The organism is Cryptosporangium sp. NPDC048952, from assembly GCF_043197895.1.
Taxonomy (GTDB): Bacteria; Actinomycetota; Actinomycetes; order Mycobacteriales; family Cryptosporangiaceae; genus Cryptosporangium.
Window position 1 is genome coordinate 695605 of the sequence record NZ_JBICTY010000002.1, and the last position, 223408, is coordinate 919012.

Genomic DNA, 223408 nt, shown 5'->3' on the forward strand with positions numbered 1-223408 from the left:
TGCGTGACGGGCGGTCTCTTCGATCAGGTGAAGGATGATCCGCCGCAGATCGGTGGTCTGCGACGCGAGCGGCTCGGACTCGTGCCGACGCGCCGGCGCGGTGTCCAGCGACGCCGCGGCGATCACCGTGTCCGAGATCCGGCACTGCTCCCGGTAGAACGCGAGCCCCGACGAGGCCTCACCCTCCACCCGCGACCCCGTGAACACATCCTGGAACCAGTGCATCTCGGCATCCCCGAGGTGCTCGATCAACCCGAGCGGCGTCCACCCGGACGGAAGCACCGCCGTGCCCAGGGCCTCCTCGTCGAGCCCCGCCACGATCGCCTCGACGCTCTCCCGCTGATAGGCGAGAAACTCCGACAGCACAGCCTTCTCGTCGCTCACGCGGGCACCGTATCCACCACCGCCACTCGCACGAGCAACAATCTCAGGCCGTGACGCGGGCGCGGTACGCCGACGGCGACTCCCCGCAGTGCTGCCCGAACGCGCGGGCGAACGCGCTGACGTCCGCGAATCCGACCGCCACCGCGACCTCCCCCACCGACCGCCCCGGCACCGTCAGCAACGCCATCGCCCGGAGCAGCCGCGCACGCAGCAGGTACGTCCGCCACGACATGCCCACCGAAGCCGCGAACTGGCGGCGCAGCGTCCGCTCCGACACCGCGATCGCCCGGCACACCTGCTCCACGCTCACGGCGTCCAGATGCTCCCTGGTGTACGCCATCGCCGCGGCCACGACCGGATCGTCGGAATTGGGCAGTGACAGCGGTGATTCGTGGTCCAGCGCGTCGGACACGACGTGCGCCAGCGCCCGGAAGTAGTCGTCGGACACCGAATCGCCGGAGTGACGCTCGATCGGCCAGCGCAGCGAGTACATCACCATTTCGCGGATCACCGCCGACGCGGCCAGGATCCGCACCCGGTCCCCCGGCGAGGCCACGAACCCGGCCCCGAACATCACCGACACGGTCCGCACTGCCGCGTTCATCGTCGCTCGGTGCGGCAGCCCCGCCGGGATCCATGCGAACTGGTGCGGCGGCAGGAGGTAGTGGGCGTCGACGGTCTCCACCTCGACCACCCCACCGACCGCGGCGTACTCGATCTGGTGCATGTCGTGGGTGTGCCACCCGGTGTTCAGGTGGTCACCTTCATAGAGATAACTCCCGGCCGACGAGACCCCGCCCCGGCGGATGTCAACGATGGCCGCATCTGCCGGATTGTTGACCGACCATGCACCGACGCTCATCACTTCGAAGCATATAAACAAATCCATGAATATCGACGAGATGATCCTGATCAGCATCGACGATCACGTCGTCGAGCCGCCGGACATGTTCACCCGCCACGTCCCGGCGAAGTGGGCCGACCACGCGCCGCACGTCGTCACCGACGCGAAGGGCGTCGATCAATGGATCTACCGGGGGAAGACGACCGGCGTGAGCGGGCTGAACGCGGTCGTGTCGTGGCCGGCGGAGGAGTGGGGCCGCGACCCGGCGGGGTTCGCCGAGATGCGGCCGGGCGTCTACGACGTGCACGAGCGGGTCCGCGACATGAACCGCAACGGCATCCTCGCGTCGATGTGCTTTCCGACGTTCGCCGGGTTCAGCGCCCGTCACCTCAATCAGCTGCGCGACGACATCACGACGCTGATGGTGTCGGCGTACAACGACTGGCACATCGACGAGTGGGCCGCCGCGTATCCCGGCCGGTTCCTGTCGCTCGCGCTGATGCCGACGTGGAACCCCGAGGCGATGGTGCGCGAGGTGCACCGCGTCGCCGCGAAGGGCTGCTCGGCGATCACGATGCCGGAGTTGCCGCACCTCGAGGGCCTGCCCAGCTACCACGACATCGACTACTGGGGCCCGGTGTTCCAGGCGCTCTCGGAGACCGGTCTGGTGATGTGCTGCCACATCGGCACCGGCTTCGGCGCGCTGCAGTTGGCGCCGGACGCGACGATCGACAACCTGATGGTGCTCGCGCCGCAGATCTCCTCGCTGTGCGCCCAGGACCTGCTGTGGGGCCCGGCGATGCGTTCCTACCCCGACCTGAAGATCGCGTTCTCCGAGGGCGGCATCGGCTGGATCCCGTTCTACCTCGACCGCAGCGACCGGCACTACACGAACCAGCGCTGGCTGCGCCGTGACTTCGGCGGCAAGCTGCCCAGCGAGGTGTTCCGCGAGCACGCGCTGGCCTGCTACGTCACCGATCCCACTGCGCTGAAGCTGCGTCACGAGATCGGTATCGACAGCATCGCGTGGGAGTGCGACTACCCGCACTCCGACTGCTTCTGGCCGGACGCCCCCGAGAAGGTGCACGCGGAACTGGTCGCGGCCGGTGCCGACGACGCCGACATCAACAAGATCACCTGGGAGAACAGCGCCCGGTTCTTCAATTGGGACCCGTTCGCGCTCACGTCGCGCGACCAGGCGACTGTCGGTGCCCTGCGTGCTCAGGCTGCTGACGTCGACACGACGATCCGTTCGCGCGCCGAGTGGGCGAGCCGGTACCACGCGGTCGGCGCCTGATCCGACCGCTGAGCGTGGCCCGATGGCGCGACCGGGTTCCGCCGAGGGTTGAACACTCCAGGGGCGTATAGCACGCCAGAGTGTTCAACCCTCGAAGGCGCCTCCGTCGTCTTGTACACGACGTCGCACGTCGCCTTCGGCAGCGCCACCTGCGACGTCGCGATCGCCGTGCTGGCATCGGTGATCGACGCCTGGTCCGGATAGACCGTTCTCCACGTCCTCGTCCGGCCTGGGCAACACCCGACCCTCGTACGTCGGCGTGCGGGACATGAAACCTCCTGGGAGCGGCGATCAACGACGATCCCCAGCGTGGCGGCACCGATTGGCCGCCACGCGTGCGGCCGCTGAGCGTCGTCTGTGAAAGACCCGCTAGCGCCGGAGCTCGTCCAACAGGAAGGCTTCCGCGCGAGCGCCGGTTCCGAACATCGCCAGCGACACGCTCTCGTCGATGCCGTGCCACCGGCTCGCCGGGTCACCCACGCCGGTGACCAGCACCGCAGCGCCCGGGAACGTCCGCGCGAACTCGGCGATGAACGGAATCGACCCGCCGATACCCATCTCGACCACCGCGTTGCCGTACGCCTCGCCGTATGCCGAGCGGGCGGCGTCGTACGCGCTGCCGGTGGTGTCGAGCTGGAACGGCTCGGCGACACCCATGTGCTGCTTGACGTCGACGTGCGAACCCCACGGCACGTGCGCCCGCAGGTGCTCGGCCACGAGTTCCCGCGCGGCCACGGGGTCCTCACCCGGCGCCAGCCGCACGCTCACCACCGCACGGGCCCGCGGCAGCAGCACGTTCGACGACGACGCGACCGTCGGTGCGTCGATTCCCAGGACGGAAATGGCCGCCGCCTGCGTCGTGCGCTCCGCCAGCGTGCCGGAACCGATCAGTTCGACGCCGTCCAACAGGCCCGTCTCGGCCCGGAACTGCTCTTCGGGGACGTCCATCGAGGCGGCGTCGGTGCCGGTGTTCCGACGCAGGCCGGCGACGGCGATCTCGCCCTTCTCGTCGTGCAGGCTCGCGAGCGTGTGCACCAGGGCGGTCAGCGCGTCACCGATCGGACCGCCGTAGACGCCGGAGTGCACCGGGTGTTCGAGCACCGACACTTCGACGACGAGGTCGACCAGCCCGCGCAGGCTCGTGGTCAACGCCGGTACGTCGACGGACGGGTTGCCGGCGTCGGCGATCACCATGACGTCAGCGGTGAGCAGTTCGTGGTTTTCGCGCAGCAGCGCGGGCAGCGTCGGGGAGCCGGACTCCTCCTCGCCTTCGATGAACAGCGTGACGCCGATCGGCGGCCTGCCGTCGTAGGCGCGGAGCACCGCGAGGTGGGTCAGGACGCCGGCTTTGTCGTCGGCCGCGCCCCGGCCGTAGAGACGGCCGTTGCGCTCGGTGGGCTCGAACGGTGGGCTCGTCCACAGCTCGTCGCCGCCCGTGGGCTGGACGTCGTGGTGGGCGTAGAGCAGGATCGTCGGCTGGCCTTCCGGCGCCGGCCACTGCGCGACGACCGCCGGTGCGCCGCCGGGGGCACGGAGGATCCGGACGGACTCCGGGTTGAGCGCCTCGGCGAGCTCGGCGACCAGCGCGGCACTGGCCTCGGTGTCGTCGGCGCGGGTCGGATCGGCCCAGATGCTGGGGATGCGCACCAGCCGTTGGAGGTCGGCGAGAGCGCCCGGAACCACCGCGTCGACAGCGGCCGCGATTTCTTCCCTGTTCATCCCACTACCGTACTCAGGAACCGTCCTCGGCCATCCCGGGCGGGAAGACGACGCCCTTGTGCAGGATGAAGCAGCTGTACGGCTCGCTTTCGAGGGTGTGGACGACCGCGAAGACGTTCTTGGCGCGCTGGTAGAAGTCGTGGCGCGGGACGACGCCGTACTCGAGCGCGGTCGGGTGACCGGCGCGGGCGACGTCGAGGACGCGGTCCTGGAGCGCGGTGGTGAGGGACGGATCGTCCTTGACCTCCATGCGCTCGAGCGGGTGCTCGACGAACGCGTCCAGCGGGAACACCGACAGGATCGCGTCGAGCACGCGCAGGGTGCCGCTCTCGCCGAGGCGCACCACGGGGCGGTCCGCGCTGAACGCCGGGTAGTTGCGGTCGACGATCAGGAGCTGGTCGCCGTGGCCCATCTCGTCGAGAATCTTGAGAAGATCGCCGTTGAGCAGCGGGTCGATACCTTTGAGCACGGTGTTCAGCATGCCGCAGTGCGCTTCCCAGGAATTGTCGGGGGGCGACCGTAGTTTTGGCCGCATGAGCAATCGCCCGCTGACGCTGATGGCCGTACACGCCCACCCCGACGACGAGGCGACCGGAACCGGCGGTGTGCTGGCCCGATACGCCGCAGAAGGAGTCACCACGATCGTCGTGACCTGCACCGACGGTCGCTGCGGTGACGGGCCCGGGGGCGTCAAGCCCGGTGAGCCCGGTCATGACCCCGAGGCCGTGGCGGCCACCCGTGCCGCGGAGCTGGCGATCAGCTGCAAGATTCTCGGGGTCACCCACTCCGAGCAGCTCGGTTACCACGATTCGGGCATGGTGGGCTGGCCCACGAACGACGCGCCGGGGTCGTTCTGGTCGACGCCGGTGCCCGAGGCCGCCGAGCGGCTCGCCGCGTTGATCCGGCAGTACCGTCCAGACGTCCTCGTGACGTACGACGAGAACGGCGGGTACGGGCATCCCGATCACATCCAGGTGCACCGGGTGACGATGGCGGCCGCGGAGCTGGTCGGCGACGTTCCGAAGCTGTACATGAGCACGGTGCCGCGCTCGTGGATGGAGAACATGGGGACGTGGGCGAAAGAGGCTGGGCTCGAGTGGGACGAGGCCGAGCCCGAGCCCGCGGACGCTCCGCCGGTCGAGGCAACCCCGATGGGTGTGCCGGACGAGCAGATCACGGCCTGGGTGGACACCACTGGGTTCAGTGATCAGAAGTACGACGCTCTGGCTGCGCACGGCAGCCAGAGCGACGGGGAGTTCTTCCTGAAGATGGGCAAGGAGAAGTTCGCCAAGCTCATGCGCATGGAGACGTTCGTGCGAGTGCACGACACCACGGGCTCGCCCACCACGGAGGACGACCTCTTCACCGGCCTCCGCTGACCCCTACCCCTTACGGCGCGAAAACACCGCCTTGAACCGCCCCCAAGCCGACCCCCGCCCCGCCCCCACGGCATCGGCCGGCGCGGCGTCGGCCGTCGCAGCATCAGGGGGCGCGGCGTCGGCGGCGGGCGCCTCGGTGGCACCTGCTTCCGCTGCTCGCGCCTCGGTAGCAGGCGTCTCAGCAGTGTCTGCCTCAGCGGCAGGCGCCCCGGTCGACGCCGCCTCGTCAGCTCGCGCCTCGGCCGGCGCGGCGTCCGCGGCGGTTTCCTCCGCTGCAGGCGCCGCACCCGCAGAGGGTGCGGCCACCGGCGCTTCTCCCTGAGCTTCCGCGGCAGGCGCCGACACCCCGGCCACCGAAGCCGGGGCATTCACCTCCGCCACCGGAGCGGGTGCCACGACCTCGTCGACTGGAGCGGGCGCCACGACCTCGGCCACCGGAGCCGGTGCCACGACCTCCGTCACCGGAGTAGGAGTCGGCGTCTCGGCCACCGGGGCCGCGGGCGCCTCAGCCACCGGCGCGACTGGCGCCGCCACGGGCGTCGCCGCCGGAGCCAAACCCTCCGGAGCCAGACCCTCCGGGGCCAGCGCCTCCGGGGCCAGCGCTTCCTGGGCCGGGGCCACCGGGGCCGGGGCCTCGGGGGCCGGGGCCTCGGGGGATGCTGCGGCCGAGGCTGACGGGGCGGCGGTGCCGGGCACGGCCGCGATGATGGCGGCCACCTCGCGGTAGGCGCGATCACGATCCGCGACCCGCTCGGCGACAACCGCCGGATCCCGGTGCCAGATCGCCTGCCGAGACGGCCCGTACGTGGTCACCACAGTCAACCCACGCTCAGCAACGAGCTTCCCGGCTCGCTCCCCGAGCCGCTCCCACCCGCGCTGCGCAACTTTCCCCTGCAACAACACGACCCGCAGAGACGGCAACAACCCGATCAACCGCTCGAGCACATCCGCACCAACGCCCAGCTGAACCCCGTTCGGGTCCCCCTTGGCATCGCGGTACCACGGGTACGCATTCCACAACGTGACCTCACGCGGCGAAATCCCCAGCGCCTCGAACTCCAGCGCCTGACGCTCAGCGCCCTGCTCGTCGTTCTCCGTGCACAGGAACCCGGACCCACGATCCGCCCGGCCGGGGTCACCCGACACGGATAAGACCCGCGCCTCCACCCCGCCGTGCCACGGCGCCACGTACGGCATCGAGCCGCGCCCATCGACCTCGCGCAACTCGTCGACCAATTCATTGATCGCGCGCACGTGGGGCGCGTACCTGTCGCGCTGCTGTTCCTCGCGGAAACCCGCACCAGCCATCCGCTTAGCCACGCCCGCATCACCTTTCTCGACCCAAGAGGTGGGTCAGTGTAGGCGAACGCTCCGCAGCAGTAACGTCTGCCAAACCGCAAAGGCACCGACCTCGACCGCAACGGCCAACACCAACAGCGACAACGCGTCCACCGGTCGGCTGAAGGCCAAACCACTCAGGGCCGCCACCGCCACCACATTGACGACCATCACGAACCGAACCGCCGCGCGCAGCCGCTGCACAACGGACAGCACGACCAGCAACCCGGCCCACACCAGGGTTACCGCAGCGGCCACGAGCGGCACCGCCACCGGAACCCCCAACGTCCCGCCGACCGGCCCCGCGAACACGACCAGGATCACCGCCGCGACCGCGCAGTACACAGCATCCATTCGCAGGCACGCACCCATGTGCACCACTGTACGAACGCCGACGGGCGCCAACCGGCCCATCCTGTATTGGTGACCACTCGGCGTCCGCGCCGCCGCGTTGAAGGGGTGACTACCCTGTGCGCGTGCCCGAGATCGTGCAGAGCCCCGACGTCTTAGCGCTGTTGGACGAACTGACCCGCATGGAGGGTCGCGCCAACCCCTACCCGCGCTACGCACGTCTCAGAGAGGCCTCGCCGATCGTCCGCGCCGCCGACGGCGCGCTCGTGCTCACCGGCTACGCCGAGTGCACGACGATGCTCCGCGACCCGCGCCTCGGCCACATGCCACCGGACCTGCTGGAGGTCCTCGGCTACCCGGACTGGCGCGACCATCCGGCACTGCTCACGTTGTACACCAGCATGCTCACGATCAACCCGCCCGACCACACCCGCCTCCGGCGGCTGGTCAGCGCCACGTTCACCGCGCGTCGCGTTCAGGCTCTCCGTCCGGCGATCGAGAAAATGGTCGACGATCTGCTCGACGCGATGAGCGGCACCGTCGATTTCGTCGACGCGTTCGCGTTCCCGCTGCCGGTCAACGTCATCGGCGAGCTCCTCGGTATCCCGGCGGGCGATCGCGCGCAGTTCCAGTCGCTGACGCGGGACTGGACCCAGGTGATGGAGGTCCTCAACGCGGACGTCCTGAGCCGCGCCGACCCGGCTGCGGCCACGATCCGCGAGTACCTCGGCGGGCTTCTCGACAAGCGCCGGGAACACCCGACCGACGACCTGCTCAGCGCGCTGGCGCAGGCCGAGGCCGAGGGCGACAGCCTGACCCGCGACGAGGCCGTCACGACCGCCGCGTTGCTGCTGATCGCCGGGTTCGAGACGACGACCGGCCTGCTCGCGAACGGGCTCGCGGCGCTGTTCGAGCACCCGGATCAGTTCCGGCTGCTCGCCGAGCGGCCGGAGCTGGCCCGGAGTGCCGTCGAGGAGCTGCTGCGCTACGACAGTCCGGTACAGCTCGGTGCACGCATGGTGGCCGAGCCGATCGAGCTGGCCGGGGTCACCGTGAACCCCGGTGAGCGGATCGTCGCGTACCTCGGCGCCGGCAATCACGACCCGGAGCGTTTCGCCGACCCCGACGACCTGATCCTCGACCGCGAGGACAACGGGCCGCTGTCGTTCGGCGGCGGTATCCACTACTGCCTGGGCGCGCCGCTGGCCCGGCTCGAAGCGCAGGTCGCGTTGCCCGCGCTGGTGCGTCGCTTCCCGGATCTCGCGCCGGCGGGCGAGGCGGAGCGCCGTAACAGCCTGACGCTCAAAGGTTTCACGCGACTGCCCGTGCACATTCCTGTGTGAACACCCCCGCACAGCGGGTAGCTGGTTACACATGGAGATCCTGCTGATAGGCATCGCGGTGGCGGCGGTCGCGGTCCTGCTCCACCGGTGGCACATCGCAACGAGCGGCCAGCGGCTGGCCGACCCGCCGGGCCCCGACCCGACCCCGGTGCCGGGCCGCTTACCGTTGAGCGCGACCGCCCAGACGCGCCGGGCTCTGCGTGCCCGCGGCACCTACGTGCAGCCGCAACACGTAGCGCAGACCCAGCCGCCGGCCACACCCCCGGCAGACGGTCCCTTCTAGACCGGGAAGCCGGCGACGCTCCCAGCTAGACCGTCGCCGGCTTCCAGCCGATCGCCGGCGCGATGTGCTCCGCGATCGTCGCGAGGATTCGCGCGTTGTACTCGACGCCGAGTTGGTTCGGCACCGTGAACAGGATCGTGTCGGCGTCCTGAACCGCCTGGTCCCGGGCCAGCTCCGCGGCGATCACGTCCGGCTCGCCGACGTACGACCGACCGAAGCGCGACCGCACCCCGTCCAGGATCCCGATCTGGTCGTCCTCGCCGCGCGAGCCGAAGTACATCGCGTCGATCTTCTCGGTGATCGGCAGCACGCTGCGCGACACCGACACCCGCGGTTCCCGCGACCCGGTGAACGCGGACCGGAACAGCCGGATCTGCTCGGCCTGCAGCTCGTCGAACGGCACGCCGGTGTCCTCGGTGAGCAGCGTCGAACTTTGCAGGTTGAGCCCGAGCGAGCCCACCCACTCCGCGGTCGCGCGCGTCCCGGCGCCCCACCAGATGCGGTCGGCCAGCCCGTCGGACTGCGGTTGGATCTTCAGGCCCGCCCGTACCCCCGTGCGCGCCGGATCGGTGGTGGCCACTGCCGCGCCCTGGATCGCCGCGAGGAAGATCTCGGTCTTCTGCCGGGCCAGCTCGGCCGGATCGTCCGCCTGGTACCCGAACGACTCCGCGCCGCGCAGCGCGGTCTCGGGTGATCCCCGGCTCAGCCCGAGCTGCAGCCTTCCGCCGCTGATCAGGTCGGTCGCCGCGGCTTCCTCGGCCATGTACAGCGGGTTCTCGTACCGCATGTCGATGACGCCGGTGCCCATCTCGATCCGCGACGTCCGCGCCGCGATCGCCGAGAGCAGCGGGAACGGCGAGGCGAGCTGCCGCTCGAAGTGGTGCACCCGGACGAACGCCCCGTCGACGCCGAGATCTTCGGCGGCCTGCGCGAGGTCGATCGTCTGCAGCAGCGCGTCGGCAGCGGATCGCGTCTGCGATCCTTCGACGTCCCGCCAGTGCCCGAAGCTCAGGAACCCGATCTTCTTCTTCATGATGCGACCAACAATAGTTGATTAGTCAACAATTCCGTACCCGTGACTGATGGCATTCTGAACCGCTAGCGTCCGAAAGCATGAAGCGACAACTCGCCGGTGCCGCTGGCTTACTGCACGGGGCCGCGGCCGTGCTGAACACCGCGAACGCGCTGCGTCCGACGCGCTCACCCCGGTACTCGATCCCGTCGTTCGCCGCCGGGGCGCTCACCACCGAGCTCCCGGCCGCCGCCGCTGCCGCGACAGTGCTGCCGCAGCTCGCGCTCGCCGCGGCCGGTGGTGCGCGCACCCGCACCGGCCGGCTCGGCCTGGCACTCTCCCTCGGCGCGGCCGCGGGTCTAGTCGGGGTCGCCGCCGCCTCCCGGCCCGCGGCCGACGTCCTCGATCGCGCGCTCGACGAGGTCTACGGCCCCGACTACCGCTCCCGCGTGCGCCATCCCGCGTGGCCGGAGGCGGATGCCCCGCTCAGTCGTCGGCCGGGCGTCGTGCGCATGTTCCAGGTCCGCCGGCGCTACGCGCACGACGTCGACATCCCGTACGGTCCGGCGGGCCTCCGTAATCATCTCGACGTCTGGCGACGTGCCGATCTCCCGCCGGGCGGGCGCGCCCCGGTGCTGATCCAGGTGCACGGCGGCGCGTGGACCGTCGGCAACAAGCGTGAACAGGCCCTTCCGCTGCTGAGCCACCTGACCGAGCGCGGCTGGGTGTGCGTCTCGGTCAACTACCGGCTCGGCCCGCGCGCCACCTGGCCCGACATGATCGTCGACGTCAAACGCGCGGTCGCGTGGGTCAAGGAGAACATCGCCGAGTACGGCGGCGACCCGGACTTCGTGACGATCACCGGCGGCTCGGCCGGTGGACACCTCACCGCGCTGCACGCGCTCACCGCCCGGGACCGGATCTGGCAGCCCGGGTTCGAGGACGTCGACACATCGGTCGCGGCCGCCGTGCCGCTCTACGGCATCTACGACTGGACCGACGCGCAGGACGCCGGGCTGATCCGGCTGCTGGAGAACCGGGTGATCAAGCAGACGCTGGCCGACGCGCCCGACCTGTTCGGCACCGCGTCGCCGCGCCGAGCGATCACCGCCGACGCACCGCCGTTCTTCGTCCTGCACGGCGCCAACGACTCGCTGGTGCCGGTGCGTGGTGCCCGCCGGTTCGTCGAGGACCTGCGAGCCACGTCGAAGCAGCCGGTCGTGTACGCGGAGATTCCGGGTGCGCAGCACGCGTTCGAAATCTTCGGGACGCGCCGGGCGCACGCGGCGGCCGAGGCCATCGAGCGGTTCCTCGGGATCGTGTATTCGATGGATACTTCCGGCCATGAAGTACGTGCTGCTGATCTGTGACGACGAGACCTACCAGCCGGAGCCCGAAAAGCTCGGCGCGGATCCGGCGATGCGTGCCTGGGAAGAGGACCTGACCAGCAGCGGTGCGCTGCTGGCAGGTGCGCGCCTGCGTCCGAGCGTCGACGCGACGACCGTCCGGGTGCGCGACGGCGAGACGCTCGTGTCCGACGGTCCGTTCGCCGAGACCAAGGACCTCGTCGGCGGGTTCGCAGTCGTCGAGGCCGACGATCTCGACGCGGCGATCGCGATCGCGGCCGCGCACCCGTACGCGCAGTGGGGCACGGTCGAGGTTCGCCCCGTCTGGGAGTGACGGTCCAGGACGCGGTCGACGCCGCCTACCGGAGCGAGTGGGGCCAGCTCGTCGCGACGTTGATCGGGCTGACGCAGGACTGGGACCTGGCCGAGGACTGCGCGCAGGAGGCGTTCGCGGCGGCTCTGGCGACGTGGCCGCGGGACGGGGTTCCGGCGCGTCCGGGGGCCTGGCTGACCACTAGCGCGCGGAACCGGGCCATGGATCGGCTCCGGCGCGACGCCGTCGGCCAGGCGAAGCTACGTCAGCTGGCGCTGCTGGACCGGACGCCGGAGTCGCACGAGATCTCCGACGAGCGGCTGCGGCTGATCTTCACGTGCTGTCATCCGGCGCTGCCGTTCGAGGCGCGGGTCGCGCTCACGCTGCGGACGCTCTGCGGTCTGGGCACCGCGGAGATCGCCCGGGCGCTGCTCACGAGCGAGTCGACGATGGCGCAGCGACTCGTGCGGGCCAAGCGCACAATCGCCGGGGCCGGGATCCCGTACCGCGTTCCGCCCGCGGAGCTGCTGCCGCAGCGGCTCGCGGCGGTGCTCGCCGTGCTCTACCTGATCTTCAATGCCGGTTACGACGGTCGTCGAGACTTGACCGCGGAGGCGATCCACCTGGGGCGGGTGCTGGCGCGGTTGCTGCCCGACGAGCCCGAACCGCGTGGGCTGCTCGCGCTGATGCTGTTCGGGGAGGCGCGGAGTGCCACTCGCGCCGAGGATGGCGTCCTCGTGCCGCTCGAGCAGCAGGATCGCCGTCGATGGGACGCGTCCCTGATCGCCGAAGGCGAACACCTCCTCGACGCCGCGCTTGCCGCCCGCCGAGCCGGCCCCTATCAGGTGCAGGCGGCTATCGCGGCTTGTCATGTGACCGCTGCGGACGTGGGTAGTACGGACTGGCGGCAGATCGTGGTGTTGTACGAGCAACTCGGCAGGTTGACGCCGTCGCCGGTGGTGGAGTTGAACCGGGCGGTGGCGGTTGCGATGTCGGAAGGAATTTCGGCCGGGCTGGAGCTTGTGGACGCCCTGACGACGTCGGGGCGGCTCGACGGGTACCACCTGTTGCCGGCGACCCGGGCGGATCTGTTGCGGCGCGCGGGGCGGTCCGCCGAGGCGCGGGACGCCTATGACCAGGCGATTTCGCTCGCTCCGACGGACGCCGAGCGCCGCTATCTCGAGAACCGGCGAGAAGATCTCGGGCCGGTGTCGATCTGAGTCGAGCCCCTTCGTCGGTGGGGCATGACAACACAGATCGACGCGCGGGCCCGGCCCGGGCTGGCGCTCGGGCTCGCAGGTGCGGCCCAGGCGATGGTGGGGTTGGATACCGCGCTGTGGCTGACCCCGCACCTCGGAGGACTCCAGCTACCTCACCGGCCTGCTCCCGGCGTTCCTCCTCGCCGGAGTCGGCATCGGACTCCGCGGCCCCGCGCTGCAGATCGCTGCCCTCACCGGCGTGTGCTTCACCCCAACGAAGGACTCACCCGCAACGAAAGGACCCCGTCATGACCCTGCCCCCGATCGTCGACCGTGCCGCGTTCGAAGCGGAAGTCGCGCGGCTACGCGCTCGCGAGAAGGTGCACACGAAGGAGGCCGACGCGATCGCCGCGCAGCGGCGGCGGCTGCCGATGGTGGAGGTACCCGCCGATACGGAACTGGCCGGCTCGAGCGGCGCGATGACGCTGCTCGATGCGTTCGAGGGGCGTCGGCAGCTGATTCTGTACTACTTCATGTGGCATGCCGGGCACCCGGCGGCCGAGCAGTGCGAGGGGTGCACGTGGTGTTCCTCGCAGGTCGGGGAACTGTCCTACCTGCACTCGCGGGACATCACGTACGCGATTCTCGCGCAGGGTCCGTACCCGGAGAGTGCGCGGTACCACGAGTTCATGGGGTGGACGATGCCTTGGTACGCCGCGGAGGGTGAGCCGTTGGAGACGCTGCTGACCGGGCGGACGGTCGGCATGATGCACCTCATCAGCTACGTGCGGGACGAGGATCGGGTGTTCGAGACGTGGTGGACCACCCGTCGCGGCGTGGAGCTCCTCGACAACAGTTACCGGCTGATGGACCTGACGGTCTTCGGCCGCCAGGAGCCCCACGAGGACTCCCCCGCCGGCTGGCCCCAGCCCTGGCCGGTAGACGGCCACAACCTGCGCACCAACGGCCGCCCCATTCCGCAATGGTCCCGCCTCGAGTCAGGCCACTCGGACGATCTGAGCTGACGCACCCCGGCGGGCGGATCCGGCGGGACCGCAGGGCGCCGCCCGCGACGGGTTCTCGGGCCTACGACCGGTCCGCGGGCCTACCTCGGCCGATCGTTGGGCCGAGAACCCGTCGTTGGCCCGAGAACCCGTCGTTGGCCCGAGAACCCGTCGTTGGGCCGAGAACCCGTCGTTGGGCGGGGCCGTCAGTCGAGGCAGAATTCGTTGCCTTCGGGGTCGGCCATGACGATCTGGCCGTATTCGAGCGGGGGCTGCGGCTCATAGCGTTGGATGCGGGTCGCGCCGAGTTTCACGAGGCGCTCGCACTCGAGCTCGAGCGCCGCCATCCGCTCGTCGCCCCGGAGGCCGGGCGCGGCCCGCACGTCCAGGTGCACGCGATTCTTGGCGACCTTGTCGTCCGGCACCTGCTGGAAGAACACCCGCGGGCCGTCCCCGGCGGGGTCCTCGATCGCCGACCGGCTGTTCCGGAACTCCTCGGGGACGCCGATCTTCGCGAGGAACTCGCCCCACACCACCAGCGGGTCGGCCCCTCGGGGCACGTCGACGCCGGGCGGGCCGGGAATGACGTACCCCAGCACGTCGGCCCAGAACTTCGACAGCACACCCGGGTCGTGGGCGTCGAACGTCACCTGGAGCTGTCGGCTCATCGGGGCGCTCCGTTCGTGTGCAGGTAGAGGTCACGCAGCAGGGTGACCTCGGCGAGGTGGTGGATCAGTTCGCGGTGGATGTGCAGCACCAGATCGGCCATCGGTGCGTCCGGATACGGCTCCGTGTCGCCGACCGGCACCGCGAGCGCCTCCTCGCTGAGCCCACGGACACCGGCCGTCCAGACGCCCAACTGAGTATCGAGCTGGTCGAGCGCGGACTTCGCGTCGCCCGCGTACTCCCAGGACTCGTAGTCCGCGGGTTCCGCACCGAAGTGCGACGCGTTCCGCGCCGCGAGCACACCGACGATGACGTGGCCGAGCCGCCAGGCGATCGTCGTGAACGGCGGCGGCGTGGGCTGGGGGAACGCGAAGTCGATCGTGTAGGCGCCGGTACCCGCCTGCACCGGCGCGGTACCGGTGCCCCGCTTCCGGACGTTCCAGGCCTCGCCGGGCCCGGGTGACCAGAAGTACTCGTCGTCGGTGAGGCCGTCGAGCCGGGCGCGGACCTGGTGGTTCCAGTGCCATTCCCACTGCTCACGGAGTGCTCGGTTCCAGTTCATGCGGTCACTCTGGCACCCCTAGCGGACAGGATAGGTCCGCTATCCGTGGTGAACTGGATTCGTGGACACAGCCGAACGGGTGCTCGCGTTGCTGGGGCTGTTGCAGCAGCGCCAGGTGTGGACCGGGCCCGACCTCGCGGGCCGGCTCGGGGTCACGCCTCGCACCGTCCGACGTGACGTCGAGCGGTTGCGGACGCTCGGGTATCCGGTGCTCGCGAGCCAGGGAGTGGGCGGCGGTTACCAGCTCGGGCCAGGGCAGGACCTGCCGCCGTTGCTGCTCGACGACGAGGAGGCGATCGCCACCGCGGTGTCGCTGCTCGCCGGGGCGGGGGGTGGGGTGGCCAGCGCCGGTGATGCCGCGTTGCGTGCGTTGACGAAGCTCGATCGGGTGCTGCCGACGCGGTTGCGTTCCGAGGTTCGGGCGTTGTCGGGGTCGGTGGAGTCGTTCGGTCGGGGTGGGCGCACGCCGGTCGATCCCGACGTGCTGATGACGCTGGCCCGGGCGTGCCGGGACGAGGTCGAGGTGGAGTTCGGGTACCCGTCGGGAGGTGCTCGGCGGGTCGAGCCCTATCGGTTGGTTTCTTCCGATCGGCGCTGGTACCTCATGGCGTTCGACCGGAGCCGCGACGATTGGCGCATCTTCCGCGTCGATCGGATGACTGACGTCAGTGCGCGGACGTGGCACTTCCGGGCGCGGGCGGATGCGCCCGACGCGGCGACGTACGTGCACGAGGGCGTCGCGGCTCGGGTGTACGCGCACCAGGCGCGGTTCCTGGTCCATGCGCCTGCCGATCTCGTGCGGGACGAGATCCCCGTGTCGGCTGCGGTCGTGTATCCCGCGGGGAACGGGCGGTGCGAAGTGCGTGCCGGGGCCGACAATCTCGACGGTGTGCTGCTGCACATGGTGATGCTCGATCACGACTTCGAGGTGCTCGAACCCCCCGAACTGGCAACTCGCTGCCACGAGCTGGCCACCCGCCTCCACGCAGCCGGATCCGCCGCGACCGCCTGACCTGACCCGCACGCCGCCGGGTCGGGCGCCCCGCGCAGCGCGCCGCCGGATCAGGGGCTGTCGGCTGGTTCGCGCTGGGCGGTGCGGGCTCTGGCGGCGTTGCGGACCACCAGGAGCACGGTGGGGAAGGCGATCGTGGCGCCGCCGGCGATCACCAGGTGGACCGGGGCGAACTCGGCCGCTGTGCCGGCGAGGGTCATGCCCAGGCCCTGGGTGGTCATGGAGCCGGCGGTGAGCAGGGTCAGCGCGCGGCCGCGGAGGTGGTCGGGGATGACGTCGAGGATCCAGTGGTCGATGCCGAACGTGTACACGATTCCGGCGCCGATACCGATCTGCAACAGCAGGGCGATCGCGACGCCGGGGTGCGCCAGGTAGCCGAGGGGCGGCAGCGTGGCCGCGATCGCGATCGGGAAGGACAGACGCACGCGGGTGCGGTGACTGAGCAGCGTTCCGGCGAGCAGCGACGCGCCGATCGCACCGATCGGCATCCCGCACATGAGCAGCCCCAGCGACGCCGGGCTCTCCCCCAGCGACGCGATGTACGGCGTCAACAGCCCTTCCGACACCACGACGAACATCGGCGGCACCCACGCCAACGCGAACAACGCCCGCACCCGCCGATCCGAGAACAACTCCCGAGCCCCACTCAATGAGGCCCGGAGCAATGCTCCCGCCTCCGCCGACCGGGCCGGGCGGGCGTGAGTGCCTATCCCGAGGAGCAGGGCTGAGGTCAGGAACGTCAGGACGGTGAAGCCCAGGACCGTGCGGGGGGAGACCGCAGCGAGGAGGAGGCCGCCTACTGCGAAGCCGGTGAGTTGGGCGGTTTGGTTGGTCAGGCGGAGCACCGAGTTGCCCAGCGAGAACAGCTCTCCCCCGGCCAGCACGTCGCCGAGCGTCGCCGCCCGCGTACCGGCGAACACCGGCGCGATCGCCGCGATCCCGCACCGCAGCACCAACAGCCCGGCCACCGGCATCCACGGCACGACGAGCCCGACCGCCCCCACCGCACACACCACATCACACGTCACGAGCACCCGCCGAGCCGGCAACCGATCGGCCACCGCCGACAACACCGTGCCCCCGAGCAGGTACGGCAACAGCCCGAGCGCGAACGTCAACGCGCTGAGCAGCGGCGACCCGGTGCGTTGATACACCAGCACCGACAGCGCGATCTCACACACCACCGTGCCCAGCGTCGACAACGCGTGCGCCGCGAACACGAACCGGAACTCCGGCACGGCGAGCACGGCCCGGTACCCCGAAGAAGTCACGCAGCGCACCCTGCCGCTGCTCATGACGTCGACCTAGTGTTTCGGCTACGGACGAATAGGAGACGGATGCCTCTACGCCTCCGCTTCGCAGAAGCGGATCTACTGCGGTGCCGGTTCGCGGTGTCGCCGCTGTGCGAGACGCACGAGGCGGTGCGGACGCTGCTCCGACCGGCACGTCACGGCTACCACCAGGCGTGGCTGGGCACCGAAATCCCGGACCTGGGCCCGCTGCGCCTGCTCATGCCGAAATTCGGCTACACACCGGACTTCCTCGGCCCACCCCCGGCCGCGCCCCTGGGCCGAACCGCCGACTTCGGCGACGAGATCGCACGCCTCCGCGCCACGGACCCGAGCCTGGCCCACGACGAGATGCGGCGCTCGTTCGCGAGCACCGGCGCCGACCCCACCGACCCACATCACCAACGCCTGCTCGACGATCCGGCCGAAGCGATCCACGCACTGGCCGACGCCACTGAACGCGCCTGGCACGCGCTCGTCGCACCGCACTGGGACCGGCTGCGCACGGTGCTGGAGGCCGACATCGCCCAGCGGTCGCGGCGCATGGCCGAAGGCGGCCTCGGCGCGCTCTTCGCCGACCTGCACCGCGACCTGCGCTGGGACGGCGGAACACTCACGCTGCACGCGGGCAGCGCGATGCTCGATCAGGAGCTCGACGGTCGGGGGCTCCTGCTGATGCCCAGCGTCTTCGCGTGGCCGGAGGCGATCAGCGGGTTCGCGCCGCCGTGGCAGCCGACGGTGATCTATCCGGCCCTGGGCATGGCGCGCGCGTGGGAAACCCGGCCCGCACCAGGCTCGCTCACCCGGTTGATCGGCGCGAACCGGGCCGCGCTCCTCACGACGTTGGACGAGCCCGCATCGACGACCGGACTCGCCCAGCGCCACGGCCTCGCGGCCTCCACGGTGTCCGCGCACCTCGCGGTGCTCCGCGACGCCGGGCTGGTGACCGCCCGGCGGCAGGGCCACGAGGTGCTCTACCACCGGACGGCACTCGGGTCGGCGCTCCTGGGGCAGTAGCGCTCTCAGATCAGAGTGTTCGCGGGGTCGGGGCCCTCGCCGGTGGTCAGGAACGTGCCGAGCGCCAGTTCCTTGAGCCGCGCCGGGTCGTGCAGGGTGTGGGTGCGGGCGTTGCGCCAGTGCCGGTCGAGGCCGTACTTGCGGTCGGCGGCGCTGGAGCCGGAGAAGTCGAAGATCCGGCTCGCGACGTCCAGCGCGACCCGCCCCGCGAACGTCTTCGCCGCGGCCACTTCGAGGCGGGCGTGGGTGATTTCGTCCGGGGTGCTCGCGGTGTCCACGGCCCGGGCGGCGGACACCAGGAGCGCCTCCGCGGCCCGGACGTCGATCTCCAGTTCACCGGCGAGGCGGCGGAGGTGCGGGTCGTCGATCGCACGGGTGAACCCGGACCCGTGCGCGGGCCGCGCCTTCTCGCGCAGGAACGTGACGCCGTCGGTGAGCGCGCCGCGGGCGATTCCGACCTCGAGCGCGGCGTGGATGATCTGGCCGAAGGCGCCGAACGTGGACCCGGCGAGTGTGCGGTACGGCTGGCGCAGCACGTGTTCGGCCGGTACGACGACGTCCGTGAAAACGGCGGTGCCGCTGAACGTCGCGCGCTGGCCGAACGCGTTCCAGTCCTGCTCGACGACGACGCCCGGGGTGTCCCGCCGCACGTAGGCGACCGACACCTCGTCGTTGTCGTCCTTGCCGAAGACCGGGATCCACTGGGCGGTGAGGGCGCCCGTCGAGTAGTACTTCGTGCCGTTCACGACGACGTCGTCGCCGCGGGGCAGGATCGTGGTCTGGAAGGCGCGGGAGGTCGTCGTTCCCCGCTCGGACAGTGCGTTGCCGAGGCGCGCGCCGCCGAGGAACTCCCCCGCGAAGAACTCGCGCTGCTGCGGGGTTCCGGTGCGGAACAACAGGTCGACGAATGCCACGTGGTTCTGCGGGATCTGGGCGACAGCGGAGTCGGCGGCGGCCAGCACGCGGAACACCTCCGCGACCGTCTCGGTGCTGACGCCCGCGCCGCCGAGCGTCGTCGGCACGCGCATGCCGAGCAGCCCTGTCCGGGCGAGTTCCTCGAGTTCGCGGTACGGAAGTGCGCCGCTGGCGTCGCGCTCCTCGGCGCCGGCGCGGAGCTTCGGGGCGAACGCGGCCGCGGCGGCGAGCACGGCCGCGTCGTCAGCGAGGATGTCGGTCACGGGTGCTTACCCTAGGCGTATGGCGGTGCTGGTCGTTCTCCGTGGCAACTCCGGTTCCGGGAAGAGCACCGTCGCGCGTGAGCTGCGGCGCCGGCACGGGCGGGGGTGCGCGGTGGTCGATCAGGACTACCTGCGTCGGACGGTGCTGTGGGAGCACGACGTCGCTGGTGGGTGGCGCCGCGGTTGGTTGCCGCTACGGCGCGGGTGGCGCTCCAGCACGGCTACTCGGTCGTCGTGGAGGGGATTCTCACCGCTGCGCGGTACCGCACGGAGTTGCTCGGGCTCGCCGAGTACCGGCCGACGTTCTTCTGGTTCGACGTCAGTCTGAACGAGACGTTCCGGCGGCATGCGACGCGGCCGCTTGCCGCGGAGGTGAGCACATCAGCCCTGGCCAGCTGGTATCAGGAGTCCGATCTGCTCGGGGTGCCGAACGAGCACGTGATTCCGGAGGCGTCGACGTTCGCCGAGACCGTCGAGTTCGTGGCGCGCCTCAGCGGCCTGCCGCAGTCGGGCCGCACCGACGACTACCTGCCGCTCGGCTGAGGCTTGCAGCGGGGCGCGGTCGCGGACCGCGAGTTCGCGGCGGTCGTGCGAGCGGGTGACTACTTCCTGGGGAGTACCTCCGCGAACCGCTCGCCGATCGAGCGGTGGGTCGCCGCGTCGGGGTGGAGCCCGTCGGGCAGCGGACGCTCCGCGAAATCGTCCTCGCCGTACAGGTCGAGCCCGTTGACGAGCCGCAGTCCCGAGTCCGCACGCGCAGCGGCGATACGCTCGAGCTCCGACCGGATCAGCGTCAGCGTGAGCTTGTCGGGCCCCGGCTCCCCGGTCGCGACGAACGCGACCCGCCCCTCGCGCAGCGCCTCCACGTCGAACGCGCCGGGCCCCGGCGTCTCCTCGTGGATCGGGCAGTACAGCGGCGAGATCAGCACGATCGGCGTCGTCGGATGCCCGTCCCGGATCGTGTCGAGCAGGCCGTGCACGGCCGGGCCGAACGCGCGCCGGCGCATCAGGTCGGCGTTGACCAGGTTGATGCCGATCTCGACGCTGATCACGTCGGCGTCGCTGTCGCGCAGGATCCGGCCGATGAACGGGTCGAGCAGCGCGCTGCCGCCGAACCCGAGGTTCGTCACGTCGACGCCGGCCGCCGCCGCGGCGAGCGCCACCCACGTGGTGGACGGGCTCGCCGCATTGGAACCCTGGCTGATCGAGCTGCCGTGGTGCCACCAGCGCCGCGCCCCGCGGTCGACCGCAGTCACCGGGGCATCCGCGCGCAACGCCACGAGCTCGGTGTTCTCATAGTGCGGCAGCCAGATCTCGACGTGCTTGTCCCGATCGGGCAGGCCGGTGAACGACAGCGTCCCCGGGTCGCCCACCTGCCGGGTCACGGTGCCTGCGGCCATGTCGACGGTGACCGTGTCGCCGCCGTCCACACTGCCCTGCGCGGTCAGCTCACCGTCGACGAGCAGGTCGTAGACGCCCGCCGGCCGGTCGGGTACGCCCGGGAATTCCCGCCTGGTGCGTACGGCGTCCAGCTCGATGGACGTCGCCCGGGTGCGGAACACCAGCCGTACTCCCGACGGCTGGGCCTCGACGGTGTCGAGCTGCGGGTCCTGCGCCTGCGCGCGGGCCCAGGCCGGCAGCCGGTGCGGGAGCAGCCCGCGTTCGGTCCGTTCGAGTTCGAGTGCGCCGTGAATCAGGTCGGAGGCGAGCATGCTCCGATACTACATCGGGTTTCAGCTAGTGCTATTAGCCAGCGCGGCACCCAGTCGCGCGTGGTCGTGATAGTCGTGCGTCTCGGCGATCAGCCCGTCCCGCGCGCGGAGGAACTGGATGTTCGATGCCCGGAAGCGCGCGTCGGTGGTCGTGATGTGGACCTCGTAGTCGAACTCCGCGATGGCCACGTCCGGATCCGTGGTCTCGTGCACCACGAGGTTCTCGACCACGAATCGGATCGGCATCGAGTTCAGCCCGGCGAAGTGGGCAGCGACCTCGTCGCGCCCGTGCAGCGTGACCGGCTCCGGCAGCGCCAGCGGGATCCTGACGTGCACGTCCTCGGCGTAGAGCGCGGGAAGGCCCGCCCACTTCCCGGAGGCCAGACCGTCCAGTAATTGATGGATCAGATCCGCAGCAGACATGGTTCTCTCCTCTATATTCGGAGTTGTGACTCCGAATACGAACGATACGGAGTGGTCACTCCGTTTGTCGAGCCCATGACGCGACCGCTTCGCGCCGACGCCCGGCGCAACCGGGCGAAAGTGCTGACCGCCGCCGAGGACGTGTTCGCCACGCACGGCACCGGCGCCTCCACCGAGGAGATCGCCCAGGCCGCCGGCGTCGGCATCGGCACAGTGTTCCGCCACTTCCCCACCAAGGAAGCGCTGCTCGAAGCGGTGTTCGTCGCGCGGCTCGACCGGCTCGCGGAGCAGGTCCGCGCGGCCGCCGAGAGCCCCGACCCGGGCGCCGCGTTCCGCGAACAGATCACGCTGGTCGTCGACTCGTCGCCCTCGAAGAACGCGCTCGCCGACGCGCTGGCCGCGGCCGGCGTCGAGGTGAACGTAGGAAAGACCGGCGTGCGAGAGGCTCTGGACCTGCTGCTCCGCCGCGCCCAGGAAGCCGGCGTCGTCCGCGCGGAGCTCGACGTGCCGACCGTGATGGCACTGCTGATCGGCGCTTCGCACGGCGTCGAAGCCGCCGGGGACGACCCGGAACGCCGCGCGCTGATCATCCGCGTCCTGCTGGACGGCATGAGTGCCGGATAACCCGGGCATGGCCGATGCATGACGCAACAGACCCTGCTCATCCTCGGCGCCAGCGGTGACCTGACCGCACGCCTCCTCCTCCCCGGGCTCGGCGCTCTGCTGGCGCTCGAAGGCAGGAAAAATCTGTCGCTCGTGGGCGCCGGCACCGACGACTGGGACGACGACACGTGGCGCACCCGCGTCCGGGAGTCGTTCGGCCGGGACGACAAGGCCGCGGACAGCGCCGTTCCGGAGGGCGACGCCGCTCACAGCGCCGTCGCGAACGAGGCCCGCTACCTGCGCGCCGACGTCACCGACAAGAACGACCTGAAGCACCTGCTCGACGCCTGCCAGGGCGAGGTGGTGATCTTCTTCGCGCTGCCGCCCTCGGTCACCGCGAAGGCGTGTGCGGCGTTCCGCGAGATCGGCCTGCCCGACCGCACCCGGCTCGTGCTCGAGAAGCCGTTCGGCGTCGACGAGAAGACGGCACAGTCGCTGAACGCGCTGCTGGTACAGCTGGTGCCGGAGACGCAGATCCACCGGGTCGACCACTTCCTCGGCAAGTCGACGGTGCTGAACATCCTCGGGCTCCGGTTCGCCAACCGGATCTTCGAGCCGGTGCTGAACAACCAGCACGTGGAGTCCGTGGACATCGTGTTCGACGAGGACCTGGGGCTGGAGAGCCGCGCGGGCTACTACGACGGTGCGGGCGCGCTCGTCGACATGATCCAGAGCCACCTGCTGCAGATCCTGGCGATGCTGGCGATGGATGCGCCGCCGAGCCTGGACGCGCACGAGTTCCGCGACAGCAAGGCGCAGGTGCTGCGGGCGACGCACGTGTGGGGCGATGACGCGCGGGCGTCGAGTCGCCGCGCCCGGTACACGGCCGGGACGATCGGCGACCGGCAGCTGCCGTCCTACGCCGACGAGTCCGGCGTGGACGCGAGCCGCGGCACCGAGACGCTGGCCGAGATCGTGCTCGCTGTCGACACCTGGCGCTGGGCGGGCGTCCCGTTCCGGCTGCGTTCGGGCAAGGCGCTCGGCGGCCGCCGGAAGGAGGCGGTCGTGACGTTCAAGCCGGCTCCGTGGGTGCCGACCGGGCTGACCGGCCCCGACCGCCCGGACCGGCTGCGGATCCTGTTCAGCCCCGACCGGCTCGAACTCGACGTCGACATCAACGGCCCCGGCGACCCGTTCGTGCTGGACCCGGCGACGCTCGGCACCGACTTCGGGCCCGGGGAGCTGCCACCCTACGGCGAGGTGCTCCGCGGGGTGCTGGAGGACGACCCGACGCTGTCGGTACGCGGCGACACGGCCGAGGTGTGCTGGCGGATCGTCCAGCCCGTGCTCGACGCCTGGCGCGCCGGCGAGGTCCCGCTGCAGGAGTACCCCGCCGGCAGCACCGGCCCTTCGGATTCGCTACTGGGCGGCTAGTTGCACCGCGGGGAGGTCGTCGATGCCCAGCTCGGCGGCCTCCTCCTGCCGGCGGCGCGCACCCGGCAGCGCGAGCGCGGCGAGGACCGCGAGCACCGCGACCCCGGCACAGACCCAGAACCCGGCGGTGAACGCGTCGTCGGTCGGCAGGCCCTGCGGGTTGCTGTTCGACGTGATCACGGCCGCGACGATCGCGGTGCCGATGCTGGACCCGATCGTCCGGGCGATCGTGTTGACGCTCGTCGCCTCGGCGGTCTGACCGGCGGGCACGGCCTCGATGATCGCGTTGGACATCGCGGCGAACGCCAGGCCGATGCCGGCGCCGGTGAGGATGCCGGACGCGAGCACCTGCCAGGTCTCGCCGTGCGCGAGCGCGGGCACCGTGAACGCGGCCACGACCAGCAGCGCACCGGCGAAGAGCGGAAGCTTCGGCCCGATTCGGCGGACCAGGATCCCGGCGATCGGCCCGAACACGACCATCGCCACCACGGTCGGCAGCAGGAACAGCCCCGACGTCGTCACCGACTTGCCGAAGCCGTAGCCGGTCCCGGCCGGGAGCTGGAGCAGCGTCGGCACGAGCAGGAACGTGCCGAACATCGCGAAGCCGAGGATCAGCGCGACCAGGTCGGTCGCCCAGACGCCCCGGTGCTTCATCAGCCGCATGTCGATCAGCGGCTCACGCACCCGCAGCTCGACCGGCACGAACACCGCCAGGGCGACGACACCGAGCGCGATCAGGCCGAGCGTCTTGGCGTCGCCCCAGCCCCACGCCTGGCCCTTGCTGATGCCCAGCAGCAGTGCCACCAGCGCGACCGACAGGATGCCGGTGCCGATCAGGTCGAGCTTGCCGGGCTTCTTGACCGGCGACTCCTTCATGCCGAGGACGACGCCGGCCAGCGCGATGACGATCAGCACCAGCGGCAGCCAGAACAGCCAGTGCCACGACAGGTGCTCGACGATCGGCCCGGCGGCGACGATGCCCACACCGGCGCCGATGCCGAAGATCGCCGAGAGCAGGCCGACGACGACACTGACGCGTTCGCGCGGCAACTCGTCGCGGACGGCGCCGATCGACAGCGGCATGATCGCGCCGGAGGCGCCCTGCAGCACGCGAGCGACGATCAGCACGGTGAGGTTGGGCGCGAGCGCGGCGACGAGCGTGCCGACGCCGAGCGCGGCGAGCACGCCGATCAGCACCGTGCGCTTGCCGACCATGTCACCGAGCCGGCCCAGCACCGGCGTCAGCACCGAGGCCGACAGCAGGTACGCGGTGACGATCCAGCTGGCGTCGCTGGTGGAGACCTCAAGGTCTCGGCCGATCGTTCCCAGCGCCGGTGAGACCAGCGATTGGAGTACGGCGTAGGCCAGGCCGCCGAGCGAGAGGTAGAGCACCAGCAGCGTGCCGCTGGGCATTCCCGTGGCAGGCAAACCCCGGGATTCGGCCCGCACCCGTCGGCTGCTGCTCGACGAGGCGAAGCGCCGGTTCGCGCGTGACGGTTTCGCGGCGACGATGTCGGTGCGCGAGATCGCCGAGGGGGCCGAGGTGAACGTGGCGCTGATCAGTCGCTACTTCACGTCGAAGGAAGGGTTGTTCGAGGCGTGTCTGGCGGATGCGGTGACCGAGCTGGACCAGGCGACGGAGGTCGGCTCCCCCGCGGTGATCGCGGCGAACATCGCGAGCCGGATCGCCGGGCCGGAGGCGGCGCTGCCGGTGAACGAGGGGTTGCTGCTTCTGCTGCGGTCGTCGGGCGACGAGCGCGCGGACGCCGCGCGGCGCCGTTTTCTGCACGCGGCGAGCGCGCGGCTCGCGGAGACGTCCACGCATGACGAAGCGCTGCTGCGCGCTCAGATCGTGCTGGCGACCTCGCTCGGGATCGCGCTGCTCCGGGCGTCCCCCGGCGTGGAACCATTGTCGGCGGCGACGGCGGCCGATCTCGAAGAGCCGCTCACGACGATGATCGAGGCCCTGCTCGCCTGAGCCGGCCCGGCGTACGACGGGGCCAGGCCCGGCGCGGGCTAGGCGTCGGCGCCTACGGGGAGTACTCGGTGCCAGAAGCGGAAGGCGCCGATCGTCGTCGGGCCGTTGGGGCCGACGGTCACGGCCCCGGTCGGGATGCCCGCCGGGAGCGCCGCGGGAGCGGGCTCGGGGGCCACGGCGGACGTCGGCGCCAGCTGCGCCCCGATCAGCCCCTGCAGCACGTAGGCGAAGTGCCTGCCCACCGGCGCGGCCACCGGCTGCGGCGCGGTGCTCGTCGCGGTGACGCTCGAAATCTCGGTCATGTCCACCCCCTCGTTGTGCGGTCAACGAGGAAATCGGTAGCGCGAGGGCATGCTCAAGCCCGAGCCGCCCCGCGCTCCCGTCGAGCACCCACCCGGGGAGCCGCCCCGCTCACCGCACCCGCCCCGCATCCCGGGCGCTCCCGCCCCGCGCCGCGCCGGGCCTCACGGCACCACTGTCACGGGCCACTTGCCGGCCTTGACCAGGCGGACCGCCAGGGAACCCACCCAGCGGTGGCCCGCGTGCGTCGACGCGCCGACCACGACGACGTCGGCCCGCTCGTCGCCGGCGACACGGCAGATCTCGGTGAACGGGTCGCCGCGCACGGCGAGGAACCGCACGGGGATCTGCGCCCACGCGGCCGACGCCTCGACGCTCTCCCGCAGCTCCGCGATCGAGTGCTCCACGGCCTCCTCGGCGACCTGCACCGCCTCCGGCGACATCGACGCGAGCGCCGGCCGGGACGCGACGTAGACGACGAGGAACTCGGCCCCCTGGCGACGGGCCAGGCCGGCGGCGTACGCCCCGGCCCGTACCGACGTGGGGCTACCGTCCACACCGGCCAGAACGAGGGCACCCCGGCGTTCCACGGGAGATCACTATGCCGTACCGCGGAACGCCGGGAGCGAAGAACTCAGTGCTCGTGGATGACGACGCCCCGCACGTTCTCACCGTTGAGCAGGTCCTCGTAGCCCTTGTTGACCTCCTCCAGCCGGTACGAGCGCGTGATGATCTCGTCCAGCTTGAGGTTGCCGTTCTGGTAGAGCCCGAGCAGCTTCGGGATGTCGGTGGTGGGGTTGCAGTCACCGAACAGGCTGCCGCGGATCTGCTTGCGGAACAGCGTCAGGATCGAGCCGGGCAGTTGGATGTTGATCTCGTCCAGCTTGTTGAGCGCGGTCAGCACGACGATGCCGGCCTTGCCCACCAGGTTGAACCCGTCGCCGACGTTCTCGGCGGTGAGCAGGCCCGGCGTGAGGACCGCGGAGTCGGCCATCTGGCCGTGCGTGAGGTCGGAGACCGCCGCAAGTGCTTCACCGGCCGACGCGAACACGTGGGTGGCGCCGAGTTCGAGCGCCTTGTTCCGCTTGATCTCCAGCGGGTCGATCGCGATGACGTTCTTCGCCCCGGCGAACGCGGCGGCCTGCACCGCGTTGATGCCGATGCCGCCGACGCCGAGGATCACGATCGTGTCGCCGGGCTTCGCCTCGGCGGTGTTGACGACCGATCCCCACCCGGTGGGCACACCGCACCCGACCAGCACGGCCTTGTCCAGCGGCAGGCTGTCGTCGACCTTCACCACCGAGCTCTGGTGGATGACGCCGTACTGGCTGAACGTGCCGAGCAGGCACATCGCGCCGTACTCACCGTTGCGGCCGCTGATGGGGAACCGGCCACCGGGCAGCGAGCCCTCCAGCAGCGTCGCACCGAGATCGCAGATCGACTGCTGGCCGTTCGCGCAGTACCGGCACACGCCGCAGTTCGGGATGAACGAACAGACGACGCTGTCGCCGGGCTTCACGCGGGTGACACCGGGCCCGACTTCCTCGATGACCCCGGCGCCTTCGTGGCCGAGCACCATCGGCAACCGGGCTTCGAGGTCACCGTGGGCGATGTGGACATCCGAGTGGCACAACCCCGCGTACTGGTACCGGATCAGTACCTCTCCGTCGCGCGGGCGGTCCAGTTCGACTTCTTCGATCTCGATCGGCTTACCGGGCTCGTAGACGACGGCGGCCTGGGTTTTCATGGGCGCTCCTCGCTCTGACGTTGAGCTGGATACGACCCATCGTGGTCCCGCGAGGCCGAAACTGTGACCGATTCCCAAGAATGACGGTTCACACCGGTACGAAGACCAGCTTCGTGAGCATGGTGCGGAGCAGCGCCCGCTCGTCCGCGTCGAGCGGCTCGAGGGCGGCCGCGAGCCGCGCTTCGGCCCCGGTTGCCGCCTGTTGCCGCACGGTGCGCCCCGAGGCCGTCGGCACGACGAGCTTCGTCCGCCGGTCGGCCGGCGACGGCCGGCGCTCGACCAGCCCGGCGCGCACCAGGTCGTCGACCAGTGCGACGACCTGGCTGGGGTCGAGCGCGAGCACCTCGGCGAGGTCACGCTGCGACTCCCCCGTGGCCGACTCGCACACCACGCTCAGCACCGAGTACTGGCGGACGCGCAGGCCGTGCTCGGCCAGGGCCGCGTTCGTCGCGCGAACCAGCTGGCCGCTCGCCCGGGACATCAAGAAACCGATGTTGTCGACGAACGGCATTAGTGGAGCTCCTCATTAATTGACACTCTCAATGGTTGACCCTACCGTGGCCCCATGGATCTGACGGGCAAAGTAGCGATCGTCACTGGTAGCGGGCGAGGCCTGGGGCTGGCTTACGCCCAGCGGCTGGCCGCCCACGGCGCGAAGGTCGTCGTCAACGACGTGGATCCCGATGCGGCCGAGGCAGCCGCGAAAGCGGTCAACGGCACCGCAGTGGTCGCCCCGGTGGGCACCTCCGAGGTCGCCCAGGCGCTCGTCGACCGGGCCGTGTCCGAGTTCGGCCGACTCGACATCCTGGTCAACAACGCCGGCATCCTGCGCGACACGACGCTCTGGAAGATGACCGACCAGCAGTTCGACGACGTCATCACCACGCACTTACGCGGGACGTTCACGTGCACCCGGGCCGCGGCGATCAAGCTGCGTGAGCAGAGTGAGGGCGGCCGGATCATCTGCATCGGCTCCCCCACCGGGCAGGTCGGCAACTTCGGGCAGACGAACTACGCCGCGGCCAAGGCCGGCATCGTCGGCATGGTCCGCACCTGGGCGATGGAGCTCGCCCGTGCCCGGATCACGGTCAACGCCGTGGTGCCCGTGGCCGCGACCGCGATGACCGCGACGGTCCCGTTCCTCAAGCCGTACGTCGACGCGCTGGAGGCCGGAGAGCCGCTCCCGCCGTTCGCCCGCCGCGAGCTGGGCTTCGGTCCGCCGGAGGACGCCGCCGGGCTGGTCGCGTTCCTCGCCTCCGACGCCGCAGCCGACATCACCGGCCAGGCGATCGGCGTCGGCGGCGACCGCCTCGCGCTCTGGAGCCACCCCACCGAGGTCGCTGTCGAGTTCGCCGACGGCACCGGCTGGTCGGCGGACGCGATCGCCGACGTCTGGGCGTCCCAGTTCTCCGGCAGCATCCAGACCGTCGGCCAGCAGCTCCCGGAGGCGCCGCGATGAACGTCGACGCCCTCACGGCCATCGATGTCCACGTGCACGTCCACGCCGACCAGCACGGACACCTCGCGCTCGACGACGAACTGAGCGGCGCGGCCGCGAAGTACTTCAAGGGCGAACCGTACGACCCGACAGTTCCCCAGATCGCCGAGGACTACCGCCGGCTCAACATGGCCGCGGTGATCTTCACCGTCGACGCGGAGGCCGCGACCGGTCAGCCGGCGCTGTCGAACGAGGAGATCGCCGACCTCGCCGCACAGCACCCCGACGTGCTGATCCCGTTCGGCTCGATCGATCCGGCCCGGGGCGTCGCCGGGATCAGGAAAGCCCGGCGGCTCGTCGAGGAACACGGCGTCCGCGGCTTCAAGTTCCACCCGAGCTTCCAGAACTTCCTGCCGAACGACAGGGGCGTGTACCCGCTCTACGAGGAGCTGCAGGCGCTGGGCGTCCCGGCGCTGTTCCACACCGGCCAGACCGGCATCGGCGCCGGCCTCCCCGGCGGCCGCGGCATCAAGCTGCGCTACTCCGACCCGATGCTGCTCGACGACGTCGCCGCCGACTTCCCCGGCCTGACGATCATCATGGCCCACCCCTCGGTTCCGTGGCAGGACGCGGCGATCTCGGTGGCCACCCACAAGGCGAACGTCTACATCGACCTGTCGGGCTGGTCGCCGAAGTACTTCCCGCCGCAGCTCGTGCACGCGGCGAACCGACAGCTCAAGAACCAGGTGCTGTTCGGCTCGGACTACCCGCTGCTGCGCCCGGAGCGCTGGGTGAGCGACTTCGAAAAGCTCGAGATCAAAGACGACGTCCGTCCGCTGATCATGAAACAGAACGCCATCCGGGCTCTAGGGTTGAGCCGTGCGTAACGCAGGGCTCGGCTCCTGGCCGGAGCGGCGCCGGCAGATCTCGCCGCATCGGGACGCGCTGTGGTTCGAGGGTGTCACCACCTCGCACGAACAGTTCTCCGACCGGGTCCGGCAGGTCGCCGGTGCGCTCGCGGGGCTCGGCGTCCGGCCCGGTGACCGGGTCGCCTGGCTCGGCACCAACCACCCGGCCGCGCTGGAGACCCTCTACGCGTGCGGTCAGCTCGGGGCGGTGTGGGTGCCGGTCAACGCTCGGCTCGCCGCACCCGAGGCCCGGTACGTGCTCGAGCACTCCGGCGCGTCGGTCGTCGTCCACGGAGATCTCCCGGACCGCGTGCGGGAGGGCACCCACGTGCGCCACTGGGTGGCGACGGAGGAGCTCGACGAGCGTCTTCCCGAGCCGGAGTTCCGCGACCTGAGCGTCTCGCTCGAAGATCCCTGCCTGATCATGTACACCTCGGGCACCACCGGGAAGCCCAAGGGTGCGGTGCTCACCCACGGAAACATGACCTGGAACGCCGTCAACCAGTTCATGGGCATGGACTTCGCGCAGGACGAGCGGACGCTGGCGCTCGCTCCCCTGTTCCACATCGGTGGGCTCAACGGCACCGTGAACCCGACGCTCCTGCGCGGCGGCTGCGCGGTGCTCGTGCGGCGGTTCGACCCCGCCGAGACGCTCGCCGTGATCGAGGAGCAGCGGGTCACGTCGTTCTTCGCGGTTCCCACGATGCTCGACGCGATGGCGCGGGAACCCGGCTTCCGCACGCGCGACCTGTCCGCCTTACGCACGATCGGCGCCGCCGGTGCCCCGCTCCCGCTGCCGACGCTGCGGACGTGGCTCGATCGGGGTGTCACCATGCAACAGTGTTACGGCATGACCGAGGCCGCGCCCGGGTGCACGGTGCTGGACTCCGCGGACGCCGTCCGCAAGGTCGGCTCGGCGGGCAAGCCGGTGTTCTTCACCGATCTGCGGGTGGTCCGCCCGGACGGCAGCCAGGCCGACGCCGACGAGATCGGCGAGGTCGTCGTGCAGGGTCCGAACATCATGGCCGGCTACTGGAACGAGCCGGCGCAGACCGCCGAGGTGCTGGTCGACGGCTGGTACCACACCGGTGACGCCGGCTCGATCGACGCCGACGGCTTCCTCTTCATCCGCGACCGCTACAAGGACCTGATCATCTCCGGCGGCGAGAACATCTATCCCGCCGAGGTCGAGTCCGCGCTGCGTGAACTACCCGGTGTCGTCGAGGCCGCCGTCATCGGCGTCCCGGACGCCCGCTGGGGCGAGGTCGGCCTCGCGTTCGTCGTAGCTTCCGCTCCTACCGATGCCGACGTTCTGCGCGACGCGCTGCGCGAGCGACTGGCCGGGTTCAAGGTGCCGCACGAGATCCGGTTCGTGCCCGAACTCCCCAAGACCGCAACGGGCAAGATCTTCAAGCCCGACCTCCGGAAGGACGTTCTTTCATGAGCACCACCACCACAGTGGCCGAACTGCCGAAACTCGCCGGCACGGAACTGGGTTCCAGTGACTGGTTCGAGGTCACCCAGGAGCGGGTGAACCTGTTCGCCGACTCCACCGGTGACCACCAGTGGATCCACACCGACCCGGAGCGCGCCAAGGCTGAAAGCCCGTTCGGCGGCCCTATCGCGCACGGCTACCTCACGCTCTCGCTGCTGATCCCGATGTGGTCGCAGGTCCTACGAGTCACCGACGCGACGATGGGCGTCAACTACGGCCTGAACAAGGTGCGGTTCCCCGCGCCCGTGCCGGTGGGCTCGAAGATCCGTCTCACCGCGACGCTCACGAGCGTCGACGAGGTGGACGGCGGCTACCAGCTCACCGTGGGCGCGGTGATCGAGGCCGAGGGCGCGGCGAAGCCGGTGTGCATCGCCGAGCCCATCTTCCGGACGTACGGCCCGCGCTGATCTACGCGGCGGTCGACTCGTCGAGCAGTTCCAGCGCGTCGATCGCCGACCAGCGCACCACCAGCCGCCCCGAGCCGTCGCGGCCTTCCTCGGCCGCGATGTCCAGGAACCCGTCGGTGGCCCGCCCCGCCGACGCGGCGCGCTGCTGGAGGTGGCCGAGGATGTCACCGACGGTCTGGCGCGGTAAGACGCCTCTCCACACGAGCTGACCGGCGTACAAACGAACAGGACGATACGCGTCATTCGGCATGGGGTTCCCCCGGACGATGTGCGTTCGAGCCGCTCCACCTGGTCCCCACCGAGCGACCCGTGCATGACTAGCGTAAACCTGTCACGCACGCCGCAGGTCAGCTTGCACCGACCTCGCGCAGTCTGGCGTCGAGGAAATGTCGTTCGGCTTGTGTGGGTGCGGTGCGCAGCGCCGCGCGGTAGCTGTCGGCGGCCTCCTGCGGGCGGGACAGCCGGCGCAGGAGGTCGGCGCGCGTGGCGTGGAACAGGTAGTAGTCCTCGAGCCCGGGGAGGGCGTCGACCAGCGCGAGCGCCGCCTCGGGCCCGTCGGCCTCGCCGATCGCGACCGCACGGTTGAGCTCGGTGACCGCGCTGGGGGCGATCCGCACGAGCTCGGTGTAGAGGCCGGCGATCTGTGGCCAGTCGGTGGCCCCGGCGGTGGGTGCGGTGGCGTGGCAGGCCGCGATCGCCGCCTGGAGCTGGAAGGGTCCGGCGCGGCCGCGGCGCAGCGCCCGCTCGCAGAGTTCGGCGCCCTCCGCGATGAGGTCCTGGTCCCAACTGGACCGGTCCTGCTCGCTGAGCGTCACCAGGTGGCCGTCGGCGTCGACGCGGGTCGGGCGCCGGGCCTCGTGCAGCAGCAGGAGCGCGAGGGTGCCGATGACCTCGGCCTCGTCGGGCATCAGTTCGGTCAGTGCCCGGGCGAGCCGGATCGCCTCCTGGCCCAGGCGCGCTCTCGCGGGGTCGCCGTAACCGGCGTTGTAGAGCAGGTACAGCACGTGCAGGATCGCGGAGAGCCGGTCGGGCAGCGTCTGCGCGGACGGCACGCGGAACGGAATCCCCGCGTGGCGGATCTTCTGTTTCGCGCGGAACAGGCGCTGGCCCATCGTCTTCTCGGGCACCAGGAACGCCTGGGCGATCTCGGCGGTGCTGAGTCCGGCGAGCGCGCGGAGCACCAGCGCCACCTGCGCTTCGATGTTCAGGGCCGGGTGGCAGCAGGTGAACATGAGCTCGAGGCGTTCGTCGGGGATGTCTGAACTCTGCGCGTCGGGCGTCACGGTCACCACCTCCTGGAGCTTCGCCGCCTCGGTGTTCGCACGGCGGATCCGGTCGATCGCGCGCCGGCGTGCGGTGGTGGTGAGCCAGGCCAGCGGCTGGTCGGGCACGCCGGTGGTGGGCCAGGTCTTGAGCGCCTGGGCGAAGGCGTCCTGGGCGCACTCCTCGGCGAGGTCCCAGTCACCGCCGGTGAAGCGGATCATGGTTGCCACGATCCGGCTCCACCCGTCGGCGTAGACCGCTGCGATGCGGTCGTTGATCGTCACAGCGGCTGTGTCACAGCGGCCAGAACGGCCGCAGCTCGATCAGGCCGTTCCAGGCCATCGGGTGCCGCGACGCGACCTCGATGGCCTCGTCGAGGTCGGCGCACTCGAGTACGTCGAACCCCGCGATGTGGTCTTTCGTTTCGGCGTACGGCCCGTCGGTGAGCAGGACCTCCCGGTTGCGGACGCGGACCGTGGTGGCGTCGCTCGCCGGGCGGACGCGGTCGCCGATCAGACGGATGCCCTTCCCGTCCATCTCGGCGACCCAGTCCTCCACGTCCGGAGCACCGTCGTTCTCGCCGGGCGTGTGGTCGGGGTCGGTGCACACCAGCATCAGGTACTTCATCGCTCTCCTCTTTCGCGTTCTGTCACCACAATGACGAACGGGATCCGAGGATTACTACGGCTTCTTCTTCACCAATGTCGTCCGCACCGCGGTGGCCACGACGTCGCCGTGCTGGTTGCGGCCCGTGTGTTCGAACGTCACGATGCCCTCGCCCGGGCGGCTCCTGGACTCACGCAGGTCGGTGATGACCGTCTCGGCGTAGAGCGTGTCGCCGTGGAACAGCGGTTTGGGGAACTTCACCGTGCCGAAGCCGAGGTTCGCGACGATCGTGCCCTGCGTCAGCTGCGCCACCGAGAGCCCGACGAGCGTCGAGAGCGTGAACATCGAGTTCACCAGGCGCTCGCCGAACGTGGTCTCCGCGGCGAACGCGGCGTCCAGGTGCAGGGCCTGCGTGTTCATCGTCAGCGTCGTGAACAGCACGTTGTCGGCCTCGGTGATCGTGCGGCCGGGGCGGTGCTCGTAGACGACGTCGGTCTCGAACTCCTCGAACCACAGACCCCGCTGGACTTCCCGCCTCACAGCCCGACCTCCCGCGCGATGAGCATGAGCTGAACCTCGGTGGTGCCCTCGCCGATCTCCAGGATCTTGCTGTCCCGGTAGTGCCGGGCCACCGCGTACTCGTTCATGAAGCCGTAGCCGCCGTGGATCTGCGTGGCGTCGCGGGCGTTGTCCATCGCCGCTTCGCTCGCCACCAGTTTCGCGATCGACGCCTGCTTCTTGAACGGCTGACCGGCCAGCATCCGCGCGGCGGCGTCGTAGTAGGCGACGCGCGCGGTGTAGGCCCGCGCCTCCATCCGCGCGATCTTGAACGCGATCGCCTGGTGACGGCCGATCGGCGATCCGAACGCCACCCGCTCCTTCGCGTACCGCACGGACTCGTCGACGCAGCCCTGCGCGGCACCGGTCGCCAGCGCCGCGATCGCGATGCGCCCCTCGTCGAGAATGCGGAGGAAGTTGGCGTATCCCCGGCCGCGCTCGCCGAGCAGGTTCTCGGCCGGTACGCGCACGTCGTCGAACGAGAGCGGGTGCGTGTCGGAGGCGTTCCAGCCGACCTTGTCGTACGGGGGTTCGGCGCGGAAACCGGGGGTCGTGGTCGGCACGAGGATCGTCGAAATCTCTTTCGTGCCGGTGACGGCGGTGACCGTCACCAGCGTCGTGATGTCGGTGCCGGAGTTCGTGATGAACTGCTTGGACCCGTTGATCACCCACGAGTCGCCGTCGAGGCGCGCGGTGGTGCGGGTGCCGGAGGCGTCGCTGCCGGCGCCTGCCTCGGTCAGCCCGAACGCTGCCAGCGCGCGGCCGGACGTCAGCTGCGGCAGCCACTCCGCTTTCTGCGCGTCGTTGCCGAACCGGTAGACCGGCATCGCGCCGAGCGACACCCCGGCCTCGAGCGTGATCGCGACACTCTGGTCGACCTTGCCGAGTTCCTCCAGCGCCAGGCACAGCGAGAAGTAGTCCCCGCCCTGGCCGCCGTGCTCCTCGGGGAACGGCAACCCGAACAGGCCCATCTCGGCCATGCCGGCCACGACCTCGTACGGGAACGAGTGCTCGGCGTCGTGCTTGGCGGCCACCGGAGCGACCACCTTCTGGGCGAAATCCCGGACCGCGAGCGCGAGGTCGCGATACTCCTCGGACAACAAGTCGGTCACCGAGACTCCTTCAGTTAGTCGTCATTAACTGAAGCTAGCGTAGCGGCCAGCGCCATCCCCCGGAGGATCTCGCGGGAACGATCCAGCGAAGCCGCCGCCGCGCTGTAGGGCGTCGAGTTGATCAGCCCGAACACCGCGTGGGCTTGCACGCGGGCGTCGTCGTCGGTCAGGCCGGGCCGCACGGCGCACAACACTGTCACCCAGAGCTCGACGTACGTGCGCTGGGTCTGGCGCACCCGGTGCAGGGCGTCGGCGGGCAGGGCGGTCAGGTCGCGGTCCTGGATCCGGATCAGCTCCGGTTCGCCGAACGCGAAGTCCAGGTGGAAGTCGACGAGGCCGTGCAGCGCCTCGGTCGGCGTGCTCGCCTCGACGACGACCGCGTGACCGCCGCGCAGCAACCGGTCGCTGATCCCGACGAGGATCTCGACGAGCAACGCTTCCTTGCTGGCGAAATGCCGGTACACGGCCGGGCCGCTGATGCCGACCGCCGCACCCAGGTCCTCCAGGCGCACGCCCGGGAACCCGCGCTCGGCGATCAGTTCGGCGCCGGCCTGCAACAACTGGCGGCGTCGGTCGGCCTTCAGCGCGCTCCGCCGAGTGAGCTCCATCATCGCTCCGTCCGACAGTGAGTTAACGGAAGTTTACTCAAGCCCCGACGCGCCTACGATTCAGGAGTGACACTGCCCTCGCGATTACTCCGGTCGAGGAACCGGGGCACCGTCTCCGGTGCTGAGCGGTCACTACACGATCGAGAGCAGCAACGGGCGCACCACGTACCACCCCGGCTCGGTGGGGGTGACCGCTCCCGGCATCGAGGTGCCCGGCCTGCTTGACCGCGGCGTCGACAGACGCCTGGTCGGAGACGTCAATCTCGACGACGTGGCTGTATTCGCCGGCCTTCTGCGCGGCTTCTCTGTTCCGGTCGGCGATGTTCCGCATGCCGGCGTAGACGGTGTGACCGGCGTCGGCGAGGGCCTGGGCGGTCATCGCGCCGAACCCGCTGGACTCACCGGTGATCAGGATCCTGCTCATCAGGCGATTCCTCCGTTGACGTCGAACGTCTGGCCGTTGACCCAGCGGCCCGGGCCGGCCAGGAACGCGACGGCCTCCGCGATGTCCTCGGGCACCCCGAGCCGCTCCAGCGGGGCCTGGCGCGCCATGCGGTCGACGGTTTCCTGGTCCTTCCCGTCGAGGAACAGCGGCGTCGCGGTGGGGCCGGGCGCGAGCGCGTTGACGGTGATGTCCCGGCCGCGCAGTTCCTTGACGAGGATCGGCGTGAGCGCGTCGACAGCGCCCTTCGATGCCGCGTAGGCCGTATACGTGGGCAGCGCGAGCTTTCCGACCGACGTCGAGAAGTTGATGATCGCGCCACCCCCGCGGACGCGGTGCGCGGCATGCTGGTTGACGACGAACGTGCCGCGGATGTTCGTGCGGTGCATGCGGTCGAGGTCGTCGAGCTCCAGCTCGGCGAGCGGGGCGAGCAGCACGATTCCCGCGGTATGGACGACGACGTCGATGCCGCCGTACTCGCGCTCGACGGTGTCGAAGAGCGCGGCGACGTCGGTTTCCTCGGCGACGTCGGCCTGGGCGGCGGTGGCGTTGCCGCTGTTCTTCCGGATGGTCGCGACGACCTCGTCGGCGCGGTCGGGGTTGCCGGCGGTTGCCTTCCCCGGTGTTGCGGTGTTCCTCCCCGCGGTTGCTGTCACGGATCGCGGTGCTGTCCGGTCCTCCTGGTGAAAGCACATGCAGAGAAAGGTGGAGCACCATGAAGATCGCTGTCCTCGGGGGGACCGGGCTGATCGGCTCGCAGGTGGTCAGGATCCTGACCGCGGACGGGCACGAGGCCGTGCCGCTGGCGCCGTCCACCGGCGTGGACCTGCTCACCGGCGAAGGGCTGGCCGACGGGCTGACCGGCGCCGACGTCGTCGTGAACCTGACGAACTCGCCGACGTTCGACGAGGCGTCGCCGGAGTTCTTCCGGGTGACGATGGAGAACCTGCTCGCCGCGGCGGAGAAGACCGGCGTCGGCCACGCCGTGATCCTGTCGATCGTGGGGGTCGACCAGGTGCCGTCGTTGGACTATTACCGCGCGAAGACGCTGCAGGAGGAGATCCTCGCGGCCGGGCCGGTGCGGTACTCGATCGTGCGAGCGACGCAGTTCTTCGAGTTCGTCGACGCGGTGCTGTCGTGGACGTCGGACGCCACCACGGTGCGGTTGCCGGCCACGCCGGTGCAGCCGATGGCGTCGGCCGACGTGGCTGCGGCGGTGGCTGCGGTGTGTGAGGGCGCGCCGTTGCACGGCATCCGGAACGTGGCCGGGCCGGAGGTGTTCACGCTCGACGAGCTGGGGCGGGTGGCGCTCGCCGCGAAGGGCGACCAGCGCACGGTCGTCGTCGACGACACGGCGGGGATGTTCGCGGCCGTGAGCGGCGACGCCATCATCCCCCACGGCGACGCACTCCTGGCCACCACGACCTTCCGCGAGTGGCTCGCCTCCCGCGCTTAGGCGCGACGCGGCCGAGGGGTCGGTGGCGGCCGCCGGGCGACGGCCGGCTGTGGCGGCCGACGAGTGGCGGCCGCCGGGCCGGCTAGCGGCGGCGGGTGGGGGGCTCGGTGGTGGGGCCGACGTGGTCGTCCAGCCAGGCCATCACCGGTGATGCCGTTCGCCAGGTCTCGCTGACGAACGTCCGGCCCCGGTCGGCGCCGATGCCGTCGCCGACCGGGAGCCAGACGGGGCCGAACCGGCCGCGCGACTGGTGGCCGCTGCGGACGGGCTCAGCGTCGAGCCCGTCAGCACCCCGTACGTCTGCGTCGTGCAGTGCCACGAACTGCCCGCGGACCTCCCGCCGTCACACCCGGACCATCGAATCACGCCGTCAGCGCGATGTACTTCTCCTCGAGGAACTCCAGGATCCCCTCCGAGCTGCCCTCACGACCGAGCCCGCTCTGCTTCACCCCACCGAACGGCGCAGCCGGGTCACTGACCACACCGCGGTTCACCGCGACCATCCCGGCCTCCAACCGCCGAGCCACGGCGACCGCCGCCCGCTCCTCGCCGAACACGTACGCCATGAGCCCGAATTCGGTGTCGTTCGCCATCCGTACGGCCTCGTCGACGTCGTCGAACCGCACGATCGCGGTCACCGGACCGAAGATCTCGGTCGTCGTGATCGTCGAACCGTGCGTGACGCCGGTGAGCAGCGTCGCGTCGTAGAACGCCCCGTCGGCGGACGCGTTGCCGCCGAGCTGAAGCGTCGCACCCTCGTCGACGGCACCGGCGACCAGCGAAGCCACCTTGTCCCGCTCGGCCACCGACACCAGCGCCCCGAGCCCGTTGGCCCGGTCGAGACCCGACCCGACCTTCACCTTCGCCAACGCGTCGGTCATCCGGCTCACGAACTCGTCGTGCACCGAATCGTGCACGTAGAACCGGTTGGCGGCCGTGCACGCCGACCCACCGTTACGCATTTTCGCGAGCAGCGCACCCTCGACGGCCTCGTCCAGGTCCGCACCGGGCAGCACGATCAGGGGCGCGTTACCACCGAGCTCCATCGACGTGCTCACGACGCTGTCCGCGCACGCGTGCAGCAGATCGCGGCCCACCTCGGTGGACCCGGTGAAGCTGAGCTTGCGCACCTCGGGACGGTCGATCATGGCCTTGACCAGCGGTCCGGTGGGCACCGGCGTCACCAGGTTGACGACGCCGTCGGGCACGCCCGCCCGGCGCAGCACGTCGACCACGTACGCGGCGGTGAGCGGCGTCTCGCGGGCGGGCTTGAGGATCGTGGTGCAGCCCGCGGCCAGTGCCGGTGCGAGCTTGCGCGTCGCCATCGCCGCGGGGAAGTTCCACGGCGTGATCAGCAGGGACACGCCGATCGGTGACCGGTCGACGATGATCCGCTTGTCGCCGGCCGGGGAGAGTCGGTAGTCGCCCGGCACGCGCACTGCCTCTTCGGCGAACCAGCGGAAGAACTCCTTGGCGTAACCCGCCTCGCCCATGGCGTCGGACCAGGACTTGCCGTTCTCCCGGACCATGATCTCGGCGAAGACCTCGACCTCGTCGGTGAGGATCTCGTACGCCTTCCGCAGCAGCTCGCTGCGCTCGCGCGGTGCGGTCGCCGCCCAGGTGGGTTGTGCGGCGGCTGCCGCGTCCACCGCGTCCATGCAGTCTTTTTCGGACGCGACGGCGAACTGTGCGACGACCGACAGGTCGGCGGGGTCGATGACGTCGAAGCGCTTGCCGTCGGAGCCCGGGCGCCACTCGCCGTCGATGAAGAGGTCAGTGATCATGGTGCAACCTTCGCAGGTCGGGGTGGAGCGTCACGGGGTGAGCACTCCGTCATGGGCTCTTTCGAGGATCTCGAGAAGCGTGTCGCGGGTGGGTTCGATCGGCGCGATCGCCAGCAACCGCTGCGCCCCGAGCGCCAGCTCCGCGATCCGCGGCAACTGATCACGCGTGAGCCCGATCTCCGCCAGGCTGGCGGGGATGCCGATCGCCCGGTTGATCTCCACGATGCGGGCGATCGTGCGCTCGGGCGATACACCGTCAGCGTGGCCGGGCTCCCCCGCGCCGGTCGCCGACGCCGCGATCGGTCCGTCCGACGCGTCCGACGCGTTCAGGCCGCCACCCGACGCGGCCGGCGCCCCCGGCGCGCTTTCCAGGGCAGCGCCCAGGGCCGCTACGCGTTCCGGCACCGTGTGGCGGATGGTGTCGAGCATGTAGGGGAGCATGAGGCCGGTGCCCAGGCCGTGGGGGGTCTTGGTGAGGGCGCCGATGGGGTATTGGAGGGCGTGGCACAGGTGGGTGCCGGTGGAGCCGAACGCGATACCGCCGAGCAGTGAGCCGCGGGCCACCTCACTGCGGGCACGCCGATCGCCGGGTGAGGCGACAGCGACTTCGAGCCACGGCCCCAGGTGCCGCGCCGCCTGCAGGGCGATCGGCTCGGCCAGCGCGTTCCGCCCGGTGAAGACCGGTAATGGCGCGGCGAAGTCCAGGTCGAACGGCCGGGCCGTGTACGACTCCACCGCGTGCACCAACGCGTCGATACCGGAGTAGGCGGTGACGGTCGCCGGCGACCCGAGCGTCAACTCCGGATCGACGATCGCCGCCGCCGGTACCAGGAACGGGCTCGAGATGCCGACCTTGAGCTCGCGGTCCGGGTCGGAGACCACAGCGACCGGCGTCACCTCGGAACCGGTACCCGCGGTGGTCGGGAGCGCCACGATCGGCACCACCGGACCCGGCACGAGGTTCTCGCCGTAGTAGCTGCTCAGCGGCCCACCGTAGGCCGCGAGCAACGCGATCAGCTTCGCGGCGTCGAGCGCGCTCCCCCCGCCGATCGCGACGATGACGTCGGGTGCGTAGTCCCGGGCCAGGGCCCCGGCGGTGTCCAGCGTGTCGACGGGCAGTTCCGGCGTGACGTCGGAATGGACGCGGACCTCGACCCCGACGGCTTCCAGCTCGGCCACCGCCGACGCCAGGAACGGCGTTCCGGTCAGGAACGGGTCGACGACCGCGAACACGCGGCGGCCGTGAACGCGCACGATCTCCGGGAGCTGATCCCGGGCGCCGTAGCCGAAGTGGACGCGCGCGGGGAGTCGGAGGGTTCCGATCTCAGGCAACGAAGCCTCCGTCCACCGGCAGGATGACGCCGCTCAAGTGGCTCGCGCGGTCACTGAGCAGGAACGACGCGGTGTTACCGACCTCGGTGCCGGTGCCGGCCTTACGCAGCGGCGTCTTGGCGATGCGTTCCTCGACGCCGCCGGGGATCGCGCGGCGGGTCGCGTCGAGCATCGGGGACTCGGTGGGGCCCGGGGCGATGACGTTCACCCGGATGCCGAGGGGGCCGAAGTCGTGGGCGGCGGTGCGGGTGAGGCCGATGACCGCGTGTTTGCTGGCCTGGTACGCGCCCATGCCGGAGCTGCCGCGCAGGCCGCCGATGCTGCTCATGTTGACGATGGCGCCATGGTCTTTCAACACGCGGACTTCTTCGCGGATGCAGAGCCAGGTGCCGCGGACGTTCACGGCCATGATGCGGTCGAAGTCCTCGTCCGGCACCTGGTCGAGGCGGCCCGCCTGGGTCATCGCGGCGTTGTTGAACGCGCCGTCGAGGCGGCCGAAGCGGTCGACGGTGGCGTCGACGAAGCGGGCCACGTCGGCGGCGACCGACACGTCGCCGGTGGTGTAGGCGACGTCGTGGCCGTCCTTCTCCAGCTCGGCGGCGAGGTCGGCGAGGGGGCCTTCGGTGCGGGCCACCAACATGAGCTTCGCCCCGTCGGCGGCGAACACACGTGCGGCATCCGCACCGATCCCCGCGCTCGCCCCGACCACGAGGATCACTTTGTTTTCGAGCTCAGGCATGCGCACTCCGTGTAGTCGATTCCGCCCCGGCGGAGCGGCCGGCCGTCACGGCGGCTCGTGCTGCCGTCCCCAGGAGGGTGCCGTCGTTGCTGAGGAGGGTGAAGGTGAAGCCGGTTTCGGTGGCGTAGCGGACGGCTTCGGCGGTGGCTCCGCCTGCGTTGCCGACGGGTACGCCCGCGGCGCGCGCCTCGGCCACGACCTCGGCGACGAGGTCGGTGACGTCGCCGCCGCCCTCGCTCACCGAGAGATCGGCGGCACCGACGAGCAGGGCGTCGATGCCGTCGGTCGCCGCGATCGATCCCGCGTTGCGCACGCCCTCCGCGCTCTCGATCTGCGCGATGACGACGACCTCCTCCTGGCCGTACCGGAGGTACTCGGCGCGGGGCATCGCGCCCCACTGGCCGGCGCGGCTCGTGGAACCCACGCCGCGCGTACCCCGCGGGGGGAAGCGCGCGGCCGTGACGACTTCCCGGGCCTGGTCGGGGGTGTCGACGTGCGGCACCATGATGCCCTCGGCTCCGGCGTCGAGAATGCGCTGGATGAAGCCCTGGTCCCGGCCCGGCACCCGCACGATCGGTGCCACGCCGGTGTGCAGCGCGGTGCCGATCAGCTGATACGCGGTCTCCAGGTTCATCGGCGAGTGCTCGAGGTCGATCACGACGAAGTCGAACCCGGCCAACGCGACCAGCTCGACCACCTCCATCGCCGGGATCTTCACCCACGTCCCGAGCGCGGGTCCCCGCGCGCCCGCGGGAGCAGCGGCGGCGGCCGCACCGCCGGAAGCGGCCCCGCCGTCCGTTGCGCCTGCGCGCGCCAGCGCAGCGCGGAAGAGGCTGTCGCGCGTCACGGGGCGGGGTAATCGTCGGCGTTGAGGACCCAGCCCGAGGCGGAGAAGTCCACGCGTGGCGGGCCGAAGATGTCGATGAGCTGCTGGTGCTCGCCGATGCCCTGCGTCGTGTGGACCGTCGGCGGCGGGATCACGCAGATCGACGGGGTCGCGATCTCGCGGTGCTCGTCCTCGCGCCACTGCGTGGAGTCCGGCCCCCACGGGTACCGGATGTGGTGCACGAATCGCCCCTTCACCGCGAGCGAGATCTGCTCGAAGTCGTCGTGGTGGTGCGGGGACAGCTTCTTCACCGGGCGCGGTGCCGACTCCTCGGCGAGGAAGTTCACCATCATGTTCGTCGTACGGAAGATGCGTCCGAACCGGCCCTCGGCGATCGGGGTGTCGACCAGCCGGTAGACCCGCAGTTGGAAGCCTCCGACCGGGTCCGGCCACGGCACGAGCGGTGCGGCGCGCAGGTCCGGCGCCGCGAAAGCGTCGGCATTGAGCGCGGCCGACGTCAGGTCGTCCGCCACTGTCGAGAACAACCGGATCAGGACGCCGTCCGCGTCGACGCGGATCGAGCTGTCGCCCGGGGGCACCACGACGAACGCCTCCTCGGCGATCGACTTGGTGGCTTCACCCGCGGTGACCGTTACCGGAGCACTGTCGGAGTACATGAGCACCGCGTACTCGTCGGGCTGCCCGGCGCGCGCGAACACGTCACCCGCGCGCGCCTCGGTGTACGCCAGCACCAGGTTCGACGCTCGCGCGAGCCACGTCCGACTCCCGTTCGGCGCCACCTCGGTGGGTTCCAGAGACAGGAACTCGATCCACTGCGAGTCCTTGATCGGCGTCGAGACGTCGACCGCACGGGCCGGCGCCGCCGCCGCGAGCTTCGAGCGGATGTCGTCCGCCGCGTACGTGGTCATGATGTAGAGCTCCCCTCACTGGTGCGGCCCCGCAAGGCCAGCATCGACCGTGCCTCGTCGGGAGTGGCGATCTCCTTGCCCAGGTCCTCGACCACCGCTCGGATCTTGCGCACCTGCTCGGCATTGCTCTTCGCGAGCTTTCCCTTGCCGATCCACAGGCTGTCCTCGAGCCCCACCCGCACGTTCCCGCCGAGCCAGGCGCTGTGCGTGCCGAACGCCATCTGGTCGCGTCCGGCGGCGAACGCCGAGAAGTAGTAGTCGTCACCGAACAGCTTGTCCGCGATCCGAACCATGTGCTCCAGGTTCTCGTGGTCGGCCCCGATCCCGCCGAGAATCCCGAACACCCCCTGGATCAGCAGCGGCGTCGGCGCCAACCCACGATCGACGAAGTGCGCCAGCGAGTACAGGTGCCCGATGTCGTAGCACTCGTACTCGAACCGCGTGCCGTTCGCGCCGAGCGTCCGCAGCGTGTTCTCGATCCGGTCGAACGAGTTCACGAACGGGTGCGAGTACGTGTTGAGCACGTACGGCTTCTCCCACTCGTGCTTCCACTCGGTCACCTTGTCCGCGATACCGCTGTAGACGAAGTTCATCGAGCCCATGTTGAGCGACGCCAACTCGGGTTCGAACGTCGTCGCCCCCGCCAGGCGCTGCTCCATCGTCATCGCGGTGGAGCCACCGGTCGTGATGTTGATGACCGCGCCGGTCCGTTCGACGATCGGCGGCACGATCTCCTCGAACACCGACGGTTCCCACGCCGGCCGCCCATCCGGGTGACGGGCGTGCAGGTGCACGATCGCGGACCCCGCCTCCACGGACTCCACCGCGGCCTCGACGACCTCGGAGGAAGACAGCGGCAGGTACGGGCTCTGCGACGGCACGTTGACCGACCCCGTCACCGCGGTCGTGATGATGACTTTCGACGCCTTCCGCATCAGGGCTTCTCTTCCAGCCCGAGGAGGTAGGCGGTGTTGTTGCAGATCATCTGACGGATGTCGGCCGCGGGGATGCCGTGGTCGAGCAGCTGCTCACCCATGTACAGGTAGGCGTCGACCGGCAGCGGGTTGCCCTTCTGCCCGAGGTCGGAGTTGATCACGGTGTGCTCGGGCCCGATCTTGCGGATCCAGTCGACGAGCTTCTCGGTGGGCCAGCCGACGGCCTTGACCTCGGGGTTGTACATCGCGAGATCGTGCTCGACGAACACCCCGAGACCGATCATCTCCTCGATGATCGCGTCGCTCACGTTCACGATGTAGTCGGGGTGGTGCAGCATCATGCGCTTCACGCCGGCCTCGCTGGCCGCCTTGAAGAACGCCAGCATCGAGTCCCCGTCGAGGTGACCGCCGGAGAGCATGATCCCGGCGTCCGCGACCAGCTTCAGCACCAGGCGCGTGTCGGCGGAGATGTCGCCCGACTCGTCGTAGATCGAGACTTCCTTCTCGTACAGCTCACCGCCGGCGCTGGGGAAGCCGTCGCCGTCGCTGTGCGCGCAGATGTGCTGGCCCGCCGAGACCGTCGGGCCCCAGACGCAGCGCCCGCCCATGTTGATCGCCAGCGCCACGGCCGACGGGTTGATGCCGCCGACCTCGGAGTTCAGCGCGACACCGCCGTACACGGGGGTGGGCGCGTCCGCGAGCTGCGTCTTCATCGCCAGGACGTCCATGGCCGTGTTGTGGTGGTGCGACTTCACGAGGATCGCGCGCATCTTGATCCGTGCACCGTCGTACGAGGCCTCCACGTGGTCGAGCCGGCGCGGGAACGGGCTCGGGCCGGAGTGGCAGTGCAGGTCGACAGCGCCTTCGAGGACCTGTAACAGCGCTTCGTTGGTGGCCATGCGGGGCGCCTCCGTTGTTCGTATGCCGTACGTCGTGTGCACACTACGGACATCAGAACCGCCAGTCCAGACCCCGAATCGCGCACTTTGCGGTGCGCGTTACGGCTGAGCGTTCACATCGCGATTTCAACGGTTGCATGTTGAACTTCTGCCTGCTTCACTGTCGGAACTTCGAAGACACCGACCGCGAGGAGGCGGAGAGATGAGCGTCGAGCAGCGCGGGAGCCCTCCCAAGCGGTGGCGCACGCCGAGCCCGCAGTGGCTGCTCGTGCTCCCCGCGTTGGCCCTGCTCACGGTGATCCTGCTGGTGCCGCTGGGCCGCAGCGTCGCCACCAGCGTGGGATCGCCGGACTTCACGTTGGAGCACTACAAGACGCTGTTCACCGACGGCGTCACGCTGACCGTCCTGCTCCGCACGGCCGGTACGGCCGCCGCGGTCACGGTGATCGCACTGCTGTTCGGGTATCCGTACGCGTACGTGATGACCCGCGTCGGTCCGCGTCTGCGCGGCGTGCTGATGGTGGTCGTCCTCGTGCCGTTCTGGACGTCGGTCATGGCGCGCAACTTCGCGTGGATCATCATCCTGCAGCGCAACGGACCCGTGGACTCGTTCTTCAAGCTGTTCGGGCTGGATGTCGTGCTCTACCAGACCGTCGGCGGCGTGACGATCGCGATGAGCCAGGTGCTGCTGCCGTTCATGGTCCTACCGCTCTACACCGCGCTGGCCGGCATCGACCGCAAGCTGCTGCTGGCCGCCCGCGGGCTCGGATCGCACCCGGTCAAGGCGTTCTGGAAGATCTACTGGCCGCTCTCGCGCGGCGGCGTGGTGTCAGGCCTGATCCTCGTCTTCACGCTCAGCCTCGGCTTCTACGTCACGCCGGCGCTGGTCGGCGCACCGCAACAGTCGCTGGTCGCGCAGCTGCTCGGCCAGCGCACCACCCAGCTGCTCGATTTTGAGGGCGCCAGCGCACTCGGCCTGGTCGTGCTGATCGTCTCGCTCGTGCTCGTGGCCTGGGCGAACCGTGTGGGCGGCACGATCTCCGCGATCGGCGCCGTCGCCTCCACCGCCCCCGAGAAGGGCCGCTCATGACCACGACCCTCGAACGGGCCCCCATCACGAAGAAGAAGGACCGGGGAGTCGACGCCATCCCCTGGTGGCTGAAACTCGTCACCGGCGTCGTCGGCCTCTACTTCATCCTGCCGACGCTCTTCGTGATCCCGATGAGCTTCAGCAAGGCGACGACGTTCCAGTTCCCGCCGAAGGGCTTCTCCCTGGCCCTGTACGAGAACTTCTTCACCAACCCGGTCTGGCTCGACGCGCTGCGCAACTCGGTCGTCGTCGCGCTGCTGGCCTCGCTGCTGGCCACAGTGGTGGGCACGGCCGCCGCGCTGGGCCTGCACAACCTGCAGGGACGCCTGGCCCAGTTCGCCCGCACGATGCTGATGATCTCGATCGTCACCCCGGCGATCGTGATCGCGGTCGCGGTGTACATCTCGTTCCTGCAGTGGCAACTGGTCGGCACGCTGGCCGGTTACGTCCTGGCGCACGCGGCGATCGGCGTCCCGTTCGTGCTGGTCGCGGTCACCAGCGCGCTCGGCGGCTTCGACCCGAAGCTGCTGCGGGCGTCGGCCTCGCTCGGCGCCCCGCCGGTGCGCACGTTCCTGCGCGTCACGATGCCGCTGATCAGCCGGGGCATCGTCACCGGCGCGGTCTTCGCGTTCGTCACCTCGTTCGACGAGGTCGTGATCGCGCTCTTCCTGCGTTCGCCGGCGCTCCAGACGCTGCCGGTGCAGATGTACAACTCCGTGACCGTCGAGATCGACCCGACGATCGCCGCCTCGTCCAGCGTCGTGGTCACCGCGGTGACCGCCGCCTGCCTCGTCCTGCAGTTCGTGGGCAGCCGCAGGAAGTCCCGTTAGGAACCCCCATGCCTATCGAAGCAACCACCACCACGACCAGCACCGGCATCCGCCTGGAGCACGTCACCAAGAGCTACGGCCTGGCGACGCCGGCCGTGGACGACGTCTCGCTGAGCATCGAGCCGGGAGAGTTCATGACGCTGCTCGGACCGAGCGGCTCCGGCAAGACCACGACGCTCAACCTGATCGCCGGGTTCGAGACGCTCACCGCCGGCACCATCGCGTTCGACGGCGCCGACGTCAGCAGCCTGCCGCCGCACAAACGCAACCTCGGCATGCTGTTCCAGAACTACGCGCTCTTCCCGCACATGACCGTCGCGCAGAACGTGGCCTACCCGTTGCAGGAGCGGAAGGTGCCTAAGCCGGAGATCACCAGGCGGGTCGCCGAGGTCCTGGAACTCGTGCAGCTCACCGGCCGCGACGGTCACCATCCGAACCAGCTGTCCGGTGGTCAGCAGCAGCGGGTCGCGCTCGCCCGCGCGATCGTGTTCGGCCCGAACGCCCTGCTGCTCGACGAGCCGCTCGGCGCCTTGGACCGCAACCTGCGCGGCACGCTGCAGGCCGAGATCCGGCGCATCCACCGCGAGGTCGGCACGACGTTCGTCTTCGTCACGCACGACCAGGAAGAGGCGATGAACCTCTCCGACCGGATCGCGCTGTTCAACAACGGCCGCATCGAACAGGTCGGTACGCCCGAAGACCTCTACCAGCGCCCGGAGACGTTGTTCGCGGCCCGCTTCCTCGGCGACTCGAACGTGTTCGAACTCGAGTCGGCGCCCGACGGCGAAAAAGTTCGCTGGGAGGACAACGTGTGGACCACCGGACCCGGCACCGGCTCCGCGCTCGTCGTCCGTCCGGAAGACGTGCGGTTGAGCGACGGTGACACACCCCCGGGTGCGAACGCAGTGAGCGCCACCATCCGCGACCTCGAGTACCTCGGTTCCTACCGGATGGCGGTGCTGTCGCTCGGCCGTTCCGGGGTGACCGGGAAAGCCCGGCTCGACGCGTCGCAGTCCGATCTCTCGCTCGGTCAGTCGGTCACCGCGTGGTGGCCTGCCGACCGCCAGCGACTCGTAGCCATCTGAACACCCCCACCCCCCTTGTTGAAAGAGGCAACGATGCCCAGACGTTCCCTGGCCGTGGTCAGCACGGTCCTCGCGGTAGCCATGCTGGCTGCCTGCGGTGGCGGAAGCAGCGCCGAGAACGACCCCGACGGCAAGGTCACGCTCACCTTCACCGGGTACGGCGGCGACGGCCAGAAGGCCATGATCGCTTCCTACCAGAAGCCGTACACGGCCGAGCACTCCAACGTCAGCTTCGTGAACACCTCCCCGCCGGACGTGGCGCAGGTGAAGGCACAGGTGCTGAGCAAGTCCGTGAAGTGGGACGTCGTCGCGGTCGCGCCGGCCGCCGCGACGCAGAACTGCGGAAAGCTGTTCGAGGAGCTCGACTTCTCCGACCTGAAGGACAAGGGCAACCTGGTCGACGGCACGGTCGGCAAGTGCTACCTGGGCAACTGGATCAACGCGAACCCGATCGCGTACCGCACCGACGCGTTCCCCGACAAGTCCAAGGCCCCGAAGACCGTCGCGGACTTCTTCGACACCAAGAAGTTCCCCGGTAAGCGCGGTGTGCTCACCAACATCCAGAACGGTGTGCTGGAGTACGCGCTGCTCGCCGACGGCGTCGCGCCGGACAAGATGTACCCGCTGGACGTGCCGCGCGCGCTGAAGAAGCTCGACACGATCCGCAGCCAGACGACGTTCGCGCCGAACGTCGGTGCGCTGCAGCAGGCGGTCGGCGCCGGCCAGGTGGACATGTTCATCCTCCCGGACTCGCGCCTGGTGCCGCTGATGAACTCCGGCACGGCCATCACCGTCACCTGGGACGTCACGGTCACCGCGCTCAACGCGTTCGCGATCCCGAAGGGCTCGCCGAACAAGGAGGCCGCGCGCCGCTTCATCGAGACCGTCGTGACGCCGAAGTCGGTGGAGTCGATCTCCGAGGCACTGGGCACGCAGCCGATCAACAAGGCGGCGAAGGCGAACCTCTCGGTGAATGCCGCGAAGGTCGAAGTGGCCGGTCCGCAGAACAGCGGCCAGGTCGTCCAGCAGGACGTCGACTGGTACTCGAAGAACTTCGATCAGGTCAACACGCAGATGAACAACTGGCTCGTAGGCTAGGACTAATTCACCATGGCGAACTCAGACCCGAGCGATGTCTCGACCTCTGACATCCAGGCGGTCGCCCGCGTCGGCCAGATCTGTGCACTCTTCGGGCCCCGGATCCCGGAGTTGACGGCGGCGGACGTCGCCGACCGCACCGGACTGAACCGCACGACGGCGTACCGGTACTGCGCGTCGATGGTCGCCGCCGGCATCCTCGAACGCGGCACCCGGCGCGGAACGTTCGCGCTCGGCCCGCTCATGCTGGACCTGGGGGCACTGGCTCTCGGGCGTCAGCGGGTCGTCGAGATCGCCCGCCCGTACCTGCAGAAGCTGAGGGCCGCCGTCCGCATGACGGCGGTGCTCAGCGTCGCGGGTGCCCACGGGCCGATCGTCGCGCTCGTCGAAGAGGACACCAGTCGCGTGGTGGTGATGACCGTGCTTCCCGGCACGAAGCTCGACACCACCGCCGCGCAGACCCGGCTGTTCCTCGCCCACGCCGACGAGGCGGCGACCGAGGACCTGCTCGCGGGCCTGTCCCCGGTCGAACGGGTCCGCCTGGAGGCGGACGTCCGGTCGGCCCGCGAGCAGGGCTTCAGCTTCGTCCGGCCGCCCGGCGGGCCGACGGCGGTGGCCGCGCCGATCTTCGACGCCAACGGCCTCTGCGCGACGGTGGCCATTCTGTCCGCCGGCGACATCCCCGACCTGTCTCCCGCGCTGGAGCACCTCCTGGCCGCCGCCGGAGGGCTGAGCGACGAACTAGGAGCTGCCCGTGCCGCCGAAGTATGACGACCTGGCGTCCGCGAACCCGCCGTACTCGAGCTGGGAGTACTTCGGCCGCGACGACCAGCGCGGCACGATCAACTTCCTGACGCCCGCGCGGGTGGCGGCCGCGGCGCAGCTGATCCGCACCGGCAAACAGTTCGGGCTCGACTACGCGGTGAACGCGTTCGAGCCGTATCCGACGGGGACGCGGCCGGCCACCGAGCACCACGTGTTCGCGAACAACGAGTTCCACCGCGACGACTGGGTCGACTCGTTCTACCTGCAGTCGACGACGCAGGTGGACTCGTTACGCCACATCGGACATCCCTCGCACGGCTTCTACAACGGTCGGCCGTCTTCGTCGAACAACGCTTCTTCGACTGACCTCGGGATCCACGTGTGGGCGGAGACCGGCATCGCCGGCCGGGGTGTGCTGCTCGACATCGAGCGGTTCTTCCCTGGGCCCGACTACCACTACGAAGAGACCATTCCGCTAGACGCTTCCGTGCTCGACGCCGTGGCGGCGGAGCAGGGGGTGACGTTCTCGGGCGGGGAGATCCTGCTGCTGCACACGGGTTGGGCGTCACACTATCTCGGGGCGTCGGCGGCGGACCGGGCACGGATCAAGAACACGTCGCCGGGGTTGGCGCAGCGCACCGAGGTGGTGCGCTGGCTCTGGGACCACGAGATCGCGCTCGTGGCGTCGGACAATCTGGCGGTGGAGGCCGACCCGGTCGTCGAGTCGGACTTCCGGATCCCGGGGGCGCAGCCGCCGGAGCGGGGCACCAACCACGACGGGATGCTGCACCGGCCGCTGATCGCGCTGCTCGGGATGGCGATGGGCGAGATGTGGAAGCTCGACGAGCTGGCCGCGGACTGTGCCGCCGACGGTCGGTACGACTTCTTCCTGACGTGCAAGCCGCTGCACCTCATCGGGGGTGTCGGCTCCCCCGCGAACGCCATCGCACTGAAGTGAACAATCGATTGTCTTGACCGCGTCATGGCACGATCGCGGGCATGCCTCCCAGAACCACCGCTGCCGCTGACACCCACGACGTCATCCGCGTGCACGGAGCCCGCGAGAACAACCTCAAGGACGTCAGCGTCGAGCTGCCGAAGCGCCGCCTGACCGTGTTCACGGGGGTGTCCGGGTCGGGCAAGAGCTCGCTGGTCTTCGACACGATCGCGGCCGAGTCGCGGCGACTGATCAACGAGACCTACAGCACGTTCATCCAGGGGTTCATGCCGACGCAGTCCCGTCCCGAGGTCGACGTTCTCGAGGGCCTGACGACCGCGATCATCGTCGATCAGCAGCGCATGGGAGCCGATCCGCGCTCCACGGTCGGCACGGCCACCGACGCCCACGCGATGCTGCGGATCCTGTTCAGCCGGTTGGGGCAGCCGCACATCGGTTCGCCGCAGGCGTTCTCGTTCAACGTGGCGTCGATCAGCGGCGCGGGCGCGGTGACAGTGAACAAGGGTGGGCAGACGGTCAAGGAGCGCCGGGAGTTCTCGATCACCGGCGGGATGTGTCCCCGGTGCGAGGGCCGGGGCTCGGTCAACGACATCAACCTGTCGGCGCTGTACGACGAGGACAAGTCGCTCAACGAGAGCGCGATTCTGATCCCCGGCTACAGCATGGAGGGTTGGTACGGGCGAATCTTCCGGGGCGTGGGGTACTTCGACCCGGCCAAGCCGATCAAGAAGTTCAGCAAGAAGGAAATGCAGGACCTCCTCTACCGGGAGGCGACGAAGATCAAGGTCGACGGCATCAACCTGACGTATGCCGGGCTCATCCCGTCGATCCAGAAGTCTTTTCTGTCGAAGGACATCGATTCGCTGCAGCCGCACATCCGGGCGTTCGTGGAGCGGGTGGCGACGTTCACCACGTGCCCCGAGTGCGGTGGTACGCGTCTGAACGAGGCGGCACGGTCTTCGACGATCGACGATGTCAGCATCGCGGACGCGTGTGCCATGCAGATCACCGACCTGGCGTCGTGGGTGCGGGGGCTCTCGGACCCGTCGGTGGCGCCGCTGCTGGCGACGTTGCAGCACACGCTCGACTCGTTCGTCGAGATCGGACTCGGGTACCTGTCGCTGGAGCGGCCCTCCGGGACACTCTCGGGTGGCGAGGCACAGCGCACGAAGATGATCCGCCACCTCGGCTCGTCGCTGACCGACGTCACGTACGTGTTCGACGAGCCGACGATCGGGCTGCACCCGCACGACATCCAGCGCATGAACAACCTGCTGCTGCAGTTGCGCGACAAGGGCAACACCGTGCTGGTCGTCGAGCACAAGCCCGAGGCGATCGCGATCGCCGACCACGTCGTGGACCTGGGGCCCGGGGCGGGAACCGCGGGCGGTGAGGTGATGTTCGAGGGGACGGTGTCGGGTCTGCGGGCGAGTGGCACGTTGACCGGCCGGCATCTGGACGATCGGGCGTCGTTGAAGTCGTCGGTGCGGTCGTCCACCGGTGTGTTGTCGGTGCGGGGGGCTTCCTCACACAACTTGCAGAACGTCGACGTCGATGTGCCGTTGGGTGTGTTGGTCGTCGTCACCGGGGTCGCGGGGTCGGGGAAGAGCTCGCTGATCCACGGGTCGGTGGCCGGGCGTGACGGGGTGATGGCCGTCGATCAGACGCCGATCCGCGGGTCACGGCGTAGCAACCCGGCGACGTACACCAGCCTTCTGGAGCCCATCCGCAAGGCGTTCGCGAAGGCCAACGGGGTGAAGCCGGCGCTGTTCAGCGCGAACTCCGAGGGTGCGTGCCCGAACTGCAAGGGTGCCGGGGTGATCTACTCCGATCTGGCGATCATGGCCGGGGTCGCGACGGTGTGCGAGGTGTGCGAGGGCAAGCGGTTCTCCGCCGACGTGCTCGAGTACACGTTCGGGGGGAAGGACATCTCCGAGGTGCTCGGGATGCCGGTGTCGGAGGCCGCTTCGTTCTTCGGTTCCGGCGAGGGCGCGCTGCCCGCGGCGCAGAAGATCGTCGATCGTCTCGCGGATGTGGGGCTGGGATATCTGACGCTGGGGCAGCCGCTCACAACGCTGTCCGGGGGCGAGCGGCAGCGGCTCAAACTGGCTACGCAGATGGGTGACAAGGGCGGGATCTACATCCTCGACGAGCCCACGACGGGGTTGCACCTCGCTGACGTGGAGAATCTGCTGGGGTTGCTGGATCGGTTGGTCGATTCGGGCAAGTCGGTGATCGTGATCGAGCATCACCAGGCCGTGATGGCGCACGCCGACTGGATCATCGACCTCGGGCCGGGCGCGGGTCACGACGGTGGCACGATCGTGTTCGAGGGGACGCCGGCTGAGTTGGTGAAGGCGCGTTCGACGCTGACCGGTGAGCACTTGGCGGACTACGTGGGGGTGTAGCCCCCGCACGCCGTCGGGGTCCCGCGCGCTGTTCGGGGTCCCGCGCGCTGCGGGGTCCCGACGACTTCTCGGGCCTACAACGACTTCCCGGGCCTACGTCGGCCGGTCGTAGGCCCGGGAAGTCGTTGATGCCCCGATAAGTCGTCGGCGCATCGGCGGGCTCGATGGTGCCCATCCGGATCACTCATTTCCGCGAGCGCTCCGCCGCACCGAGGATGAGCGAATGGGACGGTGCGCGGAGAGATCGTCGTCGTGACCGGAGCCGCCCGGGGCCAGGGCGCGGCGGAGGCCGCAGCGCTAGCCCGAGAGGGCGCCATCCTGATCGCCACCGACAGCGAATGCCTCCCCCGCGTTCGCCGAGGCGGCGTTCCGGGGATCCCGCCCTCCCTGACCCGCCCGCGGGCCGCGGGTTGGAGCGCACGAGTTTTCGGGGTTTCGCGTCGAGTTTCCGGGCTCATCGCAGCTGGTTTGAGGCCGGAAAGTCGGCGGATGAGCCCGGGAAGTTGTGGGTTGACTTCGAGCGCGCTCCGAGGGCGACGATCGGGCATGACAGATCGCATCAGCACACCGTTCGGAGCGACCTCGACCGCGGCCGAGTTGATCGCGGGCGTCGATCTGCGAGGCAAGCGCGCGATCGTCACCGGGGGCGCGTCGGGGATCGGGGTCGAGACCGCCCGGGCGCTCGCCCTCGCGAGGCGGAGGACACGCTCGCGGTGCGGCGCACCGGACCGGCTGAGGACGTCGCCGCCGACATCCGGAAGAGCACCGGGAACGACGCGGTGCGGGTCGCGCCGCTCGAGCTCGTGGATCCGGCGAGCATCGCGGCGTACGCCCGTGCGTGGAGCGGGCCGCTGCGCGCTCACGAACGCGCTGCACCGTGCGCTGGCGGAGGCGGGCGGGGCCCAGGGCCGTGTCTCCAGGCGCTGACCACCCCCTGAGCCGCCGGCCGTGCGGCCGGCGGCGGGTGGGGTCAGCCGTCGGTGGGGGCGGGGAGGGGGGTGGACCAGGTGGTGGGCGTCAGGAGGCGTTCGCGGGTGAAATGTTGGCCCGCGCGGGTGCGGCCGGTGGCGAGGAGGCGTGCTCGGTAGAGGCCTGCTGCCGCCGCCCGGAAGGTCGTAACGAAGTTGCCGTCGTCGGACGGCGGCAACGGCTGGGTCGTCACGCGGCCCGCGGGGTCCGTGATCTCCGCGGTGACGGTCACCTCGGACGCCGCCTCGCCCGCCTGGGTCACCGCCGCGCCGAGCGTCACCGACGTGCCGGGCTCGAACGAGTCCTGCGTCGAGAACGCCTGCAGCGAGATCCCCGACCACGCGTGTACTCGCACCCCGAACGTCGCCACGGGGGTGGCTGCGGCGAACCCGTGGATCGTCGTCGGCGCGTTGATCACCGCGTAGGCCCGTTCGCGCTCGGACGTGACCCCGAGCGGTGGTGCCGCGGCCGCGGCGGCGAAGCCACGCCCAGCGGGCACCCGCCCACGGACCCCGCGCAGGATCGAGGTGTCGGCACCCTGTTCCGACGGGGTCCGCCGGGGCTGCCCGGGCGCCACCACCACGTTCCAGGTACCGCCCTGTTCGAACCGGCGGGGCTTCAGCGCGACCGGCAACGCGATCCGGTACCACGCCAGCCCCGAGCTCGTCCCGTACCGCATCGCCGGTTCCCCCTCCGCCAGCCAGGGCTCGATCAGCAAACCCCCGGGCGTCTGCAGCCGGAAGTCCACCGCCTCCGGCGTCGCCGTCGACAACAGCACGTCGAAGCCACCGTCCGCGTCGGTGACCGTAAACGGAATCCGGGTGACGTCAGTCAGCTGCCCACCGCCCGTGAACACCACGTCCGCGCCGCTGACGTCAGCCAGGATCTGCAGCAGCGCCTCGTCCAGGTTCGCCTCGCCGCTGCTCAGCGCCGTACCGCCGGTCAACCCGGACAGGTCGCTCAGCGGCGGCACGCCGATCGAGTTCGGACGCCCCAGCTGCACGGAGTGGACGGTCTCGGTGGTGGCTTCCCCGATCACCTCGGTGAGCGTGCGCGGCTGGTTCTCGATGCCGTCGGTCAGCACCACCAGCGACCGCGAACCGAACGAGCCGGCGTTCACGGCGGTGCGTCCCGCCGCGACCCCGTCGCCGATCGACGTGGTGCCGCGGGGGTCGAGCCCGTGCCCGTTCAGCACGCCCACGGTGGCCACCCGATTGGCGTCGTCATCGGAGAGGATCAGGACCTCCTGGAGGACCTCGGCATCGGCGTCGAACCCGACGACACCGAGGCCGTCTCCCGAAGGGAGCAGCGCCGCGAACGCGGGCGCGACGCGGCGGACGGCGTCGATGCGGCCGTCGGCGGCCATGCTGTTCGAGCGGTCGACGACGAGCACGGTGGCGTTGCCGGTGCGGGGCACAGTGTTGGCGTCGACGCTGATCTGCCAGGTGGTGCCCGCGGCCGGGTCGCGGACGGTGAGGGTCTGCGTCGGGATCGCGGAGGGGGCGACGCCGGTGCGGTAGGCGAGCTCGAACGTGGCGGTCGGGTCCTGCGCGGGGTCCACGGTGACGCTCCGGGTGCGCGCGGCCAGCTGTGGGTGGACCGGCGGGTCGAGTTCCAGGGTCACCGTGGTGTGCACGGAGAAGCGGATCGACGCGGTCGCCTCGGCGACCATGCCGAGCGGCCCCTGGGCGACGTCGGCGAAGCGCACGACCGGCGTGAGCAGGGTGATCGCGGGCGGGGTGCAGTGTTCGGTCTCGAAGTGCTTGTCGGTGCCGGGGCCGACGATGAACCCGAGCGTGTTCCAGGACGCGACCATCTCCTCACCGCTGGTGACGTCGCGGTCCCAGCGGATCTGCTCGGTGGCCTCGGCGTTCTCGTAGACGTCGAGGGGGCGCGGGACGGGCCACCAGGTGTCGGCGCAGGCCTGGAAGTCCGCCTGCCACGGCAACGCCATCGACGACGTGACGGCGCCGGGGGTCACAGCGGTGTGGTCGAGCCGGAACGCGGCGGTGTACGGGGCTTCGAGGATGGGGCGCCTGCCCTCGTCGAGTCCGCCGGCTTCGATGCCGGGGAAGAACGCGCCGCCGACGGCTCCGTCGAGTGCCGCGCGGTCGAGGCCGGCGGGGGTGATCGCCGGGTCGGGCTGGGGTTCGCCGGCCCAGTCCTGGGTGTACGTGCCGGCTTTCCAGCGGTCGAGGTGCGCGGCCTGGGTCGCGGTGAGGACGGCGTCCTCGCCGGAGAGTGCGGGCATGTCGCCGGTCGGGCGCAGGCGTTTGACGATGCGGTCGATCGTGCGCTGCTGGGTGACCGGGTGCGGCCAGGCGTGCGCCCCGCCGACGGAGGCCACCCATTTGCTGTCGGCCGCGCGCCGCAGGACCGGGTAGACGTCGTGCGTGTACGACGTGGTGGTGGGTGCGGTGGCGAGGCCGAGCGTGACCATGCGGTCGAACAGCCGGTCGTACAGCGTGATCACGTTGTCCTGGTGCGGCGCGAACTTCGGCGGGCCGACGAGGACCCAGGCGCCTTCCACCGGTGGCGTCGATCCGTCCGGAAGGGTGAGCGTCGCGGTGACGGGACCGTCGGCGACGTCGTCGTACCAGCCGGCGTTGCCCCAGAAGTCCTGGATTCCGTTGCCTTCGGGCGACGCGCTGGTGCCGTGTCCACCGAGGACGAGTAACCGGCCGTCGGCTTCGGTGCGGGCCTCGCCGAGCGGCACGGTGACCGGCTGCTGGCCGGAGAACGTGATCGTGCCCGTGTCGAAGAGGGCGGTCTGGCCGGGTCCGTCGAGGGTGCGGGGGCCGGGATCGATCGTGAGCTCGGCGGCGGGTTCGGTGTTGCCCCGGCCCGGGTCGGCGGCCTTCGCGTTGGCGAGGTGGACGGTCCAACTGACGCCGGTCGTGATCTCCTCGGTCGTGCCGTCGTCGTGGTGGGCGAAGACGCGGAACCGTGCGGCCTGGCGTTTGATGCGGCACTGGTCGTCTTTGAACCCGTCGGCGGGCGCGGGATGCTCGTTGGGGCGCTCGGGGCCGACGAAGAACTCGTCGGGACTGTCGCCGACACGCGCGAGCCCGATCGCCGGGTGGATCTTGTAGGTCGTTGCCACGTACGCCCCCGTCTGGGTCCACTTCGACTGATGGGAATCTGGTCAAGAACGTAAACCTGTGCGCAAGGGCCCCGGATCACCCCATACGGGCGCTGGCTTCGATGTTTGCCGTGGCGGGTGGGCGGCGTGTGGCGTCGTAGCGTCGGAAAGCCGACTCGGTCGGGTCCGGGAGGTGGTCGCTCACCTCACCGCGGGCGCGAGTATCGGACCCGCGCGGTGGATGCGGAGCATGCTCGCGGCCGGGTTCAACGCCGATCGGCGGCTCGCCGAGCACCTCGGGGGCTCACCCGCCGAGACGCTGGAGCGGTTTCGGTCCGTCGGGGCGGCCACCACCACCGCGAGTGGTCACCTGCCGGCGTGGCTCGGGGAGGTCGTCGTGCACGGTGCGGACATCCGGCGCCCGCGTGGCCTGCCGTGCACGCCGTTCGGTTTACGTCGACGACCTGAGCGGGCCGGGCGCGGCCACCCTCCGCACCCGGACCGGTTCGCAGTCAGTCGGTCGTGGGGGCTGAACCGTTGGGGCGGCGCCAGACGCTCGTGGAGTCGGGCAGTGCGGACGCGTCGACCAGCACGATCGGCTCGTCGCGCGCGTCCTTCGGCAACCGCGCGGTGAGCTTCCCGTGGCTGCGGTGGGCGTCCAGCGCGGCCCGGTGGTACTGCTCGAGCATCGCCGCGAACCCCTCGTCGGCGTAGACCGAACCGTCGACGAGCGGCCCGGGCCGCCCCTCCAGCACCGCGACGACGTCCTCACCGGTGAGGGTCTTGTGCGTCTCGAGCGCGTGCGCGAGAGCCAGCACCTCCCGCCGGTTCGCCTCGAGGATCTCCGCAGTACGCACCAGCATCGTGCCGAGGTTGTCCTCGATGCGGTCGGCGAGCGCCTTCCGCGCGTCCTCGTTCTTGCTGGGCCCACCGGGAGAGCCGGTGCCGATCTCCCGCGAGTAGGCATAGGACGACACCGTCGACCCCATCCCCCACACGCCCTCCATGTTCGTCGCCACCGCCGTCGCCGACTCCAGATCCCCCGACACCCCTGACGAACTGTCCCCGTCGAAGAACATCCGCTCACCGGCCAGCGACGCCAGCGACACGTAGATGTCGGACTCGTAGTGGCTGCGCCACGTCGTGAACTGGTCCTCCGGCGGGATGCTCGCGACCATCCCGAGATACCCGCTGCCCTTCTCGATCGTCGCGATGTCGATCTCCATGTGGTGACGCGTGCGGTACGCGACCACCGCGTGGCACGCCTCGTGCACCGCTACGGCGTGCCGCTCCCGCTCGATGTACTCGACGTTCTCCGCCGGACCGAGCTCCTTGAGCTGCTTGGCGCGGATGATGTCGCGCCACGTCACCGTGTCCCGCCCGTCGCGGACCGCGGTGATCAGCGCCTCGTTCACCATGTCCTTGATCGTGGCGCCGGTCGCGTACGGCGTGATCGTCGCGAGCTTGTCCACCTGCTCGGCGTCCAGCTCGTGCTTCACCTTGTCCAGATACCCCTGGTAGGTGCGGACCCGCCCGGCCTTCGTGGGGTATCCGACCTTGTAGATGCGGTCGATGCGGCCCGGCCGCAGCAGCGCCTCGTCGAGCGCCTCCGGCAGGTTCGTCGCCATCATCACGAGGATGCGGTACTTCGGCGGCGGCTTCGGACGCATGCCCAGCGCGCGCCGCACGTACCGGTTGACGAACCCGCGCGGCTTCTTCAACCCGGACAGCTCGGTGAGCAGCGCTTCGAGCGTGCCCATGCCGGCGCCGCCGCCCATGCCGGCACCCATCACGATCTTGTCCTGGCGCATGGCCTGCCGCGTCAACATCAGCCGCGAGTCCTCGGACAGGTACGAGAACCCGTGGCAACCGTCCGTGAACGCACCGCGGGGAAACGCCCCGCCGCCCTGCGCCAGCGCACCACGGTTGCCGAGCGAGTCGGCCTCGTCGAGGAAGACGATCACACCCCCGTACCGCAACGCGAGCTTGCGCAGCTTGCGGAACAGCGACTTCACCTTCAAGATCCCGACGCCCATGAACATGTTCGTGAACGCACCCGGATCGACGAACACGTACGGCTTACCGGTCTCCCCGGCCACCGCCTCGGCCATCAGCGTCTTACCGGTCCCCGGCGGCCCCCACAGCAGAATGCCGCCGGGCACGTACCCGCCCTTGGACTCGATCGCCTCCGGATTCTCCAGGTAGACGATGTTCTCCTTGACGCGTTCGAGCACGTGGTCCTGGCCCCACACGTCGGCGAAGCGCGTCTTCACGTCGTCCGGGTAGTAGACCTCGATCCCGCCGCGCGACAGGAACCAGAAGATCGCAACGAACTGCCCGACGGCGATGAACAGGAAAAACACGATCTGCAGGACGAACGGCAGCGCCTGCCAGATCAGCGCGGGGGCCTGGAACAGCGCCAGCAACGGGGTGGTGTCGAGCACCGCGGCGAGCACCACCGCCACCAGAGCCAAGACCAACAGCCACTTGAAGACGCGAATCAAGCGGAATCGGGTCCAGTCGGAGAACAGCCGGTGCGACGTGCGCTCGAACCCCCCGAAGATGCCGTGGGTCCACAGCCGGTGATAACCCGACGCGTGCTCGCTGACCAGGTAGTGCAGCTGGCGGAGCACCTCGATGCCGGCGAGCACCAGGATCGCGATGCCGGTGCCGCTCTGTACCTGCAGCCGGTTGGCGTCCTGGAACGGCAGCAGCGGGTTGTCGGCCATCGCGGCCCACACCAGCGCGAACCACACCAGCGTGAACAGCAGCAGGAACTTGATCCGGTCCCAGACCGGGAGCTTCTTGCGGGTGGTGCGCTCCTGTTCGCGCGGCCCGGTCTCGGGTGGCCGTAAGCCCTCCAGTGTGGTCATGCGTCGCTCCTCACCGTGAAGGACTTCGCGATCGTGTCGAGCTCGTCGACCCGATCGCGGTAACAGCTGGTCGAGCACCGGATGATCAGCAGGTAGAGCATGGTTCCGGCGTTGTTGACCAACGCGGTCTGGTCGAACGTGTGCAGGACGCCGTTCGCCAGCTCGTAGTCGAAGATCACCCGGACGCCGTGCAGGCCGTCGGACGGGGTGAGCACCTCGCTGCGCACCAGTTCGAAGCCGGTGAGCGGGAGGCTCCCGGCCGCCGCCTCGCGCGCGGTGGGCGTGACCGGCAGGAACGCGTCGCGTAACAGGTCGAGGGAGACCTTGCTCTGCTGTTCCTCGGTCAGCGGCGCCACCCGGGCGTAGAGAATCGGCTCGTCGGTGAGCCCGACGGTCACCAGGTGGTCCGCGGCGGGCGACTCGGCGGCGTCGTACGCCACCGACCACCAGCTCTGCTGACGCATCTCCGCGGCCACCGAGTCGGTGTTCGTGCCGCTCAGCGCGTCGTCCAAGGACTTGGTTGCGGTTTCGTGCCAGCCCTGCGGCACCTTGAAGTAGGTCTTGTGGCCGGAGTTCTTCACGTACGTGAAGTCCGGCGCGCCGCAGGCGGCTACCAGGGCCAGAACGGTAATTGCGACGATGTGGATGCTGCGTTTGTGCATGGCGACTCCACCACTCGTCCGGCCCGGCCCGCGTAGGAAGTATCTCCCCGAACTGTTACGTTGTCGTGACCTTCCGCGATTTTGGGTGTCCGATTCAACAAATCGACGGCCGGTCCAACGCCTAGGCCCTGTCCTGCGAATCTCGCTCGCAGCGAGGCACCGCTCAGCCGTCGCCAGGCAAGGCGGAGGGATGTCCGGATACCGCTGTTGTATCCGGACATCCCGACAACGCGGACTGGCGGCGGCTGAGCGGAGCCGCAGCCGAGCATGGATTCGCAGGACAGGGCCTAGGCTCACGGCTGTGACGGGCGAGGAACTCGGCGTCGACTTTGGAACGACGAGCACCGTGGCCGTGGTGCGCCCGGACAGTGGCGTACCGGTGCCGCTGCTGATCGACGGGTCGCCGAGCATCCCGTCCGCGGTGTTCCTGGATCTCGACGGCACACTGCTGACCGGCCAGGACGCGCTACGCTCCGCGCGCGGAGCGCCGGCGTCGCTCGAACCGCATCCCAAGCGCTGTATCGACGACGGCACGCTGCTGTTGGGTGGGCAGCAGGTGCCGGTAACCGAGGTGATCGCGGCAGTCCTGGGACGGGTCGCCGACGAGGCGCGACGGGTGCTCGGTGGGGCGGCGCCCCGGACCCGGTTGACGCACCCGGTGGCGTGGGGGCCTCGGCGGACCGGTCTGTTGCTCGCTGCGGCGGAACGGGCCGGGCTCGGTGAGGTGCAGTTGGTTCCCGAGCCGGTGGCGGCGGCCGCGTACGCCGCGAGTGACGGGGTGTGGCTCTGTTACGACCTCGGCGCGGGCACCACGGACCTCACGCTGGTGCGCGGGGGCACGGTGCTGGCCAGCGGTGGGTTGCCCGACGTCGGTGGCTTGGACATCGACCAGGCGCTGGTCGACCACTTCGGGGCGGCGCTGTCCGGGCGGGAGGGGTGGGCGCGGCTCGTCGCGCCGCGGACGGCGTCGGACCGGCGCGCGGCGATGGCGTTCCGGGGTGACGTCCGGCAGGCGAAGGAGGTCCTGTCGCGACGGTCGTCGACGGTGGTGCACGTTCCGTTGGTGGACGTGGACGTGCCGCTGGGGCGGGAGACGCTCGACGAGGTCGCGCTGCCGGTGCTGCGGCGGACGCTCGGGGCGGTGCGGAAGCTGGTGCGGGGCGGGCCGCCGCTCGACGGGGTGTTCCTGGTGGGTGGGGGGTGCCGGATGCCGCTCGTGGCCACACTGCTCCATCGCGAGCTGGGGTTACCTCCCGTGCTCGTCGAGAGCCCCGAAACCATCGTCGCCCTGGGCTCCCTCCTGGTCGACCGCGAGACTCCACCACCCCTCGCCCCCGACCAACCCGCGGCAGCAGCCACCCAAGCCGCCCCGGCCGCCGAGCCCGCGGCGGCAAAGCCCGGATCCCCCGAGCCCGCGGCGGCGGGACCTGCGGCGGGGACTGCGGCGACGCAGCCCGCGGCGACGCAGCCCCCGGCGACGGAGCCTGCGGCGGCAAGGCGCGGGGGCGCCGAGCCCGCGGCGGTGGAGGCCGCGGTGATCGGGTCGGCTGCTGCGCAGCCTGCGGCTGCGTTCGGCGGGCGGACCGCCACTCGCGCGCGGCGGGGCCGATGGATCGGTGCGGTCGGGAGTGCCGTGATCGTCATCGTTCTCGTGCTGGTGTTCTCCCTGAAAGCCGGCGACGACGACAAGAACCCCGACACGCCACCGGCCAGCAAACCCCGTGTCACGGGTGACGCCACCGCAACCCGCATCGGCGACCTCAAAGCCCCGGGCGAAGTCACCACCATCCACCTCAGCGACGGCGCCGCGCTGATCGTCGCCGCCGACGGCACCGGCCGAACCTGGTGCGCCAAGCTCGAAGACAGCACCTGGCGGCCACTCCCCACCGGCCCACCCCTCGTCGCCGTGGTCTTCGACGACAGAACTCAGGACGGCACCGCAGCAGGCCTCCGCACCGACGGCACCCTCGACCGCTGGTCGACCGAAACCGCCACCCGCACCGCCCGCGACGCGTCGATCGGCCCGGTCGCCCGCGCCGTCACCGCCGACCGCGATCTCCTCGCCGTCGGCCCGGACCGTCGCGCCCAACTCTGGAACCCCTTCTCCACCGACCGCGGCCGAGCCCGCTTCACCCTCCCCACCGGCACCGACGCGATCACCGCCGGCGGCGACCTCGTCGCAGCACACACGACCGACGGCACCGTCCACCTCCTCGACGCCCGCACCACCGGCACGTTCGAGCAACGCCTCACGCTCGACACCGGACCGGTGACCGCGCTGACCGCGAACGGCAACGACTTCGAGGTCCTGCTCGCCGCCGCCGACCCCACCGGACGCGTTCGCCTCTGGGACTACCTCATCCCCTCGGACGCCAGCCCGCAGCGTCGCTACCCGGGCTTCCGCGCCGTCGACGACAACCCGGTCGTCACCCCGGGGAACCCGAAGCGCGCAACCCGGGAACACCGGACCGTCGCGCACGGCCGCCCACTGTCCGCGCTGGTGTTCAGCGACGACGGCCAGTACCTCGCCACCGCTGACCCGACCGGCACCATCAACATCTGGGACGTCGCCAACGGCATGCGGCTCGCGGCGGTCACCCATCTGAAGGGCCTGATCGCCCCTCTCGACTTCCGCGGCCGACGCCTCTACGTCCCCACCGCGGACACCACCGGCGTCCGCATCTGGAAGATCGAACTGAACCAGGCGTGACCCTGCGCCAGGGTGTACCGCGCAAGCCGCGTCTGGGCTTGTTATTTTGCTCGCTTCTCAATGGTCCCGTTCGGACGAGTCAGAACGCGCCGGAACGAGACCGCTGCGGCCGGGCAGCGAGGTGAGGGCCAAGGAGGGTCCGGTTGGGAGACCCCCGGCGGTCGGACGGTCCCGAGCGGTCCCGTTCGGGCGAGGCAGGGCGCGTCCGAACGGGACCGGTGCGGGCGCGCGGCGCCGCCAAAAGGACCGGGGCGGGCGGCGCCGCCGAAAGGACCGATGCGGGCGGGCGGCGCCGCCGAAAGGACCGGGGCGGGCGGGCGGCGCCGCCTAAAGGACCGGGGCGGTCACCGGGCGGTCCCGTTCGGGCGGGTCGGGGCGCGTCCGAACGGGACCGGTGGCGGTCAGGGGGTGCGGTTGAGGAGGACCCGGGCGCCGATCACGGTGATCAGGCCGGCGGCAACCACGGTGAGGAGGCCTACTCGGAGGCTCGTGGCGTCGGCTAGGAGGCCGACGAGTGGTGGTGAGAGGAGGAAGCCTCCGCGCAGCAGCCAGCTCACGACGGTGAGGCCGGTTCCGGGTGCGAGGCCGGGGAGTTCGTCGGCGGTGAGCATCGCGGCGGGAACGAGCGTTGCGAAGCCGAGCCCCGCGAGGGCGAACCCCGCGAGGGTCGTGGGGACGCTCGGCAGGGCGAGCGCCAAGCCCATGCCGAGGGCGGCGAGCGCTCCCCCGGCGCGGGCGACGGTGCGCTGACCGAACCGGTCGACCACACGGTCGCCGGTGAGACGGCCGATCGTCATCGCGGTCTGCAGGGCGACGAACGCGAGTCCAGCAGTCGCGGCGCCCGCGCCCAGCCCGGTGAGGTACAGCGCGCCCCACGAAGCCCCGGCGTCCTCGACCAGCGCCCCACAGGCCGCCAACAGACCGAGCGCCGCAATCATCCGAACCGCATGCCCCGCCACCCGCCGCCGACCGCTCCCACCAGCCACCGAAGCCGCCCCAGCCGCAGGGCCACCACCAACAGTGTCGGAGGCGGGGTGGCCGCTGGACGCGCCCTCCGCGGACGGGGCGGCGTCGGGTGTTGGCTCGGTGGAGGGACGTTCGGCGGTGTCCGGGCCCGGGAGCAGGTAGCGGAGGGCTGCCAAGGCCACGGCGCTGAACAGGAGCGCGGAGATCGTCAGGTGGAGGGCCAGGGGCAGGCGCAGACCTGCGGCGGCCGAGCCCATCAGACCGCCGGTCACCGCCCCGATGCTCCACAGCCCGTGAAACGAGTTCACGATCGAGCGCCCGTAGACCCGCTGCACCCGCAGACCGTGGGAGTTCTGCGCGACGTCGACAATCGCGTCGAGCGCCCCCACGAGCCCGATCAACACCGCGAACACCACCCACGTCGGCGCGAACGGCAACGCGAGCGTGCTCACCGCGAGCACGACGATGCCCACCGCCGCGACCGGCCCGGACCGGAACCGTCGGATGATCGCCGCGGCGAACAGCCCAGCGAGCAACGCGCCGAGCGGCATCGCGGCCAACGCGGTACCGAGTACCGCGTTGCTCACCCCGAGCTCGGCTTTGATCTGCGGATACCGGGGCACGACGTTCGCGAACAACGCGCCGTTGGTGAGGAACAGCGCCGCGACGGCGGCGCGGGCACGGCGCGCCGAACGGGACGGCGCGCTGGAGGGGGACAGCACGGCGGACACGAGTGATCTCCGAGAGCTAGAAGAGAGCGGTCAGCGCGCGTAGCGCTCGATGGCGTGCCGGATCTGCGCCGGCGTCATCGGGTCGGTGGACAGCGCGCTGTGCAGCACGAGTCCCTCGATGAGCGCGTCGAGTTCCCGCGCGGTGGTGGGGTCGAAGTGACGTTCGAGGGCGTCGCGGCTGCGTTGCATCCACGCCTGGGTGACGGCACGCAGCGCCGGGTTGCGGGCGGCGGCGACGTAGAGCTCGACGCTGAGCACGAGGTCCTGGGCCGGTCCGAGCAGGTCCTCGGAGACGAGTGTGATGACCGCTTCGATTGCCGAGTCGCGGTCGGTGGCGGCGGAGAGGCGCTCGTCGAACACGGTCGCGACCGCGGAGGCGTGCCGTGTGAACGCCTCGGTGAGCACCTCGTCGAGCGACGCGAAGTGATAGGTCATCGAGCCGAGCGGCACGTCGGCGACCCGTGCGATCTCCCGGTGCGTGGTCGCGGCGACACCTTTCTCCGCGAGCACCACGAGCGCAGCGTCGATCAACCGGTCCCGCCGCCCCGGATCGTGCCGCCGCACCCGCCGCGGCGCGGTCGTCACCGCCACGTCCGGCTCCGCCGGTGACTCAGGACGCGGCGCGGGAGGCTGCTCGGTCATGGGATGTCTCGGACCACTCGGGCCGGGTTGCCGACCGCGACGACGTTCGCGGGGAGGTCACGCGTCACGACGGCACCGGCGCCGACGACAGTGTTCTCGCCGATCGTGACGCCGGGCAGCACGATCACCCCACCCCCGAGCCACACGTTGTCACCGATCACGATCGGCTTCGCGGCTTCCCACTTGTCCCGGCGCGGCCCGGCCTCGACCGGGTGCGTCGGCGTCAACAGCTGCACGTTCGGCCCGATCTGTACGTCGTCCCCGATCGTGATCGGGGCAACATCCAGCGCCACCAGACCGAAGTTCGCGAACGTCCGCGCGCCGATCCGCAGGTAGCGCCCGTAGTCGACGCGCAGGGGCGGCCTGATCTCGGTGCCCTCCCCCACCGCGCCGAGCAGCGCGGTGAGCAGCCGGCGCCGCTCGTCCGGACGACGGGCCGAGGACGCATTGTACTCGTCCGTCAGGTCCACGGCGCGCAGGCTCTCCTCGGCCAGCTCGGGGTCGTCGGCGATGTAAAGGTCACCGGCGAGCATGCGCTCCCGCATCGAGCGGCCGTCCGTCGTCATGTGTACGAGCGTACACATGATGCGTACGCCAGTACATAACGATCAGGGAGCAGCGAGCCGGAGCAGAGACGGCGAACGATCCGGCCCGTACTTGTGGGCGAACAGCGCTGCCGCCCGGTCCCGCGCCTCGGGTCCGGCGTTAGTGAGCACGTACGGCGTCGACCCGTCGGAGGTGATCGACAGCTCGTGCCCGATCCGGAGCGAGCCGGCGTCGACCCAGGTCTCACCGTCCAGCACCACGTACTCCAGGTCGTACTCCATCGCCTGCCCTGGCGTCCGGACGCCGAGCCGGTAGTGGTCGGCGATCTCGCGGAGCCCGGCGCCGTTCCACCGGTTGTCGAACGCCTCCAGCGCGAGCCCGCCGAGGTCACCGGCCACCCGCACCTCACGCTGGTAGTTCTCGCTGACCCGCCGGTTGCGGAACAGCCCGTAGGAGAGCCAGTCGTCGATCCGGTACAGCGCGTGCGCCGGACCCACCGGGCTGACCCGCACCTCGAAGTGGTCCGCGTGCCGCGGTGGCAACTCCCCGAGGATCTCGTCGAGCCGCTCGATGTTCTCCCGCATCAGCGCGATCGCATCCGTCGGAGCCACCTGGTTCGCCCGCTGTGCGGCGTCCGGACAGGAAGGATCGGTGAGCATGATCCGGAACCGGACACCACGGTCGAGTGCTTTTCGCACCGCGGCGGCGAAAGCCGCCGCGTGGGTGGGTTCGAGCAGGCCGGTCCAGTACTTCCAGATATCGACGTGGTCGTTCGCGCGTTCGATGCTGCGGATGACGTCGCGGTAGTCCAATCGGTTGCGCCATCGCACGGCGTTGCGGTTGAGCGAAAGCACCAACGGTTGCAGCACGAGCACGGCGAGCACCAGGTCGATCAGGTTCGAGCCGATGTTGATCCGTACCTCGGTGGCGAAGCCCTCGACATGTCTGACCGGGTACAGCAGTCCGAACCCGGCCAGGAGCAGCGCCGCCCCGATGACCACGTACAGATAGGACAGCCGCCGCCCCGGTAACCGCATCGACCCATGGTGCAACAGCGGGGGTGAGCGCGTCTGGCAGAATGCCCGGCATGACGGTGCCCGGGATCCTGCGCGAAGCGCGGGCTCTCGTGTTCGTCCTGGTCTGCCTGAGCCTGTCGACGGCGCTGCACACGTGGGCGCACGGCGACCTGCCGCCGCCGATCGCGCTGTTCGCCGGAGCGGGTCTGGTCACGATCGTGGCCGTGCCGCTGACCGGCCGGCAGCGGGGACTGCCCGTCATCGCCGGTGCGCTCGCACTCACCCAGGCGGGGCTGCACGGCCTGTTCACGACGATCCCGGCCGGGGCGCCGCACACGATGGTGATGCCGACGCCCGGGACGATGTTCACCGCGCACGTCGTCGCCGGTGGTCTGACCGCGCTGTGGCTGTACGCCGGTGAGGTCGCCGTCTGGCGGCTGGTGCGCCGGCTCGCCCAGCGTCTGCCGCGCCTGGGTGTGCTGTTGGCGCTCGCGGCGCTGCGTCTGTTCGCTCCGGCTCCGCGCCGGTTCACGCGTGCTCGGCTCGCCGAGCTCGCTCCCCCGCTGCCCGAGCCCACGTGGCTGCGCAGCGTCGTCCGGCGAGGGCCCCCGTGCACCCTCGCCGTGACCGCCCTCTGACGCGAATTCCTCGGGGGCTGGATCACGGCTGCGTCCGTCATCCACTTCATCCGCCCAGAAAGGGCACCCCCATGTCTTCCCGTATCCGTCTTGCCCATTTCCTGCCCGCCATCGCATTGACGCTCGGCCTGCTGGCCGCTGGTTGCAGTACTGACGCCTCGTCCACCACTGCCGCCGCGGAGGCTCCCGCTGCTCCGGCCGCCTCGGCCGCCACGGAGACGACGATCTCGATCACCGACCCGTGGTTCAAGGCTGCCGACAAGGGCATGACCGCCGCGTTCGGCACGCTGGTGAACAACACCGACAAGCCGCTCACGATCGTCAGCGCGACGTCGGACGTCTCGACGATGGAACTGCACGAGATGACGATGAAAGACGGCAAGATGGTCATGCAGCCCAAGGAAGGCGGCTTCGTGCTGCCGGCCAAGGGCAAGCACGAGCTCTCGCCCGGTGGCGACCACCTGATGTTCATGGAGCTGAAGTCGCCGGTGCAGGCCGGCGACGAGGTCACGTTCACGCTGAAGCTCGCGGACGGCAGCACGGTTCCGTTCACCGCGGTGGCGAAGCCGTACTCCGGTGCGGAGGAGAGCTACGCGCCTGACGGCGGCATGACCATGTCCTCTGGCAGCGCGTCCAAGTGACTTCTCGCCGCCTCGCGGTGAGCAGGCGTGGCCTGCTCACCGGCGGTGCGGCGGCGGTCGGCGGCGCCCTGGTGGGCGCCGCCTCCGCGACCGCTGTCACCGCTTCGTCCACCGATCCCCAGCCCGCCGCCGACCCGGCACCGGCCGACTACGGCAGCCAGACGGTGCCGTTCCACGGCGCCCGGCAGGCCGGGATCGACACGCCGCCGCAGGCGTTCGCGTCGTTCCTCGGGTTGACGTTGAAGCCCGGCACCGACCGGAAGGCACTCGGCCGCATGCTGCGGTTGCTCACCGACGACGTCGCGCGGCTCACCCAGGGCCGACCGGCGCTCGGTGACACCGAAGCCGACCTCGCGCTGACCCCGGCGAGGTTGACCGTCACGTTCGGGTTCGGGCCCGGCCTCTACACGGCTGCCGGACTCCCGCCCGCCGTCACCACCCTGCCGAAATTCGGCATCGACCGGTTGGAGCCGCGCTGGACCGGCGGTGACCTGCTCCTGCAGATCTGCGCCGACGATCCGACGACTGTCGCGCACGCCCAGCGCATGCTGATCAAGGACGCCCGGCCGTTCGGGGCGATTCGCTGGGTGCAACGGGGGTTCCGGCGGGGGCGCGGGGTCGAGGCCGACGGGGCTACCCACCGCAACCTGATGGGTCAGCTCGACGGCACGGTGAACCCCAAGCCGGACAACCCCGCCGTCTGGAACGGGAACGCCACGACGATGGTGCTGCGTCGGATCCGGATGGAGATCGAGACGTGGGACAAACTGTCCCGGACCGACAAGGAACTGGTCACGGGGCGTCGGCTCGATTCCGGTGCGCCGTTGACCGGGAAGCACGAGCACGACGAACCCGATTTCACCGCGGTCGACCCGACCGGGCTGCCGGTGATGCCGGACTTCTCGCACGTCACCCGGGCGCACGTCAGTGATGAACGGATGCGGATCCTGCGCCGTCCCTACAGTTACGACGGCGAGCCGGACGCGGAGGGAGTTCCGGACAGCGGGTTGATCTTCGCTGCGTTCCAGGCCGACGTCGTGACGCAGTTCCTCCCGATTCAGCAACGTCTCGCCGAACAGGACCTGATGAACCAGTGGATCACGCCCATCGGCTCCGCCGTCTTCGCCATCCCACCGGGCTGCGGGGAGGGAGGCTGGATCGGCGACCAGCTACTCGCCTAGTCGCGCCGCGGCGCGCGGCCGCGGCGGTCGCGGCACAGCGCGGGAGCGGCGCGGCCGCGCTTGCCGCGCGGTGGCGGACTGGGGTCTCGCTGGCCGTTGCCGCGCTGCTGACGGTGGCGGGAGTCGTGCTGGGGGCGCAGCCTGCGAAGGCTCATTCGAATCTGGCTGGTAGTTCGCCGAAGGCCGACAGTACGGTGACGGCCGCGCCGAAGCAGGTCACGTTGACGTTCGGCGAGGTCATCCGGGGCAACTTCAGCACGGTGGTGGTGACCGGTCCGGACGGCGTCAGGTACGGCGACGGCAAGGCCAGTGCCGTGGACAAGACGCTGTCCCAGCCGGTGAAACCCCTTGTTGCGGGGAAGTACACGGTCGCGTGGCGGGTCGTGTCCGCTGACGGGCACCCGATCCAGGGCGTCTTCACGTTCACCGCGGACCTCCCGGCGGCTCCCTCCCCGAGCCCCACCGAGCCGGCGCCGAACGTGAGCGAGCCCGCGCCCTCGCAGAGTCCGGCCGCGGCCACCGAGCCCACCGACGACGGCAGCTCCCCCCTCCCCTGGGTGATCGCCGGCGTAGCGGCCGTCCTCGCCCTGGCAGGCGCCACCCTCCTGGCCAGGAGGCGCCGAACGACCTGACCCGGGTCCCCGCCGCGCCCCCGCGCGGCGGGGAACGGGGGTCGGGTTTCCGCACCGCCACGAGCGCGCCGTAGCGCCGAGCAGATGGATCGGCTCGGTCACGCACTGCGCGATGTCGAACGGCGTCCCGGCCCGATTCGGTCAGGCGATGACCGCACGGTCCACGGTCCAGGCGCGGGCCTGTTCGCTGAGCGTCACCCCGAGGCCGGGCCGATCAGGCACGCGAATCCGCCCGGAATCGATCACCAACCGCTCGTTGAACAGCGGATACAGCCAGTCGAAGTGCTCGAGCCACGGCTCGGTCGGATACGCCGCCGCCAGATGGACGTGGATCTCCATCGCGAAATGCGGCGCCAGAGTCACGTGCGCGTGCTCGGCGAGCGTCGCCAACCGCAGGAACTGGGTGATCCCGCCGATCCGCGGCGCGTCGGGCTGGATGACGTCCACCGCGTCCAGCAACGACACGTGCTCGCCGACGCTCGTCAGCATCTCCCCCGACGCGATCGGGGTGTCCAGCACCGCGGCGAGCCGACCGTGCCCGACGTGGTCGTACGCGTCGAGCGGCTCCTCGATCCACACCAGCCCGAACTCCTCCAGCGCCCGTCCGAGCCGGAGCGCCGTGGCCCGGTCCCACTGCTGGTTCGCATCCACCATCAGCGGCACGTCGTCGCCCACATGCGCACGGACGGCCTCGACCCGGGCGAGGTCCGTCGACGCGGACGGATGCCCGACCTTGATCTTGATCCCGCCGATACCGGCGGCGAGTGCGGCCGTCGCGTTGTCGAGCACCTGTGTCAGAGGCGCGTGCAGGAAGCCACCCGACGTGTCGTAGCACCGCACCGAATCGCGGTACGCACCGAGAAGCTTCGCCAGCGGCAACCCGGCCCGTTTCGCCTTCAGGTCCCACAGGGCGACGTCGATCGCGGCGATCGCCTGGGTCGACGCGCCGCTGCGCCCCACCGACGCCCCGGCCCACACCAGCTTCGTCCAAAGGCGCCCGATGTCGCTGGGGTCCTCGCCGATCAGATCCGGCGCGACCTCGCGGGCGTGCGCGAACTGCGCGGGGCCACCGGCGCGTTTGCTGTAGCTGAACCCGAGCCCTTCGTGCCCGTCGGCGGTGCGGACCTCCGCGAACAGGAACGCGACCTCGGTCATCGGGCGCTGCCGGCCGGTGAGCACATTGGCGTCGCTGATCGGAGTGCGGAGTGGCAGCGTCACCGAGGAGAGCGTCACCTCGGTGATCCGGTCGGGCATCACACGACCTTGGAGATCAGCGCGCCGAGCGAAGCCTGCTCGTCAGCGGTGAGGTCGGTCAACGGCGGCCGCACCCGCCCCCCGTTCCGCCCTACGGTGTTCAGACCGGCTTTGATGATCGAGACGGCATACCCGCGGGCGCGGTTGCGGATGTCGAGGTACGGGATGACGAAGTCGTTGAGCATCGCGTACACGCTCGCACGGTCCTGGGCCCGCACGGCCGCGAAGAAGCGCAGCGCGAACTCCGGGGCGAAGTTGTACAGCGCCGACGAGTAGGTCGTCACGCCGAGCTGCAGCAACGGCAGTGCGAACGTCTCCGCGGTGGGCAGCCCACCGATGTACAGCAGCCGCTCGCCCACCCGGGCGTACGTGCGGGTGAGCCGTTCGATGTCACCCACACCGTCCTTCAGCCCGATCAGGTTCGGATTGCGATCGGCCAGTTCGGCGACCGTCACGTCGTCGAACACCGCGTTGCTGCGGCTGTAGACGATGACCCCCAGGTCGACCGCTGAACAAACCGCGGTGACGTGCGCGGCGAGCCCGGCTTGCGTGCCTTCGGTGAGGTACGGGGGCAGCAACAGCAGGCCGGCTGCGCCAGCAGCGGAAGCCGCACGCGCCAACTCGACCGCCTGTGCCGTCCCTCCGGTCGCCGGAGCGACGACCGGTACGCGCCCACCGACCTCACCCACGGCGGCGCGCACCACGGCGTCGATCTCGGTAGTGGTGAGAGAGAAACCCTCGCCGGTGCCGCCACCGGCGAACAGACCTGCGACACCGAACTCGGCCTGCCAGGCGAGGTGCTCGCGGTAGCGAGGCTCGTCGAAGGCGAGCTGGTCGTCGAAGTGCGTCACCGGGAAGGAGAGCAGGCCGGTGCCCAGGCGGGCGGCGAGCTCGGCAGGAGGCATCGTCACCCGATCACGGTAAGAAGCACTGTCGATGCCTGTCCAAGAGCGTTTCCGTATGACGTGATGCTCACCGAGTATCACGTAGCACGGCGAGGGCCCTCCTGAGCGCCGGATTGCGTGACTCGCGCGGCCACAGCAGGTGCAACTCGACCGGTTCCGCGACCGGCGTGGTCAGCGGCACGAACTCCACACCGGGGACGCCCAGCAGCATCGCCGACGCGGGCACGAACGCGATCCCCCGCCCGGCCGCGACCAGCCACAGCATCGTCAGGATCTGGCTGACGCTGTGCACGACCCGCTCGTGCGCCAGCGGCACCATGCTCACGACCAGGTCGTAGAAGTAGCGGGCCTTCTGCTGGGAGTGGAAGATCAGCGGCTCGGTCCCCAGGTCACCGGGCTCGGCGGCGCGGTCGAGCCCGGCGAGCCGGTGCCCGACCGGCACCGCGAGCAGCAGCGCCTCGCGGTGCAGCTCCCGGGAGTCGAACAGCTCCGCGTCGAACGGCGGGCGCGCCAGCCCGAGGTCGAGGTCACCAGCGGCGAGCGCGGCGAGCTGCTCGCGCGTCACCATCTCGAACAGGTCGATGCGCACCTCGGGCAGGTGCCGCTCCAGATCGTTGAGCAGCGAACCGAGGATCCCGAACGTGGACGCGGCCGTGAATCCGAGCCGCAGCACGCCCCGGCTGCCCGACGACACCCGTTGCGCCAGGTCGGGCGCGGACTCGACCAGCGTCAGGATCCGGCGCGCCTCGCCGAGGAACGCCTCACCGGCGGGGGTGAGCAGCACCCGCCGGTTGTCGCGGTCGAACAGCCGGACACCGACCGCAACCTCCAGCTTCTGGATCTGGCGGCTCAGCGGCGGCTGCGTCATGCGCAGGCGGGCTGCCGCCCGTCCGAAGTGGAGTTCCTCGGCCACCGCGACGAACCCGCGCAGCTGCTCGAGCGTGTACGTCATGCGCGGGTGTCTACACCATGCCGCGAGAGCATCAATCGATGCACTAAGAGATTTAGACACGCATTAATGCGGGCCCTAGGCTCCCGGACATTCTCCCCATCGTTGAGGAGCAGGCCCATGAAACGTGTCTTCGTTTTGGCCCTGATCGTTGTCTTAGCCGGGTGCGGGGGCAATCTCGGTGATTCGTCCGGCGAATCGTCGTCCTATCCGTCGCGGACGATCACGGTGCTGGTCGGCCAGGACGCCGGCGGCAGCACCGACCTGATCGCCCGGGCGCTGGCCGAGCAGGTCAGCGACGACCTCGGTAAACCGGTCACGGTGGTCAACCGGCCCGGCGCGAACGGGGGCGTGGCCGCGAAGGAACTCGCCGGCACGAAAGCCGACGGCTACACGATCATGATGTTCGTCGGTTCGCTCGCGTACATCACCCCGCTCGCCGTGGCGCCCGACCAGGCGGTCGACATCACGAAGTACGAGGTGGTCACCGGCGTTTCCCAGGACGACTACGTACTGGTCACGACACCCGCCAAGAAATACACAACCGTCAAAGACATTGTCGACGCCAAACGCGCGATCAAATACGGCACGACGGGCGTGGGAACGGGGAGCCAGTTGAGTTCCGCGCTCCTGTTCGCGCAGGCGAAGGTGAACGCGACAGCGGTGCCGTTCGATGGTGGCGCGCCGACGTTGACCGCGGTGCTCGGGGGTCAGGTCGACGTGGCGTCGGTGCAGCTCGGTGAGGCGCAGGAGCAGATCAAGGCCGGGAAGCTGGTGCCGTTGGTGACGTTCGCGCAGATGCGGCCTTTGTATTTGCCCGATACTCCGACGGCGAAGGAGGCCGGGTACAACGCGCCGGTGCAGCAGTCGCGTGCTGTCGTGGCGCCGAAGGGCACGCCGGCTGATGTCGTCGAGCGGCTGTCCGAGGCGTTCGGGAAGGCGTTCGGGACTCAGGAGTACAAGGACTTCAACACCGAGCGCCTGTTGACGCCGAACGAGGTCGACGGGAAGACGCTGCTCGATCAGTGGACGGGCTCCCTGGAGACCTACCGCTCGCTGACCAAGGAGTACCGGATAGACCTGGCCGGTAAGTGACCACCGATCCCCCGGTGGAGCCGGCCGAGGCCGCCGCGGCGCAACGCGGCGGCGCGGCGCAACGCGGCGGCGCGGCGCAACGCGGCGACGCGGGCGAGCGCGGCGCGGGCGTGGGCGGCGCGGACGCGGGCGCGGGCGGCGCGGGCGGCGCGGGCGGCGCGGGCGCGGGCGGCGCGGGCGCGGGCGGCGCGGGCGAGCGCGGCGTGGGCGCGGGCGGCGCGGGCGACGCGGGCGAGCGCGGCGCGGGCGCGGGCGAGACCGCTGGGGGGCCTCCGGCGGGGCCGGTGGCGAATGGGGTCGCGGCGGGTGTCGTGGTGGCGCTCGGCGGCGCAGCGTTGATCGGGGCGGTGGGGCTCGGGTTGGGGACTCCGGCGGCGCCCGGACCCGGGTTGTGGCCCGCGATCGTGAGTGGGTTGCTGCTGGTGATGGGGGTCGTGCTCGCGGCGCGGGCGCGGCGCACCGACGATGCCGAGCGGTTCGGGCGCACCGGCCTGCTCGTCGTCGCCGCGGTCGCCACGATGATCGTCTTCGTCGCCGTGATCAGCGTCATCGGCTTCGAACTCCCCACCGCCGTGCTCACCTTCGTCTGGCTCCGGTTCCTCGGCCACGAGTCCTGGCGCATCTCGATCGCCGTGAGCCTCGGCGCGACGATCGCCTTCTACGCCCTCTTCGTCGGCGCGCTCGACGTCACCATTCCGCATTTGTTCTAACGGGAGCCAACCGCGATGGAAGGCGTGATCGACGGCTTCGCCGTCGTCCTGGAGCCGGGCAACCTGCTGTACTGCCTGCTCGGCGTGGTGATCGGCATGCTCATCGGCGTGCTGCCGGGCCTCGGCCCCGCCGCGACGATCGCGATCCTGCTGCCGATCACGTTCGGCCTGGAACCGGTCACCGCGATCATCCTGCTCGCCGGCATCTTCTACGGCGCGCAGTACGGCGGCACGATCACCAGCGTCCTGCTGCGCCTGCCCGGCGAGGCGTCGTCGGTGGTCACCGTATTCGACGGGCACGCCCTGGCGCGCCAAGGCAAAGCAGGCACCGCGCTGGGCATCGCCGCGATCGGTTCGTTCGTCGGCGGCACCGTCTCGATCGTCGCGCTGAGCCTGCTCGCGCCGTTCGTGGCGTCGTTCGCTCTCGACTTCGGCCCGCCCGAATACACGGTCCTGGCGCTGCTCGGCATCCTGCTGATCTCGACGATCTCCCAGGGCGGCCGGATCAAGGCCCTGACCGCCGCGGCGCTCGGCCTGCTGCTGGCCGTCGTCGGGCGCGACGGCTTCACCAGCGCCGAACGGTTCACGTTCGACAATCTGTCGCTCGCCGACGGTCTGGACTTCGTGCCGATCGCAATGGGGCTGTTCGGACTCGGGGAGATCCTGCACAACCTGGAGCAGCGGCACCGTTCGGGGCAGGAACCGGCGCCGGTGCACAACGTGTGGCCGAACCGCGCGGACCTGCGGCAGGCGGCGGGCGCGATCGGCCGCGGGGGTGTGCTCGGATTCGTCCTGGGCGTGCTGCCGGGGGGCGGAGCGGTCATGTCGTCGCTGGCGGCTTATGCGGTGGAGAAACGACGGTCTCGTCACCCCGAGCGGTTCGGGCACGGGGCGATCGAGGGGGTCGCCGCTCCCGAGACCGCGAACAACGCCGCCGCGACCTCGTCGTTCATTCCATTGCTCTCGCTGGGCATCCCAGCGAACGCGACGATGGCCGTGATCTTCGGGGCGCTGCTCATTCAGGGCATCACGCCCGGTCCGCAGCTCGTGACCGAGCACCCCGAGTTGTTCTGGGGCGTCGTCAACTCGATGTACATCGGGAACGTGCTGTTGCTGATCATGAGCATTCCGCTGGTCGGACTGTTCGTTCGGATCCTGCGTGTTCGGCCCGCGATCCTGGCTCCGATCACGACGCTGATCACGCTGATCGGCGCGTACACGGTGAACAACAGCGTGTTCGACATCGGGCTGGTGGTGGCGTTCGGTGTGCTGGGGTATCTGATGAAGAAGTTCGGGTTCGACCCCGGACCGCTGGTGTTGGCGTTCGTGCTCGGGTCCCTGCTCGAGACGTCGCTCCGTAGGTCGTTGCTGTTGTTCGACGGGAACCCGACCGGTTTCCTGACCCGTCCGATTTCGGGGACGCTTTTCGCGCTGTTCGTGCTCGTGGCGCTGGCGCCGGTGGCGCGGGCGTGGTGGCGCTCGCGCCGCCCGCCGCCGGAGCCGGGCGCGGGCGCGGGCGCGGACGCGGGGCCGGGCGCGGACGCGGGACCCGGCGCGGACGCGGGACCCGGCGCGGACGCGGGACCCGGCGCGGACGCGGGACCCGGCGCGGACGCGGGACCCGGCGCGGACGCGGGACCGGGCGCGGACGCGGGACCGGGCGCGGGGCCGGGCGCGGGACCGGGGGCGGGACCGGGGGCGGGCGCGAGCCGTCGGCCGTGAGGCCCGCGATGGGGCGGGGCGTGGTCTGATGAGGTCGTGACCGGAGGACGTGAAGGCGCGCCCGCTGTGGCGGGGGAGGCCGCACCGGTGCGGCAGATGTGGCCGCTGTATGCCGCCGGGTTCACGACCGCCTTCGGGGCGCACGGCATCGCGGCGAACCTCGGGGGGTTCTCGGAGGACGCGGTCACGTCCCTGCTGGTGCTCGGCGGGTTGCTCGCGTTGTACGACGGCGCGGAGATCGTACTCAAGCCCGTTTTCGGAAGCCTCGCCGACCGGATCGGGGCGCGGCCGGTGCTGCTGGGTGGGCTGGTCGCGTTCGCACTGGCGTCGTTCGTGTACGTCGTGGCTGATTCCCACGCGTGGCTGTGGGCGGCACGGCTCGGCCAGGGCGCGGCGGCCTCGGCGTTCTCACCGTCCGCGTCCGCGCTGGTCGCGCGGCTGAACCCGGCGGCGAAGCACGGGCGGGCATTCGGGTCGTACGGGTTCTACAAGTCGATCGGGTATACGCTCGGGCCGCTGCTCGGCGGGGTACTGGTGTGGGCCGGTGGGTTGCGGCTGCTGTTCACGGTGCTCGCGGTGCTGGGTGCGGGGGTCGCGGTGTGGGCGTGGGTTTCCGTGCCCGTGGTTCCGCCGCTGCCCAGGTCCCGGCAGACGCTCGTCGATCTGGCCCGACGGCTGGCCGACCCCGGGTTCCTGCTCCCGACGAGCGCGCTGGCCGGAGCGACGGCGGCGCTGTCGGCAGGGGTGGGGTTCCTGCCGGTGAGTGGGCGGGTGGCGGGGCTCGGCACGATCGCGACCGGCGCGGCGGTGTCATTGCTGGCCGCGTGCGCGGCGGTCGTCCAACCGCGGGCGGGTCGGGCGCTGGACGCCGGCCGTGTCACGGCGCGGACCGGGTTGACGTTCGGGCTGGTGGTGGCGGCAGTTGGCCTGGCGTGCGCGATGATTCCCGGGCTGGTGGGGGTGCTGGTGGCGGCCGCGCTGATCGGTGTGGGCACCGGGGCCATCACGCCCCTGGCGTTCGCGGCGCTGGCGGCGAGCACGCCGGAGGAACGTCTCGGCCAGACGATGGGCAGCGCAGAACTCGGCCGCGAGGCCGGGGATGCGGGCGGGCCACTCCTCGTGGCGGGGGTCGCCGCGGTGGCGACGCTGACGTGGGGATTCGCGGCCCTCGCGGTGGTGCTGGCCGCGATAGCAGTAATGGTCCGCGTGCGCGCCCGTGGGCTTGGGGGGTAGGCCCCCTCGCACGACTGCGTGGCTCGGTGGGTGGTCGCGAGGGTTGCGCACTTTGGTGGGGTATAGGCCGCCACAGTGCAGGCCTCGGAGGGGCGCGGGGCTGGGCGGCGGGTGGGGCTGGCACCATTCGGGGTGTGGGGAACCCGGGGTTGCTGCGTGAGGTGCGCGCTCTGGTGTTCGTGTTGGTGTGTGTGAGTCTGTCGGTGGCGCTGCATACCTGGGCGCACGGTCATGTGCCGTCGTTGGTTTCGGTGCTGGCTGGGGCCGGGTTGGTCGTTCCGTTGGCAGTGGTGCTGACGGGGCGAGAACGTGGATTGCCGGTGATCGCGGCTGCATTGGCCGTGACCCAGGCGGGGTTGCACGGCGTGTTCTCGATGGGGCCGGCGCACGTCATGGCCGGGTCACCCCGCCCCGGGGCGATGATCGCGGCGCACGTTCTCGCTGGTGCGTTGACCGCGGTGTGGCTCGCTGCGGGTGAGGCTGCGGTGTGGCGGCTCGTTCGCTGGCTGGGCCGTCGCCTGCCGTCCCTGAGCGCGCTGTTCGCGCTGGTAGCGATGCGCCTGTCGGCACCGGCGCCGCGTCGCTTCCGGGCTCGGCTCGCCGACCTGGCCGCGCCACCGCCTCTGCCGACGTGGGCACGCAGCGCAACGCGCCGCGGCCCGCCACCCGCTGCCGCTTCCTGACCCGCGGCGCCCGCCTCCTCCTCGATGCGCTGCGCGGCCAGCCCACCGCTGCGCACCCCTGCGCGGCCCACCTCTGCGCGGCGCGGGCGCGGCGCGGGCGCGGCGCGGGTGCGGTGCGGGTGCGGTGCGGTGCGGTGCGGTGCGACCAGCCCACCTCGGCGCTGCGCTAGCGCCTTTCCCGGCGTTGTCGCCGATCGACCGTTGAGCCGGCCCGGCTCCGGTCCGCGTCACGACGCTCCGAACCGACCGGTCTCAGAGGTACTCATGCGTTCATTCATCCGCCGCGCCCTCGGTGCGGCGTTCCTGCTGGTCGTGGTGGCCAGTAGCCCTGCCCAGGCGCACTCGGACATTCTTGGCAGCAGTCCGGCCGCGGACAGCACGATCACCACCGCGCCGGACGAAATCACGCTCACGTTCGCGGCCGGGATCCGCGGCGACTTCAGCACTGTCGTGGTCACCGGCCCCGGCGGCGCGAGATACGGCGACGGCAAGCCGCGCGCCGTCGACCGTGTCCTGCATCAGCCCGTTAAGCCGCTGACGTCCGGTCGGTACACCGTGGCCTGGCGAATCGTCTCCGCAGACGGTCACCCCCTGCAGGGCGTCTTCACCTTCACCGCGGCTCTCCCGTCGGCACAAGCCTCCTCGGCTTCTGCAGCTATCGCGCCGGGCTCCACGCTCAATGCGTCGCCGGGCTCCACGGCCGGTGCGTCGCCGGGCTCCACGGCCCGGTCCGCTGGGGGCGCGGCGCCCTCGCCGGGGCCGACCCGGGCGGCGGCGGCCTCTACCAGCGGGGACGACGACGGTAACGGGTTGTTCCTCGCCTCGGCCGCCGCGGGCGTGCTCGTCATCGTCGTCGGACTCGTGGCATTGACGCGGAGGCGTCGCTCGTCTCCGGCCTAGAACCGCGCGGAACTTTCCGCGCTCGGCGGCCGACTATCCTCTGAACGTCTACGCGGCGTAGACAATAATCGACGGGACCTCGACGTGACCACTACAGCACCGTCGCCGCTCCGGGGCGGCCGATCGCCGCGCCGATCGGCGGCGATCGCGCTCGGAGCGGTCTCCGCTCTGATCGGCCTGGGCGTGCTCGCACTCGCGTTGCGCTTCGGGCGGGCACTCGAGGCGGTGATCCCGGGCCTTCCTACTCCGGGTGCCCTCACCACCTGGGGCCTTCCCCTCGCCACCACCCTCGCGATCGCCACCGGAACCATCGCCATCGGCACCACCGTCGTAGGCGCCTTCCTGGTCCCCGGCTCCACCCCCGACACTCCCCCAACCCCCCGCCCCGACAGCGACACGGGCCTGCGCCCAGGCAGCAGCACCGGTCCCAACTCCAGCGACAGCAGCGACGACGGTAGCGGCGGCGGCAGCAGCAACGGCGGCGGCAGCAGCGGCAGCAGCGGCAGCGGCGGCAGCAGCGGCAGCGGCGGCAGCAGCGGCAGCGGCGGCAGCGGCAGCGGCGGCAGCAGCGGCAAGTTTGGCGGAGGAACGGGGCTCGGACCCGGCGGCGATTTGCGCTCCGGCGGTGACGGTCGGGTGAGTGCCGGCCACGGAACTGGGCCGAGGTCGGGGTCGGGGCGGATGCTTGGGCCGGCTGGGTATCGGCTGGTTCGGGTCGCGGCGTGGGCAGCCACGGGGTGGTTCGTCGCAGCCGTCGCGGCGATCGTGCTCACGACGTCGGACCTGCTCGGGGTGCCCGTCGAGACGATCGGTTCGGCGGAGACGATCAGTTTCGTCAAGGACGTCTCGCAGGGACGCGCCCTCGCGATCCAGGCCGGGCTCGCGCTGATCGTCGCGATCGGCGGCCGGCTCGTTCTCTCCCGCAACGGCGCCGCCTGGCTCGCGGTGGCCGCGGTCGCCGGCATCGTGCCGCCCGCCTTCACCGGGCACGCCGCGGGTGCCGGTAACCACGAGGTCGCGGTCACCAGCCTGATGTTCCACGTCCTCGGCGCAGCCCTGTGGACCGGCGGCCTCGTCGCCCTGCTGCTGATCCGCCGCACCGACGTGCTCGCCCGCGCAGCGGCCGGCTACTCCCGCATGGCGCTGTGGTGCTTCGTCGCGGTCGGGCTCTCCGGCGTGCTCAACGCCTGGGTCCGCCTCGGGACGCTCGACGCGCTCCTGCACTCCCGCTACGGGCTCCTGATCGCCGCCAAGACGCTCGCGCTGGTCGTCCTTGGAGCCATCGGCGCTGTTCACCGCACCTGGGCACTCAAGCGACTCCCCACCTCGTTCCGACGCCTCGCCGCCGGTGAAGTGATCGTCTTCGCCGCGACGACCGGGCTCGCGGTCGCGCTCTCCCGCAGCCCCACCCCCGTCCCCACGAACCCGGTCGACCCCGACCCCACGATCGACCTCATCGGCTTCGCCATGCCGCCGGTTCCCACGCTCGGGCGGCTGATCACGCTCTGGTATCCCGACCTGTGGTTCGGCACGTTCGTCGTGGTCGGCGCCGGGCTCTACCTCGCCGCGGTCTTCCGCCTCCGCAAGCGAGGCGACCACTGGCCTCGGCACCGGACCGTCTTCTGGCTGAGCGGGCTCGCGCTGCTCGCCGCGGTCACCCTGACTGGCGTCGGCAGGTACAGCATGGTGCTTTTCAGCGTGCACATGTTCCAGCACATGGTGCTGTCGATGGCCGTGCCGATCCTGTTGGTGCTCGGCGCTCCGGCCACGCTCGCGCTCCGGACACTGCAACCAGCCCCGCGCGAATGGCTCCTGAAGATCCTGCACTCGCGGGCACTGAAAGTACTGAGCCACCCCGTCGTCGCTACCGGACTGTTCGTCGCGAGCCTTTACGGCCTGTACTTCTCCGACCTGTTCGAGGAAGCCATGCGCTCCCACGAGGGACACCTCGTGATGCTCACGCACTTCGTGCTCGTCGGGTACCTGTTCTTCTGGGTGGTGATCGGCGTCGATCCGGGGCCGAAGCGCCTGCCGTACCCGGTGCGGATCCCGATCCACTTCGCGGGCATGGCGATGCATGCGTTCTTCGGCATCGCACTGATGCAGGCCGGCACCGTGATCGCGGAGCCGTGGTATGCCGCGCTGCACCGTCCGTGGCTGACCGATCTGCTCGCCGACCAGAGCCTCGCCGCGGGGATCACGTGGGCGTTCGGCGAGATCCCGTCCGCGGCCGTGCTCGCGGCGCTGTTCTGGCAGTGGGTGCGCGCGGACGAACGCGAACAGCGTCGCGTCGACCGCGGCCCGGCCGACGACGAGCTCGCCGCCTACAACGCCGCCCTCAGACGACTCCACGACGACGGTCAGCGGACGGCGGCGTCGCCGGGACCGTCGCGGACGGGGCCCACGTAGCGCTCGTTCGCTGACGCAGCCAGGCCCGCGCCGTCCCCGTGGCCGGCGCGGGCCTCACGTCCGACCGTCAGCGCTGGTCGGGCACCGTCGCGTGGGCCGCGAGGAGGATCGTCAGGTCCTGCACGACCTCGTCGGCGCGCTGGTCGGATGCGCGGGCCAGCAGCGCGATCGCCAGGTCGGCGAGGACGAAGAACCCACCGGCCTTCGCGGCCTCGTCCGGGAACGAGGCCAGCAGCGCCTCAGCACCCGCGTCGTCGCCACGGCGGCGGGCCGCGATGACACCGGCCGCTCGCTGTGCCGCGTCGGTCGCTGCGCGGACCGCGGCACCCGGCTGGGCCGACTCAGGGCGGGCGGTCACGGCGCCGACTTGGCCGCCGCCACCGCGGCCGTGTAGCGGGCCGCCACGTCGTTCCAGTTGATCAGCGACCACAGCTTCTGCACGTAGTCCGGCCGCACGTTCTTGTACTGCAGGTAGTACGCGTGCTCCCAGGCGTCGAACACCAGCAGCGGCGTGGTGTTGATGCCGACGTTGCCGTGGTGGTCGTAGACCTGGTGGATCAGCAGCTTGCCGCTGATCGGCTCGTGCGCCAGCACACCCCAGCCGGAACCCTGCACGCTGGTCGTGGCGGTGTTGAGGTGCTTCTGGAACGCCTCGAACGAACCGAAGTGCTCGGCGATCGCGTCGCCCAGCGCACCGGGGGGACGGTCGCCGCCGTCGGGGCTCAGATTCGACCAGAACTGGGTGTGCAGCACGTGGCCGGAGAGGTTGAACGCGAGGGTCTTCTCCAGCCCGACCAGCCCCGTCGGGGTGAAGCCGTCCGTCTCGCGCACCTCCTCGAGCTGCTCGAGGGTGTCGTTGGCGCCCTTGACGTAAGCGGCGTGGTGCTTGGAGTGGTGCAGCTCCAGGATCTCGCCGGTGATCGCGGGCTCGAGGGCCGCGTAGTCGTACGGCAGGTCCGGCAGCGAGTAGGTGGCCATCGGGAAGCGGGCCTCCAGAGTCGGTGGATGAACCCTCTGGAACCTTCTCTTTCCGGGCCCTTAATGCAAGGATCTTGCAACAGCAGCTAGCTGGCATCACGGAGGATGAGTGGGAACCGCGGTCGCGGCGAAAGATCCGGCCGATACTCTCGGCTTGAGCGCACGACGCCGCCGGACGGTGCTCTGGCTCGTCGTCCTGAGCATCGGTTTCGTCGTCACCGTGCTCGTCGCGGTGGGATTCGGTGCCGTCGCGATCAACCCGGCAACCGTGGCCCGGATCATCGGCCACCACGTCGTCGGCTGGCCCGGTGACGTCACCTGGGACCTCGCGAACGACGCGATCGTCTGGGACGTCCGCCTCCCCCGCGTGCTCCTCGGGACGCTCGTCGGCGCCGGGCTCGCGGTGTGCGGCGTCGCGTTACAGGCGATGGTGCGCAACGTCCTCGCCGACCCGTACCTGCTCGGTATCAATTCCGGCGCGTCGTCCGGTGCCGCCGCGGCGATCCTGTTCGGCGTCGGCGCCGGGTTCGGCGAGCACGCCCTGCCGTTCAGCGCGTTCCTCGGTGCGCTCGCAGCGTCGTTCCTGGTGTTCTTCCTGGCGCGCAGCGGCGGCCGCGTCACGTCGCTCCGCCTGCTGCTCGCCGGCGTCGCGGTCGGCTACGCGCTCTACGCCGCGACCAGCTTTCTAATCTTCGCCTCCGGCTCCGCCGAAGGCGCCCGCTCGGTGATGTTCTGGCTGCTCGGTTCGCTCGGCCTCGCGCAGTGGGACGCACCGCTGGCGGTGGTGAGCGTCGTCATTCTGGCGACGGTGATCCTCCTGACGATCTGGGGACGGAGGATGGACTCGCTGGCGATCGGCGACGAGACCGCCCACACCCTCGGCATCTCGCCGGAGAAGTTCCGGATCCGCCTCCTGATCGTGGTCGCACTCTGCATCGGTGTGCTGGTCTCGGCATCGGGTTCGATCGGCTTCGTCGGGCTGGTCCTGCCGCACCTCGCGCGCCGCCTGGTCGGCGCCACGCACGTGCGCGTGGTTCCGGTGGCAGCGCTGCTCGGCGCGATCCTCCTGATCTGGGCCGACGTCATCGCACGGGTCCTTCTCCAGCCCCAGGAGATCCCGATCGGCATCATCACCTCCCTCCTCGGCGCCCCCTTCCTACTCGTACTCATCCGTCGCTTCCACGCCTCGTGAGGAATTCTGTGCGCAGACTCGCCCTCGCCTCTGTTCTCCTGCTGACCGCCGCCTGCGGGAGCAGCGCCACGCAGACGACAGCCGCCACCGGCGCCTACCCCGTCACGGTCGAGAACTGTGGCGCCACGGTCACGTTCGACGCGGAGCCCGAGCGTGTCGTCATGCTCAAGAGCGCCGCCGTGCCGTACCTGCACGACCTCGGCGTCATGGATCGGATCACCGCCAAGGCCGGCCAGTACCCCCAGGCCTATTACGACGCGCAGACCCAGGCCGAGCTGGACACGATCCCGCTCCTCACCGACAAGACCGATACCAGCGGCCACCTGCAGATCTCCCAGGAGATCGTGATCGCGCAGAAGCCCGACCTGGTGCTCGGCCAGGTCGACAACCTCTCCCGTGAGACGCTCTCGGCCGTCGACATCCCGCTGATCGAAGAGCCGGCCCTCTGCGAGACGACACAGACCAAGCCGACGTTCGACTCCGTCTACGAGCAGATGGACCTCTACGGCAAGGTCTTCGACGAGCCTTCCGAGGCGTCGGCCGCGAACGCGGACCTGAAGAAGCGCGTCCAGGCCGCGACCGCGTCGACGCCGTCCGGCCGAACCGCGGCGGTGCTCTACCCGACCGTCGGCGGCGGCACCACCTACGCCTACGGCACGCTGAGCATGGCCGACCCCCAGCTGAAAGCCGCTGGGTTCACGAACGTCTTCGGCAACGTCGACGAGCGGGTCTTCGAAGTCACCCGCGAAGAGCTGCTCGGCCGCAACCCCGACGTGCTGATCCTGCTCTACAGCGACGGCGACCCCCAGACCGTCGACCAGGCGATCACCAGCCTCCCCGGCGCGAACCAGCTCAACGCCGTGAAGAACGGCAACGTGCTGACCCAGCTGTTCAACTTCACCGAGCCGCCGACCCCGCTGTCGGTCACCGGCCTGGAGATGATCCGGAAGCGCTTCGGATGATCACGGCCACCGACGTCTCCTGGCGGTACGGCAACAATCCTGTCGTCGACGGGGTCGACGTGGAGGCCGCACCCGGGCGCGTACTCGGGCTGATCGGACCCAACGGCAGCGGGAAGACCACCCTGCTGCGCCTGCTCTACGGCGCGTTGCGCAGCCCCACCGGGACGGTGGAGATCGACGGCGAGACGTCTCTCCCTCCGCGGGAGGCCGCCCGGCGGCTCGCCGTCGTCGTCCAGGAGACCGGTGGCGAAACCTCGCTGACCGTCGGGGAAATGGTTCTGCTCGGCCGCGGACCGCACCTGAACACGTTCCAGCGCACCAGCCCGGCCGACCACGCGATCGCCGCGAGCGCACTGAAGCGGGTCGGCGCCACCCACCTGGGCGCACGACCGTTCGCCGAGCTCTCCGGCGGTGAACGCCAGCGGGTACTGATCGCGCGGGCACTCACCCAGGAAGCCACCCACCTGCTGCTCGACGAGCCGACCAACCACCTGGACATTCGCTACCAGCACGAGATCCTCCGGCTGGTCCACGGGCTGGGCACCTGCTCGATCGTCGTGCTCCACGACCTCAACCTCGCGGCCCGCTACTGCGACGACCTCGTCCTGCTCGGCGGCGACGGCGGAGTGGCCGCCGCCGGCCCGACGACCGACGTCCTCGACCCGGCGGTTCTCGAGCCGGTCTACGGCATCGGCATCCGCCGCATCGAGCTCGACGGCGCCATCCACCTGCTGTTTCATCCCATCGGCGAAAGGGCCCCCGCGTGAGCGTGCAGGACCGCATCAACCAGTACTGCGATTCGACGCCGACCGTTCCGTGTGGTCGACGATCTGGGCCGACGCACTACCGCGCGCGCTCCCACGCGGCCGGGCCCACGGACGGGGCGGCTCCGACGTTCGCGCTCGGCGATGGACCCGTGCAGGCTGTCTCCCTGCTGAGATCGTCTACGCCCTCGGCCTGACCGAGTCGCTCCACGGCGTGACGTCCGAGTGTGACGAGCCGCCCGCCCCGAAGCCGTCCTCCGAGTGCGCTGACGCTGCCTAGAAGTCCTCGTCGAACGTCACGGAACCCGGGACCGCCACCTGGTATGCGGAGACGCGGCGCTCGAAGAAGTTGGACAGTTCCTGGACGTCCTGCAGGTCCATGAACCCGAACGGGTTGCTCGAGCCGTACAGCGGATCGACGCCGAGCTGCACCAAGCGCCGGTCGGCGACGTGCTGCAGGTACTCGCGCATGTCGATCAGCGACAGGCCCGGGACGCCCTGGCCGACCAGGTCCTCGGCGAACTGGACCTCGCACTCGACGGCCTCGGCGAGCATCTCGCGGACCTGGCGGCCCATCTCCGCGTCGAACAGGTCCGGCTCTTCGCGCCGGGCCGTCTCGACGACGTCGAACGCGAACGCCATGTGCATCGACTCGTCGCGGAACACCCAGTTCGTGCCGGACGCGAGGCCGTGGAGCAGGCCGCGCGAGCGCAGGAAGTAGACGTAGGCGAAGGCGCCGTAGAAGAACAGGCCCTCGATGCAGGCGGCGAAGCAGATCAGGTTGAGCAGGAACGCCCGCCGGTCGTCGCGGGTCTCCAGGACGCGGAGGCCGCCGAGGGAGTCGATCCAGCGGAAGCAGAACTCGGCCTTCCGGGCGATCGACGGGATGTTCTCCACCGCGGCGAACGCCTCGAAGCGTTCCTGCTCGTCGGGGACGTAGGTGTCCAGGAGGTTCAAGTAGAACTGGACGTGCACGGCCTCTTCGAACAGTTGCCTCGAGAGGTAGAGGCGACCCTCGGGGCTGTTCACGTGCTGGTACAGGTTCAGCACGAGGTTGTTCGCGACGATCGTGTCGCCGGTGGCGAAGAACGCGACGAGCCTCGACACCAGGTGCCGCTCCGCCGGAGACAGGCGAGCGAGGTCGCGGAGGTCGGTGTGGAGGTCCACCTCCTCGACGGTCCAGGTGTTCTTGATCGCGTCTTTGAAGCGGTCGAAGAAGTGCGGGTAACGCATGGGACGCAGAGTGAGGTCCATGCCGGGATCAAGCAGCATCGATGAACTCCTTTCAACCTCGGGTGTTTTCGCGGGGTGAACACCGCCCGCAGGGGTCGGTTGAAAAGAATTCATTGGCACGCCTCACACGACTCGGGGTTTTCCAGGGAGCAGGCGATCGCCTCTTCGGGCGTCACGGTGGCTGCGGCCGGCGCGGCCACCGTGGCCTGCTGGATCCTCGTCGCGGGCCGCGAGCGAAGGTAATAGGTGCTCTTGAGGCCCGCCTTCCACGCGTAGCTGTACATCGACGAGAGCTTGCCGATCGTCGGCGACGCCAGGAACAGGTTCAGCGACTGCGACTGGTCGACGAACGGCGCCCGGGCGGCGGCGAGGTCGATCAACGCGCGCTGCGGCAGCTCCCACGCCGTGCGGTACAGGTCCCGCACCTCGGCCGGAAGCCCCGTGATCCCCTGCACCGACCCGTCCGCCTGCTTGATCGCATTGCGCACCGCAGAAGTCCACAGTCCACGAGCTTTCAATTCACGGACCAGAGCCGTGTTGATCTGCAGGAACTCCCCCGACAGCGTCTCGCGCTTGAACAGGTTCGACACCTGCGGTTCGATGCACTCGTAACAGCCGGCGATCGACGCGATCGTTGCGGTCGGGGCGATCGCGATCAGCAGCGAGTTACGCAGACCGGTGTCGGCAACGCGAGCACGCAACGCCTCCCACCGCTCCCCCGAGGTCTCCACACCCCACAGATCCGGCTGGAGATCGCCGCGCGCCGCGCGGGTGTCCGCGAACGCCGGGTGCACCCCGAACTCGGCGGCCAGGTCGGCGGAGGCCTCCAGCGCGGTCAGGTAGACCTCCTCGGCGATTTTCGTCGAGAGCGATCGAGCCGAAGGCGAATCGAATGGCAGACCCAACGCGAAGAAGACGTCCTGCAGCCCCATCACCCCCAGCCCCACCGGGCGCCAGCGGGGGTTGCTGGCCGCCGCCTGGGGCGTCGGATAGAAGTTGATGTCGATGACCCGGTCGAGGAACAGGACGGCGGTCCGGACCGTCGATCGGAGCCGATCCCAGTCGAGGTCGGACCCGACCACGTGCGCGGCCAGGTTCACCGAACCGAGGTTGCACACCGCGGTCTCGTCGTCGCTGGACACCTCGACGATCTCGGTGCACAGGTTCGACAGGTGCACGACGTTCCCGGGCACCGCGGTCTGGTTCGCCAGCCGGTTCGACGCGTCCTTGAACGTCATCCATCCGTTGCCGGTCTGGGCGAGCGTCCGCATCATCTTGCCGTAGAGGTCACGGGCCTTGACCTGCCGGACGAATCGGCCCGCGGCCTCGGCAGCCTCGTACGCGGTGTCGAACTCCGCGCCCCACAGGTCCGGGAACGCGGGGAACTCGTCCGGGTCGAACAGCGACCAGATCCCGTCCTCCTCGACCCGGCGCATGAACAGGTCCGGGATCCAGTTCGCCAGGTTCAGGTTGTGCGTGCGCCGGGCGTCCTCGCCGGTGTTGTCGCGCAGCTCGAGGAACTCCTCGACGTCCGGGTGCCACGGCTCGAGGTAGACGCAGGCCGCACCCTTGCGGCGTCCGCCCTGGTTGACGGCCGCCACTGAGGCGTCCAACGTCCGGAGGAAAGGGACGATGCCGTTGGACTGGCCGTTCGTGCCGCGGATCAGCGCACCCCGGCCACGGACGCGGGAGAAGCCGATCCCGATGCCACCGGCGAACTTCGACAGGTTCGCGACCTGCGCGTACCGCTGGTAGATCGAGTCGAGCTCGTCCTTCGGGGAGTCGACCAGGTAGCAGCTCGACATCTGGGTGTGGCGCGTGCCGGAGTTGAACAGCGTCGGCGAGCTGGGCAGGTACGCCAGCGACGCCAGCAGCCGGTAGAAGCCGATCGCTTCGTTGGCCGTGTGCGACAGGCCGCAGGCCACCCGGAGCAGCCAGTACTGCGGTGTCTCCACGACGAGTCGCGCGTGCGGATGCCGCAGCAGGTAGCGGTCGGCCACGGTGCGCAGCCCGAAGTACTCGAAGCGCAGGTTGTTGGACTCGTCGATCGCGTCGTCGAGCTTGCGGGCATTGGCCGCCACGAACGCGGCGGTTTCGTCGCCGATCAGGCCTTCGGCGTGCCCGAGCGCGATCGACTGACTGAACGAAGCAATGCCCTGACCACGGACTTCCTTGTCGAGGAAGCCGGCGAGCAACCGCGCGGCGAGCCGGGAGTACTGCGGCTCCTCGCCGATCATCTCCGCCGCGGTCTGGATCGAAAGCTGGTCGAGCTCGGCGGTGGTGGCGCCGTCGTACAGGCCACTGATCGTCTTCGTGGCGACGCGCAGCGGATCGACGTCGGTGAGATCGTCGGCCCACCGCTCGACCGCACGGACGATCTTGCTGACGTCGACCGGCTCGGGCCGACCGTTCCGTTTGACGATGCGCATCTGGGGGCGGCGCTGGGCAGGCGCGACCTCGGCGGTTGTCACAACTCTCTCCTCGCGAGTACGTCCCGGAACGAGGACACGCGAGGACAGACACCATCGGCGCACAGCGGCGTGCGGGGTTGGCGTCAGCCGTCCCACGCGGCCTCGGACCGCCGGACCGTGATCGGTCCGGCGCGCTGGCAGGTCTTCGGACTCGTGAGCTGTGCGTGCCCGGCCGGGCCGGTCGCGCCGCGAGGCGCGAATCACGCGTGCCTACTGGCCGTCGCTTCCCAGGCGCGTTCTGCGCCCAGTGCTTGGTTGACGGCGGTCGTTCCCACTTACCGCTGCGGGGCAGTCCCGGATTCCCACCGGGTTCCCTGTTGCCACGACCGATCTGGAGGATCGGCCGAACCAGCTGCGAGAGCCACCATATATAGGCCCGCCACAGAAGTCACACCCAACATCTCGTGTCGGCGTGTCAGCCGAGTACACAGTCGCCGCACACCGGGCGGGGTGGGCCGGGGCTGACGCGGTAGATCAGGCAGCAGCTTCCCCGGCGGAAGCCGTCGCCGACGTCCGGGGCCGGGATCCCCCAGGGGGCGCGCCGGAGCAGCGCGTTCGCGAAGGGCACCGCGCGATCGGCGTACGCGGGGCCCAGCATCGTCACCGAGCTGTTCAGAGCCGACGCACTGTTGTCCCACAGGATCGCCGGCGCGATCGGGCACGTGGTCGCCGCCGCCGACGTCATCCCGACGACGAGCGGCACGACGGAGTCGGTGAACGCATCGAGGAGACCCGCCGCAGGCACCCGGGTCACCGAAGCAGCGAACGACAGCGGCACCATCCCGCCGAGCACCGGCTGCCACCAGATATCGGCAGACGGAACCGCCGACGAGGTCACGGCCAGCGCGAACGCCGGCGCCAGCACCCGCGCGACCACCCCGAGGTGCGCGGTCGAGAATGCCACCCGTTCCTCGACCGCCCCACCCAGCGCCTCCCGCACCGCCGCGGTCCGCGCTCTCCACGCGCGGCCCGCCGGGTCGAGGAGCTCGGTAACCGGCCGCCACGGCGCCGCCGGCACCGCGTCGACCGGATGCGTTTCGACAGCGAACGCGGGCCCCAGCGAGGCGAGCGCCGCGAACGAACTCAGGCCGGCACCGCGTCCCGGGCCGCCGCCCTCGCCGGGGCCAGGGCGCGCTCGGCCAGCGGCCCGAAGACCAGCCCGAACGTGCCCCACATGATCAGCTGCGCACCCACCGAGTACAGCCGGAAGAACGCCAGTACGTCCGCGGGGAAGCCCTCGTAGACGATCCGACCGCTCGGGTCACGCAACGGCTCCGGCATCTCGGCGATCGTCGGAAGCAGCAGCATCACGATGCCGACCGCGACGACGTACGCGCCACCGGCCAGCAGTGCCGCGTTCCAGTTGCCGAACCGCGCCGCCAGACGCTGCCCCAGCCACACCGCAGCACCGAGCAGCACGAGCGACGCCAGCACCATCGCGAGGTACAGCCCACCCCGGGTGGAGATCGTGTCGTCGTCACCGACGGCGGGCGGGTTGGCCGGGTACTTCAGCCAGGGCACCAGGAACAGCCCGACGAACGCGCCACCGGCGACCAGCAACGCCAGCACCCGTGGCCGCACGGCCCCGACCCGCCCCAGGCAGATCATGTAGATCACGGTGGCCAGAAGACCCATCGCGATGCCGAACACGACCAGACCGGTGCCGATACCGATGTTCGCCTGCACCGTGCGGCTGAACACTTCGGACTCGGCAGCCGGGATCGGGATCCCCGCCGCCCGGTCGAGGGCCTCCTGGGCAGCGCCCCGGCCCTCCTCGTAGTCGATCGCCTGCTGGATCTGCGGCTCGGCGAAGATGCGCGCGAACACGAACGCCAGCAGGCCGCCGACTCCGCCGGCGAGTGCGCCGCGGAGTAAGAGCTTCAGTTCCATCAGTGGCAGGGGAAGCCGAGGAAGTGACGCGCGTCGTGGATGTACTCGTGGACGTGCGCGTCGTTGCCGAACACCGACGTGGCGCCCTGATCGACACCGATGAAGTAGTAGGCGAGCAGCGCCAGCAGCACGGCAGCACCGAGGTAGACAGCACCCCGTGAGCCGGAGATCACTACCGGTGTCGCAACAGCAGACGGACTGGTCACGTCGAGCCTCCTCTGGGGATCGTGCGTCCCCTGTTCGAACGGGCCTCGTGACGGCACCAGTATCTGACTCACCGACCCGGAGGCCGGCTCACAGTGGCGCGACCGTGCTGGACTTCCACCAGCTTCCTCGCGCCGCCACGCTCCAGGCACCGTAGGCCCGCGAAAGGCTCCCGGTCAACGTGAGTTAGCGCTCCCTGCGTCGGATGAGGTAGGTGTCCATGATCCACCCCTTTTGTGCCCGTAGCTCGGCGCGCGTAGTGGCAACCCGATCCGCGACCTCGTCCAGCGGCCCAGCGATCAGCACCTCGTCCGCCCCACCCAGGTAAGCCCCCCAGAACAACGACGCGTCCTCACCGGTGAACCGGCGGAACGCCAGGCTCGCGTCCAGCATCACGACCAGGTCCAGATCGTTGTCGTGGTGGCCGTTCGCCACCCGCCGACCGGTCGTGACCACCACCGCACCGGCAGTGCGCGTCAGCGTGATGCGGTGCCGCGCGGCGAGCACCTGCACACTGCTGATGCCCGGCAGCACGTCGTACGCACACGCCACCTGCGCGCGTCCCACGATCGTGTCGAGCATGCGGATCGTGCCGTCGTAGAGCGCCGGGTCACCCCAGACCAGGATGCCCGCGGTGCCCTTCTCGGGCACTTCGACGCGCAGCGCGTGCTCCACCGCTGCCGACCGCGCATCCCGCCAGGCCTCCACGGCCCCCGCGTAGTCGTCGGCGGTCCGGTCCCGCGGCGGGTCGGCGATCGTCACGACCCGGTAGCCGTCGGTTCCGAGGAACCGCTCCAGGATCGCCTGCCGGGCGTCGGTGAGCTCCGCGGTCGTCTCTCCCTTGTCCAGAACAAGGAACACATCGACGCTACGCAGCGCATCGACCGCTTCGACGGTGAGCAGGCCTGGGTCGCCCGCCCCGATACCGATGACCCGAATGTGTCGCACCACCGCAGACTAGGTGTCGCGCCCCTGGTGGGCGCTCGCGACCCGGCGTTCCAACACGATCGCGGCGCGGTGGACCGCAGCCGCCGACCGTTCCGCCGAGCGCCCGGCGGGGGTGGCGATCTGCAGTGCCGCCCGCCCGCCGGCGGGGAGGCGTACCGGCACCGCGTAACACGTCAGGCCCGGCATCACGTCCTCGTCGTCGACCGCAGCACCGAACGGCCGGCGCCGCGCGGACGAGTGCCCGCCGAGTACGACACCGGCAGCCGTCGATCCGGGCATCTCCGACCCCGCCCGGGCATCGATCGGCAGCGGGTCGCGCCCGGGCACCATTTCCAGCGCGACGAACGACTCCCCGCCCGCGACCACCAGCGACACCGCGGCACCGGTCTGCTCCCGGAGTCCCTGGATGACGCTCGTCGCGGACGTCCGCAGCCCGGGGACCGGTTCGACGCGCTGCGCGAGCCCGAGCAGGTCGGCCGAGAGCGTCCAGTGACCGTCGCACCAGTCGACGGCCCCCGCGGCGCGCAACTGGCCCAGCATCCGGTGGACGGTCGGGCGCGGCAGCCCGGTCAGCTCCGCGACCCGGGTCACCTGCGCGACCTGCCCGGCCAGCGGTAAGGCGCGCAGCACCCGGAACGCGCCGTCGACGACGCTGCGACCGCCGGCACCCGACTCCATCACGACCCCGATTGTCCGATGCCGCGCAACCAGGCCGGCCATGCATCGAGTCTGGCGCCACCTCGCACAGCGGAGCTGACTACCGCGGGAGGTGGAGACAGCTGCAGTACGCCGGAGGACGGATTACACTGCACAGCGGGTTCGGCCGAGAGCCCGGTCACGCACATCTGCCCCACGGCAGACCTGACCGGAGGTCTCTCGATGCCTGACGTCTGCCCCCTCTCCGTCGCCGTGCACCACGACGAGTTCGCCGTCCGCCTGGAACTGAACGGCGACCTGGACATGCAGACCGGGCCGCTGCTGCTCAGCGCGATCGACTCGCTGCTGCCACCGGCCGACGGCCCGGTCGTGCTCGACTGCTCCACCCTGCGCTTCATCGACGCCCGAGGGCTGAGCGCGCTGCTCCGCGCGCACGCGGCGCTCGCCGCGTCCGGCCGGGACCTCGGCCTGATGAACCCCTCCGACGCCCTGCGCCGCATCCTGACCGCGACGGGTCTGAACGACACCCTGCCCGAAATGCGGCGCCCGCCGGTCGGTTAAGGGTTGGCGCTCTCGGCGGCGGCGACCGCGTTGCGGAACAGCATCGCGACCGTCGTCGGGCCGACGCCACCCACGCGGGGGGTGATCGCCGACGCCACCTCGGCACACGACTCGTCGACGTCGGGCAGCAGCCGACGCCCCTCGTACCGCACCCCCGCACCGATGACGACAGCACCGGGACGGACGTGCTCCGGCTGAATGATGCCGGGCACGCCCGCCGCGGCGACGAGGATCTCCGCGCGGCGCGTGTACCGCTCCCAGTCCGGGACACCGGTGTGCACGACGGTGACCGCGGCGTTGGCCGTCGGGCGCTTCTGCGACAGCAGCATCGCCAGCGGACGCCCGAGCGTCGCACCGCGTCCCAGGATCACGACCTCCCGGCCGGAGACCGAGATCTCGTAGTGCGCGAGCAGCGCCTCGATGCCGGCCGGGGTGCACGGCAGCGGCCCCGGCAGGCCCACCGCCAGGCGCCCCATGTTCGTCGGATGCATGCCGTCGACGTCCTTGTCGGGATCGAGGGCGGCCAGCGCGGCGTCGTAATCGAGATGTCCGGGAATGGGGTACTGCACGAGCACGCCGTGGACGTTCTTGTCGTCGTTGAACCCGGTGATGACGTCGAGCAGGTCGGCCTGCGTGGCGTCGGCGGGCAGGTGCCGGTGCGGTGAGTCGAAGCCCAGCTCGGCGGCCTGCTTCTGCTTGATGCGGATGTAGCCGGCGCTGGACTCGTCGTCACCGACCAGCACGGTCGCCAGGCCAGGCACGACACCCCTCGCGCGGAGCGCGTCGGCGCGCTGGGCGACGTCGGCGAGGACGGACTCGGCGACCGGTGCTCCGGGCAGATTTCGGGCAGTCATCGACGCTCCCGTTCGACGGGAGCCCAGGCGGTCGACTCCCGCGGAAAGGCTCCCCGATGGTTCGAACCATCCTCGTGCCGCCAGTCGCGTCTGCGGATCAGGATACCGGCGCCGGGGTGCGCACCGGGCGCACCGTGGCGAACGACGCGACGAGCAGCAGGTTCACGACCACGGCGAGCCACCCGATGTTCGCGATGTGCGCGACCGGCCACCCGATCGCGGCGACCGCCAGCGTGGCGGCCACCCATGGCGGGCCGGTCCGCTCCCGGCGCAGCGACACGGCGATCAACAGCAGCGTCAGCGGGAAGCAGAAGCCGAGCACTTTGATCAGCGTCGCGGCGCCGCTCGCGTCGTTGAGGTCGGTGTCGCCGAGGGCGACGTGCAGCGTGTTGAATCCGTAGCCGATGTTGCCCGCGGCGCCGAGCACACCGACGACGAGCAGCGCGACGGCGAACCGGCCCCGTTCGCGCTCGACGGCGAAGAGGACGACCAGGATGTATCCGGTGGCGCCCAGGACGTGCAGCACACCGGCGGCCGGGTCGTCCCAGCCGCGCAGGGCGTAGAGCAGGTCGGCGGCGAGGTAGGTCAACGGTGCGGCGATCAGCGAACCGGCCAGCAGCCGATCGGTGGGATGCACGGGCGCTCCTCGGATAGGCGGACTGCCTTCCACGATCGGGGCGCAGCGACCCCGGGCCATCGGGGCCGCCCCTCGGGTGACCTAGGGCCAACCCTGATCCGCGCCGGTCCGGGCTCTGTCACGATGCGCTCATGACCAGCACGGTTCGCCCGGTGGCGCTGGGCGCGGGAATCACCGTGCTCGTCGTTGCGGGCTTCGTGCTGGGCCCGCATCTGGGCAACCTGCACAACGGGTTGATCGCGGCGTCGTTCGGCGCGGTGGGTCTCTACGTCGTCAAGCGCAAGCCGGCCGTGCGCGAGGGGTGGCTGTTCGTCGCGACCGGGGCCGCGCACGCGTGGATGTTCGCGGCGCGCGAGTACGGCCTGCACGCCGGTCCGCTCCCGGGAGCGTCCTGGGTCGGGTGGCTCGGGGTGTGGCCGCTGCCGCTGGTGCTCGTCCTGGTCGGCGTCACCGTGATGTGTTTCCCGGACGGTCGGTTGCCGTCGCCGGGATGGCGTCCCGTGGTCGGTGCGCTGGCCGTGATCGGTCTGGTGCTCTCGACCGTGTCGGCGCTGTGGCCGGTGGAGTACGCGCGCACCGGGCTGGTGGCCCCGCATCCGTTGCGTCTGCCGGGGAACGCGGACGCGTTCTACGAGGTCGCGCGTGGCGTCGGCTATCTGCTGTTCCAGGTGACGTGGGTCGTGTGCGTGGTCGTGCGGCTGCGCCGCGCCCGCGGTGACGAGGCGCGTCAGCTGCGGGTGTTCGTGTTCGCCGCGGTGGTGTCGGGGCTGGTCATGGTGGCCGGGCTGGCGTTCTGGGGCAGCCCGCTGGCAGGGGTGCTGTCGGTTCCGCTGGTCGCAGTGGCCGCCGGTGGCGCGATTTTGAAGTACCGGCTTTACGACATCGACCCGGTGATCAACAAGGCACTGGTGTTCGCGGTGATGGCCGGCCTGGTGACGCTGGGCTACGCCGCGGTGGTGACCAGCATCGGCCGGCTGGTGCACGGATACGGGTCGCTGGTCGCGACCGCGCTGGTCGCGGTGGCGTTCGAGCCGCTGCGGCGACGGGTGCAGCGGCTCGTCGACCGGCTCGTGTACGGGCACCGCGCGACGGCGTACGAGGCGCTGGCGCGGCTGTCCTCGCATCTGGCGGCGCCCGCCGGGCGGCCGTTGGACAGCATTTGTCAGACGGTGTCGGACGGGGTGGGGGCGCGGGAGGTGGTGTTGTGGGCCGGGACGCCCGACGAGTTGCGTGCGGTGTCGGCGTGGCCGGAGGCTTCTCTGCCGGCCGGGGTGTGTGCACTCGACGATCTGTCCGCCGTCCCGATCGTCCACGACGGGCGGTTCCGGGGCGCTCTCGCCGTCACGAAAGCGCCCGGTGACCCCCTGTCCGCCGCTGAGCGCCGGCTCGTCGGTGAGGTGGCCGCACAGGCCGGGCTGATCCTCGAACTGCAGGGCACCGCAGCGCGCCTGGTGGCCGCCGGTGACGCCGCCCGTCGCCGGTTGGAACGCGACCTGCACGACGGTGCGCAGCAGCACCTGGTGACCGCGTCGTTCGAGTTGGGGAGCCTGGTGCGGCTGGCCGAGGCGTCCGGGGACGTGAAGCTGGCCGGGCGCGCCGCAGCCGCGCGGACGCAACTGCTCGCCGCGACCGCGGAACTGCGCGAGATGGCGCGGGGGCTGCACCCGGCGGTGCTGACCGAGGACGGCCTGGAGGCCGCCGTGGACCACCTCGCCGACCGGTCGGCCGTTCCGGTGCGGGTCCACATCGACGTGGGGCGTCGGCTGCCGGCGGAGGTCGAGGCCACCGCGTACTTCGTCGTCAGCGAGGGGCTGACGAACGCGGCGAAACACGCGGGAGCGTCGGTGGTGCGGGTGGAGATGTCGTTGGCGGCCGAGGGCCTGGCGGTCGACGTCACCGACGACGGGGGCGGCGGTGCCACCGTCCAGCCCGGGAGCGGGCTCGAAGGGCTCACCGATCGGCTCGCCACGCTCGGGGCGCGGTTACGGATCGACAGCGGGCCCTCGGGTACGCGGCTCGCGACGGTGATCCCGTGCGCGTGATGCTCGCCGACGACTCGCTGCTGTTGCGCGAGGGGGTCGCCCGGATTCTCGCCGAGACCGGTTTCGTGGTGACCGGTCAAGCCTCCGACGGCGCGGGACTCCTGGCGATGGTGCGCCGGGATCCGCCCGACGTCGCGGTGATCGATCTGCGGATGCCGCCCGGTTTCTCCGCCGAGGGGATCGACGCGGCGGCCGCGATCCGGGAGACGACACCGGCCGTCGGGCTGTTGATCCTGTCGCAGTACGTCGAGGTGCACCATGCGCTGCGGTTGATCACCCAGTTCGATGGGGGCGTGGGGTATCTGCTCAAGGACCGCGTGTCCGATCTGACCACGTTCGCCGGTGACGTGCGGCGGATCGCGGGTGGCGAGACCGTGATGGATCCGGAGCTCGTCACGCGGCTGGTGCGGCGGCGGCGCGAGCAGGATCCGCTCGAGGAACTCACCGCCCGGGAACGGGCGGTGCTCGGGTTGATGGCGCAGGGGTTGTCGAACGCGGCGGTCGCGGCGGAGTTGCATGTGTCGGTGAAGACCGTCGAGGCGCACATCGGTGCGATCTTCGCGAAGCTCGGCCTCGCGCCGGACGACCGTGAGCACCGGCGGGTACGCGCGGTGCTCACGTTCCTCCGGGCCTGAGCGCAGCGAGCTGCTCAGACGTAGGACGCCGGACGCCACGGCGGCCGACGGCGGGTGTTGTTCGCGGCGAAGCCGGCGAACAGGTTGTGCGGGAACAGCTGCGGAGTCCGGTAGCTGGCGCGGTCCAGGGCGGCGACGGTGTCGTCGGGCAGGGCGACGTCGAGCGCGTCGAGGTTGGTGTCGAGCTGCTCGACGCTCGTGGCGCCGACCAGCGTGCTGACGACGCCGGGCCGTCCGGCGACCCAGTTGAGCGCGACCTGCGCGGGGTCGCAGCCGGCGCGGTCCGCGGCGATGACGACGGCGTCGAGGATCGCAGGGTCGTGCTGGGCCGCCGCCATCGGCCAGCTCCGGCCGGGCGTGAGCCGACCCTCGCGGTTCTGCGCATACTTCCCGGTGAGGTAACCGTTCGCGAGGGGTGACCACGCGACGACGTCCATCCCCAGGTCGAGCGCGGCCGGGACGTGCTCCCACTCGATCGATCGCTGGACCAGCGAATACTCCAGCTGTAGGGCGGCGATCGGTTCCCAGCCGTGGCGATCGGCGACGAGCTGGGCTTTGGTGGCCCACCAGGCGGGGACGTCGCTGAGTCCGACCGCGCGTACCTTGCCGCTGCGGACGAGCGCGTCGAAGGTCGCCATGACCTCCTCGGGTGGGGTGAGCTGGTCCCAGAGGTGGAGCCAGTACAGGTCGATGTGGTCGGTGCGCAGGCGGCGCAGCGAGGCGTCGAGCGCGTTCAGCACGTGCTTGCGGCCGTTGCCGCGCGCGTTGGGGTCGGTGGGGTCGACCGGGCCGCCGAACTTCGTGGCCAGGACGATCCGGTCGCGGCAGCGCGCTTTCTCGATGAGCTCGCCGAGGATCTCCTCGCTCGCTCCCCCGGCGTAGATGTCCGCGGTGTCGACGAAGTTCCCGCCGCGTTCGAGGTAGCGGTGGAAGATTCGGGTCTTCTCGGATCCAGCGGCGTGCCAGTCCGCGTCGCCGAACGTCATCGTGCCGAGTCCGAGCGGCGAGACCCGCAGACCCGTGCGGCCGAGCAGGTAGTACGTGTCGAGAGGCATGAACACACGGTCGGAGTCGGAGTGCGCTCCCCGTCAAGTCCTTGACGCGGAGCGCACTCCCGGTGGAACGCTGGACCGATGGGCACCTACAGCAGGGCCGAGGCCGTGCGGCGGACCGGTCTGAGCGCGGACACCGTGCGCTACTACGAGCGGGCCGGGCTCGTTCCGCCGGTCGGGCGGTCGGCAGCGGGGCGGCGGCGCTACACCGACGTCGATCTGAAGTGGTTGGGTCTGGTGCACTGCCTGCGTGAGGCGGGGATGCCGATCACGGAGATCGCGCACTTCACCCAGCTGCTGCGCGACGGGGACACGACCGTCGACGAGCGGCTGGCGCTGCTTCGCGCCCACGAGCAGCGGGTCTTGGAGCGGATCGACCGGTTGCACGAGCACCTCGGGCAGATCCGGTCCAAGATCGAGGTGTATTCCGGTGGGCGGACCTGGTCTCCGGTGGGTTGACGGCGGCGAATCGGGTAATCGGAGGCACCACCAACGAAGGAGCTCCATGGCCGACGACGACGCCCGCAAGGTCTCAGCACTGATCAAGAGCAGCGGCCGCATCGGCATGCTGACGACGACCGCACCCGACGGCACGCTGACGAGCCGGCCGATGGCGCTGCAGGAGGTCGAGTTCGACGGCGACCTGTGGTTCTTCGCCGAGCGCGTGTCCCGGAAGGTGGCCCACCTGGCCGCGCACCCGCAGGTGAACGTGACGGTCGGGTCGGGCTCGACGTGGGTTTCGCTGACCGGCACCGCGACGCTCGACGACGACACGACGAAGAAGAAGGAACTGTGGAACGCGGCGGTCGAGGCCTGGTTCCCGAACGGCCCCGACGACCCGGGTGTGACGCTGATCAAGGTCAACGGCGAATCGGCCGAGTACTGGGACACCCCGGGCGGCCGGGTCGCGAGCCTGCTCAGCTTCGCGAAGGCCAAGGCGACGGGCAAACCGTACGAGGGCGGAGAGAACGAAAAGGTGCAGTTGTAATTCTTCGCTCCAGTGGGTAACGGGTTCGCATGACAGACCTCGGGTTCCTGCTGCTGCCGGCCGTCGGCGCCGTTGTGCTGTTCGTGTCCCTGCGCGGGCGTAGCCCGGGCGTGCCGGAAGGCACCGACCGCCTCGACGGGGGGGCGAGCTCGGAGGTGCGCCGGGCCGTGCGGAGCGGTTCCGCGGTCGGGCGCCCCGAGTTCGCCGACGCGGCGGCGGCGCACGCGCTGTACGTGTTGGCGCTCAACGAGACCGGGATCCGGCAGATGCGCTCGATGCGGTGGGTGTTCTGCCTGCTCGGGACGGGTCTGATCGTCGGGGGCGCGATGACGCTCCTCGACGAGCCGACGCTGCGCCACGCGCTGACGCCGGTCGTGGGCGTGCTCGTGTGCGTGCTGCCGTTCGTCAACCCGGTCATCAATCGCCGCCGCATCGCCCGCGCCGAGGCCGCACTGGCCGCGAACCGCGCCCTCACCGCCCCGTCCCACCAGCCGATCAGCTGATCGCTGGCGGCTGCAGGTACCTTCCGTACTCATGACGTACCCTCCTGACCCGCAGCAGCCGTACGGAAGCGGCCCGCAGCCGCCGCAGGGCTCGGGGCCGCCGTACAACTCCGGCCCGCAGCAGCCGTGGAGTGATCCGTCGTCGCTTCCGCAGCCACCGTCGTACGGTGACCCCGCCGCAGGTCAGCCGCCCTACGGGCAGCAACCGTACGGGCAGCAGCCCTACGGCCAGCCGGCGTACGGGCAGCAACCGGCTTACGGGCAGCCGCCGTACGGCCAGGTTCCCCCGCCGAAGAAGTCGAACGGCGGCAAGATCGCCGCGATCATCGGTGGCGTCTTCGTCGCTTTATGCCTTGTTTGTGGCGTCATTGGCTTCTTCGTCTACAACAGCGCCAAGGACGAAGTGAACGACGCCGCCGACCGCTACAGCTTCTCCCCTCCCGGCGTCACCACCGCGCCCGACACCGGCGGCACCGACGCACCGGCCACCGGCCCCGAGGGCGCGCTGAACAAGCCCGCCCGCGACGGCGACGCGGAGTTCACCGTCACGTCGGTGGAGTGCGGCATCACCGAGATCGGGCAGTACGCCAAGTACAACCCCAAGGGTCAGTACTGCCAGATGAAGGCCACCGTGAAGAACGTCGGCAACGGTGAGGTATCGCTGGTCGCGGCGTCGAAGTACCAGGCCACCACCGACGGCGGGGACACCGTCGACGCCGACATCACCGCGACGGTCGCCTCGAACCCCGACGACACCGGCAAGTTCCTCGGTGACGTCTCCCCCGGCGCCAGCGAGGACATGATCGTCGCCTGGGACATCTCCAAGGGTCAGAAGATCACGAAGATCCGGCTCTTCGGCTCGTTCGGCAGCTCGGGAGTCGTCGTCAACGTGTCCTGACCCTCGGGGCAGCGGGCCGGCGACTCGTCTCAGACGTAGTCGCCGGCGTAGAGCTCAAGGTGGCCGCAGCTCCGGCAGCGGAACGCACGGACTTCGCGCCGCGGCTTGCCCATCGTTCTCGCGCCGCCGAAGATGCCGCGTTGCAGCGGCCCCTCGATCCAGCGCGAGTAGCCCCGCGAGGACTCGCCCCCGTCCTCGAGGAAGCCCTCGTCGAAATCCTGCGCACCACACCCCGTGCACGTCATGGTTCGAGTATCGCTCAGCTCTTCCAGAGGGTCTGGCCTGCGGCGTCGACGATTCGGACGGTGCTGGGGGTGAGCGAGACGTCGAGATGGTCCGTGCCGCCGCTGACGCGGTAGGTGTACTCGGTGTTCGACAGGGCCAGCGACTTCGTGGTCGCAGTGCGCAGCCACGGGTGGCGGCGCCGCAACCCGATCAGGTCCTGGTGCGCGCGGTGCAGGGTCTTACCCCACGGCGCGAGCTGCCCCGGCTCGTCGGGGTACGCCGGTCGGATCGCGTCGTCGCCGCCGACCCGCTCCTCCTTGACGCCGGTGAAGCCCTGTTCGTCGCCGTAGTAGATCGACGGCGTGCCGCCGACCGTCAGCAAAATCGCGAGCGCGACGAGGGCGCCTTCCGGACCGACGGTGGTCGCGATGCGCGTCACGTCGTGGTTCCCCACGAACGTATTCAGATCGACGTTGGTCAGGTGCCCGTTGTGGCGCTGGAGGGACCAGTCGAGCTCGAAGAAGTTCCGGTCGGCGAGGCTGGACCAGATGGCTTTCCAGAGCTCGTACTGGGTCACCGAGTCGACCGTCGACGCGGCCGCAAACGCGCCGTAGTCGCCGTGGATGACCTCGGCGAGGAACCAGGCGTCGGGATGCTCCGCGCGGACCCGGGCCAGCGTTTCGCGCCAGAAGGCCGTGTCGACGGAGTAGGCCGCGTCGAGGCGCCAGCCGTCGATGCCGCGGTCGAGCCAGTGCGTCATCACGCGGGTGGTGTAGTCGATGGTTTCGGGGTTTCTGTGGTTCAGGCGGGCGAGGGAGTCGTGGCCTTCGAAGACGCGGGGTTCGCCGTTTTCGATGTCGAAGATGCCGGGGTGGCCGTCGCGGAGTGCCCGGGTCAAGTCCGGATGGGACCGTCCGACGTGGCTGAACACGCCGTCGAGGACGACACGCAGGCCCCGGGCGCGGCAGGCGGCGATGAGCTCGTCGAAGTCGTCGAGGGTGCCGAGGCGGGGGTCGATCGCGAAGTGGTCGAGCGTGTCGTAGCCGTGGGTCTCGGAGGTGAAGATCGGGCCTAGCAGCAGGCCCGAGGTGCCGAGCCCGATCGCGTAGTCGAGCCAGTGGAGCAGGCGGCGGAGGCGTGGTGCCGGTTGCGGATCCGTACCGCGTATCGGGGCGCCGGTGAAACCCAACGGGTAGACGTGCCACCAGATCGCGTGCTCGGTCCAGCCCATGTCGCTCCTTACTGAGTCCGACTCACTAAGGATAGCCTAGCGGTGTGACGCGACAGGACCGCAAGCCCCGGCAACGACTCGATCCGTCGGAGCGTCGGGAGTCTCTGTTGTCGGCGGCCGCGTCGGAATTCCGGGAACACGGGTACGCCGACACGGCGGTGAGCGCGATCGCCGCGCGCGCCGACGCTTCCGAGGCGCTGCTCTACCGGTATTTCACCAGCAAGGATCAGCTGTACGCCGAGCTCGTCCGGCGGGCGATCGACGAACTGCTCGCCCGGCAGGCCGACGCCGTGCGGGCACTGCCGGACGGGGTGCCGGTGCGTGACCGCCTACGCGCCACCACGCTGGTCTACCTGGACCACATCGCCGGGCGGCCGGCGGCGTGGGCGATCCCGTTCCGCCGGCCCGGCGGCGAACCGCCCGCCGCGGCCGCGGTGCGCGCCGAGGCCCGGCGCGAGTACGTGGAGCGCCTGCGCGGGCTGCTCTCATCGCGCGGTGGTTTCCGCCACGAGTTCGCGCTGTGGGGCTATTTCGGCTTTCTCGACGCCGCGTGCCTGCACTGGGTCGACGAGGGCTGCCCCGAGGACGCCCGCTGGTCCCTGATCGACGCCGCCCTGGGCGCCTTGGAGGGAGCCCTGGGCGACTGGGACGCCTGACTCTCCGCTCGGGGCGCTCACTCGTCGGCGCCTCGGGCGGCGGCCACCGAGCCGGCCGCATCAGCGGCGGGAACCGAGCCGGCCGCGCGGGCGGCGGTGGTGGTGCGGCCTGCTTCGGAGGTGAGGTAGCGGGCGAGCATCGCGCGGACCTCGTCGGCGTTCTCGTTCGCGCCGAACAGTTCGGTGCCGGGCTGCAGCCGGACGCCCTCGGCGAGGGGCCCGGCGATCACGGGGTCGAAGCCCAGCGCGTCGACCAGCCCGGCAACCGTGGCCACGGCCGCGTCGTCGTCACCGGCGATCGCAATCGCCTTGCGATCAGCGGCCCCGGCCTCCCCCTCCAGGTCGTGGTACCCCATGTGGTTGAACGCCTTCACCACCCGCGACTCCGGCAGATACGCCTGCACGATCTCGCTCGACGACGTCCGCGGGTCGGTCAGATCGTCGCGGACACCGTCGATCTCCCACCAGTAGTTCATCGCGTCGATGACGACCTTGCCGCGCAGCGCATCCTCCGGCACCTTCTCGTACTTGCCGAGCGGCAGCGCAAGGATCACGATGTCGGCGTCTTTCGCGGCGTTCGCAGCCGACACCGCAGTGGCCCCCGGCACGAGCACGTCCACGATCAACGCGATCTTCGCCGGATCCCCGGAGCCGGCGATCAGCACGTCGTACCCGGCCGCCACCGCGAGACGGGCCAACACCGTGCCGACCTTGCCGGCCCCGAGAATCCCGAGCGTCGTCATTCGGCAACCATGTCACGAACCATCGGAGCGACCTTCGAGCCGAACAGCTCCACCGCACGCGTACGGGCGCTCACCGACTGCGGCCCGACCGTGTAGATCAGGTCGAAGCGCCCCACGCCCAGCGTCTTCACCGCAGCCGCGATCCGCCGCGCAACGGTCTCGGGCGCGCCGATGTACAGCGAGCCACCCTCCACCTCCGCGTCGAACTCCGCACGACGCAGCGGGGGCCACCCACGCAGCGCACCGATGCGGTCACGCTGCTCCTTGTACGCCGGGTAGAACAGCTCCTTCGCCTGCTCGTCGGTGTCGGCGACGAACCCCGGCGAGTGCATCCCCACCGGGTGAGCCACCGTGCCGAGCTGCTCGGCAGCGCGCCGGTACAGGTCGACGTACGGCGCGAACCGTCCCGCCTGGCCCCCGATGATCGCGAGCATCAACGGCAGCCCGTACCGCGCGGTGCGCACCACCGACTGCGGCGACCCCCCGACACCCACCCAGGTGTCCAGGTGCCCTGACTCCGTCTTCGGGAACACGTCCGCGTCGACCAGCGAGGCGCGGGTCGTGCCTTCCCACGTCACCGGCTGCTCCTTCAGCAGCTCGGCGAACAGGTCGATCTTCTCCTCGAACAGCACGTCGTAGTCGCTCAGGTCGTAGCCGAACAGCGGGAACGACTCGGTGAACGAACCACGCCCCAGGATCACCTGCGCACGACCGTTCGAGATCGCGTCGACGGTCGCGAAGCGCTGGAAGACCCGCACCGGGTCGTCCGAGCTCAGTACCGTGACGCCGGAGGCGAGCTTGATGCGCTGGGTACGCGCGGCGATCGCGGCGAGCACGGTCTCGGGCGTGGAGATCGAGTACTCCGGGCGGTGGTGCTCGCCGAGCGCGATCACGTCGACGCCGAGCTCGTCGGCGAGCACGGCCTCGTCGATCACCTGACGGATCGCCGCGGCGTGGGAGATCGTCGCGCCGGTGTCGTCCGCCGGGACGTCGCCGAACGTGTCGAGGCCGATTTCCAGGTCTGTCATGACGGTTCCTTCCGGCGCTATTGTTGACACGTCAATCACAAGGGGGTGGCCGTTATTCCCAGAGCCCGAAGACTGCCGACGCGCGACGAACTCACCGTCTGGCGGGACTTCTTCGAAACCACCGAGACGCTCCGCGCGACGCTCGCCGCCCGGTTGCAGAGCGATACGGGGTTGTCCACCGGTGACTACACCGTGCTGCTGGCGTTGAGTGAGGCCGGAGGGCACCGGCTCCGCTCGTCGGCGTTGGCCGAAGCGGTGGGGTGGGAGCGGAGTCGGTTGTCGCACCACCTCGGGAGGATGGAGCGGCGCGGGTTGATCCGGCGCGAGAACTGCACCGGCGACAACCGGGGGCAGGAGGCCGTACTGTCGCCGAACGGTCTGACCGCCTTCCGAGCGGCGACCGTTCCGCACCTCACCGCCGTCCGCGAGTTGTTCGTCGACGCGCTGACCCCCGACCAGCTGATCGCGGCCGCCGACATCGCCGCCGCCCTCCGCGAGCACCTGTCCGCGTCGCAGCGCCCGTCAGAGGCGAGCTGAATCCCGCCGCGCGCTAGGGGCGACGGCCGGTTGCGCTGAAGAGGCCGATCGAGAGCCAGCAGGCGGTGGGGTCGGCGGTCATCGAGAGGACGGTCTCTTCGTCCTCGGCGGTGAGCAGGCCCGCACCGATCAGGCGGGCGCCGATCTGCCGGATCGTCAGCTCGAAGAACGCGGCTTCCGGACTGCCCCCGTGGACGAGGCGGTACGTCAGTTCTCCGTCGACGTCGACGAGACCGGCCCGCCGGAGCACCGCCGGGACGTCGAGTCCGTATTCGGGCTCGGCGCCGATGCTCCGGAATCCGCCCGCCGTCGCGTCGAACACCCGGTTCAGTGCCTCGGCGCTCGCGGCCGGCAGCGTGGACCGCTGTTGCATCCGCGCGCTGGGGCCGCCGCACACGCCTTCCTCCAGGACCAGCACTCCCCCGGGCCGGAGCGCGCGCACCAGCCGGGCGATCACCGCGTCCCGGTCGGGCAGATGCTGCACGAGTGCGCGGCAGTGCACCAGGTCGAACGCGTCCTCCTCGAGCGGATCGGTCGTCACGTCGTGCTCGCGGACCTCGACGGAGGACCGGAGGTCGTCCAGGAACGTCACGTCACGATCAGTCGCGACGACCCGACCGTCCGGGCCGACGGCCGTCGCCAGCCAGCGCGCGATCGTCCCGGTGCCGGCGCCGACCTCCAAACAGTGCCAGCCGGCCGACACGCCGGCGAGCGTGAGGTGACGGGTCGTCGTCGCGTCGAACGTGGCCGCCAAGCCGGTGAGTCGGGCGTATTCCTGGTCCCATTGCGAACGGAAGAGGTACGAATTCGTCGTCATGATCCATGCACTATCCACACTGGATCGCGCGGCACCAGGGAGCCGTCCGCAAGGCGACCGAAGCCACCTGACCGATATGCGGTGTTTAATGGCGGAAGTATCAATCTGCGACACGAGGAGGTGGCGCCGGTGCGGCTCAGTATCCGCAACCGGTTCGCCGGGACGGTGACCGCCGTGACGTTCGGCGAGGTCATGAGCACGGTGAAGGTCCGCGTCGCCGGTGACCGCGAGGTGACCGCGGCCGTCACGGTGGAGGCCGTGAAGGACCTCGGGCTGAGCGCAGGGAGCTCGGTGCACGTCCTCGTCAAGTCGACGGAGGTGGCGGTCGCGACCGGCGCGGTCGACGGGATCAGCATCCGCAACCAGTTGCCGGGGACGGTGACCGGGGTGGATCACGGGGTCGTGATGACGACCGTGAAGATCGCGCTGGACGAGGGGAACGTGCTCACGGCCGCGATCACGAAGGACGGCGCCGAGGACCTGTCGCTGGCGCCCGGCCAGACCGTGACCGCCCTGATCAAATCCACCGAGGTAAGCCTGGCCACCGACTAGCCGCATTCGGCCCCCGCCACGGGACGATCGCGCGATGGCGCTACCACCGCGCCTCGGACCACCGCGCCTCGGACCACCGCGCCTCGGACCACCGCGCCTCGGACCACCGCGCCTCGGACCACCGCGCCGTGGGGAGACGCCGACGGCGGTGCCGCGCGGGGGTGGGGTGTTGGGTGGGCACGCGCCGGTGCCGGGCCCACCTGCGGGTGGGTCCGGTGGCGGGGCGGGGCCGCTCAGAAGGGCGGCGGGTCGTCGGCGTCGGTCGGAGGCGTCGCGCCGGTGGGGGTCGGTGTGGGGACCAAGGGTGCGGTCCAGTCCGCGGGGACGGTGAGTGGTTCGGTGTCGTCGCTCTGGTCGGGTGGGGTGACGGTGTAGGTGTGGCCGGCGGGGCTGCTCCAGGTGCATGCGCCGGTTGCGGCGTCGTGTGCGACCTGCCAGCCGGCCTCGTCTTTGGCGCGGTGGTGGCGGCGGCAGAGCGGCAGGAGATTCTGGGTGCTGGTGTGGCCGCCGTCGATGTGGCGGATGTTGTGGTCGAGGTCGCAGCGGTAGGAGGGCATCGAGCAGCCGGGGAACATGCAGGTGGGGTAGGTGGCGCGGACCAGCGCGGCGAGGCGGGCGGTGGGGCGGTAGGTGCTGCGCCCGAGGTCGGTGACCACGCCGCCGGTGTCGGTGATCCATTTTTCCCAGTGTCCGTCGCCGGCCAGTTCCCGCACGATCGTGGCTGGTACCGGTCCGTAGCCGGTGAGGTCGCCGGGTGCGTTGCTGGTTCCGAGCACTGTGGACAGCGGCGCGGTCAACGCGATCCGCGGCGGCGCGGCCCGCTTGCCGGCCAGCACGGCGCGGATGAGTTCCAACGACTTCTCGTCCGGCGGCCCACCGGACCCAACCGCGCCACCGGCCCCAACCGCGGCGCCGGACCCGACCGCGGCGCCGGACCCGACCGCGGCGCCGGACTTGGTCGGAGCGCACGACCTGGACGCGGCACACGACCCGGGCGCGGCACACGACCCGGGCGCGGCACACGACCCGGGCGCGGCTGTGGAGGGGCGGGTGGTGCCGGAGGAGCCGCTGAGGGCTGGAGGTGTGGGTAGGAGGCCGGTGGCGGTCAGGGTGCCCAGTTCGAAGACTGCGGCCAAGGCGTCGGCGCGGCGTTCGTCGAGGGTACGGGTGTCTCCGGCGTGGCGCATTCCGCCGGCGAACTGGCTGATGCCGGCGCGGATGCCGACGCCGAGGTCAGCGGGCAGGATCGCGCGGAGTTCGATCATGCTGTCGGGTAGGGAGGTGAAGTCGACGCGGCAGCCTTTGCGGGCGCGGCGGTGGCGGGCATCCGCGCCCGCCGGATCGGCTTTCGCTACCTCGCCGCGGGCCTTCTTCGCCACCTGGGCGGGGGTCTTCGACCGTGCGGCGTCGAGCAGCTTTGCCTCGATGATCGCTGCGGTCTCGTCATCCAGCGGCTCGAGGCCGCGGACGATCTCCTCGGCGTGCCGCTGGGTGATGCGGCCCTCTTCCAGGGCTCGGCGGGTGAGGAAGGCGCGGCTGTTGAGGACGCGGGCCACGTCGATGCGGGAGCCTGCGGTCAAGCCCGGCATGCGGAGGGCCGTGGCGACCTCTTCGCGACCCCAGTCCTCGTCGTCCGGGCTGATCCGGGCGCCGGCTATTTGCAGGATCGCGGCGTTGAGCTGGGAGTCTGCCCAGGCGATGGCTCGTTGCCAGGACTGGACGACCAGAACCTGCTCGGTGGCGTCCGGCAGGATTTCGCGGATGCCGCGGTCGTCGAACATGCGCCGTTCGATCGGGCCCAGGGCGGCGAGTGCCGCGAACAGCTCTGGTCCTGCTGGGATTCGGCCTAGGGTTGCCACGTCGCTCATGCCAATGACTCTCGCACATGCGTACGACGGAAAATGGTTCTCCACCGGGTGGTGGAAAGTCGAGAAAGCACTGTGGAAGGGCTGGCTATGTCGCGGCCGATCCTTGGCGGCGGAGGGTGGTTTCGGCGATGCCGGATTCGGTGGCCAGGAGCGCCCAGGTGGCGCCTCGGGCGCGGCGGTCGGTGACGTACTCGGTCAGCGAGTCGTAGCCCAGCGCCTGGGCCGCGGCGTTGGCTCGGGCGGCGGCCTGGTGGCGCTTCGTGGCGTGCGGCACGACCGGGATGCCGTGCCGTGCCAGGGCCGCGCTGATGACTGCGCGCGACACGCCCGCCTCCCCCGCGATCGACGCCACGCTCCGGTGCTCCTCGACGTGTCGCCGCCGCAGATAGGCCTCCACCCCCATGAACCCCCACCTCGCGGCAAGCGGCCCGAGCCGCGCGTCACCAGGATGCGGCGCGAACCCCGCGACCCGCAGCCGCCCCCGCACGTCCCCGCCACCCATGTCCGGCGCCGCCGATGCACCCGCGACGGCGGCACACCCACCCCCATCACTGCCCGATACGCCGCCGCCCGGTGCGCTGCCGCGGGGCGCCGGTGGGCGCAGTGTTGCGGTCAAGTCCGGGGCGAGTCGTGGGAGGTGGCGGGAGAGCCAGTCCTTGTGGGTCCCCGCCTCACGACTGATTGCCGCCAGGCTCGCGCCCGAGGCAAGGCGATCGCGCAGGTAGGCGTCGAAATCGGCGAAGCCGAACCGCGCAGCGACCGATTCCGCGACCAGGGTCAACCGGCGCGCCGAAGAGCGGCGCGAACCCTCGGCCCGGGCCCGCGGGTCGATCGCGGCCAACGTCCGGAGCGTCTTCGCGCGCCGCTCCGGCGGATGCGGCCGCCCCCGCGCGGCGGCACCGGCCGCTGCGGCGAGGGCGCCGCTGCGCGCCCGGTCCCGCGCCCGGCTCTGGGAACGCAAGAGGGCGGGCTCCACGGCCTGACGGGCGGTCAGCGCGGCCGAACGTCGCTTGCGGGTCGCAGCGCCGGTCAGCGGATTCGAGAGCTCGAGGCCGAACGCCTCGATGTACGCGGCCTTGGTCCACCCGTGCACCCGCAGGTGACTGGCGACCGACAGGAACCAGCGGCCGCACAGATGGCAGCCCACCCGGTCACCGTCCTCGGCCAATTGACCGAGAAGGAAGTGATTCTCCACGCGTCACCACCTGGTAGTCGCACTGAGACTACCGGAACCGAGCACTAGGCTGTGCCGATGCCCGCGCTCCCCGCGCTGTCCCTGCCGGAGTGGATCGTGCTCACGCTCATCGACGAGCACCCGACCCACGGCTTCGCGATCGCCACGTTGACCGCCGAGAAGAACGACGTCGGCCGCGCCTGGCACGTACCGCGGCCGATCGTCTACCGGTGCATCGACCGCCTCGTCGACCTGGAGCTGGTGCGCCGGGAAGCAACCGAGGCCGGCGACCGGGGCCCCCGGCGTTCGATCCTGAGCAGCACTGCCGACGGCGCGACCTTCGTCCGTGCCTGGTTGCGCCGGCCCGTGCCGCACGTGCGCGACCTGCGGTCGGAGCTGCTCGTCAAGCTGGCGCTGCGGTTGCGCCGCGACCTGCCGCCCGACGACCTGATCGCCGCCCAGCAGAAGGCACTCGCCCCGGTGCGCGAGGCGCTCGAAAACCAGAAGCACAACGCCGACGGTTTCGGTGCGATCCTGGCCAGCTGGCGCGTCGAGAACGTCAACGCCGCCCTGCGTTTTCTGGACTCCTTGGCGACGCACTGACCTCGTCCTTCATCGCGTCGCCCAGCGACCGCAACAGCGGGCGGATCGAGTCGGAGTCCCAGCGGTACCCGACGACCTCGTCGGCGACGTCGAGCAGCGGCCGGGTGCGCCGGTCCCGCTCGGCCTCGTAGCCGTCGAGCGTGTCGTCGACGACCGCGCGCGCCAGGAGTTCGGCGTCGCGCAGGGCGTCGGAAAGGCCGTGGGTGCTGATCGGGTCCTTCCACGACCCGGCGTCACCGACGAGCGCCCACCCCGGGCCCCACGCCTGGCGCAGGTAGCCCGGACGTCCGGGGAACGTCCGCACGACCCCGTGGGCCGCGCCCGCCGCGAGACGGGAGGCCATGTCGGGCGACGCCTCGGCGAGCAGCGCGTCGAACACCTCCCGTCCGCCGCGTCCGACCCGCCCGGGCGTCGACCCGACGAACACGCACACCCGCCCGTCGTTCGTCGGAATGAAACCCGCGGTGACGCCCGGCCGGTAGGCCCACTCGTAGCCGGTGACGTCGGTGCCGGACCAGTAGCCGTAGACGTACGCCCCCGCGTCGCGCGCCTGGTGACGCACGACCGAACCGGCCAGCCGGGCCACCACCGACCGCGCCCCGTCAGCCCCGATCACCAGCCCCGCACGCACCGCGAGGTCCGGGCCGCGCCGCGAACGCGCCCGAACGCCCACGACCCTGCCCTCCACGTCGACGTCGAGCGCAGTCACCTCGAAGCCGTAGCGCACCTCGGCGCCGGCGCGGACGGACGCGTCGACCAGGCACGGATCGAGCACGGTGCGGCGCGGGGCACAGAGCGCGCCCCGCAACGCGACGCTCACGACGTCATCGACGTAGTGGAACGTGACGGTAGAGATCGGCGGGGTACCCGCCGCCCAGATCGACGGCAGCAACCCCCAGCGGGACAGTTGCCGCACGCCGCCGCGCATGAGCGCGTGGGTGGAGAGCGTGTCGAGGCCGTACCGGCCGCGGTCGAGCACGAGCACGGAGAGTCCGGCGCGGGCAAGCAGCATCGCGGTCGACGCACCGGCGGCGCGGGCGCCGACGACGACCACGTCGTACGCGGAGTACAGCGGCCGGGAGCAGGCCGGCAGGCTCACCGACACGAGTCGACGTCGATCCGGACCGGAACGCCGTTCGTGAGCACGTCGAGCACGGCCGAGCGGGCCGCGGAGCGCTCGACGACGCCCTTCAGCGCGTCCGGGTCGTCGCCACGCAGGTGGAAGCTGACCCGGATCTCCGAGAAGCCGTTCCGGACGGTCCGGTCGAGACCGAGAATGCCGCGCAGGTCGATGTCGCCCTCCACGGTGGACGACACCTCGGTGAGCGTCACGCCGCGGGCGGCAGCGATGTTGGCGATACCGCCGGTCAGGCAGGCGGCGAGCGCGTGGAGCAGGAACTCCGGGCCGGTCGGGCCGTGGTCGGCGCCGGTGAGGACGGCGGGGTGGTCGGAGTCGTAGCTGTGCGGCTCGACGTGATTCATTTCCTGGGTGGCGCCGTAGAAGCCGTCGATCGTCGAGCGGTTGTGGGTGCCGCTGACCCACGTGTTCGTGGCGCGGAAACGGAAGGCGGCGATCTCGGGGTCGGCCGTGACCGCGTCGATGGTGGCGAAGAGGGCGCCGGTGTCGACGCCGTGCGTGGTAGTCATGCCTCAACTGTGGGTTCGCGGCGCGCTGCGGACATCCGTGCGCGGCACGGAGGTTGTTCGTCAGTGGCCACCACGGAAGACTGGGCCCGTGGCCGAAACGCTGACCGCCCGCGAGGCCGAGGTGCTGGTGCTCCTGCGGGATCGGCTCACGAACGTCGAGATCGCGTCGCAGCTGGTCGTGTCGGTGCGCACCGTTGAGAGCCACGTGTCCGCACTGCTCCGCAAGCTCGGCGTGGAGGACCGGCGGGCGCTGGCGCGACTGGCACCATCCGCTGCCGCAGCGCCGTCGCTGCCGTCCCCCCTCACGTCCTTCGTCGGACGCGTGCGCGAGCTCGAGATCCTGGTGGACGCCGTGTCCCGGGAGCGGCTCGTCACGGCGACCGGGCCCGGTGGCGTCGGGAAGACGCGGTTGGCGCTGGCGGCGGCACAACGGCTGACCGGCGAGTACTCGGACGGGGCGACGTTCGTCGACCTGGTGCGGATCGTCGACCCCTCGATGGTCGTCGCGGCGATCGCGGACGCGGTGGGAGTTCCGGAGCGGGCCGGGACGAACCGCGAGCAGGCGTTGCTGGCCGCGCTCGCCGCCCGCGACGGGCTGCTCGTGCTCGACAACTGCGAACACGTCGTCGACGGGGTGCGCCCGTGCGTGGAGCGGCTGCTGACCGAGTGTCCGCGGATCCGGGTGCTGGCCACGAGCCGGATCCGGCTGATGCTGCCGTACGAGAGCGTGTTCGCGGTGCCGGGGTTGTCGGTGGACGACGGGGACGCCGGCGCCCTGTTCGCGGCACGGATGGTCGCGGGGGGATCGCCGCCACCGTCGGAGACCGAAGCCGAGACGATTCGGGGAATATGCCGGGCACTCGACGGCGTCGCCCTCGCCATCGAACTGGCCGCCGCTCGGGTACCGGCGATCGGCCTCGACGGTCTCCTCGGCGCGCACCTCCCCCTGCTCACCGCGGGCTACCGCGCCGACCACCGGCACGGCTCCCTGCGCGCCACCATCGACTGGAGCTACGCCCTTCTCGACGACGAGGAACGCGCCGCGCTGCGGGCTGCGGCGGTGTTCGCGTCCCGGTTCGACGCGGAGTCGCTGGCCGCGGTGCTGGGCCGGCCGCGCACGGAGACGCTGGAGATCCTGGGGCGCCTGGTCGACTGGAATCTCGTCGCTCCGCGCCGGGGGCCGGTGACGCGCTACCGGATGCTGGAGACGATCCGGCAGTACGCGTCGGGATTGTCGCCCGACTTCCGCGAGGCGCACCTCGCCTGGGTGCGGGAGCGGTTGCGGGCGCCGTTGGACGCGGACGACGTCGACGCGGTGCTCGACGACGGGCGGGCGGCGCTGCAGTGGATCGAGACGCGGGGCGCCGAAACGGCTGAGCTCTCCGACCTGATCGCGTCGGTGTCGTTCCGGCACGGGCGGCCCGGCGAAGCGCAGCTGCGGTACACGCAGGCGGCGGAGTGGGCGGACTCCCCCGCCGACCGGCACCGCTACCTGCGGTACGCGTCCGGCGCCGCTGCGGTACGCAACCTCGGCTCGGACGCCGTCGAGCTGCTCGAACGCGCCGCAGCGGGCTCGGACGACCCCGACGCGGCCGCCGAGGACCTCGCGTACGCGTCGATGTACGAGCACCGGTGCCGCGGAATAATGGGCCGGACCGTGACCGCGGAACAGACCGAGGCGCGGCTCGCGCGGGCACGGGAGCTCTGCACGGGTGGTGACCGCGCGGTAGCGGCGATCGCGATGGCCGAGGGCTGGGCGCCGAATGCCACGGCCCGGTCCCGCGCCCTCACCGAGCGCGCGCTCGGCCTCGCCCGGGCGGCGGGGGACGCGCTGCTGGAGAACATCGTGCTCGACCAGCTCATCGTCGTCGCGCTGGGCGAACGGGACGTGGCGGCAGCACTCGAGGCGGTCCGTGGCCGCCTGCCCGTCCTGGCCGGCGAACCGATGGACGCCCGCACCGGTTTCGAGTTCTTCGACGCCGCCCAGATGGGCAGCAACCTGTTCCTCGCGGCGGGTGACCTCGCCGAGGCGCGGCGGCACGCGGACATCGTCGCGGCGCTGCCGTTCTACCGCGGCGAGGAGCACATCGGGCTGGCGCGGCGGATCGACGTGGACGCCCTGGCGGGTGAGTTCGACGCGGTCGTCGAGGCCGGCGAGCGGATGGAGCGGGACTGGGTGCGGGCCGGGCGCCCGGTCGCGAGCAACCTGGCGGTGAGCGCGTACTGCGTCGCCGCGGTGCACGGCCTGCGCGGTGACGACGACGCCCGCGCGCACTGGACCGGGATCACGAAGGCGCTGCTCGGCGCGTACCCGGACGTCTTCGAGCAGCGGGCCGGGTGGGTGCCGGTGCTCGAAGCGCTCGTCGATCTGCACCGCGGACGCGCGGCGGAGGCGCTCGCCCGGCTGGCGGCCGCGCCCGAGGACGACGCGGACTGGGCCAACGCCAACCTGGTGATGTGGCAGGCGTGGTACGCGGCGCTGTGGGCGGAGGCGTCCGTGCTGGCCGGGCACCCGTCGGCGCGCGAGCGACTGCCGGTGGCCGCAGTGGTGGCGCGGGCCAACCCGATTGCGCTGGCGATCATCGCGCGCAGCGAAGCGCTGCTGGACGGTCACCTCGACCTCCTTCCGGGTCTCGCGGAACGGTTCGCGCAGGCAGGTTGTCCGTATCAGCGGGACCGGACGCTCTCGTGGAAGGGAACGTCGTGAACTCGTGGAGCGGTTGGGTGTCGGCTGCGTCGGTGCTGGACGTGCTGTACCGCCCGCTCGCGGACGTGCTGATCGGCGCGATCCCGCCGGGCGACGGGCGGCGGATCCTCGACGTCGGGTGCGGTACGGGGGCGACGACTGTCGCGGCGGCGCGGCGAGGTCGGTGTGTCGGTGTGGACATCTCCGAGCCGATGCTGGCCGCCGCGCGGGAGCGGGCCGGTTCCGGGGCCTCGTTCGTGCTCGCCGACGCGCAGCGCCACGAATTTCAGGACGGTGAGTTCGACACCGTGATCTCCCGGTTCGGTGTGATGTTCTTCGACGATCCGCGGGCGGCGTTCGCCAACCTGCGGCGGGCGTGCACCGACGACGCGGCGTTACGGTTCGTGGTGTGGCGCAGTGCGGAGGAGAACCCGTTCATGCGGGCAGCGGTGCCTGCCGCGCGGGCGGTGTTGCCGGATCTCGAGGAGCGTCCGACGACCGGGCCCGGGCCGTACGGGCTGGCCGATCCCGCGTACACCCGTGACGTGCTGAGGTCCGCCGGGTGGGCCGGTGCCGACATCCGACCCCTCGACGTCGAGTGCACGATGCCCGAGGCGGACCTCGACGTGTACCTGACGCGGATCGGGTCACTCGCCCCCGCGCTGGTCGACGCGGACGCGGACACGCACGCCCGCGTGCTCGACGTGGTGCGCCCGGTGTTCGACCAGTGGGTGCACGGGGACGAGGTGCGGTTGCCCGCCGCGTGCTGGTTGATCGAAGCCTGAGTTATCCGTTCGGACGCGCCTGGAGGGCCTGGAGGGACCACTTGTTGCCATCGGGGTCGGTGAAGTAGACGAAGTTGCCCCAGGGCTGCGGATCGACGTCACTCGCGTCGACCCCGGCGTCGAGCAGCTGGGTACGGGCCGCCTCGGCGTCGGCGACCACGACCTGGATCTCCTGCGTGCCGGGCGTCTTCTCGGTGATGCCCTCGCCGAGGACGATCGAGCACGCTGAGCCCGGCGGCGTGAATTGCACGAACCTCAGGCCCTCCTGGACCCGGTGGTCGTGGTCGGCGTTGAAGCCGATCTTCTCGTAGAAGGCCTTGGCCCGGTCGACGTCGGTGACGGGCACGGGAATCAGTTCGATCTTCCAGTCCATGCCGAGGACCGTAGTGGGCCGGTACGACAAATCCGGCTCACCCGAGGAAGGAACGCACGGCGTCGGCGAAAAGGTCCGGGGCGGTGTGGGTGGCGAAGTGCAGATGGCCCGGGAAAACGACCCGGGGCGCCTTCGGGAGGACACGAGCGAGGGCATCCATCGTGGACGGGATCGGCTCCCAGCTGTCGCCGCCCTGGAGCAGTTGCACCGGTACGCCGATGTCCGCCCAGCGTTCGACGTCGCCCGGGTCCGCGGCCAGCGCTTCCAGGTCGTGCAGCGACCCGACGGCCTCCGCCGGCGCTCCCGGATCGGCAGCGGCGCCGCGTTCGGGCGCCAGCGCCGCCAGCAGGCTCGACGGCACCCGCGCCACCTTGTCCGCGAACAGGTAGGTAGCGGCCGCGAGATCGCCGGCCGCCACCAAATCGCGATACTCGTCCACCACGTCCGTCCCCGCCGCGAACAACGGCGGCTCGAACAGCACCAGCGCCTCGACCCCGGGCACCCCCGCTGCGTGCAACGCCACGATCGCCCCGTACGACGCCCCGACCACCGCCGCGGACCCACCCGCCAACTCCAGCACCGCGCGCAGGTCACCCACGTCGTCCGCGAACGTCTTCGGCGACCGGCAGCCGTCGCTCGGCGCGTACCCGCGGCGCGCGTACACCCAGCATTCGTAGGAATCCTCCACGAGCGGCGTCACCGGCGCCCACGAGTCGAGCCCGCCGGCCGTCGGGTGCACCAGCACGACCGGCCTCCCCCGCCCGGATCGACGCACGACGATTCGCGTCCCGTCCGCCGCCACCACCGAAGTCTCCACGGACCGCAGCTTCGCAGAACTCACTCAGAACCTCTCCCGAGTTTCCTAAGCGCGACCGCCAGTGTGCCTGCCATGAAAAACCTCCTCCGGGGCGTGGCGGCGACCGTGGCGGCATCCGCGGTGATGGCGGCGCTCGCGGCCGTGGCGCTCGCCCTCCTCGATCTCCCGCTCGCGCTGGCGCCGACCGTGCTCACCGCGGCGCTCGGTGGCCCCGTCACGCTCACCGGCACCGTCGACACGGGGTTCATCCCGGTCGCTCTGCAGGGCACCGTGGACATCCTGCCCCTCGGCATCGCCGCGCCGGGCGTCGTCGTCTTCGTCGTTGTTCTGGCGGGGAAGGATCTCCTCCTGCGTGCGGCAGGTGCCGTCGGGACGGCGGCTGTTTTTCTTGCGGTGCTGTCCACCGCCGACGGAACGACGGTCGACGTTCCGCTGCCCACCGGGCCCGCTGGGCTGACGGTGCAGCCCGGGTCCGCGGTGCTGCCCGGGCTGCTCGTGGTGGTCGGGGTCGCCGCTGCCTGCGTTGTGGTGTCCCGTTTGCCCTACCGCCGCACGATTCTGGTGACGACGCTCGTCGCGCCGTCCGTGCCGGTGGTCATCGGGCTCATCGTGGCTGTTGTCGCGGCGACCCGGGAGCCCGCGCTCGGGGGTGTGGCGCTGTTGTTCGGGGCCAATGCGGTGCTGGTGGGGTCGCCGTCGATGGAGGGGCCGCTGGGTGGCGACTGGTTCGCCGCACCGAGCGGCTTGAGAATCGTCGCCATTGTGCTGTTCGTAGTTGTTGTTGCAGTGGTTGTGAAGCCCTCACGCACGAACACTGTGGTGGCCTCGGTTTCCTTGGCCTCCGCGCTGGCTCTCACCGCGCTGCTGGCGTCCGGCGACATCTCGCTCGCCGTTTTCCACATCCCGCTGCTCGCGGTGCGCCTCGAGCCCGGGATCGGCTGGGCGCTGCTCACCGGCGCACTCGCGGGCGCGGCCGGCAGCTTGACCGCCGACGTACGGTGGCGGGCACAGCAGCGCCTCCTCCGGCGCATCCGCGCCTACGGGTGAGGTGACATCGTGCAGCGCCTGCTGGTGGTGGACGACGACGACACGGTCCGCGGTCTGCTCGCCGACGCGCTGCGTTACGTCGGGTTCGAGGTGACGGCGGTCGCGACCGGCGCGGAAGCGGTCACGGCGGCGGAATCCGATCCGCCCGACCTCGTCGTTCTCGACGTGATGCTGCCGGGCATGGACGGCTTCGACGTGATCCGCACGCTGCGCGGCGCGGCCCGGCCGGTGCCGGTGCTGTTCCTGAGCGCGCGCGACGCGTACTCCGACAAGGTCAACGGGCTCACGCTGGGCGGTGACGACTACGTCACCAAGCCGTTCCACCTGCCCGAACTCATCGCGCGCATCGAGGCGATCCTGCGGCGGGCGGGCGGTTTCTCGGCTGGGCTGACCATCGCCGACCTCACCCTCGACCCGACGACCCGCGAGGTCGTTCGCGCCGGGGAACCGGTACGCCTCTCCCCGACCGAGTTCCGGCTCCTGCAGTACCTGATGGAACGCGCCGGACAGGTCGTCTCCAAACCGCAGATTCTGGAGGACGTCTGGCGCTACGACTTCGCCGGCGACACGAGCATCGTCGACACCTACGTGAGCTACCTGCGGCGCAAGATCGACCACGTCGAGCCGAAACTCCTCCACACCCTGCACCGCGTGGGCTACGTGCTGCGGGCGCCGCGTCGATGATCCCCCGTTCGCTGCGAGGCCGGTTGCTGCTGATCAGCGCGATGCTGCTGATCGCGGGGCTGGTCGTCAGCGACGCGGTGGTGACGACGGCGCTGCGGGGCTACCTGGTCGATCGGGTGGATCACCAGCTCCAGCCGATCGCGCTGGTCATGGCGCGAATCGAGCCGTCGTTGGTGCCCGTCGAGCGCGCGGTGGGGAGCGACAGTCTCGACCTGATCAGCGCGCTCGCGGTGGTGTATCTGGATGCGGACGGCAGTGTCGTGCGGTCGGCGTCGATGGGTCCGGCGCCGCCGGAGGTTTCCCCGTCGCTGCCCCGGGGGCGCGCGATCTCTCTCGACGGGGACTGGCGCGCGGTGGTGGAGGCGCGTTCGAGCGGTGGGGTCGTGGTGGTTGCGGCGCCGCTGACCCCGATCAACGCCACGATCGACCAGCTGCGACTGTGGTGCCTGGTCACCGGCATGATCGTCGTGGCGCTGCTGACCGGCGTCGGCTGGGTCGCGATCCGGGCCGGTCTGCGTCCGCTGCGCACGATCGAGCACTCCGCCGCGGCGATCGCCGGCGGCGACCTGACCCACCGCATTCCCGACGCCGGTCCTCCCGGTACGGAGGTCGCCCGGCTCACGTTCGTGCTCAACACCATGCTGACGCAGATCGAGCGCGCGTTCGCGGCACGGGCGGAGTCCGAAGCGCGGATGCGCCGGTTCGTGGCGGACGTGAGTCACGAGCTGCGTACTCCGCTGTTCGGGATCAAAGGGTCGGCGGAGTTGCACCTGATGCGTGGGGGTAGTGACGAGACGATCCAGCGCATCGATCGCGAGGCGGGGCGGCTGGCCGCGCTCGTCGAGGATCTGCTGTTGCTGGCGCGGCTGGACGAGTCCGCGGCGGGGCCGTTGCTCGAACTGGCGCCGATGGACCTGCGGACGTTGGCCGTCGACGCCCGGCACGATCTGCGTTCGCTGGACGCCGGGCGGCCCGTGGAGCTGAGTGGGGTGGGGGGTGAGGGGGCGCCTGGCGCTGCGCTGGTTCTCGGTGATGAGGCTCGGTTGCGTCAAGTCGTCAGCAATCTGGTGGGAAACGTGCACGCGCACACGCCGGTGGATGCGCCGGTGCGGGTGGGGGTGGGTCGGGTCGGGGATTCGGCGGTTCTCGAGGTCGCGGATACCGGGCCCGGGTTGTCCGCCGAGGAGGCGGGGCGGGTGTTCGAGCGCTTCCACCGGGGCGATCACTCCCGCTCGGGCCCGGGGGCCGGGTTGGGGTTGGCGATCGTTCGGTCGTTGGTCGTGGCTCATGGGGGTCAGGTGGAGGTGGTGGCGACGCCCGGTGGCGGCGCGACCTTTCGCGTGGTGTTGCCGTGGAACTCGGATTTCTGAGTGGATGTGCAGTTCTCCGTGCCGGGCACGGAAAAGCGTTCAATCATTCGCGTGGACAACGGTTCATCGACGGGTCGGTAGATCGCGGACGCGTGAGAAGAAGGCGGCGACGAGAAACACTGCGAAGATCGCGAAGTTGACGATCCAGCGCGGATCGTCGATGTGCAGACCGTCCGCGAACTCGGCGCGCTCGGCGGCGGTGAGGCGCGTGGTCGAGTGTTCCGCGCCGGCGAAGTCGAGCCGGGGACCGGCGAACACGAGATACGTCCAGACGCGCAGCACGAAGTAGAGCCCCGCGGCGAGCACGATCAGCACCCGGCGAGCTCCGGGCCGCCACCCCACGATCAGCAGCACCGGGATCACGACCAGCTCGGTGGGCACGTTCGCGAGGATCGCGATCGGGATACTCGGCAGGAACATCCCGACCATCACCTCGCCGGTGATGGACGCCGAGTCCAGCGCGATGCCCCACATCAGCAACCCGATCGCCCCGCCGAACGCGAACAGTGCCATCGCGGTGCAGCCGAGGCCGATGAGGACGTCTTCGGTCCAGGCGCTGCGGGTGCCGTTGCGTGTGAGCCAGAGCGCGAACGCGCAGATGAGGGCCGCCCAGACGGCGGCGAGAGCCAGCGCCGCCGGGACGGGGAGGAACTCGCTGAGCGAGAGGCCCTGCACGACGACGGTGAACGCCGCGGCGAGCGCGATGCCGAGTTTCATGTCGGCCGACGCTAGGAACCGGGGTGGTTCTCGGCATCTGCCGAACGGTCTATGCCGGGTTTAATCCGGCAGGATTCCATCCGGCAGGGCTAGTCCAGCAGGCCGGCGGCGCGGGCGTACGCCACCGCTTGGAGGCGACTCGTGGCGCCGAGCTTGCGGAAGATGTGGTTGAGGTGGGCCTTCACGGTGCCCGGCGCAACGAACAACGCCGCCGCGATCTCCGCGTTCGTGCGCCCAGCCGCAAGCTCCCGCAACACCTCGATCTCTCGAACACTCAACCCATCCCCACTCCGCCCGGCTGCACCACCCGGCACACTCCCACCCACCGCGCCACCATCCGAAGCGCTCCCGGCCGAGCCACCAGCCGGAGCTGTCCCGGCCGGAGCGCTCCCACCCACCGCACCACCGGCCACCGCACCACCGGCCGCGCCGCCGTCGCGCGCCTCGCTGCGGGGCACCGGGCTGCCGGGCGCCCCTCCGCCCGCAGCGGAAGTGCCGGGCACGGAGCTGCCGGGCACGGAGCTGCCGGGCACGGAGCCGACGGGCACGGAGCCGACGGGCACGGAGCCGACGGGCGGGGCGGGCGCGCCCGCTGTTGACGGGGCGGTCTGGACTCGCGCGGACGCGCCGGTCGCCGAGTCTGCGGGACCGCGGACCACGTTCGCCGGGAGGGGTAGTGCTGCGGCAGGCGCGGGTGCCGCGGTGGCTGTCGGCGCAAGCGCGGTGGACTCGGATTGCTGGGGTGTGGTCGTCGCATTCGCCGTCGAGGTGAGCACGGCGCGGAGGGCGTGGATGGTGATCAGGAGGATGGCGGCGCCGAAGGGAGGTACCACCCACCACTGGTCGAGGTTGCGTTCGATCATCGCGAACGACAGTCCGAACACGACCATCGCCCAGGTGAAGCAGCCGGTCAGAACGGCGGTGACGAGCAGTGCCCGGCGGACTCGCATCGCGGCAGCCTATTCGGGGGCGCCGGCGTGCAGGGTGATTCGCGTCCACGCGCCGACGTTGACGGTGGCACCGTCGGCGAGGGGCACCGGGCGTTCGGCGTCGATCGGTTCGGAGTCGCCGTTGAGGTAGGTGCGGTTCGTCGACCGCAGGTCGATGATCGCCCAGGTTCCGTCGGGCTGGGGTACGAGCAGGGCGTGCGTGGCCGAGACGGCCGCGTCTTCGGGTGGGCCGATCAGGTCGATGTCGGGGTAGATGCCCCGGGATCGGCTACGGCGACCGATCAGTACCTGCCGCTTCGCGAGCGGGAACCGTCGCTCCGGGAAGAACGCCGGAAAACTGACCTCGTCCGCGTCGGGTCCGTCCAGCGCCCGCATCCGCTCGAAATACTCCCGATCCGCGCTGACGCTCACCCACCACACCCCGCCCCCACCCGGCAACGCCGCGGTCGCCGCCCCGCTCGCCGACCCCGCGAACTCCCCCCACACAGGCACCCCCGCCCCGCCGGCCCCGGACGGCACGGCGCCGAGCGCACCGATCCCGCCCGCGGCGGGCTGCGACCCGGCAGCCGATCCCCCGGACGCCTTCAGCGAGCCGACCGAGCCGACCGCGGCGCCGCCGGACGCGCCACCCGAGCCGACTACCGCGCCGCCGGACGCGCAGGACTCGCCGCTGGGTGCGGACGGCTGCTCGCCGATGGCCGAGCCGCTTGCCGCCGCGGTGCTGTCGGACGCCGCCGGGGCGCCGGATGCGGCCTCGGCGCGGTCGGGCGTGGGGGGCGCGCCGTCTGGTGTGGGGTGTGGGTCGCCGCCCTCCAGCGCGCTGGACGTGCCCCGTGTCGGACGGGGCTCGGCGGTTGCGGGAGCGGGGGGTGGTATCAGGGAGGTGGGTGGGGCCAAGGAGTCGGCGCCGCACTCCTCGCAGAAGCGGCCGGTGAGGCTCGCGCTGCACTCGGGGCACACGGTTGCCGCGCGGCTCGACGTCGAGCCGCCCCAAGGCGAAAAGCCCGCGCCACCGCCCGACCCGACGTTCTGGCCAGCGCCATACCCCGTGCCCTGGCCACCCCCCGGCAGAATGCCCGGACCAGTGTTCGGGCCGCCGCCCGGCGGAACGCCCGGGGTGGCGGTGGGGCCCGCGATTCGGATGCCGCACTCGTCGCAATAGTCCGCGGCCTCGGACGCATGTCCCTTCGGACACATCGTCATGCAGGAGCCCCCCTCAGTCGGACTGTCGCGGCCGCACCTGCTGCGTCTTCCGGGACGCCACCGCCGCCATCTCGGCGTCGATACTCGCAGCCACCTTCCGCAGCCGCACCGTCCCGGTGCGTTCGTCGACCACGTCCACGACCTTGGCGAGCAGTTTCGCCGTGTCCTCCCGGCCGGACTCGGCCGCCAACTGCACCGCGCGCCCGAGCTTCAGGGTGGCCCGCTCGACGTCGCCGACCTTCTGCGCCTGCGTGCCCTCCAGGATCGCCTCGGCGAGCTCGGTCTCGTTCGTGTAGTGCGCCACCTGGCGATTGATCGACGTCGTCGAATTCAGATCGTCCGTCCACACGGCCCGCACCAGCGACTGCCCCAGCACGTCCTCGCCGTGCACCACCGACACGCGCGCCGCGAGCACCTCTTCGCCGACCGGGTTCGGCTCCAAGTCGATCTTCAGGTGGTAGTCGCGGCTTTCCGCACCCCACGCGCCGATCGGGTACTCCCCGACCCGCTTGCCGGTATCGGTGCGACGCCCGGTCAGATCGATGATCTCCGGATGCACCTGCTTCACGAACCGGATCGTCGACCCGGTCGGTGTCCAGACCCGGAGCATGACATCGGCCCGGGTCTTTCCCATCGCCGCCTGCGTCATCGCGACGAACTCCGCGGCCAGCGCGTTCGGGTCCGTGATGCCGGATGCGGTGCCGAGGAGCTGCTCGGCGATCTTGATCAGGTCACGCGCCACCCAGCCGTCCCCGATGCCTCGGCTGTCGCAGACGAAGAGGCCGGCGCAGCGGTCGAGCGCCTTGTCGAACGTCTGCTCCGCTTCGCCGTTGGCGCCGTCGGTGAGCAGGATGCCGTGGTTGATCGTGGCTCCGTGCCGACGGAACATCTCGGCGGCGAGGGTGAGCCAGGTGCCGATCGCGGTGCCGCCGCGAGTTTTCAGGGCCTGGACGGCGCTGCGGGCTTCGGCGCGGTTGGCCGGCGAGGAGGTCGCCAGGTGCTTCTTGCCGGGGTAGACCGGCCAGGCGCTGGTGTCGCCGGCCACGATCGCGAAGGCGACGCCGTCCGGGATGATGTCGATGGCGGCGACCGCGGCCTGCTTCGCGGCGCGGAGTTTGGCGCCGCTCATCGAGGCGGAGATGTCGATCATGATGATCTCGGCGGCCGAGCCGCGGGGTGCCGCCGCGGCCGAGCCGCCTGGATACGCCGCGGCCGAGCCGCCTGGATACGCCGCGGCCGAGCCGGTGGCGGTGCCGGCCGGGGGTGTGGCACCGGTCTGGGTGACTGTGATGACGGCGTCGACGGTTCGGCCGTCGGCCGGGAGGAACTCGTTCTGGTGCGTTTCCACGGTGACCTGCGGTGAGCTCATGCGGAGACTCCTCCCGAGTACGCGAGCACTGCGACTGCGATGTTGTCGACGCCACCCGCGTCCAGCGCGAGGTCGACGAGCCGCCGTGCGGCGGTGACGGGCGGCGCACCGGCGACGAACGCCAGGTCGGTGGGGGCGGCGAGGTAGCGGGACAGACCGTCGGTGCAGAGCAGTAACGTGCCGGGGCCGGGCACTTCCACTGCCACGACGGAGAGTTCGACGTCCGGCGCGTCGCCGCCGAGCCAGCGGGTGAGGGGTGCGCCGGGTACGTCGGGTACGGCGTCGTCGACGGTGAGGCACCGCGGTGGCCCGACCTCGGGGATCCAGTACGCCCGGGAGTCCCCGACCCAGCCCACCACGATTCCGTGGTCCCTGACGACGCCGGAGACGTAGGTGCAGCTGGGCGCGTCCGTCGGCACGGTGTCGACCAGCGCGTCCACCGCGAGAAACGCCTGATCGAACGCCTCCCGCGAAGCCCTCTCCACCGAGAGTCCCCGGTCAGCGAGTGCGCGGAGCAGGGTGGGTAGGGCGGCATTGCAGGCGGATACGGCTGCGGCGTCGGCGCGGGGGGTACTGGACACGCCGTCGCAGACGATCGCGACGGTGCCGGCGGGGTCGACGCCGATCGCTACCGCGTCCTCGTTGTGGTGGCGGTGGTGGCCCCGGTCGGTCAGCGCCGCGACGCCGGGGAGATCCAGCTCCGCGCGGTCCCGTCCCGCACCGAGGCGTCGGCCGCATTCGCCGCAGTACCCCCCGATGGACGTCTTCGCCCCGCAGTGGGCACACCCCACCGGCGGCGCCCCCGAACTGAGCCACGCGCCCTCGCCGGTCAGCGCCGTCGGGACCGGGCTTTCGTAAATCGGGGCGCCCGGGGGGCGGAGGGCGGTGCCGCAGGATTCGCAGAAGTGGTCGGAGTCCGCGGTGGGGGCGGAGCACTCGGTGCAGGTCATACCAGGGTCCGGGGGCGGACGTGGTTGGCGCGGTCGACGAGCGCGATGCGGTGGTCGGCGTCGGGGGCGAGCCTGGCGAGGGTCCGGTACACCTTCTCGAGGCCGAGCCGCACGTCCCGCTCGGTCAGCGGACACCCCTGCACCGTGCCGCTCGGACGCGGCGCGGTCGCGCGGCCGTCGGTGGTGAGCCAGGTCAGAACGGCGGTGAGCACCTCGGCGGACAGGCGGGCGCGCGGCTCGCCGTCGAGCGGTAGCCGCTCGATCCGCGCCGACACATCGAGGAACCCCGCAGCCGACGGTTGCGACTCCAGCCGCGCGCGGACCGCCGCGACCTGAGCGGTCAGGTGATCGCTGGAGGACACCGGGACCTCCTCCAGCACCTCGATCGCTCCGGCGTGGTCACCCCCGGCGTGCAGCACCCGGGCGAGGCCGAACGCCGCGCTGACGTAGGCGTGGTCGCACGTCCAGACTTGCTGGTAGCGGGCGAACGCCGCGTCGGCCTCCCCCGCCCACTCGGCGGCGACCGCGAGCGCGAGCTGGGGCGCGAGCTCGCCGGGGAGCGTGCCGTAGACCGCGTCGAGCGGCGCCAGCGCCGCGCGGGGGTCACCGTCGGCGAGGGCCGCGAGACCGCGGAACCAGTCGATGCGCCAGTCCCGCTCGAGCCCGTCGAGCAGGGTCCTGGCCGCTGTGGTCTCGCCCGCCAGGATGCGGGCGCGCGCCACCGCGATCGGTACCTCGACGCTGTCCTGCGGTGCACTCTCGGCCGCCGTCGCCAGGTCGGCGGCGCTCAGGTCGCGCGTGGCCAGCAGGAACGCCGCTCCCGGATCCGCCGGATCCACCTGCGGCACCGGCAACGCCGACGCGATCGCCACGCCATCGAACAGTGCCCCCGCGCCACCGGCGGAAACCCCGCCCCCGGTCCGAACAGGCCCGACCGCGGCCCCGCCGGGGAGGGCCGCTGCTCCGGCGGGGACGGCCGTCGGGGCGAAGGTGGAGCCCTCGCTGGCGAAGCGGGTGGAGGTGGCGGGGCGGGGGGCGCCGTCCTCGGTGGACAGCACCTGGCGGAGGACGCCCAGCAGCTGGTCGGAGAGGTCCGCGGCGGACTCGAAGCGCTGGGCCGGGTCGGGGTGGGTGGCACGGAGCAGCAGGCGGTGGTAGGACTCCTGCTCGGCCAGTAACGGCTGCTCGGACGGTTCCGGCAACCGGTCGACGTACCGACCGGAGAACCCCCGGAAGTCGAAGCTCAGCACCGCCATCGTGCGCGCGACCGTGTACAGGTCCGAGCTGAACGACGGACCGTCCGTCGACACCTCGGGCGCCTGGTACCCGACAGTGCCCCACACGACGCTCACCGCGTCGTCGATCCGGCGCACCGCACCGAGGTCCACGAGCTTGAGCCGGTCGTCGGTGTGGATGGCGTTGTCGGGCTTGAAGTCGCAGTACAGCAGACCGCGGTCGTGCAGGTAGCCGAACGCGGGCAGGATCTCCAGCCCGTAGGCGAGCACCTGGTCGAGCGGGAGGGGCTGCGCGCCGGCGTCGGTGCGCAGGTCACGCAGGGAACGTCCGCCGACGTACTCCATGACGATGTAGCCGATGTCGGCGAACGTCTTCGGGTCCGGGTGCAGCGCGAAGTCGTGGATCTTGACGATCGTCGGGTGGTCGACGGTCACGAGGAAGCGGCGCTCGGACACCGCGGCCGCCATGGCATCCGGGTCGCCGGCGTCGATCAAACCTTTGAGGACGACCCAGCGGTCGCTGACGTCGTCGCCGACGTTCTTGTCGCGGGCGAGGTAGATCCAACCGAGGCCGCCGTAGGCCAGGCAGCCCAGCACCTCGTAGCGTCCGCTCACCAGCGTTCCCGGGGCCAGGCTCGGCGCGAAGGAGAACGGGGTCCGGCAGGACGGGCAGAAGCCCTCCACGCGTCCCGGGCGTCCGTCGCGGTCGCGGCCGACGGGCTTGCCGCAGTCGGGGTTGCCGCAGAAGCGCCGGTCCTGGGCCACCTGGGGGTTCGGCAGGACGGCGGTGGCCGGATCGCGCTGCGGAACCCGCGGCAGGTCCAGCATCCCGCCCCCGAGCCGCCCCCTCCCGGTCCCCCGCGTCGACCGCGCGGACCGCGTGGACCGGCTCGGCCCCGTCCCCCGCGTAGACCCGGTCGGCCCGGTCCCCCGCGAAGCACCCGCTCCCCGGGAAGACCCAGCCCGCGACGACCCCGAAGATCCAATGGGCGCCTTGCGGCCACACTCGTCGCAATACCCGTCGGCGTCGTAACTCCCCGGGCACCCGGATCGCGCACACGAACCAGTCACACCGCACCTCCGGACGACAACAGGGACTGTTGATACGCCACGACCGCGCGCGTCGAGGCCGCCAGATCACACGGCGCGGTCCACAGCAACCCCCGCGCCGCCTCGTACGCCGCAAGAACCTCGGGCCGTTCGCTCACCCCGGACCGCACCGCTTTCGCCCGGTACGAATCCAGCCGCCCCCGCAGCTCCTCGCGACGCGCCAGCAACCCGTCCGCGAACTCACGCCGCTCGGCCACCGCGTTCAGCGCTTCCGCGACCGCTTCCTCCAACGACGGCAACGCCGAGTCGAGCGCCGTCACGTCCATCCGCGAGAGCGCGTCGAGCCGACGCTGCAAGCCGTCCGAAGCGACCACGTCCGCGGGGAGCCGGGGAGCAGCAATCTTCGCGACGACCAGGGCGTACGCCGACCGGACCCCGTCTTCGGCGGCCACGAGCCGGGTCAACGAAAGCCCCACGAGCCGCCGCCGCTCCCCGTACCCGGCCCGCTTGGCCGCCAAGCGACCCAACCGCGCGATCGTCGCCTCCGCCGTCGCGATCAACGACGCCGCCGACGACGCGTGCAGATCGACGCCCAGCGGATCCGCCCCGGCCCGCTCCCGCAGATCACGCAACGCGCCCGCCACCGCCGCCTCCCCGGCTCCCGCGGCGCGCGAGGCGTCGTCCAGAGCGGATTCGAGCAGACGGAGGGCACTGACCGTGGCGAGCCGTTCGGTGACGTCGGTCAGCAGGGCTCTGACCTGCTTGCACTCGTCCTCCAGCCACTCACCGACCCGCACCACCGGCACGCCGCGGATCGCATCCGGAACGTCGGGACCGGCGAGCGGGGCCCGGAGCTGCGCGGAAACCGACGCCAGCTGCGCCCGGCCCAGCGGCTTCACATCGTCCAGCGCGAGACCGAACGCGTGGTACCCCGACCACAGCACGTCGATCCGCTGCCGCAGCTTCTCCCAGAACTCCGCGGTGACGCCGTCGAGCGAGGCTGTCCGCAGGTAGGCGAGACCGCCGTCGGCGCCGTCCATGGCCAGGAGCGTGTCGGCGATGCGATGCCGTTCGTCGGCCAACTCCGTCAGCAGCCGGGCGAGCACCACCCGGTTCGTCGTCGCGAACACGGCCGTCAGTCCCGGTAGACCGCGGCCGGCACGGGCGCCGCACCCAGCCCACCGAGCCAGCGCTGATAGCTGCGCGCCAGGGCACCGGACGACCGCACCCGCTCGAGCACCCCGTTGACGAACCGCACCAGATCGACGTCCTCCTTCGGAATGCCGACGCCGGACGGCTCGCTGCTGAACGGCGGACCGACCATCTCGGTACCCGGGTCCTGGGCGACCAGCCCGAGCAGGATCGTGTCGTTCGTGGAGACCGCGTCGACCTGGCCCTGCTGGAGCAGCACCAGGCAGTCGAGCGTGATGTCGGTGGTCACCGGCACGATGCCGGGAACCGCGGCGACCTTCGCGATGCTCGTGCTGCCCTTGGTGGCGCAGACCTTGCCGCGCCGGGCCGCGATGTCGTCCAGCGACGTGATGCCCGAGCCGCGGTTGACCACGATCCGCTGCCGGGCGCGCAGGTATTCGGTGGAGAAGTTGATCTGCTCCCAGCGGGAACAGGTCATCGTGATCGTGCGGATCACCATGTCGACCTCGCGCCGCTGCAGCACCGGGATGCGGTCCGCCGTGGTGATGTGCCGGAACTGGACCTTGTCCGGCGAGCCGAACAGCGCGCGGGAGATCTCGCGGGCCAGGTCGATCTCGAAGCCGGTCAGCTCACCGGTGGTCGGGTCGCGGTAGGCGAGCAGGTAGGCGTTCTGGTCGATGCCGATGATCACCCGGCCGCGCTGCACGATCTTCTGCATCGCGCTCCCGGCAGGCATCCGCCCTGGCGCCGGTACGGCCTTCGGTCGGTAGCTGGCCTCCGGGTTGCACTCCGGCTGCGCCGACGGGCTCGGCACGACGGCCGGGTCCGCGACGTTCACCGGCCTCGGCGCCACCGCGGCGGGATGGTCGTCGCCCTCGGGACCGGCCGGGGACGCGGAGCACGCCGCGAGCAGGAGTACCGCCAGCACCAGCGACAGACGCCTCATCGGTACTCCCCGATCCGCTTGCGGGTGCCGAGCACCACCGCGACGACCACCACGAGACCGAGCACGATCAGCGCGGCCCAGGCGCCGGCCAGGCCGTCGGCGGCGGAGTCGGCGCGGGAGTCGAACCGGCGGCCCGCCGCGTCGACGTACTCGTCGATCGCGGTGTCGAGCCTTTCGAACGTCGCCGACGGGCCCGCGGACGCCAAGGCCACCGCCTCGGCGTACCGGCCGCCGTCGTCGAGTTCGCGCACCTCCGCGTGTTGGGAGCGCCAGGTCCGGGTCAGCTCGGCGATCTTCTCGACCCGGCTGCGGTCGGCGCCGGTGGTGGCGGCCGCGTCGCCGAGCAGCCCCGACCGGCCGTCCGCTCCGACCAGCCGGTTCAGCACCGCTGCGTAGTGCCGCTCGTTGGCCGCACCGTCACCGCGGGCGATCAGCGTCAGCGACTCGTCGGCGCGCGCCTGCAGGACCAGCACCCGCGCCTCGGCGAGCGGAATGAACCGCTCCGACCCGGTCTCGCGGCCGATGTTCAGGTCCCCGACCGCCGTCCCGACCGCTACGACGAACCACACCAGTGCGACGACGGTCGCGAGCGATGCCGTGGCCAGGCCCGGGTTGACGAGCCGGTTCGTGCGCCGGGTGAGGAATACCTGGGCACCGGCCAACGCCAACAGCAACAGCAGTCCGACGACGAGCACGAGCACCGGGAAGTCCGCGCCACGCCGCTGGGCGTCGGCGAGCCGGTCGGTCTCGAGCGCGAAGAGTTCCTGCGCGGCGGGCAGCAGCGTGTTGCGCATCAGCCCGGACGCTTCGCGCAGGTAGGCGGCGGCGAGCGGCAGCTGCTGGCGGTCGTAGGCGCGGGCGGTCTCGACCAGTCCGGTGTAGACCGGTAACCCGACCGCGAGCTGCCGCAGCCGGTCCTCGCTGGGGGTGTCGGTGTTCGTGGCCCGCAGCGCCGCAGCGATCGCGGAGCCGGCGCGCGCGATGTCGTCCAGATAGCGTTTCCGCAGCGCAGAGGTCTCGGTGCCGCTGCCGAGGAACGCGGTAGCCGCGGTGGCGTCCGCGTCCGACAGCGAGCGGTAGGCGTCGAGCGCGTAGACGCTCAGCGGACCGCTGACCGTGCGGACGTCGTCGACACGGTCGGCGCGCTGACGCACGGCGAGCAGACCGGCCACGCCCCACACGAGCCCGAGCGCGACCAGGCCGACCGTGATCGTCAGCAGTACGGCGGGCGTGGTGCGCGCGCGTGGAGAAACGAGACGAGTAGGCACTTCCAGTAGCACGGACCGCCCCCGATCACCCGGTCGAGCACCGCGTACGGACTCAGGTTAAGGACGCGGTCAACCGAAGTCCCCCGTGTAGGCGGTGTGTAGGGGAACCGACCACAGTGGCCGCGTGGAGGATCCGATCCTGGCGGTCGGCGGCGACGAGCCCAGCGACGTCGGCCGCGCATTCGACCTGATCCTCGGCGACCCCCGCCGACGTCTCGTCGCCGAGCTCTGCTGGCTCTGGGACACCGACTCCCCGACCTGTTCGTGCCCGTCCGGCCTGCACCGCGAGCACGACGAAGCGGTGCTCGCCCACAGCGAAGCACTCGACCTCGAAAAGCTCAGGCGTCGCACTGCGCTGGAGCTCGACGGTCTCTGGTACCAGGCCGGAGCAACGTGGGAGGCGCTCCTGCGCGACGAGCAGTTCTGGGACCACGTCCGGAGCCGGATCGGGACGCTCGACGAGCGGCAGCTCACCGAGTCCGCGATCGACGTGCTGCGGCCCGAACTTCCGGCCGTCCTGATCCGGCCGATGCTCGCGGTCGCAGCCGTCAACCCGTACCGCGCGCCGACGCTGCGCGACATCGCTCGCGGCCGGCGACCACGTCACCGCCGGGAACACGCTGCGCGACACGGCCATGCCGCTGCTCACGCACCTGTCCGCGTTCGTGCCCGAGGACCGCCACCGCCGCACCCAGGACGCCCGGGACGCCGTCGCCAGCGCCTTGACCGCGTGCGCGGGCCCTGCGCTCGCGGCGCGGGGCGCGAAGGCGCCCGACTACGTGTTCGGGTGGCTGTTCCTCGCGATGCGCCTCACCGGAGCCCCGATCGTTGCGGATCCGCCGCCGGGTCCGCCCCGGGTCCGCGTCCGACTGGCGTGGGCGCTGATCGCCGCGGCGCTGATCGTCTGCTGGCTCGCCTGGGGGAGAACCGGCGGGTGAGGCAACACGAGTATCGGTAATGCGACAGCTCGGTGCTTTGTGTAGGTGACGTGTAGCGGGGTGTGAGCACACTGGACTCTCCACTGTCGGCACGGGGCGACGGGGCACGGTGATGGACTCGGTTCTGGCGGCGTTACGGGATAGCTCGACTCCTGCTCTTTATCGACGAAACACGTTCCGCATCACCGGGCTGTCCACGACCGCCGACCGGCCGACCGTGCGCCAGCGCCGGCAGAAGGTGCTCACGCTGATCGGAGTGGGCGCCGCCGAGGGCGACCCCCAGGAGGTCGCCCGCGCGTTCGACCTGATCCTCGGCGACCCGCGTCGGCGCCTGGTCGACGAGCTGTTCTGGTTCTGGGACAGCGACACGTCGACGTGCGACTGCCCCAGCACGCTGCACCGCGACCACGACGAGGCGGTGCTGTCCCACTACGAGGTGCTCGAACGGGAGGCGCTCAGCGCGCAACTCTCCCCCGGTGAGCTGCGCGATCTCAACGAGGACTGGAAGGACGCCGCCACGGAGTGGGCGTCCGTGCTCCGCCGCGTCGCGTTCTGGGATCACGTCCGGTCGCGCATCCGGGCGCTGGACGACAAACAGCTCGACGAATCCGCTATCGACGTCATCCGCGACGAACTGCCCAGCGTGCTGGTGAAGCCCCTGGTCGTGCTCGCTGCGGGCTCCGAGACACGCGCGGCGAACCTGCGGGTGGCCGCGTTGGACTGGCCCGCACCGCGTGACCTGGTGCTCGACCTGTTCGAGCAGTCCGCCGAGCCGCTCTACGAGGGCGTCACCGACGCGGTGCGGGAGGCGCGGGAAGCGCTGGAGAACTCGCGGCCCGCCGTCGCCGCGAACGCGCTGACCCAGTCCGCGCTGCCGCGGCTCGAACGGCTGAACACGCTGGCACCGGCGACGGACCACCGCCGCACGGTCCGCGCGCGCAACGACGTCGCCATCGGTTTCAACAACTGTGCCGTGCAGGACATCGACGCCCGCGGCGCGCCGGCCGAGCAGGCCGCGCGGAAGTGGCTGGCCACGGCGGAGCGCCTCGCGTCCGACCCGGACACCCGGAACTCGATCGCACAGAACACCGAGTACGTGGGTCAGGTGGTCCGGTTCACCCGGCAGCCCCGCTACGCACCGGCGTCGCAGCAGCCCCAGCCGTCGAACGCGGGGTGCGTCGGGTGCCTGACGTGGCTGGTGCTGATCGCGCTCGGCATCGTGTTCGTGTGGTGGGTGAGCCGCTGATGGCCCTGGTGTCCCGCGGCGAGCGCATCGGCGACTCGCTCGTCGTCGACCGGATGCTCGGCGAGGGAGCGTTCGCCGAGGTACACCGCGTCGAGCACCGGTACCTGGGCTGGCAGGCCATGAAGGTGTTCAAGCGCGTCACGTCCGAGGCGGAGACCCGCGAACTCCTCGAGGAAGGCCGCCTGCTCTCGACGCTGGGCCATCGGCACATCATCCGGCTCTTCGACGTCGGGACGCTCGCGACGACCGAAGGGCAGCGCGGCTACTTCACGATGGAGTACGTGCCGGGCGGCACGCTCGAGCGGTTCATCGTCGCACATCGCCCGGCGGCGCCCACGGACGTCGTCGCCGAGGTGATCGCGCAGATCGCAGCGGGGCTCGCGGTGGCGCACGACCAGGACCCGCCGGTGCTGCACCGCGACATCACGACGGCCAACATCCTGGTCGGCTACGACGGCGCGGGCCTGCGGATCCGGATCAGCGACTTCGGCCTCGCCAAGCGCGCGGACCCGTTCACGCGGCTGGCCAGCGCCCAGGGAACGTACGCGTTCATGGCGCCGGAAGTGATGCGCAACGGCGGCTACTCGTGCGCCGGTGACGTGTGGTCGGTGGGTGTCCTGGCGTACCTGATGCTCACCGATCACCTGCCCTACGACGACGGTGTGCCGTTCGTCCCGAACCGCTACGTCCGCTTCCGCCGGCCGTTACTGCCTCCGAGCAGCTACAACGAGACCGTCGACGAGGAGCTGGACCGGATCGTCACCGCGGCGCTCGTCGTCGACCCCTGGAAGCGCACACCGACCGCCCGGGAACTCGGCGACGCACTCGCGGCCCGGCGGGTGCGGGCTCCCGAGGCCGCGGACACCACGGCGCCGCCGAGCGCCCGGGCCCGGAGCCTCGTCGACGAGGCCCACACGCTGTCCCATTCGCCGGGCGGGCTCCGGCGCGCCGCGGACCTCCTGGAGGAAGCCATCGGTCTCTCCCCGCGGCTGGCCGAGCAGCACGCCCACACGCTGATCCTGTGGCGGCGGGGAGTGGTGATGTGAAGCCCGTCGAGCGCCTCCGGGCCGCGCTGAGACAACGCCGGCAACCGACGAGCTTCCGCATCGCGCCGCCGGGCGACGACGACGAGGTCGTCGCGCTGCTCACGCAGCTCGTCAGGTCCTTCCCCCAAGAAGAACAACAACAAGAACAGAAGCCCGAAGTCGACGACAAAGCGCTGGCCGACGCGGCCACGAACCTCTGGCGTGCGCAGCGACGACTGGCCCACGGCGCGCAGACCGCACGGGACCGCCAGACCGGCCGCTACCTGCGCTCGTGCCGCGACGCGCTCCAGGCGGCCGGCCTCGTCGTCCAGGACCACGACGGCGACGCGTTCCACCCGGGCCGCTCGATCGAGGTGCTCGCGGTCGAGGAAGTCGACGGCCGCACCGACGAGGTCGTCTCCGAAACTGTCCGACCCACCATCTACCTTCACGACCGCCGCATCCAAATGGGCCAGGTGATCGTGGCGGGTCCTTCATCGACGCAACCGCCTAGAGAAGCGTGAGGAGCGACCATGCCCGACAGTGACACGATCGACGTCGGAATAGACCTGGGCACGACCAACAGCGCGATCGCCGTGGTCGTGGACGGCGACGTCGTCGTCGTGAAGAACAACGAGGGCTGGGACACGACACCGTCCGCGGTGTGGCTGACGAAGTCCAACACGATCCAGGTCGGCCGCCGGGCACGGGACTTCGTGGTGGCCGATCCCGACAACGCCGCCGCGGAGTTCAAGCAGGAGATGGGTCTCGCGGACGCCCGGCGCACGTTCGCCCGGTCCGGCCAGGAGATGACACCCCCGCAGCTCTCCGCGGAGGTGCTGAAATCGCTGCGCAGGGACTTCGCGCACCGGCTCGGCGCCCCGCCGCCGTTCGCGGTGATCACGGTCCCCGCCGCGTTCACGCTCAACCAGAACCAGGCGACGGTCGAAGCTGCAGTGCTCGCGGGTTTCGAGCCGGGCTGCCCGCTGGTGCAGGAGCCGACCGCCGCCGCGTTCGCGTACGGCTTCCAGGAGTCGGCCGATCGCGGGTACTGGCTGGTCTTCGACTTCGGCGGTGGCACGTTCGACGCGGCGATCGTCAACAAGCGCGAGGGTGACCTGCGGGTGCTCAACCACGCCGGTGATTCGTTCCTCGGCGGCAAACTGATCGACTGGGCGATCGTCGAGCACGTGCTCGCGCCGACCGTCAGCCACGAGTTCGGGTTGACCGATTTCCGCCGCGACAACCCCCGGTGGCGGGGCGTGTTCGGGAAGCTCAAGCAGGCCGCCGAGGACACGAAGATCGAGCTCTCACGGTCGACCGAGGCCGAGCTCAACGTGGAGCTCCGGCTCCCCGACGGGGGCACCGAGTGGTTCACGCAGACGCTGCGGCGCGACGAGTTGGATTCGATCGCCGAGCCGTTCTACGTCCGCGCGATCAACCTGTGCCGGTCGGCGCTGCGGGAGGCGTCGCTGGACGCCTCGGACATCGACCGGCTGCTGCTCGTCGGCGGTGTCACGCTCTCCCCCGGTCTGCGCGAACGGCTCGCCGATCCGCGCACCGGCATGGGCATCCCACTCGACACCTCGCTCGATCCGAGCACCGTCGTCGCGCGGGGCGCTGCGATCTTCGCCAGTACCATCCGCCGCCCGTCCACCGTCGCGACGACCGTCGCCGCCCCGGGTGAGTTCCTCGTCGACCTGGCGTACGAGCCGAGCGTCACCACGACGACGCCGACGGTCGGCGGACGCCTGCGCACGTCAGTGCCGGTCGACTGGGCCGGGTACAGCGTGCGGCTGACCAACCCCGACGGGCACCCGCCGTTCGACTCCGGCCAGGTTCGGCTGACCGCGAACGGCGCGTTCGCCACCGACATCGACATCGATCAGCACGCGACGTCCCGGTTCCGGCTCGACCTGACCGACGGCGCGGGCAACCGGCAGCCGCTGTCGCCGGACTCGTTCTCGATCACCCATCGGGACGTGGAGTTCGGCGGGGTGCGGTTGGCGCACTCGCTCGGCATCCAGCTCGCCGACCGCGGGTTCGCGCCCGTCCTGCGCAAGGGCGAGACGCTGCCCGCGCGGGCCCGCGAGGTGTTCCACACGTCCGGCACCCTGCAGCGGGACAACGCCGACGCGCTGATCCGCATCCCGATCGTCCAGGGCGAACGTCCGCGCGGCGACCGCAACCGGGAGGTCGGCGTGCTGGAGATCCGCCCGCGTGACGTGCGGATCGACCTGCAGGCGGGCACCGAGGTGGAGGTGACGTTCGAGGTCGACGCGTCGAGCCTGGTCACCGTCGTCGCGGACGTCCCACTGGTGCAGGCGCAGTTCGAGGCCGAGATCAACCTCGACGAGGTGCGCGCGCCGAGCGTCCAGACCCTGCAGGACCAGTTGGCGGAGGTCGACCGGCGCCTCGATCGGCTCCGCCAGGCCGGAGCGGCCGGTGGCAGCCGCGAGAAGCTGGACCGCCTCGACGACGAGAGCGCGCTGGACACCGTCCGCGACCAGGTCGGCGCCGCCCGCGTCGACCGGGGTGCCGCTGCCGCCGCCGAGGAACGCCTGCGTGACCTGCAGGCCGATCTGGACGACATCGAGGAGACCGTCCAGGTGCCGGCGCTGGCCCGGCAGCTGGAGGACCTGCTCGCCGAGGCCGAGGAGACGGTCGAGGTCGCCGGCGACGCCTCGGACCGCCGGGAGCTCGCCGACCTGCGTCGCCGCGCCGACGCCGCGATCACGTCGGGGCAGCTCGCGGCGGTGCGCACCGCGATCGAGCGCACGTCGTCCTTCGTCATCGAGCTCGAACGGCGCCGGCCCGACTGGCCGGTGCAACTGTTCTTCGCGCTCGAGGCGATGGTGCCGCGGTCACCGGCCGCGGACGGGCTGCTGTCGGAGGGTCGCCGGGCGATCTCGGCGCAGGACGTCACTGCGCTCACCGCGGTGAACCAGCGTCTGGTGCGGTTGCTGCCGAAGGAGGCGCAGGACAAGGTCATCGGCCTGCGGTCGGCCTCGTGACCAGCACGCTGCGCGACGCGCTGGACCACCGGCTGGTGCTGCACCGGGCCCGGTCGGCGGCCTACGCGGGGGATCTGGAGACGGCGGCGGGCCTACTCGACGGGCTCGATCAGGACGCCGCCGCCCTTGACCTCCGTGCCCGGATCCACGCCCAGCGCGGTGAGTACGAGCGGGCCGACGAGTGCTGGGCCCGCGTGCTGGAACTCCATCCGGACGACGCCGACGCGACGGCCGGTCGGGCGGCGCTCGCCCGGATCTCCGCGGGCCGGTCGGTACGACCCGTGTACACGCCGGCCCGCGCGACGGCCGTGCTCGCCGCCACGCTGCTCGTGGCGTCGACCGGCGGAGTCGTCTGGGCGAGCACGGACGGCGAGGCGCCGGACGAGCCGGTAGCCGCCACACCGGTGGCGGCGCCGGGGCTCCAGCGCGAGGTCGAGACGCTGCGGGCGGAGCGTGACGCGCGAGCCGATGCCGCAGCGCAGCGGAAGACGCGTCTCGGCGAGCTCGCCGCCGCGTTCGCCCGGGTGCCGGGTGTGCGGGTGGAGCAGCGCGCCGAGGACGTGCGGCTGGTGTTCGCGTCCGGTCTGTTCAGCGCCGACACCTCGCTCACGACCGCGGCGGAGGCACGGCTGGCGGAGGTCGGGCGGCGACTGAAACCGGTGAAGGCGTCGGTGACCGTGGTCGGGCACACGGTCGCGGTGCCGGGCGGGCGTACGAGCGGCGGGTCGGTCGTGGGGTACGGGCGGGCGCAGGTGGCGGCGCGGGAACTGGCGGCCGCGTCCGGGCGGCCGCTCGCGGAGTTCATGCTGGTCAGTGCCGAGCAGTCGGAGGGGCCGTTCCCGGACGCCCCACGCAACCGGACGGTGACGATCCTGCTGCGACCGGTCTAGGAGGGTGCCTTCCCGGCGAACGCGGAGCCGATGCGGGTGCCCTCGGTCAGCGCGCTGCGTTTGTTCGTGAGCGTGACCGTGGCGACGTCCGGCCGGTACCGGTCGTCCGTCCACTCGATGGGTGTGCCGGCGGCGTCCCAGGTCAGCCGGCGTTCGCGCAGCAGCGGCGCGCCGACCGGCACGTCCAGCAGGGTGGCGTCGGTGTCGTCGGCGGCGACCGCGTCGAACGTGTGGCGGGCGGCGTGCAGATCGACGCCCTGCGCGGTGAGGTACGCGTAGATCGAGACGCCGTCGAGGTCGGCGTCGAGCAGGAGCCGCCCGACCTGTTCGACGTAGGTCATCCGCTCGATCGCCGCGGGCTGCCCGTCGAGCAGGCGCAGCCGCAGCAGTTGCACGGCGAGCGTGTCGGGGTCGATGGTCAGCGCCGCGGCCACCGCGGGATCCGGCCGGCGCAGCGCGATCTCCTGCAGTTGCTGGCCGGGGGCGTGCCCGGTGATCTCGGCGCGGTGGGTGAACGACAGGAACGACTCGAACGGCTGGCCGGGCACCGCGTCGAGCACGACCGGGCGTTTGCCCTGGCCGCCGCCGATCAGCCCTTCCTCGCGGAGCGCTGCGAGCGCCTGCCGGACCGGTCCCCGGGAGGCCGAGAACTCCCGGCAGAGCTGGGCTTCGGACGGCACCGACGCACCGACCGCCAGCTCTCCGGTGTGGATGCGCCGCCGCAGCTCCGCCGCCACTGTTCGGTGCAGAGGAGCCGTCACGCGACGAACTATACAAGTGGCGAATGGCGGGGACCTTGTCAAGACAAGCTGTCCGGCGCGCGAACGGTGGGGAAATCGCGTCGGAAGCGGGTCGTCGTGGCCGCGGTTCCTGGGAGGCTGGCCTCCTGGGAGGTCCCGGAGGGACGGAAGGTTCCGGAGGGGCGAGCATGGACGGTGCAGAACGCGCAGACGCGCTCGGGGAATTCCGGGCGGCGGCGCGGGCCGCTGCCTCGGCGCGGGCGGCGATGACAAATGTGGCACGGCAGCGGGAGGTCGCGATTGCCGCCGTCCACCAGGCGGCGGAGTCCGCGCAGCACTACCGCGAGATCGATCTGCTGCGCACCGAGGACGCCCGCTTGGGTCGTGAACTCGAGACGGCGCGCAGCGCACTCGTCGCCGCCGAGCGCGCCGCGGCGAACGCGCGGTCGGCGGCTGATCGCCTCCCGCTCACCGCGCTCGCCCGCCGCCGCGAGGCCCGCGCCGCCGCGGCCGCCGCGACCGCCGCCGCCGACGTCGCGCGCACCCGCCTGGCGTCGGCCGAGAACAACGGCGAGCAGCGACGCGCGCTCACCGAGGCGCGAGTGGCCCGTGAGCACGCGTCGGTGCGCTTCTCCCGCGCCGAGGTGCACGCCCGCCTCGAACGCCTCCGCGACGCCGACGAGCGCCTCCTCGCCGCCCAGGCCGCCGCCGAGGAGGCCGCCGCCCTCGAAACCGCCGCCGCCACCCGCAAACGCGCCACCGAGGGCTGAGCCGTCTTTTCGGGCGCTGGCCATGAGGACTCCATGTGGCGTTCGCCCCGCCCCGATAGGAATTCGGCGGGCTGAATATCCGCTATGGGAGGTCTTGTGTCTTCCTCCGAACTTCTCGGTTCGCCGCTTCCCCGGCGCGCCGTGCTCCTCGGCAGTGCGGCGCTCGCCGCCGCCCCGATCCTCGGCAGGGCCGCGAGTGCGTCCGCGCTGGTGCGTTCCGGGCGCCCGAGCCTCACCCACGGCATCCAAGCCGGCGACGTCACCGCGTCCTCCGGCACGATCTGGACCCGTGCCGACCGCGCCTCGCAGATGATCGTCGAGGTCGCCGGCGACCCGTCGTTCCGCAACGCGCGGCGCCTTCCGGGGCCGCACCTGCGTCAGAGCGCCGACTTCACCGGCAAGACCGTGCTCCGCGGCCTGCCGTCCGGCCAGGACATCTACTACCGCGTCACGGCGCTCGACGACGACCGCGCCAGCGAACCGATCATCGGCCACTTCCGCACGCCGTCGCGCGCGCGGAAGGACATCACGTTCCTCTGGTCGGGCGACCTCGCCGGCCAGGGCTGGGGCATCGACACCGCGCGCGGCGGTTACCGCATCTTCGAGGCGATGAAGGCCTTGGAGCCCGACTTCTTCCTCCACAACGGCGACAACATCTACGCCGACGGCCCCATCACGGAAACCCAGGCGCTGCCCGACGGCAGCCTCTGGCACAACGTCGTCACCCCCGAGAAGGCCAAGGTCGCGGAGACGCTCGCCGAGTACCGGGGCAACTACAAGTACAACCTGCTCGACGCCAAACTGCGCGCGTTCTACGCCGACGTCGCCCTGATCGCGCAGTGGGACGACCACGAGACGCGCAACAACTGGTACCCCGGCGAGATCCTCACCGACTCGGCGTACACCGAGAAGCGGGTGGACGTGCTCGCGCGCCGGGCCCGGCAGGCGTTCCACGAGTACCAACCGTTGAACCCGTCCTACGACGACGAGGGCCGCATCTACCGCGTGCTGCACCAGGGCCCGCTGCTCGACGTCTTCGTCCTGGACATGCGCTGGTACCGCGACGCGAACTCGACGAACAAGCAGACCGCGAACGACGGCGGCATCCTCGGACGCACGCAGGCCGAGTGGCTCAAGCGTGAACTGGCGGCCTCGAAGGCCACCTGGAAGGTGCTCGCCGCGGACATGCCGCTGACCGACGTGGTCAACGACGCCACCGAGGGCACGGCGAACTTCGAGGCGATCGCGCAGGACGACAACGGCAGGCCGCTCGGCCGCGAGATCCAGTTCGCGGACATCTTCACGTTCCTCAAGCGCCACGACATCCGCAACGTCGTCTGGCTCACGACCGACGTGCACTACACCGCCGCGTACTACTTCGACCCGGCAACGGCGGCGTACTCCGACTTCAACCCGTTCTGGCAGTTCACGACCGGGCCGCTGCACGCCGGAGCGTTCCCGGCCAGCAAGGTCGACACGACGTTCGGAGCGCAGACGAAGTTCGTCAAGGCGCCGACCCTGGCCAACACCGCGCCGGACACCGAGTACCAGTTCTTCGGCGAGGTGAAGATCGCTGCCGACACCGGGAAGCTCCGGGTGAACCTGCGGGACAACTCCGGCGCGGTGCTCTGGTCGACCGAACTGGAGCCGCACCGGCGCTGATCACTCCACGGTGACCGGCGCAACCGTGACGTCACCCATCCGGGCCCTCCCAGCGATACGTGTGCGTGCCGGGCCGCGCGGAAAACGACCGGCCGTCGGGCAGCACCACCTCGGCCTCCGTCCCCGCCGGCACGACGACCCGCAGCACGCCGACCTCCCACCTCACCTCGATCCGCCCGTACGGCGACTCGTGCGCGACCTCCGCACGACTGAGCCCCCCACCGGGCAGCGGCCGAACCCGGAACCGCCGGTACGCCGGCTCGACCAGCGACAACCCCGCTACGTACCGGTGCAGGAACGAGATGACCGCGCCCTTGGAGTAGTGGTTGAGCGAATCGCGCGCGACGCCCGACGCGTCCACGCCGTCCCAGTGCTCCCACACCGTCGTCGCACCGCGGTCGACCATCACCAGCCACGACGGTTCGGTGTCCTGCAACAGCAATTCGTAGGCGACGTCGAGGTGCCCGGCGTCCGCGAGCACCGGCAACAGGTACGGGGTCGCCAGGAACCCGGTGCCCAGATGCGTCCCCGCTGCGCGGATCAACTCGACGAGACGGGCGGCGACCGCGGGCCGGGACCGGGGAGGCACCAGGTCGAACGCCAGCGCCCTCACGTGATCGGCCTGCGTGTCGGGGATCAGCCGGCCCTCGTCGTCGAGGTACTCGGCCTGCCACGCTGCACGCACGGAGACCGCCAAGTCCGCATACGGTGCCGCGTCCCGGCCGAGCACCTCTGCGATGCGAGCCATCAGTCCGGCGCTGTACGCGAAGTACGCCGTGGCGACTTCACCCTTGTCGGCGGCGACGAACGCCCCGAAGTCGCCGACCTCCTCGCCCGGCACGAGCCACTCGCCCCAGTGGAATCCCGTGTCCCAGAGAAACCTCTCGTGCGGTGCGGGTTCGCGGGCGGCGCGATCGGGATGACGCTGCTCCCGGGCCATGCGCTCGGCCCGCTCCAGCCAGCGGACCATCGTCGGCCAGAGTTCGTCGAGCAGTTGTCTGTCGCCGTACGCCCGGTAGATCTCCCAGGGGACGATCACCGCCGCGTCGCCCCACCCGGCGGAACCGTTGAGCATCGCGATCGGACCCTCGCGGCCCTCGTGCCGCGGGCTGGGGCTGACATTCGCGATCGTGCCGTCGGGCCATTGGTCGGCGGCGACGTCGCGGAGCCATTTCGTCGAGAACCCGGCGACGTCGTAGAGGAACGCGGCCGTGGGAACGAACAGTTGCCAGTCGCCGGTCCAGCCGTGGCGTTCGCGGTGCGGGCAGTCGGTGGGGATGTCGCAGGCGTTGCCGCGGAAGCTGCGGACCGCTGCGTCGTGGAAGCGGTTGAGCCGGTCGTTGCTGCTGGTGAACCAGCCGGTGCGGCGCAGGTCGGTGTGGACGACGATGCCACGCACGTCGTCGGGCGTCAGCTCGTCGGGGTGGCCCTCGATGCGGGCGTAGCGGAAGCCGTGGGTGGTGCGGCGCGGTTCGAAGACGTCGCCCGGAACACCCGCCGAGGTGACGCGGTCGACCTGACCCGCTGGCAGCGGGTGCGGGAGGAACGGGACCGCGGGTCGGAGGTGGTCGGTCGTGAGGTCGCCGTCGGGGCCGAGCCACTCGCCGTGGGTGATGGTGAGCGTGGTCCCTTCCGGGCCGAGGTTCGTCAGCCGCAGCCGTCCGTTGATGTTCTCGCCCAAGTCGACGAGCTGCGCGTTCCCACCAAGCCGGGTCACCGACACCGGCACGATCTCCTCGACCGCCAGCACCGCCGGCGCCGGCGAATCCACCAGCCCCGCATAACCGTGACTGACCACCGCCACGCTCTCCCACCCGGCGTCACCGGCGTAGCTCGGCTCGTTCCAGCCTCGGGGGAGGCGGCGGAGATCCCATGACTCGCCCTCGATGAGGTCGGCGGTGGCGATGTGGCTGGGGCCGCTGCGCCACGCCGGGCCGGTGCCGATGACGGTGACGCCCCCGTCGGCGTGGACCAGGTGGAGCTGAGCGAGGAATGCGAGCCGGTCGCCCCATTGGGCGGCGGCGCGGGTGAGGCCGACCTGGCCGCGGAACCAGCCGTCGGCGAGGATCACGCCCAGCGCGTTCCGCCCCTCACGGATGAACGGCGTGACGTCCGATGTCTGTACCTGAAGTCGAGCGTCGTACTGCGTGTAGCCGGGCGTCAATTCGGCGTCGCTCGCCCTCTCGCCGTTGAGGAAGGCCTCGTAGAGGCCGTGAGCGGTCGAATGCAGACGGGCGGTGACCACCGGCCGGTCGACGTCGAACTCCACGCGCAGGAGCGCGGCCGGGCGGTACCCGGGCTCGCCGCTCGGCATCGTGCCGGGTTCGATCCAGGCGGCGGTCCAGTCCTCGGCGGAGAGCAGACCGGTCTCGAACCAGGCCGGGTCGGAGAGCGCGCTCTCCCCCACGTCCGTGCGCACCCGTACACGCCACTCGACACGCTGCGACGAGCTGGGCGGCGGCCCGGCGTACGGCACGAGCAGCGACTGACCACTCGCCACCCACCCGGAATCCCACCCGCTGTCGGTGACGATCCGATACGCGCGCTGCTCGCGAGCCCCACCCGGCAGTCGCCACGAAAGCCGCGGCGCGCCACGACGAATCCCCAACGCCACCTCGAGGTGCTCGACCCGCAACCCCGCCGGCCGCCCCATGAGCTCGTCCGCGAGGCCGGGGAGGCGGCTCGGCGCACGGGTGGGGTGGGTCATTGGAGGGTGGCCACGTGTTCGGCGTGGTGGCAGGCGGTGAGGCTGTCGCCGACCTCGCGCAGTGGGGGGCGCTCCGTGCGGCACAGATCGGTCGCCAAGGGGCACCGCGGTACGAAGGGGCAACCGTTCGCCCCCGCCTGCGCCGCCCCCGCCGTACCGATACCCAACGCCTCCCGCGCCGCCCGCCGAGCCGCCTGCTCGGCGGGACGCGGCACCGGCGCCGCCGCCGTGAGCGCCACCGTGTACGGATGCCGCGGCGCCCGCGTCACCGACTCGACCGGCCCGGTCTCCATCACCTGCCCCCGGTACAAGACCACCACCCGCTGCGCGAGAAACCGCACCACCCCCAGGTCGTGCGCGATGAACAGGAACGACAGCCCGCGCTGATCACGAAGATCCGCGAGCAGATTCAACACCTGCGCCTGCGTGGAGAGATCCAACGCCGACACCGGTTCGTCCAGCACCACGACCTTCGGATCGCACACCAGCGCCCGCGCGATCGCGACCCGCTGCCGCTGCCCACCCGAGAACTGGGACGGGTACCGATCGACGGCATCCCCCGGCAACCCCACGGACTCCAGCGCGGCACGCGCCTTCCCCACCGCTGCGGCACCCCGCACCCCGAGCTGCCGCAACGGCTCGACCAGGGTCTGACCGATCGTCCGCTGCGGATTCAGCGACGAGTACGGATCCTGGAACACGACCCGCAGATCACTGCGCCGCGTCAGCGACAGCCGAGTGACGTCCTTCCCGAGCAGCCGCACCGTACCCGCAGCCGGCGGGTGCAGCCCGAGCAGCGCCTTGCCGATCGTCGACTTCCCCGACCCCGACTCCCCGACCAGCCCCAACGTCTCGCCCGGCGCGATGTCGAAACTCACCCCGTCCACCGCGGCCGACTTCCCGTACCGCACGACGAGATCCCGCACTTCCAACGCGCTCATTGGTGCGCTCCTGCTGTCTCGGCGCCGACTTCTTCCGCGTCCCAGGTCGCCCGGGTGCGGCTCAGTTCTTCGATGCGGACGCACAGCGCGGTGCCGGTGGCGTGGGCGGGCTTCACCGCGAACGGCGTCGTGCAGTGTTCGCGCGCGAACCGGCAGCGTGCGGCGAACCGGCAGCCGGTGGGCCAGGAGCCGGGTGGGGGCACGGAACCCGGGATCGACGCGAGCCGCTCGGGGACCGATTCGCCCTCGGGGACGTGCGGGTTGGCGCCGAGCAGGGCCATCGTGTACGGGTGGGCGGGGTCGTCGAGTACTGCCGCGGCGGTGCCGGATTCCATGACCTGGCCCGCGTACATCACGGCGACGTCGTCGCAGAGGTCGGCGACCACGCCCAGGTCGTGACTCACGAGTACCACCGCTAGGCCGCGGTCCCGGACCAGCTTCCGCAGCAGGGACAGGATCTCCGCTTGGACCGTGACGTCGAGGGCGGTGGTGGGTTCGTCGGCGACCAGGAGTTCCGGTTCGCCGGTGAGGGCCAGGGCGATGCACACGCGTTGGGCCATGCCGCCGGAGAGTTGGTGTGGGTAGCTCGTGAGGACGCGGTCGGCGTCGACGATGCCTACCTGTTGGAGCAGCTCGGTGGCGGTGCGCCGGGCCTCTCGACGGCCGACGTCACGGAAGCGGCGGATCGGTTGGGTGAGTTGGTAGGCGATGGTGAACATGGGGTCGAGGGCCACCATCGGCTCCTGCGAGATCAGCGCGATCTCCCGCCCGCGCACGGCCCGGAAGTCGCTGAGTTCCTGCCCCTTCCACCGGATCGCGCCGCCGGTGACGCTGACGCCGTCGGGCAGCAGCCCGAGCAACGACCGAGCGGTCATCGTCTTGCCGCACCCCGACTCCCCCACCAGCCCGAGCACCCGCCCGGCCCGCACCGAGAACGACACCCCACTCACCAACTCGGGCCCGCCCTCCACCCCCACCGAAAGCCCTCGAACCTCCAAGACCGAGCCCGCGCCACCCCCGGAGCCCCCACCCCGAGGGGCCGGAACGGTCGACGCCGCCGCGAAGTCTGCGCTGTCCGCAGCGGCCGGGTCGGCCGCGGTGGCCGCACCCTGCGGACCGACCGCGGGGGCCGTGGGGGCCGTGGAGGCCGTGGGGGCCGTGGGGGCCGCGGGGGCCGCGGGGGCCGTGGGGGCCGTGGGGGCCGCGGGGGCCGCGGGGGCCGTGAGGGCCGCGTGAGCTGCGCGGGGCTTGCGGCGTTGGCGCTCGCGGGCGCCGGCGCCTGCCAGGGCGTCGGCTAGTTCGTTGGCGGCTACCACGGTCAGGGCCAGGACTGTGCCGGTCGGCACCATCAGCCACGGGTCGTCGAAGATGTGTTTCGAGGCGTCCTGAATCATGAAGCCCCAGCTCGGCTGGGGCTCCGACGGGCCGAAGCCGAGGAAGGCCAGGCCGGCATTGATGAGCAGGCCGATCCCGAACAGTTGGGCGGCCTGCACCGCGACCACCGTCGCCATCGACGGCACCACGTGCAGCAGGTTCACACGCAGGGAGCCGAGCCCGTTCACGCGGGCAGCGTCCACGTAGAGCCGCTGCCGCACGGACTGCGCAACCCCGAGCAACACGCGGTACACCGATGCGGACAACAGCACGCCGAGGATCGCCATCACCGGATAGATCCGGTTCCCGATCGCGCCGATCACCGCGAGCAACAGCACGATCAGCGGCAACGCCATCAGGATCTCGGTGAGCCGCGAGATCACCCGCTCGACGAACCGCCCCCGTTCCGCGGCCACGAGCGCCAACGGCAACCCGATGCCGAACGCCACCACGAGCATCAGCGCCGACGACAGGAGCGGCAGCACCCCCGCGGAGAAGATCCGCGACAGCACATCCCGCCCGAGCGGATCCGTGCCCAGCCAGTGCTCCCCCGACGGCAGCGCCAACCGCGCGGCCAGGTCCTGAGCGTCCACGTCGTACGGCCGCCACAACGGCGCGGTCAACGACGCAACGACGACGAACACCAACCACACTGCCCCGAACACCCCGCCGGGCCGCCGCACAATGCTCATGACGTGCGCACCTTCGGGTCCAGGGCTGCTACGACCAGGTCGAGCAGGACGTTGACGACGACGACCACGCCCGTGGCCACCACGACCACGCTGATCAGCGCCGGGATGTCGTGCGACGACGCCGCGGCCTGGCTCGCCTGACCGAGTCCGGGCAACGCGAACAGGTTCTCCACGATCACCGAGCCCCCGAACAGCGCGATGAACTGGATCCCGAGCACCGACACCACCGGAACCCCGGCGAACCGCAGCGCGTGCACGTACCGGATCCGCCACTCGGGCGTCCCCATCGCCCGGAGGGTGCGCACGTGCTCCTGCCCGAGCGCTTCACGCATACCGACCCCCGCGGTGCGCGCGATGATCGCCGCACCGCCGACCGTCAGCGTCACGATCGGTATCGCGAGGCTCCGCAACCACCCGGACGGCGAGTCGGAAAACGCCACGTACCCCGTCGCGGGAAACCACCCCAGCCGCAACGACAGCGCGTACACCAGCAGGATCCCGACCCAGAAGGCCGGCAGCGACAACGCCACTCCGGCCCCGGAGTCCACGATCCGCCCGAGCCGACCGCCACGCACCGCGGCGGTCACCCCGATCAGCACGCCCACGACTCCGGACAACAGCGTCGCGAACAGCGCGATCGACGCGGTCACCGGCAGCCGCGCCCACAGGTCCGCACCGAGGTCCCGGCCGTCGATCAGCGACGTCCCGAAGTCACCCCGCACCAGCGCACCGAGCGTGTCCCCGAACTGTACGAGCAGCGGCCGATCCCACCCGAGCGCGGAATTCTGCGCGGCGATCTCCGCCGCGGTGGCCCCGGGACCGGCCTTCACCGCCCCTGGGCTCCCGTCCCCCGCGTGCACGAGCAGGAACGTGATCAGGACCGCGGCGAACAAGGTTCCGATCGCCATTGCCAACCGCCGTGCCAGATACGCGACCATCGTCAGCTCACGGGCGCGAGGCTGGAGAGCACGAGGTAGTTGTTCGTGCCGGCGTACGCGGGGGCACCGACCTTGCTCTTGTTGTAGCCGGTCCAGGTGAAGTCCTCGTAGATCGGCAGGTACCAGCCGCCGTTGGTCAGCGCCGCGTTGAGACCGGTCAGCGCCGTCTTCTGGTCGGCTCCCGTGGTGCCCAGCGAGGCGCCCAGGGTTGCGTCGATCTGGGGGTTCTTGGCTTTTTGCTGGTTCATGAATCCGCCGTAGACGACACCGGCGACGAACCCGGCCGGGTTGCTGCCGACGGTGAACGGACCGAAGCCGAGCGGCTCGGTGTTGGTCGCCGCGAAGATCTGGTCGGTGGACGTGGCGGTCTTGATGTTCATCGTCACGCCGATCTCGGCCCACTGCTTCTGCACGGCGAGCATGTCCTCGGTGGGCTGGCCGCCGATGGTGATGTCGAATTTCAGCCCGTTCGCGTACCCGGCTTTCGCGAGCAGCTGTTTCGCCGCCGCCGGGTCGTACCCGTACGTCTGGTTGAGCGCGGCGTCGAAGCCCGTGGCGTCGGACGGGAAGAGCTGTTTGGTGCCTTTGGAGCCCTGGTGCAGCGTCTTGACGATCGTCGCGTCGTCGATTCCGCGGAGCAACGCGAGCCGGACTTCGGGCTTCGCGAACGCGGGGTTGGTCTTGCCGAGCTTGTCCCACACCGGGAAGCCGACGATCGTGCCACCGACCTTCACGGTGCCGGCCCGCGACTGCACCAGCTCGACGACGCTCGGCTTGAGAATCGTCGCCACGTCCGCCTGGCCGGAGATGACCGCGTTGGCCAGCGACTGGGCGTCGATGATGACCTTGAAGACGACGTGGTCGAACGCCCAGCGGTCACCGTCGCGCGCATCGGACTGCTTGTCGAGCGTGTAAACGCTCGCCTTTGTGGTCTTTCCGCTGTTCAGCGCGTACGGACCGGAGCCGTCCGGCTTCGTCTGCAGCGTCTCGGGGTTCGCCACGCCGTCCGGCCCGACGATGGTGCCCGCCGTGTCGGCCAGGGTGTTGTCCGGCGTCGCCTGCGGCGCCTTCCACGTGATGACGACGGTCTTCGCGTCGGGAGTGGCCACGGCACCGATCTCGCTGGCACCGCCGGGAGCGATCGAGCCGTACGCGACCAGGTCCTTGTCGCTGCGGCGGTCGAGGTTGGCCTTGACCACTGCCGAGTCGAGCTTCTTGCCGTCGGTGAACGTGACGTCGTCGCGCAGCGTCAGCGTCGTCGTGAGGTTGTCTTTGCTGTTGGTGAAGCCGGTGGCGAGCGAGGGCTGGACCTTGCCGTCCCGGTCGGTGACGAACAGCGCGTCGTAGAGCGCGCTGTAGAACGTGAACTGGGCCTGGGAGTAGAGCAGCGGGTCGTACCCGGTCGGCGCGGCGTCCGAGTCGAGGGCGATCGTGACGGTATCGGTGGCGCTCTGGCTGGAGCTACCGCCGCCGTTTCCGCCACAGGCGGCGACTGCGGCGACGACCGCTACTGCGGTGACAGCGGCTCTGAATCGTTTCATCTGCCTCGAGGCTCCTTCGCCTGACGAGCACGGGGACCGGCTTGGGCGCCAACGATGCGATGGACGTCACAGCGACGTCAGGACACAATGCCGCTCAATGAAAAGGAAATGTCTTCTACGTTGCGTCGGACGTCACGGCCGTGACGGCTGAGTTGCCGGCGCGGGGTCGCCGGCCGCCGCAGGGCGAGCCGGTGGTCGACCGTGCCCTCGCGCTGCTGGCGGCGTTCGACGCCGCCCACCGGTCGCTGTCGCTCGGTGAGCTGAGCCGGCGCAGCGGCATTCCGACGAGTTCGGCGCTGCGGCTGGCCGCGCGGTTGCAGGCGTGGGGCGCGCTGGAGCGCGGCGACGACGGCCGGTTCACGATCGGGCTGCGGCTGTGGGAGGTCGCGTCGCTCGCGCCGCGCGGGCAGGAGCTCAAGCAGGTGGCGCTGCCGTTCATGGGCGACCTGGAGGAGGTCACGCGCCAGCACGTGCTGCTCGCCGTACGCGACGGCGGCGAGGCGCTGCTCGTGGAGCGGCTGTCGGCGCACCAAGCGATGCCGGTGCTGTACCGGGTGGGTGGGCGGTTGCCGCTGCACTCGACCGGCGTCGGGCTCGTGCTGCTCTCGTTCGCCGACTCGGAGTTCCAGGAGGAGACGCTCGCGCAGCCGCTGATGCACCAGCCGGAGAACGTCGCGGTGTCCCCCGCCGCGTTGCGACGCACGCTCGCCGAGGTGCGCCGGGAAGGCCTGGCGACGATCCGCCGCCGGGCACCGCAACCGCTGGTCACCGTGGCCGCGCCGATCTTCGGTGAGGACGAGCGGATCGCGGCGGCGCTGTCCGTCGTCGTGCCGCAGGAACACGCGGAACCGCGTCTGCTGGGGCCGGCGGTGCGTACCGCGGCACGGTCGATCTCCCGGAGCCTGGGCGCGCGCCGCTCGATCGGGGCGTCGTAACTCGGTCTGCCATTCAATGGCACACCCGCTAGGCCTGACGGCCGTCAACCCGTGAGCATCCTCGATGCACAGCTCACCGCGCCGGAGGTGTCGATGCCGATCCACCCGCAGATCGTGGCCAAGTTCCCATTGCTCGACGGGATCACGTCGTTCGAGTCCGCGATGGCCGATCCGGCGCAGCGCGCGCTGCTGGACGAGTTCATGTCGATCACCGGCGGCCACGAACCGCCGACAGTTGCGACCCGCGACGCGACCGGCCCGGTACCGGCGCGGATCTACGAGCCGGACGTTCCGGGCACCGACCGGCCCGCGCTGGTGTGGATGCACGGCGGCGCGTTCGTCGGCGGCGACCTCGACATGCCCGAGGCCGACTGGACCGCGCGGGAGATCGCGACGCGCGCCGGGGCCGTCGTGGTGAGCGTCGACTACCGGCTCTGCCACGACGGTGTGCACTACCCCGCGCCGCACGACGACGTCGTGGCCGCGTTCCGCTGGGTGCGCGACAGCGCCGCGTCGCTGGGCATCGACGCCCACCGCGTCGCGATCGGGGGCGCCAGCGCCGGTGGCAACCTGGCGATCGGCGCGGCGGTGAAGCTCCGGGACGCGGACGGCGCGCCACCCGCCGCCCTCGTTGCCGTGTACCCGGTGGCGCACGCCGTCCTGCCGCCTCCCTCGGCGTCCCTCGCCGCGGGGATGGCCGAGGTCCCCGAGCTGCTCCGGTTCCAACCGGCGCAGCACCGCTGGTTCAACCGGAACTACCTCGGCGGTCCGCTCAGCAGCGCCGACGGCTACGCGTTCGGTGCGCTCGCGGACCTCGAAGGGCTCTGCCCCACGCTGGTCATCAACGCCGAGTACGATGACCTGCGGCCGTCCGGTGAGGACTTCGCCGCCCGCTGCGCCCGCGCCGGAGTCGACGTCCGGCAGGTCACCGCGACCGGCCTGCTGCACGGGTTCCTGAACGGGCCGCCCGAGTTCGCGCCGATCGAGCGGGCGCTCGCGCTGATGGCCCAAGCCGTGGCGGCGCGGTGATCCCGGGCAGGTCCGGATCGACCTGGCCACGGGCGAGGCGCTGGAGATACCCCGCGCTCTGGGCGGGCAGCGGGCTCTACGCGGTCGCCGGCACCGTCACGTTCACCGACTTCTCGTACTCCGGAGGCCCCGCGTGACCACTTTCCCCGACGGGTTCCTCTGGGGCGCCGCCACCGCGTCGCACCAGGTCGAGGGCGGCAACGTCAACAACCACTACTGGCAGTGGGAGCACGAGGAGCACTCGCCGTTCGTCGAGAAGAGCGGCGACGCGGTCGACCACTACCACCGCTGGCGCGAAGACCTCGACCTGCTGGCCGACGCCGGGTGCACCGCCTACCGCTTCAGTCTGGAGTGGAGCCGGATCGAGCCGGAGGAGGGCGAGATCTCCCGGGCCGCGCTCGACCACTACCGGCGCATGATCGACGGCTGCCGCGACCGTGGCCTGGCCCCGGTCGTGACGCTGTGCCACTTCTCGACGCCCCGGTGGTTCCACAACGACGGTTCGTGGCTCGGTCCGAAGGCCAGCGACCGGTTCACGCGGTTCGCGGAGGTGGCCGCTCCGATCCTCGGCGACGCCTCACACATCCTGACGCTCAACGAGCCGAACCTCGCCGCCGCGCTGCCGGTGCTGGCCGCGATGGCAGCTCGCGGTGAGCCGGTCGCGGGGCTGCCGAAACCGGATCAGGCGCTCACCGACGCGTTTCTCGACGCCCACCGCCGGAGCGTCGAGGTGCTGCGCGGCACCGCGCCGGTCGGGCTCGCACTCGTCGGTCAGGAGTGGATCGCCGAAGACGGCGGTGCGGAGCGCCTCCGTGAACACCGCGCGGCGTTCGAGGACCAGTTCCTCGAGGCGGCCGGCGACGCGGATTTCGTCGGCATGCAGGTCTACAGTTGTGCCCGCATCGGACCGGACGGGCCGGTCGCGCCGCCCGCCGAGAGCCTGACGCAGGCCCACCTGGAGTACCGGCCGCAGGCGCTCGGCGCGTCGGTGCGGCGCGTGCGCGAGGTGCTGCCGCGCACGCCGATCGTGATCACCGAAAACGGCATCGCGACCGCCGACGACGCCCAGCGCATCGCGTACACCGAGGGGTCGCTGCGCGGCTTGGCCGCCGCGATTGCGGACGGCGCCGACGTGCGCGGCTACCTGCACTGGAGCCTGCTCGACAACTTCGAGTGGTTCTCCGGGTTCGGCCCGACGATGGGGCTAATCGCCGTCGACCGGACGACGTTCGCGCGGACGCCGAAGCCGAGCCTGCTGTGGCTGGGCAACGTGGCCCGTACCAACAGCCTCGGCGAGGCTCACGGGGTCAGGTAGCCACGGGAGAACGCGGTGGCCACGGCGGCTGCCCGATCGCTGACGCCGAGCTTCGCGTACACGTGCAGCAGATGGGTCTTGACCGTCGCCTCGCTGATGAACAGCTGCTGGGCGGCTTCCCGGTTCGTGCTGCCCCCGGCGACGAGCCGCAGGACCTCGAGTTCCCGGGGTGACAGCGGTTCGGACGCGGGCTGCCGCAACTGGCCCATCAACGTCGTCGCCACCGCCGGGGACAGCACCGCCTGTCCTCGCGCGGCGGCTTCCACCGCGTGGAACAGTTCGTCCTTCCGGGCGTCCTTGAGGAGGTAGCCCGTGGCACCGGCCTCGATCGCGGGCAGGACGTCGCTGTCGGTCTCGTACGTGGTCAGCACCAGCACACGGGCGGGCACCCCGCGTGCGGCCAGCTGCTTGATCGCGGAGACGCCGTCGGTCCTGGGCATGCGCAGGTCCATCAGGATCACGTCGGGCCGGAGCCGCTCACCGGCGACGACGGCCTCCGCGCCGTCCGCGGCCTCGCCGACCACGTCGAAGCGCGGGTCGGCGGTGAACATCCCGCGTAAGCCGTCACGCACGACGGGATGGTCGTCGACGATCAGCACCGAGATCATGCCGGTCCCCCGGCTTCGAGCGCGGGCACGGCCACGGAGATCGCCGTGCCGCCGCCCGGTTCCGACTCGATCTCCAGCCGCCCGGCGAGGCGTCCGACCCGCTGGCGCATCGCCGCGAGGCCGAACCCACCGTCGAGCGAGCCCGGCGAACGCAGCGGATCGAAGCCGACGCCGTCGTCACGCACGTCGAGGGTGACCAGGTCCTCCATGTAGGAGAGCGTGAGGCCGACCCGGCCCGCGCGTGCATGCTTGGCGACGTTGGCGAGTGCCTCCTGGGCCGCGCGCAGCAGCGCCACCTCGATGTCGGTGTGCATCGGTCGGGCGTCGCCGGTGGTGGTCAGCGTCGCGTCGATCCGGTGGACCTCCGACCACCGGTCGGCGACCTCGCCGAGGGCCTCCGGAAGACGCGCGTCGGCCAGTACGGACGGCTGCACGGCGTCCACGGACCGACGCGCTTCGGTGAGGCTCTCCCGCGCGAGGTTCGTCGCGTTCGTCAGGTGCCGGAGCAGGATCTCGCGGTCGTCGAGCGTCTCCTCGGCGGCCTGCAGCTGGGTGAGAATTCCGGCGAGCCCCTGAGCGAGGGTGTCGTGGATCTCCCGCGCCATCCGCTGCCGTTCGTCGAGCACGCCCGCTTCGCGCGCCTGCACCATCAGCTGCGCCTGCAGGCCCGCGTTCTCCGCCATCGTGGTCGCCAGCGTGACGTTCGCTTCGTGCAGATCCGCGACGGCCCGCTTCTGCTGTTCGCTCTGGTGGCCGCTCATCTCGTAGGTGGAGAACGAGGCGCACGCCAGCGCGCTGGTGACCACGATCACCGCCATCCACAGCCCCCACAACGAGTGCTCGCGGATGGTGGCCAGACCGCCCAGGAAGCCGACCGACGTGATGACGGCCGTCGCCACGACGCCGACGTAACGCCGCCGGCCCGTCAAGTAGTGCAGCGCCTGCAGGTAACCGATGAACGCGAAGAAACCGAACCAGGGCGACAACGCCACCAGAGCGGCCGCCAGCACGATCAGGCCCAGGTAGTAACGGCCGGGAGCCGAGTCCGGGTGCAGGGTGTGGAACCACAGCAGCCAGAGGGCGGTGACCACCGTGAGACCGAGCACCGGCGCCAGCGGCGCCACCGGGTTGACGACCTGGAACACCGCGCTGACCGCCAGCAGGAGATACGGCAGCGCGTGGTGGACCGCGTTCTCCTTGCGTTCCCACCGGTCGGTCTCCGCGCGGAGCTCGGCCTCGATGCTCACCTGCTCACTCCCACCGGAAGTATCGCGCCGCGAGCCCACCGGCCACGACCGTCCATCCCACCAGGACGCCCAGGTGCAGCAGGTGCGGCCACTCACCGGCTGCGGCGTCCTGCAATGATTGCACGCCCGCGCCGAGCGGAGTCAGGTCGCTGATCGTCCGGAGAACGTCGTTCATCGCGGTCCGTGGTACCCAGAGCCCGGCAAAGAAGATGAGCGGGAAGAACGTCAGCGTTCCGATCGCACTGGCGGCCTTCGTGTTCGGCGCGAACGCCGCGACGAAGAGCCCGCACGCGAACATCGCCAGCGCGATCAGCAGGAAGCTGAGCAGGTAGGCCACCGGCCGTTCGGGGAGGCGGACGTCGAACGCCCAGCGCCCGAGAACCAGCATCAGCAGCAGCGTGATCACCGACAGGCCCAGGGCCATCGCCAGCTGGGCGCCGATCATCGTCCCGGGCGCGACCGGCGTGGTACGCAACCGTCGGAGCACGCCCTTCTCGCGGTAGGAGGCGAACAGTTGCGACAGGCCGCTGAGGGCGAACATCGCCACGCCCATTGCGACCAGGATCGGCAGGTAGCGGTCGATCGCCCGGGCGCCGCCGAGCTCGGGGTCGGCCTCGCGCAGTGCGGGCACCAGCCCCAGGATGACGAGCAGCATCGGAGCGAACGCGAGCGCGAAGAACGCGGTGATCGGTTCCCGGAGCAGCAGCTTGGTCTCGGTGACGGTGAGGGTGGTGAAGGCAGGCACGGTGATCTCCTTCGTGCTCGGCACGGGTGGTCTCCTCAGTGCTCGGCGCGGTGGCCGGTGAGCGCGACGAACGCGTCGTCGAGAGTGGTCTGTTCGACGCGCAGCTCGGCGGCGGTGATCTGTCGGCGGGCGAGGACGGTGGTCACCGCAGACAGGAGATCCCCGGTGCCGGTCACGACGAGCTGGCCACCGGCCTCCTCGACCGAGCTGACCTCGGGGAGAGCGGCCAGCACCGCGGAGTCGAGCGGCGCGGACGGGCGGAACCGGAGGCGCTGCCGACCGGCCGCCGCAGCGACCAGCCCGGCCGGGGTGTCCAGGGCGACGAGGTGACCGGCGTCGATCAGGGCCAGCCGGTCGCACAGCCGTTCCGCTTCCTCCATGAAGTGAGTGACCAGGAGGACCGTCACACCGCGATCGCGGACGCGCTCGATCAGGTGCCACGCGTCGCGGCGTGCCTGCGGATCCAGACCGGTGGTGACCTCGTCGAGCACCGCGACCTTCGGGTCGCCGACGAGGGCCAGCGCGATCGACAGGCGCTGCTTCTGCCCGCCGGAGAGCTTGCGGAACGGGGTGCGGAGTTTGTCGGCGAGCCCGAGGGCATCGACGAGCTCGCGCCAGTCCGCGGGCTTGCGGTAGAACGAGCTGAAGAGCTGCAGGGCTTCGTCGACCCGGAGCTTGTCGGGGAGGTCGCTCGTCTGCAGCTGGGCGCCGAGCACCGTCGGGAGTTCCCGGTGGTCGCGCTGCGGGTCGCGGCCGCAGACGCGGATCGATCCGCTGTCCGGGACACGGAGTCCCTCGATGCATTCGACGGTGGTCGTCTTGCCGGCCCCGTTGGGGCCGAGGATGCCGAAGATCTCGCCGCGCTCGACGGCGAAGCTGACCTCGTCGACCGCACGGTGGGCGCCGTAGCGTTTGACGAGCCTGTCCACTTCGATGATTGCCATGCCAGAAGGCTCTCGCCGGGCGCGGTGCGTCGAATCGACCCGGCGGTCCCGCCTATCGGGAAGCCTGGTCGATCACCGAATCAACCGGTCGGTGGATGCGGGCGCCGGCGGAGTAGCGGCCTCAGACCCCGGGCACGGCGTGCCCGGGAAAGAGCCGACGCCACAGATCGCGCTGTGCCGCGACCACCGAGCCGCCGAACTCCCCGATCGACTCGTGCCACCAGCCGGAGGCCGCCGGAGCGGCCGCCGGGGCCGCCATCGCACGGGCGAGATCGTCTCGTAACCACGAGTAGTGGCCATCGTCCACACTGGCGCGGAGATCCGCGATACCACTGGGGTCGAAGTTCCAGCAGTAGGTGCGGAGTATCTGTCGTAACCGGAGTGTCGGAACGGAGCGATCCTCCGTGCCCGGTATCGAAGGTGCCGACATGAGCAGTTCCCCTCGCAACGGCCTGTTCACCTGTGCGTCAGGCTATCGATACAGAACGCTCATGAACACAGCCTGACGGCTACAAATCTGTGACGAGGGACTTGTGAATCGCAAATCTGCAATTCCCAGCTACATGGTTTGATCGGTGGGGTCCGTTCAGCGCCATTTGGTCCCGCATTGTTCTCGACGTCAATTACGAGGTCCAGGCTCGGCGCCGTGCGCCGACTCATCGCTGCCGTAGCAGCCGCCGTCGTCCTGGTTCCCGCCGCGCCTGCCGCCGCGAAGCCTCCGAAATTCGACCTTCAAGCCCACCGGGGCGGCATCGGCCTCACCGTCGAGAGCACGATCGCCTCGTTCAGCCGCGCGCTCGAGATCGGCGTGAGCACACTGGAGCTCGACGTCCAGATCACACAGGACGGCGCGGCTGTCGTCACCCATGACCGTCAGGTCAGTGCGAAGAAATGCACGGACACCGCCCCGGTGAAGGCGGGTGACCCCGAGTTCCCGTACGTCGGCAAGTACGTCAACACGCTGACGCTGGCCCAGGTCCGCACGCTCGACTGCGGCTCGAGGACCCAGCCCGAGTTCCCCGGCCAGAAAGCCTCGCCCGGCGCGAAGATGCCGCTGCTCACCGAGGTGTTCGCGCTGGTACGTCGCTACCGGGCGTGGGACGTCACGCTCAACGTCGAGACGAAGGTCGAAGCCGGCGCACCGAGCGAGACCGCGCCGCGCGAGCAGTTCGTGCAGGTCGTCGCCCGGCAGGTGCGCCGTTCCGGGCTGCTGCGCCAGGTGACGATCCAGAGCTTCGACTGGGGCTCACTGATGCGGATGCGCCAGGTCGAGCCTCGGCTGCCGATCGTCGCACTGACCAACGGCGACCAGTTCCTGCAGCCCGGCCGGCCGGGTGCGTCGCCGTGGCTCGGTGGTCTGGACATCGACGACTTCGACGGCAGCCTCGTCGAAGCCGTGAAGTCGTTCGGCGCGGACGCGATCTCCCCGGTGCACGGCGACCCGCAGAACGGGAAGGTGACCGACCCGGGTTACCGCCCGTACACCACGAAGGCGCTGGTGACCGAGGCGCACGAGGCCGGGCTGAAGGTCGTCCCGTGGACGGTGGACGACGCCGCGACGATGAACTCGCTGATCGACGCCGGTGTCGACGGCCTGATCACCGACTACCCGGACCGCCTCCGGACGGTGCTCGCCGAACGCGGCTACCGCCTGCCGCGGGCCTACTAGGCGTACGTGGGCAGCGCCGGGTCCTTGGCGAAGGAGTCGGTGCTGAGCAGCAGTGACTTGCGGACCAGCGCCGTGCTGAACAGGCGGTTGCGCAGCCACAGGCCGTGGCGGGTGCGCGGGGCGAGGAAGCGGCCCGGGTGGGCGTGCTTCTGCCAGCGGCCGGCGTAGGGGCGCATGTGCGCCTCGTACGCGCTCAGCGGCCGGCCGCCGGCCAGCTCGCCGGCCAGGACGTAGGCGCCCACGAGCCCGGTGCCGACGCCCATCCCGCCGAGCGTGACGCCCCACGCGGCGTCGCCGAGCAGCGCGACACGGTTGGTCGTCCACGCTGGCGCGGAGACGCGGCTGATCGAGTCGAAGTAGATCTCGGGGGCGTCGCGCAGCGCGGCGAGCATCTCGGGGACGCGCCACCCGAGGCCGTGGTAGACGCTGCTGATCAGGTCTTTCTGCTGCGCCAGGTCGTGGAGATCGACCGGTAACTCGGGCGCGGCGAAGACGATCATGGCGTTCCCGGCGCCCACCGACGCGAGCTTGCCGGGCACGCCGTAGTGCTGCGCGTCGGTGCTCGTGGTCGGCACGGCCCACCCGGCGATGTAGTAGTCCAGGTGTTTCACGAAGTCCTGCTCAGGACCGAAGCGCAGGCGCCGGACGGCGGAGTGCATACCGTCGGCCCCGACGACGATGTCGAACGTCCGGGCCGCGGCGTGGCGGAACTCCACGTGGACGCCGTCCGGGGTCTCGGTGAGGCCGGTGATCGCGTCGCCGAACAGATACTCGGTGGTCGGGGCGCTGTGCCGCATCAGCGTCGCCGACAGGTCGCTGCGCAGCACCTCGAGCTCCCCGCCGGTGAACTCGGGCGGGAGCCGGAAGATCTCGCGCCCGGCCTCGTCGACGACCGACATCGCGCTGCCGTGCGTCTGCAGCTCACGCAGTTCGTCGAGGACGCCGAGGCGTTCGAGGACGCCCAGGTGGGTGGGGCCGCGGAAGTCGACGGCGAAGCCGCTGGTGCGGAGGTGGGGCGCGACCTCGACGACGGTGACGCCGAAGCCGTGGCGGCCGAGCGCGAGGGCGAGGGCGGGACCGGCGATGCCGGCGCCGGAAATCAGCACGTTTTTTGTCATGGTCAAAACTGTATCCGTCGGATACAGATTACGCTAGACGCAGTTGCCGACGATTCGCTGGAGGTTCGCGTGGACGTACTGTGGGGAGAGCGACCCACACCCCGGCGAGGCCCCCGCCCCGCGTTCGACACCGAACGCATCGCGCGCGCCGGCATCGAGATCGCCGACCGCGAAGGCCTCTCCGCGGTGACGATGCAGCGCGTCGCCGAGAGCCTCGGCGTCACGAAGATGGCGCTGTACCGGTACGTGCCGGGGAAGGCCGAGCTGGTCGCGCTGATGGTCGACATCGGACTGGGCCGGCCCCCGGCGGTCGACGCCACGTCCTGGCGGGCGGCCCTGACCGCCTGGGCGCGGGAGTTGTTCCTGCGCTTCTACGCGCACCCGTGGTCGCTCGAGGCCACCCGCGGTGCCCGCCTGATCGGGCCGAACGAGCTGACCTGGATGGAGATCGCGGTCGCCGCGCTCGCGGACTCCGGGCTCGACGGTGCGGAGACGCTCGACACGGTCGTAGTGCTGACCGGCCACGTCCGCAGCCTCGGCGAACAGACCCGCGCGTACGACACGGTGTCGGCCGAGGACCCGCTGACCAGCGGCTTCCAGGCCATCCTCACCGGCCGCGAGGACCGCTTCCCGGCCGTCACGGCCGCATTCGCCTCCGCCGCCGCCAGCGGCAAGACGAACCAGGCCCTCGACTTCGGCGTCGACCGCATCCTCGACGGCGTGGAGACCCTGATCGCGTCCCGCCGATAAGATTGAGCATGGACACCGAGGCGATGTATCAGCAGTACGTCTGGGCCGGTGCGATGCGGCGGGACGCCGACGCGGTCGCGGATCTGTTCACCGAGGACGGCGTCCTCGAAGCACCGCTGGTGCCCGAAGGGCACGTGTTCCCGCACCGGCTCGAGGGTCGCGACGAGATCCGGTGCGGACTGGCCGAGTACTACGCGAAGTCGTCGCCCAGCGGCGGAACCGTCGACGGCGAGCGCTCGCGGTTGGTGCTGCACCACCCCGACCCCGACACGCTGATCGCCGAACTCGACGCCGCGTTCACCGACGCCCCGCCGGTCTTCCTGGTCCAGGTCTTCCGCTTCCGCGACGGCGCGATCGCCCACCTGCGCGACTACTTCCACCCCGACACGGTGAGCTGACATCCATGCTTTCCGACCGTTCGGGCAACATCCTCGTCGCCGTCAGACTGATGCTCCGGGTCGACGGCCGCTGACGTGCCGCCGTGGACGCTGTTCGTCGGCTTGTCCATCGCGGGCCCGGGGTGGGCCGCATCGCACTCGTCGTGTGCGGTGCTCTCGACAGAAGTTGGCAATCGCGGGCAACCCGGTGGGGAGTTCGGGGGTCTAGGGAGAGGGGCGGTACGGACTAGCGGAGGACAGCGGCGTGAGCGAACGGCCCGGCGAGGCATTCCGCGAGTACGTCGACGTGCGGTTACCCGCGCTGCATCGGCTCGCGTACCTGCTGTGCCAGGACCGGCACCGCGCCGACGACCTGGTGCAGGACACCCTCGTCAAGCTGTACCTGAAGTGGGACCGGGCGATGGCCGCCACCAACTCGCACGCCTACGCACGCACCACGCTGGTGCGCACGTTCCTGTCCGAGCGCCGCACCAACTGGGCCCGCCGTGTGGTCCTCGTCGACCGGTTGCCGGACACCGCGTCGTCCACCGACCCGGACGCCGCCGACGCGGTCGCGGTCCGCGCCGCGCTCGCCGGCCTGCCGCCGCGGCAGCGCGCCGTCATCGCGCTGCGCTTCTACTCCGACCTGTCCGTCGAGGAGACCGGCTACACGCTCGGTTGCTCCCCCGGCACGGTCAAAAGCCAGACCGCCAAGGGCCTCGCCGCGCTCCGGCGTGCCCTGCCCCACGTCGAACCGGACGGCACCGCCCCCGCCCGGACCAGGAGCTGACCATGGACGAGTCCACGACCCGGATGCTGCTCGATCGGGTGCTCGCCGAGGCACCTCCCCCCGCGCCCGTCGACTACGACCGCGTCGCCGAGATCGCCGAGTCGCGCCGGTCCTACCGCGTACGCTCGTTCGTCGCTGCTGCCGCGGCGGCGGTGCTGGTCGTCACCGTGACGGTCGCCGCATTCGCGCACAAGATCGACGGTGAGCGCGCCGCACCGCCGGCGTACCAACCGGCCGAGCACGTCGTCGAACAACCCGGCCTTTCGGCGTTCCTCCCCGAGAACCGGGCCCCGGTCGAGAACGGCCTCCCACCCACCGCCCCCAAGCGCTTCGACCCCGCACGCAGCGTGCTGAAGATCAGCGGCGTACCGGACTCGTTGACCGACCGAGGCACCCTCACCAGCACGACCGCACTGGTCGTCTACGCCTACTCCTCCGAGCCGTACAGCTCCGTCTCGGTCAGCGTGACGTCCCTCGACAGCAAGCGCCCGGCACCCATCGGCAACGCCCCCCGGGCGACCACGAGCGGCCCGACGATCTTTGGCCACCCCTCCACCTGGGACGACATGGGCGACGGCGAGTACGCGCTCCGCTGGCAGTGGGCCCAGGGCGCCTGGGCCTACGTCACCGTGCGCGCCGTCAAGGACCCGCTGAACCTCGCGACCCGCGTCGCGAAGTCGATCTCGGTCGACCTCACCGCGCAGACCCGGCTCCCCTACACCGTCACCACGCCCAAGGGCTTCGAGCTCGCCGAGTTCCAGACCACAGCGAGCCCGACCGCGAGCCCTGCGGCGACCGTCGCGTTCGCGGGCCCGGCGTCGACGTTCATCAGCACGAACGCGAACACGCTCGGCAACGGCATCGGCGCACCGACCGAGACCTACCAGGACCGTCCCACCCGGGTCACGCAGCAGCAGAACTACACCACGGTCGTGATGGCCGCGAGCGACCTCAAGGTCACCGGAACCTGCAACTACCGCGCCACCAAGGAGATTACCAGCGGCGACTTCCGTGAGCTGTGCCGCGCCACGACCGCGAGCGTCGAACGGACCGCCGACATCACCCAGCCGTCGAACTGGCCGCCCTACGCACCCCGCTAGCGCGTCCACTCCGGACGACGGCCGAGGAAGCGCAGCAGCCGGGCGGCCGCGTCGTCGCCGGGCTGTTCGTCGAGCGCGGGCCCGAACGCGAACGCCCGCAGGGCTCCCGCGATCAGTGCGGCCGCCGGCCGCACCTGCTCGGCCAGCTCCGGCGTCAGCGGCGACGGCTGCCCGGTCGACACGGCGACGTCCCACGCGTGGACGACGGCGTCGAGCGCGGCGGCGCTGACCACGGTTTCGGCCGGCAGCGGCCCGAGCGGCAGCGGGCACGGCACCTCGGGAGTGCCCGGCTCGACGGTGGCGAACGCCGCCGCGGCGGCGGCCAGCGCCTCGTCGAGGGCGGCCGCCGCGGGCCGGCCCGCGGACGGCGCGAACGGGTCCTCCGCCGGCCCGCCGCTGCCCGTGATCGCCGCCGCATACCCCAGCTGGTCGCCGGTCGCGTGCCGCACGACCTGGGCGACGTTCCACTTTTCGCACGGCGTGGACAGGGCCCAGTCGTCCTCGCCGATGCCAGCCACGACCGACCGCAGCGCGCCGTGAGCCTGCTCCAGAACCGTCCAGGACATCGCGCGTCTCCCCTGATTCGGAACGGAACAAACTGTTCCGTTCGGTCCGCCCAGCCTATCGGAATGGATCGTTCCGTTCAAGAGCTATGCTGACGTCATGCCAGGACTGAGTGGGCGCAAGGCCGAGGCCGCGCGCAACGACCGGACGATCCTCGAGGCCGCCCGCGACGTGTTTCTGCGTGACCCGTCCGCCCCCATGTCCGCGGTCGCCGAAGCGGCCCACGTCGGCGTCGGCGCGCTCTACCGCAGGTACGCCAGCAAGGACGAACTGCTCCGGACTTTGTGCGGCGAGGGCCTGGCCCGGTTCGTCGCGATCGCGGAGGACGCCGCCACGGTCGACGACCCCTGGGACGCCTTCGCCGGTTTCGTCACCGCAATCGTCGAGGCCGACGTCCATTCGCTGACCGTCCAGCTCGCGGGCACGTTCACCACGACCGCGGAGCTGAGCGCGCTGGCAGGTCGCGCCACCGCACTCGGGAACGACCTCTTCGCCCGCGCCCAGTCGTCCGGCGCGCTCCGCAACGACCTGCAACCCACCGACGTCTCGATGCTCTTCGAACAGCTAGCCGCCGTCCGCCTGGGCGAACCGGAACGCACAGCGGAGCTGCGCCGTCGCTACCTCGCCCTCCAGCTCGACGCCCTCCGACCCGGCGCCGCCACCACCGTCCTGCCGGGAACCGGCCCCACCTCGAGCGAGCTAGGTCGACGCTGGCAACGCCGCTAGACGACAGGCCTCCTTCTCCCCTACGGTCGGCGGTCGTGAGCTCCAAGCGGCCGATGATCGACAACACCGACCCGCGCGCCGTGCGCACCCGGGAGAAGCTGCTCGCGGCGTTTCACGAGGCGGTCCGGACGCAGGATCCGGCACAGATGACGGTGGCCGCGCTCACCCGCACCGCCGGCGTGAACCGCACCAGCTTCTACACGCACTTCGCGTCGCCGGAGGATCTCGCCGTCCACGCGCTCGGCGAATTGCTCGACCTCGTCGTCAACGCCGACATCGTGCTGCGCTCCGGCGGCGCACTCACCGGCGTGCAGGCCAGCCGCCGCGCGCTCGCCGACATCGTCGGCTTCGTCGCCGAGCGCCGCGGGTCGTACGTGAACCTGCTCGGCCCCGGCGCCGCGCCGACAGTGAAGAAAGCGATCACCGACGCCTACGTGCAGCACACGATCGAAGCGCTGGAACGCAACGAGAACCGCCCGCCCGACGCCGACCCCGTCGTCACCGCCCACTTCCTCGCCGGAGGCGTCCTCGGGGTGCTCGGCGCCTGGCTCGCGACCGACCACCCCGAGCGGACGCCCGACGAGCTCGTCGAGGCCCTGATCCGCTGCCTCCCGGCCTGGATCAACGCCGACTGACCGCCACCTCTAAGGTGCGCACGTGCCACTTAGCGACACCGACATCGCCGCCGCCCTCGCCGACGTCCTCGACGGCGAGCTCACGCTCCCCTACCCCGGCGACTGGGGCATCGGCCCCGACGGCAACGGCCGTACCCGCATCGCCGTCGACGAGGGCCTGTCCAGCATCGTCGTCGACCGCGAGGACGGCACGGTGCTGCTGGTCGGTCCCGACGGCGACGAGTCGGTGATCAACAGCTCGCCGGACGCTCTCGCGGAGTTCGCGGCGCGCTACAGCGTGGCCCTCCAGCCTTCGTCGGTGCCCGACGACGAGGACGAGGTCGACGAGTTCTGGGAAGCCGCCGGCGAGGAGCTCCTCGAGCGGTTCCGCGGCATCGACCCGGTCGCCGTCGAGGATGCGGAGAGTTTCTGGTCCGTGGCCGCCGAAGAGCTCGGGTACGGGATGCACGCGCCCTCGTAGACCGTACGGTGAGTGGGTGGACGTGCTGGACGACGGCGGCGCGGACCGTCCGCCACGCTTACGGCTGCCCGATGTCCGTGTGCCGCGCCTGGTGTGGTGGGCCGCGGCCGCCACGGCCGCGATCGTCGTCCTCGGTGTCGTCGTCTGGACGAACCTGCCGTCGGACACGATCACCGGCGCGCGGCTCGTCGCGACGCTGGACGACGGCGGGGAGGCCGCCGACATCGTGCGCAGCGTCGCGTTCAGCCCCGACAGCACGATGCTGGTCACCGGCGGCGACACCCGCCTGCCCACGCTGTGGAGCGTCGCCGAACGGCTGCCGCTCCGGACGTTCGAGGTCGACTACCGGCTCCCGGTCAGCAGCGTCGCGTTCTCCCCCGACGGCCGGACGGTCGCGTTCGTCGGCGGGCCGCTGCAACTGTGGGACGTCCGATCGGGCGTCCAGCGCACCGGCCCGACGTCCGGCCAGGCCATCGGGGTGACCGCCGTGGCGTGGAGCCGGGAGGACCGGATCGCGACCAGCGACACCGGCGGAAGCGTCCACCTGTGGGACGCCACGCTCACCGCCACCGTGATCGACGTGTACGACCGCGGCGACGTCCTCGACGTCACGTTCAGCCCCGACGGGCATCGGATCGCCGCGGCCGGCGGCGACGGCGTCATCACGTTCGTCGACGTCGCCACGCGTGAACGAACCGGCACTCTGGAGGGCCACGAAGGCCCCGTACTGGGCGTCTCGTGGAGCGCCGACGGCTCGATGCTGGCCACCGCCGGATCCGACGGTACGGTCCGGTTGTGGGACGTCGCCGACCGTCGGCAGATCGGCGCGCCGCTGACCGGCCACGACGGCAGCGTCTACGAGGTGGCGTTCTCCCCCGACGGCCGCACGCTCGCCTCCGCCGGTGAGGACGCCACCGCGCGGCTCTGGGACGTCGCCGACCACGAACGGCTCCAGGTGCTCCGCGAACACCGCACCGCGGTCTACGACGTGGCGTTCAGCCCCGACGGCACGCTGCTCGCGACGGCGAGCGGCGACAGTACGACCCGCCTGTGGCAACTGGAACGCCGCTGACTCCTCAGAAGCCTCCGGCAAGTTCCTCGTGCTCTTGCCCTTCCCGCACATCGCTATCCTCGCCGACCATGACCTACCTCCCGTGGCCGCCGCCGAAGAAGAAGTCCAACACCGGTCTCCTCGTCGCGCTGATCGGCGGCGCGGCCGCGTTGTGCCTGGTGCTCGGTGTCGTCGGCACGGTGCTCTACGCCACCCGGGACCGGCACCCCGACAGCACCGACGGCGCGCTGAACCAACCGGTCCGCGACGTCCACACCCAGTTCACGGTGACCGCGGTGCAGTGCGGGGTCACCGGTCTGCGCACGGAGCCGGCGGCCGGCACCACGTACTGCACGGCGACAGCGACCGTGAAGAACGTCGGCGAGCGTCCGATCGCGATCGAGGTGCAGTCCCAGGCGGCCTTCGACCAGAAGGGGCACAAGTTCCTCGCGAACTCGACCGCGTCGATCTCCGCGAACGACGACATCACGATCTTCGGCGAGCAGTACGAACCCGGCACCGGCGCCACCGTCACCTGGGTGTGGGAGCTGCCGGTCGGCAGCACGATCGAACGCCTGGAGCTCCACCAGATCCTCCAGAGCGACGGCGCGGAGGTGACGGTCTAGGCGCCGACGAAGTTCGGGGCGCGCTTCTCGAGGAACGCGCGGGGACCTTCGGCGGCGTCCTGGGACGCCATGACCGACCGGCCGAGCGCCTCCTCGATCTCGAACGCCGACGCTTCGGGCAGCGTCTCGGTCTCCCGCAGCGTCGCGAGGATCGCGCGTACCGCGAGGGGCCCGTTCGCGGCGATGCGCTCGGCGATCCCGCGCGCCTTGGTCAGCGCTTGGCCGTCCGGCACGACGTGGTTGATCAGCCCGAGTTCCAGCGCCCGCCGAGAGGGAATGTCCGACCCGGTCAGTAGCATCTCCGCCGCGACCGCGTACCCCATCTGGCGACGTAACCGCACCGCGGACCCGGCCATCGGGAACAGCCCGCGCTGCACCTCGGTGACGCCGAACACCGCGCTCTCCCCCGCGACCCGGATGTCGGTTCCCTGCAGGATCTCGGTTCCCCCGGCCCTGGCGACCCCCTCGGCCGCCAGGATGATCGGCTTCGTCGGCCGGTACGTCTTGAGATACGCGGCCAGCGGGATCCCCGGCTCGTCCTGCAGCCGGACGATCCACTCGTTGTCCCGCACGCCCGCGCGCAGGCGTCCGATCTCCGCGAGGTCCATGCCCGCGCAGAACGTGGGGCCGCGGCCGGTCAGGATCGCCACCCGCAGCGAGTCGTCGGCGTCGAGGAGCTTCCACGCGTCGAGCAGCCGGCACAGCACTTCGGCGTTCGTCGCGTTGCGCTTCTCCGGTCGGTTGAGCGTGACGGTCAGGACGGGCCCGTCCGCCTCGACCAGTACCAAGGGCTCGCTCATCAGGCACCTTTCGATTCTTCGAGGTGGCCGCGGATCGCCGCGCCGATGGCCGGCGACCGCAGGATCTCGCCGAACGCCGCGCCCTCGCGTCGCCGGGCATCCGCTACGGCGTCCCGGCGTGCCGCGGTGATCAGCGCCTTCGTGGCCCGCACCGAGGCAGCCGGATGCGCGGCGATCTTCGCACCGAGCGCGATCGCGGCCGGGAGCAGTTCGTCGGCCGGGTACACGCGCAGTGCAAGGCCACAGGCAACTGCGTCAACTGCCGAAATCCAGTCCGACGTCAGAAGCGCCTCGGCCGCCCGCTGGAAGCCCATCCGCTCGGGGAGCAGGTAGCTGCTCGCGGCCTCGGGCACGACCCCCATCTGCGTGAACGGGGCCCGGAGCCGCGCGCCCTCGCTGACCAGCACCAGGTCGCAGTGCGCCAGCAACGTGAGCCCGAGCCCGACCCCCGCCCCGTTCACCGCCGCGATCAACGGCTTCCCGAACGCGAGCACCGCGTCGAGGAACACGTCGAACGGGTGCCCGGCGGGCGCACCGCCGTCAGACACGGCGCCGTCTGCGGCGCCGGATCCCTCGGCGGTGGCGGCCATCTCGGCGAGGTCCGTGCCCGCGGTGAACGACCGGCCGGCGCCGGTGAGCACCACGACGCCGACCTCGTCGTCAACCTCGGCGGAGCCCAGTGCCGCCGCAGCGGCCCGGTACAGCGCCGCGTCGAACGCGTTCGCCCGATCCGGCCGATCGAACGTCACCACCCGCACCGGGCCGTGGTCCTCGATCCGGACGCGACCTTCCGAAGCAGCGGCCACCCGAGTCCTTCCGCTTGACGCAGCACTGGAATTACACCGTAATCTAGAACGCGTTCTTGCGACGACGAAAGGGTCGGATGTGACAACGTTCGTCGAGTCGACCGTGCGGTTCCCGTACAAGCGGTCGTTGGGCCCGGTCATCGGGCACTTCCTGACGCAGCTGACCGAGAAGCGTCTCGTCGGCATCCGTTCCGGCGAGCGGGTGATCGTTCCGCCGCTGGAGTGGGACCCCGACACCGCCGAGCAACTCGAGCCCGACTTCGTCGAGGTGGGCCCCGCCGGCACGGTGCGCTCGTGGTGCTGGGTGGCCCGGCCCTCCGCGCAGCACCCGCTGCAGCACCCGTTCGCGTTCGCGTTGATCCAGCTCGACGGCGCCGACACGACGCTGCTGCACGCTGTCGACGCCGGCGACGTCTCGGCCATGGAGACCGGCATGCGGGTGGCGCCGCGCTGGCGCGCCAAGCGCGTCGGGCACATGACCGACCTCGAAGCGTTCGTCCCCGGCGAGGAGCCCGTTCCGCCGGACGACGACGAGGGGCCTGCCGCCGAGCCGGTCACGATGATGAACTACGACGCCCAGATCGCGTACACGACGCCGGTCCCGGAGACCCAGCTCGTCTTCGCCAAGGCGTTCGCGCAGGGCCGGATCGTCGGGCTGCAGTGCCCGAACTGCAACCGGATCTACACCGGTCTGCAGCAGGCGTGCCCGGTCTGCGCGATCCCGCTGAACGCGTCCCACGAGCTCGAGCTGCCGCAGACCGGCACGATCACCACGTTCACGATCATCACCCCGGTGCAGTACCCGGGCCAGACCGAGACCGAGCCCTTCGCACGCGTCCACGTCCTGTCCGACGAGGCGGACGCCGTGCACGCCTACCAGCCGGTCGTCGACCTGCCGAACGGGGACGTCCGCCCGGGCCTGCGCGTCAAGGCGGTCTGGACGGAACAGGACGGCACGCAGGAACTCGCCGGCTGGACCCCCACCGGTGAACCCGACCTCGACGACCCGACGATCGTGAATCGGATCTTCTGACATGACTGAACCTGTAGCGATCGTCGGCTGGAGTCTCACTCCCATGGTCCGGCGCACCGACAAGTCCGAAGCCCGCCTGCTCTTCGACGTCGTGACCGGCGCCACCGAGGACGCCGGCATCACCCGCGCCGACGTCGACTTCTCCTGCGCCGGTTCCTGTGACTACGTCGCCGGGCAGGCGTTCTCGTTCGTGCAGAACATCGACGCGGTCGGCGCGTGGCCGCCGAAGCGCGACTCGCACGTCGAGATGGACGGCGCCTGGGCGCTCTACGAGGCCTGGGTGCGCCTGCAGCTCGGTGACATCGACGTCGCGATCGCGATGGGCTCCGGCCGGTCGTCGACGGCGGACCCGGCGACGATCTACCCGATGGAGATGGACCCGTACTACCTCGCTCCGCTCGGTGCGGACGCGCTCTCGTTCGCGGCGCTGCAGGCCCGGGTCCTGCTCGACGAGGGGCTGGTCACCGAACGCCAGCTGGCCGAGATCGCCGCCCGCGCCCGCCGGGAGGCCCAGGACAACCCCTACGCGCAGGTGTCCGGCGAGTACGACGTCGACGCACTGCTCAAGGAGGACTTCATCCGGGCGCCCCTGCGGAAACACGACGTCTCGCCGATCACCGACGGTGCCGCCGCGGTGATCATCGCCCGCGGCGACAAGGCACGCGAGCTGACCGACCACCCGGTCTGGATCACCGGTTTCGCCCACTCGGCCGAACCGCACCAACCGGGTGTCCGCGATTTACGCACCTCGAAGTCCGCAACGAAAGCATTCAAAGCCGCCGGCGGCGACACCGCCCCCCTCGACGTCGCCGAACTCCAGACCGCGTTCACCCACGAGGAACCACTCCTCGCGGCCGCGATGAACCTCGACAACGTTCCGATCAACCCGTCCGGCGGCCCCCTGGCCGCCAACCCGGTCATGGCCACCGGCCTCGTCCGCGTGATCGAAGCCGCCCGCCAGATCCGCGACCACGGCAAGAACCGAACACTCGCGCACTCGACCTCGGGTCCCTGCCTCCAGCAGAACCTCGTCTGCGTGTTGGAGGGATCCCGGTGAGCAGCAAGCCCTGCGCCATCGTCGGCATCGGCCAGACCCACCACAAGACCCGCCGCTGGGACGTGTCGCTCGGCGGCCTGGTCCGCGAGGCCGCCACCCGCGCCCTCGAGGACGCCCAGCTGACCTGGGCCGACATCGACGCGGTCGTGCTCGGCAAAGCGCCCGACCTGTTCGAGGGCGTGATGAAGCCCGAGCTCTACCTCACCGATGCGCTCGGCGCCGCGGGCAAGCCGATGTTCCGCGTGCACACCGCCGGGTCCGTCGGCGGCACGACCGGGATCGTGGCCTCACATCTGGTCGAGTCCGGCGTCCACAAGAACGTTCTGGCGGTCGCGTACCAGAAACAGTCGGAAGGCAACGCGCAGTTCGCACTGGGCTCGGGCAAGGGCGCGTCGCTGGGCGCCGGTGGGGCGTTCGCGCCGTACATGCGGGCGTACATCCGCACGACCGGTGCGCCGGCCGACATCGGGCCGATGGTCGCGGTGAAGGACCGGCTCAACGCGCTGAAGAACCCGTACGCGCATTTGAAGCTGAAGGACATCAGCATCGAGAAGGTCAAGGACTCCCCGATGATGTGGGAGCCGGTCCGCTACCTGGAGTCGTGCCCGTCGTCGGACGGCGCGTGCGCGGTCGTGTTCACCGACGAGGCCGGTGGGAAGGCCGCGGCGTCGGACGGGCGGCCGCCGGCGTGGGTGCTGGCGTCCGCGGTGCGCTCGGAGCCGTCGTCGTTCCCGGGGCGCGACCCGGTGTGGACGGTCGGCGCCGCGGACTGTGCGGCCGACATCTACCGGACAGCGGGCATCACCCGGCCGCGCGAGCAGATCGACTGCGCCGAGCTGTACGTGCCGTTCAGCTGGTACGAGCCGATGTGGCTGGAGGCCCACGACCTCGCCGACCGCGGCGAGGGCTGGAAGATGGTCGAGCGGGGCGACACCGCTCTCGACGGCTCGTTCCCGGTGAACATGTCCGGCGGTGTGCTCTCCAGCAACCCGATCGGCGCCTCGGGACTTCTGCGGTTCGCCGAGGCCGCGCTCCAGGTGCGGGGCATGGCCGGGGAGCACCAGGTGGAGGGCGCGAAGGTCGCGCTGGCGCAGGCCTACGGCGCGAGCGCTCAGTACTACAGCATGTGGCTGGTCGGCAGCTCACTTGACCCCGTCTGAGCTCACCAGAGAAGAGATCGTCCGCGCCGCCGTCGAGATCCTGCAAAAGCACGGTCTCGACGCGGTGAGCATGCGCACCGTCGCCGCCCGGCTGGGGGTGTCGCCCGTGCCGCTCTACAGCCGGGTCGGCAACAAGGAGGCGCTGCTCGACGCCGTGGCCGACGCGCTACTGGCCGACGTGGCGCCCGCGCCTCGAACCGGCGAGGCCTGGCAGAACTACGCCGTCCGCTGGGTGTCGGCACTCCGGGACCGCCTCACGACGATCCCGGACATGCGTCGGCTGCTCGGCCTGCGCCGCTCACCGTTCCTACCCGCTGCCACCGTCCTCGTCGCGATCCTCCGCGACGAGGGCGGGTTCGGCGGCCGCGCCGCGGTCGAGGCGGTGGAACTGCTCTGCTGGGCGACGATCGGCTCCGCGGTGCTGCAGGGCGTCACGTCCGAACAGGCGGATCACCTGTTCGACCTGCACATCAGGTACCTGGTGCAGGGCCTGGAACGAGACTTCGGCTGACCGCGGTCCCCCTCGGGGAGCCGAGGACGCGGGTGGCGGTCCGCATGGCGACCAGTTAACAGGAGGTCATGCCCGCGGGCAGGCGACCGTGGTCGACCCGGTGGTTCTGGCACAGAATGCGGCGCTGCTCGGCCGCGGGGTCGCGCTCGGTGAACCTGCTGACGACAGTGGCGCGGCACGAGTGGCTGTCCGAGAGCCGCTGGCAGTGGTACTTCCGCGACTGCATCTCGCTCGCCCGGCGCGGCCCGGCGGCGACGCTCCACTCGTACACCGCCCAGTTGCCGTCGGTGTCGCGCGCGTCGACGCGGTAGAGCCACGTCTCGGTGCGTACGGCGTCACCGCCGGAACCGACGGCGTCCGGCAGACCCGCGAAAAGGACCAGCAGCAGTGCAGCCACGATCATGGCGAGCACGATTCCGGCCACCGTGCGCGCCTTGGAGTCATCGATCCGTGACTCGAAAAGCAGGAGCGTTGTCATCGGTTACCTACGGTATGGGAGACAGCGCCTAGGGTGCGGCCTCCGCGTGAGGCCGATCTGGGGGCAACGGCACGTTGAACGGCGTCACGACCTGGATGTTCGACGACATCGACACCACCGGCCCCGGCAGCGCACCGTGGATGCGTAACAGCAGGTGGCAGGCGCGGCGCACGTCCTGGTTCAGGTCGTGGTGGAGCACGGCGGACAGCGCGCCCTCGCGCAGGAGCCGCCGATTGTCGGCGTCGAGGTCGTGGGCGACGAAGACCGGCCGGTGGGCACCGAACGCCTCGACGATCGCCGCGTTGCCGCCGCCCACCGAGTACACCGCGGCCAGGTCGCCCGCCGGCAGGCGTTCGACGAGGCCACGCATCGTGCGGTCGAGCCCGTCGCTGTTGTCGATCTCGACGACGCTCCGGTCTCCCAGCGCCGCCCGGAAACCGGCTTTGCGCTGCTCCTCGCCGTGGAAGTAGCCCCGGCTGAGCGTCAGAAGCACGTCGCCGGGCCGGTCGCCGAGCCACTGGGAGATCAGGTACGCGGCGGTGGCGCCCGCCGCCTGGTTGTCGATGCCCACGTAAGCCGCGCGTCGGCTCCCGGGTAGGTCGGTGACCAGCGTCAGAACCGGAACGCCCGCGTCGGCGAGGTCGTCGACCGCCTGCACGACGTCCGGTACGTCCGGCCCCTTCAGGATGACGCCGTCCGAGCCCCGCCGCCGGATGCGGGCGAGCGTGGTGACCAGGTCATCCGGTGTCCCGGTTTCGCGCAGGTGGTAGCGCACGCGGATCGCGGCCGGGCGGAGCAGCGGTAACTCGGCGTCGAGTGCCCGGCGGACGGCGGCGGAGAAGCGCTCGGGGGTCTGCATGACGAGGTCGACGAGGAAGGTGCGGCCGGTGAGGCGGACTTGGGTGCGTTGACGTTCCAGGTCGGCGATCGCGCGGTGGATTTCGGCGGTGGTGTCGGGCCGTACCCCCCCTCGCGTGTTCAGAACCCGGTCCACGGTCGCCTCGCTGAGTCCTGCCTGGCGAGCGATCTCCCGGATGCGGAACGCGTGGCCCACACCGACCTCCGTTGAGGGGTTTTTGAGGGATCCTGCCGCTTGATTATCGGGGGCGATTTTCTAGGCTGCAAGGTGTCGAAGGGAACGCTCATGGTGCGAGATCTCGCCGCCCTGGTGGACACGAAGACGTCTCTCGAGGATTATCCGTCGGCCGAATCGGTCGACGAGAACGTGCTGATCTACTCCGCGAATCGGCTGCCGCCGCACGACGAATTGTCGCGGGCACTCTCCGACGGGCCCGGCGTCGTCGTGATCACCGGCGCTTTTCCGGACCCGTCCGTCGTCGACGCTGCCACAGCGGTTTTCGACGCGATGATCGCCGAACAACCGGCGGGTGGCGATCATTTCGCCAAGCCCGGCGCGAACGACCGGGTCTGGAACGCGCTGGAGAAACTCGCCCTGCGGGCACCCGACGTGTTCGCCGCGTACTACGCGAACGACGTCGTCGCGCTGGCCGCCACGGCCTGGCTCGGGCCGAACTATCAGGTGACGTCCCAGGTCAATGTGGTCAATCCCGGCGGCGCCGCGCAGAGCGCGCACCGCGACTACCACCTGGGTTTCATGTCGGCGTCGCAGGCGGCGAAGTACCCGCCCGCCGTGCACCGGCTCTCCCCGCTGCTCACGCTGCAGGGCGCGGTGGCGCACTGCGACATGCCGGTCGAGAGCGGACCGACGATGTACCTGCCGCACTCGCACAAGTACCTCCCGGGGTACGTGGAGATCGGGTTGCCGGAATTCCAGGAGTATTTCGACGCGAATTACGTGCAACTGCCGTTGCGTAAGGGGGATGCGGTGTTCTTCAACCCCGCACTGATGCATGCCGCCGGTACCAACCGGTCCACCGACATGCGCCGAATGGCCAACCTACTGCAGATTTCGTCGGCTTTTGGCCGCGCCATGGAAAGCGTCGATCGGGAAAGCATGTGCAATTCTGTTTTTCCCGCGCTGCTGGGCGCCAACGGTGTCGACAACGTCATCGCGGCCACCGCGGAGGGGTACGCGTTCCCGACGAACCTCGACCGGGACCAGCCGGTCGACGGGCTCGCGCCGCCGAGCCAGGCCGACGTGCTGCGTCGGGCGGTGGCCGAACGATGGGATCCGGCGGACCTCCGCCGGGAACTGGCCGCCCACTCCGCGCGGCGGCGGTGATCCGGATGCGTCTCGGACTGATCGGGCTCGGTCGTATCGGGCGGTTCCACGCCGGGATCCTGCGAGGTGTCCCCGCGGTGAAGAGCCTGGTGGTCACGGACCTCGACGCGGCGCTGACCGCGCAGGTGTCCTCGGAACTCGGGGTGGAGGCCGCGGCCTCACCGGAGGCGCTGCTCGCGGCGGACGTGGACGGCGTCGTGATCGCCAGTTCGACCGCGACGCACGGGCCGCTGGTGCTCGCGGCCGTCGCGGCGGGCATTCCGGCATTCTGCGAGAAGCCGCTGGCCACGACGGCGCCGGGGGGTGCGTCGCTGGTGCGGGAGCTGGCCGGGTCGGACGTGCCGGTACAGGTCGGGTTCCAGCGGCGCTTCGACCCGGGGATGGCCGCTGTGTACGACGCCGTGCGTCGGGGGGAGCTCGGGTGGCTGCACACGGTGCGGTCGACGACACTCGACCCGGCGCCGCCGCCGCAGGCGTACATCGCGGTGTCCGGTGGGATGTACCGCGACTGCGGGGTGCACGACTTCGACATCCTGCGGTGGATCACCGGCCGGGAAGTGGCCGAGGTGTACGCGACCGGCAGCAACAAGGGGGCCGCGTGGTTCACCGAGGTCGGTGACGTCGACACGTCGGGGGCGATCCTGACGTTCGACGACGGGACGCTCGGGATGGTGTCGAACACCCGCTACAACGCGCGGGGGTACGACGTGCGGCTCGAGGTGCACGGCTCGGCGGACAGCGTTGCCGCCGGGTGGGAGCCGCGGGTGCCGGTGCGCTCGGTGGAGCCCGGCGGATTCGCACCCGCCGAGCAGGCGCACCAGTTCTTCATGGACCGCTTCGCGGACGCGTACCGCCTGGAGTTCGAGGCGTTCACCGAGGTGGTGGCCGGTACCCGTCCGTCGCCGTGCACGGTGACCGACGCACTCGAGGCCGAGTGGATCGCCGAAGCCTGCGACCGGAGCGCCCGCGAACACCGCCCCGTTGCCCTGGCCGAGGTCCGGGTCTAGGTGCCGTCCCGCTTCGACGTCATCGAGCTACCGACGCGAGGATGACCTCCCGCGCCGCGCGCACCGTGGCGTCGTACGCGGCCGGGTCGCGGCCGATGCGTTCGGCGCCCGCGCGCATGGCACCGGACAGCAGCTCCACCGTGAGCGGCACGTCGCCGACGTCGCGGAACTCTCCGCGCCCGATCCCGTCCCGGACGACGTCCTCCACGAGCGCGACGATCGCCGCGAACGGATTGCCCGGCCCCTTCGGCATCTCGTCGACCAGCGGACCGGAGCCCGGGCGGAACATCGGCTGGAGGGCCTGGTCCGTGGACGCCTCGAGGACCGCGCCGACGATCTCGCCCAACCGCTGGGCGGCGGGGTCCGCGGTCCGCGCGGCGATCGCGGCCACCCGGTCGAGCGCGGGCCGGGCCGCCCGCTCGGTCAGCGCCAGCACCAGCGCGCTCTTGTCGCGGGCGTAGTTGTAGAGCGTGTTGCGCGCGAGCCCGGCCCGGGTCGCGATGTGGCCCATCGTGATCGTCTCGTAGCCGCGCTCGAGCAGCAGTTCGCGCACGGCCTCGGCGAGGTCGGCCCACACCTTCTCGTGGTGCTCCCCGATGGAGACGCCCCGGATCCGCGGCACCTATCCCCCCACGCCCGCGAGGTGCGGGTTCTCCTGGTGCGACGCGGTGAGCTTCACGTGGCTCAACCGCCAGCCGTCGGCCGTGCGGACCGCCTCGTTGTCGTAGAACCCGACCACCAGCCAGCGATCGCCGCCCGGCACCCAGTGTTCGGCGCGAACGTGCGCGTGGATGCTCGCCCGGTCTCCGTCGATCCGCACGACGTGACCGCTGATGACGTGGTGCGTGGCCAGGAACGGCGCGAAGGACGCCCGCAGGATCTCGACGTAGTCCCCCAGCGGCACGGTCATCACCGGGATGCCGGCGACCGACTCGAAGTCGAGCGTGACCGGGTCGGTGAACACCAGCCCCGGCAGCTCCGAGTACTCCTTCAGGTCCGCGATGTCGGCGTACCGGCCGAACAGCTCGAGGATCTCCGCGTGGTCATTCATGACGCGCTCCTTTTTACGACAACCTGTCGCAAACAATACGACAAGTTGTCGTAAAAAACGAACCCATTGTGGAGCTGCTCTCAGATGTAGTACACCTACTACATTCCGACGTACGGGTTCGGCGAACGGGGGCACCTGTGGAGTCCACGATCAACGTTCGAGATCTGCGAATGCGCTACGGGGACACCGACGTGCTGACCGGTGTCTCGTTCACCACCCTGCCGGGCGAGGTACTCGTCCTGCTCGGCCCGAACGGCGCCGGCAAGACGACCACGATCGAGATCCTCGAAGGATTCCGGGTGCGTTCCGCCGGGGACGTCCAGGTGCTCGGCACCGACCCCGCACGCGGTGGCGAGGCCTGGCGCGCCCGGGTCGGCATCGTGCTCCAATCCTGGCGTGACCACACCAAGTGGCGGGTGCGCGAGTTACTCGAGCACCTCCGCCGCTACTACCGGGCGTACGCCACGGACCGCCGTCCGTGGAACGTCGACGAACTGTTGTCGGCAGTGGGCCTGAGCGCGCAGGCGGAACAGAAGATCAGCAGCCTCTCCGGCGGTCAACGGCGTCGGTTCGACGTCGCGGTCGGCATCGTCGGGCATCCCGAACTGCTCTTCCTCGACGAACCGACGGCGGGCTTCGACCCCGAGGCGCGCCGCGAGTTCCACGACCTCGTGCACCAGATCGCCGACGACGACACGACGATCCTGCTCACCACCCACGACCTGGACGAGGCGGAGAAACTCGCCGACCGGATCCTGATCCTCTGCGGCGGCACGATCATCGCCGACGGTTCGGCCGACGCGCTCTCCCGGCGGATCTCCACGCAGGCCGAGGTGCGCTGGTCACACGGGGGCAGCCGCTACGTGCACCCCACCGACGACGCGACAGCGTTCGTGCGCGACCTGCTGCGCCAGCACGACGACGGGATCAGCGATCTCGAGGTGCGCCGGGCCAGCCTCGAGGACACGTACATGACGATGGTGCGGCAGTTCGAGGCCGGCCGGCGCGACGCCGCCGTGCGCGAGTTCGAGGCGGTGGCACGATGAATCCCTTGGTCAACGCCGTCCGCGCCGGGTTGAGCCGCGGCCTGATCGAGCTGCGCCAGACGCTGACCACTCCGATCGACCTGTGGAACCATCTGCTGCCCAGCCTGATCTACCTGGTCGTCCTGTACTTCACCCGCGGCGACACGGTGCCGGGTACCACGTTCTCGCTCGGCGCCCGGACGCTGCCCAGCCTGGTCGGCATGACCGTAGCCTTCAGTGGCCTGACGACGATGATGATGTCGCTGGCGGTGGAGCGCGAGGACGGCACGCTGCTGCGCGCGAAGGCGGTACCGAACGGCATGCTCGGGTATCTCGTCGGCAAGGTCACGCTCGTGTCGTCGATGATCGTGATCAACGTCGCGATCATCCTGGTCCCCGGGCTGTTCCTGCTCGACGGCCTGGCGATCGGCAGCGTCTCCGGCTGGCTGACGCTGGCGTGGGTACTGGTGCTCGGTCTGATCGCGACCCTGCCCCTCGGCGCGATCCTCGGCTCGCTGATCGACAACCCGCGCAACGGCGGCCTCGCGATCCTGCCGGCCATGGCGCTGGTCGCGATCTCCGGCATCTTCTATCCGCTCGACGGCTACCCGGACTGGCTCGCCGACCTCGGGCGCCTGTTCCCGGTGTACTGGCTCGGGCTCGGTATGCGCTCGGCGCTGCTGCCCGACAGCATGGCGGCCGTGGAACACACGGGTTCATGGCAGCACCTGGCGACGTTCGGCGCGTTGAGCGCCTGGGCGATCGTCGGTCTGTGCGCGGCGCCTATCGTGCTCCGGAGGATGGCACGCCGGGAGTCCGGTTCCGCGGTGATCGCACGGCGGGATCGGGCACTGCAGCGCGCTGCATGAGGGGACCATGGAAAAGAACGAGGCTATCTACAACCGGATCGCGATGCTGCGGGCCGAACGGGGCATCTCCCGGCGCGACCTGGCGGAGGCGCTCGGCGTGCACTACCAGACGGTCGGGTACCTCGAGCGCGGCGAGTACAGCCCGTCGCTGCACCTCGCGCTGCGGATCGCGGAGTACTTCGAGGTGGCGGTGGAGGTCATCTTCTCCACCTCACCGTTCCCCCGGCTCGGTGGTTCCCGCCAGACGGCGTGACTAGAGCCCCGCGATCAGGTACCCGACCACGCGGCGGGCGTCGTAGCGCGGGTGGTCGCCGATGCACAGGTTGCCGACCGCGTAGAGCAGTTCGAACGGGTCGACGCCGGCGCGGATCTCTCCCGCCGCGACCGTCGCCGTGATCAGCTCGCCGCAGACCGGCTCCAGCCGGTCGATGAAGTACGTGTGCAGCGACTGGAAGCCCGCCTCGTCCGACTGCATCGCGGTGGCGAGCCCGTGCTTGGTCACCAGGAAGTCGACGAACAGGTTGATCCAGGTGACGAGCGCGGCGCGTGGCGTCGGCGACGATTCCAGCAGCGCGGGCCCGGCCTCGGCGCACGCTTCCACCTGGTGCCGGTAGACGGCGATGACCAGGTCCGACCGCGTCGGGAAGTGCCGGTAGATCGTCCCCATTCCGACGCCGGCCTTGGCGGCGATGTCCCGCACCGGCGCGTCCACCCCCGAGGCGACGAAGACGGCGGCGGCCGCGTCGAGGAGCGCCTCCTCGTTCCGCCGGGCGTCGGCGCGCTTTGCCATTCCCCCATGGTGCCCCACCACCTGCCCTGTTGCTAAACGGAGCAACGCTCCATATGTTAGACGGAGCAAGGTTCCGCTTAGCTCGAAGGACTCGACAATGCGCACGACCGTCGTCATCCCCGCCCCCGACCGGGGCACCGACCTGCAGATCCGCGTGTCCACCCCCGCGACCGGCGACAGCCCGCCGGTCATCGTGTTCTCGCACGGCTTCGGCGAGTCGAAGGACGGCTACGACCCGCTCGTCGACCACTGGGTCGCCAACGGGTTCGCCGTCCTGCAGCCCACACACCTCGACTCCCGGTCGGTGAACCTGGCCCCGGACGACCCGCGCACCCCGGACATCTGGCGAATCCGGGCCGCGGACCTGACCCGGGTCCTGGACGAGTTGCCCCGGCTCGGCCGGTTCGACCTGGATCGCGTCGCCGTCGCCGGGCACTCCTGGGGCGCCCAGACCGCGGGCATGCTCCTCGGCGCCCGCGTCGTCGGGCTCGACGAGGACTGGACCGACCCGCGGATCACCACCGGCGTGCTGCTGGCCGCGACCGGCACCGGCGAGGAGCTCGTGCCGTTCGCCGCCGAGCACTTCGGGTTCATGCGCCCGGACTTCGCAGGTCTCAAGACCCCGACGCTCATCGTGGCCGGCGACGCCGACCAGTCGCAGCTGAGCACCCGCGGCCCGGACTGGTTCACCGACGTCTACCACCTGGCCCCCGGCGCCACCCACCTGCTGACGCTCTTCGGCGGCGAGCACTCGCTCGGCGGCATCACCGGCTACAACGCTACGGAGACGACCGACGAGAACCCGGCCCGCGTCGCCCAGATCCAGCGCGTCACCACCGCCTACCTGCAGGGAACCGATCTCGCGATCGACGGCTCGACCGGGAAGTTGGAGAGCAAGTGAATCCGACGTTCGGCCTCATGACCGCACCGGCCCAGGTCGGCTACGAGGATCTGCAACGCGTCTGGCTCGAGGCTGACGCGTTGCCCGAGATCGACCACGCCTGGCTCTACGACCACCTGATGCCGATCTTCGGCCCGCCGGACGGCCCCGCGTTCGAAGGCTGGACGCTGCTCTCCGCGCTCGCCGCGCAGACGAACCGCCTGCGGGTGGGGCTGCTCGTGACGAGCAACCGGTTCCGTCCGCCGGCGATGCTCGCGAAGATGGCCGCGACCGTCGACGTCGTGGCCGGTGGGCGGCTCGACTTCGGGATCGGCGTCGGGTCGCGGCCGGACCACCCCCTCGCCCGGCGCGAGTACGAGGCGCACGGCCTGCCGTTCGTCGACGTCGCCGACGCGGTGGGCGGCTTCGCGGAGGCGTGCACGGTGATCCGGCGGCTCTGGACCGAGGACGAGCCGTTCGACTTCGACGGAAAGTACGTGCAGCTCACCGGGGCGTACTGCAACCCCAAGCCCGTTCAGCGGCCCGGCCCGCCGATCGTCATCGGGGGCCGTGCGTCCTCGACGCTCCGCGTGGTCGCCGAGCACGCCGACGTCTGGAACATCCCTGGCGGCGGTGACATCGCGGACCTGGCCGGACGCAGCGCACTGCTCGACCGGTACTGCGCGGAGATCGGCCGCGATCCCGCGGAGATCGTGCGCTCGATCCACCTCGGGGTGGCCTACGACGAACCCGGGGCCACCCGGGACGCGATCGGCGAGGCCCTCGACGCCGGGTTCCGCCACTTCGTGCTGAGCGTGGCTGCGCCGTACCCCGACGCGGTCGCGCGGTGGCTCGCCGACGAGGTGATCCGCCCGTCGCGTTAGGGAGCGGCCCGGGAGCAGGGCGCGCCGAGACCTCTTCCGCCTCGTTTCGCTACCGACCATCGAGGTGTCCAGGCAGCCGGGCAGGAGGAAGGGCCGACATGCAGTTCATCGAATCGACGCTCGGCGACCCCGCGCGCCTGGCCGAGGTGGCCCGCTACGACCACCGCCACCCCGCGATGGTCGCCGAACTCGACGACATCGCCGCCCGCACCGCCGCCTGGACCGAAATGCCGATCAGCATCATCTCGCTGCTGGCCGGCGACTCCCAGTACTGCGTCGGCATGCACGGGCTGCCCGACGCCGTGCAGATCGGCGACCGGGTCGTCGACCGCTTCGACGTCCCGATCCGCTGGTCGTTCTGCGCCCCGATGGTCCGCAGCGGCCACTCGCACGTCATCCCGGACATGCGCGTCGTGCCGTCGCTGGCGGCCAACCCGTTCGTCAGCGTGCTCGGCCTCCGTGGTTACATCGGCATTCCGCTGATCGGCGCGGACGGTAGCGTCATCGGCAGCCACTGCCTGCTCAACCCCGGGCCGGTCACCGTCGGGATCACCGACATCCTGGCGCTCGAGACCGGCGCGGCCGACGCGCTGGCCGTCCTCGACCGCTACCGCATCTGAGTACGACGCCGTAGCGCCCCATCGCGTTGCGTCGCTGTCGGCTAGCGGACGTGTGATGGCGCCTCCACTGTGACCGGTAGCACTCTCGTCTCACCACCGGACCTCCCGGTGAGAACGGGGAACCAGTCACATGACACTCAGGACACTCCGCAGGCGCTTAGCCACCGCGGCGGCGTTCACCATGGTCGCCGCCGCGGTCGGCGGTCTCGCCGCACCGGCGTCCGCCAGTCAGGCCAAGCCCGAGGCGCCGGCGGGCACGAGCGCGCCGCAGCCGCCGCTCACGACCTCGCGCACGATCGCGAAGTTCGACTGGAAGAACGCGACGCTGGACACGCCGTGGTCGAACGCCCGGCTGCGTGACGGCCTGCGCTGCCCGAGCGGGCGCGTCACGTTCCGGGACGTCGCCCCGGGCGAGAGTGACTACGGCCAGGTGCAGCGGGGTCGCGCCACGCTGCTGGTGCGCAAGGTCGACACCGCGGACGTCAACCGTGACGGCCAGCCGGACGTCCTCGTCCACTTCCTGTGCCAGCGCACGAACAAGGACGTCGGCTACTCCTGGTACTACGTCTACAGCTTCACGAAGGTGCGCGGCGGGTACCACGGCAAGGTCACGGGCTACCGGCCCCAGGTCCTCGACTACGTGACGTCCTCGGACTTCGCGTCGAACGGCCGGTGGAGCATCCAGACGATCGACGCCCGCTACGGCGGCGTGGACGTCCGCCAGTGGGTGCGTGCCAAGCGCTCGATCACCGTCGACCGGACGTTCCGCTGGAACAACCGCCACGGCCTGATCCCGAACCGCCCGCTTCCGATCCACCCGGAAGCGGACCGGGCCCCGCGGTAACCCTCTGGAGCGGGGCCGGCCCGACCCGGCCCCGCTTCAGCCCAGGATGTCCGCCACGTCCTGGCGGACGCTCGCCAGTTCCGGGAAGAACAGGTCACCGGGGCAGAGCGTCGCGGCCCACTCGCGGTGGCCCGGGATCGTCGGCACGGTCTTCGTCGCGCCGCTGATCGGGTTCACGTAGTTGGTGGTGCCCTGCGGGTCGAGACCACCGAGCGCGACGATCGCGGCCAGCAGGTAGGTCAGCGACTTCCGCGCCACCTCGGTCGGCTGACGGCTGGTGAAGTCACCCAGCAGGACGATGCCGACGTTGCCCGCATTGAAGCCGCCCACGTGCGCGGCGTTGTTCATCGTCGGCTTGCCGCCCTCGCCGAGCGGACCCCCGTACACCGGGAACGGGTCGGTGCCCGACCAGCGGCCCTCGTAGACGCGGCCGGCCTCGTCGATCGCCAGGTGGTAGCCGAAGTCACCGAAGTCGCGGGTGATCGTCTGGTCGAAGTAGATCGCGCGCATCGTCGCAGCCGGATCCGGATCGTCGTTGATGCCCGCCGAGTGGTGCACGGTGACGGTCTGCACCGGGTAGTAGTCGGCCGGGAACCGCTCGGTGCCGTCGTCGGTGAAGCGCAGCGACTCGTCGGCGCCCCAGGCCGCGCGGCTCAGGTAGGGGCGGCCGATCGTGCGGGTGGAGAGCGGCGTCGCCGAGCCGGTCGCGGCCGCGGTGGCGCGCCGGGGTCCGTCGACGGTGTTGAGCTCGGTCACGGTGCCGGTCCCGGGGAGCGTCAGCTCGTAGCCGACGCCGCCCGGAACGTTGATCAGCGCACGCTTGGCGATCGCGCGGCCGTCGCGGCCACCGTCACAGCCGTGCAGCGCGGTCCAGTCGCCCCAGCCGGACTTCGTGCGCACCCGGACCGCGGCGCCGTCCGCCGGGCCGGTCCATCCCACCGCAAGGTGCGTGAGCGGGAACTTCGACTCGTCGGCCTTCCGGCGGGCGTTCACCACGAGCTTGCTCGCGAGCGTGTCCGGGATCGGGCTACCGGCGGCCGGAGCCGGTCCCGGGGCGGCCAGCGCGGTGGCCGACGACCCCAGGACCGGTAAGCCGGCCAGTACTCCGGCAGCGGCGGCGAGAACGGTACGACGGGACGGCATTGGTGTCCTCTCGGCGGGAATCATCCATTCCGGAATCACTTAACCGGAGTTGTCAAGATTCACGCCCGAAACATCAGCCGCAGATGTCCCGACTCGTGGCGGGGTTGAGCTTCGGGGAGCAGAACGGGACGTCGACCCGACCGTCGCGGCGACTGACGAACGTGACGGTGAGCACCTTGTTCCCGTGCGAGAGCTTCGTACGGTACGTGCCGACGGCCCGGGTCACGTCGTTGGTCTTCGTGATCGCCAGGCGGCGCGACTTCGTGATCCGGACCGACTGCACGGAGACATCGGCGGGGATCCCGAACTTCTCGCACGGCACCCCGGGGTTGTTCGCCACGTCTTCGGTGCCGCAGGTGACGTACGTGCGCCCGTCCATCTTCCCGGTGCCGTTCCTCCCGATCACGATCTGCCGCCCGTGGCCGTCCCACGTGCCTATGTACGCCTGGTACCAGGGCTTGTGGTGGGCATCCGCAGCGGTACCAGTGGTTACCAGCACGGCCGCACCGGCCAGCAGCGCGATCGAACCGGCAGCAATCTTTCGAGCGGCGGTCATGGTTCTCCTCGTTCGTCCGTTGGAGTCACCGAGGGTGCGGGGCAAATCCCCCGCTCGCCACAAGCCGTCCTTTACCCGACAGTCTGGTCCACTGTGGTCGTGGCGGCGTAGGTTCGTCGTCGGGGCGTTTCGGGCGCAGGAGCAGGTAGGCCTCGCCGGCTACCAGGAGGAGCCAGAGGGCGCCGTTGGTGCCGCCGAGCATCCAGTCCTCGGTCGCGATCGTCGGCACGACCGCCAGCGCGCCGACCGTGAACCACGCCGCCGGCCACCCGCCGCTCCGACGTCGGCGCAGCGCGTGGAAGACCAGCAGCCCGACGCCGAACACGAACGCCACGGCACCGGACACCCCGCCGCGCCGGAACGCACCGACCGCCGCGTTGTCGGTGTTGAGCTGCCGGCGCGGCCCCTCCGGCGGCGCGCCGTCGTTGAGCCGGGTGACGACCGCCCGGGACGTCGTCGCGTCACCGAACAGCTTCTCGGCGACCGGAGCGTCCTCCCAGCCGTTCCACACCTGCTTCCAGGTGTCGGTGCGCCCACTGGTCGCGGCCGCTACCTGACTGCCGCCCCGGCTCGCCCCGGTGTTCAGCCGGTCCCGTGTCAGGTAGCCGATCCCGCCGGAGGAGAAGTAGACGACGAGCAGCACCAGGAACGGCGTCGCGGCCGCCAGCCACCAGCGCCGGTAGTCCGGCAGATCGGCCCGTCGGTGCCGGAGGACCAGGAATGCGTGCAGCACCGCGGCCGCACCCGCGAACAGCAGCCCGGTCCGCGAGTTCGACAGCAGCAGGATCAGGCCGGCCAGCCCGGTCACCGCGACCCGCTGCCACAGCACGAACGCCCGGTCGATGCCGACCCGGATCGCGGCGATCACCGCGAGCCCCGACAGCGAGTTCGGGTGGTAGAAGAACCCGAGACCACCCCAGAAGCGGTCCCGCATCCCCTGGGCGGAGCCGACGGGGGTCTCCCGCACCGAGTCGAACAGACTCCCGGCGCCGGCCCACAGCAGCACCGCGATCCCGAGCAGGATCGCCGCCGCGATACCGATGCTCGGATCCCGGTCCGTGCTCCGGACGAACGCGATCACGGCGAGCACGGCCAGCGCGAACACACCCGCGTACGCGGCGCGCTGCGCACCGACCGTCCAGTGCCCGACCAGCAGCGCCCCGGCGACGCCGAGCGGCCAGTACGCGATGCCGGTCCACGCACCCCCGAGACGCGGCAACTGCCGGAGCCCGCCGATCCACGGCCGGCTCCACAGCGCGTACAGAACGCCGCCGACACCGAGAACCGCCCAGATGACGATCGGCCGGTCGGTGGACGTCCACGTCAGAATGCCCGCAAGCACCAATGTGCCACCGAGGACGGTGCTCCGGACCGTCGTACCCGGAAGCGTGAGCGCGAGCCACGCCACCCCGGCCGCGATCAGCGCGGCGACCGCCGCCTCCCCGGCTTCGGTGACGCTGCTCGTACGGACGAACTCGATGATCGCGGCCGCTACCACCGGTACCGCGACACCCAGAGACCTGATCATCCGGCGGTGGCCTGACCCCGCACCCGGTCACGGACGGCACGCCGGAACCCCGGCGGCAGCAGCCACACCTGGGCGTAGGTCAAATAGTCGATCGGGCCGGGCCTGCCGTGCTTCACGGCCTCTCCCAGCAGGTCGGCGAACACCCGCGGGCTCTTGCTGGTGGCGGCCATCGACGCGACGACGCTCATCGCCAGCGCCGCGTAGGCGCGGGGCGTCACCCGGGTGCGGCTCTCCTTGAGCCACTCGATCGACTGCTCCCACGGCGCATCGGCGCTGATCCGTTTCCGGTTCTCGTCGGCGTGCCAGATCACCAGCGGCTCGTCGGCGTAGACCAGGCCGACGCCCTCGTGCTCGAGACAGCGCAGGCTCCAGTCGAGCTCCTGGAGGCGACGTAACCCCACGGTGAACGGCACCCGGCGGAGCAGTTCGGTGCGCGCCAGAATCGTCGAGGTCTGCAGAAAGCCGTCGCCGTGGAAGACACCGCGGCGGACGGTCAGGTACTCGGTCGGCTGCTCGTCCGCACCCGGTAACCGGCGCGGCAGAACGACATCGGCGCGCGGCGTGCGCATGTACAGGCGGCTGGAGACGATCGGCAGCGAGTACGGCGACAGCGCGGCGAGCGCGATCTGCGTCGCGAGCTTCTCGGGGAGCCACTCGTCGTCGTCGTCGAGGAACGCGGTCCACTCGCCGTCGGCGTTCTGCACGCCGGCGTTGCGCGCGTTCGGCGCGCCACCCGATTCCTCCAGCTCGACGACGCGCACGCGGGTGTCGTCGATCCCGGCCAGGGCCTCGCGGGTCGCCGGGTCAGGACCGTCGACGACGACGACCACTTCGAGCTCACGCAGGGTCTGCGCCAAGGCGCTGCCGACCGCTCGCAGCACGAGCTCGGGCCGGTTACGGGTGGGGATCACGACACTCACCGAAAGACTCTGCACGAGACCACACCGTGGGCGGTCCAGCCGACCGGATCACGACGCGCAGGTGGGCGTCAGGTGAACACCGGGCTTCATTAGCGGAGACTGGGCGCATGAGTCGCGACCAGATCCTCGCCGACGTCGTCAGCATCCACGCCGCCGAGCAGCGCCCCGCGTTGCTCGACGTGCGCTGGGCGCTGGGCGATCCGCACGGCTACGACCACTACCGCGAGGCGCACATTCCCGGCGCGGTGTACGTCTCCCTCGACACGGAGCTGGCCGCACCGCCGAGCGCCGAGGGCGGGCGCCACCCGCTGCCGGCGATCGCCGACCTGCAGGCCGCGGCCCGGCGCTGGGGCCTGCGTACGGGTCAGCCGGTCGTCGTCTACGACAACACCGGTGGGCTGGCCGCCTCCCGTGCCTGGTGGTTGCTGCGGTGGGCGGGCCTGTCGGACGTCCGCGTGCTCGACGGCGGGTTCGGCGCCTGGGTCGCCGCCGGGTATCCGGCCGAGTCCGGCGACCAGGAACCCGCGCCGGGTGACGTGACGCTCACCCCCGGCCACCTCCCGACGCTCGACACCGACGACGTCGCCGCCTATCAGGGCGTCCTGCTCGACGCCCGCGCTGCCGAGCGTTACCGCGGCGAGGTGGAGCCGGTCGATCCGCGCGCCGGTCACATTCCCGGCGCGTACAACGCGCCGACGACCGGGAACCTCGGTCCCGACGGCCGGTTCCTGCCGGCCGACGTGCTCCGGGAACGGTTCGAGCCCTATGCCGACGCCGAAATCGGCGTCTATTGCGGCTCGGGTGTCACCGCGGCCCACGAGCTGGTCGCACTGGCGGTCGCCGGCATTCCCGCGACCCTCTACCCGGGCTCGTGGTCAGCCTGGTCCGCCGACCCGTCCCGCCCGGCTGCCACCACCGACGACTAAACGGGCCGACCGCAAGTTGTCGGGCCAACGACGGGTTCGCGGGCCTACGACGGGTTCGCGGGCCTACGATCCGCGATCGTTGGGCCGGGAACCCGTCGTAGGGCCGACAACCCGTCGGACGACGCTTATCGCTGGCCCAGCTGGGTCAGCCGGCGTCGGGCATCCGCGCTGTACTCCGCGTGTCCGGACTCGATCACCCGCTGCGATCGCTCCACGCTTGCGGGTGACGTGGTCGAGTGCCTCCCGCAGGATCTCTCGGCGCGTGCGGGCAGCCCCTGGTCGAGCTCGGCCCTCGGCGGCCCGGCGGTACGCGTCCTCCGCCTCGTTCAGGTGGCCGATCTCCTGCCGCAGGAATGCGAGGCGGAACGGCCCCACGGTCGGGTGGCGGTTGACTCTGCGTTGTAGAGTTCTTGGTATGACAGAGGCGTACCTCGACGATCTCCGTGCTCGCGTCCGCAGTGACCGGCGGACGGTCACCGCTCCCCCGCTGGTGTTCGGCGTGCTGATCCTGGGTCACCTCGCCGCCGCCGCGCTCGGCGGTGCTCTCGGTGGCCCGGGCGGCGGGCACCTCGCCGTCCTGCTCTACTGGCCGCTCGCCGGCGCGCTCGGCCTGCTCGCGCTCCGGCTGCACGCGCGCCGGATCGCGGCCCGCGACGGCGTCGGCGAGGGCCCGCGCTCGTACGGTCCGATCACGATCGGCTACGTCGTAAGCGTTCCCGTGCTCGCGATCCTGTTCGTCCCGGTGCTGTTCGTCGGCGTGTTCGCCCCGCTGGTCTGGCCGGCCGCCGTGCTGTACGCGATCGCCCGGCGTCAGCACAGCACCGAGCTGCGCCGGATCGCGAAGGTGCTGGCCTTCGTGGGCTGTCTCGGCGGGCTGGCCGCACTCACCGGCAACCCCTGGCTGTTCGGCGGCATGGAGGTCGTCGCCGGGCTCGCGCTGATCGCCTGGGCGCTGACCCGCAAGTGACCCCGCCGCGCGCGACCGAGCCGCCCGGAGCTGGGCCCCACGGAACCGAATCGCACCCCGCGCTCGGGCTCGACGACACGATCCACCAGAAGACCCGGCTCGCGCTCCTCACTGTCCTCGACGAGGCCGGCCAGGCCGACTTCCCCTACCTGAAGAAACTGCTCGGCCTCACCGACGGCAACCTCGGCCGCCACCTCGACATCCTTGCCGAGCAGGGCCTGATCGAGATCACCAAGGGTTATGAGGGAAAGCGCCCCCGCACCTGGGCGGCGATCACACCCGCCGGTGAGCAGGCGCTGACCGCCGAGATGCGGCTGCTGTCCAATCTGCTCGAACGGTTCAACAAGAAGCGTTCCTGACCGGCCGCCGCGCGTGGTACACGAACGCCGGCGGCAGGTTCGACCACACAGTCCGCCCCACCACGACCCGGGCCCTGCGGGAGGCCGGGACTCCGGCCAGTAGGAGGAGGTGGGCGGAGTACCGCTGCGTAGGTTGGACGTATGCGACGGTGGTGGCGCGGTCCGGTGCTCGGCCTGATCGCCGGGGCTTTCGCGGTGTCCGGTGTGGCGCTGCGGCCGCCCTACGCGAACGACGATCCGGTCGTCGCGTTCGTGCTCGCGGTGAGCGCGGGGGCGCTGCTCGGGTTCGCGGTCCGGCGACCGTGGCCGGTGCTGATCGCCGAGGCCGTGCTGCTGGTCGCGGCCGACGGGTGGGCGCCGTTCAGCACGGACACCGCGCAGATCGCGCTGATGATCACGCTGGGGTTTCTCGCGTATCGAGCCGGCTGGGGGTCCGTGCTCGCCGGCTTCGTCATCACGCTCGCAGCGACGCTGGTCAACGTCGTCGACCCGGGCAACGTGAACATCCTCGGCGGGTCCCCCGGGGTCGTGCGGCTGCTCGGGCTGCTCTGCATCGTGGGTGCACCCGTGGTGTGCGGCCGCTACCTGCGCGGGGTCCGGCTGGCCGCCGCGGTCGCCCAGGAGCGGGCACGCGAGGCCGAGGCAACCCAGGAGGTCCGCACGCGCGCGGCCCGGCTCGCCGAACGCACCGCGCTGGCCCGTGACCTGCACGACATCCTCGCCCACCACGTCGGCGCGATGGCGTTGCAGTCCGGGGCGGCGCTCTACTCGGTGCGGAAGAACGGCAGCACCGACGAGGCTCTCGAGGCCCTCGACACCGTGCGCGGTACGTCGATCCAGGTGCTGAACGAGTTACGTGCGCTGCTCGAGGTGCTGCGCGACCCGGAGTCGGTCGGGGTTCCGGCCACCGAACCCGAGCAGGCGATGGGTGAGGCGGTCAGCCGGGTGCGGGCCGCGGGTCTGCAGGTCGGCGACGAGATCGCCGAGGACGTCACCGCGGCTCCGCTCGTGCTGCGCACGACCGCGGTGCGGCTGGTGCAGGAAGGCCTCACGAACAGCCTCAAGCACGCCGGGCCGGGCGCCAGCGCACGGGTTCAGGTTCTCCTCCAGTCCGACGAGATACGCGTGACAGTGGCCGACGACGGGCCCCCGGGCGCACCGCCCGCCCTGCCCGGCGCCGGGCAGGGGCTCGTGGGGCTCCGCGAGCGGGTCGCACTGCTGGGCGGCACGTTCACCGCGGGTCCCGACGGCGGCGGCTGGCGCCTCGACGCCCGCCTCCCGATACGGCAGGCGGCATGACGGCCGAGGCGCGGCGTGACGATCACGGAGGCGGCGTGACGATCCGGGTACTCGTGGTCGATGACCAGGCCGTGGTGCGGGCCGGTGTGGGGATGCTGCTCAAGGCTGCCGGTGACTTCGAGGTCGTCGGCGAGGCGGCGAACGGGCACGAGGCCATTCGCGCGGCCGAGCGCCTGCGCCCGGACGTCGTCCTGATGGACCTGCGCATGCCCCGGACCGACGGCATCGAGGCCACCCGGCGCATCGTCGACGCCAACCCGGCAGCACGCGTCCTGGTGCTCACGACGTTCGCCGACGACGCCGACATCTACGGTGCGCTCGGCGCGGGCGCGATCGGTTACCTCGTCAAGGACGGCGCCCCCGACGACATGATCGACGCCGTACGCCGCGCCGCACGGGGCGAGTCGCTACTGGCGCCGAAAGTCCTGTCACGCGTCATGGCGAGGGCGCTGGAATCGCATTCCGCGTCCGCGGAGCCCGTTACGCATCAGCTCACGGCCCGCGAGACGGATGTGCTCGCGCTCGTCGGCGCCGGGCTCTCGAACGCGGAGATCGGGTCCGCACTGCACCTCGGTGTCACGACGGTGAAGACCCACGTCTCGGCGGCAATGGAGAAGCTCGGGCTGCGCAACCGGGTCCAGGCCGCGGTGATGGCCCACCGCTTAGGCTTGGTCGATGACGAGTTCAGGCCAGTCCATCGGTGAACTCGCCCGGGCGACCGGCGTGGCCACCTCCGCCCTGCGGTACTGGGAGGACCTCGGCCTGCTCCCGGCCGCATACCGGGAATCCGGGCAACGCCGCTACCCGGACTCCGCCGCCCACGACGTCGGACAGATCCTGGTCCTGCAGGAGGCAGGTTTCAGCCTGCGGGACATCCGCGCTGTTCTCACCGCCTGGGCGGAGGATCCGGACGCCTGGCGCACCCTCGCCGAACAGAAGCTCACCGAGCTCGACGAACGGATCGCCCGCGCCCAGGCGGCCCGCGACGCCGTGGCGCACGGGCTTGCCTGCCCGCACCGCAGCCCCCGCGAGTGCCCGAAGGGCGCGGCGGTCGTCACCGAACGGTTGAACGCTCATCGTCGCTGAGTGCACACGGGTATCGTGCGAAACCGTGCGCGGCCATCCCGCACTCGGCGCGGTGCTCACCGGACTCCTCGCGGGTCTCCTCGCGTTCGTTTTCGGGTATCCGTACTGGACCGACCACCAGTTCTACGCCTTGGTCGTGGCGCTGGAATGTGCGCTCACCGCGGGTGCGGGCATGGTGCTGCGGACGTCGTCGACCAGTGCGGCCAGTGGTGACCTCATCGCGCTGGGCGGGTTCGCCTGGGCGCTGAGCTGGTCGAGCGCGTGGGACGTGGGGCTGTTCCCGCTGGTGTCCGACTTCGCGCAGGCCACGTTCTTCCTGGTGCTGGGCGTCGGTGTGCTGCTGTATCCAACGGGTGCGCTGCAGAACCTGGCCGAACGACTCTGGGTACCGGCCGCGGTGGTAATTCTCGGCGGCGGGGAGCTGGTCTACACGGTGCTGTCGCGGCCGGAGTGGGTCGGGTACAGCGCCGAAGCGGTGTGGCCGACGTTCCTCTCCGACCGAGACGCCTTCGAGACGGCCGAGCCGATCATCGGCGGCGCGTACGTGGCCCTCGCCGCCGGCTACGTCGTCGCGCTTGTGCTGCGTGCCCGGCGCACCACCCGCGGGCCGCAGCGGGCCGTCGTGCCGGTGCTGGTGTGCGTGGCCGCGATCGGTGTCGTCGCCGCGCTGGTGCAGCAGGGCGCCGCGATGACCGACATCGAGCGCGCGATCGTCGCCGGTCTGGTGCAGGGCACCGCGGTGCTGCTGGTCCCCGTGGCGCTGCTCGGCGTCGGCGTGTACCGGCAGTGGACGGTGGCGCTGGTGGCACACCGGCTCGTCCGGCTGGCGCGCCCGGCGTCGGTGACGCAGGTCCGGGCCGCGTTGCGGGTGGTGCTCGACGATCCGACGCTGGATCTGCTGCTGTGGGCGCCGGGGCCGCAGCGGTGGGTGGACGCGTCGGGGCGGGTGCTCGCACCGGAGCTCGGGCGCACGCCGGACCGCTGGATGATCCCGGTGCAGTCGGCGTCCGGGCGCCGGCTCGCGACGATCGACGCCCACCCCGGGCAGCGGCTGCAGGAACCCCTGGTGCGCGCGGCCGTCGTCGCCGGCACCCCCGCGCTGGAGACCGCCCAGCTGCAGGCCGTCGTCCAGGCCCAGCTCGAACAGACCCGGGTGGCGCAGGCCGCGACGCTGATCGCGGAGACGCGGGCGCGGCGGCAGATGGAACGCGACCTGCACGACGGCGTCCAGACCGGACTCGCGGCGCTGGCGATGCGGCTGGGTGCCGCGCAGGCCACCAGCACCGACCCGGCGACCACCGAGACGCTCGAGTCGTGCCGGAAGCTGCTCGACACCGTGCTCGGTGACCTGCGGATGTTCGTCCGCGGCATCAACCCGACGGTGCTGGAGACCGACGGTCTCGGTGGTGCGCTGCGTGCGCTCGCCGAACGGTTCCCGGGGCTGGTCGACGTCGAGGCCGACGACACCCGCTACCGGCCGCAGGTCGAGCAGGCGCTGTTCTTCACGCTCAACGAGGCCCTCGCGAACGCGGTGCGCCACGCCGGGGCGTCGCACATCGTCGTGCGTGTCGGTGCGGAGCAGCACTGCCTGACCGCGACCGTGTCCGACGACGGCAGCGGCACCGCGACCTGGTCGCCGACCGGTGGGCTGGAAGGCATCAAGAACCGCGTGGAGCTGGTCGGGGGCACGGTGTCGCTGCGGAGCGAGCCGGGGTCCGGGACGCAGGTGCGGGTCCGCGTCCCGCTCGAGTAAACAGAATTCCGGGCTCGACGCGTGAGAGGTATGTGGACCACAACGGCTTCGACACGTTCGTGGCAGCGCAGGGGACGCCGCTGCTGCGCTTCGCGTTCCTCCTGACCGGCAACCACCACCTCGCCGAGGACATGCTTCAGGAAGCCCTGATGCGCGTCCACCGGCGCTGGCCGGCGCTGGAACGCCCGGAGGCGATCAGCAACTACGTGCGGAAGGCGATCCTGCGGCAGTACCTGTCGTGGCGGCGGTTGCGCTCGTCCAGCGAGACGCCGTCGGCGACCGCGCCGGACGCCGTCTCACCGGGCAGCGACCACGCCGAGCGGTACGCCGAACGCGACGCGCTCCGCCACGCGCTCACGTCGCTGCCGCGGCAACAGCGCGCGGTGCTGGTCCTGCGGTTCTACGAGGACCTCGACGACACGGCGATCGGCGAACTGATCGGCTGTTCGCCGGCCACGGTGCGGGCGCACGCCAGCCGTGGGCTCGCCCGCCTGCGCGGAACCGTGCACGAGTACGAGGGGGGACACGCCCGATGAACGAGACCGAACAGACACTGCGGGACGTGCTGGCCGACTGGGCCTCCGGCGTCTCCGCCCGTCCGAACCTTGCCGACGCCGTGCTGGCGCGCGGCACCCGCAGGCGTCGACGTCGACGGGTGGTCGTGAGCGTCCTGGCCGCGTGCGTGGTCGTCGCGGGCGTGGTCTGGGGGTCCACGCCCTGGTTCGACGAACCCCAGGCTCAGGACCGGCTGGTTCCGGCCGCGTCGCCCCGGTCGGCCGGCGCCTCCGGGTCGCCGGTGGACTTCACCTGGCTCCCGGACGGGTTCGGCAACCCCCGGGCGGAGAAGGCCGGACCCGAGGGGTGGAGGCTGTATGCAACCGGCCCTACCGAACCGATCGTGGTAACGATCTCGCCGACCGAGCCCGAGCCGATCACCGGCCGGGGAAAGACCGGGACAACCGACGTCAACGGCATCACCGCGACGACGTACTCGGTCCCACCGCACGCGGTCGGCGCCCCGCCGTACGGCACCACCCCGCCGGATGCCGACGGCGGCACGGAGTCGCTCACGTTCCAGCGCAAGCCGGGCCAATGGGTGCGCATCTACATCCACCTCGCCGGGGGGACGATGCCGCTCGGCGTCACCGGTGAGGACCTGCGCCACATCGCGCGAACCCTGATCGACCGCGAGCGGAAAGCGCCGGACCTGGTGACGTTCGCCCACCTGGACGGGATGCGGGTGGCCGCCGTCAACTACGCCGAGTGGCGCGGTGTGACCGTCAACCTCGTGCTCACGTCCGGGCCGCCCGCCGAAGAACAGTGGTTGACGGACGACTCCGGAACCAAATCACTCACCCCGGTGATGGTGTACCTCGGCGGGAAAAACATGGAGATCTACTCCGGCTTCTCGACCCGCGAACAGCCGCTCGAAACCCGGCAGGTCGGCGACCGGACGATCATCCGTCAGAAGTGCTACCACACGCTGTGGAACAGCGCGGTGGTGAAGTACGCCGACGGACAGATCGCGGTGGCGCTCGTGCCGAAGACCATGAGTTCCGACGCGCTGATGACGTTCGCGTCGGGCATCACGCCGGGACCGGACTACACCCCTGTCCCTCGGTGACGCGGTCCTAGCGGTTCAGCGGGTCGCGAGGGAGGCCGAGGATTCGTTCGGAGATGACGTTGCGGCTGATCTCGGAGGTGCCGCCGGCGATCGTCATCGCCCGGGAGTACAGGTAGCCGGTGGTCAGGAGGTCGGCGGTGCCGTCGATCGCGCCCGGGCCGGCCAGTTGCAGGCCGAGCTCGCTGAGGGACTGGGCGAGCTCGGCCCCGATCAGCTTGGTGAGCGCGCCCTCGATGCTCGGTTCGCTGCTGCCGACGACGGCACGCGTCACCATGCGGAGGTTGAGCAGGCGGCTGGCCTGCTCGATCGCCACCAGGCGCCCGTACTCGCGCAGCAAGCCGACGTCGGTGACCCCGAACCCGTCGATCACCCGGGTGAGCTGTGATGCGCGGATGCCCATCGTCGTGTCGCGGCCGATCGACACGCGCTCGTTGCCCAGGGTGGCGCGCGCGACGGTCCAGCCGGCGTCGACCTCGCCCACGACGTCCTCGTCGGGCACGAACACGTCGTTGAAGAACACCTCGTTGAACATCGCCGCGCCGGTGATCTCCTTGAGCGGCCGCACCTCCACGCCCGGTGCCTTCAGATCGACGACCATCGCGGTGATGCCCTGGTGCTTGGGGACCTCGGGGTCGGTGCGCACGGTCGCGAGTCCGCGGTTGCAGTACTGGGCGCCGCTCGTCCAGACCTTCTGGCCGGTGACGCGCCAGCCACCCTCCACTTTGACGCCCCGGGTCTGCACGGCCGCCGCGTCCGACCCGGCGCCGGGCTCGCTGAACAGCTGGCACCAGACCAGTTCGCCGCGCAAGCTGGCCGGTATCCAGCGTTCGACCTGCTCGTCGGTGGCGTGCTGGCTGATCGTGAGCGTCACCCAGCCCCCGATGCCCAGCTGCGGGACGTCGACGCCTGCGAATTCCTGCTCGATGACGAGCTGCTCCACCGGGCTCGCGGCGCGGCCCCAGGGCTTCGGCCAGTGCGGCACGAGGTAGCCGGAGTCGACGAGCAGCTGCCGCTGGTTGTCGTGTGGCGCGGCGCGGTAGGACTCGACGAATGCGCGGGCGTCGGTGCGGTAGGCCTCTGCCTCGGCGGGCAGGTCCACCGCGTACTCCCGGCGGACACCGGCGCGGGCGGCCGCGGTGACGTCGTCCTGGGCCGTGGTGACCGGGCCCCAGAGCGCGGCGAGTGTGATCGCGCGGCGCAGGTAGAGGTGGGCGTCGTGCTCCCAGGTGAAGCCGATGCCGCCGAGGATCTGGATAGCCTTCTGCGCGTTGAACTGGTACGCGTGCAGCGCGGTCGCCGCCGCGACCGCAGCGGCTTGGTCGGCTTGGGCGGCGGCATCCGCCGGCGCGGCGCTGTCCGCCTGCGCGGCATCGGCCTGCGCGGCTGCGGCCTGCGCGGCGGCGGTGCCGGTCGACGCGGCGGCGGCGCGAGCGGCGTCCCAGGCTGTGGCGGTGGCCATCTCGGCTTCGACCAGCATGTTCGCCAGGTGGTGCTTCACGGCCTGGAAGCTTCCGATGATGCGCCCGAACTGCTCGCGTACCTTCGCGTACTCCACGGCCATCATTAGCGTGGCGTGCGCTCCCCCGGCGGCTTCCGCGGCCGCGAGCGTGCGCCCGATCCGGATCGCGAGGGCCGCGGCGCCGGGAAACACCGTTGCCGAGACCCCGTCGACCCGGAGTCTGGCGGCGCCGAGCGACGGATCGAGCCCCGGAGTTGCCTCGCTCACGACGTCGGCAAGAGGCAGGAGAGCCAGATCGTCCGTACCGACCCGCACCACCGCCGAGTCGGCCCAACGGGCCCCGGGAACCGGGCCCACCGAACCCGACAGGATTCCGTTCTCGCTGGTGAGCGCACCGGTGAGGCCGAGCACGACGATGCGCGAGCCGTCGGCGAGACCGGGCAGGAGGGCGGCTTTGACGTCGTCGGGAGCGACCGCGTCCAGCACCGCCCCGGCGGCCGCGACGGCGACGAACGGACCCGGCGCGGGCGCGGCACCGAGCTGCTCGGCGACGACCGCGAGCTCGGGCAGGCCGGCGTCGGACCCGCCGTAGGACTCGGGGAGGTGCAGGCCGGTCCAGCCGAGATCCGCGATCTGCTTCCAGGCTGTGTTGGGTGGAGAGTCCTGCGTCAGCGCCTCGCGCGTGGCCCGACGCAGGTCGTGCGCCTGGGCGAACGAGTGGACGACGTCGGCGAGCTGCCGATGATCGTCGGTGAGGGCGAGGGCCATTCCAACCTCCACGTCGAGGGGGCATGCGCAGCATCCGTTGTACGGCTTTTGCGAGCGCCCGTCAGGCAGTTGGGAAGTTAACCCTGCTTCACAGGTCCTTGACGGGCACGCCACCCGGGGCTAGCTTTGCTTTAAACCGATGGGTTGAAACGAGGATCCGCATGTCGGTCGACGAGCTTTCGAGGGTGTTCGCGGCGCTCGCCGACCCGACGCGGCGCGACATCGTGGCGCGGCTGTCCGTCGCCGACGCCACGGTGAACCAGCTCGCCGAGCCGTACCGGATGAGCCTGCAGGCGGTCTACAAGCACCTGCGCGTGCTCGAGGAGGCGGGTGTGGTCACCCGTGCGCCGGGGCCGCAGCCGCGGCCGGTTCACCTGGAGATCGGAGCGCTGGACTCGATGGACGAGTGGATCGAGCAGTACCGCGGGCAGGCCGAGGAGCGCTACCAGCGCCTGGACCGGGTGCTGGCCGACATGAACGAGGAGGACACACCATGACCGAGATCGAGGCAGACCCGACGCTGCCGGTCATCCGCATCACGCGTGACTTCAGAGCCACGCCGGCGCAGTTGATGCGCGCGCACACCGACCCGGAGATCTTCGTGCGGTGGATCGGGCCGGACAGCCTGGACAACCGCGTCGACTACTGGGACGCGCGCACCGGCGGGAGCTGGCGGTTCGTGTCGAGCCGGGACGGTGAGGAGTACGCGTTCCACGGCTCGTTCCACGAGATCCGGCCCGACCGCATCGTGCAGACGTTCACCTGGGAGGGCGACCCGGACGGCGTCGCGCTGGAGACGCTGTGGTTCTCCGACCTCGGCGACGGGCGCACGCGCCTGCACACCCAGTCACTGGTGGACAGCTTCGAGAGCCGCGACGCGTGGCTGAAGAGCGGCATGGAGGTCGGCGTGAACGAGGGTCACGCCAAACTGGACGGGATGCTGGCCGATGGCACTCTCTGAGCTTTCGCCCGCTGAGCGGCACCGGGTGATCGGCGGGGACTTCACCGACCGGGTGCGGGGAACCAAGGATTGGGACGTGCCCTCTCCGGTGACGGAGTGGACCGCGCGGGACGTGGTGCGGCATCTCGTCGAATGGTTCCCGGGGTTCTTGCAGGGGGGAACCGGGATCACGCTGCCGGCGGGTCCGTCGGTGGACGACGACCCGGTGGGCGCGTGGGAGACGCAGTTCGCGAGCGTCCAGGGGGTGCTGGACGACCCGTCGACAGCAGGGAAAAACCTGTCGAACCCGCACATCGGCGAGATACCGCTCGACCGCGCGATCGACCAGTTCTACACGTCCGACGTGTTCATGCACACGTGGGATCTCGCACGCGCGACTGGTCAGGACGACGTCCTCGAAGCGGCGTACGCGGCGATCCTGGTCGACGGCATGGAGCCGATCGAGGAGATGATGCGGTCATCCGGCCAGTACGGGCCGCGGGTCGCGGTTCCGCCGGGTTCCGACGCCCAGACGCGCCTACTCGGCTTCATCGGCCGCGACCCGTTCTGGACCCCCTAGATCTGCTTCTCGCCACCGCCGTCCGATCAGCTCGCGCTGCGGAGGTACGTCAGTACCGCGAGCACGCGGATGTTCACGTCCGCTCGGTCGGCGTCGAGCACCTGGGGAAGGCCGAGCTTCTGGGCGATCGCGGTGATCCGCTTCTCCACGGTCTTCCCGCTGTAGCTGAGCTTCCGCGGGATCGCGTTGTTGGAGTATCCCTCCACCATCAACGCCAGCACCTCCAGGTCACCGGCCACCCCGACGACGTCCAGCCCGGAGGGCGGAAGCGTCCCCAGCAACACGTGCGCAGCAGGCCGGGATCCTCACCGATCACGATCCGCACGGCAGCTCCGCGCGGATCGTCGTACCGCCGCCGGCCGGACTGTCCACCACGAGGTCCCCGCCGACCGCCCCCACCCGGTCGGACAACCCCGCCCGGGCACGAGGGAGCACCCCGCTGTCCGCAGCACGGCGCGCTGCGAGGCTCGAAGCACCGACCGAATCGATCAAAGGAGAGACCGATGCGGCTGCGCGGTGAATGGCAGTTCAGGATCCGGGACGGGAAGCTCCGCGAGACGATCTGAGCCAGTCGATCAGGGCTGCGGCGATCGCGTCGGGCTGGTCCTCGGGCAGGAAGTGGGTCCCGGCACCGACGTTCACGACGTCGAGGTGGCGGCCGTGCTCCCGGCACCACGCCACCTCGACGGCCCCGATCACCGCGCCCGGCTCGCCGTGCAGCAACAGTTTCGGTGCGGACGACTCGGCGAGGGTCCGCTGGTTCGCCCGCACCACCGCGGTGACGTCCGCGGGCTCCCCCTCGATCGGGATCTCGCGCGGCCAGGCCAGCAGGGGCTTCCGGCTCGCGGGGTCGGGGTAGGGCGCGCGGTAGGCGTCCATCTCGGCGTCGGTGAGCTGGCGGAGCACCCCGCTCGGTAGCACCTTCTCGATGAAGACGTTCTCCTCGAGCACCAGCCGCTCGCCGACACCGGGCGTGCGCAGCGACCGGAACAGCTCGTCGACGTCCGCCAGGCGCTAGATCGGGTGGAGGAGTCCTTCGAGGAACACCACGGCCTGAACGAGGTCCGGGCGACGCCCCAGCAGGTCGAGCGCGAGCACCGCGCCCCAGTCTTGCCCGACCAGCGTCACGGCGTCGAACTCCCGCAGGAACGCCTCGAGGTACCGGGCGTGATCGGCGTACCGGTACTCCAGGTCGGGCTTGTCCGAGCGTCCCATGCCGATCAGGTCCACCGCCACGCACCGGTGACCGGCCTGCGCAACCGGCCCCAGCACGTTGCGCCACAGATAGGACGACGTCGGGTTGCCGTGCAGAAACACCACCACCGGCCCGTCCCCCACCGCGACGGAATGCATCTCCATCGGACAAGTCTTCCTCTCCGGGTGTTCCGCCGGGCAACGTCCGTGAGTGGTTCGCGGAATGTTCAGGTCGTTGCGGCAGGCTGCCGCTCATGCGCTGGGACGAGCGGGCGGCGGAAGCCCATACCGTGCTGCTCGACCGGTACCGCAACGGGCCGTCGGCCGGTTTCCCCGGCCTGTTCCGCCTGGCCGACCCTCCGGCGACCGGCGACCGCGTGCGTCTGGCCTACTGGTGGCAAGCGCAGGCGTTGGACGCTCTGGTCGACGCCCAGTGCCGCGCGCCGTCGCCGGCCGGTGCGCACCGCATCCGGGCGTTCGTCGCCGGGCTGCGGCTGGTGCGCGGCGGCCGGCTGATCAACGACTACTACGACGACGTCGCGTGGATGGCCCTCGCGCTGTTACGCGCCGACGAGCACGGGGCGGGCACGGCCGTGCTCGCCCGTCGGCTGTGGCGTCACCTGGCCGGTGGCTGGAGCGACGTCCACGGCGGTGGAATCTGCTGGTCACGACGGCAGCGCGACTACAAGAACGTCGCGGCCAACGGCCCGTGCGCGATCCTCGCCGCGCGCCTGTACCGCCGCTACGGCGATCCGGCGGACCTGCGCTGGGCGCGGCGCATCGTCGACTGGATCGACGGAACGCTGGTGGACCACCGCACCGGCCTGGTGTGGGACGGCATCGGGCGGCGCGGCGACGACGTCGTCGACACGGACTGGCTGTTCACCTACACCCACGGCGTGGTGATCGGCGCGCACGCCGAGCTCGCGGCTCTCACCCGCGAGGACCGGCACCGCGAGCGGGCCGATCAGACCGTCGATGCCGTGGTGAAGAACCTGTGCCCGGACGGCGTCCTGCAGGACGAGGGTCCCGGCGACGGCGCGATGTTCCGCGGCATCCTCGTCCGCTACCTCGCGTCGCACCCCGATCCCCGGGTCCGTTCGACGCTCGAGCACTCGGGTGAGGTCGCCTGGAACCATCGCGACGCGGCGGGCCGGTTCGGCATCAGCTGGCACGAACCGCCGGTCGCGGGCAGCACCCTCGCCGCCCACCTGTCCGGACTGTCACTGTGCGAGCACCTCGCCGTCCTCGAGCAGGCGTGACAGGACCGTGACAGCCGAGTAACGGCGGTTGGCTCAGAATCCGCGGCATGGCGAGCGGTCGGGTGGCAGGTCTCAGCGGCGTTGCCCGGCCACTCCGCGGAGCGCTGGTCGAGGTCGATCGATCCGGTCCGCTCTCGAAGCTGATCGTCTTCCAGTACAACCCGCACCAGATCACCCGCTCGGTACGGGCTCGGTCGGTCGGCGAGGAAGATCCCGAGGCCGCGAAGGCGGACGCCCTCCGTCTCACCGGTCCGCCGATCGAAACGCTGTCGATGACCGTCGAGGTCGACGCCGCTGACCAGCCGGATCCCGTGGCCGGAGTCCACTCCCAACTCGCTGCCGTGGAGACGCTCCTCTACCCCCCGTCCGAGCAAGTACGCGCCAACCGGTCGCTGAGCACTTCCGGCTCGTTCGAGATCGTTCCCGCGCTCGCACCGCTCGCGCTTCTGGTGTGGGGGCCGCGGCGGGTCGTTCCGGTTCGGCTGTCCGACGTCTCGATCACCGAAGAGGCCTTCGACGCCGAGCTCAACCCGGTCCGCGCGAAGCTCGGCCTCACCCTGCGCGTGCTCACGTATCTCGATCTTCCGGCCGACAACCCCGGCGCTCACGTCTTTTTCGCCCACCACGTCGCGAAGGAGAAGATGGCCGAGCGCGCCGTCGTCATGACGTCGGCGGGAACGGGCTCCCTCACGTTCTCGTCGTTCGCCGCGACCCTGCGTCCGGGTGTCCGTTGACCGCCGGACGCTACGCGAACTCCCGGCGCGCCGTGACGACGCTTCCGGACGGCGCCGACGGTTTCCGGGATGTTCCCTACCTGCGCTCGCGACTGTTGCCTCCACCGGACTCCGGTCGGCTGCTCGCCGAGCACACCGTGACCCGCGGTGATCGTCCCGATCTGGTGGCCGCCGCTTACCTCGGTGATCCCGAACAGTTCTGGCGGTTGTGTGACGCCAATCCCCTGCTGCATCCGGACGAGCTGACCGGCGAAGACGCCATCGGCACCCGGATAGCGATTCCCCTGCCGACGGGAGCGGCGAGATGGTGAGCTCCGAACTGCTGACGGTGGCCGTCGGCGCGTCGGAACCCCGGCCGGCTCCGGCGATCTTCCTCGACTGCTTGCGCCAGGTGCGCGTTACCCGCACCGAATCCGGCCGATCGGCGTTCCAGTTGGCCTTCGCACTGCCGCCCGTCGACCAGCTCGGACAGGTCGCTGCCGATGACTTCGATCTCTTCAACCGGGTCCTGCTGTCCGCCACGGTGAACGGTGCGCCGACGACGCTGATCGACGGTGTGACCACCCATCGGGAGCTGACGAGCGACGGCGGAACCACCGGCACGGTCGTCACGCTCACCGGTGAGGACCTCACCGTTGTGATGGACCGCGAGGAGCGTTCGGCCGAGTACCCCGCGCACAGCGAAGAGATGATCGTGAAAAGCATCCTCGATCGGTACGCCCGGTACGGCATCCGGGCGAACGTCGTGTCACCGCCGACGTCGAGCGCGCCGCCGGAGGACGAGCGGATTCCCGTCCAGCAGTCGACCGATCTGGCGTGCCTGCTGGATCTCGCGGCGAGGCACGACTACGTGTTCCGCATCGATCCGGCGACCGACTCGGCGCCCGCCACCGCGTACTGGGGACCCCGCCGGACGTCGTTGCCGCGCGTCGACCGGCCGTTGTCGTTTACGCCCGACTTCCCTACCGCCGAACGGCTCAGCGTCCGTGTCGACGGCCTCCGGCCGGTCGAGGTCACCGGGACGACGCAGGATCCGGAGACCGGCGGCACCGTCGCGGTGAGCGCTGTCGGCCTATCCGGGCAGCGCGGACCCGGTGTACCGATCTGGGAAACCTACCGAGCTCACCTGCGCACCGAACGCTACCGATCGAGCGGGCCGAACGCCGCTGACGCGACGGCGTGGGCCGCCGGACGGGCCGCCTCGACGGCCGAGGCCGTCTCCCTTACCGGTCGTACCCAAACCCACCTGATCGGTGCGCTGCTGCCGGTGCCGGGAATCGTCGACGTCGCGGGCGCCGGCTGGGCGCACGACGGCGAGTACCGCATCACGCAGGTGACCCACACGATTTCGCGTGCCGAGAACCTTCATCTCCAAGACTTCACGCTCAGCCGTTCAGGGCTGGCCGGTGAGCGCTGATGAGGGCGTTCTACGGCAAGTACCGCGGCACGGTGACGGGCAACACGGACCCGAGGGGGCAGAACCGCATCCGGGTCAGCTGCCCCGCCGTGCTCGGCGACGGACGAACGAGCTGGGCGCTGCCCTGTGTTCCGTACGCGGGTGACGGCCTCGGACTCGCGCTGGTTCCGCCGATCGGCACCCAGGTCTGGGTCGAGTTCGAGGGCGGGCACCCCGACCACCCGATCTGGAGCGGTTGCTTCTGGGGCCGCGGTCAGGCGCCCCGCGACACCGAGCAGCCGTCGATCAAGGTGCTCCGGACCGAAGGCCTCACGCTGACGATCGACGACACACCCGGATCGGGCAGCGTCTCACTCGTCGTCGACAGCCCCGCAGTGCCGGCGCCGCTCACGATCCGCTGCTCCGCGACCGGCATCGAACTGGTCAACGGAAACGCGAAGGTGACGCTGACCGCCGCCACCGTCTCGGTGAACAACGGCGCGCTGGAGGTGATGTGATGCCCGGGGAGCTGATCACCACGACGACCGCGGCGAACTGCGCACACGGTGCTCGGGCGCAGGTCGTTCCGGGTGTATCGCGGGTGCGTGTCGGCGGGCAGCCGGTCGTGACGGTCGCGGACGTCTACACGGTCGCCGGTTGCACGTTCGCGCCGACGGCCGGCAACGGACCGTGCGTGACAGCCCGGTGGGTGGTGGGCGCGTCGCGGGTCCGGGCCGGTGGTGTGCCGGTGGCGCTCGGCGGATCGGCGTCGACCTGCGTGCCGACCGCCACGCCACTGGTCGTCCCGGTCGTCCAGCCTCGAGTGAGGGGTCGCTGATGCCCCATCTGGCGTTTCCGTTCCGCCTGGACGGGCGGGGGCGCAGCGCGGAGGCCGACGACGTCGCCCACGCGCGGGCGCTGATCGAGCAGGTGCTGTTCGTGGTTCCCGGGGAACGGGTCAACCGGCCGGGGTTCGGCAGCGGTCTGCACCAGCTGGTGTTCGAACCGGCGGGCGGCGAACTGCTCACCGCCGCCGAGGCCCTGATCCACGGCGCGCTGGTGCAGCAGGTGGCTGACGACGTCGACATCCGCAGCGTCGAGGTGGCCATGGATCCGGACGCCGAATCGACACTGCTCGTCACGGTGCAGTTCCGGCCACGCCGCAGCGGGCCGGTCTCCACCGCCGTGTTCTCCCGGACGTCATGAGCCGCGCCCCGGCGCCCGCGCCCCGGCCCGACCCGAAACCGGATCCCAAGCCGGATCCCAAGCCGGATCCCAAGCCGGAGCCCGAGCCCGACCCGCGTCCGCCGGAGCCCTCGGACTCGACACCCGATCCGGAACCGCCGGGGCCGCCCGCGATTCCGATCGATCCCGGCGGACTCAACGCGATCGAGGAGATCACCGTCCAGGACGGCGTGACGCTGCGGGTGCGCTGCCGGCTGCCCGTTCCGGCCACGGTCGACGCCGCCGCGCTGCGCGTCCTCGGAGGCGTGAACGGTCCCGTCCGGATCCGTGGCACCGCCTCACCGGGCACGGACCCCGAGGCCGCACGTACGCTCCTCGTCACCACCTCCGGCGGCGATCGCTCCGCCCACCGGTTCGAGATCGCCGACCCGCTTCTTCACGGATTCGACCCGGAACGCGCCGCCGCGGTGTTCACGTTCGCCACCGGCGGCCACCCGCCGCCCCCGGAGTCCCCGCCCCGGGTCGAACCGGCCCCCGACCCGCACGTGGACTATCTGCGCCGCGACTACGCGGGCTTCCGGCAGACGATGCTCGACCGGCTCAGCGTACTGACTCCCGGCTGGACGGACCGCGGGCCGGCCGACCTGGGGGTCACGCTCGTCGAGCTGTTCGCCTACGTCGGCGACCACCTGTCGTACGCCCAGGACGCCGTCGCCACCGAGGCCTACCTGGCCACCGCCCGCCGACGGATCTCGGTACGCCGGCACGCCCGGCTGCTCGACTACCCGATGCGCGAGAGCGTCGCGGCCCGCGTCTGGATCGTCTTCACTGCCGACGCCTCCGTGGAGGTGCCGGTCGGCACCGAGGTCGGCACCGACACCGTGTTCACGACGCTCGCTCCGCTCACCGTCGATCCGAACCGTGACGCGCTACCGGTATCCACCATCGATCCGATTCCGGCCGGCGCCCGCGCGGTGACGCTCACCGCCGATGCGGCGGCCGACCTGCGGCGCGGCGACCCGCTGATGCTCGACGACGGCGTCCGTCGCTGGGTGGTGCGGCTCGATTCCGACCCGTTGCCGGCTCCCGGCGGAAGCCACGTGCGCTGGTCGCACGACGACGCGCCGCCATTCGCCCTCGCCATGACGAACGCGGTGGCCCACGCCAACCTCGTGCTCGCCGAGCACGGCCGCCGGGTCGGGCCGGAGCCGCTGGTGCCGCCCGTGGTACCCGCCACCGGCGACTACCGGCCGCGCCTCTCCCGACCGGGCATGGCGCACGGCCAGAACTCCGCTGGTGAGCCGGCCACCGCCCGGCTCGTCGTCCGGGGCAGCGGCCGAACCTGGGCGGTGGTGCCCGACCTGCTGGACAGTGACCGCTTCAGCGATCACTGCGTCGTCGAGATGGACGAGCGGGCGGTGGCGCACCTGCGCTTCGGTGACGGCACACACGGCCGACGCCCGGAGCCCGGCACGTCGTTCACGGCCGAGTACCGTCTGGGCGGTGGTACGGCGGGCAACGTCGGCCCCGGTGTGCTCAGCAGGCTGCCGTCGTCGTTCCGCGGTCTCCAGGTCGACAACCCACTCCCCGCCGAGGGAGGGCTGGACGCGGAGTCGCTCGACCAGGTGCGGCGCTGGGCGCCGGTCGCGCACCGCGCACACCGACGCGCGGTGACGTCCGCCGACTGGGTCGCAGCCGCGCAGCGTCATCCGGAGGTGCAGCAGGCGATCAGCGTCCGATCCTGGACCGGTTCCTGGTTCACCGACGTGGTCACCGTCGATCGGGTCGCCGGGCGCCCGGCCGACGACGCGTTCCTCGCCGAGGTCGGCGCGTTCCTGGCGCCACTGCGGATCTCCGGCGGCGAAGTGCGGATCGCCCCCGCGATCCCGGTGCCGCTCGGCATCACGCTGCTGATCCGCCTCGCCGACCCGCGTGATCACCGCACGGTCGACGCCGCGCTCCGCGACGCGTTCGCACGGTTCTTCGACCCCGCGCGCTGGGGTCTGGGCGAGGACGTGTTCCTGAGCTCGGTGGTCGCCACCGCGACGGCGGTGCGCGGCGTGCACGACGTCGAATGGCCGCAGTTCGAACGGTTCGACCGCCCGGCGTCCGACGAGGTCACGACCGGACGTATTTCCCTCGGACCGGCTGAGGTCGCCCGATGCCCGAACGATCCGGACCGGCCGGAGCGGGGCACGCTCGCCCTGCGTTTCCCGGAGGCCAGTCATGTCGACTGACCGTCACGGAGCGGTGCTCGCCCGCCTGCGGCAGACGCTCGGCGAGCGCCTGCCGTCGCTGGCCGGCGCACCGTCCGACGACCCGGCCATCGCCTTGCTCGATGCGTTCGCGATGGTGGCGGACGTGGTCGGGTTCTACTCCGATCGGATCGCCGACGAGGCCTACCTCCCCACCGCTACCGACGACGTGTCGGTTCGCGCGCTGGGCCGCGCTGTCGGTGTCGAGTTGCGTCCGGCGTCGCCCTCCTCGGTACTGCTGGCATTCACCGTGGACGACGCGCCCGCCGGAGCCGCGTCGGTTCTCGTGCCGGCCGGGACGCCGGTTCAGAGCATCCCCGGTCAGGGTGAGACCGCGCAGACGTTCGAGACCGTGTCCGACCTGGTCGCTACCCCGGATCGCAACCCGGTCGGTCTGCACCCGACCGGGCCGCAGCTGATCGACCCCGGAAGCACGAGCGTGCGGCTGGCCGGCGCGTCGACCGGTCTCCGTCCGGGCGACGCGCTGTTGATCCGCGGACTGTCCGACGACCTGCCGTGGGCGCTGCGGACCATCCGAACCGTCGTGACGGAGACCACGGCCCCGGCGGCCACCCGGGTCGGCTGGACCGAACCGCTACGCGAATTCGCCACGGTCCCCGGAGCGGCAAGCGGCTTTCGCGTGCGGGTATACGCACTCCGGATCCGGGCTTCGCTCTTCGGCCACAACGCGCCCGATTGGCGCGCGATGCCCGACTCCGTGAAGCTCGGGTACGTGGAGAATCCGTCAGATCTCCCGGGCACGACGGAGTGGCCAGATTTGCCGCTCGGCAAGGTCAACCTTCCGCTGGACGGGCAGCACACCACCCTGGTTCCGGGCTCGCTGCTCGTCGCCCAGCAGGGAATCACGCTCGAGCTGTCGTCCGTCTCCGCGGTGAGGCACCGGACCCTCGCCAACTTCGCGCTGTCCGGACCGGCCACCGTCGTCACGGTCACGCCGGAACTCGAAGAGATCACTCCCGAGCGGCGTCAACTCGTCATCCACACCGGATCGGAGGAATTGGTCCTGGCCGAGGAGCCGGTGGTGGCTCCGCTGGACGGTCCGGAGCTGCGGCTCGAGCGGGCGATCGACTTCCTCCACGGCGCCCGGGTCCTGGTCTCCGGTACGGATCGGTACGGGACCGCCCACGCGCAGCTCGCCCACGTCGTGTCGGCCCAATGGTCGATGGACGACACGATCGTGACTCTCGACGCTCGTCTGGCCACACCACTGGTTCCGTCCGGCGTGCGGCTGTACGCGAATGTGATCGAGGCCACCGCCGGACAGACCGTCACCGACGTACTCGGCAGCGGCGACGGCACGGCTAACCATCAGACGTTCTCCCTGCATCGCCCGGGACTCTGCGGTGCCCCGACCGTCCGCGTGGACGGCGTCGCCTGGACGCAGGTGGACAGCTTGTTCGGATCGGGACCGCACGACCGCCACTTCGTCCTTCGCCTCGACGGTGAGGGCGTGGCCCGGGTCGAGTTCGGGGACGGCGTCCGGGGAAGCCGGCTGGCCACCGGCATCGAAAACGTCACCGCGACGTATCGCGTCGGCGGCGGGGTCGCCTCCAACGTCGCGCCGGGGTCCCTCACCCTCCTGCAGCGGCGGCCGCTGGGGGTGCGTGCGGTGGTCAATCCAATTGCGGCCACAGGTGGCGCCGACGCGGACGACGTCGCCGGGGCTCGCGCTCTGCTTTCGCTGCGGGCACGCGAGCCGGACCGCGTCGTGACGGTGCTCGACCACGAGGAGTTCGCCTCGGTCTTCCCGGGAGTGGCGAAGGCCCGCGCCTATTCGCTGCCGGACGGCCGGATGCAGCTGACGGTTGCCGGTCCGTACGTCCCCGGAGGCCCCGCTGCGCCCGAGGCGACCCTGGCCGCACTTCGGGAAGCGCTGGCTGCGGCCGGGGGTCCCGCCGAACGGGTGGTCGTGAGCGCCTGCGCCGTGCGCCGGTTCGCGGTGGAGCTTTCGGTGGTGACCGAGCCCGATCGGATAGCGTCCGACGTGTGTGCCGCCGTGCTCGGCGCGGTCCGCACCGCCTACGGGTTCGATGCCCGGGACTTCGCGCAGCCCGTCACGCCCGCGGACGTCCTCACGACGGCGCAGCGGACGGTCGGTGTCCGTGCCGTGATCCTGACCGCACTGCACGCCACCGGCGGGCTGCCGACCGATCTCCTCGAGCCGTCCGACCGGGCGGTGTCGAGGATCTCGGCGGCCCCGGGCCGGCTCGATCCGGCCGACGTGGCACCGGCCGAGTTGTTGCTGGTCGACGACGACCTGATCACCGTGCGGGAGCTGAGCGCATGATCTACGAACTGCTGCCGGCGGAGCACCGCATCCGCGACGCCGAACTCGGCCATCCACTGCGGGCGCTGCTGGAGCCGATCGAGGCCGAGTACCAGCGCCTGCGCAGCGGGATCGACGGACGGTACGCGGACCTGTTCGTGGAGACCTGCTCCGCCGAAGTCCTACCGCTGATCGGCGCACTGCTCGCTGTGGACGACGGTGGCGTGGTGGCCCGGGGGTCGGTGGCCAACGCGGTCCGCGTCCGGCGAGCCGAGGGAACTGCCGCCGGGCTGGCCCGCGCGGTACGGGATGCGACTGGCTGGGCCGCGCACGTCGTCGAATCGTTGCCGCTGCTCGCGTCCACGCAACACGTGAACTACCGTCGCCCGGCAGCGGTGCGCACTCCGGACGTCCGGGATCCGGACCGCGGTGGCCCGTCCTTCCGCTCCGTGGCGGTACGCGGCCCCTATCGGCCGGACCACGTCCAGGTGCACGTCCATCGGATCGAGGCTCAGCCCGCGTGCGGCCTGCGGCCGGGCGCCGTCAGCGACCGCCCGTGGGCCTGGACGTTCGACCCCGCAGGCCGGGACCGGCAGCTGTACGTCCGCGCCGATCCGCCGATTCCACTGGATCACCGGACGCTACGGCGGCTGGCACGCGCCGGTGAGCTCGATACCGCGCTGCGCATCGTGCTCCAGGACGGCCCGGTGGCGATGGCGCGGGTCCGCTCGGCGGATCTCGGCACCTGGGTCCGGCCCGCCGACGACACGGTGGCCGTCGACCCGGTCCGGGGTCGCTTCGCACTGGGCAGCGCCGTGACGAAACTCGGCGGCATCCGCGTCGACGTGGCGTTCGGCGGTGCCGGGGACATCGGCGCGGGTCCCGGCGAGCACCGGGCACTTCTCGCGGCCGCCGATGCACCGCTCCCGACGTCGCCCGAATGGCAGTTCGTCGTAGCGGATGGCCGCACGCTGACGGACGCGGTCTCCGCGTGGGACGCCCGCGCCGGAACGGCGCCCGGCACCACCGGCGTGATCCGCATCCTGGACAGCGTCACTCAGCCGGGCCCGGTCGCGTTCACCGCGGCCGCCGGTGAACACCTGATCGTCGTGGCCGCCGATGGCGCCTGCCCGTATGTGGACGGCGGCGTGACCGTCACCGGCGACGTGGTGCTGGCCGGTCTGCGCGTGCGTGGCGCGGTCGCGGTGAGCGACAAGGGTGCTCCGTCGCTCGTCCTGGTGGGCTGCACCGTGGGTGGCGTGACCGTCGGCGCGACCCGCACCCGACTGCACCGGTGCGTCACGAGCGCGCTGAGCGTTCCGGCCGGCGTTCGGTGCGCGTTGTCGATCAGCGAGAGCGTGGTGCAGAGCTCCGGGATCGACGCTCCCGCGGCCGACGTCGTGCTCGACGCGGTCACGCTGTTCGGGAGTCTCTCGGCGCGGACGCTCACCGCCACTGACAGCATCCTGCTGGAACCGCCGAATCTCGGCGGCCCCGGAACCCTGTCCCACTCATACGCACCCCCGGGCGGGGGCACGCTCCGCCGTGCGCACTGCCGGCCGGAGGGCGATCCCAGCGCGGTGCCGCGGTTCGCCTCGACCGCGCCGGACGACCCGGCGTTCGGGCAGCTCTCCCCCGTGTGCCCGGACAGCATCGCCCGCGGTGCGCGCGATGGCGAGGAGATGGGCGCGTACCGCTTCCTCCGGCGGCCCGCCGGGCTCGATCACCTGCGGGCGCAGTTCGACCGCCATCTACGACTCGGCCTGACCGCCGACGTCACTTTCGCCACCTGACGCCACGGAAGGACGACATGAAGGGCGACTTCACCCGGCGGACGTTCCGGGCCGAGAAGCACTACCGCACGGTGCTGATGCAGCAGGGTCGCGTCCAACTCGACTCCGATTGGAACGAACAGCACGAAATCCAGCGGCATCACGACGAACTCGCGATCCGCGACACGGTCGGCGCATCCGGCGCCCCGATGGACGGCGCCGGGTTCGCCATCGAGGGACTCGAGGCCGGACCGCAGGTCGTCAAGAACGCCGATCAGGTCACGATCTCGCAGGGCCGCTACTACGTGGACGGCATCCTCTGCGAGAACCACACTCCGCTGGACCTGTTCGCGCAGCCCGACCTGGCCGAAGAGCCGATTCCGACTGCGGCCGGCAACTACGTCGCCTATCTCGACGTCTGGCGCGAGCACGTGACGGCACTCGAGGAGCCCACGCTCCTGGAGCCCGCCCTCGGTGGCATCGACACCGGCACGCGAATCCGCACGGTCTGGCAGGTCCGGCTGGAGCAACGGGGCAAAGCGACGGCGACGGCGGACGAGATGGCGGTGTGGAAGCCCACCGCGACGATCGACGAGCCGGTGACGCTCGCGGCCCGAGCGCCGTCCGGTTACCGGCGGCCGACGAACCAGCTGTACCGAGTCCAGATCCACACGGCGGGCACCTCGGGGAACGCATCCACCTTCCTCTGGTCGCGGGAGAACGGCGCGATCGCCGCGGTGGCGAGCGTCTCCACGGGGCGCATCACGCTCGAGTCCGTCCGCCCGGAGGCGCTGGACGCGTTCGCCGCCGGGAACCTGGTCGAGGTCAACAGCGTCGGCCGCACGCGTCGAGGGCTACCGGGCTTCCTGGCCACGGTGAACCGGATCGACGGCGCGACACTCGTGTTCACCGATTGGTTGAGCCCTCGTCCGGACGGGGACCTCACCGGCTCCGGGCCGGTGATCGCGCGGCGCTGGGATTGCGCCGCGGCCGTGCCGGTGCAACCTGGCTGGCAACAACTGGAGGACGGTATCGAGATCCAGTTCTCGGCCACGGGCGGGTACCGGACCGGCCACTCCTGGACGATCCCGGCGCGGACCGCCGCGCCACACGCTGAACTCGGCTCGATGGGCGACATCGAATGGCCCGCCGGCCCCGCCTTCCGGCCCCCGGAGGACGAGGACCACCACTACGCGGCGCTGGCCCTGCTCAAGGTGAACGGCAAGAACGAGTGGAGCCACCAGAGCGACCTCCGTCGGCGGTTCCTGCCCCTCAGCGACGCGCGTCCCGCCCCACTGTTCGTACCCGCCGACGGAATCCACGTCGAGAACATCTACTTCACCACCGTCCCTCGAGAGCGAATCGACTTCAGCACCTCCACCGATCTGGAAACGCTCAGTGGTGGCATCACGATCGAACTGGATGCTGTGCCGCGAACGGGTCGCGTCCCTTTGCCTCCGATGATCACGGTCACCCTCGACGTCCCCCACTTGACCGAAGTGGGTGAGAACCTGCGGCTCGCCGGTACCCGGGCATTCACATTGGATGGACAGGTCAGCGTGAGTGGACAGTCGATTCAGTGGATGCTCAACAACAACGCGAAGCAGTGGGTAGGCCAGTTCGCGACGAGTCTGATCGGGTGGGGCATCACCTCCTCCACGTGTTCCGTGCGCGTCCACTCCGCGCTAGTTATCGACGGAAGCGATCCGCCGCTGATGCTCAACGGTTTCGCCCGGACGACCTGGACCGGGACAAAGCTCAGCCAGGTCCTGCCGACCGTGAACGACGTCCACGGCGCGGATTACACGGTCCGCTTCTCCGTCTCGCTCGACCCCCCTGCCGGACAGTTCGACATCACGAATTTCGACGCCAGCGTCTGGAGATGAGAGAACGCCATGGAGAACAGGCTCAAGTCGTCCGATACCAACAAGCAGGGACAAACCCCGATTCTGGCCTCGGACTGGAACAAAGTGGCTCGGGCGGTGGCCGAGCTCCAGGGCGGGGTGACCGTCGGGCCCGACGCCCAGGGTTTGGAGGGAATACTCGGCATCGGACTGTTCCACAGTGATCCCTGGGAGCTGAGCACGACGTCGGGAACGTTCGTCAAAGCCGTGGAAGGAACGGTGAAATTCCGCGAGAAGACAGCGGTCTTCCTCGTCGGCCACGGCCACGGCCAGGTGTCCGACGGCCAGTACCCGTTGGAGACCGCGCTCGCGGTGAACGGCGCTCTCGTCGCTCGCCGGAACAACTCGGACGATCAACTGCCGTGGGGCGGGGGCGTCTATCAGCCAGCGGCGTCGAGCCTGTCGACCTGGACGCAGGTCATCGCGATGGGGACGGCGACCGTCGACGCCGGGGAGCGGAAGTTCGAACTCCGCTTCCGCTCCCGCCCCCGCGACGGCGTGACCCGCCGCGTCACCCTCAGCGGCGCCACCCTGTTCGCCCTACACCTAGGCACCGCCTGACGCTACTACGGCGGCAGCATCGGGCGCCCCAGAGGAAGTCACCGACCTCAGAGACCTTTCGCGAAATTTTCATAGGCCATTGCCTCATTCGACCGTGCTGCATCTTCCACGTCCCGATTGTAACCCTGCCAATCGGATGCGAACCGCAGCGGCGCCGCCACATCGTACTCCGGTAGCAATTGAGGATTAGGAAAGTTTGTTATCTTTCGGAGCGAGAAGTGAAAGGTTGGATGCGGTTGGTTCTGAACACAAGTCTGCAAGACCACTTTATATTGGAAATCATCCGCCCATTTCTCCTGAGGGTTGCCAGCACCCAACCCTTTCTGCACGAGACTGCCACTGGCTTTTGCATTAACGATTCCCTCGACCGCGTTGTCGAAACGTCTCAAGTCTCGGTACAGAATCACTTGCCCAGTTCCAAGTGGCCCACTATTCTTGACATTATTTCCATTCTTCCGCGCCGCCGCATAATCGGCGACCCATTTCGTGAGGTCCACCATAGCGGCAGTAAGTGCACTGTCACTTCCTGTTTCTAAATCGCTCGGCTTCCACGGTTTCATCGACGGCTTCTTCTTGTTCCCCGGATAATTATTCAGAGTAGAAGCTATCTTCTGCCGGGCAATCTGGATACGAGTGGCGTTGGGCAGTTGAAGCTGTTCCATCTGAGCTCATCTCTCGCTCTCGTAAGGCGAACAAAGAAAGACGTCTCGCAGCGTTAGTGAAGTGAGCACCGCATCGGCGAGACCGTCGTGAGAATCCGGCCAGAGGGGATCGGACTCCAGAACCAGGTGGTCGATGTGGAGGGTTACGTCGTCCATGTGGCGACCTCCGATGCGGGGAGCGGGCGTTCCAGTTTTGTGTATTCGGTGCGGGTGGCGGCAAGGATGTGGGACATGTCCAGCGGCTCGCCGGCGTCCGCGGCCCGGTACGCCGCGCCGAGCGCGATGTTCGTGATCACCGACCCCGACACCGACAACCGCGCCAGCGCCTCGACGTCGAGATCCTTCGTCGGCGTCGCCGGCGGAAACGCCCGGCGCCAGATCTCCACGCGGGAGGCCTCGTCCGGGAACGGGAACGGCACGACGAACCGGAGCCGCCGGAGGAAGGCCTGATCCAGGGAGTCACGAAGGTTCGTGGTCAGCACAGCGAGTCCGCGATACGCCTCGATCCGCTGCAGCAGATATCCGACCTGCGCGTTCGCGTGCCGATCGAGACCGTCCTTGACCTCGCCGCGCTTCCCGAACAACGCGTCCGCCTCGTCGAACAGCAGCACAGCGCCCCCGGCTTCGGCCGCGTCGAAGATCCGCCGGAGGTTCTTCTCGGTCTCGCCGATGTACTTGCTGATCGTCTGGCTCAGGTCCACCCGGAACAGGTCCAGCCCGACCTCGTTCGCTATCACCTCGGCCGCGAGCGTCTTGCCGGTACCGCTCGGGCCGGTGAACAACGTGGCCGTACCCAGGCCGCGGCCACCCCGGGCGGCGAAGCCCCACTCGTCGAGCACGGTGAGCCGGTGCCGCAGGTGCGCGGCGATCTGGGCGATCAGGCCCCGCTGCAGGGGCGGCAGCACCAGGTCGTCCCACGTCACTGCGGAGTCGATGCGCTGGGCGACGTCGTCGATGGCGGGCCGGGTTCGGCGCCGGGCCGACGCCCACAGCGCCGGGCCGTCGAGCGGGTCCGTCTCGGCCACGATCGCCGTGACCTCCGCCGGCCCGAGGTCGAACTGCCCCGCGATCCGATCGACCCACCCCGCCAAGTCAGAGCCCTCAACGCTCGGCCCGCCCCCGCCGCGCCCCACCGCACCGCCAGCGGCGCCGGCTCGCCCCGACGTACCCTCGCGACCCGCCGTACCATCGCGCCCGGCCGCACCCCTCCGCCCCACCGCATCGAGCACGCCCCGCCAGGCCTCGCGGCGATCCACGAGCCGATCGGTAGCGACTTCGACCCGTGGCAGCAGGCCCGCATTCCGGCCCGGCTCGGGCATCGTCACCACGGCCCGCGCGTCCAGGCGCTCGGCAAACGTCAGAGCCCGGCGCCGCTCGGCGTCGCCCCCGGCTCCGACCTCGAGCACCCACACGACGCCGGTCAGCAATTGCTCGCGCGCGCACAACATCACCAGCCCCTGCCGCGCCTCGGCATCGGCGGGAAGGTCCACATCCCGGATCAACACCGCCTGACACTCCCCGGCCGACCCGACGGCGCCGCTTGCCCCGGCGACGCTGACCGCCGCGGCCGCGGCCGCGGCCAGGCGGAGATCGGCCGCACGCCGACCGTGCACCACCACCGCTCGCGCTCCGGCCGCCCACTGCCGCGCCACTGCCCTCGCCGCATCGGTCAGCGTGGGGGTCACCGCACCGGGCACCTCCAACGGCTCCGACACCGCGGCGATCTCCGCGTCCAGGTAGTCCACACCCGCCAGCGCGTGCAGGATCCGCTCGTCGATCTGCAACGCGCTCGTGGTCGGAACCAGTGAGTGCGGGAGCCGCACCAGCCGCCAGCGCCGGAGCGGCCCGCCCGGGCTCATCGCCGCCCACTCCGCCCCGGGCAGGTGCGCCAGCCCCAGCGCGAACGTCGCGTACGTCCGGTCCAGGTCGCCCTGCGCCCGCGCACACGCGTGCGCGAACCCGACGTCGAATTCGGTCCCGGCCGCCATGAGGAGCAACGACCGTTCGAAGTCCGACAGCCGGAACCGTTTCCCGATCTCGTCGAGCCGCGACGGCGCCGGCAGCTCACGCCCGCAGTCGTCCAACGCCTCGACTGCAGCGTCGATGTCGTCGGACGCCCGATCCTCCAACCGCAACTGCAGCACCCGGAGCGCGAGCCGCAGGTACTCGCTGCTCACGGCGAGCTCCGGGGAACCACGCTGACCCGGGGGTCCACGACCCATCCGACGGGATCCACCGGCTTCGACAAGCCGTCGACGATGGCCACACTCGCCCGGTACGCGGCCGACAGCCGATACGTCGAGTGGAACATCGAGGACCACAGCCTCGACGCCTCCTCGATCGACATCGGAATCATCCCCAACCGCACCGACTCCACCTGCTTCGCCAGATCGGAGTACTGCTCCCACGAGTTCGGGTCGGCCTTCACCGCCTCGCCGACCGTGGCCGCCACCACCTCGCTCGTGAGCAACGGACGATCGGCCAGCGCACTCACCGCCAGCCCCATCAGCCGCTGCGGCTCCAGCTTCGACTCGTCGCCGGTGAAGGTCAGGAGGTAGTGCAGGTCGAGTCCCTGTCGTGGACTGTTCACGAGCGTGCCGTCGCTCAGCCGGGACGGGAGCATTTCCGCGGCGTAGATGCCGTTCGGAACGACGTGGTAGAGGAACACGTTGATGCCGCGCGTCGACGAATCGGCCTTGGCCACCAGCGACGGCGGCCGCAGCGTCGTCACCCGCGCATCCTCGACGCGGCCTTTCCGCACCTCGGCGAGCGCCTCGCTGACAGTTCGCACCAGCGCGGCGGTGACCATCGCGATCGCGAGGTGGTTACTCACCGTTTCGCCGATCGAGGTACTCGTCGAGCGACAGCCGACCCGCCCGCTTCGCGGCCGTGCGGGGCGGTGGCTGCGGGGCAGCGCGAACTTCCACGCGCCCGATGTGAATCGTGATCCGTTGTTCGATCACTGTCGGCCCGTCAGTGGTTGCTCTCTTCGTGATCGACGCCGAGCCGCGCGCCACCGCAGGATGGCGCCCCGGCTCGGGCTCGGGCCGCTCGGTCGCCCGGCGTCCGAGCGGCCCCCCCGGCGGCACGAGCCCCGCCCCGCCCGCAGGGCGATCTCCCCGTGCGAACACACCAGACGACGCGTTCGTGTCCGGTGGCGCGGTCTCCCTCGTCCCTCCGGTCCGCCCTCCCGTCAACGTCGCATCCGCCGACGCAGCCGGATCGAGCGACACAGGATGCTCCGCCGGAGCAGATCCGTCCACCGACACGGGGAGCTCGGCCGACGCAGCCCGGCTCCGCGACCCAGGGGGCCCCGCCGACGCAGACTGGTCCCGCGGCGCGGGATGCCCCGCTGGCGCGGAGCGGTGCGGCGACGCGGAGCTGACCGGCGGTGCAGGGCCCTCGCCCGGAGCGGACCGGTCTTGCCTCGCGGACCGTCCAAGTGGCATGAGGCCATCAGGCGCGGACTGGTCTCGCGTTCCCGATTGCCCTGGTGACATGGACCGAGCCGGCGCCGCTGGCTGGGCCAGAGGTGTGGGCTGGTGCTCTGCCGGCGGAGTGTCCTTCGACGGCATTGGCGAAGCGCTCGTGGCGTTGGCGGTGAGGTCCGCGGTGGGCACGACCGGGGCCTCGAGGGGCGAGGCGTCTCGCCTCCGCGGAGGCCCTGACGCGGCCCGCCGCACCGACGCCTCACCCCCGGCGGCCGGGCGCCCGCCCGCCACAGACGCGGCGGCAGAGTCGTTCGCCTCTCCCCCACGCCCCGGCGGGGCCGACACGGACGCCACACGCGCCACCGGCGTCGCACGCGCGGCAGGCGCGGCAGAGGTTGTGGGCGCGGCCGGCATCGCCGGGGCCGCCGGAGTTCCGCGCTCCGGTGGGTGCGTCGGAGATGCGGAGACGCTGTCGTCCGCAGGGGGCGGGGCACCCGGTGACGCGGAGACACGGCCGCCTGCGCGCGACGCGGTACCCGGCGACGCGGGTCCCTGAGCGGGAGCCGGCAGCGCCGATGCCGGGGCTGGCGGGCCGGGATGCGGGGCGCTGCGCTCGGGGCTGCGAGCCACCGGACCGAGCGGACCCGGGCCGACACCGGGCTCGCCCGAACTGGGCACGCCCGAACTGGGCACGCCCGAACTGGGCACGTGCGGATCGCCGCCGACCTCGACGAGCCACGGATCGCCGCCCCAACCGGGTTCCGGCTCGAAACGGTGGCGGGGCGCCGGTTCGAGAGCCGGGAGTTCCCCGAGCGCCCGAGCGACCAGCGTGGTGAGGAAGCCGCTCATCCGATCAGCTCCAGATACGCCGCCCGGCGGGCCGGGCTCAGCGCGAAAATCTCCGGCTCGGTCCAGCCGTACGCCGCCGCCAGCACGTGGACGTCCTCCAGCAGCCGCAACGCGGCGACCCGCAGCTCGGCCCACAGCAGCACCGCGACGTCGATCACCGCCTCGGTATGCGCCCCGCACTCGCCGCAACGCGCCACCACGGTGAGCGCCGAACTCTCGGCCACCGCCTCCATGGCCCGCTCCACGGCATCGGCCACTTCCGCATCCGCTGACGCCTCAGCGCCCTCCGCCGTGGCACCCTCCGCGGCCGCCTTCGCGCCGTCCGCCGCGACGCCCTCCGCCATGGCGGTGTCCACCATCGCCTTCACGCCCTCCGCCGTGGCGGTTTCCGCCGTCGCCGCGGCCGGGTCCGGGGCCTCCGCGGCGCGGGTGGCGGCGGACGCGGCCGACCCCGCGACGGGCGCCGCGAGATCGGGGGCGCAGAGCGACAGCAGCGCGCGCCGGGCGTCGGCGACCGATCCGTGCAGCGCCTGCAGATCCGCGGACGTCGGCAGCCGGAACACGACCGGCCGGCCGGAAACCTCGACCGAGAACCATGCACCCGGCGCCCGCCAGGGCGACACCGGCAGCGCCCCCAGGTCCACCGGAACCTGCAGCGTCTCGCCGCACCCGACGCACGAAAGCACAGTGCGCACGACCCCGCCGCGCAGATCGCGCAATGCCTCGATCAGCGCCCCGTCCCGGCTGCCGACATCGACCGCCGCAGCGGCCTCGAGCGACACCCCGGTGAGCGAGGCGAGCAACGCCGCCGCGTCCGCTCCGGCGGCGCCTTCCCACGCCCCCAGCACCCAACCGGGATGGGCGCTCATCCGGCCGGGTGGGTGAAGCTCGGCTCGGTCGGTTCGACCACCGCGAGGTCTCGTTCCCAGCCCTCGTTCTCCAGCTTGATGTGCTGGATCGCGACGTCGTTTCCCTTGGCGTCCAGGTCCGGCAGCGCCTGGTACTCCGACACCCAGCACCGGAGGACGTGATAGCCGAGTACGAGCTGGCCCGCCTCGTTGTAGACCTCGATCACGACGTCCTTGCGGAAATCCGCGAGTGAGAGCGCCGCGCCGGGGCCACCTCCGATCTCGTGGATCTTGTTGGCCCACTGTTCGAACGCGACGTCGTGGGTGACTCCCCGCTCCAGGGTGATCGGCCCGTAGTCGGTCGCTCCCGGTGACTTGCGGCTGGCGCTCGGGTCACCGCCGCTGCGGTGCTTGACCACCTCGGTGGTGCGGGTCAGCGCGCTGACCTTGCTCACCCCGGCCACGTACCGCCCGTCCCATTGGACTCGGAACTTGAAGTTCAGATATGGATCGAATCGCTGGGCGTTCACGCTGAACTGCGTCATTTCCGCTCCCCGGGATCCCGGCTCAGGCCTGGGCGATCTGCTGTAGCGACAGCACCACGAACTCGGCCGGACGAAGCGGCGCGAAGCCCACCTGGATGTTGACCCGCCCGTTGTCGACGTCCTGGGCCGTGGTCGTGTCCTTGTCGCACTTGACGAAGTACGCCTCCCGGCTCGTCGCACCCGCGAAGGCGCCCTGACGGAACAGCCCGTTGAGGAACGCGCCGACGTTCAGCCGGATCTGCGCCCACAGTGGCTCGGCATTGGGTTCGAACACCACCCACTGCGTGCCGCGGAACAGCGTCTCCTCGATGTGCAGCGCGAGTCGACGCACGGGCAGGTAGCGGTACTCGTCGCCGTACTGGTCACCTCCACGCATGGTCCGGGCGCCCCAGGACACCGGCCCCACTCCGGGGAGCGTTCGCAGCACGTTGATGCCCAGTGCGTTGAGCTGACCGATCTCGGCGTCGGTGAGCGGTACGTCGAGATCCGATACTCCACTCAGCGTGGCGTCCACGCCGGCCGGGGCTTTCCAAACTCCCCGCGTGGCGTCGGTCCGTGCGATGAGACCCGCCATGACGCCGCAGGCGACGAACGTGCCGAGCCGCCCTTCCGCGAACTCGTCGCTCTGCCTGATCCGGGGGTAGTACAGAACGGCGTTGCGCGCCCTCTCCCCTGCAAGCCCAAGGCCCCCCAGGGCGCCCGTCGCGTGCACTACCGGTTGATCCGTCGACTGCCGCGCCGGGGGGTCGACGACCAGCACGGCTCGGCGCTTGACGCAGTACGTCAGCGCGGCGTCGTAGACGGTCTTGAGATCCGCGACGAGCGCACCGGGCATCGGCACGCAGAGCAGGTTGAAGTCCGCGTGGTCGAGTGCGTACAGGCCCTTGTGGTCGGTAATGAACGTTCCGGTCGAACTGTGGTAGTCGGTGGTCGCGAGGTTCGTGCCGTCCAGTCCGGCGGTCGGCTGATCGGCTGCCGCGGGTTTGGCCGGAAACGCCTTGGGAGGTGCCGAGGGCGCCGCATCGCCGTCCTTGACGCGCAGCAACTGGGAGTCGCTCGCGAGCACCTGGTCGACCTTGCGCGGACCATCGCTTACGGTGAGATTCCGAAAGACCTCGCGTATGCCCCGGTCGGGATCAGCGGCCGTCAACTCGAACAGCGGGCTCGTCTCGTCGGACGGGCGGGTGACCGTGACCTCCAACCTGTCCGCCCAGGAACCCGGTTCCGCCGCCACGAGCACGAGCGGGTTGTTACCGCTGCTCGCGGGCAAGGTCCAGGTCGTCGCACCGGACTTCTTGGCGTCCGACCCGGTCGTGATCAGGCGGACGATGACCGCTTGACCGCCGCCATTGGCGAAGAAGTCGCGGACGGCGTAGCTGACCGGTGAGTCCTTCCAGAGCCCGCCGAACTGACGACCGTAGTCGGCGTAGCTGTTGACCAGGACCGGTGTGCCGACCGGGCCTCGCTGGGTGCGCCCGACGAACGCGGCGACCGACGTCGCGGCCCCGCTGATCGTCCGGACGCCGCTGGGCACTTCGGTGACGTAGACGCCCGGATAGCTCGTGGTGACAGCGACCATCGTGCCCCTCTTCCCTGCGTCCGTTCCGCTGTGCGGACCAACCGGCGGCCTCAGCGTAGGGACGGGGGCTCACCGCGGCGTCACACCTTCGTCACCAGGCCCCAAGCCGGGAAATCACCGGTAGCCTCCACCGCGGAACTTCCCTCCATGGTGGACATGAGCCTGCTCCTTAGCCACGAAGGAGCTGGTGGGTAGGGGTGTTCGGAGGACCAGGGGGCGAGCTGGCCGCGCCGGCTCACGCACAGGAAGTTACTGCCCGTGACACTTCACTCCGCTCGTCCATCGCCGCGCAGAGCCAGGTTGCGTCTCTTCGACGGCTTCTTTCTCGAAGTGGGAGGCGAAGAGATCGAGCTCGGCTTCGGCGCTCAGCGCCTGCTGGCATTCCTGGCGCTGAACGGACCGTCCACCCGGACGGTCGCGGCCGGCCGGCTGTGGGGCGACGTCACCGAGGAACGGGCACAGGGAAATCTTCGAACGACCGTCTGGCGGATCAACCGGAAGGTGTCCTGGCTCCTCCGTACCGAGTTCCGCCGGCTGGCGCTCGCGGATGCCGTCACGGTCGACGTCGTCGAGTTCGCTCGCAGCGCGATCACCCAGTTGCACAGCGGAGAGACCACCGTCGACGGCCCGTACCGCTCGCCGGTGCAGGAGCTGCTTCCCGGTTGGAGCGACGACTGGGTCGTCTTCGAGCGTGACCGGCTCCGCCAGCTCGATCTGCACGCCCGCGAACACACCGCCGGCCAGCTGTACTCCCGCGGCGAGTACGGACTTGCGCTGAACCTCGCGCTGGAGGCGGTGTCGCAGGAACCGCTGCGCGAAAGCGTTCGCAAGCTGATCGTCCGAATCCATCTTTCGGAGGGCAACGCCGCCGAAGCCCTCCGCGAGTTCCACCGCTATCGCGAGCTGCTGGCCGATCAGCTCGGGCTTGCCCCGTCGGAGGAACTCACCGGCTTGGTCGGCCAGTAGGTCAGGTCAGGGCCGCACTGGTTTCGAGGAGTGACTTGAGGTCGGAGACCAGCCGCGGCCAGCCCTGGCTGATCATCGTGCGCAGGAGCCCGTCGGGCTCCAGCTCTCCGTGCACCACCGTCAACTTGACGACGCCGTCCTCGGCCGGTTCGAGGTCGAAGGTGACCGCGGAGCGGGGCTCGTCGGCGAGCCGTTCGCGCGTTGCGTGGTCGACACCGTTCGCAGCGGCCCATTCCGGGGTGAACGTGTGCCAGGTGTACGACAGCCGCCGGTAGGGCTCGCAGACGAGCACCCGCTGCTCGGGGTCCTCCGTGGCCGCGCCGCGTTCGGTCCAGGTCATCGGCGCGCCGACGCTCCAGTCGGAGTCGAACGTGACACCCCAGTAGGCCTTGGTGAATTCGGGATCCTGCAGGGCCTGCCACAGCTTCTCGGGGGTCGTGCGGATGTAGGTGGTGTAGACGAAGTCCACGGTGCTCTCCAAAGCGGTCTTGAGGTCGGCAAGGGCTCGGGCATGGCCGCGGTGGTACCGGTTGATCCAGCGGTCAGCGATGGCAGCGATCGGCCCGGCGTCCAGATAGTGCAGTTTTTCCCGGCCGGAGCGGGACACCCGGATCAGACCGGCGGACTCGAGCACCGCCAGGTGCTTGCTGACCGCCTGCCGGGTCATGTCGAGCCCGGCGCACAGTTCGCGCAAGCTCTGCCCGTTGCGCTCGTCGAGACGGTCGAGCAGCAGCCGGCGACTCGCGTCGGCCAGCGCTTTGAACGCATCGTCGGACACGGTCCACCCTTCGACATGCAACCTTACGGTTGCTTAATATAGGCAACCTCAAGGTTGCCCGTCAAGGTTCGGCGCCCAGTTCGGTGACTATCGAGAGGAGGG

The 223408-nt window shown here is 70.8% G+C and carries 228 protein-coding genes, 4 pseudogenes and 3 riboswitches (2 of these 235 running past the window's edge); of the genes and pseudogenes, 117 read left to right on the forward strand and 115 right to left on the reverse strand.

Going from position 1 to position 223408, the window contains the following annotated elements; translation table 11 throughout:
- Both ACGFY5_RS11400 and ACGFY5_RS11405 read right to left on the reverse strand, forming a co-directional pair.
- Positions 1 to 384, reverse strand: the 5' portion of a protein-coding gene (locus ACGFY5_RS11400; RefSeq protein WP_392719491.1) for a DinB family protein. 60 nt of this gene lie to the left of the window's left edge; 384 of the gene's 444 nt are visible here — the first part of the coding sequence; its start codon is at positions 382 to 384; the stop codon falls past the left edge of the window.
- Between the two features lie 43 nt (positions 385 to 427).
- Positions 428 to 1246, reverse strand: a complete 819-nt coding sequence (locus ACGFY5_RS11405) for an AraC family transcriptional regulator (RefSeq protein ID WP_392719492.1) — start codon at positions 1244 to 1246, stop codon at positions 428 to 430.
- Between the two features lie 25 nt (positions 1247 to 1271).
- Here ACGFY5_RS11405 and ACGFY5_RS11410 point away from each other — a divergent pair, with 25 nt between their 5' ends.
- A complete protein-coding gene (locus ACGFY5_RS11410; RefSeq protein WP_392719493.1) occupies positions 1272 to 2525 on the forward strand; it encodes an amidohydrolase family protein in 1254 nt (417 codons plus the stop codon).
- 110 nt (positions 2526 to 2635) lie between these two features.
- On the opposite strand, the pseudogene ACGFY5_RS11415 reads toward ACGFY5_RS11410, so the two are convergent.
- From ACGFY5_RS11415 to ACGFY5_RS11425, 3 genes and pseudogenes are all read right to left on the reverse strand, one after another.
- Positions 2636 to 2731 (reverse strand): annotated as a pseudogene (locus ACGFY5_RS11415) (3,4-dioxygenase subunit beta); the annotation flags it as partial.
- 163 nt (positions 2732 to 2894) lie between these two features.
- A complete protein-coding gene (locus ACGFY5_RS11420; RefSeq protein ID WP_392719494.1) occupies positions 2895 to 4244 on the reverse strand; it encodes a dipeptidase in 1350 nt (449 codons plus the stop codon).
- Between the two features lie 13 nt (positions 4245 to 4257).
- Entirely contained in the window at positions 4258 to 4725 is a 468-nt protein-coding gene (locus ACGFY5_RS11425; protein WP_392719495.1) for an RbsD/FucU family protein, read from the reverse strand.
- Positions 4726 to 4777: 52 nt separating this feature from the next.
- Between ACGFY5_RS11425 and ACGFY5_RS11430 the strand changes: the two genes are divergently transcribed.
- Positions 4778 to 5623, forward strand: a complete 846-nt coding sequence (locus ACGFY5_RS11430) for a PIG-L family deacetylase (RefSeq protein WP_392719496.1) — start codon at positions 4778 to 4780, stop codon at positions 5621 to 5623.
- Between the two features lie 3 nt (positions 5624 to 5626).
- On the opposite strand, the gene ACGFY5_RS11435 is transcribed toward ACGFY5_RS11430, so the two are convergent.
- Positions 5627 to 6943, reverse strand: a complete 1317-nt coding sequence (locus ACGFY5_RS11435; protein WP_392719497.1) for a hypothetical protein — start codon at positions 6941 to 6943, stop codon at positions 5627 to 5629.
- A gap of 33 nt (positions 6944 to 6976) precedes the next feature.
- A complete protein-coding gene (locus ACGFY5_RS11440) occupies positions 6977 to 7333 on the reverse strand; it encodes a hypothetical protein (protein ID WP_392719498.1) in 357 nt (118 codons plus the stop codon).
- 104 nt (positions 7334 to 7437) lie between these two features.
- Between ACGFY5_RS11440 and ACGFY5_RS11445 the strand changes: the two genes are divergently transcribed.
- Together ACGFY5_RS11445 and ACGFY5_RS11450 are read left to right on the forward strand one after the other, a co-directional pair.
- On the forward strand, positions 7438 to 8655 hold the full coding sequence (locus ACGFY5_RS11445; RefSeq protein WP_392719499.1) for a cytochrome P450: 1218 nt from the start codon (positions 7438 to 7440) through the stop codon (positions 8653 to 8655).
- 31 nt (positions 8656 to 8686) lie between these two features.
- Positions 8687 to 8938: a hypothetical protein gene (locus ACGFY5_RS11450; RefSeq protein WP_392719500.1), complete on the forward strand. Its 252-nt coding sequence runs from the start codon at positions 8687 to 8689 to the stop codon at positions 8936 to 8938.
- Between the two features lie 25 nt (positions 8939 to 8963).
- Here ACGFY5_RS11450 and ACGFY5_RS11455 read toward each other — a convergent pair whose 3' ends face one another.
- Positions 8964 to 9971, reverse strand: coding sequence for an LLM class flavin-dependent oxidoreductase (locus ACGFY5_RS11455; RefSeq protein ID WP_392719501.1), 1008 nt, complete (start codon positions 9969 to 9971; stop codon positions 8964 to 8966).
- An 80-nt stretch (positions 9972 to 10051) separates the two neighbouring features.
- On the opposite strand from ACGFY5_RS11455, the gene ACGFY5_RS11460 reads away from it, so the two are divergent.
- From ACGFY5_RS11460 to ACGFY5_RS11475, 4 genes are all read left to right on the forward strand, one after another.
- Positions 10052 to 11320: an alpha/beta hydrolase fold domain-containing protein gene (locus tag ACGFY5_RS11460; protein ID WP_392719502.1), complete on the forward strand. Its 1269-nt coding sequence runs from the start codon at positions 10052 to 10054 to the stop codon at positions 11318 to 11320.
- The gene (locus ACGFY5_RS11465; protein WP_392719503.1) at positions 11295 to 11630 is read left to right on the forward strand and encodes a YciI family protein; all 336 of its coding nucleotides are present in this window, start codon (positions 11295 to 11297) and stop codon (positions 11628 to 11630) included. The genes ACGFY5_RS11460 and ACGFY5_RS11465 overlap by 26 nt, the downstream gene beginning before the upstream one ends.
- Positions 11627 to 12829, forward strand: coding sequence for an RNA polymerase sigma factor (locus tag ACGFY5_RS11470; protein ID WP_392719504.1), 1203 nt, complete (start codon positions 11627 to 11629; stop codon positions 12827 to 12829). Before ACGFY5_RS11465 ends, ACGFY5_RS11470 begins: the two co-directional genes overlap by 4 nt.
- A gap of 287 nt (positions 12830 to 13116) precedes the next feature.
- Positions 13117 to 13833, forward strand: a complete 717-nt coding sequence (locus ACGFY5_RS11475) for a DUF899 family protein (RefSeq protein WP_392719505.1) — start codon at positions 13117 to 13119, stop codon at positions 13831 to 13833.
- Positions 13834 to 14018: 185 nt separating this feature from the next.
- Here the strand turns inward: ACGFY5_RS11475 and ACGFY5_RS11480 are convergent, their stop codons facing one another.
- Both ACGFY5_RS11480 and ACGFY5_RS11485 read right to left on the reverse strand, forming a co-directional pair.
- Positions 14019 to 14480 (reverse strand): VOC family protein, encoded by a 462-nt coding sequence (locus ACGFY5_RS11480; protein WP_392719506.1) that lies wholly within the window; start codon positions 14478 to 14480, stop codon positions 14019 to 14021.
- Entirely contained in the window at positions 14477 to 15040 is a 564-nt protein-coding gene (locus ACGFY5_RS11485; protein ID WP_392719507.1) for a DinB family protein, read from the reverse strand. Before ACGFY5_RS11485 ends, ACGFY5_RS11480 begins: the two co-directional genes overlap by 4 nt.
- 61 nt (positions 15041 to 15101) lie before the next feature.
- Here ACGFY5_RS11485 and ACGFY5_RS11490 point away from each other — a divergent pair, with 61 nt between their 5' ends.
- On the forward strand, positions 15102 to 16052 hold the full coding sequence (locus tag ACGFY5_RS11490) for a helix-turn-helix transcriptional regulator (protein WP_392719508.1): 951 nt from the start codon (positions 15102 to 15104) through the stop codon (positions 16050 to 16052).
- 50 nt (positions 16053 to 16102) lie between these two features.
- Here the strand turns inward: ACGFY5_RS11490 and ACGFY5_RS11495 are convergent, their stop codons facing one another.
- Complete coding sequence (locus ACGFY5_RS11495) at positions 16103 to 17323, reverse strand: MFS transporter (protein WP_392719509.1); 1221 nt, start codon at positions 17321 to 17323, stop codon at positions 16103 to 16105.
- A gap of 66 nt (positions 17324 to 17389) precedes the next feature.
- On the opposite strand from ACGFY5_RS11495, the gene ACGFY5_RS11500 reads away from it, so the two are divergent.
- Complete coding sequence (locus ACGFY5_RS11500) at positions 17390 to 18358, forward strand: DUF5937 family protein (protein WP_392719510.1); 969 nt, start codon at positions 17390 to 17392, stop codon at positions 18356 to 18358.
- Between the two features lie 5 nt (positions 18359 to 18363).
- Here the strand turns inward: ACGFY5_RS11500 and ACGFY5_RS11505 are convergent, their stop codons facing one another.
- Positions 18364 to 19536, reverse strand: coding sequence for an SfnB family sulfur acquisition oxidoreductase (locus tag ACGFY5_RS11505; protein ID WP_392719511.1), 1173 nt, complete (start codon positions 19534 to 19536; stop codon positions 18364 to 18366).
- A 19-nt stretch (positions 19537 to 19555) separates the two neighbouring features.
- Here ACGFY5_RS11505 and ACGFY5_RS11510 point away from each other — a divergent pair.
- A pseudogene (locus ACGFY5_RS11510) lies at positions 19556 to 20079 on the forward strand (AAA family ATPase).
- A 59-nt stretch (positions 20080 to 20138) separates the two neighbouring features.
- On the opposite strand, the gene ACGFY5_RS11515 reads toward ACGFY5_RS11510, so the two are convergent.
- Positions 20139 to 21248, reverse strand: a complete 1110-nt coding sequence (locus ACGFY5_RS11515; RefSeq protein WP_392719512.1) for an SGNH/GDSL hydrolase family protein — start codon at positions 21246 to 21248, stop codon at positions 20139 to 20141.
- Positions 21249 to 21269: 21 nt separating this feature from the next.
- Entirely contained in the window at positions 21270 to 21671 is a 402-nt protein-coding gene (locus ACGFY5_RS11520; protein WP_392719513.1) for a nuclear transport factor 2 family protein, read from the reverse strand.
- A 75-nt stretch (positions 21672 to 21746) separates the two neighbouring features.
- Here ACGFY5_RS11520 and ACGFY5_RS11525 point away from each other — a divergent pair, with 75 nt between their 5' ends.
- Both ACGFY5_RS11525 and ACGFY5_RS11530 read left to right on the forward strand, forming a co-directional pair.
- Positions 21747 to 22295, forward strand: a complete 549-nt coding sequence (locus ACGFY5_RS11525; RefSeq protein ID WP_392719514.1) for a TetR/AcrR family transcriptional regulator — start codon at positions 21747 to 21749, stop codon at positions 22293 to 22295.
- Between the two features lie 18 nt (positions 22296 to 22313).
- On the forward strand, positions 22314 to 23708 hold the full coding sequence (locus ACGFY5_RS11530) for a glucose-6-phosphate dehydrogenase (RefSeq protein WP_392719515.1): 1395 nt from the start codon (positions 22314 to 22316) through the stop codon (positions 23706 to 23708).
- Here the strand turns inward: ACGFY5_RS11530 and ACGFY5_RS11535 are convergent.
- A complete protein-coding gene (locus ACGFY5_RS11535) occupies positions 23694 to 25121 on the reverse strand; it encodes an MFS transporter (RefSeq protein ID WP_392719516.1) in 1428 nt (475 codons plus the stop codon). The two genes, ACGFY5_RS11530 and ACGFY5_RS11535, sit on opposite strands and share 15 nt — an antisense overlap.
- Positions 25122 to 25125: 4 nt before the next feature.
- Here ACGFY5_RS11535 and ACGFY5_RS11540 point away from each other — a divergent pair, with 4 nt between their 5' ends.
- Positions 25126 to 25686: a TetR family transcriptional regulator gene (locus tag ACGFY5_RS11540; RefSeq protein ID WP_392719517.1), complete on the forward strand. Its 561-nt coding sequence runs from the start codon at positions 25126 to 25128 to the stop codon at positions 25684 to 25686.
- Positions 25687 to 25724: 38 nt separating this feature from the next.
- Here ACGFY5_RS11540 and ACGFY5_RS11545 read toward each other — a convergent pair whose 3' ends face one another.
- The 4 genes from ACGFY5_RS11545 to ACGFY5_RS11560 all read right to left on the reverse strand — a co-directional run bounded on the left by ACGFY5_RS11545 (position 25725) and on the right by ACGFY5_RS11560 (position 28244).
- The gene (locus ACGFY5_RS11545) at positions 25725 to 25988 is read right to left on the reverse strand and encodes a hypothetical protein (protein WP_392719518.1); all 264 of its coding nucleotides are present in this window, start codon (positions 25986 to 25988) and stop codon (positions 25725 to 25727) included.
- A 162-nt stretch (positions 25989 to 26150) separates the two neighbouring features.
- The gene (locus ACGFY5_RS11550) at positions 26151 to 26576 is read right to left on the reverse strand and encodes a universal stress protein (protein ID WP_392719519.1); all 426 of its coding nucleotides are present in this window, start codon (positions 26574 to 26576) and stop codon (positions 26151 to 26153) included.
- Positions 26577 to 26620: 44 nt separating this feature from the next.
- Positions 26621 to 27733: an NDMA-dependent alcohol dehydrogenase gene (locus ACGFY5_RS11555; protein ID WP_392719520.1), complete on the reverse strand. Its 1113-nt coding sequence runs from the start codon at positions 27731 to 27733 to the stop codon at positions 26621 to 26623.
- An 88-nt stretch (positions 27734 to 27821) separates the two neighbouring features.
- Positions 27822 to 28244: a MarR family winged helix-turn-helix transcriptional regulator gene (locus tag ACGFY5_RS11560; RefSeq protein ID WP_392719521.1), complete on the reverse strand. Its 423-nt coding sequence runs from the start codon at positions 28242 to 28244 to the stop codon at positions 27822 to 27824.
- A 54-nt stretch (positions 28245 to 28298) separates the two neighbouring features.
- Between ACGFY5_RS11560 and ACGFY5_RS11565 the strand changes: the two genes are divergently transcribed.
- The 4 genes from ACGFY5_RS11565 to ACGFY5_RS11580 are packed head-to-tail and all read left to right on the forward strand — an operon-like array spanning position 28299 to position 31981.
- A complete protein-coding gene (locus tag ACGFY5_RS11565; protein WP_392719522.1) occupies positions 28299 to 29192 on the forward strand; it encodes an SDR family oxidoreductase in 894 nt (297 codons plus the stop codon).
- The gene (locus tag ACGFY5_RS11570) at positions 29189 to 30058 is read left to right on the forward strand and encodes an amidohydrolase family protein (protein WP_392719523.1); all 870 of its coding nucleotides are present in this window, start codon (positions 29189 to 29191) and stop codon (positions 30056 to 30058) included. The genes ACGFY5_RS11565 and ACGFY5_RS11570 overlap by 4 nt, the downstream gene beginning before the upstream one ends.
- The gene (locus tag ACGFY5_RS11575; RefSeq protein WP_392719524.1) at positions 30051 to 31523 is read left to right on the forward strand and encodes a long-chain fatty acid--CoA ligase; all 1473 of its coding nucleotides are present in this window, start codon (positions 30051 to 30053) and stop codon (positions 31521 to 31523) included. The genes ACGFY5_RS11570 and ACGFY5_RS11575 overlap by 8 nt, the downstream gene beginning before the upstream one ends.
- Entirely contained in the window at positions 31520 to 31981 is a 462-nt protein-coding gene (locus ACGFY5_RS11580; RefSeq protein WP_392719525.1) for a MaoC family dehydratase, read from the forward strand. The genes ACGFY5_RS11575 and ACGFY5_RS11580 overlap by 4 nt, the downstream gene beginning before the upstream one ends.
- A 1-nt stretch (position 31982) precedes the next feature.
- Here the strand turns inward: ACGFY5_RS11580 and ACGFY5_RS11585 are convergent, their stop codons facing one another.
- The 8 genes and pseudogenes from ACGFY5_RS11585 to ACGFY5_RS11620 all read right to left on the reverse strand — a co-directional run bounded on the left by ACGFY5_RS11585 (position 31983) and on the right by ACGFY5_RS11620 (position 37226).
- A complete protein-coding gene (locus ACGFY5_RS11585) occupies positions 31983 to 32183 on the reverse strand; it encodes a hypothetical protein (protein WP_392719526.1) in 201 nt (66 codons plus the stop codon).
- A gap of 145 nt (positions 32184 to 32328) precedes the next feature.
- Positions 32329 to 33528, reverse strand: coding sequence for an RNA polymerase sigma factor (locus ACGFY5_RS11590; protein ID WP_392719527.1), 1200 nt, complete (start codon positions 33526 to 33528; stop codon positions 32329 to 32331).
- A 10-nt stretch (positions 33529 to 33538) separates the two neighbouring features.
- Positions 33539 to 33871 (reverse strand): YciI family protein, encoded by a 333-nt coding sequence (locus tag ACGFY5_RS11595; protein WP_392719528.1) that lies wholly within the window; start codon positions 33869 to 33871, stop codon positions 33539 to 33541.
- A 54-nt stretch (positions 33872 to 33925) separates the two neighbouring features.
- On the reverse strand, positions 33926 to 34390 hold the full coding sequence (locus ACGFY5_RS11600; RefSeq protein WP_392719529.1) for a MaoC family dehydratase: 465 nt from the start codon (positions 34388 to 34390) through the stop codon (positions 33926 to 33928).
- Positions 34387 to 35520 (reverse strand): acyl-CoA dehydrogenase family protein, encoded by a 1134-nt coding sequence (locus ACGFY5_RS11605; protein ID WP_392719530.1) that lies wholly within the window; start codon positions 35518 to 35520, stop codon positions 34387 to 34389. Before ACGFY5_RS11605 ends, ACGFY5_RS11600 begins: the two co-directional genes overlap by 4 nt.
- Positions 35521 to 35534: 14 nt before the next feature.
- Complete coding sequence (locus tag ACGFY5_RS11610) at positions 35535 to 36128, reverse strand: TetR/AcrR family transcriptional regulator (protein ID WP_392719531.1); 594 nt, start codon at positions 36126 to 36128, stop codon at positions 35535 to 35537.
- A 187-nt stretch (positions 36129 to 36315) separates the two neighbouring features.
- Positions 36316 to 36555 (reverse strand): annotated as a pseudogene (locus tag ACGFY5_RS11615) (SDR family NAD(P)-dependent oxidoreductase); the annotation flags it as partial.
- On the reverse strand, positions 36552 to 37226 hold the full coding sequence (locus ACGFY5_RS11620) for an SDR family oxidoreductase (RefSeq protein WP_392719532.1): 675 nt from the start codon (positions 37224 to 37226) through the stop codon (positions 36552 to 36554). The pseudogene ACGFY5_RS11615 and the gene ACGFY5_RS11620, both read right to left, overlap by 4 nt.
- Positions 37227 to 37285: 59 nt before the next feature.
- On the opposite strand from ACGFY5_RS11620, the gene ACGFY5_RS11625 reads away from it, so the two are divergent.
- The gene (locus tag ACGFY5_RS11625; RefSeq protein WP_392719533.1) at positions 37286 to 38026 is read left to right on the forward strand and encodes an SDR family oxidoreductase; all 741 of its coding nucleotides are present in this window, start codon (positions 37286 to 37288) and stop codon (positions 38024 to 38026) included.
- Positions 38027 to 38108: 82 nt separating this feature from the next.
- Here the strand turns inward: ACGFY5_RS11625 and ACGFY5_RS11630 are convergent, their stop codons facing one another.
- From ACGFY5_RS11630 to ACGFY5_RS11665, 8 genes are read right to left on the reverse strand one after another with little or no spacing between them, the layout of a single operon-like run.
- Positions 38109 to 38345, reverse strand: a complete 237-nt coding sequence (locus ACGFY5_RS11630; protein WP_392719534.1) for a hypothetical protein — start codon at positions 38343 to 38345, stop codon at positions 38109 to 38111.
- 43 nt (positions 38346 to 38388) lie between these two features.
- Complete coding sequence (locus ACGFY5_RS11635) at positions 38389 to 39810, reverse strand: NAD-dependent succinate-semialdehyde dehydrogenase (RefSeq protein ID WP_392719535.1); 1422 nt, start codon at positions 39808 to 39810, stop codon at positions 38389 to 38391.
- A gap of 30 nt (positions 39811 to 39840) precedes the next feature.
- The gene (locus tag ACGFY5_RS11640; RefSeq protein WP_392719536.1) at positions 39841 to 41142 is read right to left on the reverse strand and encodes an iron-containing alcohol dehydrogenase; all 1302 of its coding nucleotides are present in this window, start codon (positions 41140 to 41142) and stop codon (positions 39841 to 39843) included.
- Entirely contained in the window at positions 41135 to 41881 is a 747-nt protein-coding gene (locus ACGFY5_RS11645; RefSeq protein WP_392719537.1) for an SDR family NAD(P)-dependent oxidoreductase, read from the reverse strand. The genes ACGFY5_RS11640 and ACGFY5_RS11645 overlap by 8 nt, the downstream gene beginning before the upstream one ends.
- On the reverse strand, positions 41874 to 42728 hold the full coding sequence (locus ACGFY5_RS11650) for an HpcH/HpaI aldolase/citrate lyase family protein (protein WP_392719538.1): 855 nt from the start codon (positions 42726 to 42728) through the stop codon (positions 41874 to 41876). The genes ACGFY5_RS11645 and ACGFY5_RS11650 overlap by 8 nt, the downstream gene beginning before the upstream one ends.
- On the reverse strand, positions 42725 to 43636 hold the full coding sequence (locus ACGFY5_RS11655; protein WP_392719539.1) for a hypothetical protein: 912 nt from the start codon (positions 43634 to 43636) through the stop codon (positions 42725 to 42727). The genes ACGFY5_RS11650 and ACGFY5_RS11655 overlap by 4 nt, the downstream gene beginning before the upstream one ends.
- Positions 43633 to 44571, reverse strand: a complete 939-nt coding sequence (locus ACGFY5_RS11660) for a 3-keto-5-aminohexanoate cleavage protein (RefSeq protein ID WP_392719540.1) — start codon at positions 44569 to 44571, stop codon at positions 43633 to 43635. The genes ACGFY5_RS11655 and ACGFY5_RS11660 overlap by 4 nt, the downstream gene beginning before the upstream one ends.
- Positions 44571 to 45470, reverse strand: coding sequence for a DUF6282 family protein (locus tag ACGFY5_RS11665; RefSeq protein WP_392719541.1), 900 nt, complete (start codon positions 45468 to 45470; stop codon positions 44571 to 44573). Before ACGFY5_RS11665 ends, ACGFY5_RS11660 begins: the two co-directional genes overlap by 1 nt.
- Before the next feature lie 202 nt (positions 45471 to 45672).
- On the opposite strand from ACGFY5_RS11665, the gene ACGFY5_RS11670 reads away from it, so the two are divergent.
- From ACGFY5_RS11670 to ACGFY5_RS11705, 8 genes and pseudogenes are all read left to right on the forward strand, one after another.
- Positions 45673 to 46560: an ABC transporter permease gene (locus tag ACGFY5_RS11670; RefSeq protein WP_392719542.1), complete on the forward strand. Its 888-nt coding sequence runs from the start codon at positions 45673 to 45675 to the stop codon at positions 46558 to 46560.
- Positions 46557 to 47390 carry an ABC transporter permease gene (locus ACGFY5_RS11675; RefSeq protein ID WP_392719543.1) on the forward strand — a complete coding sequence of 278 codons (834 nt, stop codon included), beginning with the start codon at positions 46557 to 46559 and terminating at the stop codon, positions 47388 to 47390. The genes ACGFY5_RS11670 and ACGFY5_RS11675 overlap by 4 nt, the downstream gene beginning before the upstream one ends.
- Before the next feature lie 8 nt (positions 47391 to 47398).
- Positions 47399 to 48475 carry an ABC transporter ATP-binding protein gene (locus ACGFY5_RS11680; RefSeq protein WP_392719544.1) on the forward strand — a complete coding sequence of 359 codons (1077 nt, stop codon included), beginning with the start codon at positions 47399 to 47401 and terminating at the stop codon, positions 48473 to 48475.
- Positions 48476 to 48508: 33 nt separating this feature from the next.
- Positions 48509 to 49573, forward strand: a complete 1065-nt coding sequence (locus ACGFY5_RS11685) for an extracellular solute-binding protein (RefSeq protein WP_392719545.1) — start codon at positions 48509 to 48511, stop codon at positions 49571 to 49573.
- 12 nt (positions 49574 to 49585) lie between these two features.
- Positions 49586 to 50344 carry an IclR family transcriptional regulator gene (locus tag ACGFY5_RS11690; protein ID WP_392719546.1) on the forward strand — a complete coding sequence of 253 codons (759 nt, stop codon included), beginning with the start codon at positions 49586 to 49588 and terminating at the stop codon, positions 50342 to 50344.
- On the forward strand, positions 50328 to 51296 hold the full coding sequence (locus ACGFY5_RS11695) for a cyclase family protein (RefSeq protein WP_392719547.1): 969 nt from the start codon (positions 50328 to 50330) through the stop codon (positions 51294 to 51296). Before ACGFY5_RS11690 ends, ACGFY5_RS11695 begins: the two co-directional genes overlap by 17 nt.
- A 41-nt stretch (positions 51297 to 51337) precedes the next feature.
- The gene (locus ACGFY5_RS11700) at positions 51338 to 53704 is read left to right on the forward strand and encodes an ATP-binding cassette domain-containing protein (protein ID WP_392719548.1); all 2367 of its coding nucleotides are present in this window, start codon (positions 51338 to 51340) and stop codon (positions 53702 to 53704) included.
- 546 nt (positions 53705 to 54250) lie between these two features.
- Positions 54251 to 54558, forward strand: a pseudogene (locus ACGFY5_RS11705) (SDR family NAD(P)-dependent oxidoreductase); the annotation flags it as partial.
- A 116-nt stretch (positions 54559 to 54674) separates the two neighbouring features.
- Here the strand turns inward: ACGFY5_RS11705 and ACGFY5_RS11710 are convergent.
- The 3 genes from ACGFY5_RS11710 to ACGFY5_RS11720 all read right to left on the reverse strand — a co-directional run bounded on the left by ACGFY5_RS11710 (position 54675) and on the right by ACGFY5_RS11720 (position 61290).
- Positions 54675 to 57776 carry a LodA/GoxA family CTQ-dependent oxidase gene (locus tag ACGFY5_RS11710; protein ID WP_392719549.1) on the reverse strand — a complete coding sequence of 1034 codons (3102 nt, stop codon included), beginning with the start codon at positions 57774 to 57776 and terminating at the stop codon, positions 54675 to 54677.
- A gap of 491 nt (positions 57777 to 58267) precedes the next feature.
- Positions 58268 to 60628: an AAA family ATPase gene (locus ACGFY5_RS11715; RefSeq protein WP_392719550.1), complete on the reverse strand. Its 2361-nt coding sequence runs from the start codon at positions 60626 to 60628 to the stop codon at positions 58268 to 58270.
- Positions 60625 to 61290, reverse strand: coding sequence for a hypothetical protein (locus ACGFY5_RS11720; protein WP_392719551.1), 666 nt, complete (start codon positions 61288 to 61290; stop codon positions 60625 to 60627). The genes ACGFY5_RS11715 and ACGFY5_RS11720 overlap by 4 nt, the downstream gene beginning before the upstream one ends.
- A 301-nt stretch (positions 61291 to 61591) precedes the next feature.
- Here ACGFY5_RS11720 and ACGFY5_RS11725 point away from each other — a divergent pair, with 301 nt between their 5' ends.
- Positions 61592 to 64000 (forward strand): Hsp70 family protein, encoded by a 2409-nt coding sequence (locus tag ACGFY5_RS11725; protein ID WP_392719552.1) that lies wholly within the window; start codon positions 61592 to 61594, stop codon positions 63998 to 64000.
- Between the two features lie 401 nt (positions 64001 to 64401).
- On the opposite strand, the gene ACGFY5_RS11730 is transcribed toward ACGFY5_RS11725, so the two are convergent.
- Genes ACGFY5_RS11730 through ACGFY5_RS11745 form a run of 4 tightly spaced genes read right to left on the reverse strand, consistent with a single transcriptional unit; the run spans position 64402 to position 67922 of the window.
- On the reverse strand, positions 64402 to 65697 hold the full coding sequence (locus ACGFY5_RS11730; RefSeq protein WP_392719553.1) for an MFS transporter: 1296 nt from the start codon (positions 65695 to 65697) through the stop codon (positions 64402 to 64404).
- Positions 65698 to 65727: 30 nt separating this feature from the next.
- Positions 65728 to 66339, reverse strand: coding sequence for a TetR/AcrR family transcriptional regulator (locus tag ACGFY5_RS11735; protein ID WP_392719554.1), 612 nt, complete (start codon positions 66337 to 66339; stop codon positions 65728 to 65730).
- Complete coding sequence (locus tag ACGFY5_RS11740) at positions 66336 to 66905, reverse strand: sugar O-acetyltransferase (RefSeq protein WP_392719555.1); 570 nt, start codon at positions 66903 to 66905, stop codon at positions 66336 to 66338. The genes ACGFY5_RS11735 and ACGFY5_RS11740 overlap by 4 nt, the downstream gene beginning before the upstream one ends.
- A 42-nt stretch (positions 66906 to 66947) precedes the next feature.
- The gene (locus ACGFY5_RS11745) at positions 66948 to 67922 is read right to left on the reverse strand and encodes a hypothetical protein (RefSeq protein WP_392719556.1); all 975 of its coding nucleotides are present in this window, start codon (positions 67920 to 67922) and stop codon (positions 66948 to 66950) included.
- Between the two features lie 50 nt (positions 67923 to 67972).
- Here ACGFY5_RS11745 and ACGFY5_RS11750 point away from each other — a divergent pair, with 50 nt between their 5' ends.
- The 4 genes from ACGFY5_RS11750 (at position 67973) to ACGFY5_RS11765 (ending at position 70993) form a co-directional block, all read left to right on the forward strand.
- Positions 67973 to 68539, forward strand: coding sequence for a hypothetical protein (locus tag ACGFY5_RS11750; RefSeq protein ID WP_392719557.1), 567 nt, complete (start codon positions 67973 to 67975; stop codon positions 68537 to 68539).
- 71 nt (positions 68540 to 68610) lie between these two features.
- Entirely contained in the window at positions 68611 to 69180 is a 570-nt protein-coding gene (locus tag ACGFY5_RS11755) for a copper chaperone PCu(A)C (protein ID WP_392719558.1), read from the forward strand.
- A 17-nt stretch (positions 69181 to 69197) separates the two neighbouring features.
- Positions 69198 to 70361, forward strand: a complete 1164-nt coding sequence (locus ACGFY5_RS11760; protein WP_392720474.1) for a Dyp-type peroxidase — start codon at positions 69198 to 69200, stop codon at positions 70359 to 70361.
- Between the two features lie 125 nt (positions 70362 to 70486).
- Positions 70487 to 70993 carry a copper resistance protein CopC gene (locus tag ACGFY5_RS11765; protein WP_392720475.1) on the forward strand — a complete coding sequence of 169 codons (507 nt, stop codon included), beginning with the start codon at positions 70487 to 70489 and terminating at the stop codon, positions 70991 to 70993.
- Positions 70994 to 71134: 141 nt separating this feature from the next.
- On the opposite strand, the gene ACGFY5_RS11770 is transcribed toward ACGFY5_RS11765, so the two are convergent.
- From ACGFY5_RS11770 to ACGFY5_RS11780, 3 genes are all read right to left on the reverse strand, one after another.
- Complete coding sequence (locus tag ACGFY5_RS11770) at positions 71135 to 72247, reverse strand: mandelate racemase/muconate lactonizing enzyme family protein (RefSeq protein WP_392719559.1); 1113 nt, start codon at positions 72245 to 72247, stop codon at positions 71135 to 71137.
- The gene (gene kdgD, locus ACGFY5_RS11775) at positions 72247 to 73152 is read right to left on the reverse strand and encodes a 5-dehydro-4-deoxyglucarate dehydratase (protein WP_392720476.1); all 906 of its coding nucleotides are present in this window, start codon (positions 73150 to 73152) and stop codon (positions 72247 to 72249) included. Before kdgD ends, ACGFY5_RS11770 begins: the two co-directional genes overlap by 1 nt.
- Before the next feature lie 67 nt (positions 73153 to 73219).
- Positions 73220 to 74104: a LysR substrate-binding domain-containing protein gene (locus ACGFY5_RS11780; protein ID WP_392719560.1), complete on the reverse strand. Its 885-nt coding sequence runs from the start codon at positions 74102 to 74104 to the stop codon at positions 73220 to 73222.
- A gap of 117 nt (positions 74105 to 74221) precedes the next feature.
- Between ACGFY5_RS11780 and ACGFY5_RS11785 the strand changes: the two genes are divergently transcribed.
- The 7 genes from ACGFY5_RS11785 to ACGFY5_RS11815 all read left to right on the forward strand — a co-directional run bounded on the left by ACGFY5_RS11785 (position 74222) and on the right by ACGFY5_RS11815 (position 82853).
- The gene (locus ACGFY5_RS11785; protein ID WP_392719561.1) at positions 74222 to 75196 is read left to right on the forward strand and encodes a tripartite tricarboxylate transporter substrate binding protein; all 975 of its coding nucleotides are present in this window, start codon (positions 74222 to 74224) and stop codon (positions 75194 to 75196) included.
- Positions 75193 to 75906, forward strand: coding sequence for a tripartite tricarboxylate transporter TctB family protein (locus ACGFY5_RS11790; protein ID WP_392719562.1), 714 nt, complete (start codon positions 75193 to 75195; stop codon positions 75904 to 75906). Before ACGFY5_RS11785 ends, ACGFY5_RS11790 begins: the two co-directional genes overlap by 4 nt.
- 15 nt (positions 75907 to 75921) lie before the next feature.
- Entirely contained in the window at positions 75922 to 77628 is a 1707-nt protein-coding gene (locus ACGFY5_RS11795; protein ID WP_392719563.1) for a tripartite tricarboxylate transporter permease, read from the forward strand.
- A gap of 96 nt (positions 77629 to 77724) precedes the next feature.
- Complete coding sequence (locus ACGFY5_RS11800; protein WP_392720478.1) at positions 77725 to 78861, forward strand: MFS transporter; 1137 nt, start codon at positions 77725 to 77727, stop codon at positions 78859 to 78861.
- A gap of 134 nt (positions 78862 to 78995) precedes the next feature.
- Positions 78996 to 79544 (forward strand): hypothetical protein, encoded by a 549-nt coding sequence (locus ACGFY5_RS11805; protein ID WP_392719564.1) that lies wholly within the window; start codon positions 78996 to 78998, stop codon positions 79542 to 79544.
- Positions 79545 to 79808: 264 nt separating this feature from the next.
- Positions 79809 to 80444: a copper resistance protein CopC gene (locus tag ACGFY5_RS11810; protein ID WP_392719565.1), complete on the forward strand. Its 636-nt coding sequence runs from the start codon at positions 79809 to 79811 to the stop codon at positions 80442 to 80444.
- Between the two features lie 84 nt (positions 80445 to 80528).
- Positions 80529 to 82853, forward strand: a complete 2325-nt coding sequence (locus tag ACGFY5_RS11815) for a cytochrome c oxidase assembly protein (RefSeq protein WP_392719566.1) — start codon at positions 80529 to 80531, stop codon at positions 82851 to 82853.
- A 67-nt stretch (positions 82854 to 82920) separates the two neighbouring features.
- On the opposite strand, the gene ACGFY5_RS11820 is transcribed toward ACGFY5_RS11815, so the two are convergent.
- Both ACGFY5_RS11820 and ACGFY5_RS11825 read right to left on the reverse strand, forming a co-directional pair.
- A complete protein-coding gene (locus ACGFY5_RS11820) occupies positions 82921 to 83211 on the reverse strand; it encodes a superoxide dismutase (RefSeq protein ID WP_392719567.1) in 291 nt (96 codons plus the stop codon).
- On the reverse strand, positions 83208 to 83831 hold the full coding sequence (locus ACGFY5_RS11825; RefSeq protein ID WP_392719568.1) for a superoxide dismutase: 624 nt from the start codon (positions 83829 to 83831) through the stop codon (positions 83208 to 83210). The genes ACGFY5_RS11820 and ACGFY5_RS11825 overlap by 4 nt, the downstream gene beginning before the upstream one ends.
- A 109-nt stretch (positions 83832 to 83940) precedes the next feature.
- Between ACGFY5_RS11825 and ACGFY5_RS11830 the strand changes: the two genes are divergently transcribed.
- Genes ACGFY5_RS11830 through ACGFY5_RS11840 form a run of 3 tightly spaced genes read left to right on the forward strand, consistent with a single transcriptional unit; the run spans position 83941 to position 86752 of the window.
- Positions 83941 to 85023 (forward strand): FecCD family ABC transporter permease, encoded by a 1083-nt coding sequence (locus ACGFY5_RS11830; RefSeq protein WP_392719569.1) that lies wholly within the window; start codon positions 83941 to 83943, stop codon positions 85021 to 85023.
- 8 nt (positions 85024 to 85031) lie between these two features.
- Entirely contained in the window at positions 85032 to 85985 is a 954-nt protein-coding gene (locus tag ACGFY5_RS11835; RefSeq protein ID WP_392719570.1) for an ABC transporter substrate-binding protein, read from the forward strand.
- The gene (locus ACGFY5_RS11840; protein ID WP_392719571.1) at positions 85982 to 86752 is read left to right on the forward strand and encodes an ABC transporter ATP-binding protein; all 771 of its coding nucleotides are present in this window, start codon (positions 85982 to 85984) and stop codon (positions 86750 to 86752) included. The genes ACGFY5_RS11835 and ACGFY5_RS11840 overlap by 4 nt, the downstream gene beginning before the upstream one ends.
- A gap of 273 nt (positions 86753 to 87025) precedes the next feature.
- Here ACGFY5_RS11840 and ACGFY5_RS11845 read toward each other — a convergent pair whose 3' ends face one another.
- From ACGFY5_RS11845 to ACGFY5_RS11875, 7 genes are all read right to left on the reverse strand, one after another.
- The gene (locus tag ACGFY5_RS11845; protein ID WP_392719572.1) at positions 87026 to 88021 is read right to left on the reverse strand and encodes a ribonucleotide-diphosphate reductase subunit beta; all 996 of its coding nucleotides are present in this window, start codon (positions 88019 to 88021) and stop codon (positions 87026 to 87028) included.
- 71 nt (positions 88022 to 88092) lie between these two features.
- Positions 88093 to 90411 carry a ribonucleoside-diphosphate reductase subunit alpha gene (locus tag ACGFY5_RS11850; protein WP_392720479.1) on the reverse strand — a complete coding sequence of 773 codons (2319 nt, stop codon included), beginning with the start codon at positions 90409 to 90411 and terminating at the stop codon, positions 88093 to 88095.
- A 160-nt stretch (positions 90412 to 90571) separates the two neighbouring features.
- A riboswitch (cobalamin riboswitch) is annotated at positions 90572 to 90821 on the reverse strand.
- A 47-nt stretch (positions 90822 to 90868) separates the two neighbouring features.
- Positions 90869 to 91471, reverse strand: coding sequence for a (2Fe-2S)-binding protein (locus tag ACGFY5_RS11855; protein WP_392719573.1), 603 nt, complete (start codon positions 91469 to 91471; stop codon positions 90869 to 90871).
- Between the two features lie 65 nt (positions 91472 to 91536).
- On the reverse strand, positions 91537 to 92343 hold the full coding sequence (locus tag ACGFY5_RS11860; protein ID WP_392719574.1) for a CbtA family protein: 807 nt from the start codon (positions 92341 to 92343) through the stop codon (positions 91537 to 91539).
- On the reverse strand, positions 92343 to 92549 hold the full coding sequence (locus tag ACGFY5_RS11865) for a CbtB-domain containing protein (protein WP_392719575.1): 207 nt from the start codon (positions 92547 to 92549) through the stop codon (positions 92343 to 92345). Before ACGFY5_RS11865 ends, ACGFY5_RS11860 begins: the two co-directional genes overlap by 1 nt.
- 46 nt (positions 92550 to 92595) lie before the next feature.
- Positions 92596 to 92689, reverse strand: a riboswitch (adenosylcobalamin (AdoCbl) riboswitch).
- Between the two features lie 44 nt (positions 92690 to 92733).
- Positions 92734 to 93495, reverse strand: coding sequence for a precorrin-6A synthase (deacetylating) (gene cobF, locus ACGFY5_RS11870; RefSeq protein ID WP_392719576.1), 762 nt, complete (start codon positions 93493 to 93495; stop codon positions 92734 to 92736).
- A 9-nt stretch (positions 93496 to 93504) separates the two neighbouring features.
- Complete coding sequence (locus tag ACGFY5_RS11875) at positions 93505 to 94215, reverse strand: helix-turn-helix domain-containing protein (RefSeq protein WP_392719577.1); 711 nt, start codon at positions 94213 to 94215, stop codon at positions 93505 to 93507.
- A 159-nt stretch (positions 94216 to 94374) separates the two neighbouring features.
- On the opposite strand from ACGFY5_RS11875, the gene ACGFY5_RS11880 reads away from it, so the two are divergent.
- Positions 94375 to 94713, forward strand: coding sequence for an STAS domain-containing protein (locus ACGFY5_RS11880; protein WP_392719578.1), 339 nt, complete (start codon positions 94375 to 94377; stop codon positions 94711 to 94713).
- Here ACGFY5_RS11880 and ACGFY5_RS11885 read toward each other — a convergent pair.
- Positions 94710 to 95567 carry a bifunctional 5,10-methylenetetrahydrofolate dehydrogenase/5,10-methenyltetrahydrofolate cyclohydrolase gene (locus tag ACGFY5_RS11885; protein WP_392719579.1) on the reverse strand — a complete coding sequence of 286 codons (858 nt, stop codon included), beginning with the start codon at positions 95565 to 95567 and terminating at the stop codon, positions 94710 to 94712. The two genes, ACGFY5_RS11880 and ACGFY5_RS11885, sit on opposite strands and share 4 nt — an antisense overlap.
- 14 nt (positions 95568 to 95581) lie before the next feature.
- Positions 95582 to 95665: riboswitch (ZMP/ZTP riboswitch) on the reverse strand.
- The gene (locus tag ACGFY5_RS11890) at positions 95665 to 96204 is read right to left on the reverse strand and encodes a hypothetical protein (RefSeq protein WP_392719580.1); all 540 of its coding nucleotides are present in this window, start codon (positions 96202 to 96204) and stop codon (positions 95665 to 95667) included. (Overlaps the previous riboswitch by 1 nt.)
- Before the next feature lie 131 nt (positions 96205 to 96335).
- Here ACGFY5_RS11890 and ACGFY5_RS11895 point away from each other — a divergent pair, with 131 nt between their 5' ends.
- The gene (locus ACGFY5_RS11895; RefSeq protein ID WP_392719581.1) at positions 96336 to 98246 is read left to right on the forward strand and encodes a sensor histidine kinase; all 1911 of its coding nucleotides are present in this window, start codon (positions 96336 to 96338) and stop codon (positions 98244 to 98246) included.
- Positions 98246 to 98881 (forward strand): response regulator transcription factor, encoded by a 636-nt coding sequence (locus ACGFY5_RS11900; protein WP_392720482.1) that lies wholly within the window; start codon positions 98246 to 98248, stop codon positions 98879 to 98881. Before ACGFY5_RS11895 ends, ACGFY5_RS11900 begins: the two co-directional genes overlap by 1 nt.
- A gap of 14 nt (positions 98882 to 98895) precedes the next feature.
- On the opposite strand, the gene ACGFY5_RS11905 is transcribed toward ACGFY5_RS11900, so the two are convergent.
- A complete protein-coding gene (locus ACGFY5_RS11905; protein ID WP_392719582.1) occupies positions 98896 to 99936 on the reverse strand; it encodes an aldo/keto reductase in 1041 nt (346 codons plus the stop codon).
- A 78-nt stretch (positions 99937 to 100014) separates the two neighbouring features.
- Between ACGFY5_RS11905 and ACGFY5_RS11910 the strand changes: the two genes are divergently transcribed.
- From ACGFY5_RS11910 to ACGFY5_RS11925, 4 genes are read left to right on the forward strand one after another with little or no spacing between them, the layout of a single operon-like run.
- Positions 100015 to 100392 (forward strand): MerR family transcriptional regulator, encoded by a 378-nt coding sequence (locus ACGFY5_RS11910; RefSeq protein ID WP_392719583.1) that lies wholly within the window; start codon positions 100015 to 100017, stop codon positions 100390 to 100392.
- 46 nt (positions 100393 to 100438) lie between these two features.
- Entirely contained in the window at positions 100439 to 100921 is a 483-nt protein-coding gene (locus tag ACGFY5_RS11915; protein ID WP_392719584.1) for a pyridoxamine 5'-phosphate oxidase family protein, read from the forward strand.
- A 29-nt stretch (positions 100922 to 100950) separates the two neighbouring features.
- On the forward strand, positions 100951 to 101424 hold the full coding sequence (locus tag ACGFY5_RS11920) for a hypothetical protein (protein WP_392719585.1): 474 nt from the start codon (positions 100951 to 100953) through the stop codon (positions 101422 to 101424).
- Positions 101425 to 101455: 31 nt separating this feature from the next.
- Positions 101456 to 102322: a DUF4352 domain-containing protein gene (locus ACGFY5_RS11925; protein ID WP_392719586.1), complete on the forward strand. Its 867-nt coding sequence runs from the start codon at positions 101456 to 101458 to the stop codon at positions 102320 to 102322.
- A 29-nt stretch (positions 102323 to 102351) separates the two neighbouring features.
- Here the strand turns inward: ACGFY5_RS11925 and ACGFY5_RS11930 are convergent, their stop codons facing one another.
- Positions 102352 to 102567, reverse strand: coding sequence for a hypothetical protein (locus tag ACGFY5_RS11930; RefSeq protein WP_392719587.1), 216 nt, complete (start codon positions 102565 to 102567; stop codon positions 102352 to 102354).
- Between the two features lie 14 nt (positions 102568 to 102581).
- Positions 102582 to 103778, reverse strand: a complete 1197-nt coding sequence (locus ACGFY5_RS11935) for an alpha-amylase family protein (protein ID WP_392719588.1) — start codon at positions 103776 to 103778, stop codon at positions 102582 to 102584.
- 44 nt (positions 103779 to 103822) lie between these two features.
- Here ACGFY5_RS11935 and ACGFY5_RS11940 point away from each other — a divergent pair, with 44 nt between their 5' ends.
- Positions 103823 to 104434 (forward strand): TetR/AcrR family transcriptional regulator, encoded by a 612-nt coding sequence (locus ACGFY5_RS11940; protein WP_392719589.1) that lies wholly within the window; start codon positions 103823 to 103825, stop codon positions 104432 to 104434.
- 17 nt (positions 104435 to 104451) lie between these two features.
- Here ACGFY5_RS11940 and ACGFY5_RS11945 read toward each other — a convergent pair whose 3' ends face one another.
- Complete coding sequence (locus ACGFY5_RS11945) at positions 104452 to 105177, reverse strand: NADPH-dependent F420 reductase (protein WP_392719590.1); 726 nt, start codon at positions 105175 to 105177, stop codon at positions 104452 to 104454.
- Entirely contained in the window at positions 105174 to 106205 is a 1032-nt protein-coding gene (locus tag ACGFY5_RS11950) for an LLM class flavin-dependent oxidoreductase (protein WP_392719591.1), read from the reverse strand. Before ACGFY5_RS11950 ends, ACGFY5_RS11945 begins: the two co-directional genes overlap by 4 nt.
- A 45-nt stretch (positions 106206 to 106250) precedes the next feature.
- On the opposite strand from ACGFY5_RS11950, the gene ACGFY5_RS11955 reads away from it, so the two are divergent.
- Entirely contained in the window at positions 106251 to 106742 is a 492-nt protein-coding gene (locus ACGFY5_RS11955; RefSeq protein ID WP_392719592.1) for a MarR family winged helix-turn-helix transcriptional regulator, read from the forward strand.
- 13 nt (positions 106743 to 106755) lie between these two features.
- Here the strand turns inward: ACGFY5_RS11955 and ACGFY5_RS11960 are convergent, their stop codons facing one another.
- A complete protein-coding gene (locus ACGFY5_RS11960; RefSeq protein WP_392719593.1) occupies positions 106756 to 107559 on the reverse strand; it encodes a class I SAM-dependent methyltransferase in 804 nt (267 codons plus the stop codon).
- 129 nt (positions 107560 to 107688) lie between these two features.
- On the opposite strand from ACGFY5_RS11960, the gene ACGFY5_RS11965 reads away from it, so the two are divergent.
- The gene (locus ACGFY5_RS11965) at positions 107689 to 108111 is read left to right on the forward strand and encodes a molybdopterin-binding protein (protein ID WP_392719594.1); all 423 of its coding nucleotides are present in this window, start codon (positions 107689 to 107691) and stop codon (positions 108109 to 108111) included.
- Between the two features lie 233 nt (positions 108112 to 108344).
- Here the strand turns inward: ACGFY5_RS11965 and ACGFY5_RS11970 are convergent, their stop codons facing one another.
- Entirely contained in the window at positions 108345 to 109979 is a 1635-nt protein-coding gene (locus tag ACGFY5_RS11970; RefSeq protein ID WP_392719595.1) for a DUF222 domain-containing protein, read from the reverse strand.
- An 85-nt stretch (positions 109980 to 110064) separates the two neighbouring features.
- Positions 110065 to 111174, reverse strand: coding sequence for a hypothetical protein (locus tag ACGFY5_RS11975; protein ID WP_392719596.1), 1110 nt, complete (start codon positions 111172 to 111174; stop codon positions 110065 to 110067).
- A gap of 57 nt (positions 111175 to 111231) precedes the next feature.
- On the opposite strand from ACGFY5_RS11975, the gene ACGFY5_RS11980 reads away from it, so the two are divergent.
- Positions 111232 to 111756 (forward strand): PadR family transcriptional regulator, encoded by a 525-nt coding sequence (locus ACGFY5_RS11980; protein ID WP_392719597.1) that lies wholly within the window; start codon positions 111232 to 111234, stop codon positions 111754 to 111756.
- Here ACGFY5_RS11980 and ACGFY5_RS11985 read toward each other — a convergent pair.
- Both ACGFY5_RS11985 and ACGFY5_RS11990 read right to left on the reverse strand, forming a co-directional pair.
- Entirely contained in the window at positions 111713 to 112855 is a 1143-nt protein-coding gene (locus tag ACGFY5_RS11985; RefSeq protein ID WP_392719598.1) for an NAD(P)/FAD-dependent oxidoreductase, read from the reverse strand. The two genes, ACGFY5_RS11980 and ACGFY5_RS11985, sit on opposite strands and share 44 nt — an antisense overlap.
- Entirely contained in the window at positions 112852 to 113403 is a 552-nt protein-coding gene (locus tag ACGFY5_RS11990) for an OsmC family protein (protein WP_392719599.1), read from the reverse strand. The genes ACGFY5_RS11985 and ACGFY5_RS11990 overlap by 4 nt, the downstream gene beginning before the upstream one ends.
- An 88-nt stretch (positions 113404 to 113491) precedes the next feature.
- Here ACGFY5_RS11990 and ACGFY5_RS11995 point away from each other — a divergent pair, with 88 nt between their 5' ends.
- On the forward strand, positions 113492 to 116110 hold the full coding sequence (locus ACGFY5_RS11995) for an ATP-binding protein (protein WP_392719600.1): 2619 nt from the start codon (positions 113492 to 113494) through the stop codon (positions 116108 to 116110).
- On the forward strand, positions 116107 to 116874 hold the full coding sequence (locus ACGFY5_RS12000; RefSeq protein WP_392719601.1) for a class I SAM-dependent methyltransferase: 768 nt from the start codon (positions 116107 to 116109) through the stop codon (positions 116872 to 116874). Before ACGFY5_RS11995 ends, ACGFY5_RS12000 begins: the two co-directional genes overlap by 4 nt.
- A 1-nt stretch (position 116875) precedes the next feature.
- Here the strand turns inward: ACGFY5_RS12000 and ACGFY5_RS12005 are convergent, their stop codons facing one another.
- Positions 116876 to 117247, reverse strand: a complete 372-nt coding sequence (locus tag ACGFY5_RS12005; RefSeq protein WP_392719602.1) for a VOC family protein — start codon at positions 117245 to 117247, stop codon at positions 116876 to 116878.
- Between the two features lie 37 nt (positions 117248 to 117284).
- Positions 117285 to 118088 (reverse strand): alpha/beta fold hydrolase, encoded by an 804-nt coding sequence (locus tag ACGFY5_RS12010; protein ID WP_392719603.1) that lies wholly within the window; start codon positions 118086 to 118088, stop codon positions 117285 to 117287.
- A 48-nt stretch (positions 118089 to 118136) separates the two neighbouring features.
- Between ACGFY5_RS12010 and ACGFY5_RS12015 the strand changes: the two genes are divergently transcribed.
- The 3 genes from ACGFY5_RS12015 to ACGFY5_RS12025 are packed head-to-tail and all read left to right on the forward strand — an operon-like array spanning position 118137 to position 121165.
- On the forward strand, positions 118137 to 119111 hold the full coding sequence (locus ACGFY5_RS12015; protein WP_392719604.1) for a hypothetical protein: 975 nt from the start codon (positions 118137 to 118139) through the stop codon (positions 119109 to 119111).
- A gap of 6 nt (positions 119112 to 119117) precedes the next feature.
- Positions 119118 to 119795 (forward strand): response regulator transcription factor, encoded by a 678-nt coding sequence (locus tag ACGFY5_RS12020; RefSeq protein WP_392720483.1) that lies wholly within the window; start codon positions 119118 to 119120, stop codon positions 119793 to 119795.
- Positions 119792 to 121165 (forward strand): ATP-binding protein, encoded by a 1374-nt coding sequence (locus ACGFY5_RS12025; protein ID WP_392719605.1) that lies wholly within the window; start codon positions 119792 to 119794, stop codon positions 121163 to 121165. The genes ACGFY5_RS12020 and ACGFY5_RS12025 overlap by 4 nt, the downstream gene beginning before the upstream one ends.
- A 63-nt stretch (positions 121166 to 121228) precedes the next feature.
- Here ACGFY5_RS12025 and ACGFY5_RS12030 read toward each other — a convergent pair whose 3' ends face one another.
- The 10 genes from ACGFY5_RS12030 to ACGFY5_RS12075 form a co-directional block, all read right to left on the reverse strand.
- On the reverse strand, positions 121229 to 121882 hold the full coding sequence (locus ACGFY5_RS12030) for a hypothetical protein (RefSeq protein WP_392719606.1): 654 nt from the start codon (positions 121880 to 121882) through the stop codon (positions 121229 to 121231).
- Between the two features lie 89 nt (positions 121883 to 121971).
- Complete coding sequence (locus tag ACGFY5_RS12035; protein ID WP_392719607.1) at positions 121972 to 122832, reverse strand: response regulator transcription factor; 861 nt, start codon at positions 122830 to 122832, stop codon at positions 121972 to 121974.
- 9 nt (positions 122833 to 122841) lie between these two features.
- Positions 122842 to 124035 carry an FHA domain-containing protein gene (locus tag ACGFY5_RS12040; protein WP_392719608.1) on the reverse strand — a complete coding sequence of 398 codons (1194 nt, stop codon included), beginning with the start codon at positions 124033 to 124035 and terminating at the stop codon, positions 122842 to 122844.
- Positions 124036 to 124048: 13 nt separating this feature from the next.
- A complete protein-coding gene (locus ACGFY5_RS12045; protein ID WP_392719609.1) occupies positions 124049 to 125404 on the reverse strand; it encodes a VWA domain-containing protein in 1356 nt (451 codons plus the stop codon).
- Positions 125401 to 126354, reverse strand: coding sequence for a protein phosphatase 2C domain-containing protein (locus ACGFY5_RS12050; RefSeq protein ID WP_392719610.1), 954 nt, complete (start codon positions 126352 to 126354; stop codon positions 125401 to 125403). The genes ACGFY5_RS12045 and ACGFY5_RS12050 overlap by 4 nt, the downstream gene beginning before the upstream one ends.
- The gene (locus tag ACGFY5_RS12055; RefSeq protein WP_392719611.1) at positions 126351 to 128660 is read right to left on the reverse strand and encodes a tetratricopeptide repeat protein; all 2310 of its coding nucleotides are present in this window, start codon (positions 128658 to 128660) and stop codon (positions 126351 to 126353) included. Before ACGFY5_RS12055 ends, ACGFY5_RS12050 begins: the two co-directional genes overlap by 4 nt.
- A complete protein-coding gene (locus ACGFY5_RS12060; protein ID WP_392719612.1) occupies positions 128657 to 129769 on the reverse strand; it encodes a hypothetical protein in 1113 nt (370 codons plus the stop codon). The genes ACGFY5_RS12055 and ACGFY5_RS12060 overlap by 4 nt, the downstream gene beginning before the upstream one ends.
- A gap of 5 nt (positions 129770 to 129774) precedes the next feature.
- Positions 129775 to 130737 carry a glutamate ABC transporter substrate-binding protein gene (locus tag ACGFY5_RS12065; RefSeq protein WP_392719613.1) on the reverse strand — a complete coding sequence of 321 codons (963 nt, stop codon included), beginning with the start codon at positions 130735 to 130737 and terminating at the stop codon, positions 129775 to 129777.
- Complete coding sequence (locus tag ACGFY5_RS12070; RefSeq protein ID WP_392719614.1) at positions 130734 to 132005, reverse strand: hypothetical protein; 1272 nt, start codon at positions 132003 to 132005, stop codon at positions 130734 to 130736. The genes ACGFY5_RS12065 and ACGFY5_RS12070 overlap by 4 nt, the downstream gene beginning before the upstream one ends.
- 52 nt (positions 132006 to 132057) lie before the next feature.
- Positions 132058 to 132654, reverse strand: coding sequence for a hypothetical protein (locus ACGFY5_RS12075; RefSeq protein WP_392719615.1), 597 nt, complete (start codon positions 132652 to 132654; stop codon positions 132058 to 132060).
- On the opposite strand from ACGFY5_RS12075, the gene ACGFY5_RS12080 reads away from it, so the two are divergent.
- The 6 genes from ACGFY5_RS12080 (at position 132641) to ACGFY5_RS12105 (ending at position 139118) form a co-directional block, all read left to right on the forward strand.
- Positions 132641 to 132943 carry a hypothetical protein gene (locus ACGFY5_RS12080; protein ID WP_392719616.1) on the forward strand — a complete coding sequence of 101 codons (303 nt, stop codon included), beginning with the start codon at positions 132641 to 132643 and terminating at the stop codon, positions 132941 to 132943. The two genes, ACGFY5_RS12075 and ACGFY5_RS12080, sit on opposite strands and share 14 nt — an antisense overlap.
- A gap of 112 nt (positions 132944 to 133055) precedes the next feature.
- Entirely contained in the window at positions 133056 to 134189 is a 1134-nt protein-coding gene (locus ACGFY5_RS12085) for a hypothetical protein (RefSeq protein WP_392719617.1), read from the forward strand.
- Positions 134171 to 135235, forward strand: coding sequence for a serine/threonine-protein kinase (locus tag ACGFY5_RS12090; protein WP_392719618.1), 1065 nt, complete (start codon positions 134171 to 134173; stop codon positions 135233 to 135235). Before ACGFY5_RS12085 ends, ACGFY5_RS12090 begins: the two co-directional genes overlap by 19 nt.
- A complete protein-coding gene (locus ACGFY5_RS12095) occupies positions 135232 to 135738 on the forward strand; it encodes a hypothetical protein (RefSeq protein ID WP_392719619.1) in 507 nt (168 codons plus the stop codon). The genes ACGFY5_RS12090 and ACGFY5_RS12095 overlap by 4 nt, the downstream gene beginning before the upstream one ends.
- 9 nt (positions 135739 to 135747) lie before the next feature.
- Positions 135748 to 138228, forward strand: a complete 2481-nt coding sequence (locus tag ACGFY5_RS12100; protein WP_392719620.1) for an Hsp70 family protein — start codon at positions 135748 to 135750, stop codon at positions 138226 to 138228.
- Complete coding sequence (locus tag ACGFY5_RS12105) at positions 138225 to 139118, forward strand: hypothetical protein (RefSeq protein WP_392719621.1); 894 nt, start codon at positions 138225 to 138227, stop codon at positions 139116 to 139118. Before ACGFY5_RS12100 ends, ACGFY5_RS12105 begins: the two co-directional genes overlap by 4 nt.
- Here the strand turns inward: ACGFY5_RS12105 and ACGFY5_RS12110 are convergent.
- A complete protein-coding gene (locus ACGFY5_RS12110; protein WP_392719622.1) occupies positions 139115 to 139879 on the reverse strand; it encodes a GntR family transcriptional regulator in 765 nt (254 codons plus the stop codon). The genes ACGFY5_RS12105 and ACGFY5_RS12110 overlap by 4 nt on opposite strands.
- A gap of 167 nt (positions 139880 to 140046) precedes the next feature.
- Between ACGFY5_RS12110 and ACGFY5_RS12115 the strand changes: the two genes are divergently transcribed.
- Positions 140047 to 140628, forward strand: a complete 582-nt coding sequence (locus ACGFY5_RS12115; RefSeq protein WP_392719623.1) for a hypothetical protein — start codon at positions 140047 to 140049, stop codon at positions 140626 to 140628.
- A gap of 96 nt (positions 140629 to 140724) precedes the next feature.
- Positions 140725 to 142290 carry an alkaline phosphatase D family protein gene (locus ACGFY5_RS12120; protein WP_392719624.1) on the forward strand — a complete coding sequence of 522 codons (1566 nt, stop codon included), beginning with the start codon at positions 140725 to 140727 and terminating at the stop codon, positions 142288 to 142290.
- A gap of 31 nt (positions 142291 to 142321) precedes the next feature.
- On the opposite strand, the gene ACGFY5_RS12125 is transcribed toward ACGFY5_RS12120, so the two are convergent.
- Genes ACGFY5_RS12125 through ACGFY5_RS12145 form a run of 5 tightly spaced genes read right to left on the reverse strand, consistent with a single transcriptional unit; the run spans position 142322 to position 150483 of the window.
- Positions 142322 to 144943, reverse strand: coding sequence for a family 78 glycoside hydrolase catalytic domain (locus ACGFY5_RS12125; RefSeq protein ID WP_392720485.1), 2622 nt, complete (start codon positions 144941 to 144943; stop codon positions 142322 to 142324).
- 50 nt (positions 144944 to 144993) lie between these two features.
- Complete coding sequence (locus ACGFY5_RS12130; RefSeq protein ID WP_392719625.1) at positions 144994 to 145938, reverse strand: ABC transporter ATP-binding protein; 945 nt, start codon at positions 145936 to 145938, stop codon at positions 144994 to 144996.
- A complete protein-coding gene (locus ACGFY5_RS12135; protein WP_392719626.1) occupies positions 145935 to 148004 on the reverse strand; it encodes a dipeptide/oligopeptide/nickel ABC transporter permease/ATP-binding protein in 2070 nt (689 codons plus the stop codon). Before ACGFY5_RS12135 ends, ACGFY5_RS12130 begins: the two co-directional genes overlap by 4 nt.
- Positions 148001 to 148942, reverse strand: coding sequence for an ABC transporter permease (locus ACGFY5_RS12140; protein WP_392719627.1), 942 nt, complete (start codon positions 148940 to 148942; stop codon positions 148001 to 148003). Before ACGFY5_RS12140 ends, ACGFY5_RS12135 begins: the two co-directional genes overlap by 4 nt.
- A 2-nt stretch (positions 148943 to 148944) precedes the next feature.
- The gene (locus ACGFY5_RS12145) at positions 148945 to 150483 is read right to left on the reverse strand and encodes an ABC transporter substrate-binding protein (protein ID WP_392719628.1); all 1539 of its coding nucleotides are present in this window, start codon (positions 150481 to 150483) and stop codon (positions 148945 to 148947) included.
- A gap of 140 nt (positions 150484 to 150623) precedes the next feature.
- On the opposite strand from ACGFY5_RS12145, the gene ACGFY5_RS12150 reads away from it, so the two are divergent.
- From ACGFY5_RS12150 to ACGFY5_RS12160, 3 genes are all read left to right on the forward strand, one after another.
- Positions 150624 to 151418, forward strand: coding sequence for an IclR family transcriptional regulator (locus tag ACGFY5_RS12150; protein WP_392719629.1), 795 nt, complete (start codon positions 150624 to 150626; stop codon positions 151416 to 151418).
- Between the two features lie 51 nt (positions 151419 to 151469).
- On the forward strand, positions 151470 to 152447 hold the full coding sequence (locus tag ACGFY5_RS12155; RefSeq protein WP_392719630.1) for an alpha/beta hydrolase: 978 nt from the start codon (positions 151470 to 151472) through the stop codon (positions 152445 to 152447).
- 133 nt (positions 152448 to 152580) lie between these two features.
- Positions 152581 to 153762: a glycoside hydrolase family 1 protein gene (locus tag ACGFY5_RS12160; protein ID WP_392719631.1), complete on the forward strand. Its 1182-nt coding sequence runs from the start codon at positions 152581 to 152583 to the stop codon at positions 153760 to 153762.
- Here the strand turns inward: ACGFY5_RS12160 and ACGFY5_RS12165 are convergent.
- From ACGFY5_RS12165 to ACGFY5_RS12185, 5 genes are all read right to left on the reverse strand, one after another.
- Entirely contained in the window at positions 153747 to 154370 is a 624-nt protein-coding gene (locus tag ACGFY5_RS12165) for a response regulator (protein ID WP_392719632.1), read from the reverse strand. The two genes, ACGFY5_RS12160 and ACGFY5_RS12165, sit on opposite strands and share 16 nt — an antisense overlap.
- Entirely contained in the window at positions 154367 to 155617 is a 1251-nt protein-coding gene (locus tag ACGFY5_RS12170; protein ID WP_392719633.1) for a sensor histidine kinase, read from the reverse strand. Before ACGFY5_RS12170 ends, ACGFY5_RS12165 begins: the two co-directional genes overlap by 4 nt.
- A gap of 4 nt (positions 155618 to 155621) precedes the next feature.
- On the reverse strand, positions 155622 to 156386 hold the full coding sequence (locus ACGFY5_RS12175) for an ABC transporter permease (protein WP_392719634.1): 765 nt from the start codon (positions 156384 to 156386) through the stop codon (positions 155622 to 155624).
- 11 nt (positions 156387 to 156397) lie between these two features.
- Positions 156398 to 157306: an ABC transporter ATP-binding protein gene (locus tag ACGFY5_RS12180; RefSeq protein WP_392719635.1), complete on the reverse strand. Its 909-nt coding sequence runs from the start codon at positions 157304 to 157306 to the stop codon at positions 156398 to 156400.
- Between the two features lie 121 nt (positions 157307 to 157427).
- Positions 157428 to 157736: a hypothetical protein gene (locus ACGFY5_RS12185; RefSeq protein WP_392719636.1), complete on the reverse strand. Its 309-nt coding sequence runs from the start codon at positions 157734 to 157736 to the stop codon at positions 157428 to 157430.
- Positions 157737 to 157952: 216 nt separating this feature from the next.
- Between ACGFY5_RS12185 and ACGFY5_RS12190 the strand changes: the two genes are divergently transcribed.
- The gene (locus ACGFY5_RS12190) at positions 157953 to 158975 is read left to right on the forward strand and encodes a glycerophosphodiester phosphodiesterase family protein (protein ID WP_392719637.1); all 1023 of its coding nucleotides are present in this window, start codon (positions 157953 to 157955) and stop codon (positions 158973 to 158975) included.
- Here the strand turns inward: ACGFY5_RS12190 and ACGFY5_RS12195 are convergent.
- Positions 158972 to 160093: an FAD-dependent monooxygenase gene (locus ACGFY5_RS12195; RefSeq protein ID WP_392719638.1), complete on the reverse strand. Its 1122-nt coding sequence runs from the start codon at positions 160091 to 160093 to the stop codon at positions 158972 to 158974. The two genes, ACGFY5_RS12190 and ACGFY5_RS12195, sit on opposite strands and share 4 nt — an antisense overlap.
- Before the next feature lie 69 nt (positions 160094 to 160162).
- Here ACGFY5_RS12195 and ACGFY5_RS12200 point away from each other — a divergent pair, with 69 nt between their 5' ends.
- From ACGFY5_RS12200 to ACGFY5_RS12215, 4 genes are all read left to right on the forward strand, one after another.
- Positions 160163 to 160843, forward strand: a complete 681-nt coding sequence (locus tag ACGFY5_RS12200; protein WP_392719639.1) for a TetR/AcrR family transcriptional regulator — start codon at positions 160163 to 160165, stop codon at positions 160841 to 160843.
- 8 nt (positions 160844 to 160851) lie between these two features.
- Complete coding sequence (locus ACGFY5_RS12205; RefSeq protein WP_392719640.1) at positions 160852 to 161241, forward strand: nuclear transport factor 2 family protein; 390 nt, start codon at positions 160852 to 160854, stop codon at positions 161239 to 161241.
- Positions 161242 to 161485: 244 nt separating this feature from the next.
- On the forward strand, positions 161486 to 162010 hold the full coding sequence (locus ACGFY5_RS12210) for a SigE family RNA polymerase sigma factor (protein WP_392719641.1): 525 nt from the start codon (positions 161486 to 161488) through the stop codon (positions 162008 to 162010).
- Between the two features lie 2 nt (positions 162011 to 162012).
- Positions 162013 to 163110 carry a hypothetical protein gene (locus ACGFY5_RS12215; protein ID WP_392719642.1) on the forward strand — a complete coding sequence of 366 codons (1098 nt, stop codon included), beginning with the start codon at positions 162013 to 162015 and terminating at the stop codon, positions 163108 to 163110.
- Here the strand turns inward: ACGFY5_RS12215 and ACGFY5_RS12220 are convergent.
- Positions 163107 to 163676, reverse strand: coding sequence for a TIGR03086 family metal-binding protein (locus ACGFY5_RS12220; RefSeq protein WP_392719643.1), 570 nt, complete (start codon positions 163674 to 163676; stop codon positions 163107 to 163109). The genes ACGFY5_RS12215 and ACGFY5_RS12220 overlap by 4 nt on opposite strands.
- A gap of 97 nt (positions 163677 to 163773) precedes the next feature.
- Here ACGFY5_RS12220 and ACGFY5_RS12225 point away from each other — a divergent pair, with 97 nt between their 5' ends.
- The 5 genes from ACGFY5_RS12225 to ACGFY5_RS12245 all read left to right on the forward strand — a co-directional run bounded on the left by ACGFY5_RS12225 (position 163774) and on the right by ACGFY5_RS12245 (position 167172).
- Positions 163774 to 164400, forward strand: a complete 627-nt coding sequence (locus tag ACGFY5_RS12225; protein ID WP_392719644.1) for a TetR/AcrR family transcriptional regulator — start codon at positions 163774 to 163776, stop codon at positions 164398 to 164400.
- A 35-nt stretch (positions 164401 to 164435) separates the two neighbouring features.
- On the forward strand, positions 164436 to 165035 hold the full coding sequence (locus ACGFY5_RS12230) for a TetR/AcrR family transcriptional regulator (RefSeq protein ID WP_392719645.1): 600 nt from the start codon (positions 164436 to 164438) through the stop codon (positions 165033 to 165035).
- Positions 165036 to 165057: 22 nt separating this feature from the next.
- On the forward strand, positions 165058 to 165495 hold the full coding sequence (locus ACGFY5_RS12235) for an SUKH-4 family immunity protein (RefSeq protein ID WP_392719646.1): 438 nt from the start codon (positions 165058 to 165060) through the stop codon (positions 165493 to 165495).
- Between the two features lie 16 nt (positions 165496 to 165511).
- On the forward strand, positions 165512 to 166567 hold the full coding sequence (locus ACGFY5_RS12240) for a WD40 repeat domain-containing protein (RefSeq protein ID WP_392719647.1): 1056 nt from the start codon (positions 165512 to 165514) through the stop codon (positions 166565 to 166567).
- A 68-nt stretch (positions 166568 to 166635) separates the two neighbouring features.
- Positions 166636 to 167172, forward strand: a complete 537-nt coding sequence (locus tag ACGFY5_RS12245; protein ID WP_392719648.1) for a DUF4352 domain-containing protein — start codon at positions 166636 to 166638, stop codon at positions 167170 to 167172.
- Here the strand turns inward: ACGFY5_RS12245 and ACGFY5_RS12250 are convergent.
- Positions 167169 to 167972, reverse strand: coding sequence for a crotonase/enoyl-CoA hydratase family protein (locus tag ACGFY5_RS12250; RefSeq protein WP_392719649.1), 804 nt, complete (start codon positions 167970 to 167972; stop codon positions 167169 to 167171). The two genes, ACGFY5_RS12245 and ACGFY5_RS12250, sit on opposite strands and share 4 nt — an antisense overlap.
- Positions 167972 to 168778: an enoyl-CoA hydratase/isomerase family protein gene (locus tag ACGFY5_RS12255; protein ID WP_392719650.1), complete on the reverse strand. Its 807-nt coding sequence runs from the start codon at positions 168776 to 168778 to the stop codon at positions 167972 to 167974. The genes ACGFY5_RS12250 and ACGFY5_RS12255 overlap by 1 nt, the downstream gene beginning before the upstream one ends.
- Positions 168779 to 168857: 79 nt before the next feature.
- Here ACGFY5_RS12255 and ACGFY5_RS12260 point away from each other — a divergent pair, with 79 nt between their 5' ends.
- The 4 genes from ACGFY5_RS12260 to ACGFY5_RS12275 are packed head-to-tail and all read left to right on the forward strand — an operon-like array spanning position 168858 to position 172539.
- Positions 168858 to 169811 carry an OB-fold domain-containing protein gene (locus ACGFY5_RS12260; protein ID WP_392719651.1) on the forward strand — a complete coding sequence of 318 codons (954 nt, stop codon included), beginning with the start codon at positions 168858 to 168860 and terminating at the stop codon, positions 169809 to 169811.
- 1 nt (position 169812) lies between these two features.
- The gene (locus tag ACGFY5_RS12265; RefSeq protein ID WP_392719652.1) at positions 169813 to 170868 is read left to right on the forward strand and encodes a lipid-transfer protein; all 1056 of its coding nucleotides are present in this window, start codon (positions 169813 to 169815) and stop codon (positions 170866 to 170868) included.
- Positions 170865 to 172028, forward strand: a complete 1164-nt coding sequence (locus tag ACGFY5_RS12270) for a thiolase domain-containing protein (RefSeq protein ID WP_392719653.1) — start codon at positions 170865 to 170867, stop codon at positions 172026 to 172028. Before ACGFY5_RS12265 ends, ACGFY5_RS12270 begins: the two co-directional genes overlap by 4 nt.
- On the forward strand, positions 172015 to 172539 hold the full coding sequence (locus ACGFY5_RS12275; protein WP_392719654.1) for a TetR/AcrR family transcriptional regulator: 525 nt from the start codon (positions 172015 to 172017) through the stop codon (positions 172537 to 172539). The genes ACGFY5_RS12270 and ACGFY5_RS12275 overlap by 14 nt, the downstream gene beginning before the upstream one ends.
- A gap of 55 nt (positions 172540 to 172594) precedes the next feature.
- Here the strand turns inward: ACGFY5_RS12275 and ACGFY5_RS12280 are convergent, their stop codons facing one another.
- Together ACGFY5_RS12280 and ACGFY5_RS12285 are read right to left on the reverse strand one after the other, a co-directional pair.
- On the reverse strand, positions 172595 to 173017 hold the full coding sequence (locus ACGFY5_RS12280; protein ID WP_392719655.1) for a hypothetical protein: 423 nt from the start codon (positions 173015 to 173017) through the stop codon (positions 172595 to 172597).
- 28 nt (positions 173018 to 173045) lie between these two features.
- The gene (locus ACGFY5_RS12285; protein WP_392719656.1) at positions 173046 to 174071 is read right to left on the reverse strand and encodes a LacI family DNA-binding transcriptional regulator; all 1026 of its coding nucleotides are present in this window, start codon (positions 174069 to 174071) and stop codon (positions 173046 to 173048) included.
- A gap of 90 nt (positions 174072 to 174161) precedes the next feature.
- Here ACGFY5_RS12285 and ACGFY5_RS12290 point away from each other — a divergent pair, with 90 nt between their 5' ends.
- Complete coding sequence (locus ACGFY5_RS12290) at positions 174162 to 175220, forward strand: phytanoyl-CoA dioxygenase family protein (RefSeq protein ID WP_392719657.1); 1059 nt, start codon at positions 174162 to 174164, stop codon at positions 175218 to 175220.
- 5 nt (positions 175221 to 175225) lie between these two features.
- Positions 175226 to 176227: a Gfo/Idh/MocA family oxidoreductase gene (locus tag ACGFY5_RS12295; protein ID WP_392719658.1), complete on the forward strand. Its 1002-nt coding sequence runs from the start codon at positions 175226 to 175228 to the stop codon at positions 176225 to 176227.
- 19 nt (positions 176228 to 176246) lie between these two features.
- Here the strand turns inward: ACGFY5_RS12295 and ACGFY5_RS12300 are convergent, their stop codons facing one another.
- Positions 176247 to 176849 (reverse strand): TetR/AcrR family transcriptional regulator, encoded by a 603-nt coding sequence (locus ACGFY5_RS12300; RefSeq protein ID WP_392719659.1) that lies wholly within the window; start codon positions 176847 to 176849, stop codon positions 176247 to 176249.
- Complete coding sequence (locus tag ACGFY5_RS12305) at positions 176850 to 177278, reverse strand: nuclear transport factor 2 family protein (protein ID WP_392719660.1); 429 nt, start codon at positions 177276 to 177278, stop codon at positions 176850 to 176852.
- Positions 177279 to 177448: 170 nt separating this feature from the next.
- Between ACGFY5_RS12305 and ACGFY5_RS12310 the strand changes: the two genes are divergently transcribed.
- From ACGFY5_RS12310 to ACGFY5_RS12320, 3 genes are read left to right on the forward strand one after another with little or no spacing between them, the layout of a single operon-like run.
- Entirely contained in the window at positions 177449 to 178324 is an 876-nt protein-coding gene (locus ACGFY5_RS12310) for an ABC transporter ATP-binding protein (RefSeq protein WP_392720487.1), read from the forward strand.
- On the forward strand, positions 178321 to 179172 hold the full coding sequence (locus ACGFY5_RS12315) for an ABC transporter permease (RefSeq protein WP_392719661.1): 852 nt from the start codon (positions 178321 to 178323) through the stop codon (positions 179170 to 179172). The genes ACGFY5_RS12310 and ACGFY5_RS12315 overlap by 4 nt, the downstream gene beginning before the upstream one ends.
- A gap of 7 nt (positions 179173 to 179179) precedes the next feature.
- Positions 179180 to 179425 (forward strand): helix-turn-helix transcriptional regulator, encoded by a 246-nt coding sequence (locus ACGFY5_RS12320; RefSeq protein WP_392719662.1) that lies wholly within the window; start codon positions 179180 to 179182, stop codon positions 179423 to 179425.
- On the opposite strand, the gene ACGFY5_RS12325 is transcribed toward ACGFY5_RS12320, so the two are convergent.
- Positions 179426 to 179962: a TetR/AcrR family transcriptional regulator gene (locus ACGFY5_RS12325; RefSeq protein WP_392719663.1), complete on the reverse strand. Its 537-nt coding sequence runs from the start codon at positions 179960 to 179962 to the stop codon at positions 179426 to 179428.
- Between the two features lie 97 nt (positions 179963 to 180059).
- Here ACGFY5_RS12325 and ACGFY5_RS12330 point away from each other — a divergent pair, with 97 nt between their 5' ends.
- The 4 genes from ACGFY5_RS12330 (at position 180060) to ACGFY5_RS12345 (ending at position 183190) form a co-directional block, all read left to right on the forward strand.
- The gene (locus tag ACGFY5_RS12330) at positions 180060 to 180863 is read left to right on the forward strand and encodes an alpha/beta hydrolase family protein (RefSeq protein ID WP_392719664.1); all 804 of its coding nucleotides are present in this window, start codon (positions 180060 to 180062) and stop codon (positions 180861 to 180863) included.
- Positions 180864 to 180880: 17 nt separating this feature from the next.
- The gene (locus tag ACGFY5_RS12335; protein WP_392719665.1) at positions 180881 to 181726 is read left to right on the forward strand and encodes an LLM class flavin-dependent oxidoreductase; all 846 of its coding nucleotides are present in this window, start codon (positions 180881 to 180883) and stop codon (positions 181724 to 181726) included.
- A 98-nt stretch (positions 181727 to 181824) separates the two neighbouring features.
- A complete protein-coding gene (locus ACGFY5_RS12340) occupies positions 181825 to 182346 on the forward strand; it encodes a GAF domain-containing protein (protein ID WP_392719666.1) in 522 nt (173 codons plus the stop codon).
- A 130-nt stretch (positions 182347 to 182476) separates the two neighbouring features.
- Positions 182477 to 183190 (forward strand): hypothetical protein, encoded by a 714-nt coding sequence (locus ACGFY5_RS12345; RefSeq protein WP_392719667.1) that lies wholly within the window; start codon positions 182477 to 182479, stop codon positions 183188 to 183190.
- A gap of 36 nt (positions 183191 to 183226) precedes the next feature.
- Here the strand turns inward: ACGFY5_RS12345 and ACGFY5_RS12350 are convergent, their stop codons facing one another.
- The 4 genes from ACGFY5_RS12350 to ACGFY5_RS12365 all read right to left on the reverse strand — a co-directional run bounded on the left by ACGFY5_RS12350 (position 183227) and on the right by ACGFY5_RS12365 (position 187337).
- Entirely contained in the window at positions 183227 to 184333 is a 1107-nt protein-coding gene (locus tag ACGFY5_RS12350) for a peptidoglycan recognition family protein (protein WP_392719668.1), read from the reverse strand.
- A 73-nt stretch (positions 184334 to 184406) separates the two neighbouring features.
- Complete coding sequence (locus ACGFY5_RS12355; protein WP_392719669.1) at positions 184407 to 184889, reverse strand: hypothetical protein; 483 nt, start codon at positions 184887 to 184889, stop codon at positions 184407 to 184409.
- Between the two features lie 25 nt (positions 184890 to 184914).
- Positions 184915 to 186417, reverse strand: a complete 1503-nt coding sequence (locus ACGFY5_RS12360) for an O-antigen ligase family protein (protein ID WP_392719670.1) — start codon at positions 186415 to 186417, stop codon at positions 184915 to 184917.
- Entirely contained in the window at positions 186414 to 187337 is a 924-nt protein-coding gene (locus ACGFY5_RS12365) for a glycosyltransferase family 2 protein (RefSeq protein ID WP_392719671.1), read from the reverse strand. The genes ACGFY5_RS12360 and ACGFY5_RS12365 overlap by 4 nt, the downstream gene beginning before the upstream one ends.
- A 107-nt stretch (positions 187338 to 187444) precedes the next feature.
- Here ACGFY5_RS12365 and ACGFY5_RS12370 point away from each other — a divergent pair, with 107 nt between their 5' ends.
- The 9 genes from ACGFY5_RS12370 to ACGFY5_RS12410 all read left to right on the forward strand — a co-directional run bounded on the left by ACGFY5_RS12370 (position 187445) and on the right by ACGFY5_RS12410 (position 195351).
- Entirely contained in the window at positions 187445 to 188263 is an 819-nt protein-coding gene (locus tag ACGFY5_RS12370; protein WP_392719672.1) for a sulfurtransferase, read from the forward strand.
- Between the two features lie 415 nt (positions 188264 to 188678).
- Positions 188679 to 189230, forward strand: coding sequence for a hypothetical protein (locus ACGFY5_RS12375; protein WP_392719673.1), 552 nt, complete (start codon positions 188679 to 188681; stop codon positions 189228 to 189230).
- Positions 189227 to 189589, forward strand: coding sequence for a transcriptional regulator (locus ACGFY5_RS12380; protein ID WP_392719674.1), 363 nt, complete (start codon positions 189227 to 189229; stop codon positions 189587 to 189589). Before ACGFY5_RS12375 ends, ACGFY5_RS12380 begins: the two co-directional genes overlap by 4 nt.
- Positions 189590 to 189730: 141 nt before the next feature.
- Positions 189731 to 190888: a sensor histidine kinase gene (locus tag ACGFY5_RS12385; RefSeq protein ID WP_392719675.1), complete on the forward strand. Its 1158-nt coding sequence runs from the start codon at positions 189731 to 189733 to the stop codon at positions 190886 to 190888.
- A 35-nt stretch (positions 190889 to 190923) separates the two neighbouring features.
- The gene (locus ACGFY5_RS12390; protein WP_392719676.1) at positions 190924 to 191592 is read left to right on the forward strand and encodes a response regulator; all 669 of its coding nucleotides are present in this window, start codon (positions 190924 to 190926) and stop codon (positions 191590 to 191592) included.
- A complete protein-coding gene (locus ACGFY5_RS12395) occupies positions 191564 to 191974 on the forward strand; it encodes a MerR family transcriptional regulator (protein WP_392719677.1) in 411 nt (136 codons plus the stop codon). Before ACGFY5_RS12390 ends, ACGFY5_RS12395 begins: the two co-directional genes overlap by 29 nt.
- Positions 191975 to 191999: 25 nt before the next feature.
- Positions 192000 to 193727: a sensor histidine kinase gene (locus tag ACGFY5_RS12400; protein WP_392719678.1), complete on the forward strand. Its 1728-nt coding sequence runs from the start codon at positions 192000 to 192002 to the stop codon at positions 193725 to 193727.
- A gap of 32 nt (positions 193728 to 193759) precedes the next feature.
- Complete coding sequence (locus ACGFY5_RS12405; RefSeq protein WP_392719679.1) at positions 193760 to 194263, forward strand: SigE family RNA polymerase sigma factor; 504 nt, start codon at positions 193760 to 193762, stop codon at positions 194261 to 194263.
- On the forward strand, positions 194260 to 195351 hold the full coding sequence (locus ACGFY5_RS12410; protein WP_392719680.1) for a hypothetical protein: 1092 nt from the start codon (positions 194260 to 194262) through the stop codon (positions 195349 to 195351). The genes ACGFY5_RS12405 and ACGFY5_RS12410 overlap by 4 nt, the downstream gene beginning before the upstream one ends.
- Positions 195352 to 195358: 7 nt before the next feature.
- Here the strand turns inward: ACGFY5_RS12410 and ACGFY5_RS12415 are convergent, their stop codons facing one another.
- A complete protein-coding gene (locus tag ACGFY5_RS12415) occupies positions 195359 to 197578 on the reverse strand; it encodes an acyl-CoA dehydrogenase family protein (protein ID WP_392719681.1) in 2220 nt (739 codons plus the stop codon).
- A 161-nt stretch (positions 197579 to 197739) separates the two neighbouring features.
- On the opposite strand from ACGFY5_RS12415, the gene ACGFY5_RS12420 reads away from it, so the two are divergent.
- Genes ACGFY5_RS12420 through ACGFY5_RS12430 form a run of 3 tightly spaced genes read left to right on the forward strand, consistent with a single transcriptional unit; the run spans position 197740 to position 199098 of the window.
- Positions 197740 to 198075, forward strand: a complete 336-nt coding sequence (locus tag ACGFY5_RS12420; RefSeq protein WP_392719682.1) for an ArsR/SmtB family transcription factor — start codon at positions 197740 to 197742, stop codon at positions 198073 to 198075.
- Positions 198072 to 198539 carry an SRPBCC family protein gene (locus tag ACGFY5_RS12425; protein ID WP_392719683.1) on the forward strand — a complete coding sequence of 156 codons (468 nt, stop codon included), beginning with the start codon at positions 198072 to 198074 and terminating at the stop codon, positions 198537 to 198539. The genes ACGFY5_RS12420 and ACGFY5_RS12425 overlap by 4 nt, the downstream gene beginning before the upstream one ends.
- A complete protein-coding gene (locus ACGFY5_RS12430; RefSeq protein WP_392719684.1) occupies positions 198526 to 199098 on the forward strand; it encodes a TIGR03086 family metal-binding protein in 573 nt (190 codons plus the stop codon). The genes ACGFY5_RS12425 and ACGFY5_RS12430 overlap by 14 nt, the downstream gene beginning before the upstream one ends.
- A gap of 26 nt (positions 199099 to 199124) precedes the next feature.
- On the opposite strand, the gene ACGFY5_RS12435 is transcribed toward ACGFY5_RS12430, so the two are convergent.
- From ACGFY5_RS12435 to ACGFY5_RS12450, 4 genes are all read right to left on the reverse strand, one after another.
- Complete coding sequence (locus ACGFY5_RS12435; protein WP_392719685.1) at positions 199125 to 199382, reverse strand: LuxR C-terminal-related transcriptional regulator; 258 nt, start codon at positions 199380 to 199382, stop codon at positions 199125 to 199127.
- A 28-nt stretch (positions 199383 to 199410) separates the two neighbouring features.
- The gene (locus tag ACGFY5_RS12440) at positions 199411 to 199533 is read right to left on the reverse strand and encodes a hypothetical protein (protein ID WP_392719686.1); all 123 of its coding nucleotides are present in this window, start codon (positions 199531 to 199533) and stop codon (positions 199411 to 199413) included.
- Between the two features lie 93 nt (positions 199534 to 199626).
- Entirely contained in the window at positions 199627 to 200049 is a 423-nt protein-coding gene (locus ACGFY5_RS12445) for a hypothetical protein (protein WP_392719687.1), read from the reverse strand.
- A gap of 63 nt (positions 200050 to 200112) precedes the next feature.
- Positions 200113 to 200457 carry an alpha/beta fold hydrolase gene (locus ACGFY5_RS12450; protein ID WP_392719688.1) on the reverse strand — a complete coding sequence of 115 codons (345 nt, stop codon included), beginning with the start codon at positions 200455 to 200457 and terminating at the stop codon, positions 200113 to 200115.
- An 89-nt stretch (positions 200458 to 200546) separates the two neighbouring features.
- Here ACGFY5_RS12450 and ACGFY5_RS12455 point away from each other — a divergent pair, with 89 nt between their 5' ends.
- The 12 genes from ACGFY5_RS12455 to ACGFY5_RS12510 are packed head-to-tail and all read left to right on the forward strand — an operon-like array spanning position 200547 to position 213648.
- Positions 200547 to 201554 (forward strand): glycoside hydrolase family 76 protein, encoded by a 1008-nt coding sequence (locus tag ACGFY5_RS12455; protein ID WP_392719689.1) that lies wholly within the window; start codon positions 200547 to 200549, stop codon positions 201552 to 201554.
- Between the two features lie 47 nt (positions 201555 to 201601).
- The gene (locus ACGFY5_RS12460; protein WP_392719690.1) at positions 201602 to 202288 is read left to right on the forward strand and encodes a hypothetical protein; all 687 of its coding nucleotides are present in this window, start codon (positions 201602 to 201604) and stop codon (positions 202286 to 202288) included.
- Positions 202285 to 202599 (forward strand): LysM domain-containing protein, encoded by a 315-nt coding sequence (locus ACGFY5_RS12465; RefSeq protein ID WP_392719691.1) that lies wholly within the window; start codon positions 202285 to 202287, stop codon positions 202597 to 202599. Before ACGFY5_RS12460 ends, ACGFY5_RS12465 begins: the two co-directional genes overlap by 4 nt.
- Positions 202593 to 203705 carry a hypothetical protein gene (locus ACGFY5_RS12470; protein WP_392719692.1) on the forward strand — a complete coding sequence of 371 codons (1113 nt, stop codon included), beginning with the start codon at positions 202593 to 202595 and terminating at the stop codon, positions 203703 to 203705. Before ACGFY5_RS12465 ends, ACGFY5_RS12470 begins: the two co-directional genes overlap by 7 nt.
- A complete protein-coding gene (locus tag ACGFY5_RS12475) occupies positions 203705 to 204202 on the forward strand; it encodes a phage baseplate assembly protein V (RefSeq protein WP_392719693.1) in 498 nt (165 codons plus the stop codon). The genes ACGFY5_RS12470 and ACGFY5_RS12475 overlap by 1 nt, the downstream gene beginning before the upstream one ends.
- Positions 204202 to 204522, forward strand: coding sequence for a hypothetical protein (locus tag ACGFY5_RS12480; protein ID WP_392719694.1), 321 nt, complete (start codon positions 204202 to 204204; stop codon positions 204520 to 204522). Before ACGFY5_RS12475 ends, ACGFY5_RS12480 begins: the two co-directional genes overlap by 1 nt.
- Positions 204522 to 204890: a GPW/gp25 family protein gene (locus ACGFY5_RS12485; protein ID WP_392719695.1), complete on the forward strand. Its 369-nt coding sequence runs from the start codon at positions 204522 to 204524 to the stop codon at positions 204888 to 204890. The genes ACGFY5_RS12480 and ACGFY5_RS12485 overlap by 1 nt, the downstream gene beginning before the upstream one ends.
- The gene (locus tag ACGFY5_RS12490; RefSeq protein WP_392719696.1) at positions 204887 to 207106 is read left to right on the forward strand and encodes a baseplate J/gp47 family protein; all 2220 of its coding nucleotides are present in this window, start codon (positions 204887 to 204889) and stop codon (positions 207104 to 207106) included. The genes ACGFY5_RS12485 and ACGFY5_RS12490 overlap by 4 nt, the downstream gene beginning before the upstream one ends.
- A complete protein-coding gene (locus ACGFY5_RS12495) occupies positions 207096 to 209432 on the forward strand; it encodes a baseplate J/gp47 family protein (RefSeq protein WP_392719697.1) in 2337 nt (778 codons plus the stop codon). The genes ACGFY5_RS12490 and ACGFY5_RS12495 overlap by 11 nt, the downstream gene beginning before the upstream one ends.
- On the forward strand, positions 209429 to 211204 hold the full coding sequence (locus ACGFY5_RS12500; protein WP_392719698.1) for a hypothetical protein: 1776 nt from the start codon (positions 209429 to 209431) through the stop codon (positions 211202 to 211204). Before ACGFY5_RS12495 ends, ACGFY5_RS12500 begins: the two co-directional genes overlap by 4 nt.
- Before the next feature lie 17 nt (positions 211205 to 211221).
- Positions 211222 to 213069 carry a DUF6519 domain-containing protein gene (locus ACGFY5_RS12505; RefSeq protein WP_392719699.1) on the forward strand — a complete coding sequence of 616 codons (1848 nt, stop codon included), beginning with the start codon at positions 211222 to 211224 and terminating at the stop codon, positions 213067 to 213069.
- Between the two features lie 9 nt (positions 213070 to 213078).
- Positions 213079 to 213648 carry a hypothetical protein gene (locus tag ACGFY5_RS12510; RefSeq protein ID WP_392719700.1) on the forward strand — a complete coding sequence of 190 codons (570 nt, stop codon included), beginning with the start codon at positions 213079 to 213081 and terminating at the stop codon, positions 213646 to 213648.
- Between the two features lie 47 nt (positions 213649 to 213695).
- Here the strand turns inward: ACGFY5_RS12510 and ACGFY5_RS12515 are convergent, their stop codons facing one another.
- The 6 genes from ACGFY5_RS12515 to ACGFY5_RS12540 all read right to left on the reverse strand — a co-directional run bounded on the left by ACGFY5_RS12515 (position 213696) and on the right by ACGFY5_RS12540 (position 221562).
- Positions 213696 to 214310: a hypothetical protein gene (locus ACGFY5_RS12515; protein WP_392719701.1), complete on the reverse strand. Its 615-nt coding sequence runs from the start codon at positions 214308 to 214310 to the stop codon at positions 213696 to 213698.
- Between the two features lie 143 nt (positions 214311 to 214453).
- Positions 214454 to 216487: an ATP-binding protein gene (locus ACGFY5_RS12520; protein WP_392719702.1), complete on the reverse strand. Its 2034-nt coding sequence runs from the start codon at positions 216485 to 216487 to the stop codon at positions 214454 to 214456.
- On the reverse strand, positions 216484 to 217143 hold the full coding sequence (locus ACGFY5_RS12525) for a DUF4255 domain-containing protein (protein ID WP_392719703.1): 660 nt from the start codon (positions 217141 to 217143) through the stop codon (positions 216484 to 216486). The genes ACGFY5_RS12520 and ACGFY5_RS12525 overlap by 4 nt, the downstream gene beginning before the upstream one ends.
- 1443 nt (positions 217144 to 218586) lie before the next feature.
- Complete coding sequence (locus ACGFY5_RS12530; protein WP_392719704.1) at positions 218587 to 219459, reverse strand: hypothetical protein; 873 nt, start codon at positions 219457 to 219459, stop codon at positions 218587 to 218589.
- Positions 219456 to 219983: a phage tail protein gene (locus ACGFY5_RS12535; protein ID WP_392719705.1), complete on the reverse strand. Its 528-nt coding sequence runs from the start codon at positions 219981 to 219983 to the stop codon at positions 219456 to 219458. The genes ACGFY5_RS12530 and ACGFY5_RS12535 overlap by 4 nt, the downstream gene beginning before the upstream one ends.
- A gap of 22 nt (positions 219984 to 220005) precedes the next feature.
- The gene (locus ACGFY5_RS12540; protein WP_392719706.1) at positions 220006 to 221562 is read right to left on the reverse strand and encodes a phage tail sheath subtilisin-like domain-containing protein; all 1557 of its coding nucleotides are present in this window, start codon (positions 221560 to 221562) and stop codon (positions 220006 to 220008) included.
- Between the two features lie 300 nt (positions 221563 to 221862).
- Between ACGFY5_RS12540 and ACGFY5_RS12545 the strand changes: the two genes are divergently transcribed.
- Positions 221863 to 222528: a BTAD domain-containing putative transcriptional regulator gene (locus tag ACGFY5_RS12545; RefSeq protein ID WP_392719707.1), complete on the forward strand. Its 666-nt coding sequence runs from the start codon at positions 221863 to 221865 to the stop codon at positions 222526 to 222528.
- 1 nt (position 222529) lies between these two features.
- Here ACGFY5_RS12545 and ACGFY5_RS12550 read toward each other — a convergent pair whose 3' ends face one another.
- Together ACGFY5_RS12550 and ACGFY5_RS12555 are read right to left on the reverse strand one after the other, a co-directional pair.
- Positions 222530 to 223306: an ArsR/SmtB family transcription factor gene (locus tag ACGFY5_RS12550; protein WP_392719708.1), complete on the reverse strand. Its 777-nt coding sequence runs from the start codon at positions 223304 to 223306 to the stop codon at positions 222530 to 222532.
- A gap of 61 nt (positions 223307 to 223367) precedes the next feature.
- On the reverse strand, positions 223368 to 223408 hold the 3' portion of the coding sequence (locus tag ACGFY5_RS12555) for a substrate-binding domain-containing protein (RefSeq protein WP_392719709.1). Its footprint extends 1585 nt past the window's final position; the window shows 41 of its 1626 coding nt (coding positions 1586-1626); its start codon lies off the right edge, out of view — the gene reads right to left on this strand; its stop codon occupies positions 223368 to 223370.

Coding starts and splice junctions, on each gene's coding strand:
- ACGFY5_RS11410 (WP_392719493.1), top strand. CDS start 1,272: ATGAATATCGACGAGATGATCCTGATCAGCATCGACGATCACGTCGTC.
- ACGFY5_RS12540 (WP_392719706.1), bottom strand. CDS start 221,562: ATGGTCGCTGTCACCACGAGCTATCCGGGCGTCTACGTCACCGAAGTG.
- ACGFY5_RS11780 (WP_392719560.1), bottom strand. CDS start 74,104: ATGACGTACACGCTCGAGCAGCTGCGCGGGTTCGTCGCGGTGGCCGAG.
- ACGFY5_RS12035 (WP_392719607.1), bottom strand. CDS start 122,832: ATGCGAGTCCGCCGGGCACTGCTCGTCACCGCCGTTCTGACCGGCTGC.
- ACGFY5_RS11520 (WP_392719513.1), bottom strand. CDS start 21,671: ATGTCTGCTGCGGATCTGATCCATCAATTACTGGACGGTCTGGCCTCC.
- ACGFY5_RS12305 (WP_392719660.1), bottom strand. CDS start 177,278: ATGAATGACCACGCGGAGATCCTCGAGCTGTTCGGCCGGTACGCCGAC.
- ACGFY5_RS12455 (WP_392719689.1), top strand. CDS start 200,547: ATGCGCTGGGACGAGCGGGCGGCGGAAGCCCATACCGTGCTGCTCGAC.
- ACGFY5_RS11745 (WP_392719556.1), bottom strand. CDS start 67,922: ATGCGGTTACCGGGGCGGCGGCTGTCCTATCTGTACGTGGTCATCGGG.
- ACGFY5_RS12480 (WP_392719694.1), top strand. CDS start 204,202: ATGCCCGGGGAGCTGATCACCACGACGACCGCGGCGAACTGCGCACAC.
- ACGFY5_RS12395 (WP_392719677.1), top strand. CDS start 191,564: ATGACGAGTTCAGGCCAGTCCATCGGTGAACTCGCCCGGGCGACCGGC.
- ACGFY5_RS11595 (WP_392719528.1), bottom strand. CDS start 33,871: ATGAAGTACCTGATGCTGGTGTGCACCGACCCCGACCACACGCCCGGC.
- ACGFY5_RS11450 (WP_392719500.1), top strand. CDS start 8,687: ATGGAGATCCTGCTGATAGGCATCGCGGTGGCGGCGGTCGCGGTCCTG.
- ACGFY5_RS11970 (WP_392719595.1), bottom strand. CDS start 109,979: ATGAGCGACGTGGCAACCCTAGGCCGAATCCCAGCAGGACCAGAGCTG.
- ACGFY5_RS12215 (WP_392719642.1), top strand. CDS start 162,013: ATGGACGAGTCCACGACCCGGATGCTGCTCGATCGGGTGCTCGCCGAG.
- ACGFY5_RS11625 (WP_392719533.1), top strand. CDS start 37,286: ATGAAGATCGCTGTCCTCGGGGGGACCGGGCTGATCGGCTCGCAGGTG.
- ACGFY5_RS11465 (WP_392719503.1), top strand. CDS start 11,295: ATGAAGTACGTGCTGCTGATCTGTGACGACGAGACCTACCAGCCGGAG.
- ACGFY5_RS11460 (WP_392719502.1), top strand. CDS start 10,052: ATGAAGCGACAACTCGCCGGTGCCGCTGGCTTACTGCACGGGGCCGCG.
- ACGFY5_RS11530 (WP_392719515.1), top strand. CDS start 22,314: ATGACGCAACAGACCCTGCTCATCCTCGGCGCCAGCGGTGACCTGACC.
- ACGFY5_RS12505 (WP_392719699.1), top strand. CDS start 211,222: ATGAAGGGCGACTTCACCCGGCGGACGTTCCGGGCCGAGAAGCACTAC.
- ACGFY5_RS12370 (WP_392719672.1), top strand. CDS start 187,445: ATGAGTCGCGACCAGATCCTCGCCGACGTCGTCAGCATCCACGCCGCC.
- ACGFY5_RS11960 (WP_392719593.1), bottom strand. CDS start 107,559: ATGACGACGAATTCGTACCTCTTCCGTTCGCAATGGGACCAGGAATAC.
- ACGFY5_RS12115 (WP_392719623.1), top strand. CDS start 140,047: ATGGACGGTGCAGAACGCGCAGACGCGCTCGGGGAATTCCGGGCGGCG.
- ACGFY5_RS11825 (WP_392719568.1), bottom strand. CDS start 83,831: ATGGCCACCTACTCGCTGCCGGACCTGCCGTACGACTACGCGGCCCTC.
- ACGFY5_RS12125 (WP_392720485.1), bottom strand. CDS start 144,943: ATGGGGCGGCCGGCGGGGTTGCGGGTCGAGCACCTCGAGGTGGCGTTG.
- ACGFY5_RS12015 (WP_392719604.1), top strand. CDS start 118,137: ATGAAAAACCTCCTCCGGGGCGTGGCGGCGACCGTGGCGGCATCCGCG.
- ACGFY5_RS11535 (WP_392719516.1), bottom strand. CDS start 25,121: ATGCCCAGCGGCACGCTGCTGGTGCTCTACCTCTCGCTCGGCGGCCTG.
- ACGFY5_RS12245 (WP_392719648.1), top strand. CDS start 166,636: ATGACCTACCTCCCGTGGCCGCCGCCGAAGAAGAAGTCCAACACCGGT.
- ACGFY5_RS12080 (WP_392719616.1), top strand. CDS start 132,641: ATGCCGCTGCTCACGCACCTGTCCGCGTTCGTGCCCGAGGACCGCCAC.
- ACGFY5_RS12420 (WP_392719682.1), top strand. CDS start 197,740: ATGTCGGTCGACGAGCTTTCGAGGGTGTTCGCGGCGCTCGCCGACCCG.
- ACGFY5_RS11570 (WP_392719523.1), top strand. CDS start 29,189: ATGAACGTCGACGCCCTCACGGCCATCGATGTCCACGTGCACGTCCAC.
- ACGFY5_RS11935 (WP_392719588.1), bottom strand. CDS start 103,778: ATGGGCTGGACCGAGCACGCGATCTGGTGGCACGTCTACCCGTTGGGT.
- ACGFY5_RS11680 (WP_392719544.1), top strand. CDS start 47,399: ATGCCTATCGAAGCAACCACCACCACGACCAGCACCGGCATCCGCCTG.
- ACGFY5_RS12530 (WP_392719704.1), bottom strand. CDS start 219,459: ATGAGCGCCCATCCCGGTTGGGTGCTGGGGGCGTGGGAAGGCGCCGCC.
- ACGFY5_RS12355 (WP_392719669.1), bottom strand. CDS start 184,889: ATGACCGCCGCTCGAAAGATTGCTGCCGGTTCGATCGCGCTGCTGGCC.
- ACGFY5_RS12045 (WP_392719609.1), bottom strand. CDS start 125,404: ATGAGCTCACCGCAGGTCACCGTGGAAACGCACCAGAACGAGTTCCTC.
- ACGFY5_RS11785 (WP_392719561.1), top strand. CDS start 74,222: ATGAAACGTGTCTTCGTTTTGGCCCTGATCGTTGTCTTAGCCGGGTGC.
- ACGFY5_RS12500 (WP_392719698.1), top strand. CDS start 209,429: ATGATCTACGAACTGCTGCCGGCGGAGCACCGCATCCGCGACGCCGAA.
- ACGFY5_RS11500 (WP_392719510.1), top strand. CDS start 17,390: ATGCCTCTACGCCTCCGCTTCGCAGAAGCGGATCTACTGCGGTGCCGG.
- ACGFY5_RS11580 (WP_392719525.1), top strand. CDS start 31,520: ATGAGCACCACCACCACAGTGGCCGAACTGCCGAAACTCGCCGGCACG.
- ACGFY5_RS12050 (WP_392719610.1), bottom strand. CDS start 126,354: ATGACCTGCACCGAGTGCTCCGCCCCCACCGCGGACTCCGACCACTTC.
- ACGFY5_RS11670 (WP_392719542.1), top strand. CDS start 45,673: ATGAGCGTCGAGCAGCGCGGGAGCCCTCCCAAGCGGTGGCGCACGCCG.
- ACGFY5_RS11685 (WP_392719545.1), top strand. CDS start 48,509: ATGCCCAGACGTTCCCTGGCCGTGGTCAGCACGGTCCTCGCGGTAGCC.
- ACGFY5_RS12325 (WP_392719663.1), bottom strand. CDS start 179,962: ATGGCAAAGCGCGCCGACGCCCGGCGGAACGAGGAGGCGCTCCTCGAC.
- ACGFY5_RS12340 (WP_392719666.1), top strand. CDS start 181,825: ATGCAGTTCATCGAATCGACGCTCGGCGACCCCGCGCGCCTGGCCGAG.
- ACGFY5_RS12450 (WP_392719688.1), bottom strand. CDS start 200,457: ATGGAGATGCATTCCGTCGCGGTGGGGGACGGGCCGGTGGTGGTGTTT.
- ACGFY5_RS11930 (WP_392719587.1), bottom strand. CDS start 102,567: ATGACGTGCACGGGGTGTGGTGCGCAGGATTTCGACGAGGGCTTCCTC.
- ACGFY5_RS12290 (WP_392719657.1), top strand. CDS start 174,162: ATGGTGCGAGATCTCGCCGCCCTGGTGGACACGAAGACGTCTCTCGAG.
- ACGFY5_RS11720 (WP_392719551.1), bottom strand. CDS start 61,290: ATGCACAAACGCAGCATCCACATCGTCGCAATTACCGTTCTGGCCCTG.
- ACGFY5_RS11635 (WP_392719535.1), bottom strand. CDS start 39,810: ATGATCACTGACCTCTTCATCGACGGCGAGTGGCGCCCGGGCTCCGAC.
- ACGFY5_RS11455 (WP_392719501.1), bottom strand. CDS start 9,971: ATGAAGAAGAAGATCGGGTTCCTGAGCTTCGGGCACTGGCGGGACGTC.
- ACGFY5_RS11665 (WP_392719541.1), bottom strand. CDS start 45,470: ATGGCCACCAACGAAGCGCTGTTACAGGTCCTCGAAGGCGCTGTCGAC.
- ACGFY5_RS11675 (WP_392719543.1), top strand. CDS start 46,557: ATGACCACGACCCTCGAACGGGCCCCCATCACGAAGAAGAAGGACCGG.
- ACGFY5_RS11525 (WP_392719514.1), top strand. CDS start 21,747: ATGACGCGACCGCTTCGCGCCGACGCCCGGCGCAACCGGGCGAAAGTG.
- ACGFY5_RS11555 (WP_392719520.1), bottom strand. CDS start 27,733: ATGAAAACCCAGGCCGCCGTCGTCTACGAGCCCGGTAAGCCGATCGAG.
- ACGFY5_RS11990 (WP_392719599.1), bottom strand. CDS start 113,403: ATGACTACCACGCACGGCGTCGACACCGGCGCCCTCTTCGCCACCATC.
- ACGFY5_RS11690 (WP_392719546.1), top strand. CDS start 49,586: ATGGCGAACTCAGACCCGAGCGATGTCTCGACCTCTGACATCCAGGCG.
- ACGFY5_RS11945 (WP_392719590.1), bottom strand. CDS start 105,177: ATGACGACGCTCGGGATTCTCGGGGCCGGCAAGGTCGGCACGGTGTTG.
- ACGFY5_RS12165 (WP_392719632.1), bottom strand. CDS start 154,370: ATGATCTCGGTGCTGATCGTCGACGACCATCCCGTCGTGCGTGACGGC.
- ACGFY5_RS12345 (WP_392719667.1), top strand. CDS start 182,477: ATGACACTCAGGACACTCCGCAGGCGCTTAGCCACCGCGGCGGCGTTC.
- ACGFY5_RS12250 (WP_392719649.1), bottom strand. CDS start 167,972: ATGAGCGAGCCCTTGGTACTGGTCGAGGCGGACGGGCCCGTCCTGACC.
- ACGFY5_RS11925 (WP_392719586.1), top strand. CDS start 101,456: ATGACGTACCCTCCTGACCCGCAGCAGCCGTACGGAAGCGGCCCGCAG.
- ACGFY5_RS12490 (WP_392719696.1), top strand. CDS start 204,887: ATGAGCCGCGCCCCGGCGCCCGCGCCCCGGCCCGACCCGAAACCGGAT.
- ACGFY5_RS12360 (WP_392719670.1), bottom strand. CDS start 186,417: ATGATCAGGTCTCTGGGTGTCGCGGTACCGGTGGTAGCGGCCGCGATC.
- ACGFY5_RS12130 (WP_392719625.1), bottom strand. CDS start 145,938: ATGAGCGCGTTGGAAGTGCGGGATCTCGTCGTGCGGTACGGGAAGTCG.
- ACGFY5_RS12475 (WP_392719693.1), top strand. CDS start 203,705: ATGAGGGCGTTCTACGGCAAGTACCGCGGCACGGTGACGGGCAACACG.
- ACGFY5_RS11655 (WP_392719539.1), bottom strand. CDS start 43,636: ATGACCACGTACGCGGCGGACGACATCCGCTCGAAGCTCGCGGCGGCG.
- ACGFY5_RS12375 (WP_392719673.1), top strand. CDS start 188,679: ATGACAGAGGCGTACCTCGACGATCTCCGTGCTCGCGTCCGCAGTGAC.
- ACGFY5_RS12425 (WP_392719683.1), top strand. CDS start 198,072: ATGACCGAGATCGAGGCAGACCCGACGCTGCCGGTCATCCGCATCACG.
- ACGFY5_RS12430 (WP_392719684.1), top strand. CDS start 198,526: ATGGCACTCTCTGAGCTTTCGCCCGCTGAGCGGCACCGGGTGATCGGC.
- ACGFY5_RS11905 (WP_392719582.1), bottom strand. CDS start 99,936: ATGCCTCTCGACACGTACTACCTGCTCGGCCGCACGGGTCTGCGGGTC.
- ACGFY5_RS12460 (WP_392719690.1), top strand. CDS start 201,602: ATGGCGAGCGGTCGGGTGGCAGGTCTCAGCGGCGTTGCCCGGCCACTC.
- ACGFY5_RS11425 (WP_392719495.1), bottom strand. CDS start 4,725: ATGCTGAACACCGTGCTCAAAGGTATCGACCCGCTGCTCAACGGCGAT.
- ACGFY5_RS12485 (WP_392719695.1), top strand. CDS start 204,522: ATGCCCCATCTGGCGTTTCCGTTCCGCCTGGACGGGCGGGGGCGCAGC.
- ACGFY5_RS11915 (WP_392719584.1), top strand. CDS start 100,439: ATGGCCGACGACGACGCCCGCAAGGTCTCAGCACTGATCAAGAGCAGC.
- ACGFY5_RS11440 (WP_392719498.1), bottom strand. CDS start 7,333: ATGGGTGCGTGCCTGCGAATGGATGCTGTGTACTGCGCGGTCGCGGCG.
- ACGFY5_RS12265 (WP_392719652.1), top strand. CDS start 169,813: ATGACTGAACCTGTAGCGATCGTCGGCTGGAGTCTCACTCCCATGGTC.
- ACGFY5_RS11610 (WP_392719531.1), bottom strand. CDS start 36,128: ATGGAGCTCACTCGGCGGAGCGCGCTGAAGGCCGACCGACGCCGCCAG.
- ACGFY5_RS11715 (WP_392719550.1), bottom strand. CDS start 60,628: ATGACCACACTGGAGGGCTTACGGCCACCCGAGACCGGGCCGCGCGAA.
- ACGFY5_RS12205 (WP_392719640.1), top strand. CDS start 160,852: ATGGACACCGAGGCGATGTATCAGCAGTACGTCTGGGCCGGTGCGATG.
- ACGFY5_RS12470 (WP_392719692.1), top strand. CDS start 202,593: ATGGTGAGCTCCGAACTGCTGACGGTGGCCGTCGGCGCGTCGGAACCC.
- ACGFY5_RS11895 (WP_392719581.1), top strand. CDS start 96,336: ATGACCAGCACGGTTCGCCCGGTGGCGCTGGGCGCGGGAATCACCGTG.
- ACGFY5_RS12145 (WP_392719628.1), bottom strand. CDS start 150,483: ATGAAACGATTCAGAGCCGCTGTCACCGCAGTAGCGGTCGTCGCCGCA.
- ACGFY5_RS12310 (WP_392720487.1), top strand. CDS start 177,449: ATGCGCTACGGGGACACCGACGTGCTGACCGGTGTCTCGTTCACCACC.
- ACGFY5_RS11405 (WP_392719492.1), bottom strand. CDS start 1,246: ATGAGCGTCGGTGCATGGTCGGTCAACAATCCGGCAGATGCGGCCATC.
- ACGFY5_RS12515 (WP_392719701.1), bottom strand. CDS start 214,310: ATGGAACAGCTTCAACTGCCCAACGCCACTCGTATCCAGATTGCCCGG.
- ACGFY5_RS12100 (WP_392719620.1), top strand. CDS start 135,748: ATGCCCGACAGTGACACGATCGACGTCGGAATAGACCTGGGCACGACC.
- ACGFY5_RS11795 (WP_392719563.1), top strand. CDS start 75,922: ATGGAAGGCGTGATCGACGGCTTCGCCGTCGTCCTGGAGCCGGGCAAC.
- ACGFY5_RS11770 (WP_392719559.1), bottom strand. CDS start 72,247: ATGCCCGACCGGATCACCGAGGTGACGCTCTCCTCGGTGACGCTGCCA.
- ACGFY5_RS11840 (WP_392719571.1), top strand. CDS start 85,982: ATGATCACGGCCACCGACGTCTCCTGGCGGTACGGCAACAATCCTGTC.
- ACGFY5_RS11885 (WP_392719579.1), bottom strand. CDS start 95,567: ATGACTGCCCGAAATCTGCCCGGAGCACCGGTCGCCGAGTCCGTCCTC.
- ACGFY5_RS12185 (WP_392719636.1), bottom strand. CDS start 157,736: ATGTCGGCACCTTCGATACCGGGCACGGAGGATCGCTCCGTTCCGACA.
- ACGFY5_RS11900 (WP_392720482.1), top strand. CDS start 98,246: ATGCTCGCCGACGACTCGCTGCTGTTGCGCGAGGGGGTCGCCCGGATT.
- ACGFY5_RS11950 (WP_392719591.1), bottom strand. CDS start 106,205: ATGACAGACCTGGAAATCGGCCTCGACACGTTCGGCGACGTCCCGGCG.
- ACGFY5_RS12180 (WP_392719635.1), bottom strand. CDS start 157,306: ATGGCAATCATCGAAGTGGACAGGCTCGTCAAACGCTACGGCGCCCAC.
- ACGFY5_RS12350 (WP_392719668.1), bottom strand. CDS start 184,333: ATGCCGTCCCGTCGTACCGTTCTCGCCGCCGCTGCCGGAGTACTGGCC.
- ACGFY5_RS12330 (WP_392719664.1), top strand. CDS start 180,060: ATGCGCACGACCGTCGTCATCCCCGCCCCCGACCGGGGCACCGACCTG.
- ACGFY5_RS11800 (WP_392720478.1), top strand. CDS start 77,725: ATGTGGCCGCTGTATGCCGCCGGGTTCACGACCGCCTTCGGGGCGCAC.
- ACGFY5_RS11740 (WP_392719555.1), bottom strand. CDS start 66,905: ATGACGACGGACGGCCGCTCGATGCGGGAGCGCATGCTCGCCGGTGAC.
- ACGFY5_RS12315 (WP_392719661.1), top strand. CDS start 178,321: ATGAATCCCTTGGTCAACGCCGTCCGCGCCGGGTTGAGCCGCGGCCTG.
- ACGFY5_RS12415 (WP_392719681.1), bottom strand. CDS start 197,578: ATGGCCCTCGCCCTCACCGACGATCATCGGCAGCTCGCCGACGTCGTC.
- ACGFY5_RS11660 (WP_392719540.1), bottom strand. CDS start 44,571: ATGCGGAAGGCGTCGAAAGTCATCATCACGACCGCGGTGACGGGGTCG.
- ACGFY5_RS11920 (WP_392719585.1), top strand. CDS start 100,951: ATGACAGACCTCGGGTTCCTGCTGCTGCCGGCCGTCGGCGCCGTTGTG.
- ACGFY5_RS11755 (WP_392719558.1), top strand. CDS start 68,611: ATGTCTTCCCGTATCCGTCTTGCCCATTTCCTGCCCGCCATCGCATTG.
- ACGFY5_RS12135 (WP_392719626.1), bottom strand. CDS start 148,004: ATGAGCATTGTGCGGCGGCCCGGCGGGGTGTTCGGGGCAGTGTGGTTG.
- ACGFY5_RS12280 (WP_392719655.1), bottom strand. CDS start 173,017: ATGACAACGCTCCTGCTTTTCGAGTCACGGATCGATGACTCCAAGGCG.
- ACGFY5_RS12535 (WP_392719705.1), bottom strand. CDS start 219,983: ATGACGCAGTTCAGCGTGAACGCCCAGCGATTCGATCCATATCTGAAC.
- ACGFY5_RS11810 (WP_392719565.1), top strand. CDS start 79,809: ATGCGTTCATTCATCCGCCGCGCCCTCGGTGCGGCGTTCCTGCTGGTC.
- ACGFY5_RS11850 (WP_392720479.1), bottom strand. CDS start 90,411: ATGCGCATCGTCAAACGGAACGGTCGGCCCGAGCCGGTCGACGTCAGC.
- ACGFY5_RS11420 (WP_392719494.1), bottom strand. CDS start 4,244: ATGAACAGGGAAGAAATCGCGGCCGCTGTCGACGCGGTGGTTCCGGGC.
- ACGFY5_RS11880 (WP_392719578.1), top strand. CDS start 94,375: ATGCCTGACGTCTGCCCCCTCTCCGTCGCCGTGCACCACGACGAGTTC.
- ACGFY5_RS11860 (WP_392719574.1), bottom strand. CDS start 92,343: ATGGAACTGAAGCTCTTACTCCGCGGCGCACTCGCCGGCGGAGTCGGC.
- ACGFY5_RS12025 (WP_392719605.1), top strand. CDS start 119,792: ATGATCCCCCGTTCGCTGCGAGGCCGGTTGCTGCTGATCAGCGCGATG.
- ACGFY5_RS12195 (WP_392719638.1), bottom strand. CDS start 160,093: ATGACAAAAAACGTGCTGATTTCCGGCGCCGGCATCGCCGGTCCCGCC.
- ACGFY5_RS12320 (WP_392719662.1), top strand. CDS start 179,180: ATGGAAAAGAACGAGGCTATCTACAACCGGATCGCGATGCTGCGGGCC.
- ACGFY5_RS11750 (WP_392719557.1), top strand. CDS start 67,973: ATGACGGTGCCCGGGATCCTGCGCGAAGCGCGGGCTCTCGTGTTCGTC.
- ACGFY5_RS11475 (WP_392719505.1), top strand. CDS start 13,117: ATGACCCTGCCCCCGATCGTCGACCGTGCCGCGTTCGAAGCGGAAGTC.
- ACGFY5_RS11560 (WP_392719521.1), bottom strand. CDS start 28,244: ATGCCGTTCGTCGACAACATCGGTTTCTTGATGTCCCGGGCGAGCGGC.
- ACGFY5_RS12220 (WP_392719643.1), bottom strand. CDS start 163,676: ATGTCCTGGACGGTTCTGGAGCAGGCTCACGGCGCGCTGCGGTCGGTC.
- ACGFY5_RS12410 (WP_392719680.1), top strand. CDS start 194,260: ATGAACGAGACCGAACAGACACTGCGGGACGTGCTGGCCGACTGGGCC.
- ACGFY5_RS11980 (WP_392719597.1), top strand. CDS start 111,232: ATGCCCGCGCTCCCCGCGCTGTCCCTGCCGGAGTGGATCGTGCTCACG.
- ACGFY5_RS12085 (WP_392719617.1), top strand. CDS start 133,056: ATGGACTCGGTTCTGGCGGCGTTACGGGATAGCTCGACTCCTGCTCTT.
- ACGFY5_RS12140 (WP_392719627.1), bottom strand. CDS start 148,942: ATGGTCGCGTATCTGGCACGGCGGTTGGCAATGGCGATCGGAACCTTG.
- ACGFY5_RS12385 (WP_392719675.1), top strand. CDS start 189,731: ATGCGACGGTGGTGGCGCGGTCCGGTGCTCGGCCTGATCGCCGGGGCT.
- ACGFY5_RS11645 (WP_392719537.1), bottom strand. CDS start 41,881: ATGCCTGAGCTCGAAAACAAAGTGATCCTCGTGGTCGGGGCGAGCGCG.
- ACGFY5_RS12040 (WP_392719608.1), bottom strand. CDS start 124,035: ATGACGATGTGTCCGAAGGGACATGCGTCCGAGGCCGCGGACTATTGC.
- ACGFY5_RS11480 (WP_392719506.1), bottom strand. CDS start 14,480: ATGAGCCGACAGCTCCAGGTGACGTTCGACGCCCACGACCCGGGTGTG.
- ACGFY5_RS11910 (WP_392719583.1), top strand. CDS start 100,015: ATGGGCACCTACAGCAGGGCCGAGGCCGTGCGGCGGACCGGTCTGAGC.
- ACGFY5_RS12005 (WP_392719602.1), bottom strand. CDS start 117,247: ATGGACTGGAAGATCGAACTGATTCCCGTGCCCGTCACCGACGTCGAC.
- ACGFY5_RS11515 (WP_392719512.1), bottom strand. CDS start 21,248: ATGCTCGCCTCCGACCTGATTCACGGCGCACTCGAACTCGAACGGACC.
- ACGFY5_RS11485 (WP_392719507.1), bottom strand. CDS start 15,040: ATGAACTGGAACCGAGCACTCCGTGAGCAGTGGGAATGGCACTGGAAC.
- ACGFY5_RS12225 (WP_392719644.1), top strand. CDS start 163,774: ATGCCAGGACTGAGTGGGCGCAAGGCCGAGGCCGCGCGCAACGACCGG.
- ACGFY5_RS11430 (WP_392719496.1), top strand. CDS start 4,778: ATGAGCAATCGCCCGCTGACGCTGATGGCCGTACACGCCCACCCCGAC.
- ACGFY5_RS11735 (WP_392719554.1), bottom strand. CDS start 66,339: ATGACCGAGCAGCCTCCCGCGCCGCGTCCTGAGTCACCGGCGGAGCCG.
- ACGFY5_RS11845 (WP_392719572.1), bottom strand. CDS start 88,021: ATGCTGCTTGATCCCGGCATGGACCTCACTCTGCGTCCCATGCGTTAC.
- ACGFY5_RS11875 (WP_392719577.1), bottom strand. CDS start 94,215: ATGGCCGGCCTGGTTGCGCGGCATCGGACAATCGGGGTCGTGATGGAG.
- ACGFY5_RS11700 (WP_392719548.1), top strand. CDS start 51,338: ATGCCTCCCAGAACCACCGCTGCCGCTGACACCCACGACGTCATCCGC.
- ACGFY5_RS12295 (WP_392719658.1), top strand. CDS start 175,226: ATGCGTCTCGGACTGATCGGGCTCGGTCGTATCGGGCGGTTCCACGCC.
- ACGFY5_RS12495 (WP_392719697.1), top strand. CDS start 207,096: ATGTCGACTGACCGTCACGGAGCGGTGCTCGCCCGCCTGCGGCAGACG.
- ACGFY5_RS12510 (WP_392719700.1), top strand. CDS start 213,079: ATGGAGAACAGGCTCAAGTCGTCCGATACCAACAAGCAGGGACAAACC.
- ACGFY5_RS12030 (WP_392719606.1), bottom strand. CDS start 121,882: ATGAAACTCGGCATCGCGCTCGCCGCGGCGTTCACCGTCGTCGTGCAG.
- ACGFY5_RS12065 (WP_392719613.1), bottom strand. CDS start 130,737: ATGAGGCGTCTGTCGCTGGTGCTGGCGGTACTCCTGCTCGCGGCGTGC.
- ACGFY5_RS11545 (WP_392719518.1), bottom strand. CDS start 25,988: ATGACCGAGATTTCGAGCGTCACCGCGACGAGCACCGCGCCGCAGCCG.
- ACGFY5_RS12335 (WP_392719665.1), top strand. CDS start 180,881: ATGACCGCACCGGCCCAGGTCGGCTACGAGGATCTGCAACGCGTCTGG.
- ACGFY5_RS11565 (WP_392719522.1), top strand. CDS start 28,299: ATGGATCTGACGGGCAAAGTAGCGATCGTCACTGGTAGCGGGCGAGGC.
- kdgD (WP_392720476.1), bottom strand. CDS start 73,152: ATGCCTCCTGCCGAGCTCGCCGCCCGCCTGGGCACCGGCCTGCTCTCC.